This window comes from Winogradskyella sp. SM1960 (genome assembly GCF_020179375.1).
GTDB classification, from domain to species: domain Bacteria; phylum Bacteroidota; class Bacteroidia; order Flavobacteriales; family Flavobacteriaceae; genus Winogradskyella; species Winogradskyella marina.
This window is the reverse complement of the sequence record NZ_JAICBG010000001.1, coordinates 1-230686: the sequence shown is the minus strand read 5'-3', so window position 1 is coordinate 230686 and position 230686 is coordinate 1. Positions and strand designations below refer to the sequence as shown.

Below are 230686 nucleotides of genomic sequence, written 5' to 3'. Positions count from 1 at the left end.
AAAACATACCGTTGCCGTCTTAAGCTCGAAGGTGACTCGGACACTCTTCAGGTAAGAGGTTATTTAGCTTTTTTCTACAGAACTCAATATTGGAAGCGTGTTAAATAATGCTACATTTTATCGACGTCATATTGCCAATTCCGCTTCAAAAAGCGTTTACGTATCATATTACTGAAGCAGAATCTCAGTTCTTAAAACCAGGTATGCGAGTTGCTGTGCCTTTTGGAAAAAGTAAAATTTATACCGCTTTAGTTTACACCATTCATCAAAATCCACCAACGGCTTACGAACCAAAAACCATTCATCAAATCTTAGATGATGTGCCTGTAATAACTGAAATGCAGTTACAACATTGGAACTGGATTTCTAATTATTACATGTGTAGTTTAGGTGAAGTATTGCGTGCTGCCATGCCAAATGCTTTTTTGTTAGAAAGTGAAACGGTTATCTCTAAAAATGAAAAAGCAAATATTAAGGAATCTGAATTAAAAGATGACGAATATTTAATTTATGAAGCGTTACAACATCAGTCTTCATTAAAAATTAATGATGTTGTGTCCATCCTAGATAAAAAGCGTGTACTACCTATTATTAATAGCTTGGTAAAAAAGGGTGTTTTAAATTTACAGGAAGAACTTTACGAAAAATACACACCAAAATTAGTGCGGTATGTAAAACTTCATGATAACCACAAATCACAAGAGAAGCTTCAGGAGTTGTTAGAAGAATTAAGTCGTGCGCCAAAACAACGAGAAGTTGTTTTAACACTGTTCACCATGGAAGCTTCGATAAAGCAACCCATTAAAGTTTCAGATTTGTCTGAGCGTAGCGGTGCTTCAACAAGTATAATTAAAACGTTAATTGATAAGCAAATATTAGAAGAATATCATATTCAAGTCGATCGTGTACAGTTTGATGGAGAAGGTAATGCCGATGCCAAACGCTTAAGTGAAGCACAACAACAGGCTTATGATGACGTAGAGACCATTTTTAAAGAAAAATCTGTTGCATTATTACATGGTGTAACGTCTTCTGGTAAAACTGAAATATATGTTCAGCTTATTCAAAAACAATTAGAGCAAGAAAAACAAGTATTGTATTTGTTGCCAGAAATTGCATTAACGACACAGTTAGTTAATCGACTTCAAGATTATTTTGGTGAGAAAGTGGCTGTTTTTCATTCCAGATATTCAGGAAATGAAAGGGTAGAGGTTTGGCAAAACATGCTGACGAATTCCGAAAAGGCGCAAGTAGTTATTGGAGCGCGTTCGTCGTTACTGTTACCATTTACTAATTTAGGATTAATTATCGTTGATGAAGAGCATGAGTCATCTTATAAACAATTCGATCCTGCGCCACGTTACCATGCCAGAGATGCTGCCATTGTGTTGGCAAATTTATTTAAAGCAAAAACCCTTTTAGGGTCTGCGACACCAAGTTTAGAAAGTTACTTTAATGCGAGCCAAGGTAAATATGGTTTGGTAGAATTAAATACACGTTACAATAATGTGTTAATGCCAGACATTGAATTGGTAGATTTGGCAGATAAATACAAGCGCAAACGAATGAAAGGTCATTTTAGTGACCGACTTATTGAAGAAATGACCGAAACCTTAGAGGAAGGTTTCCAGATTATATTGTTTCAAAACAGAAGAGGATTTTCGCCGATAATAGAATGTACTACTTGCGGAACATCACCGCAATGTCCTAATTGCGATGTAAGCTTAACGTATCATCAATACAGAGATCAGTTGCGTTGTCATTATTGTGGTTATAATTCGGCAATGCTAAAGAGTTGTCAAGGTTGTGGAAATTCAACTTTAGACACCAAAGGATTCGGTACTGAGCAAATAGAAGCAGAGGTAAAAGTGTTATTTCCTGAAAAAAAAGTGGCACGTATGGATTTAGATACGACGCGAGGAAAATACGGTTTCGAGAAAATAATAAACAGCTTTGAACAGCGCGAAGTTGATATTTTGGTTGGTACACAAATGCTAACTAAAGGACTCGATTTTAGATATGTGAAGTTAGTTGGTATTATGAATGCAGATAATTTGCTCAACTTTCCAGATTTTAGAGCGCACGAACGTAGTTATCAATTAATGGCGCAGGTTTCTGGTAGGGCAGGACGAACAGATTTGCGAGGTAAAGTTTTAATTCAAACCTATAATCCGCATCATAATATTCTGCAGCAAGTTTCAACCAACTCTTATAAAGAAATGTTTGCAGAGCAAATGAACGAACGCTACAATTACAAGTATCCACCAATTTACAGAATAATAAAAATTACGTTTAAACATAAGGATTATAATCGTGTGAATATGGCAGCAGATTGGTATGCCAAATCTTTAAAACAATTATTTAAAGCTAATGTTTTGGGACCTGAGTTTCCACCGGTTTCAAGAATTCGAAATTTGTATCACAAAAACATATTGGTTAAAATTCCACCAAAACAGTCATTACTAAAAACTAAAGAAGCGATCCAGAAAATTGATAATAGTTTTAATGCTGTTAAAGACTTTAGACCAGTGAGAGTGGTAATTAATGTGGATAATTATTAATGAAACTTAGACTTATTAGGTTTTCAAAACATCCCTAAAGTTTAATTAATGGGACTTTATTTGTCAAGAATACTTAAATTTCTTAAATGTAATTTATTCTATTTCTAATTAATTTTCAATTTATATTAAAAAGTTAGTCAAATAGATTGTCCCCTTGAGGGGACTTTAGGAGTGTAAAAATCTAATAATTAGTTTTTTTAAACTAAAAAATCCTAAGCAAATTGCTCAGGATTCTTTATAATTTATAATGTAATGCTTTATATGTAAATGTAATGTTCTACATATTATTTAAAGCATCTACTAATTGGGTCTTTTTATTTCGACTCAATGGAATTTCGTAAGCACCAACTTCAACATTTTTACTGTTAAATCGGTCAATCTTATCGAGATTCACAATGTAGGATTTGTGAATTCTTAAAAACTTACCTTCGGGTAGCTCCTGTTCAAAAGCTTTCATAGTAGATAGTACTACCAAGCTGTTTTCTTCAGTTACTACTTTTACGTAATCGCCAAGTGCTTCAATCCATTTAATATCCTTAATATAAACTTTACGTTTTTTAAGGTTACTTTTTACAAAGATATGCTCACCATCAGTTTCGTTAAAGTCTAGTTTTAATTTGTGCTGCTCAATAGCTTTTTCTACAGCAGTATTAAAACGTTCTTTTGTGATTGGTTTCTGAAGGTAATCGGTGGCATCGTAATTAAATGCTTTAAAAGCATACTCGGTTTTACCGGTAACAAAAATAATTTGGGGTTTGTTGTTGAGCACATCTAGCAACTCAAAACCGTTTAATACAGGCATCTCTATATCTAAGAAGATAAGATCTACCTTATGGGTATTAAGACCGTTTTTTGTTTCTAACGCACTGCTATACTCTGCTATAAGGTTAAGTGAGGAATGATTCTCAATTAACTTTACTATAGAGAGACGCTGAATCGCAGAATCATCAACAACTACACAGTTTAAAGTCATAACATTATTAATTTTAGGTTAAGATATCGACAATAGTACGATAAATTCGGTTAAAAAACAAATAATACCGACAAACCGTAATAATTAACAGAATATTTTTGACTAAAATCTATTGAATTTTTACTTGTAAAACGTTGTTAGATATAGAAATTATATGTATTTTTGCACCCGTTTTAACAATAAACAAAATTAATTATTATGAATCATTATGAAACTGTTTTCATCTTAAATCCCGTTTTATCTGACGATCAGATAAAGGAGACAGTAAAGAAATATGAGGATTTCCTCGTTTCTAAAGGAGCTAAGATGGTATCAAAAGAAGATTGGGGACTAAAAAAATTAGCCTATCCAATCCAAAACAAAAAAAGTGGTTTTTACCATTTATTTGAGTACACTGTTGCTGGTGAAGTAATTGAACCTTTAGAGGTGGAATTTAGACGTGATGAGCGTTTTATGCGTTACTTAACTGTGAAATTAGACAAACACGCTATTTCATGGGCTGAGAGAAGAAGAGAAAAACTGAAAGTTAAAGCAAAAGCAAAAGCGTAATTATGTCATCTATAGAACAACAAGCAAAAGGAAAAAAAGACGGTGAAATTAGATATTTAACTCCATTAAATATCGAGACGTCTAAGACTAAAAAATATTGTCGTTTCAAAAAATCTGGAATCAAGTATGTAGATTATAAAGATGCAGACTGGTTATTAGGATTTGTAAACGAACAAGGTAAATTACTTCCAAGACGTTTAACAGGAACGTCTTTAAAGTATCAAAGAAAAGTATCTGTGGCCGTAAAAAGAGCTAGACATTTAGCGCTTATGCCATACGTTGCTGATTTATTAAAATAAAATATCATAACACAATGGAACTTATATTAAAACAAGACGTTGATAATTTAGGATTTAAAGACGATATTGTATCTGTTAAGAACGGTTATGGTAGAAACTTTTTAATTCCTCAAGGACAAGCTATAATGGCAACTTCTTCTGCTAAAAAAGTATTAGCAGAAACTTTAAAGCAAAGAGCTTACAAAGAGAAAACAATTATTGCTGATGCTGAAAAAACTGCTGAAGCTTTAAATGGTTTAGATATTAAAATTACAGCTAAAGCTGGAACTGGTGCTACTGCTGGAGATAAATTATTTGGTTCTATAACCACTATAGATTTAGCTGCTGCACTTAAAGACGCAGGTCACGATGTTGAAAAGAAATTTATTTCTATCAATGGTGGTAACATTAAGCGTTTAGGTCAGTACGAAGCTGCAATTAGATTGCACAGATCAGTAACTGTAGATTTAACTTTCGAAGTTATTGCTGACGCATAATCTTTTAATTACAACTTTAAAAAACCGTTTAGTTTACTAAGCGGTTTTTTTTATTTTTTTATCCAGACCTACTGTTATTTTAACCAAAATAGTCTCAATTATTGTTTTAAGATGAAACATTTTTTATACCTACTTACATTTTGTGCATTTATTTGTTGTAAAAATACACCGACAACCGATAACGTTTCCGAAGTACAGCCCTCTAAATTGGTTTCGCTTTTTAAAGCCTCTAATTCAGATTACCCAAATATAAGTGTACATCGTGGTGGAAAAGGATTAGTAAATTATCCTGAAAATAGTTTAGAAACCTTAAAATACGTTAACGATAGTATTGTTGCGGTTTATGAAATTGATGTCGCACAAACCAAAGATGGTCAATTAGTTTTGTTACACGATAATTCTATAGACAGAACAACTACAGGAAGTGGGAAAGTTAATGAGTTAACCTATAACGAATTGAAAAAGTTTAATTTAAAGGATGATTATGGCAATGTAACCACGTTTAAAATTCCATTATTTTCTGAAGTTTTAAACTGGAGCGTACAGAATAATGTTATCATAACCGTGGATATTAAAAAATCGGTAAGCCACGACGTTGTTATTGAAGCCATAAGGAAAGCAAAAGCTGAAGATGTTAGTGTCATCATCACCTATGATGTTAAAGAAGCTAAAACGGCATATCAACTAGCACCAGAATTATTAATATCTGTTCCTGCTAGAAATAATGATGAATTCGACCGTTTATTGGATGCAGGAATTCCAACAAAAAACATGTTAGCTTTTACAGGAACACGATTATCAGAAGCATCACTTTATAAAACATTGCACGATAATAACATTGTTTGCATGCTTGGCACATTGGGGAACTTAGATAAAAGCGCAGAAGCTAGAGGTGATGAATTATATGTTCAGTGGAAAGAAAATGGCGCAGACATTATAGCAACGGATAGACCTTTTGAAGCTTTTAAGGCTATAAATAATTAGAAAAATTGAAGTGTTTTTATCTGTCACATTGAGCGCAGTCGAAATGCTTTTGAAAAAGATTATAAATTAAATAGATTCCGCATCACGTTCGGAATGTCATTTAATGAGATACTGAAATAAATTCAGCATAAATGAAATACACAAGATTAACAAAAGAACAATTTGAAGAATTACACCAAGAATTCATCAACTTTTTAGCCACACAATCAATTACAGGTGATGAGTGGGAAGATATTAAAAAGAACAAACCAGAAGCTGCTGAACAGGAATTAGACGTGTTTAGTGATTTAGTTTGGTTTGGTGTTTTAAGTAAAGTAAAGTATCTAGAACATATTTCACCTCAGCAAATTCATCTTTTTGAATGCAATGAAAAAAGCATGCGTTTAATAGCGATAAAAATAGATGTACCAGAAGTCGATTTTACAACAAAAGAAGGCTTTGAATGGTTGAGAAATAACCTCTTATCTGATGCTATTGAGTTTTTTAACGCGAAAAAAGAGTATTCGGAAGATAAACATATGGATATATTCAAAATGATTCAGACTGGTGCGAATATTACCAAAGGTGAGTTGTTTAATTATTTTGCTGACTTGATTAAGGGGTGAAAAAGTGGGAAGAACGAAGTTAGAAGTTCAAGAGACTATTAACTTTTGGGTTTACTAATAGATTCTTCCGTCGCAGTAATGTTATTACTCATAACGCAAACTCTCAATAGGATCTAACTTAGCTGCTTTTGTTGCAGGATACAATCCGGAAACGACAGCCACAATAAACGCTATACTTGTAGCCCAAATCATTGCTACCCAAGGAGTAGAAAAGTCCAGTTCAAATCCATTGGCTACCGCTAAACCTATTAAAATTCCTAGGATAATTCCTAAAATGCCACCAAGTTGACCAATAATTATGGTTTCCATAAAAAACTGAAAGGCGATGGTTTTGCTTTTGGCACCAAGTGCTTTTCTAACCCCAATTTCTCTGGTGCGTTCGCTAACGGAAACCAACATAATATTCATTAAAGCAATAGTAGATCCAAAAATAGTGATGATACTAATAATCCAAGCAGCGACATAAAGCGCTGCTGTCTGTTGTGCTACCTGATTCAGTAAATCGTCACTACGCTCAATTCCAAAATCGTTCTTTTCAATAGGATTGAGACCTCTAATATTTCGAAACGTAAGAATCGCATCATCTTGAGCAGCTTCTAACATATCGCTCTTATCTACTTTTACACTTAAACTATAATTAATATTAGCGTTAGTAAATATAGATCGCGCTTTCTGAATGGGTAAAATCACCCTTAAATCTTGATTATTCCCAAACGTAGACCCTTTTTCTTTCAACACACCGATAACCTTAAACTTAGAGCCTCTAATGCTTATGGTTTTGCCAACAGGGTTTTCAACAGGAAATAAGGCCTTTTGCAAATCGCTACCAATAACACAAACCGTATTACTATTCTCAACATCAAACACATTTAAGGATCGTCCGAATTCAATTTCTAAACCTGAATTCTCAATAAAATATTCGTTGGCACCAAGTACAGCAACTTCCGGATCTGTTTTTTTGTTTTCATATTTTACTTCCGCAGTAGATGTCCCATAAAAAGAAACAGCCACTTTAGTAAACGGAAAATTATAGCTGTCTTCAAAATCCTTTACATCTCTATAATTAATAACAGGATTTATTTTCTGACGTTCTCTACTACTTTGGCGTTGCGCTGTAAATTCATAACGCTGAAAATTAAAGGTGTTAGATCCCATAGAAGAGAAATTGCTAGAAATTGTATTTTCTAATGCAGAAACACCACTCAATATGCCAACTAAAGCCATAATACCAATTGCAATTATTAAAACCGTTAGAATGGTTCGTAATAGTTGACTTCGTATAGAATCGAAAGCAATTCTGATATTCTCTTTAGCTAATGAAAACATAGATTTTATCTGCGTTAGTTGGGTTGTTTAATGTATATGACGACTTAAACAGCATAAAGTTACTATAAAATTGAATTATCTTAGTAAGACCTCTAAAAATTATAATATTTTTGTGATGCAATAGTAAGTGAAGTTGAGGTGTATCTGATATAAATAATGAGATTTCTCGGCTACGCTCGAAATGACAGAGCAAAAAAATAAAGTTTCATTTAAAGAGATTCCTACTTTCGTAGGAAATAATATGGCACAAAAACCAAGCATCCCAAAAGGTACAAGAGATTTTAACGCAACCGAAGTTGCAAAGCGTTCTTATATTATGGAAACGATAAAGGAACAGTTTCAAATTTTTGGATTTCAACCTATTGAAACACCAAGCTTTGAAAACTCAGATACTTTAATGGGAAAATATGGAGATGAAGGAGATCGCTTGATTTTTAAGATTTTGAATAGTGGAGAGTTTTTGAAGAAAATTTCAGATGATGATTATAATGCAAAATCTGAAAGTGTAATGACACCTAAAATCTCAGAAAAAGCACTTCGCTATGATCTCACAGTGCCTTTTGCGCGTTACGTGGTGCAACACCAAAATGATATTGAATTTCCGTTTAAACGTTATCAAATTCAACCTGTTTGGCGTGCAGACCGTCCGCAGAAAGGGCGTTTTAGAGAGTTTTTTCAATGTGATGCTGATGTCGTAGGTTCTAAATCCTTGTTTCAAGAAGTAGAATTCGTGCAATTGTATGATGCGGTGTTTTCAGCATTACAATTAGAAGGTGTTACCATTAAAATCAATAATCGTAAAATATTATCAGGTATTGCCGAAGTTATTGGAGCACAAGATAAGCTCATCGACTTTACTGTGGCCTTAGATAAGTTAGATAAAATAGGTGAGGAGAAGGTCAAAGAAGAAATGCGAGGTAAAGGCATTTCTGAAGATGGGATTTCTAAGCTTCAACCTTTATTTACTCTAAAAGGAGATTTCGGCAATCAAATAGAGAGTTTAAAATCTATTTTAAGTACATCAGAAATTGGATTAAAAGGTATTGAAGAACTCGAATTTATTAATACGGCTATTTCTAACTTAAAACTAAAAACCGCAACACTTCAATTAGATGTGACGTTAGCAAGAGGCTTAAATTATTATACAGGAGCCATTTTTGAAGTCTCTGCACCAGAAGGTGTAAAAATGGGTTCCATTGGCGGAGGAGGTCGTTACGATGATCTTACTGGAATTTTCGGACTTAAAGATATGAGTGGAGTTGGTATTAGTTTTGGTTTAGATCGCATCTATTTGGTGTTAGAGGAACTGGATTTGTTTCCATCAACCATAGCAGATTCTACTAAAGTACTCTTTATTAATTTTGGAGAGGAAGAAGCCCTATTTAGTTTAGGTGCTGTAACTAAATTAAGACGTGCCAATGTGAAGGCAGAGTTATTTCCAGATGCAGCTGTTTCAGGTAAGCAGATGAAAAAACAAATGAATTATGCGAACCGACGTCATATTCCGTTTGTTGTAATTATGGGTGAAGAAGAATTAAAGTCTGAAGTATTCACATTAAAAAATATGGCTTCAGGTGAACAGCAAAAGTTAGATTTTGATGCGCTTTTGGACGTTTTGAAGAATTAATTTATTGCAGTAATGAATTGCTAAGGAATTAAGTTATTTTGTTATTGATTAGTTAGGCTTTACGCAAAACATAAGAAAGTTAATATTTTAAAGATTATTTAATGTTTAAAAGTAATTTTATCATATCCTAAGTGCTACCAATAACTTTATCTCTTTATAACCGGTTTTCTTTTGTTTGAACCAATAAAGAAAGCCTCAGCTTTTACCAACTGAGACTTTCTAATCACTAACTAAAAACAATTAATCTAATCAACTAATATTTTTTTCGTTACCAGTAATTCTGTATCTGTTTGTAATTTAACAATATAGGTTCCGGTACTTAAATTCTTTATGTCGTATTCTGAATAATTTTGTTGTTCAATTGAACTAAACGTGGTTACAGATTGTCCTAACATGTTATACACATTCATTGCGTTTATTTTGATTTGGTGCGGATTGACAATCATAATTTTGTCGATGGTATTAGAATAGAGAACATCTATTGACTTTGCAGTTTGATCTTCTATACTTAAGTCTTCCTGTATACCGAATGTAATTGCAAAACGGTTGAGGTAGTCACCTTCAGTTAAGTAAACATCGTAATTGCCTGTTCTTAAGTTGTGATAAATGCCTAGTGCATTATCATGTAAATAGACATTCATGTCACTAGGAACATTCTCTAAAGCATCAATCATTATCGTATTTATACCATTAGTATTCGTTTTGATACCTATTGGATAACTAGACGATGTTTCAGCCTCATTACTAGCCTGAATTATATAGGCCTCATCATTAATAAGCCAGAACATATCATCTATTTGTTCCTCATTAATTTCGCCATCATAAGCCCAATCAATTCCGGTGGTAGTATGCTCGTCTATAGTTAATAGTAATTGACGACGAATAGTATTTACAGAATTAAAACCAATTCTGAATTTCATTCTTGTATCTTCAGTTTCGGTAGCAGTATTATTGTTGCTTGTTGTGTTATTCGCACTTCGCATAAAAACGGAAGGGTCTCCTTCTTTTTTAAACACGCGTTGACCGTTATTAAAATTAATGGTGCCTGCATTATGTCCATTAACAAAAAAGGCTTGACCAACAGGAATGTAACGTTTTGGTTTTTTTGTAGGCTCACCGTCTGTATCTAAACTTGTAAAATTATTGCCTTTATATGCAGCCGCTACAGCTCCAGAAAAATTGTAAGAGGCATAACCACCTTCATAATCTTGTGACGTATGAGAACCTCCTCCCCAATGATTCCAGAAATACAATGTTCCGCTAATTAATGGTGCTGTATTAGTGGCAACATCTGGACCATTATCTTTAATAAACTGTAAAGCATCTATTGCTGATGGATAAGGATTTCCAACTAAATAATCGCTATTGGCAAGTAATGGAAGGTTGATATCTCCATTATTAGGTTGACCAGAGAATACATAATTTTGAGGTGTTGACACAGAACCAGTTCCAGGGCCTTTCATCGTAAAACCTTCGCCAGGTAAAATAGTACCTGTTCGTCTAATATGTTGCCACGCAGCATAATTATTACTTGCTATGGTACTGTATTTCCAAATCCAATAATCTGCAATTTTAATAGGTTGGGTCGCAGCTCCATTATAACCGGAAGATGAAAAGTTTATCTCTGTTGGCTCATTAGGATTAGTGCCATCTTTTAGAACATCCATAATTCTAAAATTATTGGATTCTGAATTTATACGTTTTACAGGTGACGACCAGTAATTATACGTATAGGTATCTGCTGTTCCTTGTTGATCGCGTTCAATTTTTCCGTTAGAAATGACGTCTAAATCACTATCTAAGGTTTGAATCAATTGGGATTCTCCATCTAAATCTATTTTTCCAGTAAGACCTAAATAATGTGTTATGGTTAGGCCGTTTCCAGAATTGGATGTGGTTTCACCAGTAAGTTTTAACTCATTATCATCAACATATAAGCCAAGAATAGTTCTGTTGTTGTCTTTTTGTGCTGGTAGAAGCGAATTATCTAGGGTGACATTGTGCGCTGTTCTTACAATATTCCAATCTATAGTTTTATTCGAGTCTACAATAGATGTTGAACCGGGTATGTATTGTAAATTACCAAAAGACCATGTTGTATTATTATCCCAGTCACCATTTTGTTTTGATTTGTATGGTATTGGAGCTGTTTCTTCGTCGAGCGTAAGTATTTGTTTCAGAAGTCCATTATTATTCTTTCCAGAAGCATCAATGGTGCTTTTATAGGTGAAATTGGTCATCGGATAGTACGCTGCTAAATCTGACCAAGGTATTGTGTTAATTTCGTTTTTAGTCAGTGAAATCGGTAACTCTTTCCCGATTACTTGTCCTGAATCATTAGCAATTTCTTGATTCATTATAAAACGCAATTGGTCTTCGGTTAAGAAGGTGTTCCAAATACGAACTTCATCTATATGGCCTTTAAAATGTTGTACTGGTGTGTTTTTTCCTGCAGCTGCGATAAAAAATGATGCATCTGTGGCAATAGGAGCTGTAGCTTCGGAAGTATTATCTAAAACACCATCAATGTAAATTGATACGACAGAGCCGTTGTATGTAACAGCAATATGATGCCATTGATTCGCAGGAATACTAGTGTAGGAGGTGAGCGATTGACTGTTATCATTTTTCCAATTAATGTTAATAGTATTGGTATTTGTAAGCGTTAAGTCGTAACCTTTAGTAAATGCAATATCTCGTTTAGAAAGTATAGAAGCGTTATTTGAATTGTCTGCGTTGTGTTTTATCCAAGCAGAGATTGTAAAACCATCTGGATTTAAATCTAAAGTATTTTGCATATCAATATAACTGTTAGAACCGTTGAAATAAATAGAGCGTTCAGCAGTTATAACAGGCGAAAAAACAAATGTGATATAGATTGTATCTAAAACATTGAATTCTGTTTCTAAATTATTATCGTCGTTTAACCTTAGAGTTTTGAATTCGAGATTAGAATCGAAGTTGTCTGAATCAGATATAAGCATATAATAGTCACCATTAGTGGCGGTGTTATTAATGGCTTCTTGTGGGATTGAAAGCCGTAATGTTGGTGACTCTTCACTAAGCTGAACAAATTTCCAAATGCGTTGAAGAGCAGTATATGAAACAGGTGTTGTGATATCTGAATTAATGTCAGCACTTAAGTTAATCGTAACAGGTGACGCTATTGTATTTAACTGAGCACCGTTATTTCCCCATAATATGGAGGGTGTGTTTGTGGTGAAATTATTGTTGTCTGTAGTATCGTGATCTACTGAGCTTATGGTTAGAATATCGTTATGAGGTCTATATGCCATAGGACTGTTTGTATTAACGGGATGATACATACTTATATAGCCGTTATTACTTATAAAAGCGCTGTTATGGTTGTAATTGTCTAAAAGCGACCAATTTAATAGGCCACTTTTCGTAGCTTCTACAATATCTATCTGCTGCGCATAACTAGACGTAAGAACGATACATAAAAGATAAAAGACCAGCGTAATTTTTTTCATCAGATTTGGGGTTGAATGAAATAATTATGGCGCTAATATAGAATAAATTTTGAATAAACATCCATAAAGCGCAAAAAAATCGGATGAAATGCTATTTTTGTTAAAGTTGTCAGGTTTCTGATATTGTGATATATTATTGTTTTAATCTAAGAATAATTACAGAATTTTAGTTTTTTAGGATGTGAATATCTGAGGAATTTGTCTTGCCAATGGAGTTTGTTACCTATAACTTGTAAGTTGCGATATTCCAGTTGTCTTATGGATTTTTGTCATGAGCATAAAAATTAAAGTCGTAAAATGAAATTTTGATATATAAGTTTAAGCTCTAAATATTGGCTACCTTAATTTGAGGATAAATTTGGATAATATGTTTATACCAAGTGATTTCTTTATAACGAATGGATGTAATCTTGGAAACTTTACTGTAAAGTAAATTCGAATTAAATTGTGACAATACGTTATGTTATAAACAAAAAGTTAATTACAAATATACTTCTCAATCATATATTTTGTTATTGGTTTTAGGGTTTTACCTGTTTCAGGATGTAAACCTAATGTTGTAAAAAATTCTAAATTTTTATTCTCATTTTTTCCATACCATAATAATGCCTCGCCTTTGGGTGTAAAAAAGGTATAATCGCATGACGGTTTTACTTTAGTAAAGAATTTAATTCGTTCTTCTTTGTATATTTTCAATTGATTAAGGTTATATTTTTCAGTGTCAAAATCGACTTCAATATAATGATTGCCTTTCCACACCATCCATCTTTGCTTAGTTGCTGAGTGAAATATAAAGACTCCAATAATTACTATAAAAGTGACAAACAATGTAATCTTATGTTTTTCAAAGAATGTTAAAGAATGTATATCTGAACTGGGGGCTTCATAAGAATTGATTTTAATATAATTAGCGTAACTCGTAAACCCTAAGTAGTGACTTAAAGCCTCTGCGGCATGAGCTCTTAAGTAAATTTTATCTTCTGTATTATTAAGAATCTTATTGTAATTATCGCGTAAAACCCGTTCACCATAAGGTGTTTTACTGTCTTCAACTATAAAATCGGACAAATGTGTTGCTAAGTGAGTTAACTTTTCCGATCCAGTATCTTCTTTAGCTTTATTAAAAGCTTCTTTAAGTAATTTTCTATGCATAAGCCTGTATTATGTGGTATGTAAAGCTACTAAAATGACATGGAATTATTATGGAATTTCTTTTCCAGAACTTTTCCAATTTGTTTCCATCGATTAAAAATCAATCGTTATTAATTTGTTCTAGAATCAAGACCTTAAGGTGTCATATGACATAAAAGCATTGATTTTTATACTGAATGAATTGACGTAAATAGATTTTGCGTTAAAGGAAGGTTCAACCTTTTACGTCGCTTCTTCATACTTCCTTTTAAGAGGATATGTCCTCACATTTTTAGCAGTGTTGCCTTGCTCTAAAGTTTCTGAGAATATCTCGGACGGCCACACTATTGTTCAATTTTTAATCCAAGTAAAATGAAAAAAAAGTTTCTTTTAGTTATCACGTTTTTTACAGGTGTTGTATTTATATCATGTAATCCAGAAAGTATTGAAGAACCCGTAACACCAGTGGCGTGTTGTGGTGAAAGTGGAGAAATTCCTCCGCCACCGATTCCACCAACTGATACTGGAGGATAAGAATTAAAATCTTAGTATTTTAGAGGAATGAAATTAATATCTACTTCGTTCCTCTTTTTTTGGTTTTATATCGGCTTATTTCTATTGGTATCGCAAAAGAAGGCTTTTGGACAAACATATCATGATAGCATTTCGCATTATTCTAATTTAGTGTTACAACCACAGAATGCCGAAGACTTATTTAAAGCTGAGGACTTTTTTAAAATACATTATAAAAAGGCTGTAGCTACAGACAATACAAATGAAACTATTTATTATTTGTATTATTTGGCAAGTATCAAACTTAAGCAAGGTGCTTATGATAGCAGTGAAGACTCTGCTGTTAAAGGTCTTAAGATTATAGATGGTATAGAGCCTACTCCTTTTGTATTAGGCACACGGAAGAGTTTCTATAATTTATTGGGAATCCTTTATAATGAAGAGCGGAATAAAGAGAAAGCTCTTGAACTTTACAATGAGACCTTGAAAATGGCAAAAACCACTGCAGATAGTGCTATTGTTTATAATAACATCTCAATTGTACATAAAAACTATAAGGATACAATTAGTGCTAAAACGGAATTATTAAAAGCATTTCATTTAATACCACGAATAAAAGATACGCTGACCCATGCCATGATTTTGGATAATTTAGGAATACTTCTTAAAAATGATTCTACAGGGTTACCGCTGCTTAAGAAGTCCTTAGCGTTGAGGGAACTAAAGCAAGACAGTTCGAAACTATTTATTAGTCATGCTCATTTGGCAGAACATTTTAATAGTATAGGTGATACGTTGCAATCCAAACAGTATGCTTTAAAAGCATTAGATTTTGCTGAAAACTTAGGTTCTGCGTCTTATAAAAACCGAGCGCTTGGTTTACTCACAGCGATAAGTGATGATGATTATGCTCGGTCATTTAAACGCTTGAATGATAGTTTGCAAAAGGTAGAACAAGAGGCGACAAACAAATACGCGATGATTCGGTACGATGTGTCTAAAAAAGAAGCCGAATTACAAGATGCAAAGAAGCTAAAAGAGCGTATTGTCATTGTGTTTGTATTTATAGTTCTTGTGATTGTATTTATTCATATTTATCAGCGATTTAAACATAAAAAAGAAACCCTGTTAGAAGTTTATGAAACCGAACATCGCATTTCTACACGTATTCATGATGAGGTGGCGAATGATTTATTTCATGTGATGACCAAGTTAGAACATCAGGATCATATAGGTGAAGATTTAAAAACAGAACTACATTCGTTGTATCATAAAACAAGAGATATTTCAAAAGAGCACGATGTTATTAACAGTGATCGCCCATTTATTTTTAATGTAGAAGAATTGCTTGAAAGTTTTAATGATGCGAAAACCAACATCATTGTTAAAGGACTTTCTAATATGACTTGGGATAGTGTTTCAGAACTCAGAAAAACAACGCTATATAAGGTGTTGCAAGAATTGTTAATTAATATGCGAAAGCATAGCGAGGCGTCTATTGTTGTTATTGTATTTAATAAAACGCATAAAAAAATTCATGTAAGTTATAGTGATAATGGTATAGGAACTGTGTTAAAAAAGGGTTCTGGACTTCAGAATACGGAAAACCGTATTGAAGCTATTAATGGAACTATTACTTTTGAATCGGAACCAAACCAAGGGTTTAAATCTAAAATCACTGTTTAGTAATGTTTAAAAATGTATTAATTAATGACGACCATGATGCTATTCTCGCGAGTATTGCTACAGTACTAAAGGGGTTACATGTAGCGACTATAACGCCTTCTCAATATTGTGATGAAGCGTATTTGAAACTTAAAAAAGCAGATTTAGAAAATACTAATTTTGATTTGTTAATTACAGACTTGTCTTTTAAGAAAGATCATAGAACCACTCACTTAGAGACAGGCGAATCGCTTATAGCCATGATTAGAGCAGAGTTTCCTGATTTGCCGATTATCGTATATTCTATGAAAGATCAACTTCAGAAAATACGTAGTTTGGTTAAAACGCATAAGGTTAATGCCTACGTTTGTAAGGATCGTAACGGTTCTATGGAATTAGCAGATGCCATACAATCTGTTTCTAAAGGTTTAACTTATGTGTCTCCACAAGTCAAAAAAGCATTACAGCCAAAGTCTCAGTTAGAAATTGATGACTATGATGTTACCTTATTAAAAATGTTATCGCAAGGCCGTTCTCAAGATGAGATTAGTAGTAGCTTAAAGTCACAAGGTATTATGCCAAGTAGTTTGAGTACTATTGAAAAGCGATTAAATAAACTTCGAGTGCAGTTTAAGGCTAATAATGCTATTCATCTTGTGGCTATTTCTAAGGATTTAGGTTTGATTTAGAATTGCTTAAGACATAAAAAAAGCCAGTCTAAACTTAATTATAATATTGTAGGGGATACTATATATAGTGTGTCTGGTGATAAGAGGTGACTTTGATAAGGTTGCCTCTTTTTTGTTGAATTAGGGTTTAATTGCTTGCTTGTTGGCAGATAGGCTCTCCATTTGATATTATAGTACTGATTAATATAATAGGTTTCGACTGCGCTCAACCTGACATTACAGTGGTAATTATCAAGTTTCGACTGCTTGCCTATCAGTAGATAGGTGTTTAATTACAGGCTATAGTGCTGATTAGTTTTCTATTGTAGGTTCCAAATTAAGGGTAAAATATAATAGACAATGAAGGTAACTAGGACTATTGAAATGACATTCATCCAAATGCCTTTCTTTACCATATCCTCAATTTTTAAATAACCCGAACCGAAAACTACTGCATTAGGAGGTGTAGCCACAGGCATCATAAAAGCACAGGACGCAGCTAAGGTTGCACTCACCAATAAAATATACGGATGAATATTTAGTACGGCTGCTAAAGCGACTAATACTGGTAAAAGCATCGCTGTTGTGGCAGTATTGGATGTTATTTCGGTTAAGAAGTTAACTGCAGCTATCAGTACAAATAGCAATACAATAATGGATATTCCGATTAGGGATGTTAGCTGATTTCCTAGCCATGCTGCCAATCCGGTAGTTTCAAATCCGCTTGCTAATGCCATGCCTCCTCCAAACAATAATAGGATGCCCCAAGGTAATTTTACAGCATCGGACCAAGTTAATAGTGCTTGATTATTGTTGCGATTCGGAATTAAAAACAAAATTAATGATGCTATAATGGCAATTATAGTATCGTCTATGGCTGGTACCCATTTTGTTAGTACGAAGGATCGGCTAATCCATGCTATTGCTGCTATTAAAAATATGATTAAGACTGCTTTTTCTTCATAAGATATCTTCCCTAAAGCTTTGAGTTGATTATCGATTTCTTTGATGCCTCCAGGAAACTCTTTCTGTTCAAATTTAAAAGCAAAACGGGTGAGGTAAATCCAGCATATTACTAATAAAACAATACTAATAGGGAAACCAAACATAAACCATTGTGCGAATGTTATTTCGGTGTTATAGGTGCTTTCTACGACTCCAGCCAATATAAGGTTTGGTGGTGTGCCAATTAGGGTTGCAATTCCACCAATAGACGCACTGTAGGCAATAGCTAGCATTAAGGCCTTTCCGAATATTAAATTTTCGTTCTTTTTGGTGGCTGGATTATCTTGAAGTTGTAATACAATGGCGATTCCTACGGGTAAAATCATTACTGCGGTAGCGGTGTTTGAAATCCACATGGATAATAAGGCTGTCGCAACCATAAACCCTAAGATTATTCGGCTGACGTTGGTGCCAACCACCTTAATGATGTTAAGGGCAATCCGTTTGTGAAGGTTCCATTTTTCAATGGCAATGGCTAGTATAAAGCCACCGAGAAATAAGAAAATGTATTTATGACCGTAAGCTGCTGTTGTTTCGGCAATAGAGATGCCTCCAGATAGTGGAAATATAACAATCGGTAATAAGGCTGTCACAGGAATTGGTATGGCTTCGGTAATCCACCATACGGCAATCCATGCTGTTGAGGCTAATATAGCGTTTGCGGAGTCGTTTAGACCTTCAGGATGTACGTAAAGTTTAATTAGGATAAATAATAATGGTCCTAATACGATGCCGATTTTTTGTTTTGTTGATTTCATTGTAATCCGAAAGGGTATTGTTTGTCGTTACTTAAGGGTTCGGGCTTATGCTATTACAGAGATTCTTTACTTGTGATTTCTTTGTGGAAAGGTATTGTAAATATTTTTGTTTTTTGTTGAAGGTTCTGAAAAAAATGTAGTGGTCGTTTTTTGGTGAATTGGTTTTGTGTTGTTTTGGTTGTAGGAAAAAACTATAGCGAACACGCTTATGACACGGGGATGACACGGGGATGATATGGTTATGATATGGGGATGCTGTTGGTTTTTTTTTTTTTTTTTACGTTCATTTTAGTTCTTGTTGTTTCTATTTGTTTTTATTGGAAGTTGTGAATGCTGTCGCATTTGCCTTGATGTAAAACCCTTCGACTACGCTCAGGATAAATCAAGCAATCCCTATAGTTATCGGGACAAAACGAATTGTTATGAAGTTAGCTACAGACGTCTGTTTTTTTTATGTTCATTTTAGTTCCTGTCGTTTCTATTTGTTTTTTATAGGAAGTCATGAATGCTATCGCATTTGTCTTGACACAAAACCCTTCGTCTACGCTCAGGATAAACCAAGCCAAAAAGTCAAAACGATTTGTTAGGAAATTACTGCGTACCATTCGCTACTGCTTTAATATATAGAGTACTTTATTTTACTCTTATTTCCAATCCTAGATTTAGTAGGTTAAGTTTGATTATTGCTCATTATTTCTGAAAATCGTTGGTTCCGACGTTGTCGGAATGTGGGTGTTGCTTTTTTGTTGGCTTTTGGTTTCTGGGGGTGTATTCGTGTTTTCTCTTTGGTTGCTGTGGGAACGAAATGTTGAATTCTTGGGGTGTCCCCTTGAGGATTGCTGAGAAACAAAATGCATTTTGTTTTGAAAGTAGCGAGCGTAGCTCTTAGGGGTGTTTATTAATCAGTGAGTACTGTTGTATATAAAATTAACGTTCATTTTGTCTTGACACAAAACGAACCAAAAAGTCAAAACGATTTATAAGGAAATTACTGCGTACCATTCGCTACTGCATTGATGTTTTAAGTTCTTTATTTTACTCTTATTTCCAATCCTAGATTTGGTAATTTAATTTTATTTGTTGCTCATTATTTCTGAAAATCGTTGGTTCCGACATTGTCGGAATGTGGGTGTTGCTGTTTTGTGGGCTTTTGGTTTCTGGGGGGTTGTTCGTTTTTACCTAGTAGGTTGATGTGGATATGGGGTTTTCAATGGTAGGATTGTCCCCTAGAGGGGACCTTAGGGGGGGTAATTAATTTGTGAGTGTTGTTGCCTCGGCAAAAGCTCTGTTTACTGCAATATAAAAATTATCGTTCATTTTAGTTCCTGTCGTTTCTATTTGTTTTTATAGGAAGTCATGAATGCTGTCGCATTTGTCTTGATGCAAAACCCTTCGACTACGCTCAGGATAAATCAAGCAATCCCTATAGTTATCGGGACAAAACGAATTGTTAGGAAGTTACCTACAGACGTCTGTTTTTTTACGTTCATTTTGCCTTGATGCAAAACGAACCAAAAGATCAAAACGATTTATTAGGAAATTACTGCGTACCATTCGCTACTGCTTTAATATATAGAGTTCTTTATTTTATTATTATGTCCAATCCTAGATATAGTAGGTTAAGTTTGATTGTTGCTCATTATTTCTGAAAATCGTTGGTTCCGACGTTGTCGGAATGTGGGTGTTGCTTTTTTTTGGGCTTTTGGTTTCTGGGCGAGGTGTTTGTTTTTTCTATGTATTTGAAGTGAAAATTAAATGTTGAATAGTATGGATGTCCCCTTGAGGGGACTTTAGGGGTGTTTTAAGTTCTTTGTGATATGCTTATTTCTAATTCTAGATTTAGTGATTTACGTTTGTCTGTTGCTCATTGTTGCTTCCTTTTTGAGCTTTTGTTTTCTATTGGGTTGGTTTATTTAATTTTTATCTCGTATGGTTTATCTGTAAGGGGTTTTTGTTTTCTTTTTGTGAATTACGGCATTCCGTAAGGAATTGATTTTGAATGGATTTATGTTTGTCATTAAAACTAAAAGACATGAATAAACATTATTTACAATCACAAATCAAATCATCAGGAACTGCTTATTTATGTTGGTTCTTTTTAGGGTGTCATTATGCCTATTTAGGGAAATGGGGATTACAATTTCTGTACTGGTTCACATTGGGCGGAATTGGTATTTGGTGCTTTATAGATTTATTCCATATTCCAACTAAGATAAGTAATCATAATATGATCATTAGTAGTCAGATTTCTGAAATTGAAAAAAATGAAAAAGAAGAAATGCATGCTAATAATATGGCAATGATTAATGCTTCTAAAAATAGCTAAACACTTTTTTTTGTTTGAAAAAAATTATGAAAAGTAGATATATTTTAACTATTGACATTCTACATGTAGTGTTTGACTAAAAAAGGCAATTAGAGATAATTGTTTTTTTTATTTAGGTGTATTACGGTTTTCCGTAAGGATTTAATTATTAATGGATTTAAGTTTGAGCACCTAACTAATTGCTTATTACAAGCCTTATGAATAAATTATATATACTCATATTTTTAGTAGCCATTTTTTCTTGTGAACGACGTTCAACCGAAGATTCTAGTTCTGTAATTGATAAAAAAGAGAAGAATATCGTTTCTGAAGTTGATACTTTAAATGTTGTCCCAAAAACAAATGATAAAAAAAACTATATAGCTAAAGTGAAAATCTATTTAGAAAATACTTTAAGCATGTATGGCTATCTACCAGAAAAAAAGGTGTTAAATACAGATTTTAGAAATGCTGTAAATGAACTAATCATAAACTCTAAAACAAACTACAGCGAAGATAATACAGACCTTTTTCTTATAAATAACACATCAAACAGGTCAGTAAGTATTAAAGATAATTTAGATAACATTGACGAAGAGACTTTAGGGCGACTTTATAAAAAAGGAAGAGGAACTAGTGATTTTGATGAATTATTTAAAAAAATCTTACTTGATTGGAAGAAAGGTGAAATAATAGTGTTTATCGCAGATTTTATTTATTCACCTAAAAGTACAGATGTAGAGACAGGCTTAGATCAATTAAGAATGAATATAGCTAGCGCATTTCAAAATATACCTAGTTCTGAAGCTATAGCTACTAGTATCTTACATTTTGAAAGTACATTTAAGGGAACATATTATGACGTTGATAATACTGAGCGTGAGAGTATTAAAAAAAGACCCTATTATATTTTTATTATCGGGAATGAGGATAATGTAGGTAAATATACAAAGGAAGTTAGTCCCAAATTAAAAAGATATAATCTTAAAAATAATTATCAGATCATCCCTTCGGAAATACAAATTAGAGAGTTTTCAGCACTTCCTTTTACTTTAAATAAAGGACAGTTTGCTTTAAACTCATCAAAGGGCAAAACGGTAACGATAGAAAATGCGTTGAATCAAGGTTCAAGTGTTGAACTAGCTGTTTCTATTAATCTTGATGATATACCTATTTCTGAAGACTATTTAATTGATCTTGAAAATTACACATTAAATACTAACAAGGCTAAGATAGTAGATGTTGGAAAAATAGAAGATAATCAAATACGGTTAAAGGATGGTACTTTAAAAAATATCAATCCAGGTGATATGTCACGTACTGAAAATAGTACACACGTTTTGTTATTGTCTTTACCTAATACTTATAATGGAAATATTGAGATAACATTAGACAAAAATATTCCAAAATGGATAGATAATGTTTCTATTAAAGAAGGTGAAGATGATAGAGATGTTGAAACGAATGTATTAAAGCAATCTCAAACTTTTGGTTTTAAGCATATTGTAGAAGGGATAACTGAAGCTCAAAAAAAGTCAGGAAAAAGTAATCAATACTTTCAAATTACATTAAAAGTTAATCAAGAGAAAGCTAGTACTGGGTTAGGAACCATCGTTAGCTGGTTTATCTTTTTACTAATCTTGTTCATAATTGGAATGATAATATATAAAAATAAACAAAGAAAATAATGGGACAAAGTATAAAATTATTATATGATATTTTTAAAATAAATTCTGAACCATTTTATAAGGATTTATTGAGGTTAGACTTTGCTATTTGGGTGTTTACAATTACTGGAATTATGAGTCTATTGTTTGTGATTCTTTATTATTACGTGATTGATAGACCCAAAACAGCAAAATTGACTATATGGTCGTTGTTTTTATTGGTTGTTTCTATAGTAAGCGCAATTTCAGCTTATATGATAGCTAGTAATACTATTATTGATGATTATTTGTCAATTTCGTCACCAGTGCCAGAGTATTCACAAGATTTAATCTATTTCTCTTTAATAAACTTTTCATTTACTGCACTATTTTTCTTGATATGGTCGTCGCTTTTGAAATGGAAAAGTTCAAATTCATCTCATATCCCTTTTTAAAAATCTAATTATGTCTAAACTATATATTTTTGCAATTGGAGGTACTGGTTCACGAGTTCTAAAGTCTCTAACTTATTTACTAGCATCTGGAGTAAAATGTAACTCAGAAAAAATAATACCTATTATTATTGATCCTGATGCTGCTAATGGTGATGTGAGTCTTACTACAAATATCTTAAGGTCTTATCAGAAAATAAGAAAATCGCTGTCATTTGATAGTAATACTTCTAATCAATTTTTTAAAACAGAAATAGAATCGCAAACGCCTAATTTCAGAATTAAAATATTGAATTCTGATAAAAAATTTAAGGATTATATTGAATTAGCTTCCATGGATAGAACTAATCAAGCGATGACATCGATGCTCTTTAGTGGAAAAAACCTAGAAGCTACAATGGATGTCGGTTTTAAAGGAAATCCTAATATGGGAAGTGTTGTATTGAATCAATTTCAACATTCAGATGACTTTAAAACATTTGCCTCAAGTTTTTCGCAAAATGATCGAATATTTATTGTGTCTTCAATTTTTGGAGGAACTGGAGCTTCTGGCTTTCCACTTCTATTAAAAAACTTAAGAGAGGCTTCTTCAGAACTGGATAATCATCAATTGCTTAAAAACTCAAATATCGGTGCTATTTCCGTTTTGCCTTATTTTGGGGTAAGAAAAGATGAGAATAGTGAAATTGAAAAGTCTACATTTATTTCTAAGACCAAGGCGGCGTTACATTATTATGAACATGGTGTAAATAATGATGTCAATAGAATGTATTATATCGGCGATGATATTAATAGGGATTATGAAAATAATGAAGGTAGTACGTCTCAAAAAAATGATGCCCATTTTATTGAACTAGCTTCAGCAATGGCTATTCTGGATTTTGCAAATGAATCTGTGACAGATCAAAATGAAGTAAGAGAGTTTGGTATAAATAAAAACTCAAAGAATATTAGTTTTCCAGATTTAGACGGAAATACAAAAAATATATTATTTAAGCCTTTATCGCAGTACTACTTATTTAACTTGTATTTAGAGAATAAATTTTCTAAAACATTTGATCAAAGATTCTCAGCAGAATTAGGTTTGAATTCTAATTTTTTAAATACTGAGTTTTATCAAGAATTAAAACGATTTAATAAAGGTTTTTGGACTTGGTTGGTGCAAATGTCTTCAAATGAAAGAGGTTTTTCCCCTTTTACATTAGAGTTAACTAATAGTGAGATATTTAACGCTATTAATGGTATTCCCTTAAAGCGTTCTAATTGGAAAGGTGTAAAAAATTATGAGCGATTCATTGAGTTTTTAAATAAGTCTCTTAAATATGATGAAAGGGGAAAGACCATAGAGGATAGGTTTATAGATATTTTTTACAATACCACTAATTTGTTAATTCAAGAAAAATAGAAAGTTATGAGTGTTAAAGTATTTAGATTTCATGAAGGCGCAGATGTTTATGGATGGGATAATTCAACGCCTCTTAATGACAAAGCTATTGCTGCTATTAAGGACCCAAACGGTGAGCATGCTAGTAAAGAGATCACTTCAATTCCAAGTCCATTTGCTAGAATAGACTTAGTTAATACTGCCTTTAAAGAGGTTGTTAATAGAGATTTAGAGGGTGATACCATTTATCATAAAATGGTTTCAGATGCATTAGATATTGGTCAAATTTTATTTGATTTTGAAAAATATCAAGATAAAATAGAGATTATTAGCTGGGACCCAAAGCATGATTTGTCCAACTTGTTAGATTCTTCGCACGAAGGTCATAGAGCATTGGGTGAAAGTTTACGTCTTTATTTGAAGCAAGATAGTGCAGCTTATAATTTTGATAAGATGCATAAAATCTATTTACTGAATTATAAGCTAGGTCACAATCCATTAAACATTATCGGTGGCACCTCTCCAGTTTCGTTGTTTTTCACATCAGCAAATAAATTCCATCTTAAAGATTTCACATCAGCGCGTGACACATTTTTTGATGATGAGTATTGTTCACTGCACAAACGAGACGCTTCCTATATTGAATATCTTTTTTTATTAAGTAAAAGTATTCCCAATTTTACTGTAAATTTTAAAAACTTTAATGATTATCTACAAAAAATATTTCCTCTTCTGTCAGATGAGTTAAGAAGTAAAATTCTTGGTCAGAATATTGGAATGTATGATAAGTTACTTGATTTGAATATTGATGGGGGTGGTGAAATCGTTGAGGTTTTAAATGTAAACCTAAAAAGAAGTAAAGGTAATTTGAGAGAGATTTCTAAAAGTGATTTTATTCTTAATTCCCCTAAAAACATTGAGAAATCTAAACCTCTTCTAGTTCTTCCTAACGATACAATTCCAGAAGGATTTCGTTATGTTTCTGCTAACTGGGAAAGTTCAAATAAAGCCCCTAGTTATATTGAAGAACCTATACATGAAAGAAAACTGCCATTTGATGGGGCTAAATATCCATACTTAGTCGCTAGTGACTTCCTTGAACCAGTATTGATTAAAACACATTTGCCAATAGATAATTATTATTTTATAAATGGCCAAGAGAATAATGAACATGGTTTCTTAATTCCTTTAAAACCTTTGTTTTTCGAGTATTTTACATTAGACTTTTTAGATAGAATTATCAATGGAGAAAAGATGTTCGAAGTTGAGGTTTTGAGTAATAATCATGTCCGTGTTTACCTAAGACTACCTATTCAAAATAATAAGCAGATAACATTTAAGAGAACCTATTACAATCCTGTTTCACAAGCTCACAAACCAGATTTTAGTGAAGAATTAAATAAAGGGGCTATTGTAGAAAATAGAATAAACTTAGGTATTACACCTTTTTATAAGTTTGGTAACACGGTTGAGCCAGAATACAATGTTGCTTTTTATGATGCCGACTCATTACCAATATTTCAAGGAAATAAATACAGTATTGACTTTTACAAGTCTTACAATGAAAAGGTAACTTCTGTGCAAGAAACGCAAAGGCGTTTTAAAGATGAAGAAAATATAGACATGTTTGGTTTGGTTGTAAATAGTGATTTTGATTATTTACAAATTAAACATGATTTTGCTAATGGCATCTTAATTCCCAATTTCGAATCTAAAGTTACTGGTGGTTTAAATCAATTTACAGTTGCAATTGATTTTGGAACTACAAATACTCATGTTGAGTTCTCGAAAAATGATGGTATATCAGAATCGTTTGAATTGTTAAATACTGAAAGTAAACATATAGGTCACCTTATAAACGATAAAGAGTTTGATGAATCTTTTTTGAAGTTTTGTAAAGTGGATTTAATTCCAAATATTATAAAAAAAGATAGTGTATATGAGTTTCCTCAAAGAACAGTAATCGCTTATCATAAACTGGCAAATTTTACACAGCCAATGTTCTCAATGTCCAATATTGCAATTCCATTTCAATATGAAAAAAAATCTTTTGCTTTAAATACAGAAATTGAAACTAATTTAAAATGGAATAAAAACGCTAACAGTAGTCAGGTTATGCGTAGCTTTTTCGAGCAATTAATAAAATTGATTCGAAATAAAATTCTTTTGAATAATGGGGACTTAAAACAAACAAAAATTGTATGGTCTTATCCTGCTAGTATGATGGTTTATGAACTAAATGAATTAGAAAGTAAATGGAATGATATTATTTTAAGGTATTTAGGAAGTGAAGTTAGTATATCAAAGGTTTGTGAAAGTTTAACACCTTTCTATTATTACATTAATGAGAAAGGAAAAGCAGCTTTAGAAAAACCAATGGTCTCTATAGATATAGGAGGTGGAACTTCTGATATAGCTATATATGAAGGGGAGAAGCCAATACTGTTTAGCTCATATAAGTTTGCAGGTGATGCAATATTTGGAGATAATTATAAACGAAATATTAATATCAATGGTTTTGTAAAAAGGTTTAAAGTCAAATTATACGACGAATTGAAGAATAATAATTTAGCGGATTTAGGAACCGTTATGAACAATATTATATCTAAAAATAAGTCTAATGACGCTATCAACGTCCTTTTTAGTTTAGAAAATAATCCTATAATTAGAGAGAAAAAACTACCTATCAGTTTCTTAGAATCTTTAAAGGCAGATAAGGAGTTGAAAATTATTTTTTTACTATTCTATGTGGCCCATATTTATCATTTAGCCAATATTTTTAAATCTAGAAAACTAAAAACACCTGTGTCTATTTCTTTCTCAGGTACAGCTTCAAAATTATTAACAATTATTGATGCTTCTAAAACAAAAGATACTTTAAAGCGTATCGCTGAGTTTGTTTTCGTAGATATTTCTGATGCTTCTGAAAAGTTGTCAATAGAAATTTTGCTAGAAGATAACCCAAAAGAAATAGCAAGTAAAGGCGCAATTTATTTTAATAAAAATAATAATGTCAATATTAATGAAATTAAGGAAGTGTTGATTAATCATAACACTTTAATGAGTGAGTCTAAAAAATGGACTTATAAAGATATTCAATCATTAGAAAGTGATTCCGTAAAGGATTATGAGGATTTTCTTGAGTTATTTTTTCGCTTGAACGATAACATTTCATTTAAAGATTATTTTGGAATTGACAATAGCACATTAAAATTCACCAAACAATTTTTAGAAGATAAAAAGATAAATGCTATGAAAATGGGTATAAATAATAAGATTATCGAGTTAGAAAACCACGATGAAGAAGATATAGCAGAAACGCTTTTCTTTTATCCATTGGTTGGAAGTCTGGGTGAGCTAGCTTATAACTTAGTAACTAAAGATTAGTTATGAGAAATATAATTATTTTAATTTTTAGTTGCTTATTCTTAAGTTTTTTACACGGTCAAAGCAATCCGATTTCTGATGAAAAATGGTCTGCTATCGTAGATCATACAAATGCCAATGTAACTAAAAACTATATAGAATCAGTTTCTTTAACCAGAGAGGATAGTTCGTATTATTTAGAAAATTTGAAAGAACGACTTAATGAAAGTTCTTTTAATTCTCCTTTGCCTTTTGATTCTTTAGAGATTTATTTAAAACAAGAGTTTGAAAGGACTTTTGAAAAGGTTTCCTTCAAGATTAACGAGACCAAGACAAAAGAAAAAGATTTAGACACATTGTTTGTTGCTATTGGGACTATACTGAAAGATGTTAAAGAAGAACAATTAATTGATTCAGAGCCTTTATCTAAATTACGTACAGATATAGAAGGTTATATTAATCCAACGGTTGAAGAAAATGTTCAAAATATTTCAAATGTAATTGCTAAGAGCGAGGTTATTCCTAAGAGAGGTGAATCAATTTTTACTTTATCAAATGCAGCAATTGTTTTTCTGTTTGCTCTTTTAGTGTTTTTTATTGTTAGATCTATAAATAAGGGTAAAAAAATCAGGAAACTAGAAGCTTCAATAGAAGAAAAAAGAAACGAGATTAACAAAAAAAGCTTTAAGATTCCTGAACTTAATACTAAAATAGATAAATTACAAAAAAAAATTAAGGGATTGGAAAGTGATTTAAGTAAAGTTAAGTCTACTCCAAATCAAAATTTTAATTCTTCTTCTTCTTCTTCTTCTTCTTTTGAAAATAAAGCAGATAACACTAGGGTCTGGAACACAGTAGTTTCAGAACCAGTATTAACCAGTTTCTATGCTGGTAAGCCAAGTCCTAATAGGGTCTTTGTAAACACAACTAAAGAGATACTCGATCAAGAAACGGTTTTTAAATTTACTTATATAGATAGTACTAAAACTTCGGCAGAATTTGAAGTCATTTTAGTTAGTGATTTTATGATGCGACAAATCATAAACTCACCTGATGATTTCTTATATAGAGTATGTAACAATGCTAATAGCAACCAAGAATTTCAAAGAAATATTAAAACAGAACGCAAAGGATTAGCACGGCTGGTAAATGGTGAATGGGTGGTTAAAGAGACGGATAAAGCTTTAATACAATTTCAATAAATATAAATGATATGGGAGGTAAACATGATATTATAATAATGGTGATTGTTGGCATTATTATATGTTTTCAATTAATTCTTTTTTATAAAAACTTAAATAGAATACTAGCATATAAAAAAATTATTTCTAAAAATTCAAATATAAACTTGATAGAGTTATCAATTGATGAAGACCTAGCGTCTTCAATAGATGCCGATACTATTTTAAATAATAAGGATGATTTTGATTTAAACGTTACTAATAGTGAGTATAATTTAGATGAAAATTACGATAAGAACATTTATGATCAAGTAGATCAAATAGACCTAATTAATCAGTCTGATATTGAAGATATTTATGATGAGGATAATGGTGTTAATGATGAAGATGATGAATTGGTGTTATTTAATAAAGAAGATTTATGAGTAATAAAATAACAATTTCACTTATTGAAACTTCAGGTCATGTAAGTTCATCATTTAATAATATAATTAATGCTATAAATAGCTATCTTTTAAGAAATAAAGGCGCCATTAGTGACTTTAATTTAATTAAAGATATTGTAGATAGAAATATTGACAATGAAGAGAGTGCCATATCTAGTAATCTTCCAATTCCACTTTATTTGGGACTTTTTGGAACTATGTTAGGGATTATTATTGGATTAATTGCCATGCCTAGTTTAAGCAATTCTATTAGTGATTCAGCACAATTGATGAATGCGGATAATACTTTAAAAGGTGTTGATGCTTTGCTTATAGGTGTTAAAATAGCAATGATAGCTAGTGCTATAGGGTTACTGTTAACAACTATAAATTCACTTCTATTTTATAATATTAGGAAAAGTGCTGAAACTGATAAAAACAACTTCTTTACGTTCATACAAACACAATTACTACCTGTGCTATCAAAAAACACAGCTTCAAGTTTACAGACTTTACAAGCTAATTTGCTGAAGTTTAATGAAGGTTTTGCGATTAACATGGGGCATTTTGACGGAGTTATAAAAGAGGTCCGTAGCTCTTTTGAAAGTCAGCTTCAAGTGGTTGAGGAGTTAAAAAGAATTGATGTTGGTAATATGGCTAGATATAATATTAATGTAATGAAAGAAATTAATAGCTCATTTACTAAGTTAAAAGAATTATCGGAGTATTTAACCAATGTCAATGGACTTTTAAAAAACACTGAAAGATTAAATCATACGGTTTCTATTCAACTAGATAAAGTTGGTGATTTGGGAACTATAATAGATAATTTTGATGTAAACGCTAAAAATATTTCTGAAGGCTCAAAATATTTGCAAACTCATTTTTCTAGTTTTGAGCAAAGAGAACAAGCTATAAGTAATAAGATTGCAGACTTTGATTCCTCTACAGGCGATATGGTGGAAGAACTGAAAAAATCGTTTGAACAAAGAATGAAAAATTTTAATGAAAAGGATGTTGAAATTAACTCTGGATTTGAAAAGTTATTCAAAGACTTAAAGGAAATGACAATACAAGTTTTTGATGATGAAAGCCATAATATAGCAGCGATAAAGAAAGATGTTCTAAAAGTTAATGATAGTATAGGTCAAATAAGTAGTTTGCCAAATGAGGTAGGTGTATTGAAAGCTAGTATTAAAGACCATGATACAACAATCAACCAATTAATGGATAAAATTGCAGACAAGCCATTATATTTTAAAACACCTAAACTCTTGCTGTTTGCTCTAGTTTTTACATCAATTGTAATTATGGCAACTTGCGGCCTTTTTATATATAAATATATACTGTAGATGTCAAAAAAGGATAAAGGTGATTTTTTCTGGGTAAGTTACGCTGATTTAATGACAACATTATTTTTCGTTATGCTTGTTCTATTTGTCTTGACCGTTGTTTATTTAAAATTAGAACAGGAAAAAATAGTAACGACATTAGAAGACTTAAAAAAAATAGTTCAGCTTGATGAACAATTTAAGCCATTAGAAGAAGATGGAGATTTTATTTATTTAGAAGAATGTAAAAAGTTTGTCGCAAAAAACCTAAGAGGTATAGAGGTTTTTGATCCAGGAAAAGCCGAAGTATTGGATGAGCATAAGGAAGCCACGATAGCAATAGGAGAAAAAATAAAAGAGTTCTTAAATAGACTTCAAAATGATAATAAAGACTTTTCATACTTATTAGTTATTGAAGGGAATATGGCTAATACCTACGATAAAAGATACAGTAAAGATAATGCTGATGGTTATAAAAAATCATATGAAAGAGCTTTAGCAGTATATAATTTATGGCTATCAAATAATATAAGTTTCAGAAAAAGTAATGTTGAAGTTTTAATTTCTGGAAGTGGTTATAACGGTCTTTGTAGAGAAAATAAACTCAGCGGAGACTATAAAAGAACAGAGGATGTCGAGTCTTATAATAAACGATTTTCAATACAAATAATACCTAAAGTAACTAATAAAATATGATTCGAAATTGTTTTTTAATTATGCTAATCTGTTTGCTTTTTACTTGTAAACGAGCAACGTCTTCTTCTTCTTCTTCTTCTTCTTCTTCTGATAATAGTAGATATCCGGCACAATCATATCAGAGAAATGGTGGTGATAGCAAAAACACCGTCAAAATGGATAAGCAAGGAGGAGTTTTTTTTATTCCTATTGAAATAAATGATATTGCAATGAAAATTATTTTTGATACAGGTGCGAGTAGTGTTTCAATATCAGAAACAGAAGCTATTTTTCTGCTAAAACAAGGGAAGTTAACGGAAGAGGACTTCTTAGGGAAAGTTCAATTTCAAGATGCAACAGGGAACATATCAGAAGGCACGAGACTTAATTTAAAAAAAGTAAAAATTGGTATTAAAACCATATATAATATTGAAGCTTCGGTCGTTCATAATTTAGAAGCTCCATTATTGTTGGGGCAATCTGCTTTGTCAAAGTTTGGTAAATTGACTATCAACTATAATAAAAATGAAATCGTTTTTGATTAATGTTTTTATGATAAAATCCTACTTTTAATGATATATAATTTCATAATCAAGAGAATTTGTTTTTTTTGTCTGATATTTTTTATTGTATCCTGTATTCCTAGAAAAAGTAAGGGCGATTCAAGTATTACACCTAAGTCTGAGTATAACCCTGTTGTAGATAATTATGATTTTAACTTATCTGACAAGGCAAATGATATAGCAGATACTAATGCTACACTGAGTAGTGACACACTAAAACTCATCACCTGGAACATCCAAGATCTAGGACAAACCAAAGACGATACCGAAATTGCTTTTATGGTTAATATTCTAAAAGACTATGATATCGTGGCTATTCAAGAAGTTGTAGCTAAGCATCCGGCTGGTGCGCAGAAGGTTGCTCAAATTGCAGACGAGCTCAATAGAAAAGGTGCGAAGTGGGATTATAGAATAAGTGACCCAACAAATAGTCCTTCTGTGTATATGAGTGAGCGCTACGCCTTTCTTTGGAAAACGAGTAAAGTAGATTTAAAAGGCAGGGCCTTTTTAGATGATGAGATGGCCTCTCTCATGGCAAGAGAACCTTATATGGCACGTTTTAATCTTAAAGGTAGCGATACTACGTTCATGGTGGCTAATTTTCATTCCAGAAAGCACAATGATCAGCCAGAGCTTGAAATTCAATACTTTAAGGACTATCCAAAACGTTTTAATACGGACAAATTAATAATTGCTGGTGACTTTAACCTCAATGAAACTCATGAGGTTTGGGACGATCTTTATAACCAAGGTTTTACGTCGGCTGTGCGCAACCAACAAACAACTTTAAAGCGTAAATGTTATATGGGTAATTACCTTAGTCACGAAATAGATAATATTTATCACTCAAAAGAAATGACGTTTCAAAAGTCTGGGGTTGTTGATTTTGTAAAACGTTGTGAGAACCTAGACGTGGCGAGAATGATTTCTGACCATTTGCCAGTTTTTTTAGAATTTACAATTAAAGAGAATTGAACATTATGAAATTTATTATTAATATTTTTTTAAGCTTATTTTTTTGTTTTGGGATAGCTACTATAACATCTTTCAATGGAGTGGATTCTAATGTCTATATCTGTAGAGGTAAATACAGTAAGAAATACCATTATTCAAAATCCTGTCGAGGACTTTCTAATTGCAAAAGTTCTACAGACAAAGTCACATTGAGTGATGCTAAAAAAATAGGTAGAACGCTTTGTGGATGGGAAGATTGATTATTATTTAAATAAGTATATAGGCACTTTGAAATATTTCTTTTTATTAATGCCATCACCATTCCAATTTATATTTTATGAGATTGCAAGTAACCCTGAAAGAACAATATTTGAAAGCTAGGGTAGTAATTTGAATGGCAATATTCTAGTGCTTTATTTGAGTTTTTTATTAATGGGATAATAGTTTTTTGAATTCTTTTAAATCTATTTAGTAAAGTCAAAAAATGAAAATAAGCCATACAAAAAAATAGAAGATAAACTCCTTTAATCCTTTCTTTACTTATGAATGAAAACATTGTCGAAAGATTTACTTTTTTAATTGTAATTGGCATCTTATTATTCATTGCTTTGAAACTCAAGATTGTACAATACAATAAAAAGAGAAAGCAAAAAAAAAGGTTTGCTAGAGGGCTAATGTTAGAAAATAAAGCTCGTGGATTTCTGCAAGCCAAGGGATATAGGATAGTAGGAGAACAAGAAATATATTTTCATCGTTATAAGGTGAATGATCGAAAAGTTGAATCAAAAATAGTATTAGATTACATAGTAGAAAAGCGTGGAAAAAAGTATATAGTTGAAGTGAAATCAGGTAAATCGGCCATATCAGTTCAGAATAAGAATTCAAGACGTCAACTTTTGGAATATGATTTTGTTATAGAAAATGATGGTATATTTTTACTCGACATGGAAAACAGAACAATGAAACTTGTCAAATTTTATTCTAAAGGAGAACATCAACAATTCTATTTCTATAAATTCTTATTAGCTCTTGCTGCTATTGGTATTTTAATTCCATTTTGGAGCATCAAAATATTATTAATGATATGCATTGTTTTAATTTGGAGATATCCAGAAAAGGCAAAGTCAGTTGTGAATATGATTTCAATTTGATAAACAATACGCTTAGAAATCGAGGATCGCATTTCTAAAATGGCTATTAGCTAAAAGGTAATTAAGACTATTAAAATATTTAAAACCATGACTATTAAAATCCTAAAAATCACATTAGCATTATTACTTTTTCTCTGCCTATTAGAGATGCCCTACGGCTTCTATCAATTCGTTAGGTTTGTGGCATTAATTGGCTTCGGTGTTCTAGCTTTTAAGGTCAATGAAGTTGATAACAAACCAGAAGTGGTAATTTATGGAGCACTGGCTTTATTGTTTCAACCCTTTTTTAAAATTGCGCTAGGTAGAGACCTATGGAATATTGTTGATGTCGTTGTGGCTTTCGGGATGATTTTTAGCTTATTTAAAAAGAAATACAGAGATGCTTTGTAAAGTAAATATCATTCGTATTGTGAACAACTCTTTTTAATGACCAATTTTGGTACGGTAAATTATATTTTGAATTGTAAAAATTTAGCTGCAGCTAGATAAATTTCGGATCATTTACCTGTTTATTTAGAGTTGAATTTTGAAGATAATAATAGAAACTAACGATAAAAGACTTGTCATTTTAAAAAATAATAGTATCCAATGCGCCTCCTTAGAAACATATGCCTGCTTTTGCTACCCTATATCATAATGGTAGTAATAAATGAATCTTATCGCTCTTTAATAACCGAGAAGCCCTATAGTGCTTTTGGTTTTACGGCGATAAACTCAGATGCTCGGAGTCTTCATAAATGTAGTTGGATAGCACATAGCAATACGAGTTATTGTAAACAACATCACGTTAAGTTTTTAAAAGATTATTTCCATATTACAGATAAAATGTATTTTGGAGTTATTCAAGTCTTGCATTCCACTGGTAATTATGGAGCTGCTAACATTGTTTTTTTAGTCATACTTTTTCCACTTATCATGTGGTATGCACTCATTAAGATTATAGATTACACATTAGCAATTAGAAAATTAAAAAAATCAAAAAAATGAGTAATATTAATGCATTTCTAGATTGGCTTATTAGTGTAGGTGGTAATTTATATGTCTATTGTACTGATTTTACAATAAACCTAGCAAATCTCACAGGGACATCATATTACGAAGTTAATTTCTTTTTCTTTTGTGTTCTATTTCCATTTTTACTGGTGGTTTTGCCTTTAACAGCGATTGCTTTAAAATTTAGACTTCGTCAATTATCTAAGATTCATAAAAAGTAATTCGCTGCTAGAAAACATAGTGTTATTTGTTACAGTGTAATTCAATTAACCATTCATGAGTTTGGTTTTAAAATCGTTGTTAGTAATACTATTAAAACTAGCAATTATGGTTTTCCGTAACCAACTAATATCTAATTTATTTAGCTTTATATTTTTATGATAAAACGGAATAGTTTTATATCGAAAACACTAACATATTTAATTAAACACAAAACCTTTTTTTACCATGAAAAATGTAATCACATTTATAATATTATTGTTTACAACATTAACTGTGAGTTCTCAAATAGGAGTTTCTAAATCTGAGATAATTAAAAATAATCAAGACTACGTTATAGATGTTACTGAAGATGGAACTGAATATATAACCTATGTCGTAGAATTTGAAAATTATGATAGACGTGTAGCATGTTATTTAACAAATAAAGAAGTTGGTGAAGCGCAAATATGCTATCGAGTGGCATATATAGAGCCTAGTTCAGAAACCAATAATTGGGTGAGGTATTTTAATAATGAAAATTTTATAAAATTAGATGGCATGACTTGGAAAGATTACGAGCATTCAGTGCTATACGATATTGTAGTGAAAGATGGCAGTTGTTTGGTTATAAAAACCTTTGACGAAAAACGTTAACATTCAATATTAAAACTTATAACAAAATAATCAAAAATCATGGGACTACTAAACAAAATTCTAGGCAACGCTAGCTAAGCCTCTACCGAACAATTAACTACAAAATACGGACGCTTATTAACCAGCAATGAGCAAATAGAACTCGGTTTTAAACTCTTCAGAGATGTATTTATGTTTACTAATAAACGACTAATTTTAATCGATGTGCAAGGTATAACAGGAAGCAAAGTAGAGTATAAGTCTATGCCTTATAAAAGTATATCAAGATTCTCTTTAGAAACCTCAGGAACGTTTGATTTAGATGCCGAACTTAAAATCTGGATATCTAGTGAAAATCTACCATCCGTAAGTAAAAAATTTAATAAGAGTATAGATGTGTACGAAGTACAAAAGTATTTAGCCGAAAAAGTGATGTAGTGTTTTATTGTGTTAAATAGATTTTAAACTTACATTTAAAGCTCTAAAAAAAATACAACCAATTAATGGCCAAAAAAGCAACAACCAAAAAAACAAAATCCATAGAAGAAACCCTATGGGATTCTGCAAACAAATTAAGAGGAACCGTAGAATCCTCAGAATACAAACACGTTGTTCTAGGGCTAATATTCCTAAAATTCGCTAGCGATAAATTCCAGAAACGTCGTCAAGAACTCATAGACGATGGCAAAGAACGGTTTGTAGATATGGTAGAGTTCTATGCGCAAGACAACGTCTTCTATTTAACCGAAGAGTCGCGCTGGAGCTACATCATCGCCAACGCCAAACAAGACGATATTGCCTTAAAAATAGATACAGCTCTATATACTGTAGAAAAAAATAATCCATCGCTTAAAGGCGCCTTACCAGACAACTACTTTTCGCGTCTCAATATGGACGTGAGTAAACTAGCCGCTTTACTAGATACCATAAACAATATAGACACACTAAAAGACCAACAACAAGATATTGTTGGGCGTGTGTACGAGTATTTTTTAAGCAAGTTTGCCATTGCAGAAGGTAAGGGTAAAGGCGAATTCTACACACCAAAAAGTATTGTTAACCTTATTGCAGAACTTATAGAACCTTACAAAGGAAAGATTTACGATCCTGCTTGTGGTTCTGGAGGTATGTTTGTACAGTCTATGAAATTTATAGACAGCCACAACGGTAACAAAAAAGACGTCTCTATTTACGGACAAGAATACACGTCTACCACTTATAAACTAGCAAAAATGAACCTGGCCATACGTGGTATATCTGCCAATTTAGGCGATGTGCCAGCCGATACTTTTGCCAAAGACCAACACCCAGATTTAAAGGCAGATTACATAATGGCAAATCCACCTTTTAACCAAAAAGCGTGGCGAGCCAGTGACGAGTTACTAGACGATCCACGTTGGCGAGGTTACGAGGTACCACAAACAGGAAACGCCAATTATGGTTGGATTCTTAATATGGTCTCTAAACTCTCAGAAAACGGCGTAGCAGGTTTTATCTTAGCTAATGGAGCTTTATCTGGTGGCGGCACCGAATACGACATACGTAAAAAACTCATTGAAAATAAATTGGTGGAAGCTATTTTGGTATTACCTCAAAAGATGTTTTATACCACAGATATTTCTGTAACGCTTTGGATTTTAAATAACAATAAAAAGGAAAGAACAGTTACTATTAATGGCATTGAAAAGAATTATCGTGATCGCGAAGATGAAACGCTTTTTATTGATTTACGTAAAGTAGGAATCCCTTTTGAAAAGAAATATATTCAATTTTCTGGCGATGAAATAGATAAAATATCTTCAACTTATCACAATTGGCAACAAACTTCTTTTGAGGATAATTATGAAGACATTGGAGAGTTTTGTAAGTCTGCAACTATTGAAGACTTACGTAAAAAAGACTATTCTTTAGTACCAAGTAAATACATTGAATTCTTCAATAGAGATGAAAACATCAATTTTGATGAAAAGATGCAAAGCTTACAAACGGAATTTGCAGACTTGCTAAAAGAAGAAGCAAAATCTAAATCTGAATTATTAAACGTGTTTAAAAATTTAGGTTATGAGATTGAACTATAAGCCACTTGGTAATTACATAAAGCAAATTAAAAAGAAAAATACTGATGGTTCTGTTACTGTCTTAAAAGGCATTCGTATAAATAAAGAATTTATGGAATCTGTTGCTAATATTCAAGGTACAGATTTATCAAGATACAGAGTTGTAGAAAAATATCAATTTGCATACAATCCAATGCACGTTGGTCGTGATGAAATTTTACCAATAAGTTTATTGTTAGAGGATGAACCAATAATCGTTTCGCCAGCGTATGTGATTTTTGAAATTTTAGACCATAACGTTTTAAATCCAGAATATTTAATGATGTGGTGCAGACGTTCAGAATTCGACAGAAACGTTTGGTTTACTACAGATAGTAGTGTTCGAGGAGGTTTTAGTTGGGAATCTTTATGTGAATTAGAACTACCAATACCATCCATAGAAAAACAAAACGAAATAGTAGCAGAATACAACACCATAGTCAACCGTATAAAACTAAACGAAACCCTAAACCAAAAACTAGAAGACACCGCACAGGCCTTGTATAAACATTGGTTTGTGGATTTCAACTTTCCTATAGACCTCTGTCACCTCGAGCGCAGTCGAGAGGTCTCTTTAGAATCTCTCAATAACATTGATTACTCAAAATGCTACAAATCATCTGGTGGTGAAATGGTTTATAATGAAGAGTTGGATTTGGAGATTCCTATGGGTTGGGAGGTTAAACGATTAGATAACGTTTTAGAATTTAAAAACGGAAAGAAGAAACCAGGAGTTTCAGGGCAATATTCTGTTTATGGAGGTAATGGAATAATTGATTTTGTAAATAATTTTAATTCAGAATCAATAATTATTGTTGGTAGAGTTGGAGCCTATTGTGGTAGTCTTTTTTTGGAATATGATAAGTGTTGGGTAAGTGATAATGCTATAAGTGGGTATTCAATAAATGATGAATTAACCTACTGTTTATATTTATTACAAAATATAAATATTTCAGAAAGAAGAGAAGGAACAGGTCAACCTTTAATAACTCAGTCTTTATTAAATGAAATTCAATTTGTTTATCCAAGCAAAATAATACGTGAAGTGTTCAATTTTAAAGCTGAAATAATTCAAAAGAATATTAAAAATCAAGTATTAGAGATTGAAAAACTTAGAAATATAGAAAGTCTTTTGCTTTCCAAAATGTCAAAAGCAGACACTAAAACAGCAGTAGTTTAAAAAACAAAATAATAAATGGCCAATACATTACAACAAAAAACAATAAATACACTTTTAGGCGAAAACTTTTTTATTCCTTATTACCAAAGAGGGTACAGGTGGACAAACCTACAAGTAACCCAACTACTAGATGATATTTGGGAGTACGCAAAAGCCAACGAGAGTAATAGTAAAGAGACTGGTTATTTTTATTGCTTGCAACCTGTAGTGGTAAAACCTAAAGAATGGCAATCTAACGGAGCAACATATTCTGGATTTGAGCTTATAGATGGTCAGCAAAGGGTAACTACTATTTATATTATACTTAAGTATTTAATGCAAGAGTTTTTAAAGGTAGAATCTTTAAAAGAAGATTATTTAAAAGAACTTTTTACGCTAGAATACGAAACTAGAGAAGGTAGTCGTGATTTTTTAAACAATATAAAAGAAGACTTTAGTAACGTAGATTACTATTATATTTTTAATGCATACACAACTATAAAAGCTTGGTTTGAAAATGCTGAAAGAGCCATGAACCGTAGAGATAAAGATTTGTTTTTAAACACGCTTTTAGGCACAGAAAAAGATACAAGTTCTGTGCAAGTTATTTGGTATCAAGTAACACGAGAAGACCAAAAAGTTACAGATGATGAAAACAGCAAACAGCTATTTAATAGATTAAACCTTGGTAAAATACCATTAACAAATGCAGAGCTTATAAAAGCTTTGTTTTTAGCAAGCGATAAATTTGTAGAAGAAGGCACAGAAGAAGCTATTAAAAAGAAAATTATCATCTCGCAACTTTGGGATGTGATGGAGCAACAGCTCAACCACAAACCATTCTGGTCTTTTATAACCAACGAGCCAGCTGAAAATTACCAAACTAAAATTGAATTTTTGTTTGATATTATAGCAGGAAAAAACAAAACAGAAAAAGATTTTTATTTCACATTTCTTCATTTTTTAGCTTTGGCAGATGATGATACTAAAATGTGGATGGTTTGGCGAAAAATAGAACACTATTTTAATATCCTTTCAGAATGGTTTAAAAATAGAGATAAATACCATAAAATAGGCTATTTAATAAGTATTGGAAATGTTTCTGTAGTTAAGACTTTATTAGACGAAGCTATTGTAAAACCAAAAGATGAGTTTAATGATTATGTAAATTCTGAAATAAAGAAAAGTATCCATTTTGAAATTGAAAACTTAGATTATACAAAAGGTGTAGAGCTTCAAAACATAAACAAATTACTATTACTTTTTAATGTAGAAACCACACGTAATTTAGATAACGATATTGTGTTTTATCCATTTGAATTGCACAAAAAAGAAAATTGGAGTGTAGAGCATATTCAAGCGCAAAACTCAGAAGACTTTAATTCAAACAAAAAGAAACCTTGGTTAGAGTGGCTAGAACTGCATTTACCACATTTAGAAAATCTTCAGGTTCAAAATCCAAGTGACGTATTAGTTGCTACAATAGCCAAAGTAAAAAAAGTAACAGAAGAGACTATAACCTGGGAGAAATTTGAAGATCTCTTTGATGAGGTGTTATCGCATTTTGTTATAGACAGCGAAAAACAAACAAATACTACACATGCTATTGCAAATTTGGCACTTTTAACAGGCGAAGATAATTCGGCATTAAATAATGCAGTGTTTCAGGTAAAAAGAGAACGTATTATTAAACTAGATAAAGCTGGTAGTTATATTCCTATTTGTACCAAACGCTTGTTTTTAAGATATTACAATACCAATGGAACTGTAAATGACAATCAGTTTTGGACAGCATTAGATAGGCAAGAGTATTGTACAGAACTTTTATCTACATTAAAGCCTTATTTAAATACGGAGAATAAAACATTTTTAAAAAACTTAAAAAAGAATAACAATGATTAATAAGCCTACTAGTTTTTTTGAGTTGATAGATACTTCAAAAATTGTTATTCCTATTATACAAAGAGATTATGCGCAAGGTCGTACTAACCAAAAAGTCGTAAAAATTAGGTCTAAATTTTTAGATGCTTTATTTGTGGCGTTAGAGAATCCTGCCAAACCAATTGAACTTGATTTTATATATGGATATAATGTTAAAAATGAGAATGCAAATTCCTTTATTCCTTTAGATGGTCAACAACGTTTAACAACCTTATTTTTATTGCATTGGTATGCAGCTTTTAGAGAGAATAAACAAGATGAAGCAAAACAAGTATTAATAAACTTTACCTATGAGGTTAGACATAGCTCTAAAGTATTTTGCGAATCTTTAGTAAACTATACACCTCAGAGTAAAGAAGTAGATATTAAGAAACAAATTACTAATCAATCATGGTTTTTTACAGAGTGGCATAACGATCCAACAGTTGCATCAATGTTAGTTATGTTATCTGCTATACAAGAACGCTATGAAGCTTTAGGTGTAGATAATTTATGGGACATGTTAGTGAGTGATAATTCACCAATAAAATTCTATAATCTGCCCATGGAGAAATTAGGGTTGGCAGATAGTTTGTATATAAAAATGAATTCTAGAGGAAAACCTCTAACCGATTTTGAACATTTTAAATCGCAATTTTCTGGTTTAATTCCTGAGAAATATCAGCAAGAATTTAACGAGAAAATAGATAAAGAGTGGTCAGATTTATTTTGGAAAATATGTAAAAATGTAGATTCAAAACAGGATTTAGCGTTAAATATGGATAACGGCATTCTAAATTACATAGAGTTTGTTACCGATATTTTAATTGCTTTAGATGGCTTAGAAATAGAATCAAAAGAACTATTAAAAAAAGCAGAAATCGTTTATGGGGAAAGTAACGAAAGGTTAGCCTTTCTTTTTTCTTCTCTAGATAAGTTTACTCAAATACCAGACATTGATACTTATTTTGAAAGTCTATTTTATCTTGAGCCTTCAGATTTTGAACAATCTAAAGTAAGGTTGTTTTTTGGAAATCCTAATGTAAATTTATTAGAGAAATGTGTAACGTCATATACTAACACTTTCGTTTTTGGTGAACGTTTATTGCTCTTTGCTGTTTTAATACATCAATTAGAAAACACAGAAAAACTAAATGATAGATTACGAGTACTTCGTAACTTAATTGAAAATTCAGAGTATGAGATGCGTTCTGAATTTTATAAAGAGTTTTTAGAAAGCAGTAAAGCAATTATTGAAAGTGGAGTAATACCAGATAATTCGAAATTTAATGCAAAGCAACGCAAGGAAGAACCTAGTAAGGAATTATTTATTGAATCCAATCCAGAATTTAAAATATCTAAAAATCAATTAGAAGATCATAATTATCTACGTGGTAATTTGGCATTGTTTGATTTAGATGGCGCATTTGAGAAAAAGGCAATTACGTTTATAGAATTGTTTTCAAACGAGTTTGATTTATTAAGTTGTGCGTTAATGACATTTGGAGATTATGCTAAAAAGACGAAAGAATGGGTGTATTACTATGGAGCTAATAATGGAGATTGGATTAAAATATTTACCCCAAGTCGAAATATAGATTTTTCGGAAACAAAGCAATCGGTTAATCTACTTTTAGAATCTTATTTAATCGATAGAAGAGATTTAACAGAAATTATAAGTGAATATCTCGCCACTTTTGAAAATGACATTTCAATACCAAAAACTTTTGCATATTATTTTATAAAATACCCATCTTTTTTGTTTGAAGAATGGCAAGGTGGATATTATGTCTTTAGAAACAAACACCAAGAAAGCAAGTATGAGTTGTATAAGATGAATAAGCTTCAGTTTAATGGATTTCATTGGTCGCCTTTTTTGTTAGAAATTAAGAATACTGATAATAAGGTTACATTAGATGATGGTTACCTTTCACCATTAATTTTAAGTGTTTCTGGTGCTGAATTTAACTTTAACTGTGTGTCTAATGGATATTATATTGAAGTAAATAATGGTGAATATGCAGAATCGTTATATCAGAGAGTAAAAGAAAAATTTACCATTAATGAAGTTGGTATTCTAAAGATTAAACAAAATGAAGATGGAATTGATTTAGAAGATAGAGTAGTAAAAGGAATAGAAGTAATTAATTTTATTATAGATTCAGCTAAATAAATTTTAGATTTATACAATGAACAAATTCACAGAAGCACAACTAGAAAACGTTTTTATAGAGTTATTGGGTAATGAAGGGATTCCGCATGTACTCGGTAATACCCTAACAAGAAAACCCGAAGAGGTACTTATTAAAGCAGATATTAAAAGCTACCTGCAAAAGCAATATAAAAACGATAATATTACAGATGCCGAAATTAATTCGGTTATCCGTAAACTAGAAGTGTTTAGTGCTTCCGATTTGTACGAGTCTAACAAACAAATCATAAAATTGGTCTGTAATGGCTTTCAACTAGAGAGGGAAGATCGTTCTAAAAAAGACCTCTATATTCATCTTATAGATTATTCAGATACAGATACAGATAATAACACTTACAAAATAGTTAACCAACTAGAAATTTATGGGTACGAGAAACGTATTCCAGATGGTATATTATACATAAACGGTTTACCTTTAGTGGTTTTTGAATTTAAAACGGCTATACGTGAAAATACAACCATACACGATGCGTATGTACAATTAACCACGCGTTACAGACGCGATATTCCAGAACTATTTAAATACAATGCCTTTTGCATTATTAGTGATGGCGTAAACAGTAAAATGGGGTCGTTTTTTGCTAATTACGAATTTTATTATGCATGGCGAAAAGTCTTAGGATTAGATAAAGAGGTGGATGGGATTAATTCCATGTACACCATGATACAAGGTTTGTTTAATAAAAACAGACTGCGAGAGGTAATCCATAATTTTATTTACTTTCCAGATTCTAACAAACACGACTTGAAAATTGTGTGTCGCTATCCGCAATACTATGCCGCTACCAAGTTGTTAGAAAATATAAAACAACACCAAAAACCGGAAGGAGACGGTAAAGGGGGTACCTATTTTGGAGCAACAGGCTGTGGTAAAAGTTATACCATGTTGTTTTTGTCTCGTCTGTTAATGCGTAGTCCGCATTTTGCAAGTCCAACACTCATAATTATTACCGATCGTACTGATTTAGACGACCAATTATCCGCTCAGTTTACGAATGCAAAAGAATATATTGGTGATGATACGATTATAAGTGTAGAGAGTAGAAAGGAATTAAAAGCACATTTGAAAGGTAGAAAAAGTGGTGGAGTGTTTTTAACCACTATTCATAAGTTTACAGAAGATTTAGAAGTGCTCACAGATAGAACAAATGTTATTTGTATTTCGGATGAAGCACATCGTAGCCAAATAAATCTAGACCAAAAAGTTACTGTAACCGAAGATGGTGTTAAAAAGACTTATGGTTTTGCTAAGTACTTACATGATTCTTTGCCTAATGCTACTTATGTTGGTTTTACAGGTACACCTATAGATGCGACTTTAAATGTGTTTGGTGATATTATAGATTCCTACACCATGACAGAGTCGGAAAAAGATGAAATCACAGTGCGTATTGTCTATGAAGGCAGAGCAGCTAAAGTAGTTTTAGAGAATAAGAAGCTTTACGAAATTGAAGACTATTATAATCTATGTGCAGAAGAAGGGGCTAACGATTACCAAATAGAAGAAAGTAAAAAGGCTTCTGCTAATATGAATGCCATAATCGGAGATCCAGACCGATTAAAAGCTATTGCAGAAGATTTTGTAAAGCATTATGAAACTCGAATAGCAGAAGGAGCTACTTTAAAAGGAAAGGCTTTGTTTGTGTGTAGTTCTAGACCTATAGCATATCATTTTTATCAAGAAATTATTGCTTTAAGACCAGAATGGGCAGAAGTAAAAGCTTTTGAAAAAGGCTCTACGTTAACCGAAAAAGAGAAAAAGGACATTAAGCCTATGGAGCGCATTAAAATGATAATGACGGGTGGTAAAGACGACCCGGAACCTATGTACAATTTATTAGGAACAAAAGACGATAGAAAAGAGTTAGACCGACAATTTAAAAACGAAAAGTCTAACTTTAAAATTGCTATTGTTGTAGATATGTGGCTAACTGGTTTTGATGTGCCTTTTTTAGATACTATGTATATTGATAAACCCATTCAACAACATAATTTAATACAAACCATTTCTAGAGTCAACAGAAAGTATAAAACCAAGTCTAAAGGTTTAGTAGTCGATTATATAGGCTTTAAAAAACAAATGAACTTAGCTTTAAAAAAATACTCGGCATTAGATGGTCAGAATTTTGAAGATATACAAACCTCTATTGTAGTCGTGAAAGACCAATTAGATTTATTGGCTAAACTATTTCATAAGTTTGATGCATCAGATTATTTTTCAGGAAAAGGAGCAAAGCAATTAGACTGTTTAAATAAAGGCGCCGAATTTGTACAGCGCACAAAAAACATTGAAACACGGTTTATGAATATTGTTAAGCGCTTAAAAGCGGCTTATGATATTTGTTGTGGTACAGATGCCTTTTCGGAACTTCAAAAAGATTATATACATTTTTATTTAGCCATTCGTTCAATAGTTTTTAAACTTACCAAAGGCAATGCGCCAGATACGGCACAAATGAATGCTAGAGTTAGAGAGATGATAAAAGAGGCTTTACAAAGTGATGGTGTTGAAGAAATCTTTAAACTAGGAGAGGAGCAACAAAGTGAAATTGATATTTTTGATGATGCCTATTTGGCTAAAATTGAAAAAATAAAACTGCCAAATACTAAAATAAAACTATTACAACAGTTATTATTAAAAGCCATTGATGAGCTAAAAAAGACCAACAAAATACAAGGTATTGATTTTTCTAAGAAGTTTAAAGGTATTGTAGAAAGGTACAATGAACGTAGTGAGCAAGATATACTAGAAAGTCATGTTTTGGATGATTTTACCGATGAAATTATCGATTTATATCATGAGTTGAGACAAGAAAAAGACTCTTTTTCAGAATTAGGAATTGATTTTGAAGAAAAAGCATTTTACGACATCTTAAAAGCCATAGCCCATAAATATGATTTTGCATATCCAGAAGATAAGTTAATTCACTTATCCAAAGAGGTGAAAAAAGTAGTGGATGATAAAGCTAAATACACCGATTGGAATCAAAGAGATGATATTAAAGCAGAATTAAAAGTTGATCTCATTATTCTTTTAGCTGAGCATGGTTATCCACCAATTACAAAAGATGAGGTCTTTAAAGAAATTTTTGAACAGGCAGAGAATTTTAAAAAGCATACATAGCTCACTGTTTTGATGTTTGCTTTTTTTTGAATTTTCCTTTCTTGACGTTATATTTAAAATAAACTAATCAGACCATAAAAGGTCATAAATACCTCATAACTCTAAACCCAAACCCCATTTCCAAAGCCAATACAACCTAAGCCTAATCATTCTGGTTTACCCACAATTCGTAATGCTTAAATTGGTCTTCGCTTAGAATTTGTTTTAGAATGTTGGACTCTGCTTCGATACGTGTTGCCGTTGATAGTTTGTTATATGGCTCTTCTGTGTTGGCGTTGGACCATTCTGCTAGGGCCGTTTCGTATTGCTCTTGTTGCGCATCGCTCATTTGAAAACGCTCATACAAACTCATTTGGCGCTCTGGACTGTCTAGGTTCCAGTTTTCGTCAATACTATCTGTTTTCTTCTTGAAGGTATAGGTTTCGTTTTCAAAATTACCAGATGATTTATAATTTCGTGAATTGGTAAGTTCTTCATTCATTGGGTTTTTAGTGCCTGTAGTGCTTTCCTTTGGCGATTCATTTTTACAGGATACTAAAAGGATGACTAATAAAAGGCTATAGATTGTTTTCATAATTCATGATTTTTACTAAATATCGTTAGAAATTGTGATTTGGATTGATGCATATCCTGTAATTATTAGTGCATTAGCTTTTATTGAAAAGGGAACTTTGTTGTGTGGCATTTTTTTAACTTGATTGTTGTTGTTTTAAAATTAAGTCCGAGCATTAGAACTTAAAAGGTTGTTGAAATCTTCAGATTATATGACTTGGATTTTAACATCCGTTTTTGGTCTCTTTATAAGTGAAAATCACTTCAAAATTACTAAAGTCTCATCTGTGTGTTAACTATTTGTTAAGTTGTTGGTTTTTAGTTTGTTTTCTGTGTTTTGAAACATCTAAATTTCGGTTTGTTTCGTATCTTTATAAACAAAACATATTACTTGCTATGAAACCATTTAAAGCCTTAAGAGGACTACTACAGAATTTGACCTTTGGACGTCTAAAAAAGACCGAAAACGATGCTAACACAACATCGAAACATTTGATTTCTAAATCATTTTCAAAAGACGAGGATACGTTTATGTTTATCTAAGTCTTTGTTTTCTCTTTTTTTATTGCGCACGTGTCTTATGACGTGCTTTTATGTTTTGTAGCTGTTTTAAAAATATATAATCACTTTTTATATATAATACGCGATAGTCGTTAGTTTTGTACTGAACGGAACGTAAAATTATGCAGGTAGAAGATTTAGTTGGTCGCTATGATATCACAGGAAGCAACCAAGACGACACCACGATACCCTATAAGGGGACTTTAGAATTATCTTTAGATGGTTACCAAAGAATTCAGGCCAAATGGCTTATTAATACTTGTCAGGTACAACAGGGCACTGGCTTTTTTAAGGACAACATCTTAGTTATTAATTTTAATTATAAAGGAGATGATGCTGAGACTTATAAAGGTGTTGTGGTTTACAAATGTCTTACCAAGGATGTTTTAGATGGCTTTTGGTCCGAGAAGCATGGCAATCCGCTTTATCTTGGAGAGGAACGGTGTTATAGAGTTGGCACACAACGCAGTACTCTGTTGAACTAAGGAGTTTAATTGTGATCAATTTTGGGCATAATACGTTTGGTTGTAAATCCATGTAATACAATAGACAGTAATATAATGAAAGCAACGCTGGAAAAGATGTAATTAATGTCTTCGAAATTACCATGTTTTATGGCGTAGGTGAGGTAAAAGACGGAACCTATGCCACGTATTCCAAAAAAGGCAATGGCCCATTTCTTTTTAGTGTTTAATCCTGATTTATACAAACTGATATAGCCTAAAAGCGGTCTTGCAATCAGCACTAAAAACACACCGAACAGTAAGGTTGGAATGGTATTAAAGTCTAGGATACCACCTACTAGCGATCCACCGAAGAAAATCATCCAAAAGATAATGAGGAATTGTTCTACGTTGGTTATAAAATCTAAACTTGGGTCGCTATCCATAGTTTCGTTTTTAGTGTGTTGATGATAGTGTGCAAAGAGTCCGGCGAGAAACACACTTAAAAACCCATAGCCATCCAAGATTTCTGCTAACCCATAGGATATTAAGGTTAATGATAGGGCTACAAAGGCTTGTTGAATTTTTAGACGTTTGAATTGTGCTAGTTTCTTAGTGAAGAAACTGTAAGCAAATCCGACGACCACACCAACGATGACGCCAATGACGATTTTATAGCCAAGGTAATACCATAGCCATTCTTTCCATTCGGCAGCACCTAAAGAATCATTTTGAGACCATAAAATAGCTAAGAATACAAAGGGAAAGGCTAGACTATCGTTTAGTCCTGCTTCGGCCGTAAGGTTATACTGCACACCAACATTTTTAGAGCCCACTTTTTGTTTTTTATCGAGTTGAATGTCTGATGCCAGTGCTGGATCTGTGGGAGCTAATACGGCTGCGAGTAGTAAAGCGACAGGACCATCGAAATGGAGTAGGTAATAGGCGATTAGGAATACGATTAACATAAATAAAGGCATTGTAAACCCGATTAATCGCAATGGGTTTTTCCATTCGTTCCAGGAATAATTGAGGCCAATCTTTAAACCTGCGACCATTAAACTGATAATGACAACGAGTTCGGAAAACCGTAGGGTCATGTCAATATCCCAAACCGGATTTGGCCATGGTAAAGGGGTTTTTAGAAAATACATGAGCGCACCTATGAGCAATAAGGGAATGGTAAAGCTCATCCTAAACTTTTTTAAGACCATGGGAAGGAAACTCGCAATAAGTGAGGTGATTCCAATGATGAGCAATACGGAGTAATATGATTTCATAACTTATTGGGTATTCGTGGTGACTTCTGGTTGGTGTGGTGTTTTATATCGTTGGGTTTAAAATGTGACTATTTTTTTAATTCTGTTAATGCATTTCGGATTAATAGTGGCTTATTTGGATTTTGATGGTTGGAATGGCACGGCTAAAGCCTGTGTTAGGTTTATTGTCTTTGTTGAATATTGCGGCTAATATGTTTTTGAAGACCTTTCGACTGCCTGTCTTTTGGCAGACAGGCGCTCAAGGTGACAGCCGTTGATTTACTTTTTGTGCATCTTTGGAGGTGAGCTTTAGTGTAGAGAAAGTTTACAATGTTGGCGCATTGTTTTGTCCTTTTATATTTTTTAATATTTGGTGTTTTTTTGATTTACTTTCAGTGCATCTTCGCAGGTGAGCTGTACAATAGTAAAAGTTCACAATGCAAAAGCGTTGCTATGACCTTTTTTTATGCTTTTAATATTAGGTATTATATTGATTTACTTTCAGTGCATCTTCGCGGGTGAGCTGTATGATTGTAAAAGTCCACAATGCTATCGCATTGTTATGTCCTTTTATATTTTTTAATATTTGATGTTTTTTTGATTTACTTTCAGTGAATCTTCGCAGGTGAGCTGTACAATAGTAAAAGTCCACAACGCTAAGGCGTTGCTACGGCTTTAATTTCTTTTAATGTTTGATGTTTTTATGATTTACTTTCAGTGCATCTTCGCGGGTGAGCTGTACAATAGTAATAAGGCGTTGTTATGGCTTTTATTTCTTTTAATGTCTGATGCTTTTTTGATTTATTTTCAGTGAATCTTCGCAGGTGAGCTGTACAATAGCAAAAGTCCACAACGCTAAGGCGTTGCTACGGCCTTTTTTTTATGCTTTTACGCTTTGAAGCATGGCTTCAGCGTAACGCATAAAAAAAGTCCGGCACTATCGTGCTGGACTTTTACTGTTGTAGCGAGAACGAGATTTGAACTCGTGGCCTCCGGGTTATGAATCCGACGCTCTAACCAACTGAGCTACCTCGCCATAATTCGCAATTCATATTTAGTGTTTCAAAATACGTTATCTGGACATGCAGATAATTGCGGCTGCAAATATAAAAACAAATTCTAGGACAGCAAACAATAAAATCTAAAAAAAATAAATTTAGTTTAAAGTTTAAAACTCAACTATAATTGTATATATTGAGCACATAATACATTACACTATGGACGAAAAAGAAAAATATGAGATGGAGTTTGTGATTCAGGCATCACCATCGCTAATATATACCTATATATCAACACCTTCTGGCTTATCGGAATGGTTTGCAGATAACGTTAATTCTCGAGGGGAATTATTCACATTTATTTGGGATGGCTCAGAAGAACAGGCTAAATTATTAAGTAAAAAATCAGGCGAACGTATTAAGTTTCGTTGGTTAAGTGATGAAGAAGATGGTGCGTCGTGCTATTTTGAAATCCGAATTCAAGTCGATGAGATCACAAAAGACGTTTCTTTAATGATTACAGATTATGCTGAAGACGATGAAATCGATGAAGGCAAAATGCTTTGGGAAAATCAGATTTCTAGCTTGAAACAAGTTTTAGGCTCTAGATAAGCTCAACTCATTATTCTATTATATCTTTGTCTCGGTATCGTTTTAAAACGCTATCGAGATTTTTTTTATTCATTTCTAAGCTAACTTCAAGAATGAATAATTTAATCGATTACATTATAATTTTATAACGATGGTTCTTTTAAAGGGACTCTAGGATGTTTTTTATGGTAAATTTTAACGGTTCGATACAAACTGAATCAGATTCAAAACTGACAGTTAATAATAGAGGTTACAAATATGGTGATGCTCTTTTTGAAACTTTAAAGGTTGTTAATGGTAAGATCTTCTTTTGGGAGGATCATTATTTTAGGTTGATGTCTTCTATGCGCATTCTTAGAATGGATATTCCAATGAATTTTACCATGGAATTCTTAGAGGCAGAAATTTTAAAAACCTTAGAGGCGAATGATTTATTACATGCTTCCGCACGTGTGCGATTGAATGTCGATAGAGGAGAAGGAGGTAAGTATTTACCGTCTGACACCACAGATGTGCATTTTAATATTGCCGCAGAACCACATCACGAGCCGTTTTATAGTATTGCTGATAACGCAAATTACGTTGTAGATTTATATAAAGATTACTTTGTTGCACCAGGTTTATTGTCTGGGTTAAAGTCGAATAATAAAGCGATGCACGTTATTGGTAGTATTTATGCTAAAGACAATGACTTGGATAACTGTTTGATTTTAAATACCGATAAACAGGTTATAGAAGCTTTAAATGGTAATTTATTTTTAGTTAAAGACGGAAAAATTAAAACACCACCATTAGAAGAAGGTTGTCTAAAAGGGGTGATGCGAAAGCAACTGCTAGAGTTATTGGTAAAGGATGTTAATGTCATTGTTGAGGAAGCTTCTATTAGTCCGTTTGAACTTCAAAAAGCTGATGAGTTATTTATTACCAATGTGATTAAAGGTATTGTGCCGATTACAAAATATCGTAAAAAAACATATGGTAGTGCTTATGCTCAAAGTCTTGTTGGTAAGTTGAATGCGAAGTTGAGGTTATTGTAGGTTACTTATTGTTTTTAATATTATATGTTCATTTTTTCCTTGATGAAAAAACGAATCAAAAAAATCATGACTTAATAATCTTTTACTAAAAATTTCTTTTGCTGCGGCGCAAAAATAAAGTGCATTGGGGTTGTTGAATGCTATCGTGAACATTTAAGTTTTAGTAAATAATAAGCTATTTTGTTGACGACGATTTTTGCTTAACCCTTCGCTTTAATTCATTTTTTACGTAAAACCTTCTTAGGTCGTTTACCTAGTAATCATTTAGGGAGGTATACAGTTTTAAGAGGAATGATGAATGATTTCGGATTTGTGGGTATCTTTAAGGTGTAACAGGGTTATTTTCTAGACCTTAAAGTTGAAACATAAATGCTATGTTCATTTTTTCCTTGATGAAAAAACGAACCAAAAAAATCAAGACTTAATAATCTTTTATTAAAAATTTCTTTTGCTGCGGCGCAAAAATAAAGTGCATTGGCTGTGTTGAATGCTATGGTGAACATTTAAGTTTTTGTAATTAATAGGCTATTTTGTTGACGACGATTTTTGCTTAATCCTTCGCTTCAATTCATTTTTTACGTAAAACCTTCTTAGGTCGTTTACTTAGTAATCATTTAGGAACGTAGATAATTTTAAAAGGAATGATTAGTTATAGCTTGGGTTTTCAGGTGCATTAGACCAAATGCTATAATCGCCACCAAGTTCTAACATTTTTTCGCGCCAAAACGAGTTACACGGTTTAGAAATGATTTCTTTATTATAAATATTTTCAGAAACTAGCCAGGCATTAGACTCGAGTTCATTGTCTAATTGTTGTTCGTCCCAACCAGAATAGCCTAAAAAGAACCGAATATCGTCTGTAGAAATTTTGGCTTTATTAATTAAGTTGAGCACCACGTTAAAATCTCCGCCCCAAAAGATACCATTGGATATTTCGATGCTATTGGGGATAAGCTCTGGTGATTTATGAATAAAATAGAGGTTGTCTTGTTCTACAGGTCCACCGTTATAAACAGGGAATTCGGATTCGGTGCCTTCAATTAGATCTTTTAGATTATATTCTAAGGGCTTATTTAAAATAAAGCCAACCGAACCTAATGCGGTGTGATCTGCTAGTAGAATCACAGCACGATTAAATGAAATATCGCCGATAATGGATGGTTCGGCAATTAGTAAATTGCCTTTTTCGGGTTTGTTCATTCTGGTCTGTCTAAGTTTAATATGATTAAATCTATGTTTTTTTTGTTAAAAAAACAACTAATATCTATTTAAATGTGTGTTATTACATTCAAATAATCATAATTCAATTTAGTGTAACGCCTTAGAATTAAAGCAAAAAAAAACCTGCTCAGGGAGCAGGTTCTGTATTTTAAACAAAAAATGTTTTAGTTTACAGCGCTACTTAAGTCAGAACCTGCCTTAAATTTTACTACATTTTTAGCTTTGATTTTTATAGTTTTTCCAGTTTGTGGGTTTCTACCGTCTCTTGCAGCTCTTCTTGTTACTGACCAAGAACCAAAACCTACTAATGAAACTCTGTTACCTTTTTGTAAAGATCCTTCGATGTCTACTAATAATGAGTCTAATGCTTTTTTAGCAGCTGCCTTAGTAATTCCAGCATTCTCTGCCATTCCATTGATTAAATCTGTTTTGTTCATAAATATTAAATTTAAATTGTTAAAATATCGGTTCTAAATGTATTGTTCTTTAAAATCCGTACACAAAATTATTAGGAATATTAAGCTACACAAGTAATAGCAAGGGAAATACGGATTTTTGTTAATAACTTATGACATTTGTTAATAAAGACAATGCATTTCATCGGATTTTTTGTAAAACCACTGATAATAAGGGTTTAGAGCAGTTTTGAAGTGTCAGAAAAATTAAACCCATTTCGTAACGATTTGATGTCCATTTTTCGTTTTCCGGGTAATTGAATTTCTAAAATATTAATGTAACCTCCTTTACAGGCTACTTTTAACTCATCTTTAGTCGCAATAATACAGCCATTGTTATAATTGTGATTATCAACTTGTTTTTCTACTCCATATAATTTTACCGCTACGGGTTTATCTTCGTTATTGTCTAAATAACACCAAGCCGTTGGAAATGGGTTTAACCCCCTAATCTTATTATATATGGTATCTAAAGGTTGCGACCAATCTATTTTGCAGTTATCGCGATTAAGTTTATAGGCAGTTTTTAAATCGTCTGATTGCGGTTGTATTGTGGTTGTAACCGTGTCTGCTTCGATATGTTTTACGGTTTTTACAACTAATTCACTACCGATAGCCATTAACTCATCGTGTAATTCACCAACAGTTGTGGTTTCATTTATTTCGGTTGTTTCACTTTGAATAATGGCCCCTGTATCAATTTTTTCATCTATAAAAAAGGTAGTAACACCTGTTTTGGTTTCGCCATTAATAATAGCCCAATGAATTGGAGCCGCTCCTCTATATTGTGGTAATAGGGAGGCGTGAAGGTTAAACGTCCCATATTCTGGCATTTGCCAAACGACTTTAGGCAACATTCTAAACGCGACAATAATTTGTAGGTTAGCCTTTAGTTCCTTTAATTCTTCTAAAAATGGTTTTGCCTTTAGGTTGGTAGGTTGTAAAATAGTCAGTTGTTGCTCTACAGCGAATTTTTTTACAGCAGAGGCTCTTAATTTTTGTCCACGTCCGGCTGGTCGGTCTGGAGCAGTTATAACTCCAACAACATTATATTGGTTGTCTATAAGTGCTTTTAATGTGGCCACTGCAAAATCTGGCGTGCCCATAAACACGATGCGTAAATCACGTTTTTTTGTCATATCAGTACGTAAGTATTAGCTGATGTTAATTTTATTTTATTAAGTTCTATAAGTTCTGAAAGACTTTGTAAAAGTTGTTTTTCTGAACATTTAACACGTTGTAATAATTGGCGCGAAGATAAAGTTTCGGTTTCTAACTCGGCTATAATTTGAAGTCTAATCGTGTTAATTGACGTCTGACCTTTAGCTGTTGCGTTAGCGATACATACTGAACATTTACCACAAACCTTGGTGGTCTGTTCTCCAAAATAGCGCAGAAGTTGTTGACTTCTACACACCGAATCATTATTAATATACGATAATACAGATTCAATTTGCTGATGTTTTAGCATATGTTGTTGTTCAATCGTTTTTGCAATGGGATTAATAGTAACCGCATCTTCTCTTGGCTGTAAGAAGGTGATTTCAGAATCTGTATTTGCCATTTGTAAGCTTATGACTTCATCTTTCTCTAAACGTTGCAATTGTGCGATTACTTGTTTTTCGGGAAGCCTCACTTTATCAATGACCAAATTAAGGTTCACTTTAGTCTCGTAATCAAAAATACCTCCATAGGTTCTCAGCAATATTTTAACTAGAATATTTAAATCTAAATGCGTTTCTAAATATTGAAATAACACCGCATTTGTAGTGATAAACTGAATTTTGGTTCTAAAATTAAAATGCTGTGTTAATGTTATAATCGCATTGCGATCTAGCAGAACTAAGGCATTATAAGTAATACTGGCACTTAATTTATATTGGCTACAAAAGGATTTAAAATCGAATTGATGGACTGTATTTTCGCCTTCACCATACGAGATTTGAAAGTAGTTACACAATTTATTATACACCGTTTTTACGAAAGCTACCGATGGCAAGGTGCTTAAAAACTGATTGCGCAGGTGGTCTTCATCGATATGCTGTTTTAGAATAATTGCATACGCTGGTTCTCCATCTCGTCCTGCTCTTCCGGCTTCTTGGTAATAACTCTCTATACTTTCTGGTAAATTAAAATGAATAACGGTTTTGACGTTGGCTTTATCAATCCCCATTCCGAAAGCAGTGGTCGCCACCATAATTTGTTTTTGTCCATTGCTCCAGGCGTATAAACGATCTTGTTTCTCTTTGTTTGTAATACCTCCATGATAGAATGTAGAGGACAAGCCTTTGGCGGTTAAAAAGTTATCGATTTCAGTTGTAGCTCTACGGTTTCGGACGTATATAATAGAAGCACCAGGATATTTTTTTAACAGATGTTCTAATTGAAATAATTTATCGTCCGTATGAATTACGTTATAGGCAATATTTGGTCTTACAAAAGACGCCTTGTATATTTTTGGATTTATAAAATCGAGATTCTCTACAATATCATCCACCACATTATGCTTTGCGGTTGCTGTTAAAGCAATACAATTTACATGTGGATGCATTTGTCGTAATATTGAAATATTGTTGTATGCTGGTCTAAAATCGTTTCCCCATTGACTTATACAATGCGCTTCATCTACAGCAATTAAATTAACGCGCATTTGCTGTATGCGTTCTTGTACTAATGTTTGTTGTAAACGTTCTGGTGAGAGATAGAGAAACTTGTAATTGCCATAAATACAATTATCTAATTGCGTGTCTAAATCTTTGTAAGACATACCAGAAGTTAGCGCAATAGCCTTTATACCTTTAGCTTTTAAGGTATTTACTTGGTCTTTCATTAAGGCGATTAAAGGAGACACAACAATACAGATCCCTTCTTGAATTAGCGCTGGAATTTGAAAACAAACCGATTTGCCTCCTCCTGTTGGTAAGAGCGCAAAAGTGTCTTCACGGTTTAAAACCGACGTTATAATCTCTTCTTGAAGCGGTCTAAAGGAGGTGTGATTCCAATACCGTTCTAAAACTTCTATAGGATGCATGATGCCAATTTAACTATCTAAAATCGCTTTATTTTGTTTACTCACTTTTTTCAATTTATTAAAGGAATTCGTGATGTGCTACGCAATTCTTCTTTGCTTATAGATTAATGTAAAATAAAATCGTAACGACTGCTACGCTTTGATTTTAGCTCAAAACCCTTTAGTTAAGTTAATGCGTTTGTAAATCTTTGATGTCTATTTCATCTGAATTAAACAAAATTCAAATTAAAAATACGACATTACATAGTAAAACAAGCATTACTGCAAATTTAAGGACTCTAGGATAAATTCGATTCTAGTTTTTACACTTCCAAAAGGGACGTCAATTAATTGGTAACCAAAACGTTTATAGGAGTCTAGCAAATGTTTGTGGATTTCAATGGCTTCTTCAAAACTTTCGTAACGTTCGCTATCGCTTGTAAAGATGTCTTGCCAAGGTGCTAAAATAAAAATAGCGTCGTATTGATGGTCTTCACAGGCTTTAACAAAATGTTCAGGATAGTGGTCACCAATATAGTCCATATAGGCAATAACATCTGGTAAACCTCTATCTAGAAATACTACAGGTTCTAATTCTTTTGTAGCGTCTACAAATTGTTTTGTTCTACCTTCTAAAAGTTTTTCGCTGAACAATAAGGGTTCGGTTAAAAAAAGTTGTTCAATGCCATCTTCTCTGGCTTGTAAGGTGATTTGTCTAGAGATTTCATCATAACATAAAAAGTTATGTTTTTTTAAGGCGTTAATAATGGTGGTCTTTCCTGTACCTGGTCCACCTGCTATGACAATTTTTTTTGGATTCAAATTTTACTATTTATAGGGTAAAAATCGTGATTATTTATGAAATACAGAAACTGTATTGAAATAATGCTTTAATTTTTTAGATAGATTCTACTCGTTTTTGGAATCACGTATTAGAATTTTAAGCTAAATTTATGAGCCATCCACTTTAATTATATATCGTATAAAACGTATCTTTGCAGCTGAAAAACTTCAATATGGATAGTTCGAAAAAAACAGACGAATTTTACGAAAAATTAAAATCACAACTTTACGATACAGCCCTTTGGCCATCTGAGTATTTATACAAGTTTATTGTGCTTACCAAAGGCGATGGCATTAATCATATCGAAGCACTTTTTGATAATTTAGGAGCTGTGATTACCACAACAGAATCTAAGAACGGAAAATACACTAGCGTTTCTATAAATGTAAGAATGAAAAACCCAGAAGCGGTTATTGCCAAATATAAGGAAGTCGCCGAAAATGTTGAAGGTGTAATTTCCTTATAAAATTCCTTTTAAGCTTCGTATTTTTTTGTACTTTGCAACAAAACCTAGAGACTTCAGGTTTAAAACTATATACTACACACTTTACAATTTTGATTGACGATTTAGAATACAACACAGAGCGCGAGCATTTAATTATTCCAGAATATGGACGTCATCTGCAAAAGATGATTAATTACGCTAAGTCTCGCGAAACTAAAGAAGAACGTAATAAAATAGCTAAGGCCATTATTTCTGTAATGGGAAATCTACAACCACACTTACGAGATGTGCCAGATTTTCAACATAAGTTATGGGATCAATTGTTTATAATGGCGAATTTTGAAATCGATGTTGATGCACCTTATGGTGAACCATCGAAAGAAGAAATACAAGCAAAGCCAGAGCCTTTAAAATATCCTCAAAACCATCCTAAATATCGTTTTTATGGTAATAATATAAAGACCATGATAGATGTTGCCGTAGGTTGGGAAGACAGTGATTTAAAAGAAGCGCTGACCTTTACCATTGCTAACCACATGAAAAAGTGTTTCCTTAATTGGAATAAAGACACTGTTGAAGACGCTGTTATTTACGATCATTTATATGAGCTTTCTGGTGGAAAGATCAACTTAAAGGACAGTAATGAAGACCTTACGGATGCTTCGAGCTTAATGCGTACTAAATCTAAGTATGGTGGTAAAAACAATTCTAATAAAAAGGGGAACAACTCTAACAAGAAAAAATATTCTAACAACAGAAAACGTTACTAAAACGTATGAGTACATTTAAAATTGAAGGAGGTCACCAATTAAAAGGGAAAATCCAACCTCAAGGTGCAAAAAACGAAGCTTTACAAATCTTATGTGCGGTACTTTTAACTGCCGAAGAAATTAAAATAGATAACATTCCAGATATTATTGATGTTAATAAACTCATGGCTTTATTAAAAAAGTTGGGTGTTAAAATCAATAAACTCGATAAGGGATCTTATACGTTTAAAGCAGATGATCTTAATCTTAAGTACTTAGAATCTGCCGAATTTAAGGAAGATGGTAAGGGGTTACGCGGTTCTATTATGATTGTTGGACCATTGTTAGCACGTTTTGGAAAAGGGTATATCCCAAAACCAGGTGGTGATAAAATTGGTCGTCGTCGTTTAGATACACACTTTGAAGGTTTTATTAATCTTGGAGCCAAATTCCGTTATAATCGCGAAGAATTATTTTATGGTGTAGAAGCCGATAAATTACAAGGAACGTACATGCTTTTAGATGAAGCCTCTGTGACCGGAACCGCTAATATTGTAATGGCTGCTGTTTTAGCAGAAGGCACAACCACAATTTATAATGCTGCTTGCGAACCGTATTTACAACAACTTTGTAAAATGTTGAATCGTATGGGAGCAAAAATTTCTGGTGTTGGTTCTAACTTATTAACTATAGAAGGTGTTGCTGTTTTAGGAGGCACTGAGCATAGAATGTTACCAGATATGATTGAAATTGGTAGCTGGATTGGTTTGGCTGCCATGACAAAAAGTGAATTGACTATTACTAATGTAAGTTGGGACGATTTAGGTCAGATTCCTAATGTGTTTAGAAAAATAGGAATTACTGTAGAGCGCCGAGGTGATGATATTCATATTCCTGCACATACTGATGGTTACGAAGTGCAAAACTTTATTGATGGCTCTATTTTAACTATTTCTGATGCACCATGGCCAGGATTTACACCCGATTTATTAAGTATTATCTTAACGGTTTTAACGCAAGCCAGAGGAAGTGCAATTGTACACCAAAAAATGTTTGAAAGTCGTTTGTTCTTCGTTGATAAATTGATAGATATGGGAGCAAAGATTATCCTTTGTGATCCACATAGAGCAACGGTTATTGGTCACGATTACAAATCCACATTAAAAGCAACTACCATGACGTCGCCAGATATTAGAGCAGGTGTCTCTTTATTAATTGCAGCGTTATCTGCAAAAGGTACGTCAACCATTCATAATATTGAACAAATAGACAGAGGATACGAAAATATTGATGAGCGTTTAAGAGCTATTGGAGCTAAAATTGAACGTGTAGAAGGTAATTAAATAAGCTATTGTGATCGCTTTACTTTTAGTGTAAAGACTCAAAACGAAATAAAATAAAAAAGCTTCAAGTTTATTCTTGAAGCTTTTTTTATAACTATGTGATGACTTCATAAACACAGACTTCTTGGATTTTCTGACGGCCTTTATCTTTAAACGTACAATCGTAATCTAATTTAGCCGTAAAAAAGTTTCCAGCTACAAGAGGATTGCTATCACTGCTAGCGTGAATGTTCTCTACATTATCTAACCACTGTTTGTTTTTATTCCAAACATTTTGTTTTCCGGTTACCACTTCACCAGGACTGCCAGGCATTTCTCGGCTTATCACATGGTCTACATACAGCTCGTTAATGCCATCTAGGTTATTACCTTTTTTGCACATTTCTTTCCATTTTCTTGCAACTCCCCAAGTATTCATAATGTTTCGATTTAACGTTTGTGCTTTAACGTTAACAAAAAGGTTGTTGTCTTTTCTTAAAAACTTAGGGCTTACTTAATCCAATATAAAAAAAAGCTCTGACGACTAATCAGAGCTTTAAAATTGTTTGTTGAAATGGTTATTTCAGTTAAGACCTTAATAGTCTTATATATAGCAACGCTAAATTTTAAGATTTATTATAATTTGTTTCAATTATATTTTACATCGATTATCTTAATGCGGTTTTGTACGTTTCTAAACAGCGTTCTCTTGCCGCTTTATGATCTACCATTGGCTGTGGATAGGTGAGTTCTTGATACTCTGGAACCCATTGTTTAATATACGCGTGATTCTTGTCAAATTTTTGAATTTGCGTTGTAGGATTAAAAATTCTAAAATACGGAGCGGCATCTACACCGCAACCAGCAACCCATTGCCAATTACCAACATTACTAGCCATTTCATAATCGTGTAGTTTCTCAGCAAAATAAGCTTCTCCCCAACGCCAATCAATTAATAAATGTTTACATAAAAAACTGCCCACAAGCATACGAACTCTATTGTGCATAAAACCCGTTTGGTTCAATTGGCGCATGCCGGCATCAACTAATGGATAGCCTGTTTTACCTTCGCACCATGTTTTAAATTCATCTTCGTTATTGCGCCATTCAATTCTGTCGTATTTGGGTTTAAAGGCTTTGTCTACTGTATGTGGGAAATGCCAGAGGATTTGCATGAAAAATTCGCGCCAAATCAGTTCTTGCCAAAAGATTTCATTCTGTTCTGCAATCGCTTTTTTTACCATTTTACGAATGCTAACAGTACCAAAGCGTAGGTGAGGACCTAAATGGGATGTGGCATCTTTTGCTGGAAAATTCCGCGTTGCCTCATACTCTTGAATCAACGTAGGAGTGACTTCATAAGCTTTGATTTCTTGTTTTGATTTTTCAAAACCTATATCAGATAAACTTAGGTTAGGAAGCCTACTATGTTCTATGACATTATTTAAATATGAATTGGTATAGTAAATTTCTAAATTTGTGGACTGAAATTTTTCTTTCCAAGTCCGCATATAAGGGGTATAAACTAAATAGGGTTTGCCATCTTTTTTTACGACTTCACTTTTTTCAAATATAACTTGGTCTTTATAGGTGTGGAATGCAATGGAATTGGTTTCAAGTAATGATTGTATCTCCTGATCACGTTGTGTGGCATAAGGTTCATAGTCATGATTTGTATAGACTGTTTCAATCTCATAATCTTCCATTACTTGTTTAAAAATAGCTTCAGGTTTGCCGTGAAATATCGCAATGCTACTATTGTAATCATCTTGTAACGTTTGCCTCAAGGACTGTAAGGTTTGATGAATAAAGGTCACACGAGCATCGTCTTTTGGTAACTGTTCTAAAATTTCAGTATCAAATATAAACATTGGTAACACGGGATGTTTGTCCCTTAAGGCTTCATAAAAGCCAAGATTATCATCCAATCTTAAATCGCGTCGAAACCAGAAAATATTTACTTTTTTATTCATGTTTTATTATATGCTTTGAGCGCAGTAGGAGTGCTGTTGTTTAGTTATTCAGTTATTCAGTTATTCAGTTATTGAGATGTTCAGTTATTGTGTTATTGAGTTATTTAGTTATTGTGTTATTGAGTTATTTAGTTATTGAGTTATTTGGGATGTGTGCGTTTTGTCTAGCTAAGGTTTACACGTTAATATTTCCCATACAACTCTTCTAATTTTTGAGTTCTATAATTAAAAATTTCTTCCAATTTTGGCTTTACTACAATGGGATGAACGAGTTGTCCTAAAATTCCCATTGGTAGTTTATAATCTATGATGTCTTCCATTTCTACACCACCTTCAATCGCTTTGATAAAATGTTTATGATGCCAAAGTGCGTAAGGTCCAAAACGTTGTTCATCCACAAAATACTCATGGTCTTTTACATGGGTGATTTCGGTGACCCATTTGGTTTTAATGCCTAAAACAGGTGTTACGATATATTGAATAATCTGTCCAGGAAACATAGGTCTATCAGCTCCCGAAAGGATATTGAAACCCATATAATCTGGCGTAATCGTTTTTAAATTCGCAGGATTTAAGAGAAATTCCCATGCTTGATCTACTGAGATCGGTAAGTTTTGTTTTTTATGTAAGGTATATAGTTTCATAACAATTATAAATTGAGAAGTGTAGGCGTTAGATTAAAGAACATGGGTAAATAACGTGGTTGAATTATAATTGCGTTATACCTAAATTTCTAAAAACACAATAATTCAGATTATTGAGCGAGGTGGACACTAATTATTAAAAACAACATAGGCATTTAAGGACGTTGCGATACACAGCCAGATAATATAAGGCAACAATAAGTATTTTAATCGACTCAATTTATCGTCACCAAAAGTGATAAAGAAGTACAAAATCACTAAGGTGAGTAAAATGATATTAACAAAGCCTAATTGAGTTAGTTGTTGATTAAAGAACACATAATTCCAACTCATATTTAACAGAACCGCAAGCGTGTATACAAAAATCACAAATTTCGATTTCCTAATAGAAAACAAATAACTAAGATATATTGAAAAGCAAACCATAATCAGTGTCCAAGCTGCTCCAAAAACCCAACCTGGAGGTGTCCAAGGAGCTTTGTTTAGATTAGAATACCAATCTCCCGTAACAGCATCTCCCATAAACCAACTGCCTAGCGCGAGCGCACCAAAATTGATAATCAAAAATAAGATGAACAGATATGCCTTTTTCAATTTAGTTTTTTTTTAAGTTATCAATTTTGTCACTGATTAATTGGGCTTCAGCATATTTTTTGTCGCTTTCAGCTCTATTTGTGGTAGAAAGTTTATGCCAATCTGCCATTAGTTTTTCGTATTGGTTTTGCAGTTTTTCTACTTCTGATTTTTTCTTAAATAATCCAAACATCACACTCTAGTTTAAATACTTTAATAATCTTGAACTTTTAGGGCTTGTAATAGAATAATAGTAGTCGAGAAATTCTCCATGTTCATCAATTAAATACTTCTGAAAATTCCATTTCACCACTGAATTTTGTTTCCCATTTAAAGACTTTTTAGTTAACCAAGCATATAATGGATGTTGATTTTCTCCTTTAACATCAATTTTTTCAGTCATTAAAAAGGAAACTCCATAGTTCACTTCACAGAACTCTTTAATTTCTTTGGAATTACCTGGTTCTTGTTTTCCAAATTGGTTACATGGCACACCAATAATAACAAGTGAATCTTTATAGGTATCCTGTAATTTTTGTAAATCTCTATACTGCGGTGTAAATCCACATTTAGAAGCTACATTTACAAACAGTATTTTTTTACCTTTAAATTGATGTAAACTAATAGGTTCACCTTGAAGGCTTTTAATCTTTATATCGTACACGGATTGCGTAGCAGTTGCTATCATGATGTTTTTATATTAAGTATTTATATGGTATTTACAATTTGAAACTTACGATGCCACAGTCCATTTCAAATATTTGTCCTGACATAGAAGCCGCTTTTTCTGATAATAAAAAGCCTGCCATATCTGCAACTTCTTTGGGTTGAAGATATTTTTTTAAGGGATGACGTTCATTCATATTATCAATCATCCGTTCATTACGCAATAATTTTGAAGCCAACTCAGTATCTGTAACCGTAGGAGCAATAGCATTGATGCGTATGTTTGGTGCTAATTCTGCACCTAGAGATTTTGTTAAGCCTTCGATTGCCGATTTTGAAGCTGCTACACTAGCATGAAACGGCATTCCTAACTTTGCAGCAACCGTACTAAACAGTACAATTGATGGTTTGCTACCTTTTTTTAAAGCTGGTAAATACGTTTGTATGGCTTTAACAGCTCCAATAACATTAATGTCGAAATCATTTTTAAAATCATCAACACTAAGTCTTTGTATCGGTTTAAGATTAATACTTCCAGGGCAATACACTAACCCGTCGGCTGTATCTATGTCTGGTAATTCCTCCGTTAGAATATCACAATCGTAATGTTTTAAATTAGGATAGGACTCTTTTGGCGATGTACGACTGATATTTACAATTTCATCATAAGAAGAAAGCAAAGAAGCGGTAATTGCCTTACCAATACCTTTGCTTCCTCCAATAATAATTAACCTTTTCATCGCTACACTTAAGATGTTGCAGTTAATGGTCTACCTTTTAGGCGCTTTTCAATCTTTTGTTTAATAACCGTAAGACGCTTCATTATGTCCATTAACTTGCTGTCTTTTTCTTGCTTATATAGTTCGTTGACTTCTAAAATTAAATCTTTAGCCTCTCTTGCTGCTAAAATTCTGTCACTTGTTGTTTTAAATGAAAACTTTCTGTTTTCAAATTCTAAAGCTTTTTCGATTGTTGTTTCCATAGCTTAATTGTTTAAATAGTTTTGTAATTCTAAAATTTTTGAAGCGTTATTAAATTCGCCACCATAATATGTTGTTACTGTGGTGGATGTGTCATCTTGAACACCTCTAGAAGAGACACATAAGTGTTTGGCATCAATAATAACAGCAACATCTTCTGTTTCTAAAACCGTTTTAAGTTCATTTGCAATTTGATTTGTTAATCGCTCTTGAACCTGAGGGCGTTTAGCATAATATTGAACAATTCTATTTAGTTTAGAAAGTCCAATAACCTTTCCAGATGACTTGTACGCAATATGTGCTTTTCCTATAATAGGTACAAAATGATGCTCACAATTAGAGTAGAAGGTAATATTTTTTTCTACTAACATCTGATTATATTGATATTTATTTTCAAAAAGCGCCATTTTAGGCTTGTTTTTTGGGTCTAAACCAGAAAATATTTCTTCAATATACATTTTTGCAACGCGGTCTGGTGTGCCTTGAAGTGAATCATCGGTTAAATCTAAACCCATGACATCCATTATTTCTGAAAATAAAATAGATATGCGTTTTTTCTTTTCTTCGTTAGACATATCAAAAGCATTGGCTTTCATTGGTGTGTCTAAACTTGTAAATAAATGGTCGTCGCCTATAGCTTCATTTGTAAAACCATTAAGCTGTCCATTTGCTTTGGAAGTTGTTTCTGTACTCATCTGTTTTTTAAAATTTTAATCAAAGGTCAGATGGAATTCGTCAAGTTTACTTTACAATTGTTAATTGAACTTGACTCATTTCATAGAATCTTTTTAATGTGCTGTCTTTAAGTACTCCAAACTTAAATCAAAGCACGTGTTAACGTTTTGAAATAGAGTTATTTGATATTGTTCTTTGTCTCGAGCATTTAAATCTGCCTTTGTCAAACATTCTTTTTTTACTGTGTTTAGTAGCTCTTCCTTGTACTCGCGCTCTCCATAATCTGAAGCTACTTGGTTTTAATTCTCTTCGCATCAAATTAATAACCTCTTGTTCTTTCAACTTAAATTGAAATGTAATAGCATCAAAAGGTGTTCGGTCTTCCCATGCCATTTCAATAATTCTGTCAATGTCTTTTAGTTCTAAATTCATAGTCCGTTAGGCATTGCATGATGAAAATCGTACTTTACTTTTTCATCCATTAATTTGTCAAAAAACTTCTTATTTTCTTTAAAAGTTTTATTGGCTCTAAAGTGCACAAATTTTCCTTGTGCATGTATACTAGATCCATTGATTTTATATATAACAAGATGGTAATAAGGTATGATCCATGTAAAATTTTGTAATCCTTTATTAATTCTAATTAAAATACCTTTTGGTCTTAGTTCTATATTTCCATAATTAATATCAGACACCAAATTCATCATCGATTGCAGATTTGGACTTACCTCATCAATTATCATACGTTTAGAACCTACACCTTTCATTTTCAATTTTTGTACCAAACTAAACGGACTGCCAACTAAATCGGAAATGATTTGCTTGGAATCTGAATTGTGATGTGTGGTATTTAATATCATATAGTTTCAAATATATGTAATGTTTAACTAATTTGTCAAAAGGTTAAACAAAAATTAACAGATATTTATGACTATGAGGCTTAGTTATAATGATATAAAAATCAATCGTTTCTCAACATACGCTTTCTATCTTGTAAGGTATGTCGTTTTAAGATTCTATAACTTTCACTAATAACTTCTGCATCGTTTTTCATATTCCAAAGAATTTCACTGGCGCGCTTCCGGTTTTCCTTTATATCTACTATAGGCATTGGGTAATCTACACCAGGGCTAAACTTGTAAAAGGCTTGTTCCATTTCAGTCATTAAATAAGGTTCATGGATAAAAGGGGTGTCTAAGTGTGCTAATTCTGGAACCCATTTTTTTATAAATTCAGCATCAGGATCGTACTTTAAACCGTTGAGTGTGGGATTGTAAATTCTTAAATTATTAATACCTGTTTCTCCGGCTTGCATCTGTAATTGTGGAAAATGGATGCCTGGCTCGAAATCTAAAAATTGTTGCGATAAATGCGTGGTTGCAGACTGCCAAGGTTGCCATAGTATATGTGTAAAAAAAGATGCCAACATGGCACGCATTCTAAAATTTACGTAACCTGTTTCAATTAAACAGCGCATACTAGCATCTACTAACGGAAATCCGGTTTGGCCTTCTTTCCATGCTTTTTGATAACTATCGGATAGAGTTTTCTTTAATTTATGATAGCCTTTATTAACGCTTGCGTTTTCCATGGTGTGTTCCATTTCAAACTTTTGAATAAAATGCGCTTGCCATCGTAATCTTGAAATGAATGCACCAATATGACGTTTATCTTGAGCTGTGGATTTTAATCGTTTTGCTTTCTGGTATACTTGTCGAATAGATAAATTTCCCCAAGCGATATATGGCGAAATTCTGCTGCAACTTGTTCTTGAAGCTTCCGGTTTTGAAATATTAACCATGTAATCTTCATGTCTATTTTCAAAAAATGAATTGGCATATTTCCAACCCATGGTTGTTCCTCCTTTTTGAAACTTTGTAGCTTCTGGTGTTGTTAAATCTGTTATAGAAAGTATGGTTTCTAAGGTTTCAATTTCTAAATGATGTAATAATTGATTGTCGCTAGGTTGAAACACTTCCAAAGCATTATTCATGTAGGTTTCCCAATTTTCAAACCAATTGTCTCTATTAACCAAACCACGCTCAACACCATTATTTTTAGATTCTTCCCAGTTCATTAAATTGTTTCGACAATAACGTGTAAATTCTTTGTCTCTATTATAGGTGACTAGCAATCCGGTTTCAACGTGAGAAAAAACGGTATCAATTTTATAAAATTCTTGCAGTTGATTAAACGCACTTGTAATATCGCTCGTTACCGTTAATACTTTCGTGTGATGTGCAGCGAGATTTTCATTTAAATCTCTTAAAGATTCTTTAATAAAATTAAAATGGCGTTCGCTATAATGTGCATCTTTCAATAGCAAATGTTCAAAAACATATAAAATTAGAACACGTTTACCTGACCTTAAAGCATTCGATAGCGCTTCATTATCCTGAAGTCTCAAATCGCGCTTCAACCAAACGACATTAATGTGTTCTTTTGCTTTCATCTTAAAGTTGCTCTAAAAATTGTTCTGCATTGTTAAAATGGTTTTCTAAAGTCTCTTTCTTCATTCTATCTAAATTGCCTAATAACATGCCTAATCTTGGATTGCCAGCAAAGAAATCGCGATGCTTATCCATAAACGTCCAGAATAATCCATCCCAAGTGTCTTGCCAGTCGCCTTTCGAGTAGTTGCTCATTTTCATGATGTAGTTGCTGCTACTGATATATGGTTTTGTAGACATTAAACCACCATCTGCAAACAAACTCATGCCGTACACATTGGGAACCATAACCCAATCGTAGGCGTCTATAAATAGTTCCATAAACCATTGGTAAACGTCGTCGGGATGAAATTCGCAAAGCACCATAAAATTACCGAGTAGCATTAAGCGTTCAATATGATGTGCGTAGCCTGTTTTTAAAACTTTTTTAATAACATCATCAATGGGTTTAATGCCTGTGTTGCCATCATAGAACGAGGCTGGTATTTTCTTGTTGAAGTTCCAAAAGTTTTTTGTGCGTTCTTCAGTGCCTTTTACCTCATAAACACCTCTTATAAATTCGCGCCAACCTAATATTTGTCGTACAAAACCTTCTAGTGAATTTAACGGAACGTCATTAGATTTGGCGTAATCGATAGCCTTGTCTATAACGTCCATAGGATTAAGCAACCCAACATTGATAAGAGGCGAGAGGATGCTATGATTTAGAAAGTGCTCTTCCTTAACAATGGCATCTTCATAAGGTCCAAACTCATGAAAGCGTTGTTCAAAAAACTGATGTAGCCAATCTTCTGAAGCTTTAAAATCTATAGGATAAATAACAAAATCATTGAGTTCACCATAATGCTCGCTAAAATTAGCGTTGACATAAGCTTCAGCGTCCTTGTGATACTTTGTTTTATCTGGAAAATGAATCGATGGTGGTATTTTATCTTTTGGGTATTTCTTTCGGTTATCTGAATCATAGGTGAGTTTACCACCTTCTGGCTCACTATTAACCATTAAAATATCGCGGTCTTTACGTTGTTGTTTGTAAAAAGAGGTTTGAAAGAATTTCTTTTTAGTGGGTTTAAAGAATGAACTTAATTCGTCTTTAGTATTTATAAATAATGGATTTTCATACCATTCAATTTCTATAGCTTTTGAAGCCGAATTAATATGTTTCTGAAGCCAATTATCTGTTGGGTCCATAATATGAAGTTTTTCAACGCCATCTTCAATAAGCTTTGGTATGAGTTGTCTAATATCTGATTGTTTTGTGGTCGCTTCAATATAGTTTACGGTTTTACCTTGGGTTTCGAGATAATCCGCATAAGCCTTCATGGAAGCTCTGTGAAACGCAATTTTTTGTTTGTGGAATTTATACTGTTTAAAGAATAAGAATTCTTCAATTAAATAGATTTCAGCATCCACTTTAAGAATTGGTGCATCCTTAAATAATTGATGTGGGAATATGAGTATGGCTTCTTTCAATTTCGTACTATTTGCTTTAATATTATTTCTTTTACACCCCTAAAGTCCCCTCAAGAGGACATTTGTCCGAGCGTTTATTTAGAGGGTTGTCCCCGATTTTTTAGTCCTGCAAGGTCTTGAGTACCTTGTAGGTATTTATTGTAGGTCTAAAACCAGCTGCATCTCGATACTATTTTTCATTCTTCAAAATCACTCGATGTGACGTTTCGTTTTTAGAACAATGTTGGTTGCAACCAAAGACTTCTAAATTTTCTATGCGCGTCATAACGTTCAGCTTGCAATTCAACATTAAATTTTCTATCTCTTGGGTCGTTGCCAACACCTGCGACGTACATCCAATTACCATAGTTGCTGTGCACGTCATAATCAATGAGTAAAGACTCAAAATAAGCGGCACCAATGCGCCAATCTAATTCTAATGCTTTGGCAAAATAGGAGGCTACATTTTGCCGTCCTCTGTTACTCATCCAACCAGTTGCTTTGAGTTCAATCATATTAGCGTTCACAAATTCTGATGTGGTTTCGCCGTTAATCCATTTATCAATCTGAGTTTTGTTTGAAGACCAATCGTAATCCTTTTGAAGTATACCTTCTAGCTTGAAGATGTGGTTACCATGTTTTAAGGACACATATTTGAAATAATCGCGCCAAATGAGTTCAAAAATGAGCCAATAGGTCGATTGATTTTTGAAGTATTCTTTTTCAAAATTCTTCACTTGCCAATAAATTGTTCTAGCAGAGATGCAACCATTTGCTAGCCAAGGCGAAAACTTAGAACTGTAATCCACACCCACTAAACCATTTCTAGTTTTTTTATAAAATCCTAATTTTTTGGTGTTGTAGAAATAATCCTCGAGGCGTTTAATGGCTTCGGTTGCACCACCTTTAAATGGAAAAGCCGAATGTGGATTGGTTTCAAAATGGTCAAAACCTAAATCGTTAAGTGTTGGAATTTTAGTGTTGTTGGCAATACGATTACTTTCAGGATATGTTTTAGGTTGTAATTCTGGACGAATTTCAACGTGTTTTTCAAGTTGCTTTCTAAAGTTGGTAAAGACTTGTGGTGTTTGTTCAATTTTGAAAATGAGGTCTTCAGGATGGTATAATAACTGATTGTAAATGGCATGCCAGTTAATGGCAACTAATTTAGATTTAACGGCATTTTCTGTTTCTAATTCTTCTGAGGTCCATTCCTTTTGAAGAAATATTGAATTCACATTATAGGTTTTGCATAGCTCAGGAATTATAACTTCTGGATGTTGATGAAAAACGAATAAATCAATGTTTAATTTATTGAGTTGTAGTCTTAAATCTTCGATAGATTCAATTAAAAATTTTGCCCTAAATTTCTCTGTTTTTTTAAATCCGAATTTGTCAATTGCAAAGTGATAGGGATTAAAACAATACACAGCAATGAGTGGGTTTCCGTTTTTTTGAGCTTCACATAAAACAGCATTATCTATGGTTCTTAAATCGTTTTTAAACCATATTAAATTGCTATTATTTTTTGTTTTTTGCATTTGTTACTACAATAGTTTACGTGTTCCCAATCGCGTTCCCATTTTTTCCGCCATGTAAAAGGGCGTTGGCACACAGGACATAGTTTTGAAGGAAGATTTTCCTTTTTTACACCTCTCATTTTTTTACCAAAGCGTTAATCATACCATTAAAAACAAAAGCGTGAAACGGTAAAACGGCATACCAATACAAGCGTCCCCAAATACCTTTAGGTCTAAAAACTGCACGTTGGTGTAATTGGTCGTCTACAATTTTAAACTCTAACCACGCTTCGCCAGGCAAACGCATTTCTGCGAAAAGTAAGAGTCGTTTTTCTTCTTTACTAGCATATAAAACGCGCCAAAAATCTAGTGCGTCGCCAGCTTCTAAATAGGTGTCGCTTGTTCTTCCACGTCTTAAGCCAACACCACCAAAAAGTTTGTCCATATAACCTCTTAGTTTCCATAAACCGTTAAAACTGTACCAACCATTTCTACCACCAATTGCCCAAATTTTATTTAATGTAAATTCTTCGTCAGTCACTTTTCGTTGTTTTACATCTTTAAAACAGCCAAATTTTGGTAACTCAATATGCTTAGATAATTGGTCTTTAAATCGTCCGCTGCTCACGGCATCTTTCCAACTTGATATCACAGCATTTTGTTCAATTTTCTGAAAGGCTAAATCCACAGCAGTTTTGTAATCCATGGGTTCGATACCAATAATGGCGTTGATGTCACTTGGTTTTCCAATGACTTCAACTTTCATACTATCGACTAATGCCGCTGCTAATTTAAAGGACGTAGAGGTTACAAAATACAACCAATACGACGATAGTTTTGGTGTTAATACAGGTAACGTAACGATATAGCGTTTTAAATCTCTAACTTCAGCAAATTGAAGTAGCATTTGCTTATATGTCAGGACTTCTGGTCCAAAAATATCATATGCATTATTATAGAGTTCGGTTTTTCTTAATCCACCTGCTAAAAAGTTAAGCACATCACGAACGGCTAAGGGTTGCGTTTTAGTATTTAGCCATTTTGGTGTAATCATAAAAGGCAATTTCTCTACGATATCTCTTATAATTTCAAATGACGCACTTCCGCTACCAACTATGATGCCTGCTCTAAACGTTGTGAGTGCATAAGTTTCAGATTTTAAGGTGTTTTCTACCTGTAATCTCGATTTTAAATGCTTCGATAAAGAAGCATCATTAACAATGCCGCTTAAAAAAAGCACTTGTTTACAGTTTGTAGGTTCAACAAGTTTTTTGAAATTTTGAGCACATTGCTGTTCTAGGTCTTCAAAATCATCTGAACTAGTCGACATCGAATGAATTAAGTAATACGCAGCATCAATGTCTTTTGGAATTTCAGCATCTTCAGGTTTTAAGAAATCCACTTTTATAAAAGAACATAACGGATGGTCTTCAATTTCATCTGGAATTCTGTTTAAATCACGTACACAACATACAAGTTCATGCTTATCTTCAAGTAATTGAAGTGCTAGTCTTTTGGCAATATAGCCTGTTGTACCTGTGATGAGTATACGCATTAAAAATGGGTTTAGATAGATGGATTTATTTACAGGTTCTTGAAATTATTGATTTTAATATCCTGAGCTTTAAGGTCGAACATTAAATTGTATAATCCAAAGAAAGTTCTGTTGATATATATAAAATGTGTTGATCCTCTATTGCCATTCATATTTCTGAGTTCTGTACTTTTTGAATACCGTTGTCCCATTTCTGTAATTTGATTAAAAAATGTAGGATCTGAAAAATCAAAAGTTTCAGCGTGAAATGGTTGTGTAAATAAACTTAATAACTCATGAAACATGGCACTAAAGAAGGTTATCTCTTCTTCTGAATCATCTTGCCTTAAAATTTCGAGTTCATAAAGTTTTTCAGTAAAACGTTTAGGGTCGTTAATACATTCAGGATTTGCTAATTCAAAATAAGGGCTATAAAAATCTTCAGGAATAATTTTCATGCACCCAAAATCTAATGCAATTAAGTTAGCTTCTTCAGAAATTAAAAAATTTCCAGGGTGTGGATCGGCATGTACTTTTCTTAATTGGTGAATTTGGTACATGTAAAAATCCCATAAGGCTTGACCCAATTTATTAGATTTGTCTTGGTCTGTATTATGAACTACAAATTCTGAAAGGTGTTCACCCTCCATATAGTCCATAGTTATAATGCGTTCGGAAGAAAATTCCTCGTAATACTTGGGGAATTTTAAATTTGGAATATGGTGACACGCCTCAGCTATTTCTTTGCTTTGTGCAATCTCTAATATGTAGTTTGTTTCTTCTGTAAGTTTATTTTCAACCTCTTTAAAATATTTATCAGAGTCTTTTCCTTTAATGTTAAACATCTTTATAGCAATGGGTTTAACCAAAGCTAAATCTGAAGCGATACTTTCTGCAACTCCTGGATATTGGATTTTCACAGCAAGTTTTTTCCCATTCTTTTCCGCTATATGGACTTGGCCTATGCTAGCAGCGTTTACAGAAGTTGCATTAAAAGTATCGAATAAATCTTCGGGATGTTTTCCGAAATATTTTTTAAATGTTTTTATAACCAAAGGTGGTGATAATGGCGGTACCGAAAATTGTGATAAGGAAAATTTTTCAACATAAGCTTGTGGCAATATGCTTTTTTCCATGCTTAACATTTGCGCTACTTTTAACGCACTCCCTTTTAAGGTTTTTAAACTATCGTATATGTCTTCGGCATTATTTTGGTTGAGGCGTTCTTTGGCATCAGTTTTAGAATTAACCATTTTGTCGCCGTAATATTTTAAATAATTAACACCAACTTTTGCTCCGGTTGTCACTAATTTAGACGCTCTAGATATTTTAGTAATGGGAATACTGTCTATTGTTTTCATATCTGCTGAATTTATTTCAATATCTAATTAGTTCATGTTAATTTTCTCTTTGTATAAAAATTTACCAAAGTCGATGATGCTTTTTAAGGGAGTCGTATTGATGATGTCAAAACTAGCTTGTACGGATTTTTCAATAAATACATCTGTTTTTTCAAATGAGGTAGACGTATCATCTAACCAGAATTTCATTGTGACTAACAATTGTATCCAAGCAGATTCTTTGAGGGCTTTACTTTTTAGTTTTTCAAGCTTTTCTTGTTTTAGATCTATGGTTTGAATATTTAAATTCTCAATGTAGTGACTAAAACGTTGCTTTAAATGCGAAAGTGTTTTGAGGGATTTGAGTTTGTTTTTATCCCTACTTAATGCCTGAACCACATAACTTCTATTGGCTGTAAGTGTTTCAAAAAATGTGAAATAAAAACTTAGAAGTTTATGGCGCGCATCAAATGAATGATAGTCTTCGCTTTTCTCTAAAATAGCGAAAGTGTTATCAAAAAATATTTTAAATATAGATTGTTCTAAAGTCTCAAAAGAACTGAAGAACTCATAAAATTTTTGTTCCTCAAAATTATGGTCTTTAGCAAAAGCGTATATCGTTTTTGGTTTGTGGTTATGTGTAAGCACATAATCCATATAAAAAGATATTAGGTCTGATTCTTTTATGTTTTTCTTTTTTGCCATTGTAATTGTTTTACAATACAAAAATACATTATGTTTAACGATTTATTTATAAAGTTAAACAAAATTTAACATGAATTATGGAAAAACGGTTTTAGACCTAAGCGTTTTTAGGTAAATAATATTTTTTACGTAGCCAAAATGCAACCCGAACCAAAAGTATTAAAGCAGGTACTTCAACTAAAGGACCAACGACTCCAGCAAAGGCTTGACCAGAATTTAATCCGAAAACAGCAATAGCGACAGCAATGGCCAATTCAAAGTTATTACCAGCAGCTGTGAATGCGATTGCTGCGTTTTTATCATATGTGGCTCCCATAGCTTTACTGACAAAAAATCCAATAATAAACATTAAGGCAAAGTATATTAATAAGGGCACAGCGATGATTAACACATCCATTGGTATTTCTACAATTAACTCTCCTTTTAGTGAAAACATCACTACAATGGTGAATAATAGCGCAATTAAGGTCATAGGAGAGATGGTAGGAATAAATTTCTTAGTGTACCATGCTTCACCTTTTAGTTTCACTAATATTAAACGCGAAAGAATTCCGAGTAAAAACGGAATGCCTAAATATATGGCGACACTTTCTGCAATGGTAGCGATAGAAATATCTACGATGGCACCTTCAAAACCAAAATAGGGTGGAAGGACTGTAATAAATAGATAGGCGTAAAAACTGTAAGCAAACACTTGGAAAATACTATTTAAAGCCACTAAACCTGCTCCGTATTCGCTACTTCCTTCAGCTAAATCATTCCAAACTAAAACCATAGCAATACAACGTGCTAAGCCAATTAAGATTAGCCCAACCATATATTCAGGATAGTCTCTTAAAAATGTAATCGCTAAAAGAAACATTAAAACAGGACCAACAATCCAATTTAAAACTAATGAAATAGATAAGACTTTGACATCTTTAAACACTTTTGGTAATAGGGCGTAATTAACTTTGGCAAGCGGTGGATACATCATTAAAATTAGCCCAATAGCGATTGGAATATTAGTAGTTCCACTACTATACGATTCAATAAGTATAGGAAATGATGGTACATAAAATCCAATTCCTACACCTACAGCCATGGCTATAAAAATCCACAAAGTAAGGTAACTATCTAAAAAACTTAATTTTTTCTTGATTGCAGTCATGATAATTATTTTGTAATGTTAGAAAACACATATTTTAGTTCTGTAGCAATTTGAAGGCTACGTTCCTTATATTTTTCTAGTTGGTGAGGAGTGTTATCAAAGGCTTTTGGATCTTCATAAGTAATCGGAATTCGTTTTTCGGATCCACCAATAAAAGGACAACCTTGATCTGCACTAGAACAGGTCATAATCGCAGCAAATGCAGAAGTTGGATTAAATTGTGCATCAAATGTTTTTGAAAATCCAATGATAGGATGTGCGTTTTTTGAAAATTTAATACTGTAAACCGCATTGCTTCCGTTAGATAGCATTTCAATTTGAAACCCTGTATTTTCAAGTGTTTTTGCTGCAACAGAAAAAAGAGCTGTTGCTTCTGTTCCTCCGGAATAACAATACACATTTTTTATATCGAAATAGGTCGCCATTGTTTGCGCCCAAACTTGCGATAAGTGACTGCGACGCGAATTATGAGTACATATAAAGTTTAAATTAATAGTTTCATTTGTAGCTGCTTTTTGCTGTATAAAATCTATGAGTGGTTGTAAAACGGTTTTACGTTCTGCAGAAATAGAATCAATATTTAACTGCTCCACTTGGTTGTTAATTGGTTGGTATAACATGCGTTTTCTAAAGTTTTAATGGTTAGCAGCATCCAGAACCAGGAGCGCAAGAAGGAGCCGCTTCCTTTTGTATTTCGGACAATTTTACTTTTGATTTTTTTTCAGGAATTCCACATTTGTCCTTTGCCAAACAATCTGTTAATTTGGACGTCAATAAAAAATGTTCACCATCAAAATCTAAACCATATTTTCCGATAGTGTCTCCTTGGTATTCTACTTCAATTTCTAAATCTTCAATATGTAAGACTTTTTCAGAAAGCTCAATAATGCTTAATAGTTTTTCAGGATGTAATCTATGATCATAGTCGTCTGCCTCCCAAAGTTGAAAGTTGGCTACATTTTCTGTTCTAACTGTGCCACCACAATCGATGAAGTGTTTCGATATTTTACCGACTTCAGTCACATGAAAATGATTTGGTACTAAAGTGCCGTTTGGTAATTGAAACGCAATAGTGTCTAAGGTTTTTAATTTTGATTTAATTTCTGATAGTTTCATAAGTCTATTTTTTATAATGTTATTTAACAGCAATTGCTGTTGTCGTTTAAGTCTTGATTAAGAAAAATGGATAAGGTGGTTTTCATCTCCGTCCAATTGTCTTTGTCTATACAATAGCAAATACTCGTGCCTGTAATGTTTCCCTTAATAAGTCCAATGTTTTTTAATTCTTTTAAATGCTGAGAAATGGTAGGTTGCGCCAAACCGATTTCTTCAACTAAATCTCCACAGATACACGAATTAATTTTAAATAAATATTGTAGAATCGCTACTCTAGCTGGATGACCAAAGACCTTGGCTATGCTTGAAATTTGATTCTGCTCTGTTGTAAAAATTTCTGATTTAGTTAAACCCATAATCTCATGTATTATTATATTGCAATATTACGATGAAAGATTGAGGCCTCAAATAATTTGTTGAATTTTTTTTATGTTAATTCTTTCATCTAATTGATTTTAAGACTTTATTAACATATCTAGCTTTTGTTAAGTCGTAAATTTACATTTAATAATTAACCACATATAATACCATAAAAAATGAAGAAATTAGTACTTTTTACATTTGCCTTAACCTTAATGTTTTCGGTAAATGCACAGATTGAAACACCTGAGGCAAGTCCTGCTGCAAAAATTGAGCAAGTTGTAGGATTAACAGATGTGTCTATAGAATATTCTCGTCCAGCGATGCGCGGAAGAACAATTTTTGGAGACCTTGTACCTTATGATAAAGTTTGGAGAACCGGAGCCAATGCAAGAACTAAAATTACGTTTAGTAATGATGTTACTATTGATGGAAAAGATCTTAAAGCAGGTACGTATGCGATTTTTACTATTCCACAAGCGAAAACTTGGGATGTTGTGTTTTACACCGATTATAATGGAGGTGGAGCTCCTGCAGAATTAGATGAGTCTAAAGTTGCAGCGCGTGTTACCACGCCAGTTTATCCTATTGAAATGGATATTAAATCGTTTACCATTTCTATAGATGATATTACAAGCAGTTCTGCTGTTATAGGAATGATGTGGGAAAAAACGTATGTTGGAGTTGAGTTTAAAGTTCCAACTGATAAAGCGGTAACGACATCTATAGAAAACGTAATGGCTGGTCCTTCTTTTAATGATTATTATGCTGCTGCTACTTATTACCTGAGTGAAGATAAAGATATTAATCAGGCAAAAACTTGGATCGATAAAGCAATGTCAATGACAAAAGAGCCACGTTTTTGGCAGTTACGTCAACAATCTTTAATCTATGCGAAAGCAGGTGATAAAAAAGGTGCGATTGCACTTGCTAAGAAATCTTTGGCTGCAGCTAAAGAAGCAGGCAACGCGGATTATGTAAAAATGAATAATGATTCTCTAAAAGAATGGGGAGCAAAATAGTTCTTGCTAAAGTATAAATTCAAAAAGCGCAGCTAATTATTTAGTTGCGCTTTTTTTATTGGTATTGTAAGTCAATTTTACGTCGTATGCTATCTAAAGTCGCAATCAATTGTTTACTCTTTTTAAACGTCATGATATTACTTTCCGTTTTACCAGCTCTAAGTAATGCATTGAAATGTTCAATTTCGTAACTATAACCGATAGTTTTTGTATCAAACTCCTTTAAAACGGAATGGCCTTCAGAATCCGTTAGTGTTACAGATGAAGGCTCGTGAAAACGGCCGTTTATTTTAATCGTTCCTTCTTCACAATGAAAGATGGCTTGCGTATGTGTTTCTTCTAAAAAGGTGCTTTTTAAATTCGCAGTAGTATTTTTATAGTGAAACGTGATATTACATTCTGAGTCTGCACCAGTATCGAAAAATTTAGCACTAGCATTTATCGTTTCAGGTGCACCTAATGTTGAAAGTGCTGCGAATACAGGGTAAATTCCAATATCTAATAAGCTTCCTCCGCCAACAGACTTATCGAAAACTCGAGAAGTTTCATCATACGTTGGATGAAAACCAAAATCAGCTTCAAGTTTTATAATGTTTCCGAAATGTTTGTTTTTTATGAGGTCTAAAACATAGCGATAATGCGGAAGAAAAATAGTCCACATGGCTTCCATTAAAAGAGTTTCCTTTTGTTTTGACAGTTGAATCATATCTTCAACTTCATCAAGGTTCATAGCAAATGGTTTTTCACATAAAACGGCTTTGTTATGATTTAAACATAATGCTGTGTGTTCTTTATGAAAGCTATGAGGTGTTGCAATATAAATAGCATCAATGTTAGGGTCTAAGACTAAATCTTCATAATTTCCGTAAGCCATTGTAGCCTTAAAGTCTTGACCGAAAGTTTTGGCTTTTTCTAAATTTCGAGACGCAATACCATAGAGTTGGGCATTTGAAACTGCAGCTAAATCCGATGCAAATTTAGTAGCAATTTTACCAGCTCCTATTATTCCCCAATTAATCACTGTTGACTTCAATATGGTTGTTTTTGGGTGTAATGACATGTAATAGGTTAGCGATAGAAATCACAACGACGCAACCAAATAAATTGAGCCATAAATACGGCATCCAATCTAGCCACCAGCCAATGACAACGATAGCCTGTGTGATTAATGCTCCAAAAAACACAGCGTTTCCTTTTATATATTTAAAGAAGAAAGCCAATAAAAATATGCCTAAAACATTACCGTAGAAAATAGAACCTATGATATTAACCAATTGAATTAAATTTTCGGCAAGATCTGCAAAACAGGCAATAATGATAGCTACAATTCCCCAACCTAGTGTAAACCATTTAGTCATTTTAACCATGTGGACTTCACCTTTTTCTTCCTTTTGATTTCTTCCATATAAATCTATTACAGTTATAGTCGCTAGTGCATTAATTTCTGAAGCCGTGGAAGACATGGCGGCCGATAAAATAACAGCTAATAATAAACCAATAAGTCCGGTTGGAAGGTTGTTTAAAATAAACCTAATAAACATATAATCCCTGTCGTTGGTCTGTGTGTCTTTAGCTGCATCTAAATATAAGGATGTTAACTCAGCCGATTTTGAACGATAAGCTTCGCTTTCGGGATTAGATTTAAGGGCTTCAACTTCATTTTGAAGTGTATTATATGCCGTTGTATATTCAGGATCAACAGCTTTTTTAATTAAAAACTTCGATTCTTTACGGTACGTTTTTTCAATACTATCGAGTTGAAAAAGATCCTTTTTTAAACTATCATCTGTGCTTTTAGATAATGCTAAACTCACCTTTTGCTTTTTGGTAAATAATGCGGCTTGTTTATCTTGAAGTGTTCTATACTCATCACCATATTCTGAAGACAAAACCGTCTGTTCCGATTTGTCTATAAAGTTTAAAGGCGAAGGGTTAAACTGATAAAATACAAATACCATCACACCAACAAGCAGAATAAAGAATTGCATTGGCACTTTTAGCATACCATTAAACAATAAACCCATTTGCATTTCTTTCAAGGATTTACCAGAAAGATAACGTTGCACTTGGCTTTGGTCTGTGCCAAAATAAGAGAGCATTAAAAATGTTCCCCCTATTAAACCCGTCCAAACGGTATATCTATTTTCTAAATCGAAAGAAAAATCTAAAACTTGCATTTTTCCGGTAGCACCAGCAATATCAATGGCATCTACAAAAGAAACTTCATCAGGAATTAAATTAATAATGATAAATAGCGCCGCAATCATACCAGCAAATATGACGAACATTTGTTGCTTTTGGGTAACTGTTACGGCCTTTGTACCACCTGAAACCGTATAAATAATAACTAAAACACCAATAATAATGTTAAGAGTTACAATGTTCCATCCGAGAACAACTGAAAGAATAATGGCTGGTGCAAAAATGGTGATTCCTGCTGCTAAGCCACGTTGAATTAAAAAGAGAATGGCTGTTAAGCTTCGGGTTTTAAGGTCGAACCGATTTTCTAAAAACTCGTAAGCTGTGTAAACTTTAAGCCGATGATAAATAGGAATAAACACCAGGCAAATAATAATCATGGCAATTGGGAGTCCAAAATAAAACTGAACAAATCCCATACCATCAGCAAATGCCTGACCTGTTGTAGAAAGAAATGTAATTGCACTTGCTTGTGTTGCCATTACAGATAGACCGATGGTCCACCATTTAGACGTATTACCTCCTTTAATGTAGTCTTGTGCGTTTTTTCGGCCTCTGGTTTTCCAAGTTCCATAACCAACAATGGTGGCTAAGGTTACTATTAAAACAATCCAATCAATCCAATCTAAAGTCTGCTGCATTTTCTTTTTTTAGGCGAATGATTCTGTAATGAAATAGAACAAGACAATGTATAGTGCATTAGCTATTAGGACAGCTGTATACATTTTACTCCATTTTTGCTTCGGCTCTGGTTGATTTTCTTGGTTACTCATTAGCTGTTTGTTTAGTTAGTTGTTAGCTTCTTAGTTTTTTAGAGTGCTTTCTTTTTGTTTGCCAGCAGATAGTAGGTTTGCAAAAAGTCTAAACGCTCCAGGAACTCCTGCCGGAAATTCTCTAAAGAAACTGAGACCTGTGTAAATATAGTTTCCTTCACCATATTTTGCAACCAGAAGTGCACCTTCTTTAGAGTTTTCACCTTTGTCGTTAGCTGCAAGTAATGGGGTAAATTCTTTAGCCCATTGATTAGGAAAGTATAACCCACGTTCTTGTACCCAACCGTTAAAATCTTGAACTCCTATTTTATTAGGGAAATTTAAAATGGGATGGTTTGGCTCTAATATTCTTACAACCGCATTTTCGTCTGTAACACGATCTCTAGATAATTGTAAATCGTAAGGCGCTAAATTATCAACTTTAACACCTCTGCTTGTGTTGTATTGAATGATTAAGTTGCCACCTTCCTTTACATAGTCTAATAAAAACCGTTGTTTAAAAACAAGGTCATCAACAATATTGTAAGCTCTAATTCCTACAACGATGGCATCAAAATCATCAAGGTTTTCTGGCGAAATTTGTTCGGGTTTAATGATTGTGACATTATATCCAATTTGCCTTAAGCTTTCTGGAACCACATCTCCTGCACCTTCAATATAGCCAATGTTACTACCTTCTTTTTCTATGTTTAAACGTACTACTTTGCTTTCGCTAGGCATTAAAACGGTCTGAAATGGAATATGTGCATAATCGATTTCAATAATTTTGTCGGTATAAAATTCACCATCAATGTTTACCATTGGAGTTAATAGTCCTTCACTTTGGTGTTTTGGAGGAATAACTGTAAAAATGACATTTTGAATATCTCCTTTGCTAGCAATATCAATCTTTTGTTTTTGTGGAAAGACTTGCCAATCTTTAGGATAAGCCATTTGTACAAAGCCTTCTACATTATCCTTACCAGCTTTTACAGTGACTTCAATTTCTTTTTGATGGTCGTTTTCAAAAATATAAACCTCGTGACCTAGACTTGCTGAAACAATTGGTACAATTTCAAAAGGACGATATAATTCACCTTTATCTGGTTTAGAATAACGATAGATAACAGGCTTGGTGATTGTTAACGGAGTGCCATCAACTAATAAATTGAATGCAACAAAAACAGCTCTTGGTGTTTCTGGTAAGCCAATTAAACTTTGGTCTTTTACGTTGTACATGCCTAATGTACTCTTAGTATTTAGCCAATAAGGTGTGGTATAGTTGCTGTTATTTGGAATGGTAATACCTTCTTCAAAATTTAATTTTTGATTGGAGGATAAGGTCATGTTTTTGGCATTCCCGGATTCTAAGGTTGAAAGTTTGTAAGACACCAAGTCAATTGACACAGTACTTCTATTTAAAACTTCCATATTAAGCTTTACTTCCGAGTTGGGAGCTGCTGTTGGCGTATTTGCCGAAACTTCTAAATACAAACCAGTACAGGCTTCAATAATTGTTTTAAGCTCTTTAGTTTTAACGGTTTTCCAGTGTTTATCTTTTATGGATTGAAGTAATTTATACGCTTCTAAAAGTTCTGGTAAATGTGACGCTGGATTTTTAAAGTTAAAGTTGGTCTCAACGGAGTTTAAAATGGTTCCAATGGCTTCACCACCTTCAATTCTGTTCCAAGAGACGTCAATCCCTTCAAAAACATTGTTGCCTTCACTGATAGGTTCCCCTTTTAACAATTCAATATATTCTTGTTGCGTTCCACGTTGCGATAAACGACCAAAACCTTGACACAAATGTTGGCTACTGGCTAATGCCGCGACTTCGTTGTTAGACATGCCTTTAGAAGGGTAAAACACACCAACATCAAAATTGAGCATATTGCTTTTGTCTAGTTTATCAAATTTTTCTTGGCTTCCATAACGCCACCAAGAGGTGTTGTAAAATAAACGTTTTGGTTGCCAGGTTTCAGTCAATTCTAATTGTGATGCATATTTTGAAGCATCATTAGCAATATCAAAAGCTTCCATGCTTAACGTGGCAGAAGCTGTATGGTGACCATGTGTTTGACCAGCTCTTCTATGATCGAACCGATTGATAATCACATCGGGTTTAAATTTTCTTATGGCCCAAACGACGTCTGCAAGAACCTCGTCTTTATTCCAGATTTCTAAAGTTTCATCGGGATGTTTAGAGTAACCAAAATCATTCGCTCTTGAAAACATTTGTTCTCCACCATCTACACGTCTTGCAGCTAGTAACTCTTGAGTTCTTATAACACCTAAAAGTTCTCTGATTTCTGGACCAATTAAATTTTGACCTCCATCGCCTCGTGTTAAGGATAAATAAGCAGTACGCGCTTTAACTTCGTTAGACATATAAGAAATGAGACGCGTATTTTCGTCATCTGGATGCGCAGCGACATATAATACTGAACCTAAAACATTTAGTTTTTGAACGGCTTCGTAAATTTCTGATGCATTATAGGTTTTTGGTTGTTGTGCTTGAAGTGAAAATATAGTGCTGATAGCAAGCAGAAGACAGAGTCTAAGTTGGTGCATGAGGATTTCGGTTATTTGCTTTTCAAATATAGAAAAGTTTGAATCGTATAGCCTTTGTTTTTGATTTTTTTAACGTTGACTTTTGCTTTTCGTTTCGATATCGTCTTATATGTCTAATCGAATTTTGTTTTTAGAGTAAACTTGCTAAAATTGGCAATGTTCCAAAAAAGATAAGTCCGATTATTGAAGTCCAATATAGATAATTCTTTTTCTCTTTTTTTATGCTGCTAATAATGATAAAAATTAGACTCATGAAGAGTAAAACTGTTGCTAAAATCCCTAAATATAACAGGATTTGTCCTGTGTTGTTAAATTCGTTTAACAAGCTCGTATAGCTCACTGTTAAGTAAAATGAGATAACATTAATTATTAAAATCCAAATCATAAAATGGAAAGCCCATTTTTTAAAATTTATGGTATTCATTTTCAAGTTGTGTTAATTTTTTAGTTATTGTTGATGTAATGTTTTGCACTTGGTTGCTTTCAAAGTTACAACCACTTCTTACGTTTAAAATAATACAGTAATCCTAAAAACATTAGGAACATCACACCCAATAGCACAAAATAACCATAACGGTATTGTAGCTCTGGAATGTATTCAAAATTCATTCCGTAGAGACCTGCGAGAAAGGTTAATGGGATAAAAATGGTTGATATTATTGTGAGAACTTTCATGACCTCGTTCATACGATTACTAATGGTTGTCATGTACATGTCCATTAAACTCCAAATCATTTCTCGGTAAATATCTATGTTTTCAGACACCTGAATTAAGTGGTCGTAAATATCTCTATAATAATTGATTGTGCGCTGTAAGATTAGTGCGTGTTCTCCTTTTTCAACGCGGTTAATTATCTCACGAAGCGGGAAAATAGCACGTCGTACTTTTAAGATTTCGCGCTTTAGTTGTTGTACTTCAATACTTATATCTTCTTTTGCATTACCTTCAAATAAATCGGTTTCTAAATCTTCTATTTTATTACCTAAGGTTTCAATAATACTAAAGTAATTATCAACCACTGCATCTATTAAAGCATACAGTAAATAATCGGATTTTAAACCTCTAATTCTACCATTGCCATGTCGAAGACGTTCTCTTACATTGTCAAAAACATCACCTTCCGATTCTTGGAAGGACAAGACATAGTTTTTACCCAAAATAAAACTTACTTGTTCTATTACTATGTTTTCATTAGTATCATAGTATAGCATTTTAAGAACTACAAACAGGTAATCGTCATACTCATCAATTTTAGGACGTTGCGCTGTATTTACAATATCTTCTAAGACAAGCGGGTGTAAATCGTATTGTTTACCAATATTTTCAATTTCGGTAATAGCGTTGAGGCCATCGATATTAATCCACGTAACTGAATCGGTTTCTTTGTGAGCTTTAACATCTGCAATGTTGGTAAGCACATTCTCGGTTATAGTGTCTTTGGTATAATCGAAAGATTCTATTTTAAGTTGTTTCTCAGTTTTCTTTCCTGTGTACACCAGCGTACCAGGTGCTTTACCAATATGTTTTTTGTAATTATGAGTACGTGTCTTTACCTTCTTTTTCTTCATGCGTTATAAAATACTGCTGTCGTCTAATGCATCCTTTTGCAATAAAGTTACAGCTTTTTGAAGAATAAGATTGTTTGGGTAAGTGACTAAATCTCCACTATCTTCTCTTAAGTGGATTTGAAAAGCTCTAATATCTTCGATGATGGCTTCTACGGGATAATCTTTATCATGTATTCTTATTTTATCTCCAACTTTATATGGAAATGAAAAAAACATAATAACACCAGAAGTGATGTTGCTTAAAATTGACCAAATCGCAAACAATGCAACACCAATAACAGCAAATACAGACGAAAAAACAAGCGTTACATCTCGTGTTTGCGCACCAAGAATAAAGGCTTCAATTAAAATTGCGATGAGTACGAAAGTAACGGTTACATACCTGCCAATTAAGGCCGCTCGTGCTTCTGTAGTACCACTTTTTTTTCCTATTTTCTTTACTGTAATAACAATAATAGTCCTAAGGATAAACAGGACTATTAATAATATAAGTGTAGAAATTATCTGATCTTGATAATTGGATAATACGATGTTCATAGATGACTTACTTTACATCAAAGATAATTTAGATTTACAACTATTTAATGTAATTTTAAAGAATCTCTTAACTTTAAATCTGCGTTGCTTTTTTTGTTCCAATAGTCCGATTTTATGGATTTTAATATTGAAGCTTTAGAGGTTAAAGTTTCAGCATTTGTACCAACTCCGTTAACTATAGTTTCTTCCCAACCTAATATCTCGAAAGGAAAGTTAGGACTGAAATTTATTTTTAAAGTCCGATTTAAATCTTCATAATATAACGTATAGCTATCATTAGTTTTACTTGCTAGTGCGTTGTGAGCTTTTAATTTTTTATGATGAAGACGCGAAAACTCTAACGATGGTACAATATGTAATTCACCAACAGGAAGACTTTGAGGATCTATTCTCAATTTTGTCCACAGTTCATTTTCGGTCCACGTTTTTTCTACATTAAAAGTTTCGTCTGCTTCACCTTGAAAATAGGAATGTGAGCGTACTTCAAATTGATTACGGTTATTGACTTGTGTATAAACTTGGCCACACCATTCTTGTACTGAAGCTGTAATTTTTAGTGCATGTTGATTATTTGCCACAGGATAAAACGTGCTTTCCATTATAGAATACGGATAAATACCAGTATTGAAGTTTTTGGTAGTATTGAATTTTAAAATAGGAGTGTTAGTTTCATCATAGTTATTGGCTTTCACTTGTTCTTTTGGTAAAAAGTCTTCGGTAACAAATACCAAAACGGCTTGGCCTTCTCTAATTTCGCCATAACGTGCTTGTTCGAGCTTGTAAGACGTAATTTCTGCTTCACCATTATACCAATAGTTTTTAAAATCGTCAGATAGTTTTGTTTTAGGTTGTGGTTCTTCAGCCTTAGAGACTGTAGCGATGTCGTTTTCAGACGTCGTCGTTGTATTGTCTTTACAAGACGTGACGTATATAAATAGCGTAATTAGTATTAAAAGAGGTTTGGGTTTTATCATTCTTATCATAATTCATAGATGTTTTATAGACACTGTTACCTTAATAAATTTGGCACAAAATGTCTGATAATCAGTTTCTATAAAGATAAGATTCTAATTGCTGTCTGCAATGGTATTTAACGTTTTGTAAAGTAAATGCGTAGGTAAGCCAACAACGTTATTATACGAGCCTTCAATACTTGTAATGCCAATGGCTCCAATCCATTCTTGTATACCATATGCACCAGCTTTATCTAACGGTTTGTAGTGGTTGACGTAGTGATGAATTTCATCGTCTGTAAGGGGTTTAAACGTCACTTTGGTACTTGTGTTTACAATGAGCTGTTCTGTTTTTTGAGTGAAACAGATAGAGGTCACAACCTCATGTGTTTTATTGCTTAATGCTTTTATCATGTTAACAGCATCAGCTTCATCTTTTGGTTTTCCTATAGCTTTATCACCTAAGCAAACAATGGTATCACTGGTGATTAAAATGTCATTTTTTTGAAGGTTTTCTAAAAAAGGCTCAGCTTTCAATTTGGCTAAAAAATCTGTGATCTGTTCTCTTTTTAACTCATTTGGGTAAATTTCCTCAACTGGTTTTAATTGAATTTCGAAATCGAGTTGCAGTTCCTTTAAAAAAGCATGACGACGTGGTGATGCCGAAGCCAGAATAATATTAAAACCTTTGAGTTTGTCGTTTAGCATTTTAGTTAAGGATAATAAATTTGTAAAGTAATAAGGAAAGCATACCAGTAAGCATAACTAATTTTAGCACTGTGCTAATATGTTTGAATTGCGCTTTTTGATTCGCACTAAACAACTTTATACTCACATAAATTAATGGAGCAATAACAAGAATTAAAAAATAACCTACGACTACTTGTTGTTTAAACAAATAGGTAATAACATAATAAACGATTGAAAATATAGGAATTAATGAGAGTATAAACACAATTTTAGTAGTGCGTTCTCTTCCTAAAATGATAGGTAATGTTTGAATGCCTGCTTTATAATCTCCGTCAATATCTTCAATATCTTTAACTAGTTCTCTTATTAAATTAACCATAAACGCAAAAATGGCATAGTCTCTAATAATGTATAAAAAAGTGGTTTGAATGGCTTTGTTATTGTCTGTTATAACAGGAATTAATTCAATAATTCCAACTAATAAGATACTTAAGCATACCAAAATTGACACTACAATGTTACCAACAACGGCAATTTGTTTTAAGTATGACGCGTACATGTAGAGTAGTGCCGAAGTCATAAAAAAGATGGCGAAAAATTCAGGTTTACCAATACCATTAGATAAATAAAACCCTAAACCGACACCAATAATATTAAGCACAACAAATAAGTTCGTCGCCTTTTTTTCTGAAATGTGCTTATTTATAATTAATCGGTTAGGTTTGTTAATTTTATCGGCTTCAACATCATAAATATCGTTAATAATGTAACCACCAGCTGCGATACACACGGTCGCTAATACTAAAAGAAAAAAATTGAAGTGACTTAAGGTAATAAGTACTCCATGGCTTTCTTGAAATGGTAATAATAGTGCATACTTTATTAAGTATTGCATTAAGGCAATCATTAATAAATTCTTCCAACGAATTAAATTAAGAAACTGAATCATTTGAGGTTTAGTGAGATAATATTTTAGTAATTAAGTAATATGAAAACGCAGCGATTATAAAAAAGACAATGATACTGATAATTAGCGCTTTTTTAAAAATTTTGAGTTCTTGTTGTCTTATTTTGTTTTTAATGTGCTGCTTGTCTTCTTTGGATAAATCTTTATGCAAGAAATCCATTTTGTAGTGTAGATGTGCTTCAAGATCTAATTTTTCCTTGTATTTAGAAAAAGGCTTAGAAGATCTTTGGTTAAAAGTTGCTTGATTATTACCAAAACCTATATAACCAAATCCTGTACTATGTCTTCTTCCTTGCGACATGTGTGTTGTAGTTTACGTTGTATCTATTTAATCGTATTTAGCGTCAAAATTTCCATTCCATTTGTCTTGTACTTTCAGCACTTGCTCAATAACATCTCTTACGGCACCTTTTCCTCCGTTTTTATGAGACACATATTTTGAAATCGCTTTAATTTCTGGAACTGCATCTTGCGGACAACAAGGTAAACCCACTAATTTCATCACAGGAAAATCAGGAATATCATCTCCCATATACAATACTTGCGACTTTGAAATACTATGCTGATCCAAGTAACTGTTGAGTTGTTCAATTTTATTATGAGCTCCTAGGAAAATGTCTTTAATGCCTAATCCGGCTAAACGTTTACGAACGCCTTCATTAGATCCGCCAGAAATAATACAGAGGTTAAATCCAGCATCAATTGCTGTTTTTAGAGCAAAACCATCTTTGATATTCATGGTTCTTAGCATTTCGCCATCGGTTGTAACTGTAATTGTGCCATCGGTAAGGACACCATCAACATCAAAAATAAAGGTGTTGATGTTTGCTAAATATTCTTTGTAACTTTTATCGTCGCTCATAGTTATTTTTCGTTTTTATGGCGTTTTACTCTCGTCGATCTTACACCATGTGTCTTTTTTATAGACGTTGTAAGCATTTTATAAATGGCCTCGTGTTCTTCTTTTTCTATTAGTTTAAGTTGCCGTTTTATAGTTTTTTTATCATTCCGTTTCGCAGGACCTGTTTGGGCCATAAAAGGTGACATGTGTTGAATTTTTTTAGCTGTTTCTTCAATTAAAGGATGCAAAATTTCAAATTCTATATTCTTGGTTTCACAAATTTCATGACCGATTCTATATAATTGATTCGTGAAATTATTAACAAAAACAGCAGCTAAATGAAGTGTTTGACGCTGTTCTGTAGTGATTTTATGAGGTTTACATCCTACAGCTTTTGCTAAATCTTTTAAAAGTTGAAGGTTTTCTTTTTCGTACACTTCAATACAAATCGGAACTTCCGTAAAATTGATTTCAGCATCTTTAGAAAAGGTTTGCAGTGGGTAAAAAACGCCAATCTTGTTCTTTTTGTCTAAATCGTGCATGGCAACACTTCCTGACGTATGCACAACAAATCGATTTGTAAATGGTAAATCTGTGGAAAATGAAGCAATATGGTCATCGCTAATCGCCATAATGTAAATATCGGCTTCTTTTAATTCGGCTAACGAATCTGTTATGTCAACGTCGTTTGCATAAGATGAAATAGAAGCACGTGTACGATTATACCATTGTGTAATCGTAATGTTTTCAGAATTTGAAAAGGCTTTATATAAATGTGTGGCGACATTGCCAGCACCAAGTAATACAACTGATATCATGCTGTAAAAATACTAAGATTTCTTAGTTTAGAATCACAAGAATGCGATTAAAAGGATAACTTTGATTAATTCGATAAATACGTTTGTAGAAATGTTGATATTTCGGTGAAAGATCGCATACAAGTCAAATTGAAATTGTCCATTTATGAACACTATATCGTTTAATAATACGATAAATCAAAACTGTCTCGTTAGGTCCAACATATAGGTAGAATATTTAGGAGTAATTCCGAATGTCCCGTTAGGGACAACATATAGGTAGAAGAAATTTCATTAATCCAGCGTGCCTTTAGGTACGCGATATAATTTACAACCATGCCAAATACATACACACAAATCCATATTCAAACCGTTTTTGCAGTACAAAATAGGCAAAGTTTAATTAGAGGTCGTTGGAGAGCAGAATTATACAAATACATTACAGGAATAATTCAAAATAACAATCATAAGGTGTTGCAAATTAATGGCATGGCAGACCATATTCATATATTGTTTGGAATGCGACCAACGCAATCGTTATCAGAATTAATGAAACAGGTAAAACAGGATTCTTCGAAATGGATAAATAATAAAGGTTTAGTAAATGGTCGATTTTCTTGGCAATCTGGCTATGGCGCATTTTCATATTCAAAATCTGAAATTCCTGTAATAATTAATTATATAAAAAATCAAGAAGAACATCATAAACAGGTTGCATTTCAAGACGAGTATTTGAAATTGTTGCAGGATTTTGATGTGAAATATGATGAGCGTTATATTCTAAAACCTGTGTTGTAAAGTATAGATTAAAAAGATATATTGTACCTAAAGGCAAAATAGCCTAACTGTGATTTTTTTACCAATATGAAGTCCCTAACGGGACGAAAAAATAGAATTTTAAACATTAACCGAAAAGGGTCTTTTGTTTGACAACAAGCTAAATAGAAATAACAAGAATCAAAATTGTCCATTTATGGACAATATATGGATGACAAAACCCAATGAAAATAATATATAACACCATGAACAAATCAGACATAAAAACCAGAGAAGACATATTCTTATTAGTTTCAAAATTTTACGAAAAGGTAAGGAAAGACGAAAAATTAGGACCTTTTTTCAACGAAACCATAAAAGATTGGGAGCAACATTTAGAGCATTTAACTACCTTTTGGGAATCGAGTTTGTTTTTAAAAACCAAATATTATGGTAATCCTTTGGAAGCACATGTTAAAGTAGATGCGGCATGTAATCATAGTATTACGGAATTGCATTTTGGGATATGGTTAAACCTTTGGTTCGAAACTATAAACGAATTATTTGAAGGGGATTATGCCGAAAATGCTAAACGAAGAGCGCGTAAAATGGGCACGTTTATGTACATGAATATTTTTAAGGCTAGAAATAGCTAATGGTTAAGAACATAATTTAAATTTGCAGTTTTAACATCTAAATTTATATAGGCTATTCTTAGTGCTTTTAGATGGCTAACAGAACAAACCAGCAATATTAGAAATACAAAGACAGATAATGAAGCTTTTAAAGGAATTTAAGGAATTTGCAGTAAAGGGAAATATGATGGATATGGCTATTGGTATCATCATTGGTGCGGCCTTTAATAAAGTTATAGATGTTTTAGCCAAGCAAGTTATATTACCACCATTATCTTTATTGACAGATGGAGTTACGCTTAGTAAGAAAAAGTTGATCCTACGCGATGCTATTCTAGATGCTTCCGGTACTGTTACTACTAGTGAAGTTGCCATCGCTTACGGTGAATTATTCGAAGTACTTTTAGATTTTGTAATCATAGGATTTACGGTGTTTATCATTGTAAAATTTATGAATAGACTGCGAACAAAAGCCCAAGATTCTAAAGATAAAACGGTATCTACACCTAAAGATATACAGTTGCTTTCAGATTTAAAAGAATTAATGGAAGAGCAAAATAAAATGCTTAAATCTAATACAAAAATTTAGATGGATTTTGGTGCGTAATTTTAACATGTTTTAGTACCTATTCTGAAACTAGGAATAATTAAAAAACCATATCTTTGCACAGCTTAAAAAGCCAATAGCTATGCAAAAGAAAATCGCTAACTTCCTATTCTCTACAAAACTTACCGCATTCTTATTTATTGCCTTTGCCGTTGCCATGGCAGTAGGTACTATTTTAGATAGAAATATGGAAACCTCACCAACTCCATATACCAGAACCTTAATCTATAATGCCTGGTGGTTTGAAGCCATAATGGTGTTTTTTGTTATCAATTTTATTGGTAATATTTATAGATTCAGACTTTTTAGAAAGGAGAAATGGGCCACATTAATCTTACATTTGTCTTTTATTCTCATTCTTTTTGGAGCATTTATAACACGTTATGTTGGTTTTGAGGGAATGATGCCAATACGCGAAGGGGCAACTGAAAGCGAATTCTTTTCGCAAAAAACCTACATTGGCGGGCGTATCATTGGTAATTACACCGTTAATGGTCAGTTACAACAACGTAGAATTGAGGAAGAGGTCGATTTTTCACCTCGATTAGATAATGAATTCGAGAAAACGTTTGATTATGGTGACACTGAAGTTACAATTAAGCTCGAAGAATTTATAGAAGGAGCTGAAGAAGATGTTATTCCAAGCGATACAGGAAAGCGCTATTTAAAAGTTGTTGAAGCTGGAGAGAGTGGCCCACACAATCACTTTTTAGAAGATGGAAAAGTTGCCAATCTACACAATGTTTTAGTGTCTTTAAATAAGTATCAAGAAGGTGCTATCAATATTACCGAAACCGATGAAGGTTTGTTTATTCAATCTCCATACGAAGGAGATTATATGACTATGGCAACCCGTGCTACAGGTAAGTTGGTGAAAGATAGTTTACAACCCTTAATTTTAAGATCTAGGTATGTTATTGGTAATATGCAATTGGTTATGCCAAAACCTATTGTACAAGGTGATTTTGGAGTGGTAAAGAAATCAGAGTTGTTAAAGAATGATGCCGATGGCCTTATTTTAAGCGTCAGTGCAAATGGCGACACGCAAAAAGTTGGTATTATAGGTGGCCCAGGCAATTATACAGCCATGAAAGAATTCAAAGTTGGTGGTTTAGAAATAGCATTGCAATATGGGCCTAAAGTATTAAAACTACCTTTTGAAATTAAACTGAATGATTTTATTGCCGATAAATATCCAGGTACAGAAAATGCGTATTCTTCTTTTGAGAGTAAAATAACGGTTTTCGATAAAGAAGATGGAGATTTTGATTATCGTGTTTATATGAATCATGTGTTAGATCATAAAGGGTATCGATTCTTTCAGGCAAGTTTTCATCCCGATGAAAAAGGCACAGTATTGTCTGTAAACCATGATCTCTGGGGAACTTATATTACTTATGCAGGATATATATTATTGTATTTAGCAATGATGGCAATTCTATTTGTGAAGAATACACGTTTCGATGACATCCGAAAACGATTGTCTAAGTTAAAAGAGAAGAAAGCAAAAATGATGACTATGATTTTGCTACTCTTTAGTTTGTCAGGTTTTGCACAAGTACATTCAGACGATGATGGTCACAATCACCAACGAAAAACAGGAAAAGCACAAGTAGATTCAATTCTAAATGTTCATATTACACCTAAGGAGCACGCTGCTAAATTTTCAAAAATGGTGATTCAAGATTACAGTGGTCGTATGATGCCAATGCATACGTTTTCTTCTGAAATGCTACGTAAATTAAGTAAAAGTGATGTGTATGAAGACTTTAATGCCGATCAGGTATTTTTATCTATTCAAGAAAGTCCGATGCTTTGGTATAACGTGCCAATCATTTATTTAAAACCAAGGAAAGCAGATTCTATTCGAGATATCATAGGTATAGATTATGATGAGAAATATTCGCGACTTGTAGATTATTTCACACCTGAAGGGCGATATAAATTAGCCCCATATTTAGAAGAAGCCTATAAAACGCAAGTGCCTAATGGCTTTCAAAAAGAAGTAAAAGAAGCAGATTCTAGAGTCAACTTGTTGTATAATGCGATAGAAGGTCGATCGATTAAAATATTTCCTGTTCCCAACGATGAAAATAATAAATGGATTTCTTCAGTAGAGTTTAGAGAACAAGGCTATAGAGAAACAATTGAAGATACCCTTTACGGTAACTTTATTAATAATGGGTTTAGTGCGTATTTAGTGACATTAAACAACGCCAAACAAACAGGGAACTATACTAAAGCAGAAGAATTATTAAATGGTATTAAAAAAACACAAGAGCGTTTTGGAAGCGACGTCATGTTAACTGACGAAAAAATTAATGCCGAAATACTCTACAACGATTACGATATTTTTAAGCGTTTATACAGCTGGTACTTATATGCAGGTACAGTACTGTTTATATTTATTATCATACAGATTTTTAAATATAGAAGTACTTGGATTAAATACGCGATAAACATTTTGTTAGGTGTTTTAGCCTTATTATTTATACTACATACTTTAGGTTTAATCTGGAGATGGTATTTATCTGGTCATGCACCTTGGAGTGACGCTTATGAATCTATGATTTATGTTGCTTGGTCTACCATGTTATTTGGTTTTATTGTTGGTGTTACTAAAAACAAAGTGCAAACTAAAAAAGCTGCAGATTCTGTAAAAACAAAATCTTTAGCAGGTAGGTTTAGTACATCGAGCTTAACAGTGGCTGCAGGTGCGTTTGTAACATCTATGATTTTAATGATTGCACATTGGAACTGGATGGATCCTGCTATTGGTAATCTAGAACCTGTTTTACAAGGCTATTGGTTAATGATTCACGTATCGGTAATTGTTGCTAGTTACGGTCCATTTACTTTAGGTATGATCTTAGGAGTGGTTTCATTATTGCTAATGATTTTTACAAACAAGGAAAACAAAGAGCGCATGCTTGTTCACATTAAAGAGCTAACCATTATTAACGAAATGGCATTAACGGTTGGTTTAGTAATGCTTACCATAGGAAACTTCCTTGGTGGAATGTGGGCCAACGAAAGTTGGGGACGATATTGGGGTTGGGATCCAAAAGAAACGTGGGCACTTATTAGTATCATGATTTATGCTTTTGTAATTCACATGCGTTTGGTACCAGGTTTAAGAGGTCGTTGGATTTATAATCTAATGTCAATTATAGCCTTTGGAAGTATTTTGATGACGTATTTTGGGGTGAATTTCTATCTCGCAGGATTACACTCTTATGCTAGTGGTGATCAAATATTGAGTTTTCAGTTTATTGCAATAACCGTGGGTATCATTGCAGTATTAGGTGTTTTCTCTTATTTAAAGAATCGAAAATATTATAAAAAATAGAGGTAACACTCTGAAACATTTCGTTTAAAAACCTTTAAAAACTGGTTGATAGATTTGAATATTTATCAACCAGTTTTTGTTTATGGAGCTTGGTTTAATTGGGTACATTTTTATTAAATTTACGTTTTAAATTTATATCATGACTAAGAAAAAATTAGGCCTAAACACTATTTGCGCGCATATCGGAGAAGTAAAAGACGAACAATTTAAAGGTGCAGTATCACCAATGTTCTTAAGTTCGTCTTATGAGTTTTTAGATGTTGAAGTAAAGCGTTATCCACGATATTTTAACACACCAAATCAAGAATATTTAGCTAAGAAAGTGGCCGCACTAGAACATACAGAAGCCGCCTTAATTTTTGGTTCAGGAATGGCAGCTATTAGTACCATGTTTTTGGCGTTTTTAAAACAAGGTGATCATTTGGTGGTTCAGAATACGATATATGGAGGAACGGTAAACTTTATAAAAGAAGAATTTCCAAAATACGGTATAGAATACACCTTTACCAATGGGTATACGGTTGAAGATTTTGAAGCTGTAATTCAAGATAATACCAAGTTGATTCATATTGAAACCCCTTCAAATCCAAAATTAACAATTACAGATATAAAAGCAGTTGCCAAACTAGGTAAGTCTAAAGATATATTGACCTCTATAGATAATACCTTTGCATCCTCTGTTAACCAGAACCCGATAGATTTAGGAATCGATATGGTAATGCATTCTGCTACGAAGTATTTTGGTGGACATAGCGATATATGTGCAGGAGCTGTAGCAAGTTCAGAAGCACATATTGAACGTATTTGGAATGTAGGTAAAAATCTAGGTGGCAGTTTAAGTGATATGACGGTTTGGATGCTAGAACGCAGCATGAAAACTTTAGGTTTACGTGTAAAAGCTCAAACTAAAAATGCCATGAAACTTGCGAAATGGTTAGACAAGCATCCTAAGATTTCAAAAGTATATTATCCTGGATTAAAATCACATCCTGAACATAAATTAGCGAAATCTCAAATGAAAGGTTTTGGCGCTATGTTATCTTTTGAATTAACGGACGATTTAGACTCTGAACAGTTTCAGAAACAATTAAAATTAATTAAATCATCGATGAGTTTAGCAGGAGTAGAGAGTACGCTGTCCTCACCTCATTTAACATCACATTCTTTATTAACACAAGAAGAGCGTGATAAAATTGGTATAAGTGATCAAATGATTCGTTTTTCGGTAGGCATAGAAAATACCAAGGATTTAAAACGCGATATTGATCAAGCTATTGCTGCGCTGTAGATGTTTTAGGTTTTCTTGAGTCTGTTTTTATACTTAACCCAATTTGAATTCTGTTAAGGCTATTGTTTCGTATATGATGTTTTAAGTAATCAATATGTAGTTGGGTGTTTTTTAAGATGTGAACCCCAAATCCAACAAAAAATCGATTTTCATGAAATACCTGATCTTGAAAGTTGATAAACCCTTCATCTTTTAAGGCTAAATATACAGTCTTGTTAATAGGATATTGTAAACTCAATCTATAACGGAACCGATTTTGAAGTTCATTTCCAGCGGTCTTTTCTAAAAAGCGTTGTTCAAACCTAAATCGGTGCTGAATGTTTAAAGACTTAAAGTTGTGTTTTATGGCATACTGTTCTAAAATTCGATGCTCAATAGTATTGGGTACGTTGTCAATATCAAAAACACTATCAATGTCTAAATACGCATAAGCAACGGTAATTGTTTGATTTTTTTTAAAGTGATAGTTTCCATTTAAACTCGCAAAGGTTAAATTGTAATTAGATGTAGGTTTGTACAGTCTTAATTCAGCATAAGGAGTTAAACTAAATTGTTCTGTAAATCTATGATTTATGCCAAGTGTATACCAGGCTCCAAAGTAGTCTTCAGAATTTTTCTGCGCTAATAATACACTTTGAAAAAGCATAAAAATAAATACTGTGTATAGTACATTTTTCATAATAGAATGAATAAAACAAAAGAGCCTATTTCTAGGCTCTTTTTAGTCATGGAAACTATTAAATATGGTCGTTTAATTGATGGTGTTCATCAATTAACGGCCCACCTGCTATGATTTGTTGAGACGCTTCACTAGCAAATTTTTCAAAATTCAAATGGAAAGAGTGTGCTAGTTGAATTGACTTGCTTACATATTGTCCTTTATTTTCCCAAGTGTTCATTGGGTCTAAAATGTCATCAGGGACATTAGGACATGTTTTTGGCATAAATAATCCAAAAATTGGATGTTGCTCAAATTCTACATTATCTAATTTTCCTTCAAGAATAGCTGTAATCATAGCTCTTGTATATTTTAATTTTATACGAGAACCAACTCCGTAAGGTCCTGCGCTCCAGCCTGTGTTTATTAACCAAACGTTGACACCAGCATCTTGCATTTTTTTACTTAACATCTCAGCATATACTGTTGGGTGTAACGGCATAAATGGTTCGCCAAAACACGCAGAGAACGAAGGAACAGGTTCTGTAATTCCGGCTTCAGTACCTGCGACTTTAGCTGTATAACCAGAAATAAAGTGGTATGCAGCTTGTCCTGGTGTTAATTTAGACACAGGAGGTAATACACCAAATGCATCAGCAGTTAAGAAGAATATATTTGTTGGGTTACCTGCAAACGATGGTTTTTGAATATTATCAATATGATAAATAGGGTAACTTACACGCGTGTTTTGTGTAATACTACTATCCATATAATCAACTTCACCGTTGTCTTTAAAAACGACATTTTCTAAGATGGCACCAGGTTTAACAGCTCTAAAAATGTCTGGTTCTTTTTCTTCAGATAAGTCTATAACTTTTGCGTAGCAACCACCTTCAAAATTAAAGATATTGTTTTCTGAGGTCCAGCCATGTTCATCATCACCAATTAATTTACGATTAGGATCTGCGGATAAGGTTGTTTTTCCTGTCCCAGATAATCCGAAGAAAATAGCAGTATCACCATCTTCGCCAACATTAGCAGAACAGTGCATTGGTAACACATCTTTTTCAACAGGAAGAATAAAGTTTAGTGAAGAGAAAATCCCTTTTTTAATTTCACCTGTATAAGCAGAACCACCAACTAAAGCGATCTTCTTACTAAAGTTTAAGATAGAGAAGTTTCCTTGACGTAAACCAAAATCTTTTGGGTTTGGCGCTTCATAACCAGGAGCACATAGTACTAACCAGTCTTCTTCAAAATTTTCTAATTCAGATTCCTCTAATCTTAAAAACATATTATAAGTAAACATGTTAGACCAAGGATATTCTGTTACGGTTCTTACATTTGTTTTATATTCTGGGTCTGCACATACGTAAGCATCTCTAACATAGATTTCTTTTCCGCTTAGGTAATTAGTAATCTCAGATTGTAGTTTATCAAAATTATCTTGAGAAATTGCTTTGTTTGTTTTTCCCCACCAAACTTTATTTTCTGTGTATTCATCTTTAACGATAAATCTATCTTGAGGGGAACGCCCAGTAAATTTACCAGTATTTATAGCTAAAGTTCCGTTAGCTGTTTCTTTTCCCATACCTTTTTCAATCGTAATGGCTTGTAATTTTTCTGGTGAAAGATTCCAATGCGCATTGGTATCTTTTAATCCATACTTGTTGAGGTCTCTTGTTTTCATAGTTGTATTGTTTAATAGAGTTTCCATGATATAATTATTTTCGTTACACATTTGTTTTAAAAAGGCCAAATTATTGGGACAAGTATTAATGATGTTATTAAGAAGAGTAGAAGCAGTGGTGCGCCTACTTTTAAATAATCCATAAACTTATAATTACCAGCGGTCATTACCATTGCATTTGTAGTTGTACCTACTGGTGTTAAAAATGCGGTTGAAGCACTAATAGCCACAACAATCATAAATGGTGCAGCAGATATACTAAGTGTATTTGCAGCAATAATTACAATTGGTGCCATTAATACTGCGGTTGCTGAGTTATTAATCACCTGACTAAAAGTAGTTGTCAGTAAAAACACACCTCCTAGCAACACAACAGGGTGTAAGCTTCCTAAAGATGCAACTAAGCCATTGGCAATCCATGCTGCAGTTCCTGTTTTTTGTAACGCGACTCCCATTGGTATCATAGCTGCAATCATTATGACACTTATCCAACTGATTCCTTTATAGGCTTTTACCATAGGAACACAGCCTGTTATCATTATAATACCTGCAGAAAGTAAAGCTGCAACAGCGCCAGGTACAATTTTAAAAACCAACAAAACAATCATTAGTAATAGTGCTGCTAATGCGATATATGATTTGAATGTAAGGTTAGTCACTGTTTTCGCCATTCCTTCTGGGCTACCACAAATCACCAAATTTTCATATTGGGTTTTTAATTCTTCAATAGCACTCCATTGTCCTCTAATTAAAAACGCATCACCTGCTTTTACAGTAGTCTCTCGCTCTAGTATAGGTTTTCCGTTTCGTGAAGCAGCCATAAGTTGCACGTTATAACGTTCAAAGAAATGACCTGATTTTACATTTTTACCAATCAGTGCAGACTTTGGAGTTACTAAAACTTCAGACATACCAACCTCTTGGTTAATTAAGTTATGGCGCATTTCATCTTTAATAGAATTTAGAGGTAATAAACCTAATCTGAATCTAATCATTAAAGTGTTTATTGCTTCGGTATCTCCTTTAACAGTAATAATATCGTGGTATAAGAATTCTGTATCGTCTGTTGGCAGCTCTATAAAAGGCTCATTACCTTTTAAAATACTAGGATGTCTTCGCTTAATGCGTAGAATGGTTACGGCGTGATTTTTTTCAAAATTCCAGTCTCCTAATTTTGTGTTTAATAAAGGAGATACAGATCTAACTCTCAGTCTGTAATAGTCACCATCTACTTTGTAGGCTTCAATCCATTGGTGAAGTGTTGAGCTGATATCAACAGGTTTGTTATTGGTTTTATTATTCGGTAAAAGTCTGTAACCTATATATTTAAAATAGAGTAGTGTTAACAATAATAGCGGTAGACCTATTAATCCAAATTCGAAGAAAGAAAATCCTTCTAAACCACTTTCTAACATGGTGTTGTTTACAATAATATTTGGAGGTGTCCCCGTTAAGGTTAGTAAACCACCTGTATTAGAACCAAAAGCTACAGGCATCAATAACTTAGAGGGTAAAGTTCCAATGCTCCATGCTGAAGCTATTGTTACTGGCATTAATGTAGCTACAGTACCAGTATTGCTAACTACCCCAGAAAGTAAACCAGATCCAAAAGTGGTTATTAACAAGAGTTTTACTTTACTTTTACCTGCTAATTTTATGAATTTTTCACCAGCTAAAGCTGTCCACCCAGTTTGAGATAATCCTTCTCCGATAATAAATAAGGCAGCAATCATAATTACCGTTGGATTGCTAAATCCACTTAAGGTTTCTGTTAAGTCTAAAATTCCAAAAACAAACAAGCTTAACATGGAAATAAGTGCGATAATATCTGGTGTGAATTTTCCCCAAATGAATAAGGAAATAGTGATAATTAAAATGGCTAACATTAAGGTCATAAGGACATTATCTTTTAATAACAATGTAAAGGTAGAATCAATTACAGGCTTTATTTATGACGAAAGTCATACTTTGTAAGTATTGCTAATATTTCAATTTTGACTACTGATTTTTGAGAAAATTGATGTTTTTTTCAATCGAAACCGTTTGCGCATTAAAAAGAAACTGATTTTCTGTCTTCTTTTTAATATTTTTGATACTTAGAAAAAACAAAAGACGTATGAAATTAGACATATTAGCAATTGGTGCGCATCCTGATGATGTGGAATTGAGTTGTGGAGCAACCTTAGCAAAAGAAGTTTCTAAAGGGAAGAAAGTAGGAATTATAGATTTAACTAGGGGAGAATTAGGAACAAGAGGAACCGCAGACACACGTGATGAGGAGGCTTTTAATGCTGCTAAAATATTAGGTGTGCATTCTAGAATTAATATGCGATTTGCTGATGGCTTTTTTGTGAACGATAAAACACATCAACTTGATATTATAAAGATGATTCGTTATTACCAACCAGAAATAATCATTTGTAATGCTATTGATGATAGACATATTGATCACCCAAAAGGAAGTCAATTAGTAAGTGACGCTTGTTTTTTAAGTGGTTTAAAAAAGATTGAGACCTTTTATAGCGATGAAGAACAACCACAAGAACCTTGGAGGCCAAAAGTAGTTTATCACTATATTCAGTGGAAAGATATTCAGCCAGATGTTGTGGTTGACGTCACTGGTTTTATGGAAAAGAAGGTCGAATCTGTTTTAGCGTATAAAACACAGTTTTTTGATCCGAATAGTCAAGAGCCTGAAACTCCGATTTCTAGCAAGAATTTTACAGATAGTGTAGAATATAGAGCACGAAATTTAGGACGACTAATTGGAGTAGAACATGCTGAGGGTTATACAGTTGAGCGTTTTGTGGCTGTAGATTCATTATTTGATTTAAAATAAATACAAAAACTGTTTGCAAGAAATAACAAATAAATTATCTTTGCAATCCAATTTAAAATGGTGGTTGTAGCTCAGCTGGTTAGAGCGTCGGTTTGTGGTACCGAAAGTCGCCGGTTCGAACCCGGTCTTCCACCCAAAAGACAAAGCTTCTCTGAAAAGAGGAGCTTTTTTTGTATATGCTATTTTATAAGAAGAATTAGGGTGAGAAGTTTATGCTGAGCGCAGTCGAAGTGAACCCGGTCTTCCACCCAAAAGACAATGCTTCTCTGAAAAGGGGAACTTTTTTGTTTAAGCCCATAAAACTAAAAAAGGCCTTTCAAGTTAACGAAAGACCTTTTTTTTGATTTTAGAAATTTTTAATTATTCAGTAGCTTTATCTACAACAAGGCGTTGATCTCTGTTGGCAACCTCCCAAGCAGTGTAAAAAACGAGACGTGCTCTGTTTTCTAATAAGTCGTATTCAATTTTATCTGGTGTATCGGTAGGCTTGTGGTAATCGTCATGGGTACCATTAAAATAAAATATAACTGGAATATTATTTTTTGCAAAATTGTAATGATCCGATCTGTAATAAAAACGATTTGGATCATTATCTGCATTAAACTTATAATCTAACTCTATGTTTGTGTAATTTTTATTGGCTTCTTCAGAAATGTTATGCAAGTCGGTACTTAGTTTATCACTACCAATAAGATAGATATAATTTCTTGTTCCAATAGTACGTTCTGGGTCTACACGTCCAATCATATCAATATTTAAGTTGGCGACGGTATTTTCTAATGGAAAAATAGGATCATTATCAGTATAATGTCTAGATCCTAAAAGACCTTTTTCTTCTGCAGTAACGTGTAAAAATAAAATAGAACGCTTTGGGCCGTGACCAGCTTTTTCCGCCGCTTTAAATGCCTGAGCAATCTCTAATATTGCAACTGTACCAGAACCATCATCATCAGCTCCATTGTAAATTTCACCATTCTTTACACCTTCATGATCTAGATGTGCAGATAGTACTACAATTTCATCTGGTTTTTCAGAGCCTTTAATATAGGCTACAACATTTTCTGAAGTAATAGATTCAGATTTGTTTTCAATTTCTAAATTGATATTAGTTTCGATTTGTTTTGGTGTTGAATCTTCAGAAATAGAAGCGTGTAAGGCTTTACCTAAAGCTTCATTGATCATTAGCATTATTATTCCGTTGTCATTGCTTTTTAGTGATAAGCGACCTGCTGTTCCAGATGCAGCCTGACGTTGATAAAACGCCGAATATCTAGAAAATAAATTGTCATTCATAAATATGATGCCTTGTGCTCCATTAGCTACAGCAGCGTCTCTTTTACTAGATATTGATCGACGCCCATTAGTCCATTTTGTAGCTTCTGATGTCCCAGAAGTTATAAAATTACCATCGGTATCTTTAGGTTCGCCAGATTTTGCAAGTACAAATTTTCCAGTGACATCAATATTTTGATAATCTGAATAGTTCTCATCATCAATACCATAACCAACATAAACGATATGGTCTATTGATGTATTTACATTATTAGTCGCTGTTAAAACAATATGATCTTCAAAACTTTTAAATGATTTTCCGTTCACTGAAAATTTAGCCTCAGCAACCCTTTGTTTTTCTAAAGGAACTTCTTGAAAATAGTCGTCGCCACCTAATGGTGAAGGGATTTCCATATCAACATACTTTTGCTTCAAGTATTCTACGGCCATTTTTTGCCCTTTTTCCCCGGTATCTCTACCTTCAAATTCATCAGAAGCATACTTATATAGCATGGTTTTTAATTCTGCAGATGTAATTGTTGCTGCATATTCTGTTGGGTCAATGTTTTTAGGTTGGGGTATTTGTGATGTGTTTACACCGCTTTTTGAAGATGTGCCACAACCAGTTACTATTGCAAAAGCAACACCTAAGAGTAATAATTTTTTCATGTAAAGAAAGAAATTGGATAATTAAAGTGAATAGAAGGAGGACCTATTTTAAAACACACCTTCAAATATATTTAGCTCTAAATTTACGAAATTAGAATAGGCTATAAGCGAGGTCTAGTGTCTTTTAACAGATTTTAACATCAAAGAATTTCTTTCTTAAGTCGTGTTTCAGAGTTTGCCAGGTACCAAGCTGTTGCAAATATTAATTTGGTACGTTTTTTTAATAAGGGATAGTTAATTTTATCTTCAGTATCTGTTGGTTTTGTGTAGTCTTCGTGTTCACCATTAAAAAAGAAAATGACAGGAACACCTTTTAATGCAAAATTATAATGATCTGAGCGATAATAATAGCGATTCGGCTCTCTATCTTCATTATATTTATAATCGAGATTAAGATTTGTAAAGGTAGTATTGGCTTGTTCTGCAATGTAATAAAGTTCGGAACTCATTTTGTCTGAGCCAATAACATAGATATAATTTTCATTGTCTTTATGTCTGTCATCAACACGCCCAATCATATCTATATTTAGTGTTGCTACTGTGTTTTCCATTGGAAATATTGGGTTGTCCGTATAGTATCTAGAACCATATAAGCCGACTTCTTCAGCGGTAACATGTAAAAAGACTACGCTTCGTTTTGGACCATTACCAGCTTTAGTCGCTTGTATAAACGCTTCTGCTATTTCTAAAACAGCTGCAGTACCAGAGCCATTGTCGTCTGCTCCATTATAAATTTGACCATTTTTTACACCTTCGTGGTCTGAATGTGCCGTGATGTAAACATATTCATCTGGAAACTCAGAGCCTTCAATAAACGCTATAATATTTTGTGATTCATTGAGGTTATTGGGTAGATTCTCTTTAGGGACTACTTGGTAGTAATTTGCATGCGATTCTGGTGCACTTATGTTGTAGCTTTTATACTGTTCTCTTATATAATCACAAACTAAATTATGACCTTCTTCACCAGTCATTCTACCATTATATTTGTCTGAAGCGACTTCAACAATATGTGCTTTTAAATCTTCAGAATTAATGGTGTTTAAATACGTGTTGACAATAGTTTTATCCTTAAAAGCTATACTATTTTTAAGGTTGTTAATTTTCTCACTATGTCTTATTGTGGCACAAGATCCAACAAAAAGCAATACAGAAGCAAAAAATAATTTCATGTAACTAATTGATTTACGCAAAAATAAAACAAATAGAATTAAACTTTTCTTACAATCTGTTAGAATTTTTAAAAATTGTTGTCAATTTATAACTCTTCTGGCAGGTCTTGTGTATTTTCTTCTAATTGATCCACTTGTTCAATGGTTTCTTTTTCTATGGTTTTAAAAACACCTTTATATATCGTTAATCCTAAAGAAACGATAACTAATAGGAATATATACTGAATAGGTTTTATTTTGGCTTGTTCTTTTTTTGAAAGAATAACTAATGCCAAGCCGCTTATAAATGCTATGATTATAGGAATCAAGGCTAAATTTGACCTATGTGATGCTGATAAGCTAACGGCAACTATTGCTGCAATGAGTCCTAAGATTATAAGTGATTTTTTCATAGCTCTATTATTTTTTACAAATTTGATGATTTAATCAGAAAGTATTCGAATTACTTTAAAAATTTCAATAAAAGATTATCATCTATTGTGCCGAAAATACAATGCCTCAATAAAAAGTGGCAAATTATAGCTTGCAAATCAATGAATTAAAATATTTATAAAAAAAACTACTAAGAAATGTTTGTCTAGAACAAAAAGGGTTTTATATTTGCACCCGCTAAAGGAGAATTGGCAGAGTGGTCGAATGCGGCAGTCTTGAAAACTGTTGAGGGTCACACCTCCGGGGGTTCGAATCCCTCATTCTCCGCAAAAGCCTTGCAATTTTTTTGCAAGGCTTTTTTTATTGATTCTACTATCTTTGCTTAAACACAATTTTTGATCTTGATTCTTATTGAACGTGCCCAAGGCAATTTTACATAACAATCAGTTATATACCTTTAAAAATCTATTGGGTTTGTATCATATTTTTTTAATACTGAAAGTAGATCTACTAATGGAAGTTCAATAGAGTAGGTGCCTGTATATGATGGGCAGATTACACAATCATCAAAGTAAAATTCAACATAATTGTCGTTGAGTACAAAGTTGTTTTTACGCGCCATGAAATCATCTAGAGATATCTCCCAGCATTCATAGTATAGTTCACCTTTTCCTATTTGTTTATTTATGTTTTCGTTTAGAATTTCTACTAATTCTTCTTCTGAATCTTGATTGAAAAAGTTGTTATAGGTCATAAATACTCCGTTGAGTAAATCATAATTAAACCCATCAAAAGAATAACTTGGATGCATGGCTCCCGAATAAAAATTTTCTTTGTAAAATAGCACGCTTATGAGTTGATCATTAACATTATAAATCTTATAATCGATAAAACGCTCCTCTCTAAAGGTTTTTGCTTCAATACTATCGCACAATAATCGACTTGCTAGAATTTCTTGTTCAGTTTTTGTGATGTTAACATAGTAGTCGTTAATAAAATCGTTGAAGTTTTTGTTTGTTAAATTAAAAGACTCATTGAGCACTGGATATTTAAAGTTTATTGTATAATCTTCCTTTTCTACCAGATAATTTTTATCGATGATTAGTATTTCAAGTTCTTCACTTTCATCTTTCTTCTCAACTAGTTGTTTTTGTTTTAATTCAATTTTTAAGGATTTGTCTAATGGTTTGATATCCGCATCTTTGAATTGTATGGTGTCCTCAATAGTTGGTTGGGCATCATCAATCACCTCTGGATTAGTATAATTCTCATCACGTTGATCATTTTTGCAATTTGAAAATAATAGGATGAGGATTAGAATGTAAGAATATTTCATTTGATTAAATTTTTAAGTTTAATAGGTATACATGTTACAAGTCAATGTAACCACTTTAATAAAAACCTAAATTATAGTACTTCTAAATTAATTTAGATTGCTTATGAAATTATAAGTATGTTCAACTAAGTTATTTAAAATGAGCTTTGTGACCTATGATTTTAGTCAGTTTATATATACTATAAATCACTAGATTTTTTTTTCATTCGTCTATTATCTCTTATAGCCCAATAAATTCCCTTTATATCTGATGTCCATTTGTCATACATAAAAATGAGTGTAATTTCTTCGCATGTTTCTAATAAACCTATTACTATCATCATGTAAAATAGCACATCATTAGGAGAGAAAAATAAAGAGTATAATATAAAGATGCTTTGAATTATAGCAGAAAGCTTTGCCAAATACGTATGAAACGCGGTAGCTTTTCCATATTTAAAATAGGCAATCAGCATTTGAATTACATAAGGCACGAATGCTATACTTATTAAAACAATATTCGATTTAATAAATGCACTCTCAAAGCAATACAATCCTACTAAACCAATAATAAATGTCATTTGGTCGCCAAATGAGTCGAGTTGCGAGCCTCTAGGACTTGTAATTTTTAGTTTCCGTGCTAAATAACCGTCTATGGCATCTGTAGCATAACTGATTAGTAAGAACCATGTAAATACCAAACGTTGGTCAAACCAAATTAGGAATAATAAAAAAGGGGACGCCAAAATTCTATAAAACGAAAACCAATCTGCAATATTAAAATTTTTAAAAGTTAGCATCCTTATCTCTCTTTACGTAAAACTAATACAATGCCAAGGCTTATAAAATGAGAAATATCATTTTATAACGATGGTATGCAACTTTAATCTATTTTATAACGCAATAATCGTAAGGCATTTAAAACAACTACGATAGTAGAACCTTCATGAAAGGCCACTGCTATTCCAATATTTGTGAGCCCTAAAATGGTTACAGGCACTAAGACAATAACAACTCCTAGACTAATAAAAATGTTTTGTGTAATAATACGTTTAGATGCGCGGCTTAGTCCAATAACGAACGGTAAGTTTTCAATTTTATCAGACATCAGTGCAACGTCTGCGGTTTCAAGAGCAACATCGCTTCCGGCCGCTCCCATGGCAACACTTACCGTACTTAATGCCATGGCAGGTGCGTCATTAACTCCATCACCAACCATGGCTATTTTTTTATCTCTAATTATTAATTCTTTTATAGCTGCAACTTTATCTTCTGGTAGTAAATTCCCTTTAGCTTGAGTCAGCCCAATTTGTTTGGCAATAGCATCTCCTACATTTTGATGATCTCCAGTGAGCATTACCATGTGTTTTATGCCCATTTTAAGTAAACGCTTTAGTGTAGAAGCCGCTGTTTTTCGCGGTAGATCCATAACACTAATGACACCAACAATTTTGTCTTTTAAAGCAACTAACATTACGGTTTGACCATGGCTTAGAAGTTCCTGCATTTTAGAATTAATAGCAATATCGACTTTTATGCCTGAGTCTTCCATCAGTTTTACATTACCAATTAAGACAATTGTATTATTATAAGTTGCCTGAATTCCTTTACCTTGAATAGCATTAACATTGGATGCTGTATTCTGAGATTCTAAATGGTACTTTTGTTTTATATCATTCGAAATGGCTTTAGCAAGAGGATGATTGCTCAGACTTTCAACTTCTAAAACGAGTTGTGCTAATGGTTCGAAATCAAAACCGTTAAATGGAATTATATTGGTGAGTTTTGGTTTGCCTTCTGTTAATGTCCCTGTTTTATCGAAGGCTATGGTAGTGATTTCGCCCAAATCTTCTAAAGCTCGTCCTCCTTTAATAAGCACCCCTTTTTGAGCCGCTCTAGCAATGCCGCTCAATACAGCACTAGGTGTTGAAATAGCTAATGCGCACGGACTAGCAGCAACTAAAACGGTTATGGCTCTGTATAAGCTAGTATCAAAACTTTCATCAATAATTAGGAATGCAAAACACAATAAAACCACTAGAATTATAACTATTGGCACATACCATTTTTCAAATTTTTTAGTTAGTCGTTGCGTTGGTGATTTTTGAGTTTCTACCTCACTAACCATTTTAACTAAGCGTGAAACTGTAGAATCTTCACTGAGTTTTAGTACCAAAACATCAAGGCTACTATCTCCATTTATAGTACCTGCAAACACAATATGACTCTTGTCTATGTGTTTAAACTCTGGCAAATAATCCGTATTAGCTATACATGATTTATCAATTGGGATGCTTTCACCTGTAATTGGTGCTTGGTTAATGCTACTACTACCGCTTATAATCACACCATCTGCAGCAATCTTTGAGTTTGGCTTTACAACGATGATATCGTTTATTTTCAAGGATTCAATAAGTACCTCTTGTAATTTTCCATTGCGTTTAATGAGCGCTGTTTTTGGTGTCAGATTACCTAAAGCTTCAATTGATTTTTTAGCTTTATTTAAAGCGTAATGTTCTAAAGCATGACCTAAGCTAAAGAGAAACAGCAGTAGCGCACCTTCTGCCCAACTTCCGATGTAGGCAGCACCTACTGCAGCAGCAATCATTAAAAAATCAATATCAAATTCTCCATTAGGTAATTTTTTGGATGCTTCAATTGAAATAAAAAAGCCTCCAAAAAAATAAGATATTACATAACCCAATAGCGACCAGATAGATGATGCGTCGGTGAAATGTGCTGTTAAAAACCCTAACATTAGAAAAAGACCACAGAGCACAGCAAAATAGAGCTCTGTCTTTTTACCCAAAAAATTATAGTGTTGGTGAGTTTCTAGATGTTTTTGTTCCATTAACAAATATATGATTTGAATTCAAAATTAATAAACCTAAAATCAATTTTACCGCTAATAATCATGAAGTTATAATAAAAATCAGCGCTTTTATAAATTAAATAATTGCCTGTTAGATTAAAGTTTCATCTTAAAATGGTGGTGCTATTATGTCACATCTGCATCGCGCTTTATGTTTATATCAGGAATTTTAATTAATTCAATTGTGGTCGATGCTAAAACAATTTTTCCGTTTGTTTTTTCTATTTCTAAGCGGATTTTATCATTCAATATATGCTTTATAGATCTTCGTTTTTTAATATCTACAATATATCTCAAATTGAATTGAATCCAATTATCAGTTAATGATATGGCTAAAGTGGGATCTACTTGTGCATCTTCAATATAGAATTTGTTGACCACTTCATTCCATTGTGCTTTTGAGTTGGCCGTGTATTCAGATAGGGTTTCCGATGCTATTGAAATGATTATCGATTTTGCTAAATCAATATCCGAACCATAACGAATAGGTAAATTAAATTCGTCCCAAATAAATGGGAAATCTTGAGAGTAATTATAAATAGGGCCTTTAAAGACAAAGGCATTGCTCAGTTTTACAATACGTCCACTGTAATTATCACTACTTACCCATTGGCCAATTTCCATCATGGTGGTATAAATACTATCAACATCAATCACATCTCCTTTGATACCATTAATCTCAATACGATCTCCAGGTTTATATACTTTTACTAAAAAAATATAAATAGAACCCGCAATACTAAGAATCAGTTCTTGTAAGGTAAACGCTAGTCCTGCGGTAAATAAACCAATGATAATAGTGAAGTCTTTAATAGATCCCGAAAAATAGACTATGGCTAAAAAAACTAAAAGCACATAACCGACAATCTCTATGCCTTTTTGTGCTTTATACCGTATTACAGTATCTGATATTTTTCGTTTCAAATAGCGTCTTACCAACTGAATAGTAACCAAAACTATAACAAGTATGAATATAAATTTAAGACTACTAATGAGAAAAGGATTCGCATCAATCCATTCGTTTAATGCATTTATGTCTATCATTAAAATTGGTTTATAATTTGTATAAATCACTTCGTTTAAAACTATTGTTTAAGATGAGTTTTGGTATATTGCTTTAACATCTGCTTCAGTGTTTCTAGATAATCTTCCATAATACTTACGGTCATATCTGGATGCGATGATGAGGGAATCGTTATAGGACTCTCATCTAAGGTTTTGTATAATTCGGGATAATTGACTTCAATACTCGTCGTCAGTCTTATAATTTGATTTTCTATGGTTTGTAATGTTTTCATGATGTTAGCATTTTACGAATACAAACTAAAGGTAACTATAACACGAATGATATAACATGATAAATATCAGTACTTAAGGATGCGTTATGCTATTATTTTACCATCTTCCATTTGAATAATTCGATCGGTTTTATTCGCAAAATCTTCATCATGGGTCACTATGAGTAGTGACAAATCTTCTTCGTCGCTTAACTGTTTAAAAATATTAAATACATTTTCGGCATTATGGCTGTCCAAGTTTCCTGTAGGTTCATCGCCCATTATAATTGAGGGATTATTTATTAAAGCTCGTGCGATAGCAACACGTTGTTTTTCACCTCCCGAAACACGAGACGCTCGTTTTTTTGCCAAATGATCAATATTCAACATTTTTAATTTTTCCATGGCATCGTATTCAATTTCTTGAAGCGATTTTTCACCTAATTTTTTAGCGGGAAGCATCACGTTTTCTAAAATTGTAAATTCGGACAGTAAATAATGAAACTGAAATACAAAGCCAATGTGTTTATTTCGCATGTAAGACAAATGCTTATTGTCGCTTCCGGTTATAAGGTTGTTATCTAAATATAATTCGCCTTCGTAATCGGTATCCATAGTAGAAAGAATATAAAGTAATGTCGATTTTCCACAACCCGATTTCCCCATAATGGATGCAAATTCCCCTTTTTTAACCTTAAAGTTGATGTCTTTTAAAACATGAAACAATACTGGATTTTTAAAGTATTTATTGATGTGTTTTGCTTCTAGTACGGTGTTCATATCACAGGCCTCTTATAATGGTTACAGGATCGATTTTTTTAGCTTTTCTAGAAGGTAAATAACCTGCTAGAAAGGTTGAAAGCATAGCAAATAAAAACCCAATTATAAAGAATGATGGTTGGATATTTATAGGGTATGTTTCTACTGTTGGTATCGCTTCGGTTTCAAATGGAACTGTTGCAATTAAACTGGTTAATCCATATCCAATTAATAAGCCTAAAATACCACCAACAAAACCAATAATCATAGCTTGACTCATAAAAATAAGCTGCACATCTTTACCTGAAAAACCTATAGCTTTAAGGATAGCGATATCATTCATTTTCTCATAAATAAGCATGTTTAAAATATTATAAATACCAAAACCCGCAACAATTAAAAGTGTTATAGATACCGCATAGGTAATGAGATTTCTAATGTCGGTTCCGGTTTCAAATTGTGCATTTGCTGTTTTAATATCTACAGCTTTTAAATTGAATTGTTGCTGAATATTTTGAGCGAGAGGAAAGGCTTTTTCAATATCGTAAAGTTTAACGTTGATATCTGTGATGTAATTATTGGCTTCACCCAAAATACGCTGTACGGTTTTAATATTGCTAAAACTTTGAACGGCGTCTAAATCGGCAACACCACTCTGATAAAAACCAACAATTTTTAAAGGAAAAAGACCTCCATTAATCGGGCTGACTTGTATGCGATCGCCAACTTTTAAAGCCATTTTTTTTGCAATTCCAATACCTAAAAGAATACTATTATCCGTGTTTTGTAAAGCTTCCGCAGAACCTTCTACAATATAATCTCCTAAATTAAAAAGTTCAACTTCATTTAAGGGATTAATGCCTGTTAAATTACCTGCTAACTCTATAGATCCAGCCCTATAGAAAATTTGAGTTTTAACCTGCGGAAGCGCGCCTCTTACGTCCTTATTTTTTTCTAAAAATTTAATAATCGGTAAACCATTATGTATTTTTTTTTGACTTAACTTAGGTTTAATAGAATGTACGACTGTAAAACTTTCCTTTACATTATCATAAAATGAAATGGGTTGCTTTTCCGAAGGTTCTATTTCATTGTAAATATGGATGTGCGGTGTTTGGTTTAAAATTAAATCATCTAACATGGTATTTAAACCTGTCATAAAACACACCAAAGTTATATAAGAGCCAATACCAAAGGTTACACCAAGTGCAGCAATAGAGGTTTGCTTTATTTTAGTGAGTAAATGCGTTTTTGCAATACTTAATATAGTGCTCCAATTTACCATTAGTTTTGTTTGTAAACATAAGTATCTTTACTAATACCAGATAAAATTTCGATATAATCCATATTTTCTAAACCTGTTTCTATGGTTACAATACCGTCATCTGTTTTAACTTTGTTGCCCTCTATGATATAAGCTTTAGGTAGTGTTAACACCTTTTCTTTTTTAGCGATAATGATGTTAGCTTCACCCGAAAGTCCTGGATATAATACTTGTGGTTGTTCTATAAATTCAGCTTCGACTTTAAAGGTTTGGTTGCGTTCGTCTTTTTTAGGGTATATTTTCGAGATTTTTCCTTTAAAAATCAACTCGTCATAAGCATCTAAATTGAGGATTACCTCTTGGTTTAGTGAGATTTTAACAATATCAACTTCATCTACCAAAAGCTCTATTATAAATCGATGCGCACTGCCAATACTCGCTAGAGGTTCCATGGTGGTTACAATTTCACCAGGTTCTTTGTATAGTGCGTAAACTTTGCCATTAATCTTACTTTCTACAGTAAAATCTTTGTTCACAATTGATGAGGATTGGTAATTATTTTGAGCTTGTTTTAAGGCTGTATTTAGTTCGTTTTTTGTTCTGTTATATTTATTCTGTAATAGTTTTAATTGATTAGAAGCCAATTCATAGTTTAACTTTTTGGTATCGTATTGTACTTTAGATCCAATATGCTGATCCCATAAGTTTTTTTGTCTGTAATAATTTATAGAGTCATTTCTGAAGCTTAGTTTTGCTGCGGTAATCTCATCTTCTATACTACTTAAAATTGCAGCTTTACCAGTATAATTCTCTCTTGCCAAACTTAAGGCGAGTTTTGCATTTTCACTGTTAATTTTTGTTGTGCTATTGATAATTTGTAGTAGTTGTTCATTTTTTACAACCATGTCACCTTCCTCAACCAAGTTCGCATCTAATATGCCTGAAACAATAGCATAAACTTGATATAAACTATCAGGTTGAATAACTCCTGATGCATACACGGCTTCAGTTAAAGTACGTTCTTTTGGTAAAACTTTTTCGTTGTTATTACCACAAGATTGCACAATTAAAAAGAGAAATAGAACACTATAAAATTTCATTGTACATCAGTTTAAGTTTTTGAAAGCCTATTGGTTAGATTATATTACTTCTTTAACCTTTACTTTCTTCCTTTTTTAATTCCAAATCAAGTTTTGCAAGTAGAATTAATTCTGATTTATTTTGTCCAGAAAAACTTGTAGTTATAGCTGTTGCTGTTTTTAGAATTTTAGAATTAATGGTGTTATTAAACAGCGCGTAATGCGCTCTTTTAAAATTCACAAAACTTTGAAAACAAGCATCAGGTGTTTTTTGTTCACTTTGCTGAAGTTGCTTAAACATTTCTAAAATATATTCAGCATCCTTGTCTAATGAGATCCACTCTTTTGCTATTGTAGTTGTAAGCGCACTCAATTCTTCCTCTCTTATACGATTATCCGCTGCAGCAATCGCATAAAATAGATGACCAAGACTACGATAAAATTCTATATGGGTTTTTTGATTCAAAATGCATTATTATAATTACTAAAATTAATGTATTCTGTTGGTTTATTATATGATATAAATCAGTTGAGATAGACGCAATATTAAAGTTAACAATTCTAGTCTTTAGTTTAATTAAGAATAATTATCTTAGTCGCTTTCAAAAAACAACCAACCATGTTTGAGCAAGACCAAAACATTTTTAATGTTCTTTTAGATTCAATTTCCGAAGGAGTTGTAGTGGTTGACGAACAGCAAAATATTGTACAGGTAAATAAAGCAGGCGAAATTATGTTTGGTTATGATGAAGGTGAGCTTTCTAATGAAACCTTAAATATTTTAATTCCACAGAATTATCATGCAAAACATGGTGCACATTTTAAAGGCTTTGTAAAGGAAAATAAGCAACGAAGCATGGGACATGGTCGGGACATCTTTGGTGCAAAAAAAGATGGCAGCATTTTTCCTATTGAAGCGAGTTTAAACCCGTTTACCTTTCATGGTAAAAATTATATTATGGCATTAGTCATAGATATTACCGAACGGAAAAAATTAGAACAAGAAAAAAATCATTTAGCCAAAATATTTCTAGAATCACTTAATGAAATTTATGTGTTTGATGCAATCACTTTAAATTTTATTAATGTTAATGAAGGTGCTAAAAAAAATATAGGATATACTTTAGAGGAGTTAAAATCTATGACACCTTTAGATATAAAACCTAATTATAATGAAGAACAGTTTAGAAATGAAGTTGAAGTACTGAACAATGATTCAATTGAAAAAATTGAGTTTGAGGCTTTACACCAACGAAAATCTGGTAGTACTTACCCTGTTAGTGTCCATCTACAGCGCTCCAAATTAGGTGATAGAGCTGTTTATGTAGCTATTATTTTAGACATCACTGAACAAAAAAATTACACGGAACGATTAGAAAAAACAGTGGAGCTAAGAACGGAAGAATTAAAATCTGCATTAGCCGTAGAAAAAGAACTTAACGATTTAAAAACAAAATTTCTTTCTATGGTGTCTCACGAATTTAAAACACCTTTAAGCGGCATATTAACATCAACCATGTTGCTCAGTAAATATAAACGCACTGAACAGCAAGATAAACGTGAAAAACATATAGCTACCATTACAGATAAGGTCCAATACCTTAATGTGATTCTGAATGATTTTCTTTCTGTAGAAAAGCTCGATAAAGGAAAGGTTAATTATAAGTTTTCTACCTTTAAAATAAGTAAGGTGTTAAATGAAGTGATTTATAATGCCAATATGGTATTAAAGCGTGGCCAGCGTATTAACTACCCTGAAAATATTGATGATTTATCGTTATTTCAAGATGAAAAAATTTTAGAATTAGCCTTATCTAATTTAATATATAATGCTATTAAATATTCAAATGAAAATACGATAATAGATATTGAAATTTCACAAAATAAGGATACCACAATTTTCAAGGTTATTGACAATGGTATTGGTATTCCAAAGAAGGATCAAAAAAACATATTCCAACGTTATTTTAGAGCGGAAAATGCCCTTCTTATGCAAGGTACTGGTATTGGATTAAATATTGTTAAAGACCATTTAGAGAAATTAAATGGCAATATTGCATTTACAAGCACAGAGCAAAAAGGTTCAACATTTATTATTGAATTACCCAACAAAGCACAAGAATGAAAAAAGTACTATTAATAGAAGACGATACGGTATTAAGAGAAAACACAGCCGAATTATTGGAACTGTCCGATTACGAAGTCCTCACGGCTGAAAATGGAAAATTAGGGCTCGAAATGGCGAAAGCAAATCAGCCAGATATTATTGTTTGTGATATTATGATGCCTATTTTAGATGGTTATGGTGTTTTAGAAGGCTTGTCTAAAGATAGTAGTACAAAGTTTATCCCGTTTATTTTCTTATCTGCCAAAACTGAACGTCAAGATGTAAGAAGAGGTATGGATATGGGTGCTGATGATTATATTACAAAACCGTTTAGTGAAGAGGAAATTATTAATGCTATTGAAAGTAGAATTGCAAAAGTAGCTTTATTAAAGGAAGAGCAAGAGTCTCTTCAAACGACTACAACAACTAACGAAGATGAACTACGAACATTAAGCGACTTAAAGAATTTCTTTGATGATAATGGCAGCATTTCTAGTTATGAAAAAAATGATGTTATTTATAAGGAAGGACAAAACTCTAATTACATTTATTTAATACTAAAAGGGGTTGTAAAGTGTTATAAATTTGATGATAAAGGAAAAGAATTAACAACAGCTATACATACTGAAGATGATCTCTTTGGTTATACCTCTTTTACTCAAAATGTGCCTTATAGAGAAACTGCAATTGCCATGAAAGATGTTGAATTGGCAGGTGTATCTAAATCAGAATTAACCGCTATATTAGAGGAAAACCACAAAGTAACATTAGAGGTTATTCAGTTATTAACTGAAGATATAACTGGTGTTAAAGACCAATTACTGCAAATGGCTTACAGTTCTGTACAACGTAAAACAGCTGCTACAATTATTAGGTTTGCCGAAAAGTTAAACACGAAACCAAATGAATCTATTGTCATCTCTAGGAATGATTTGGCAAGTGTTGCAGGTATTGCAACAGAAACATTGATAAGAACCATGTCAGCGTTTAAGAAAGACGGTATCATAGAAATGCAAGGTAGAAATATTAAAATTTTAGACCTTCAAAAATTACATGATATAAATTAATATGTTTTTTATAAAAACAATCCTTTGGAACTTTTAGAATTTTAAGCAAAGCTTATCTACTAACCCATTCAATATGATTAATATCATAGTTTAATAATCCTCATCGATTTAGATTTGTATATCCTTAGAAATTTAAACGATGAACATTTTATTGCCAACAGATTTTTCTGACAACTCATGGAATGCCATTTCTTACGCTATTGATTTTTTTGATTCAGTAGTTTGTAATTTTTATCTGCTTCATGTCAGTAGAATGGATACTTTTATGGCTGGAGATAGTAGTTATTCACCAACAAAAGACCAAATAGAGGAGATATATATTAAACCCTCAAAGCTTAGATTAAAAGCCTTACTAAAAGAAATTAACGACAAACGTCAACCTAATACAAATCATAAATTTTACACACTTGCCGATTATGGATTTTTCTTAGAGTCTATTAGAACATGTGTTAAAAAGAAAAAGATAGACTTACTTGTCATGGGAACTAAAGGTGCGTCTGGTCTCAGAGAATATATTGTAGGAAGTAATACAGGTGATGTAATAACAAAAGTAAAATGTACCGCACTTGTAGTTCCAGAAGCTGCAAAATATTCTCCACTTAAAGAAATTGCTTTTCCAACAGACTTTAATCTCTCGTACGATCTCATGGCGCTTCAACCATTTATCAACATTTTAAAAATGGTAAAAGCGAGTTTACGTATTGTACATATTCATAAAAAAGATACAAAGTTAAATACAGAACAACTTCAAAATAAAGATGTCTTAAACGACTATTTTGATGAATTTGAACCGAGTTTTCATTGTTTAACCAATAGAAATGTAGAAGACGCTTTACAATGCTTTGTGGAGAGTAGAGCTATTAATATGATTGTTATGGTGGCTAAGAATCTTAATTATTTTCAAAGTATACTATTTCATTCTAATGTAGAAAAAATTACGTATCACACAGATATACCATTTTTGGTAATACATGAATAAAACACTTTAATTATGGACAGTTCAATATTTTTAACAAAGTTTTGGGGATGGTATCTTATCATTTTCTTCTTGATATTAAGCCTAAATCCTAAACGAATAAAGCAGGTATTTAATGACCTTAAAGATCAAAAATTTTTAATTATTTTTTCGTTTATAGCCATAATTGTTGGGCTATTAAATATACTGTTTCACAATATATGGGAGCCTAACCATAAACTCATAATTACGCTAATCGGTTGGTTTTCTTTGTTTTTTGGTTTAGCCTTATTTATGTTTCCAAAACCAACAGTGTATTGGTTAGAGATTATAAATATAAAAATGGTTCAGGTTATTTATACCTTATTATTTTTAATAGGTATTTTTCTACTAAATATCGCATATAATATTGTACCTGTTTAAGTTTTAAACAATTGAAACTCATAATTAATTTTTACTAAACCTGATATATATCATATTTTAAATGCAATAAAGCGGCTATCTTTATATCAGTTATTTTATTATTTGCTATTAATCCAACTAGACACCCAACTCATTTAAGTTGGGTGTCTTTTTGAGTTACGGATATACTTATCTGATATATATCATAGTTTTTTGTTTTACAACACCTTAACTTTAGTCATAAGTTATAAAAACAATCGTTATGCTATCTGTACTACTTCCTACTGATTTCTCCGAAAACTCTCGGAATGCTATAAATTATGCTCTTCAACTATTAAAAGATGAAGACTGTACGTTTTACGTATTTAATGCGTATACACCTGTAATTTACCATGTGGAATATGTTCTCGGTTATCCGGCTCAATTTGGACTGGGAGATGCGGTTAGAAAAACATCGCAAGACAATTTAGAAGCCATAGTTACTGCATTAAATGATGAACATAATAACCCTAAGCATAAATTTGAAACCTATGCAAGATTCGATACGTTAGTGTCTGGTATCAAAGAATTTGTTGAAGAATATAACATTGATTTTATAGTCATGGGAACTAAAGGTGCTACTGGAGCAAACGAAGTGCTTTTTGGCTCTAATACGGTTCATGTTTTTAAAGAAGTGAAATGTCCAATTCTAGCAGTGCCATCAAACTTTTCTTTTGAAGCACCACATGAGATTTTATTTCCAACTGATTTGGATGTTAACTATAACGATACAAACCTTAAAATTTTAAAAGATCTCGTCGCCGTAAATCATTCTAGACTAAATGCTTTACATGTATCCACTGGTTATGAATTGAATAAAAAGCAGGTCTCAAATAAGAAAACATTAGAGTTTATGTTTAAGGACTTTGCATTTTTATTTCATCAAGTTAGACATACGGAAATACCAAAAGCGATAAATGAATTTCAAATAAAGCAAAAAATTAACCTCTTAGTAATGGTAAACAATAAACATTCTTTCTTTGAGAATCTGTTTTTTAAAAATACAATTAATCAGATAGGCTTTAATTTAAATGTTCCTTTTTTAGTCATTCCCGCAGCGTTATAAATAGCAATAGATCTTTAATAATAAATATAAATCATCATGAGAAAACATATATTACTACCAACAGATTTTTCAGACAATGCATGGAGCGCAGCAGTTTATGCACTAAAATTATACGCAGATGTTGAGTGTACATTTTATTTTTTGCATGCGTGGTCTGTTTCAGTTAATGCCTCTAGAACATATATCACAACAACATATGTTGAGACTGTAAAAAATGACGCATTAAGACAATTATTTGAGTTGAAGGAAATGTCAGAGGCTGCTAACTCTAATGCGAATCATAGTTTTGAGGTTATCTTAAGCAAAGATTACTTACAAAGTGCTATAGACGTAGCTGTAGAAAAGCATAAGATAGACCTTGTTGTAATGGGAACAAAAGGAGCCTCAAAAACAAAAGAGTTTTTCTTCGGAAGTAATACTGTGAACACTTTAAAAACGAAATTGTGTCCAACCTTAGTCGTTCCGGATGAATTTAATTTTGTGGAACCAAAACAAATTGCATTCCCAACAGATTTTAATAGGTTTTATGGAGATGAATTAGAGCCATTAAAATACTTGTCAGGAATATATAACTCTAAAATTAGAATTCTTCATATCACTAAAAACAGCGATTTAACAAGTACACAAGAGTATAACTTATCTATGTTAAAAGTATATTTAGAAAACCATCCACACACATTCCATTGGATGCCAGATTACGCAAAGAAAACACGTGAAATAAACGATTTTATTGATGATCTTGATATCGATATCCTCACAATGATAAATTACAAACACAGTTTTATTGAAAATATTATGAACGAGCCTGTTGTACATAATATTGGATTCCAACCAAAAGTGCCATTCCTGGTAATTCCTTGTGTTGATTAATATGTCATTTAACCCTATTGATTATGATTGTTACTTATAAATTTCAAAATAATAAAGATTAGAATTAAGCTCATAAACGTATCGTATGCATATTGAGAACATAGATATTATTAAAAATTCTGGCGAAAAGGTAAAATTTTCGTTAGAAAAATTACGCAATTCTCTCAATAGAACAGGTGCAAACGATAAGGTAGTAAGTGATATTTTAGATAAAGTGATCGATGAGCTTTATCATGGTATTTCAACTAAAGAAATTTACAATAGGGCCTTTGCTTTACTTAAAAAATGTAAGCATCCATACGCTTCAAAGTATAAACTCAAAAAGGCTATTTATGAATTGGGACCAACGGGTTTTCCTTTTGAAGATTTTGTGAGTGCCCTTTTAAAATATTCAGGTTATAAAACTGAAGTAGGAACCTTATTAAATGGTAAATGTGTTACACATGAAATTGATGTTATTGCTGATAAAAACAATACGTCCACTATAATTGAGTGTAAATTTCATAGTGAACAAGGACTCAAATGCAATGTAAAAATTCCTTTATATATTAATTCGAGATATCAAGATATAAAAACCAATTGGAACAAAATTACCAAAAGTAAAAACAGACTCACTCCAGGTTGGGTAGTGACCAATACAAGATTCACCAAAGACGCGCTACAATATGGTAATTGCTGTGGTTTGTATTTATTAAGTTGGGATTATCCAACTAATGATGGTTTAAAAGATAGAATTGACCGATTAGGGTTATATCCCATAACCGCATCAACCTTGCTGAGTAAACGAGAAAAACAATTCCTTCTGAGTAGATCGGTGGTGTTGTGTAGAGATTTAATTGATGATAAATTTTACTTAGATCATCTTGGGGTTTCTGAGATAAGGAAAAAGAAAATTTTAAATGAAATTATCCAATTATGTGGCTAGTTAAATAAAGAATTATGGAAAAATTTGTAAAACTTAATTTTTTAGGTGCCGCAGGAGTTGTTACTGGATCTAAATTTTTAATTGAAACATCAGAAAAAAATATACTAGTGGATTGCGGTATGTTTCAAGGCCTAAAAGAATTGAGAGAACTTAATTGGGAGAATCTACCTATTGATGTGCCATCAATTGATGTGGTGTTGCTTACTCATGGGCATTTAGATCATGTTGGATATTTACCACGCTTAATAAAACAAGGATTTAAAGGTAAAATAAAAGGATCCGCACCTACACTGGCTATTGCCGAAATTATTCTAAAAGATAGTGGAAAAATTCATGAAGAAGAAACCGAAAAAGCGAACAAAGAAAAATATAGCAAGCACAATCCTGCTTTACCATTTTACACCATTAAGGACGCCGAAAACACCATAAAACAATTTGAAATAGCGCAGGTAGATAAATGGATACCATTATCAGAGCATATGTCATATCGATTTCAATATAACGGTCATATTATAGGATCAACATTTATAGAAATAGATATCAATGCTAAGCGTTATGTGTTTTCTGGAGATATAGGTAGGCGTAATGATTATTTACTCAAAGACCCAAAAAAACCAGAATGGGCAGATGTTTTATGTATTGAAAGTACCTACGGAAACAAATTACATCCCGAAGAAAATGTAGAAGATGTACTCATAGCTATCGTTCTAGAAACCTTACAAAAAAACGGAAATCTAATTATACCAAGTTTTGCGGTAGAACGTTTACAAACCTTGATGTTTCTGCTTTGGAAATTGTACAAGGAAAATAAAATTCCGAACATTCCAATTTTCGTAGACAGTCCCATGGGCAATAATGTCCTAGATGTTTTTAAACGTTTTCCCGAATGGCATAAACTCGCTAGGGAAGATTATAATGCCATGTGTAACCATGTAAATATTATTCGATCTTATAAAGAAACTTGGGAAACTATTGATGATAGAAGGTCTAAAATTATTATTGCAGGAAGTGGAATGGTTACAGGAGGAAGAGTACTCACCTATTTACAACAGCTGATAGATGAACCATCAACTACTGTGCTATTAGTAGGCTATCAGGCTGAAGGTACTCGAGGTAGGCAACTTTTAGAAGGAGCACATGAAATTCGTTTTTTTGGTAAATACTATCCTGTAAAAGCTACTATAAAAAGTATAGAGAGTTTATCTGCACATGGTGACCAACAAGATTTATTGGATTGGCTAAGCGATATTAAAAACGTACCCGAGCATGTCTATTTAATTCATGGAGAGTCAAGTGCGCTAGATGCATTCAGAGTAAAATTAAAAGATAAATACAATTGGAATGTGACGATTCCTAAATTAACAGATGTTGAAAAATTATGGATATAAAAAAGCGAAACATTTAATAGTTAAACAAAGGTATATTTTCAAATGTGTCTACAGGAGAACATGAAATTATAGCAAGAGATAAAAACGGTTGTGGAATCACCACGGAATCTATTTTTGTTATCGATTATCCATTGTATTTCACACCAAATGGTGATGGAAATAATGACACTTGGAACATTGAAGGTATTGGTAGTAATGGCATAATTTATATCTTCGATCGTTACGGAAAATTATTAAAGCAACTAAGTCCGGATGGAGAGGGCTGGAACGGTACAGTTAATGGTAAGGCTTTGCCAACAAGTGATTATTGGTTTACTGTAGAATATGACGAGCCGAGTAGTGGAGTTCGAAAAGAGTTTCAAGCAAATTTTACTTTGAAGCGATAATATTTTTAAAATAAAATAAGAGTTCAAAGCTGAATAACGTTTTATGTTATTCAGCTTTTTTTATTTTAGAATTTCGACGCGAAGTCAATTTATAGTTGAAAGGATATATTATGTATTTTTGACAAAAATTAAGAACAAATGTCCATTATAGAAAAGTTGCAATGGCGTTATGCGACCAAAAAATTTGATGCTACTAAAATACTATCTAAAGAAAAATTAGAGACTTTAAAGGAAGCGTTTAATTTAACCGCTTTGTCTTATGGTTTACAAACCTTAAAACTAGTTATTGTTGAAGATAAAATGGATCGAGAAAAATTGGTTGAAGTCGCTTATGGTCAACGTCAAGTTGTAGAGGCTTCCCATTTGTTGGTGTTATGTATTCAAAATGAGATTGATGATACGGATGTAAATACACATTTTGAAACAATTAAAGCGATAAGAAATACACCAGACGCAATTCTAGAGCCCTTTAAAGAACAAATGATATCTACGATTAACGATATGCAAAGTGATAAAAAAGTTGGTTGGGCAACCAGACAAGCTTATATCGCTTTGGGTAATTTAATGACCGTTTGTGCAGTAGAAGGTATCGATAGTTGTCCTATGGAAGGTTTTTTACCTGAAGCCTTAGATAAAAAATTAGATTTAGATAAGCATGGCTTAAGTTCTGTTTTGTTATTACCTGTTGGTTATAGAGCAGATGACGATATGTTTGCTGATTTTAAAAAAGTAAGACAACCTATTTCTAAAACTATTATCGAATTATAGCCGTTTTTAACACCTTGAAATAGGTAAAATGATATCTTTGTTTTTCGACTGAAAAAACATAATAAAACCAAAGTTCAATATGCCAGGATTCGAGTTATTTAGCGATTTAGAACGCAAAGAAGTTAATGATGTTTTAGACAACGGAGTATTAATGCGCTATGGTTTTGATGGCATGCGAAAAGGCCATTGGAAAGCTAAAGAGTTGGAAGCAGAATTGGCAACCACGTTTCAGACTAATCATGTTCAATTGGTTTCTAGCGGAACTGCTGCAGTATCTGTAGCCTTAGCATCGGCAGGAGTTGGTGCAGGAGATGAGGTTATTATGCCAACATTCACCTTTGTAGCGAGTTTTGAAGCTATTATGATGCTTGGAGCAATTCCCATTTTAGTAGATATTGATGATACACTTACGTTAGACCCAAAAGCAGTTGAAGCTGCTATTACACCGAAAACAAAAGCGGTAATGGTGGTTCAAATGTGTGGAAGTATGGGAGATATGGATGCTTTACAAAACATCTGTAATGCACATAATTTATTATTTATAGAAGATGCTTGTCAGGCTATAGGTGGCACATACAATGATAAACCTTTAGGAAGTATTGCAGATCTTGGTTGCTTTTCTTTCGATTTTGTAAAAACAATAACCTGTGGCGAAGGTGGAGCCGTAGTCACTAACAATAAAGACTATTATAGTAATGCCGATCATTATAGTGATCATGGTCACGATCATGTTGGTAATGATAGAGGTGCAGAAACCCATCCGTTTTTAGGCTATAATTTTAGAATTTCAGAATTGCATGCAGCTGTTGGTTTGGCACAAGTTAGACGTTTGCCAGAATTTATTGAAATTCAGAAAAAGAACTATACCATTTTAAGAAATGCATTGGCCAGAGTTCCTGGTGTAACCTTTAGAACTGTTCCTAAAGGAGGAGAAGAAAGTTATGCCTTTTTAAATTTCTTTTTGCCCGATTTAGAATCTGCACAAAAAGTGATTGAAGCTTTTAAAGTAAATGGAGTAGATGCGTGTTGGAATTATTACCAAAACAATTGGCACTACATTAAGGAATGGCATCATCTTAAAGATTTAAAATCATTAATGCCAATATCAAAAGAGGTCAAAGAAGGATTAGAATATCTTCAAACAAAAACCTTTGAACAAAGTGATAAGTATATTGCTCGTAATATTTCGTGTTTAATAAAGTTGTCTTGGACAGAGGATGAAGTCATAGCACGTGCAGATAAGATGGCAAGAATTATAAAAGAGACGATTTAAATTTTAAGGGCACTTCACTAGTTCTATTGTTGTGTGATAAATACAGACTTCGGTTTGATTTATCACCATTATATTTTCCATTTTTTTAACGAGAATAGCAGGATTATAAGGTATGTAACCTATTTTGTTACATATGTTGTAGTTGTAATCGGTTGATTTTCATAATATTGCGTAAGTTTATGAACTAACTTCTCATCAGTCTTATGAAATGTCTCAATTTTCTTTTTTCGTTAGTATTTAGCTTTTATTCGTTTGCACAAATTAAAGTGTCTGACTCATTACATATTACTACCCTTATAGAAGCTGCAGATAAAGAATCAGATACCATCCTACAACTCGAAAAGTTTGAAAAAATTCTAGCACTGTCTAAGGAGAATAAATTTAATTACGGGATTTTTCTGATACATTCAAAAATTGGAAATTGGAAAAAAAGGAAATACAATACAGATTCAACGATTTCTCAATATAAAAAAGGCATAAATGATTTAAGCACTTCAAGCATTTATAATTATTATTTACACGAATTAATTGGTTTAGAGTATACAAAGAGTGGTATATATGATTCTGCGTTGGTTTATTTTAACAAAAGCATAAATTTTAGTAATAGAATTGATTTAACAGGAAGAATTCACATGTCTATTGGAAATATGTGGTTACAGAAGTATGATTATAGTAATGCATTTAAAAGTTATACTACAGCAGATTCTATTTTTGAGAAATCTCCAAAATTTGTAATATCTAAAAAGAGAGCACAAGTTAATAACTACTTAGGTTTCTGTGTCCGTAAAACTCATGGTGATGAAACTGCTTTAGAGTATTTTAATACCGCTAAAACATTATATAAAGAACTAAATAATACATTTGGTGTTCAAGAAGTGAATATTGCTATTTCTCAAGTAGAAACAGCATTAGGCAATTATGATAATGCTTTAATACTACTAAACGAGTCAGTTGATTACCACCAGAAACATGCACCAGAAGTCAACTCCTATTCATATGGTGTTATTGTAAGAGGATTTTTGTTGGTTAAGATGAATAGAATTAAGGATGCAGAAAAAGACTATAAATTATATTATGATCTTGCAGTAAATTCTAAAAACAGATTCTACCAAATACGAGGACTAGTTTATCTTGGTGATTTTTATGTTAACATAAATCAATTTCAAAAAGCTATTGACTATTTTAAATCTGCGATAAAAGAGTGTAAGGCAATAAATGATTTTAGCAAAGAGCTTCAAATAACAGAGAAGTTAATTGAAGTTTATAGAAAAAATAACGATTTATCTTTGGCGTTGGAGGCTTACGATAATTATATCGATATTCAAAAAAAAGTTGATGAAAAGAGTATAAAAGAAAAAACATTTGAACTTGAAGCCAAATACCAAACCGAAAAAAAAGAGCAAGAAATAGCCTTATTAAAATCACAAAATGAAATTGTAGAACAACAGAAAAAAAATCAACAAAATGTAATGCTAGGTGGCATCGGTATAACTACAATTGCCGGATTGTTTATGTTTTTTCTCTATCGTAATCGTCAAAAAACAAACACAAAATTAAAAGAACTGGACGCACTCAAGTCCAACTTTTTTACCAATATTTCGCATGAGTTTCGTACACCATTGACATTGATTTCAAGTCCTATTGAGGATATGCTTTCGGACGAGACGATATCGGATAAAAAACGATATCAATTTACTGTTGCCAAACAAAATTCCGAACGGTTACTAGAACTGGTAAATCAGATATTAGATTTGTCTAAAATAGATGCAGGTCATTTAAAATTACATCTTCAAAAAGGCAATGTATTGCAGCTTATTTCTGCATTAAGTCATTCGTTTTCTTATTATGCAGAACAGAAAAATATCACCTATCAAATTGATGTTAGTCAAAATAAAGCAGCAGTTTGGTACGATAAAGACGTTGTAGAAAAGATAACTATTAACTTATTGTCTAATGCATTAAAATATACACCTCATAATGGTATGGTGTCGTGTAAAGCACATTTGGAAAATAAGAGATTATTCTTAACGGTGACAAACTCTGGAAAAGGCTTAACAGCCTATGAATTAAAAAATATCTTTGAACGTTTTTACCAAACTAACGAACAAAATCAAGGTTCCGGAATTGGTTTGTCGTTGGTTAAAGAATTAGTTGACTTACATAACGGAACTATTGAGGTGCACAGCGTGCCTAATAAAGAAACGTCATTTAGTCTTACGTTATCCATAGATAAAAACAGCTTTAAAAAAGTCACTATACTAGTGACATCTCATAATGAAATTGAGAATAGCATCCCGTCTTACGTTAGCGCTTCAATGGAAGACGATGACGAATTTCAAGATAGTGATTTGCCCATTTTATTGATTGTAGAAGACAACGACGATTTAAGAAATTTATTAAAGCAATTCTTTGAAAGTAATTACAATGTGCTTACAGCTTCTAATGGACGTATAGGTGTTGAGTTAGCTTTAGAACATATTCCAGATCTTGTGATTTCGGATATTATGATGCCCGAAAAAGATGGTATCACATTAACTGAAGATCTAAAAACAGATGAACGTTCGGCACATATTCCTATTATTTTACTCACAGCAAAGGCAGAGGTAGAAAGTCAGTTTAAAGGCATAGATACAGGTGCAGATGATTATATCACCAAACCATTTGATAAGAAGTTACTAGCCTTAAAGGTTGAAAAGCTAATCGAATCTAGACGACAACTCCAAGCACGTTACAGTCAGGAATTGGTATTGCTACCAAAAGATATTGCATTCACTAATTTAGATGAACAATTTCTTGAAAAAGTACAGTTAACTTTAAACAACAGTCTTGTTGATCCGTCTTTTAATGTTACAGAATTTTCAGAAGCTGTTGGTATGAGTCGTATGCAATTACATCGCAAAATAAAAGCTTTAACTGGTCTTTCGGCATCTGAATTTATTCGTTCGCAACGTCTAAAATTAGCTACGGAATTTTTAAAATCTTCTGATATTAATATGTCACAAGTTGGGTATTCTGTAGGTTTTAATGACCATTCATATTTCGCCAAATGTTTTAAAGAACTTTATGGTTGCAGCCCTACGGATTACGCAAATAAGCATTCTTAACCTACATATTCATAATATTGGCTTATCTTTAAATAGTCATTAGTTAATTGTATGAAAATAAGATACATAGTAGTTTTCTGTTTAATGCCCTTTTTTTGCTTTGGACAAAATCCAAAGCAAATAGATTCTTTAATATATCTTATAAAAAAATCTAAAGATTTAAGTGACGAAGGACAACATGATAGCTCATATTATTATGCAAAAATCAGCTATAATTTAGCAAAACGCCTTAAAGCAGATTCTTTACAAGTAGACATTGTTGGGATTTTGAGTACTTATGAACCCGACTTAGAAAAGGCCTTGTCATATATAGATGAGTCCGAACCACTCGCTATTAAGAATAAGCAATGGAAGGCTTTAGAATATATGTACCATAACAGAGGTGCATTGTATTATCACAGAACCAAAGATGAACGTGCATTAGTACATTTCTTAAAGTTAGATTCACTTTTAGAAGTCCGGCAAGATCATAAATTTTTAGCAGCAATGACTAAGGTTAGTATTATTAACGTGTTATATGATTCACGGACAGAAAATGATACTAGTTTTTTTCCTCAGATGAGTAAGAATATTACTGATGGACTTAATATTGTAAAGGATGGTTTAGCATTAAGCAAAGACAGTATTAATTTTTATAATGCGCATGCGCTCAATGTACCAGCCGCTATTCTATATGAAAAAAAGGCCTATATATATACACAAAGAAATCAACCTGAAAAAGCAATTGCCAATTACCAAATGGCATTAGAGAATACGATGTCTAATGATAACCATCTTAGAAAATCACTTATTTATAATGGGTTGGCGAACCTATATGATAGAGAAAACCAAAAGGATTCTGCATTACATTATTTTAAGAAAGAATTAATAGCTATTACTAAAACAACAGATACGTTAAGGCAAGCCATTTCTAATTATAAAGTTGCAGAATTTTATAATAATAATGGTGATCCAAAAACAGCATTACAGCACCTCAATACATCTCAAAAATTAATGGAGAACGCTTTCTTTGTGCGTGAAGATAATAAGTATGCAATTCAAGATATTTTAGCAAGTGTTTATTTTAATCTTGGAAATTTTGAAGAGGCGTTTAAGGCTTCAGAAAAAGCAAGGCAACATCTTACTATAATTCAAACGGAATTTAATAAGAAAAATGTATCTGAACTTGAAACGGCATACCAAACCAATAAAAAGGAACAAGAAATCAGTTTGCTAAAATCTGAAAACGAAATAATTGAACAACGCAGCAAGAATCAAAAAATTATATTGCTTAGCGTGGTTGGTATTACTACGATTGCCGGATTATTTTTATATCTACTTTATCGAAATCGAAAAAAAACCAACACCAAGTTGCGAGAGTTAGATGCGCTCAAAACTAATTTTTTTACGAATATTTCGCATGAGTTTCGTACACCATTAACACTAATAGCAAGTCCGATTGATGACACCTTGGCTGATGCTTCAATCTCAGACAAAAAGCGTCAACAATTTACAGTAGCTAAATAAAATTCTGAGCGCCTTTTAGAGCTTGTTAACCAATTATTAGATCTTTCTAAAATTGATGAAGGGCATTTAAAATTACAATTGCAACGCGGTAATGTGCTTCAATTTATTTCGGCTTTAAGTGAATCCTTTTCTTATGCTGCTAAACAAAAGAATATAATATATACAATTGCTATTGCACAAGCAGAAGATGCGGTTTGGTTTGATAAAGATGTCATTGAAAAAATAAGCATTAACTTATTGTCTAATGCTTTAAAATACACGCCGACTAATGGTACAATTGTGTGTGAAGCTTATATAGAAAATGAAGAATTATTTTTAAACGTTACAAACTCAGGTAGAGGGCTAACACCTTTTGAACGCAATAATATTTTTGAACGGTTTTACCAAACCAATGCACAAAATCAAGGTTCCGGAATCGGTTTAGCCTTGGTAAAGGAACTTGTTGCCTTGCACCATGGTAAAATTGAAGTTAAAAGTGAAGTAGATAAAGAAACGTCCTTTCAACTTTGTCTTTCTGTAGATAGAAACAGCTTTAAAAAGGATGTTATTACAGTAACGTCTAATACGAAGGTTGAAACAGAAGTACCAGTTTACCTCAACCCAACACTTGAAGATGAAGAAGTTATTGCGGATAGTGACTTACCAATCGTATTAATCGTTGAAGATAATGATGACTTAAGACAGTTATTGATTCAAATTTTTGAAGAGCACTATAATATTATTTCGGCTCCTAATGGGAAAATTGGAGTAGATTTGGCTTTAGAGCAGATTCCAGACCTTATTATTTCTGATGTTATGATGCCAAAAAAAGATGGCATTTCTCTAACAGAAGAATTGAAAAATGATGAACGAACGGCCCACATTCCTATTATATTACTCACAGCTAAAGCAGGAGTAGAAAGTAAATTTAAAGGTGTTGATAGCGGTGCGGATGATTATATTACCAAACCATTTAACAAAAAATTATTAGCCCTTAAGGTTGAAAAGCTAATTGCGTCTAGACGACAATTACAATTACGGTATAGCCAAGAATTGGTATTGCTACCCAAAGATTTATCAGTTACCAATTTAGACGAAAAATTCCTTAACAAAGTAGAGGTTGTTTTAGAACGAAACCTAATTGAACCGTCCTTTAATGTTACAGAATTTTCAGATGCCGTTGGGATGAGCCGTATGCAATTGCACAGAAAATTAAAAGCATTAACAGGTCTAACAGCATCCGAATTTATTCGTTCGCAACGTCTAAAACTGGCAGCCAATTTATTAAAAACGTCTGAGATTAATGTATCTCAAGTCGGCTATTCTGTAGGTTTTAATGACCATTCTTACTTTACAAAATGCTTTAAAGAAACCTATAACTGTACACCATCTGAGTTTGCAAAACAAAGTTGATTCAAACCTCACCGTAATCAATTTTAATTACAATGATTTTATTTCATAAAATTACAGTAGGCCTCTCCATGTTGTAGTCCTGGTTCTTTTCCAATAGCTATCGGGATAAAAGCGACTCGTTTTGAGCTTGTTTAAGTAAGTGATCTTCATTTGTTTATCAAACTAATCCTAAATAATTTCACTTTAAAACCTCTTGTAAGCCTTGATATTACTAGCGTGTTACAATAGTCATAACAATTGTTACATAAGTAATAACTGTCTCATGTTTTACATTTTACATTTACTACATACTTCTTCCTTACAGTAGTAAAATCGTTGCAATGGTTAAAAAAATAAACAGCATTAAAGGTGAAATAGATCAGTTTCCTGAGTGTCGTATTTATCTTAATGTCAATCATTTAAAAAAAGGCACCTATATTTTAAAAATAACGCATAAAAACAAAGTCATAAAAACAACCACTTTTAAAAAATAGTATTATGAAATTACAGATTCACAACTTCCAAAGAAAATATCTAAAAATGAGTAAGGTACTATTTGCAGTGCTTGCTATTTGTTTGATGTCAATTTCAAGTTATGCGCAAACTGGTTTTAATTATAAAGCACTAATAAAAGATACAAACGGGAACGTTTTAAGCAATCAAGAAATTGATATACGATTCACAGTTCAAACGCTCGAAGGACCTGTTTTTATTGCGTCCTATCAAGAACGTCATTCAACCACGACAGATAGTAATGGTATTGCAATTGTTACTATAGGAGAAGGTGAGATTATAACAGGAAGTTTTCCTAATAATTTTTGGCTTCCTAACATTACACTTAACACAGAAATAGATATAGAAAGAGATGGCACATTTGTAGATTTTGGTGAATCTAATTTCAAAAAAGTCCCAATGGCAATTCATGCTGATAATGTTTTTAGTGGTGATTATAACGATTTAACCAATCAACCAACAATAACCGTTCCTTCGGGTTTGGAAAAAATTTCAGAGAGCATAGACCCTGACACTAATCTCCCAATTTATGGCTGGCGATTAGCTGGTAGCAATCCCGATTATTATGCAAATATAGGAAGAAACGCTGTAGATTTAAGTTATAATAACTCAACCTTTGACGCAAGCTTGAATGGTGCCATGGGTGATAATTCCACAACAATAGGAGTTAAGACTAATGCCCAATCTTATGCAGAAACAGCAATAGGCAGCTATAACTTAACTCAAACACCAAATAGTACAAGTTCATGGGTTCAAACCGATAAGTTATTTTCGATTGGAAATGGCTTTAGAACTGGTAATATTATAAGTTATAGCGATGCTTTCCGTATTTTAAAAAATGGAACCATTACTGCTCCTTCATTTAGCATAACTCAAATAAATACTGCTGGAGATAAAGCATTAATCACTAAAGAATATGCTGATACTAATTATTTAAATATCAACGGACATGTTGATGGTCCTTTAACAATTCAAAACGCATCAGATGCTACGTCCACATGGCGACTTGAAACACGACCAAATGGAAGTTTATCCATGTATAGAAATGGTAGTTATCGTGGGTTTTTTAGTGAATCTACAGGTAATTATTCATCTATTTCTGATAGACGTACCAAAAAAGACATCACATCTTTAGAAAATGGTACCCTCAATAAAGTGATGCAACTTAATCCTGTGAGTTATGTAATGAAAGACCAAAAGGATACAAAACGTAACCTAGGTTTAATCTCCCAAGAAGTTCAAAAAATCTTTCCAAGTATTACCAATTATGTTGAAGAAGCAGACTTAATCACATTGTCTTATACGGAACTTATTCCTGTACTCATAAAAGCATTACAAGAGCAGCAAGGCATTATTGAAGGGCAAAACAATCTAATTGAAACAATAACAGCAGATAATTCATTGCTAAAAGAAAAAGATATTACCCAGGATAAATCTATAGAAGCTTTAGTAACACGCTTAAACCTTATAGAGTCAAAATCAAGTAATTAAAAAGACAAGAACATGAAAAAAAATATAATCACATTAGTCGTATCATTATTGATAACGGTTTCAACTTTTGCGCAACAAGGCATTAATTACAAAGCTCTTATTAAAGACGATCTTGGCAATGTGCTTGCTGAACAAGATGTAACATTACGGTTTACTATTTTCGAAAGTAATAACGATTATTACCAAGAAACTCATTCAACTACAACCGATGATAATGGTATTGTTATAATTAATATCGGCGAAGGAACTCCAACAGGTATTTTTTCTAATCTTCCTTGGCACTATATTAATTTTTCTTTAAGAGTTGAAATTGACATTACAGGAGGTACTTCGTTTGTAGACATGGGTTCAACGCCGTTTTTGTATGTGCCTTATGCTAAATATGCCGAGAGAGTGAACGTTAATAATATTCACATAGGAGTAAACGATTTAAATGATGGAAAATCAGATGGAAATGGTTATTCTATATTCCTTGGTCATGGTGCAGGAATTGATGATGATGGTGGTAATTTTAATACAAGTTTAGGGTACTTATCGCTGTATAGCAATACATCTGGTGTTGGTAATGTCGCTATTGGACCTAGCGCACTTCAATCTAATTTAATAGGAAATGGTAACATAGCTATTGGTCGCAGTGCAGGAATCTCTAATACAGGAAACGATAATGTGTTTATAGGTAATTCTGCAGGTACAAATCCTTCAAATGGTGATAATAAATTATATATAAATAATGGTCAATCAAGTAATCCACTTATTTATGGTGAATTTGATACCAATTTAATACGTATAAACGGCACTTTAGATGTTACTGAAGAAATGGATATAGGAGGACCATTAACAATAAAGCATATATCTGACGCTACATCATCATGGCGCCTTGAAACACGACCAAATGGAAGTTTATCCTTGTATAGAAATGGTAGTTATCGTGGGTTTTTTAGTGAATCTACAGGTAATTATTCTTCTATTTCAGATAGACGTACCAAAAAAGACATCACTGCTTTAGACAACGGCACACTCAACAAAGTGATGCAACTCAATCCTGTGAGTTACGTAATGAAAGACCAAAAGGATACAAAACGTAACCTAGGTTTAATCTCCCAAGAAGTACAAAAAATCTTTCCAAGTATCACAAATTATGTAGAAGAAGCAGACTTAATAACCTTGTCTTATACAGAGTTGATTCCCATATTAATAAAGGCGTTGCAAGAGCAACAAGGTATTATTGATGGACAGAACACACAAATAGAAACCTTGTCAGCCGACAATTCATCTTTAAAAACGACCCTTAACGACCTCATATTGCGTGTTGAAAAAATAGAAGCCAATAACCAATAAAATCAAAACCATGAAACTATACATAGTATTATTAGTACTCATTATCACGCTCACATCTTGCAAAGAAAGTAATGAAACCAATGCATTAGAACAAAGCGAAACAACCGAAACAGCAACTGCGGAAATTACAAATAAAGACACACGAGCCAAAAGTGAATCAATAAATAAAGGCACCTTTCTATGTAAAATCAATGGAAAAGATTGGGCTTACACCAAAGCTTCAGGTATTGTTAATACACATGCCAAAACAAAAAAACGTACGGCTATAATTACGTTTACCAAGAAGTTAGATAAAGGCTCAGAAAGTGTGCAACTTTTTTATGATGGAGATACCAAAGCATTAGAAAAAGTTACAGCAGATATTAAACAACCCAAAAAAGGAGGAGGTACAATGAGTGCTATGTACCAGCTGCTTCATGAAGGAGGTCAACGTTTATCAGAGAGTAAAATTTCAGGAACCATAGATTTGTCTCATGCTACAGCTGCATCTGGTACTGCTGAGGTTTCAAATATGAAAATTCGTTTTAAGGAAGGCAATTTAGAAGATGCGTCTATGGCAGTTATATCTTTTTCTCCCATACAATTTAGTGGAGTAGGCTACTCCGATCTCTCTAAAGTTTTTGGTTCTAATTAAATTATTAAAACATCATTACTATGAAAACCATACTCACACTTTTGTTTATTGCCTTTAGCTATTTAGGTTTTGCGCAACTAATAGATAATTTCGGTAAAATAATAACTCATGAAATTGCATTGGATAAACATGATGATGGTACTTATACAGGTGCGGTCGAATGGACAACTGGAGGCGCCGATTCCTTACAACGATTTGTGATTAATGACCTAAGTATTAAAGCTCCAGTTATGGTTAGGATAGTATCAAAAGCACCAAATCATAATATAGATCTTACATTTCACAAAAATAATTGGGATAGCGAAGAAGCTAAAATTTCTACCAACGGTAAGAAATTTGTGGATAAAGTATTTAGGACTAAAAATTTGTTGGGTCTTGGTGTAAGTTCAGAGGTTGCTGGCATTCCCTATTTAATAAGCGTTAGGGTTGGTTTGCAATTTCCATCTACCCAGTCTGTCATTCGTGTCACCGATGATAAGGAAGAATATGCCAAGCATCTACGTAGTCTTGGTATTCATGGTGACCCTTTTGGTGGCAATTCTTCTTCTAATACGTCACAAAGTACGGTGGAAACAACGGGAAGTTCCGATGGGAACAACACACTTTTGTACATTATTATTGGTCTCCTGTCAATAATAGTAATACTGTTTGGCATATTCCTTTTAAAGAAAAAGCCCGTAAAAAACACACTATTAATTTTGCTTTGTTTTGGTTTTTCACAATTGATGATGTCTCAAAGTCCAGTACCAATTAGTGTGCCTATGGCTGATCAACCTGACGTTTTTTTGGATTATGCCAATAACAACGTGGCCGATCAAGTACCTGTTTCTTATGATGATCCTGGTTTGATTCCAGCTATGGATAGAGACGCCTATGTGTCAAACGATGGAGGTGAAACTACCGCATTGATAAGATTAAGACCTAATCAAAGTTCAAACGAATTGTCTCCTGAAGCAGCAGCAGAGGTCAATAGACAAATGCAAGAGGCTACCGATGATTTTAATTGGGATTTTAGGGACAATATGCCCGGAGAGGAAACCGATGGAGATCAAAGAATACTCCCAGTTGACCGAACTGCCGAAGAACTCGAACAATTAAGAAGACAAGTACGAAGGCTCCAAGCAGCCGTTGAAAGATTGGAGGCAGAGAATGAAGATAATAATGACGACGAAACTGAAAGTAATCCAGGTAATGAAATTTTAATCTATTGTGAAGTACGAGAAGAATGCCTCGATTGCATGGATCAACATTTAGAAGATTTTACGACCCATTATGCCTATTATATTCATTTGCAACAATATTATTTTTTTAAATCAACTGTGTTAAGTGATTATATCACTTGGGGTAATAATATGTCTAGTTTGCCTGGAGGAGGAGGCATTGGATGGACGTCAATTTTATTGCACAAAGTAAGACCTGCCATGAATGAAATGAAGACAGCCTATGATACTAGATTTGATGATTATATAGTGTCAATGAAAGAGGACCTCAACAATATAAGAGATTGCGCATCTAGTAGGCAGCTTACTAGTTTAGGTACTTACGAAGCACAAGTAGGACAGACGATACAAGCGCTAAAAGCCGCAAGAATCTCAAAATAAACAAACGTTATGAAAAAAATAGTTCTTCTTTTAGCCATTGGTTTTATAATGTATTCCTGTGGTAATAGTCCAGATAAATCCAAAGATCTAAACAATCCTAGTGATTTGAACTCGGGTTTAAACTCAGCTATCAATCAAGAATCTGTACCCTCAATTAATGATGCCGATAACATTTCAAATAAAAAATCGAGCTCGGAGTTGAACGACCTTTTCAACATGGGAAAAAACATGGTAGAAGGTTCTACAAGCAATGGTGATGTGGATTTTCAATTGGATCCCGAAATGCTGATTGACATGTTGGTAGCAAACGGAGTGTCTCGTGAGTCTATGGAAAAACTCATCAACAATCCAGACAGTCTTAAAGTACTTGCACAACAAGCTATGAAGGAAAGGCTAGAAGCTCGTGATAACGAAGAACCTATTCTAAAACGAAAGCTAACAAAAGAACAATTAGCTTCAAAAAAGACACCAACAGGCGTGTCCTTAGAAGAAGCTATTTTGATAGTTCAAGCAGAATCTGGTCCTGAAGCAACCATGGCAAAATTAAAAACGATAGATTCTTTAGCAGGCACTAATATGATGTCTCAATTAGATCTTACAGAAGCCGGTTATGTGATGGGAGATGTGGAGCGGAAACATGAGGTAAAACCTAGTGATGAAGAAGAACAAAAAATGAAAGAACTTCAAGATAAATCACGCCAAATGCATAGTGAAAAAGAGTCTAGAGAATTACTCGCTGAGTTGGAAGCCACCGAACAGGCAATCGCTTCAGGAACATTAAAAGCCAGTCCAAAATACCAACGTGCCATTGCATACAGAAAAAAGACTGTTACTCATTTTCATAAAGATATTGTTCGTAAATCGGAAGCAGCGAAACGGAAATTTAAAGCGTTAAATCCAGATTTATTTTACGGAGATGACGTTGGCGTAAGCTATGTTGGTAATCTTAATAAAACAGTGTACTTGCCATTAGGACCATTGTCTTTTGCAGATGAGGTGGTACACGTTAATCACCCACAACTTTTAACACAAGAGGTCAATAATGTGCTTGGAGAACCCGATGTTATTGAATCTTTTGATGATGCTACTGGGATTTACAGCCTTGGACTTGGAGGTACATTGACCATTCGGTTTACAGATAATGCTTTGGTAGATGTTAATGGTCCGGATTTATACTTGTTCGAAATAGGGCAATTAGAACCTACAGAGCTCGAAATATCTAAAGACGGAAAATCTTGGATTAAAATAGGAAAGATAGATGGAGGAGTCGCTGAGGTAGATATTGCACCTTATGTAAAACCAAATGACCTCTTTTACTATGTACGCTTTAAAGATCTTAAAGAGAAAAGTGGCATTCCAGGTGCCGATGTCGATGCCATTGCCGCTATTGGTTCTGCCATGCGTTTAAATTTAGACAGCCAAGTATTATTCGATACAGGTAAAAGTGAATTAAAACCAGCAGGTATAAATGCCTTAAAAGAATTAGTAAATAGCATCACGATACTCAAAAAAGGAAAAGTCATCGTAGAAGGGCATACCGATGATGTGGGCAGTGATGCAACCAATAAAGCCTTGTCTTTAGCGCGTGCAAAAAGTGTATCTAAAGCCTTAAGACAATTAATACCGAGCACAGAGTTTAAATGGCAAGAAAAAGGCTATGGAGAATCAAAACCGATAGTAGAAAATGATTCCGATGAAAATAGAAGTAAAAATAGGCGTGTAGAAATATTGGTGGTGCCTAATTAATCAATGTATGATCAAAACGTTATGAATACAAAAAAATTAATATGGAGTTTGGCAGCAGTATTTATGTTTCACGCCATGTATAGTCAAAAGTTAAAACAAGATGAGATCGTAAAGCTAAATGATCTTTTAAATACAACAGTTGCTTCTGATCTTAGAGTAGAATTAAAAGGTGATAAGGCTATTTGTAGCATAGAACAATTGAGCAAAACGCTAGACATAAGAGATAGCGCTCACATAGCGGAAGATAGTCTATCAAAAGCTGCTAAGACAAAATTATACCAAGGTCGTTATGTAGGTCCTGTATTTTGGAAGTACAATTTTCAAACCGCTACAAGCTCCGAGGTGGTATTTAAACCCAACAAATATCAAAAACTGTTCTGTACTATTCATTTTAATGATCAAGACACTATTGTTATAAGAAGTGGACTAAATACTTACACAAGTTATCATAGTTTATCAGATTCTGCGTCGCATATAGTGAATTGGACAGGTGACAAATATATAAGCCTTTTGCTGACCCCAAAAAAGGTGGATAATAAAATTGAATTCGAGTTAAACGGTATTACCATAAGTGGAAAGTTTGAAAGAAGTGATAAAAAAGAACTCGCTAAAAATTATACAAAATCATTAAGAACCATTTTTAAGAGGGAATTTAAAACCCTATTTGAATCCGAGGAAATGAGTCAACTGGTATCACAAAAAGTAAAGCTTTAATAAATGAGCAATACATAAAACAATAGCTATTAATTAAATAAAATATTATGAAAACAAGATTCACACTCATACTTGCGGTACTTATTTCAACGATAAGTTTTGCACAACAAGGCATTAATTATAAAGCTCTTATAAAAGAGGAAAATGGTAATGTTCGTTCTAATGAAGTGGTGACTATCCGATTTACCATATTAGATGCACTTTCTGATGGAAATATTGAATATCAAGGAACGCATTACAATGTCATGACTGATGCAAATGGTATTGCCATAGTCACTATTGGTGAAGGCTTCCAATCTTTAAGTTATAGTTTCTTTAGTGAGTTAGATTGGGGATCAAATATGTATTACTTGAGAGTAGAAATAGGTAATGCCAGTGGTCTTGATTATGTAGATATGGGAACCACGCAATTCAAAACGGTGCCATATGCTATAAGCGCAGCTAATGTATCTGGTCTTGTGGCTATTGATGAAGGTAATGGAACAGGTTGGAGGTTGAAAGGTGTTGACCCATCAAATTATGATGATATCGGACATAATGCCGTAGACCTTAGTGAGAGTAGTTCTTCAGCAGGCATCAATGGAGCATCAGGATTAAATGCTTTTGCGGTGGGTAAAAATGCAAGGGCTTCAGGGGATCATTCCATTGCCATTGGAAATGGTACAAAAGCGGAAGGTGAGGGTTCTATAGCAATGGGAATCAATAATACAGTTGAGCCCAATGCATTATTTACCATAGGAAAAGGTCCAGTTAATACATCCTCTGGAAATGCCATGGTAATTTATAAGAATGGTAAATCTACATTCTATGAAGATATGACAGTAAATCGGTGGTTAACTGTTAAAGATCTTTTGATTGCAGAAGATGGTATGGTTTTAACAGGTGAGATAAACAGAGGCGGCACAGACGATATGATACCTGTAGCGTATGGGAGTGTATCTAGTACAGGAGCTATTTACGCTTCAGGTGGGTCTTTTGAAGTAACCAAAAATGCAGCACACACGTATACCATTACTGTTGCTGATCCCAATACCAATGTAGATTTAGCATTGAGCCATTCTAATAGTGCTACTACTGTATCAACTATTTCTGGTCAATTTAGAACATCCAGTATTTCACATTCCAACGGAAGTGTTCGCGTACATATCTTCGATTCTAGCTTCGGACAAGTTGCTAACTCGTTTCAGTTCGTCATTTATAAACAATAGTCAAAAAAGCTAAAACTTTAATTCGTTTAGTAATACATAAAATAATAGTTATTAATTAAAATAGAAAGTTATGAAAACAAGATTCACACTCGTACTTGCCGTTCTAATTTCAGCGATAAGTTTTGCCCAACAAGGGGTTAATTATAAAGCACTTATTAAGGATGGTTTAGGCAACTTAATTGTTGACCAAAACATTGACATAAGGTTTACAATTTTGCAAGGAGAAATAGATGCTTACCAAGAAACGCATAGTGCTTTAACTGATGCTAATGGAATAGCAATTGTAAACATTGGAGAAGGGACAGTAGTTTCAGGAGTATTTTCAGCATTGGCTTGGGGAAATGGTATATTCTCACTTAAGACTGAAATAGATATAGAACAAGATGGAAGCTATATAGATATGGGAACTACACCTTTTCAATCTGTACCTTATGCTAAACGTGCTAAAATCGCAGAAAATGTTTTTAGTGGTAATTATACCGATTTATCCAATCAGCCACGCATTGGGTTAGAGCGAATCACAAGCAGTAATAATTCGGGATGGCAATTAGTGGGTGAGAGTTCAACAAAAGGTGAGATTGGTACAAATGCTCTAGATTTAAGTATTTCTGGATCTCCTGGGTCTTCCAATAACGGTGCCATTGGATCGAGATCAGTAGCTATGGGATTTAGTACAAAAGCTTTAGGTTTATATAGCAGTGCTATGGGTAATAATACAATTGCTTTAGGAATGTTTTCTACTGTAATAGGTAAATATAATGTTGGTGAAGGTGGTACAAATTCTTATAATCCACCCATAAGCCCATTGTTTGAAATAGGAAATGGAACAGCAGATGATAACCGAAGTAATGCCTTAACAGTTTATGGTAATGGAAATGCAAAATTTGATGGTAAAATACAACACACAAGTACAGGAAACGCCAACTTAATACCAATGGCTTATGGTATTGTAGAATCTACAGGGAATATTTTATCTGGTACTGGAAATTTTACAGCGTTTCTTAGTGGGAATGTTTTTGTTATAGATGTAAATGGTACAGAATCATTAAGCTATACGAATACCGTATGTTTAATTACTCCAATTTCTACATCACCTAGAACTTCTAGTACAGTTATTAGTGACGGCAATGGAGATAATGATGCCGATCTTAATGTACGCATCTTTAATTCAAGTGGTACACAAGTGACAACTACATTTCAATTTGTTATTTACAAATTATAGTACACAATACTAATAAAATTTAACCATGATAAAAAAAATCACTCTCATCGCGATCGTCCTATTGGTAGCCTGTAAATCAGAAACCAATAAGAACACAACAAGTACAAGCGAAGCCATTGAAGTAGCACAGAAAAAAGAAATTGAACCATACAATACTTCGAGTGCAGACTACAGCAGTTTATTTAATAACTATACCTGCGATGTTACTGTTGCAGAACTCGCCAAAGTGCTACAAATACCAGACTCTGATATTAGCGCACAAACAAGCAAGTCGCCAAACGAATGTCTTTTTAAAATTAAAGGCTTTGGGGAAGGTCACGATAATACAGGGACAACCTTGCGCTTAATGTCAGTTCCTAGCAGCAAAGGGCAGAGTAAAAAGGAAATCGCAAACCTTTTAAAAGACAAAGCAGAGTTGCCAAGCGGCATACTTATGGGTAGGGATATCGTATTAGCAGATGCTGGTGATTGCTATATCGCATCTCAGCCAAGGAGAGGCACAGTACGCATATTAAATGAAAACTATGATAGCTTCATTGTTATGACTTATCAAACGAAAGCTTCTGTTCAAGGTAGAACTGAGGAACAGCACGATGAACTCAAAATAATGTCAAATGATTTAGCTAATTATTTGGTAACAACACATAAAAAATGATGACAATTACCTACATCTGTTCAGCAGTTGCTTTCTTGATTCTGTTAAACTTAGTGCTATTAAAACTGAGTTGTAATAAGACCAAATAACCAGTTATAGTAAGTAATGTTACATACGTTACAGCATTTGTTACTATAGTTATAACCTTCAAAGGAGGTCCTTTATAATTTTGTAATTAATAATAAAAGATTTTTTAAACACATCATACAAAACATTAAATATATAATTATGAAAACAATGATCACAATGTTCAGTATAGCTTTAAGCATAGCTGTACAAGCACAATCTATAGAAAAATTCAGCATCGATTCTGGTGGTGCATCAGTAACCGCAGGAGGTATTCAAATGCTCTATACCATTGGTGAAGTCAATGTACAAGAATTAAGTACTGGAGGTATTTCGGTTTCTGAAGGCTTTATAAATCCAATGAGCTTAATGATAAAGTTAGACCCCAAAATATTTTTAGAAGGACCTTATAATGCTGGACAAATGAATGATGTTTTGCGGAGTACCGATAATATCCCAACATCAAGTCCTTATGTAGATAACGCTACATGTAATGCCACGGTTTTTGATACCACAGGTGCTAATGCCATAATCGATTGGGTATGGATTGAACTGCGCGATAGTAATGATGGTATAACCGTATTAGCAGAAACCTCGGCACTATTACAAGCCGATGGTGATGTGGTAGCTACTGATGGCACTTCGGTAATAAATATCAATGTGTCACCAGGAAATTATTATGTAATGGTTAGTCATCGTAATCATTTAGGGGTATTAACTGCTAATCCTATCAATCTATCAGGAAGTGCAACAGTGTTAGATCTTACTACTAATAGTCTATTAGTAACAGGTGGTGCTAATGGTATAGCCAATATGGACGACGGTAATTATGCCCTTTTTGCTGGTGATTTTGATGGAAATGGACAAATACAGAACAGTGATGCTGTTGGGGCATTACCATTTATTGGGCTATCTGGATATTTAAATGCAGATATAGATATGAACAGTCAGGGACAGAATACTGATATTCTCAACACACTTAATCCTAACATCGGTAGAGGTGAACAATATTCCAGCCGACAACTTTTTGCAAAACGTAAAACAACCACTGAAAATGATAATTAATAATAACCTTAAATCAATAGAAATTATGAAAAACAATTACAGAAAAATTTTAACGACCATCTACTTTGCATTTATAGCTAGTATTGGAATGTATGCGCAAACTATTCAAGTATCATTTGAAAATGCTCAAAACACTAACGATGGTGTAGATGATTTTTATGAAGTCGATGTTATGATACAGACGCACGATGGTATGCCAGATTTTAAAATGGGTGCAGCACAATTCTATATTAACTATAATACAGATGCATTTGGAGTAAATATTTACGATGGTAATGATCAAGAAAATGATGGTGTAGAAATTACGTTTCCAAACGACGGAGATGGGCCATTAGAGGATTATATAGTAGGGCAGGGTATAGATGCACTTCCTGCTTTGAAAATCTATGGAACACTTCAATTAAATAATAATACGGATTTCAGACTGTCGTATTCAAATCAACAATCCTATTCATCGGGTACTTTTACTGAAAATAATATAACATCAACACCAAAAAAACTAGTTCATATCAAAATGAAATATTTAGATGTAACTCAAGATCCTATGGTTGTTTTTGAAGACAATGAAGCGATAGTTGATATGGCAAGAGATCAGTTCTTTACAGCTTGTGGCCCTACAGATGACCCTTTTGCTTTAGCAAATTGTGCAGCAAATCCAGGTTCTCAAATAATTGATGCTGTATTTGTAAGTGAAGGTGCCACGTTATCTTTAGATGAAATTGTAAGGTCAGAAGACGTAACAATTTATCCAAACCCTACCTCTAAATATATAAATATCCGTACAACTTTAAATGTACAAAACATTGAGATCTATGATATTTTAGGAAAATTGGTTTTGGCAGAAGGTGATTCAAACCATATAAATGTAGAGCAGTTTCAGTCTGGTATTTATTTGTTGAAAATTTATACTGATAAAGGGAAAGCGACAAAAAAGATAGTTATTAAATAGTAAAAAAAAACTTATCAATCGTTATAAAATGAGAACTTCGATTTATAATATATCTTGGTTCTCATTTTATTTAATGCCAATGATTTTGAATTGTATATCTTTCTTAAGATGATTTAATTTTTCTAATAAAAAGCGTCTTTAATACGCTACATATTCAACAATCTCCAAACCATAACCAATCATCCCAACACGTTTGGTTTGGAGACTGTTAGATATGAGTTTTAGTTTGCTGATTTTTAAATCGTGAAGAATTTGAGCACCAATACCAAAATCTTTGGAATCCATTCCTAAGCTAGGCGCTTTTATTAATTTACCATCAACTTGATTTTCTTTCAATATTGAAAGTCGTGTTAAAAGGTTAATAGATTCTGGTTGTTGATTGATAAAAATAATAGCCCCTTTTTCTTCGCTATTAATAACCTTAAACATATCGTCTAATTTCTTATCGGCATTATTTGTTAAGGCGCCTAAAATATCACTATTGACTAAGGTGTTATTAACTCGTGTACAAACAGGCTCGTCAGATCTCCATGACCCTTTAGTCAATGCAATATGAACTTGATCATTAGTAGTTTGCTGGTATGCTCTAAGCCTAAATTTACCAAAACGTGTTTCAATATTAAAATCTTCCTTTTTGTCAATTAAAGAATCGTGCTCCATTCGGTAAGCCACTAAATCTTCAATAGATACAATTTTTAAGTCAAACTTTTTAGCCACTTTTAATAATTGCGGTAAGCGTGCCATGGTACCATCTTCATTCATGATTTCTACAATCACTCCAGCAGGTTCAAAACCAGCTAGGCGTGCAAAATCTATGGCAGCTTCTGTGTGGCCAGTACGTCTTAACACACCACCTTCTTTAGCAACTAATGGAAAAATATGACCAGGTCGTCCTAATTCAAAAGGCTTTGTATCCTTATCAACTAAAGCTTTTACGGTCTTTGCTCTGTCGCTAGCAGAAATTCCGGTACTAACACCATTGCCTCTTAAATCTACTGAAATCGTAAAGGCGGTTTCCATAGGATCCGTATTATTACGCACCATCATATTAAGGTCTAGGTCTTCACAACGATGTTCTGTAAGTGGAGCACAAATCAGACCTCGTCCATGGGTGGCCATAAAGTTGATCATTTCTGGTGTTACCTTTTCGGCAGCAGCTAAAAAATCACCTTCATTCTCACGGTTTTCATCATCGACAACAATTATAACTTTTCCTTGTTTAATGTCTTCAATGGCTTCTTCAATAGTATTTAGACTCGTTTCTATGTTCATTGCTTTAGTAGTAATCATGACTCGGTTTTTAGACCATGTAAAGATACATTTTATTTTATGTTCTGAAGGCAGCTTAAGTAGAAGTCTTGAGAAATTTTACTTCTTACAATAACGTATTTTAATGGATAAATAGGCAGTGTTAAAGCTAGTAAAAGTGGATTGATACGTTTACGCTCTTGATTGATAGTTTTATAGAATTTTGAATACACAAAAGCGTTAACAATCACATAGATGACAAAAAACACAAAAGCAATGATGCTCAACGTTAAAGAAGATTCAGCTAATTCTGGAAGTTTATTGTTGTTAAATACAAAATGCAATACTAATAATACAGCACCCACACAATAACTAACTAAACTGGTTTTAGAATAATCTTTGTAATCTTTGAGTAAAACTCGCGCTTTAATTTGTGAATCTGGTATTTCTAATCCTTCAGATTTTAAAGATTCGAGTGATACTTTACGGTCTAACAAATTATGAAGCGCAATCTCTTTCGGTTTTTTATCGAGATCGAAGTCATCTTGTTTTTTTATGATCCCAACCAATTCTTCAATTGTGTTTTTTGAATAGAAATTATAAACTTTAGTATCACTTTCCGAAAGTTGAAATTTTTGTTTTGAGTTGAATAACCGCTTTAGTGGTACTACTATACTATCAAACTGAAAAACGCCTTTATCATTTGTCGCTCGTGTGGTAAGATAAATACTTAATGGAAACATAACGGCTGTAGAAAACCATGTACCAATAATTGGACTAAAACTTCCGTTTTCTGCGCTGTTTTTAGCGAAAATTCCAAAAAAATGATAGGTTAAGAATAGTAATATTGCAATAACCATTGGCAAACCAAGTCCACCTTTACGTATTAAAGCTCCAAGTGGTGCACCTACAAAAAACAGAATAACACATGCGAAAGCTAAAACAAATTTATCTTGCAACGCAATAATGTGCTTGTTTAAATGAGTTTGTTTTATTTCTAAGTTCTTTTTGTTAGAGTCTAAAATTTGCCTTGTACTATTAGACGAGTTCTTAGCCAAATTAAGAATTTGTATTTTTTGAGCTGTATTATAAAAACTCAAAATATCTTTAGTTATTAAAGTAGAATCTTTTAGAATGTTTTTTCTAGTCTTAGCAGTATCAATATTAATGTTTAGTGATGCATAGGTACTTCGGTTGTATAATGTGGTTGCTAAGGCTTTATAATCGTTTTGTTGATTTTGTTCTAAAGTATCAATGTATTTATTTAACTGACTAACATTTAACATGTTATACCTGTCTGATTGACTTTTTTCATCTAAGTCTTCATCATTAAGTATTTCTAAATCTACATTTGTAATGTAGGTATCAAAATAGCTTCGAACATGTGGTTTATTTTGGTTCTTTTGTATGTTCTTACTAATAATCTCTTCGTAATAATTTCCATCTGTCAATTCGAGTTGAAGGATATTAGAATCAGGACTACTTTTTAATTCCCCTTTTTTAGAAACGATGACTTTGAAATTACCTCTTCTGGTAGAACTTTTTTCGTGAATAACAACGTTTTCAAGAAACTGATCACGATCACCAGACTTCTTTTCAACTTTTATATTAATGTTTCCTATTTCATTAAACTGACCTTCAGCAATAGCCAAAGCGGGTTTCATTTTGGCGATATTACGTCTTAGGTTAAAAAAATTATATTCTCCCCAAGGAATAACATTATTGGCAAAAAAGAAACAACCAATACCAAGCGCAACGATAAATACACTTAAACTTCGCATAGCACGTTGCAATGAAATACCTGTAGATTTCATGGCTGCAAATTCATAATTTTCGGCAAAGTTGCCAAAAACCATAATGGAAGATAATAACACAGTTAGCGGCACAACCAAAGGAATCAGCTTTGGCATGTAGTACATAATAAACTTTGCAGTTACAGTTATGTCCAAATCTTTACCTGCAAGTTCGGCAATATACAGCCAAACCCCTTGTAAAATAAAGATGAACATGAATATAATAAAAACGCTAAAAAACGTTTTTAAAAAGGTAATAAGTATGTACCTATCTAGTATTTTCACACAGTTAAAATTTAGCCTTATACCTATTAAAATATAGATTTTTAAGCGATATTACCTATTTAAAATGGATTAATCAATTTTATTGATAAAGTAATCGCTGTATTTACTTTTGTCAAATGTAAATAAGGTTTTTGATATAGGTTGGTCGGTTTTAAAAGAATTAACAGTTAAAATGGTTTTTGTTCCGTTTTTACCAACTTCTATTAAATTGTAAATGTGTTTTGTAGTCGCATCAATGCCTAATAACACATGCTTTATTTCAGAATTAGTGTCAATTGGACTCAACTTTACATACTGTATTTTTCTTCCTTTTACTGTTTGAGTGATATCCATTTTATAGGTATAGCCATCTTCATAAAACGATAACATTTCACTAGGTGTAATTGTGCTTTCATCCTCTGTATTATCTGAAGATATTGTAACTTCTTCATCTTCTGGACTTATGGTATATAGGGTTTTACCATCGAAAATTCGTGTTATACCTAAGATGTTAAGTTTATATTTTTCATCTTCTATAACAACGTCTCCTCGCGTTTCTTGTTTAATATTTTCGCTAATATTATTGAGTTCATATTTAAAATCTAAACTAATATTGTTATAGTTTTTAATTTTTGTGCTCACTTCATTTAGTAATGTTTCGGCTTGTGTGTCATTTTGAGCAAAAGCGTTAAAACCTATAGCGAAACATGCGATAATAATTAAATTTTTCATTCGTTTGTATTTCTTTTTTTTATAAAATGATATTTTTATTAAGCTAAAATGTAATTTTTATGGTTGTTCATTTTCTAACAACTGATCTAAAGACACTAAATCTGGAACTAAAACTTGGCGCGCTTTGCTACCTTCAAAATTGCCGACAATTCCGGCAGCTTCGAGTTGGTCAATGATTCTACCAGCTCTGTTGTAACCTAATTTTAATTTTCGCTGTAATAAAGAAGCCGATCCTTGCTGCGATGTTACAATAAGTTCTGCTGCTTCTCTAAATAGTTTATCTCTATCCGATATGTCAACATCAAGATTTGTGCCACCTTCTTCACCAACGTACTCTGGAAGTAAATGCGCATCTGGATAAGCTTTCTGTGAGCCTATAAATTCAGTTATTTTTTCGACTTCTGGTGTGTCTACAAAGGCACATTGAATTCTTATAAGGTCGTTACCTTGAGTGTATAGCATATCTCCACGACCAATTAATTGATCTGCACCAGCACCATCTAAAATGGTACGCGAATCTATTTTACTAGTAACTCTAAACGCAATACGTGCTGGGAAATTGGCTTTAATAATACCTGTTATAACGTTAACTGAAGGTCGTTGCGTCGCTATTATTAAATGAATACCAATGGCACGTGCTAGCTGTGCTAATCTGGCAATTGGTGTTTCTACTTCTTTACCAGCCGTCATAATTAAATCTGCAAACTCATCGACCACTAAAACAATGTATGGTAAATAAGCGTGGCCTTCATTAGGATTTAATTTCCGTTTTTTAAACTTATCGTTGTATTCTGCAATATTTCTACAGTAGGCGTTTTTAAGCATTTCGTAACGGTTATCCATTTCAATACAAAGTGAATTCAATGTATTAATAACCTTTGTGTTATCTGTGATTATGGCATCTTCACTATCTGGTAATTTTGCTAAATAATGACGTTCAATTTTGTTGAAAAGTGTGAGTTCTACCTTTTTAGGATCGACAAGTACAAATTTTACTTCAGCTGGATGCTTCTTATATAATAATGAAGTTAAGACCGCATTTAAACCTACAGATTTACCTTGTCCTGTTGCACCAGCCATTAGTAAATGTGGCATTTTAGCTAAATCGACAACAAAAGTTTCGTTACTAATGGTTTTACCAAATGCAATTGGTAAGTGCATTTCTGATTTCTGAAATTTTTGTGACGCAATAACTGAACGCATAGAAACTATAGTAGAGTTTTTGTTTGGTACCTCAATACCAATGGTCCCTTTTCCAGGAATTGGTGCTATAATTCTAATACCTAATGCGGCAAGTGATAAAGCAATATCGTCTTCTAAGTTTTTAATTTTTGAAATTCGAATACCTGCATCTGGAACAATTTCATATAAGGTAACTGTTGGTCCAATGGTTGCTTTAATACTCGCAATACCTATTTTATAGTTCTTTAGTGTTTCAACAATTCTATTTTTATTCTCTTCAAGTTCTTCTTGATCTATAGAAATACCTTCGTTGTCATACTTCTTTAATAGATCTAAAGTTGGAAATTGGTATTTCCCTAATTCGAGCGTTGGATCAAACTGTCCAAAATCTTCAACTAATTTATCAGCTAAATTATCGGATTCTGATTTTTCTTCCTCAACAGTTTCTACTTTCATTTCTAATTCCTGATCGTCAATAGTCTCTTCCTTTGGCTTTTCAGAAACTTCCATGGTGAGCTCTTCTGGTTCAGATTCTGTTTTAGGTTTAGGATTAGAATGGTTACTAATGGTTGGTTTAGAGTCTTCTACCGGAATTTCTATAGTAGATTTTATAGCTTCGGCTTCTTCGGTTAAACTATTGTCAAAAGCGACAGTGGGTTGTGTTGAATCGTCTTCGGATTTTAAATCTTCTTTTATAGAACGCTTAGCACGTTTAAAACTATTGACAAGCGTTTCGCCTGTAACTTTAAACCTGATGGCTAAATAGGTGATAAGTCCAAATACTAAAAGAAGAATTGTACCTGCTTTGCCTATGTAATCTTGAAAAAATTGATTCATTTCAAAACCAATTGTGCCGCCTAAAACGTCGTATTTATGAGTAAAAAAACCAAACAGAATGGACAACCATACCACAATAAGTGTTCCCCAAATCCAGTGTTTTCTTAGCTTAGCTTTGTTTAAGTTTAAAGTGACATAAACACCTGAAAGAAATAATAAACCAGCAAATATAAACGATGGTAAACCAAAGCCTTTAGTTATAAAAAATTCGCTCACCCAAGCACCAAGCTGACTCGCCCAATTTTTGTATTCATTAGATCGTTCTGGGAAATTATGAAGCACACTTTGGTCTTCTCTTCCTGTAAACACAAAAGAGAGGAATGAGATAAAAAGTAGAACTCCTAAAATAATAAGGAAACTACCAAAAATCAGTTTTTGCTGACTCGATAACTTAAACGAACGCTTTTTTCGAACTGTCTTAGCCTTCGGTTTTGTTTTCGCGGTTGTTTTCTTTTTTGTTGTTTTTTTTGCCATTTTATGCCGAATTTATTTCGGTAGCTAGTTCCGTTTATTTTGGACGTCTATTTATTTAATTGTATTTTTTTACTTGTTATGAAAAACCACTTTTTAAGATTGTAACGTGTTCTAATGTTTTTATAATTGGTGTAAAAACCAACATTATTAACGCTTAAAATTAGCCATTCTTAAATAGCATTTTCTTTTTCACTGCTAAAATACAAATATGAAACGTTTATCGTATTGATTTTGGTATGTAAACACAATATTCTTTAAGGTCAATCGCTAACAGGAAAATGCTAAAATTTTAAGCCATTGTTAGTTGAATTGAAAAGGTGTGTTTTTCATTAGGTGAATTTTGGAATATATATTACACAAGCAATAGCAACAGCTGCAATAGATGCAATAAAAACAGCACCAGCAGCGACATCTTTAATTGTTCCGATTTTTTCATGAAAGTCTGGGTGTATAAAGTCAGCTAAAGCTTCAACAGACGTGTTCATGCCTTCTAAACTTAGGACTAAACCAATCATAGCAATTTGTGCTATCCATTCGGTTTTAGAAATATCAAAATAGAAGCCAGCACCTATTACAACAAGTGCAATACATAATTGCGTCTTAATACTGGCTTCTGTTTTAATAAGAATAAGCATGCCTTTAAAAGCATAACCTACACTTTTTATCCTATTAATTATAAAAGGTTTCTTTTCTGACATGTAGAATTTATGCTAAACTTGCTAAAGCACTTTCGTAATTTGGTTCGTCTTTAATTTCAGAAACTTGTTCGGTATGTAAAATAGTGCCATCTGTATCAATAACAACAATACATCGCGATAGTAAGGTCTCTAAAGGTCCTGTTTTAAAGGTTAATCCGTAATCTTTTCCGAATTCACCAGTTTTGTAGTCCGATAAATTTTCGACATTATTAAGGCCTTCGGCACCACAAAAACGCTTTAGTGCAAATGGTAAATCTTTAGAAATACATAACACTTTTGTATTGTCTAAGCTACTAGCTTTTTCGTTAAATGTTCTAACAGACGTTGCACAAGTACCTGTGTCAATACTCGGGAAAATATTCAGCACTAATCGACTTCCAGAATAATCTGTGATAGACTTTGCCGATAAATCGGTTGCTGTTAGATTAAAATTTGGTGCTTTACTACCAACAGATGGTAATTTTCCTGTAGTTTCAATTGGATTTCCTCCTAATGTTATATTTGCCATGATTTATTTTTTTTAGTGTGTTAAAAATACCAACTTTTATACTTACTTCTCCTAAATAAAGCCTAAATATTTAAAATAGTTATAAGTGTTTTCTAGGTATATAAAAGCCCTTAACCTGTTGTAGTTTAAGGGCTTTTTTTAAATAAGATTTAAAGGTTATCTCAATTCTGCGCCAAGCCTATTTTCAAAATTAGCTTGAAGCTTAGACATAATTTTATCAATTTGCTTATCGTTAAGCGTTTTGTTTTCATCTTGAAATATAAAACTTACCGCATAACTCTTTTTACCATCTGGTAAATTTTTGCCTTCATAAACATCAAATAAATTCACGTTTTTAAGCAGTTTTTTTTCGGTTTGTTTTGCGATGGTATCAATATCTTCAAAAGTAACTTTGTTATCTAACAACAATGCAAAATCACGACGAATTGATGGGTATTTAGAAATAGTGCTAAACCTAATGGTATTGTGTTTAGCCATATCTAAAACATTGTCCCAATTAAAATCTGCGAATAAGACATTTTGCGAAATTCCAAAGTGTTTTAATATCGGTTTTTTAACCAAACCGAAGTCCACCATTTTTTTCTTTCCAACAGAAAAGCTCATGCCTTCGCTATAAATATCAGACGAAATAGGTGCTGATTTTAAACGTGTTAAACCTAAGCGTTGCAGTAAAACTTCAATAGTTCCTTTTAGGTAAAAGAAATCACTTGGGGCTGCTGCAGAGTTCCAACGTTCTTCTGTTTTATTTCCTGTTACAAAAAGCGATAGGTGCTTGTATTCTTCACGATTATCGGAATATTGATGATATGTTTTACCGAATTCAAATAATTTTAAATCGTTGCGTTTTCTGTTAATATTATGGGCAACAGCTTCTAATCCAGAAAATAATAACGACTGTCTCATTACTTCTAAATCGTTACTCAGTGGATTTAGCATTTTTACATTATGATCTGCGTTTAAATCTTCACTTAACTCCACATACTTTGGTGTTGTTAATGAATTAGACATAATTTCGAAAAAGCCTTGCGAAGCGAGTTGGTTTCCAATAATATTCTGAAGTTTATAATCCTCAAAACGTGTTGAATTTGAAATAGAAGCATTCAATTTCGTTGTCGTTGCTATATTGTTGTAGCCATAAACTCTAAGGATTTCTTCGATAATATCGGCTTCACGCTGTACATCATTTCGGTATGCAGGAACGGTTAATCCTAATCCGGTTTCGGTAACATTTTTAACTTTGATGTCTAAAGAGGTTAAAATACTCTTTATGGTTTCTTCAGGAATAGTCTCACCAATTAATTTTCTAGCATTGTCAAAACTCAACCGTACTTCAAAATCATTTATTTTCTTCGGATAAGTATCAACGATATCACTTGTAATTTCACCACCAGCAATTTCTAGAATTAATAATGCTGCACGTTTTAGTGCATACTCTGTAAGATTAGGATCAATACCACGTTCAAACCTAAATGACGAATCGGTGTTTAAACCATGTCGTTTTGCCGTTTTACGAACACTCACTGGGTTAAAATAAGCACTTTCTAAGAAAATACGCGATGTGTTTTCCGTAACACCAGAATCTAAACCACCAAAAACACCTGCAATACACATCGGTTTTTTGGCATTGCAAATCATTAAATCATCTTCGTGCAATTCGCGTTCAACACCATCTAAAGTGGTGAATTTTGTTCCAGCGTTGCAGGTTTTAACTTCAATTTTATTTCCTGAAATACGATCGCCATCAAAAGCATGTAAAGGTTGTCCTAATTCGTGCAACACGTAATTAGTAATATCTACAATATTATTAATAGGAGATAAGCCAATAGATTTTAAGCGATTTTGTAACCAGGCAGGAGACGCTTCAACTTTTATATCAGAAATTGTGACACCACAATAACGCGGTGCTTTATCGTAATCTTGTACATCAACATCTACTTTGTACGCGCGAGCATCTACATGATAGGAACTAACGGAAGGTGTAATAAGTTCTAAGGAAATTTCCTTTTGTAACAATCCCGCTTTTAAATCGCGTGCTACACCATAATGGCTCATAGCATCGGCTCGGTTTGGTGTTAGCCCTATTTCAAAAACCTCGTCGTTTTCAACTTTAAAAAGATCAGCGGCAAGTGTACCAACTTTTAGATCGTCATCTAAAACCATAATGCCATCATGAGATTCGCCAAGACCTAATTCGTCTTCGGCACAAATCATTCCATGACTTTCTTCGCCTCTAATCTTCCCTTTTTTAATGGTCCAAGCTTCACCTTCAGCAGTGTATAATGTGGTTCCAATTGTGGCAACTGGTACTTTTTGACCGGCTGCAACATTTGGTGCACCACAAACAATTTGTAAAGGAGCATCAGCACCAATATTTACTGTTGTTACTTTTAAACGGTCTGCATTACTGTGTTGTTCACAGGTTAAAACTTCGCCAACAACGATGCCTTTTAATCCGCCTTTTACAGACTCGTAAGCCTCAATGCCTTCTATTTCTAAACCTAAGTCAGTTAATAATTCGCCTGTTTTTTCAGCGTCCCAATCGGTTTTTATAAACTGCTTAAGCCAGTTGTATGATATCTTCATGTGTCAATTTAATCGAGGTGCAAAGATAGTAATTCCCATTAGCGAATGAAATATCCAAGTTTAATTTTTTAACCTAAATATTAAGGGCTTCAGATACGCCTTCTAACCCCTAAATGGCAACAGTTGTTTTGCGGATGAAACATCAAATTGCTTTTTTATGTAAGGTAATTGTTGTTATTTCGAACTTTATTCAAAAAATATATTTATGATACGGATTTTAATAGGTTGCTTTATGGCTTTAGTAGTATGCTCTTGTAACGAGGACATAAAACAGCAAAACTTAAAAGTTGGAACATATCGCGCCATATTGAAAGCTGAGGATAATCAGGAAATACCTTTTGTGTTTGAGGTGAAATCACCAACAGAATTGCATATAATTAATGCTGAAGAAGTCATTAAAGTAGATGAAGTTGATTATAGAAATGATTCTATTTTTATTAAAGCTCCGGTGTTTGAAGGCTTTTTAGCAGCAACTTTTGAAGGCGATAATTTAAAAGGGAGTTACATAAAGGAGAGTTTAGATAGAGTAGTGCCATTTTCGGCAGAGTATAACAAAAAGAATCGGTTTGAAGTAACATCGGAAGCCAAAGAAAATGTTGCAGGAATTTGGGAAACCGTTTTTAATCACAATGATGCTGATGACCAATACATTGCCAAAGGAGTTTTTAAACAAGAAGGCAGTAAAGTTACTGGCACCTTTAGAACTACAACTGGCGACTACCGCTATCTTGAAGGTGTTATGGATGGTGATCAAATGAAGCTTTCTACCTTTGATGGTGCACATGCGTTTTTGTTTACAGCGAAAGTGTCGGACTCGACCATGGAAGGTACATTCTACTCCGGAAACCATTGGAAAGCCCCTTTTGTAGCTAAACGTAACGCATCTTATGAATTACCAAGTACAGATGAACTTACCTTTTTAAAAGAAGGTTACGATAGTTTAGAATTTTCATTTCCCGATGAAAATGGAACAATAATCTCATTGAGCGACGATCGCTTTAAAAACAAAGTTGTCATTGTACAAATTATGGGTACGTGGTGTCCAAACTGTTTAGATGAAAGCATCTATTTTAATGAATTCTATGAGGCTAATAAGGATAAAGACTTTGAAATTGTTGCCTTAGCTTTTGAGTATGCTAAAACAGAAGAAAAAGCCTTTAATAGTATATCTCGATTGCGAGAAAAATTAAACATTAGTTATCCAATTCTTTTAGCGCAATACGGAACGTCTGATAAAGAAAAGGCGCAAGAAAAGTTACCGATGCTAAATCATGTGTTGTCTTATCCGACCTCAATTTTTATTGATAAATCTGGTAAGGTTCAAAAAATACATACTGGTTTTAATGGTCCTGCAACAGGTGAAAAATACGAAGCGTTTAAAGCGGATTTTGAACGTTTTGTTGGTGGATTGTTGAGTGAGTAATGTATTAATAACCAATGCTGAGTATGTCTATAAACGTTGATGTATATGGTTTGTGGCATGTTTTAAGAACTAAGTTAGCCAATATAAACAGCGTAAAAAATCCAAAAGAGTTTTTATAATTAAACTTCAATCAAGCTATACGTTAGATATGGTGATGTGAAAAGTTTTTTGATTCTTGCGACAATACTATTTTATTAGCGCATTTTAATTATTTCTCTTAAAATTTTTTTAGTCTTACCTAAAATATTAGTTTTGTGAAACTAAATATGGCGTAACTATGAATTTTGTTATCGAGTTATTAGAAGAAAACAAAAAATATTTGGAAAGAAATGTTATCAAAAAAAATCTTATGCAGGTTAATATGCAAAAAGCAACAAGAGATTTGAAAAAGGTAAGTGAATTAAAAAAGGCTATTAAAATTTTAAAAATAAAAAACAGAAAACAATGAAGATCACACAAACATTACCAGAGTTACCTTACGATAAAAGCGCACTAAATCCATTAATCACAGAAGAGACATTTGATTACCATTATGGAAAGCACCATGCTGCATACGTAAATAATCTTTCTGGACTTGTAAAAGACACTGAATTAGTTGATTTAAGTGTTGAGGAGATCATCCAAAAAGGCTATGCTGAAAACAATGCGGCTTTATTTAATAACGCTGCACAGCACTGGAATCATTCTTTTTTCTGGCATTGTCTGTCTCCAAACGGCGGAAAGGCTCCTGAAGGAAAAATAGGCGAATTAATAGTTCGAGATTTTGGTGATTTTGAGCAATTTAAAGAACAATTTTCGACGACAGCAACAAAGTTGTTTGGTGCGGGTTGGGCTTGGTTGGCTCAAGATGAAAAAGGTAAACTTGAAATCATTCCAATGAAAGATGCTCATACACCATTAACAGAGCATAAAAAACCGATTCTCACATTAGATGTTTGGGAGCATGCTTATTATATAGATTATAGAAATGCAAGACCGAAATTTGTAGAAAGTTTTTGGGAAATAGTAAACTGGGATTTTGCAAACAAAAATTTAAAAATATAATGAGTGATACGTGTATTAATCATATAGAAAAACATTGGCAAGCTTTAACAGGTTCTAGTAATGAACTGTTTAATAAAGGAAATTTAAAAAAAGCTTTATTAGGGTATAAGGATGCTATGTATAGGGCAGAAGTATTGAATAACAATATTGAAGATTGTATCCGTTTAAAAATTCCATTTGTACAAGTGTATATAATTTCTTGTAATAATTTAGCGAATACTTATGAAGACCTTGGTAAAAAAGAAGAAGCAGAAAACCTACTTAAAAGAGTGGTATATTATCTTTTACATTTAGCCGATAATAAAGCGCTAAATATAGATGAAATACAGTCAGAACTCAAACGAGCTACGTTAGCATATGTTCACTTTTCGGAAAAAAATAATTTAGAAAAAAGTAAGCAAGAAAAACTATTTACCGTATTAAAAGAACAACTGTTACAGGATAATTTAATATAAATACAATAAAATGAAGTGTTGTTCATTTGTTAATCCATTTTCTATAAAATTTAGCTTGTCATTTTTTACCACGATGAGTATCTGAAAATAGGCGATTTCAAAACAGTAAATTCTGGATTAAACACAATGTTTGACACAATCTAAAACCTTGAAGCTACTACTGTTTTGCCTATTTTTAGTGTACATTGTTGTAAGTCGTATTGTTTTTGTTCACTTACTTAATTTTAAAATCCTAAACGCTCCTTGAATGACCAAAAGAAAAACGATGGTACCAATAATTAAATCGGGTTTATTTGAACTCAAATAGTTTACTAAAATTCCCGCGATGATGACTCCCAAATTGATAATCACATCATTCGAAGTAAAAATCATACTCGCTTTCATATGAGCCTCTTCTTTACTTTTTGACTTTTGCAAAATATAAAGACAAATGCCGTTTGCGATAAGTGCTAAAATTGAAACAATTATCATTGTCGAAAAATCAGGAAGTTTCTCGTCTCCGAAAAACCGTCTTAAAACTTCTACAAATCCAATAATAGCAAGTGTGATTTGGAAATAGCCTGCAAGTTTAGCGATCCGTTTTTTCTTAATCACAGTTCCTCCAACGGCTAACAAACTAATTCCGTAAACGAAACTGTCAGCAAGCATATCCAAACTATCGGCAACAAGTCCCATGGATTTTGAGATAATTCCTGTGGTCATTTCGACAACGAAAAACACAAAATTGATTGCAAGTACAGACCAAAGTAGTTTTTTTTGGTTTGCGTTTTCTTTAAATTCTGTTTGGTCGGTTTGTTCGGTCGAGATTTTCTTTCCGCCTAAATTCAGTTCGATAATTGACTTTTCGATTTTATCTATTTCTCCGCTGTGAAAAACAGTCAATTTTCGGTTTGGAATATCAAAGTCTAAATTCGCAATACTTGAAATTCCGTCCAATTTCATTCGGATTAGATTTTCCTCAGATGGACAGTCCATTTTGGTAATTTCAAATAGCGTTTTATTCATTTGGTTTCTGGGTTTTCGTATTGCCTACTATGGATTTGTGTTTGATTAGTTACGTGTTTTAAGCATTGAAGTTAGCAAATAAATCACAGATAGAAAGTCCGTGAGGACTTTCGTAAGTAGGCTATAACTAGCAATGAATTATACACGGTGTTACCTGCTGGCTTTATTCTTAAAATATTTTTTTCAGTCTGTTCCAAAAGCTTTGTTTATCTGACATAAATTGACTTTTCGGTGTTGTTTTTTCGATATTCACTTTCAATTCTCCGCTTGCATTATGTAATTCTATTAGTCTATCAATTTCACTTAATATCATTTCATTTAGATTATTCCATTCATTTAGTGGTTTTGTATCATTTTCTTTACAACGATAGACTTTTTTATTATTTCTATTTATGTACAAATGTGAACCATTTCCCCAATCATATCCACCAATGAAAAAATGTTCAGGTTTTGCGTTTTTAGGTCTTTCATAAAGATTAGTTGTCAAAATCGAGAATGGTAATCGATTTTCGATTTCCTTTGTTCTGTTATATGATGTTCTTAATCCATCAAGACAAAATGTTGTATTGAAAATATGCAGTCCATTTGAAAACTGCAGAAATTTTTTATAGTCTGCTGGTATTTCAGTTTCTAATTCTTGTTCAAGCCTATCAATTTCCTTTGTATTTAGTCCTTTGTATATTGAATGTAAATAAGCTAAAGGTGCAATGTGAGGTGCTTTTCCTATTAATTCAGTTCCATTAGATTGTTTTTCAACACCTAGTTTTTCATATTTGGATAATCTATTTCTAATTTCTTTTCCTATGTTCATCGGTTTGTTCAGCTTGCAGGTAACGTGTTTTATCATTAAAAAAAGTTCTCTTATCAGTTAAAAGAAAGAGATAAGAGAACTTTTATATGTTTTTAAATGTTAACGCTTATTCCTCTGGCACAGGAAATCCGCGATCTTTCATTAAGGCTTCAATTTTAGCATCACGACCTCTAAATTTTCTATACGCTTCTGCTGGTTCCATAGCATTACGTGGTGCAAATAGATATTTTACTAATTTATCAGCGACGTCTTTATCGTAAAAACCACCTTCAGCTTCTTTAAATGCTTCAGAAGCATCACTTGTTAGTACATCTGCCCACATATAACCGTAGTAAGCCGTGGCATAACCTTCGCCAGAAAACACATGTCCAAAATGTGGTGTTCTATGACGCATTGGTAATTCTTTTGGCATGCCTAATTCGTCTAAAGTCTCACGTTCAAATTTATCTATGTCAATATCGGTTGGATCTGCTAAGTGTAATTTCATGTCTATTAAAGCAGAGGCTAAATATTCTGTGGTACCAAAACCTTGGTTAAAGGTTGATGCGTTCTTAATTTTTTCAACCAAGCTTGCAGGAATAGGTTCGCCTGTTTTGTAATGCACTAAAAATTGGTTAATGACTTTATCTGTAGATAACCAACGCTCCAATAATTGCGATTGGAATTCTGTATAATCTCTAACACCTCCATTTAAGGTTGGGTATTTTACATCTGCAGAAAAGAAGTGAAGCGCATGGCCAAACTCATGAAAAAACGTGGTGGCATCGTCCCAAGACACTAAAACCGCTTCGCCTGGAGCTGGCTTTACAAAGTTAGAATTGTTAGAGGCTAATACGTTTTTCTCTCCTTCAAAAGAATCAGAGCTTCTATAAGTTGTTGCCCAAGCACCAGAACGTTTACCTTCGCGTGCAAAAGGATCTAAGTACCATAAGCCAATATGTTTGCCAGAATCTTTATCGGTAACCTCCCAAACTTTAACATCTTCGTGAAAGACTGGTACTGAACCTTCTTCAACTGGTGTAAATTTATAATTAAACAATTCGCCAGCCGTAAAGAACATAGCGTCTGTTAACTTATCGAGTTGTAAATATTGTTTCACTTCTTCGCTGTCTAAGTCGTATTTCTTTTTACGTACTTTTTCTGCGTAGTATCTGTAATCCCATGGTTCTATGGTGATATTATCGCCAAGTTCATCAGCAACCATTTGCATATCTGCGACTTCCTCTTTAACTCTTGCGGTTGCTGCAGGCCAAACAGCCAGCATTAAATCCATGGCGTTTTCTGGCGTTTTTGCCATTCGATCTTGTAATCTCCATTCGGCATAGTTATCATAACCCATTAAGCCAACACGTTCTTTACGTAGTTTTAAAATTTCGGCTATGATTTTGTTGTTGTCAAACTCGTCTCCATTATCTCCTCTAGAGTAGTAATTTTCCCATACTTGCTTGCGTAATTCGCGTTCAGTAGAATAGGTGAGGAAAGGATCCATTGAGGAACGTGTGTTAGTAATGGCATATTTTCCGTCTTCTCCTTTGTCCGTAGCTATTTTTGCTGCCGATTTTATAAATCCATCAGACAGTCCACCAAGTTGATTTTCGGTTAGATAGGTAATATAATTTTCTTCATCGTGTAATACATTATTAGAAAAATCGGTATAAAGCGATGATAATTCTTTGTTGATTTCCGCATAGCGTTTTTTCTTTTCGGCATTGAGGTTGGCGCCATTCATTTCAAACTGTTTGTAGGTTAAATCGACGACGCGCTGTGCTTGTGGCTCTAAAGGTGACTCTTGAGAGGCTTCATAAACGGTTTTTATACGTTGGAATAGTTTTTCGTTCTGAGAAATTTGTGATCTAAAATCGGAAAGTTTTGGTGCTAATTCTGTTTGAATAGCTCTAAATTCTGGTGAAGACATATTACTTCCCATAATCCCATAATAAGTAAATACACGACTTAGTTCTTTACCTGCGCTTTCCATAGCAACTATTGTGTTTTCAAAAGTAGCAGGTGCTGTATTGTTGGCGATGGTTTCAATTTCGGCTAGATTAAGCTTCATGGCTTCTTCTACTGCGGGTTTTATGGCTTCTACAGACATTTTATCGAAAGCAGGAACTCCTTCGTAAGGTCCTGTCCACTCTTGGATTAATACATTATCGCTCATGGTTGATTCTGTGGTTTTGTTGGTGTCGTCTTTGCAGCTAGAGAAAAGTACAACGCTACAAATTAATGTGGCTTTAAGGGTTTTAGAAATCATGTATGATAGTTTTTAGTGTTAGAAATTTGATAGGAATTTTAAAAGCCTACAAGATACTGAAAATAGGAATGAAGTGTATGAAATATTCTATAATTCTTGAAGGTTATTATTGATAGTTGTTGCACAGAGATTCACGTAGTTTTCGCGGAGAGGCACAGAGAAAAAGAACATAAAAGTTTAAAATATAGTTGTGATAACCTTAGATTAAATTCACTTTGTCGCTATACTAAATCGCTTTGCGAACCTCAGTGTGTCTCAGCGCATATCAGTGTAATAACATCAAAACCTAATCGATAATCTCAACCTTTTTAATATACACATTACTTAAAGGCCAATCTCCTTCATCTGTTTCTACAGCATTAATTTTATCTACTACGTCCATACCAGAAATAACTTCACCAAAAACCGTGTAATCTCCGTCTAAATAGTGAGCTCCTCCTTCGCGCTGAATTATAAAAAACTGATATGGTGACGCCAATTTATAGGCGTTTTCAATTTCGCTACTAGGCATAGAAACCGCTCCGCGTTTGTGTGTGTAGCCTTGTTTTGTATCTGGTGGTAAAAGGTAACGTCCTATTTTTCGTCTTTTCTTGTAGAGGTTTAGTCCGTCACCACTGCCACCTTGTATCACGAAATTTTCAACTACTCTGTAAAATTGGGTGTTATCAAAATAATTGCGTTTTGTGAGGTAAACAAAATTGGCTCTGTGGAATTTGGTTTTATCATATAAGGAGATGTCTATAATTCCGAAATCGGTTGTAATTCTAACTTTATTTTCTGGGTTTTCTTTTTCAAACTCTAAAAAGAATTCCATGGCATTAGCGTCAGTAAGTTCTGGGTATTCTGGCTCTGCTTTCTTTTTTGGTTTAACTTTTGTTTCTGTGATAACGGAATCTTTTACAACCGTTGTATCTGTTTTTTTTGAAGTTTGTTTATCTTCACAACTCAGAAGGAATAAACCAATTCCGAAAGCCATCGGAAACATTAATAGAAATCTCATAAATGCTATTTAATACGTTTTTAGAATCTGTAGTAAAAATAAAAAATCTAGAGCTTTCTGGCGAAGACTCGCATGCAAAAATGTCTCCACCTTACCGTGTAGATTTGGCAGAAAAAATGAAAAAAAAGTCTGCAACAGCAAGAAAAGCGGGGGTTATGGCTTTGTTTTACCCTAAAACTAATGACAAAACTTACTTGGTTCTTATTCTGCGAAAAACCTATAAAGGAGTACATTCTGCACAGGTTGGTTTTCCAGGTGGTAAATATGAAGACGAAGATGGTAATGATCTAATGGTAACTGCAATACGAGAAACAGAAGAAGAAATAGGTGTTGCTAGACAACATTTTGATGTTTTAAAAGGTGTATCTCCTATTTATATACCACCAAGTAATTTTATAGTGCATCCTTATATTGGTATTTCAAAAGAATATTTAATTTTTACCAAACAAGACGAAGAGGTTGAAGCTATAATAGAAGTTAGTCTTACCGATTTTTTAAGTGAAAGTAGTACTTTAACCACAAGAGTACCAACTTCTTTTGGAGTTGAAGTGGATGTGCCAGCATTTAAATTTAATGGTCATATTGTTTGGGGAGCAACAGCAATGATGCTTGGAGAAATAAAAGACTTGTTAAAACAGGTTTTATAAGTTAACTTAATGGTTACATTTGTAATCGACAAAATTTTGAAAATTTACTATGGGATTATTTAAAAGAAATCCTTTTGGACATATACTTTGGGTGAAGAAATGGCTAATACGACTTCTAGGTGTTTTTACGCACAGACGTTTTAGAGGTTTTAATGATTTGCAAATTGAAGGTTCTGATATTATAAAGAACTTGCCAGATACTAATGTGTTGTTTATTTCTAACCATCAGACGTATTTTGCGGATGTTATTGCCATGTTTCATGTGTTTAATGCGAGTTTAAGCGGACGATTAGATAGTATTAAAAATGTTGGTTACCTATGGAATCCAAAATTGAATATGTATTACGTTGCTGCAAAGGAAACCATGAAATCTGGTTTACTTCCAAAAATATTTGCCTATACGGGCTCAATTAGTATAGAACGTACATGGAGGTCTAAAGGAAAAGACGTGAATAGGCAAGTAAAGATGAGCGATATTACTATGATAAAAACCGCGCTAAATGATGGTTGGGTAGTAACATTTCCGCAAGGTACAACCACTCCTTTTAAACCGATTAGAAAAGGAACAGCCCATATTATTAAAACCTATAAACCTATTGTAGTACCAATTGTTATTGATGGTTTTAGACGCTCATTTGATAAAAAAGGACTTCGTATTAAAAAGAAAAATATATTTCAAACTTTTGAAATAAAAGAACCTTTAGATATTGATTACGACAATGAGTCTATTGCAGAAATTGTTGAAAAAATTGAATATGCTATTGAGCAACATCCTTCATTTTTAAAGGTAATTCCACAAGAAGAACTAGAAGAAAAGGAACGCTTAAATAAAGAATTGCGAGATATGTAATTTAGTTTACAGTCTCAATCTTTGATATATAAATATAGTTTATTGCTATTGTGTTTATCTAACGCCTTGTAAATTATATTTCTAGCTTCTTTAGTTCGTTGTAGTTTTTGTTTAAACGTTTTAATAGTATACCATAAAGTAACTTGTAAAACAACCAAATTACAGTTATAAAAACACCTGTTAACAGAATAACAAAACCACACAAAAAGAACATTTGTTTAGCGTTAAAAGCTTCAACTTGATCATGAAACACTATGTTTTGATTAAATTCAAAATACAGTGATAATGGAACTGAAATAAAGATCATAATTAAATTATAGAGGACATAGTATTTAATTACTTTGCGTGTATTTATAATGCTCTCCATTAATTTTTTGGCATTGTCTGTTGAGGAAATTGATTTGTGAGATTTAAACAATAGATACACAAATACAAAGACTATGACAAAGCTAAGTATAGACAACCCTAAAAATAGTGGGTTTTCATAACTTCGATTCATTCGGTCCGTAAAACTTGAAGACATAAAATATGGTAGAATACTGATAAGTATCCAAAACCCTAGTTCTGCCAAACTAATATAAAATAACGTCTTTACAATTGATGACGATTTTTTATGCAACATTGGATTTAGATCTGAATTTGAATAATTTTTATATTCCGTCTTATCTTTTTTCCAGTCTTTTTTTAATAATTCTAATTCATCCATATGCTTACGGATTTAATATTGTTCTTAATTTCTTTTTAACGCGATTCATTTTCACTCGTGCATTTACCTCCGTTATACCTAATGTCGCGCTTATTTCTCTATAGTCTTTGTCTTCTAAATACAGGAAAACAAGGGCTTTTTCAATGTCATTTAATTGGTGTACTGCTTGGTATAATAGTTTTAATTGTTCCTCCTCAGTATCGTCATATTCCTCTGCTTTAATTTTAAACTGAACCGTATCAAATGCTTGAGTGTTTATGCGTCTTTTCGATTTTCTGTATAACGTTATTGCAGTGTTCAATCCAACCCTATACATCCAAGTGCTAAATTTAGCATCACCTCTAAATTTTGGATAAGCTCTCCATAATTGTATCGTGATTTCTTGAAACAGGTCGTTATGCGCATCGGCATTGTTAGTGTACAAACGGCACACCTTATGTACAATGTTTTGATGTTTTTGCAACTGTTCTACAAAACTATGTTCAAGTTCTTTGTTCAATTGATTTAATTGGTTAGTTAACTAATTAGTAGTAGGAAATTGACTTTTGTTACAAATTTATTTAACTATTATTTTAAAATGTAACTTTCGTCTTCCGAATTTGTATTTTTGCAACTGAAATTTCAATTATTATTTGATGAATATTCCTCAGTCTAACCTACCAAGAGTCGTTATTATAGGAGGCGGTTTTGCAGGTGTGAATTTAGTAAAATCCTTAGCGAATAAAAATGTTCAAGTTGTTTTAATAGACAAACGGAATTACCATACGTTTCAACCGTTGTTATATCAAGTGTCTAGTGCTGGTTTAGAGCCAGACTCCATTGCTTATCCGTTAAGAAAGATAATAAAAAAGCATAAAACTACTTTTTTTCGCTTTGCTGAAGTTGAACAAATTCTGCCAGAAAGCAATGAAATAATTACTTCTATTGGTAATTTAACTTTTGATTATCTCGTTATCGCAACAGGTACTAAAACCAATTATTTTGGCAATGAGGCGATACAGACTAATAGTATGCCAATGAAAACGGTGCCTCAGGCACTTAATATCCGAAGTCTTATTTTACAGAATTTTGAAAAAGCAGCCATCGCAGATTCTAGTGAGGAGCGAGAAGCGTTACTAAACTTTGTTATTGTTGGTGCAGGTCCAACAGGAGTAGAGCTTGCTGGTGCCATTGCAGAACTTAAAAATAATATTTTACCAAGAGATTATAATGACTTAAACCCTGAAGATATGCACATTCATTTATTAGAAGGTGCAGATCGTGTTCTGCCACCAATGAGTGAATTTGCTTCAAAAAAAGCAACTCAGTTTTTAGGTAGATTAGGAGTGAAAACACATTGCAACACCTTTGTAAAACATTATGATGGTACAACGGTGACAACAAATTCAGAATTAAAACTAGAATCTGAAACCTTAATTTGGGCTGCAGGAGTAACAGGAGCACCAATACAAGGATTAAAAGCGGAAGCATTAATAGAACGAGCAAATCGTTATAATGTAAATCAATATAATCAAATTGAAAATTACCCTAATATTTTTGCAGTTGGTGATGTTGCATTAATGGTTACTGAAGCGTATCCAAAAGGGCATCCTCAAGTGGCGCAGCCAGCTATACAACAAGGCCATTTACTAGGGAAAAATATAATGAAAATTATAGAAAATAAACCGTTGAAACCGTTTATATATAAAGATAAAGGCTCTATGGCAACTATAGGTAGGAATAAAGCTGTTGTAGATTTAAAACATTACAAATTTGGTGGCTTCTTTGCTTGGTTTATTTGGATGTTTGTACACCTTATGTCTTTAGTTGGTTTTAGAAATCGTGTGATCGTACTCTTTAATTGGACATACAATTACATCAATTTTGATAAAGCAGCACGACTTATCATTAGACCGTTTAAAAAGTAAGATTTAATCAGCTTTTAACTTCAAAATTCCCATTACAATTAAATATTGCGCTAAAGCATAAGTCACCATTATGCTAATATTAGAATAGGCTAGTGGTTCGTAAAATTTATTAAGTGCCAAAATACTATCTGAAATTAGAAAAAATAAGGCACCTAAAAATACAAGACCGTAACTAAGTATGTTCACCCTGTCTTTTCTTAAATAGGCTGCAACTGCCATGCTTAAAATCACCAGCATATATAAAATCACTGGCACTAACATAGCTCCTAAATTTCCATTTAAAAAATAGAATAAACTCGCAGCATATATAAGTAGTAATATAATAAATCCAAAAGGTGATTTTTGTTTGTTTCTGTGTTTTAAAAATACAGCAACATAAAAAATGTGAGCGGTTAAAAAAGCGACTAATCCCAACGTAAAAAAGTGTGGTGAGTGGTTTACAAACATTAATAATATATCGCCCAATACCGAAAAAAATAAAGCCAAAAGTGTTGTGTTTTTAATGGCTTTAGGAAGCGATTTAGAGGTTTTTGCAAACAAATAAATAAGACTGATGACTATGGCTGGTTTAGCGATATAATGCAAAGTGTTAAGCGAGGCTATATGTCCTGTTATAAGTTCAAAAAGTACAATGGTTAAGAAGAAAATACTGAATTGTTTTTCGGTAGTAGATAACATTTTTAGTCCGTTTTTATTAAGAAGCCTGTTGCTTTGAGTCAAATATATTCAATTCGTCATACAAATAATACAGTTCGGTAAAATAGAATTTTTGCAGACTTAAAAATCCTTCAAATTTGTGTCATCAACAAAAAACGAACTTTTAATTGCCAATCAAATTATGACACCAGAAAGCCACAAACACAGAACCCACTATAGAACTATGTTGCGTAGACAACGCATCACAATCATTATTCTATTTTTTACATCACTAGTTGTTGCACAAACTACCATTTCAGGTGTAGTTACCGATCAAAAAAACAAACCGATAATTGGAGCTAATATTTATTTAGAAGGGACTTATGATGGTGATACTTCAGACGATAAGGGGAAGTTTTCATTTTCAACAGATGAAACAGGTGTACAAACCTTAATTATTTCATTTTTATCTTTTGAAACTAAAACAATTACTGAAGCCGTTTCAAAACTAAATAATCTTCAAATTAAATTACGAGAAGATGTAGAGTCTTTAGATGCTGTTGTTATTAGTGCAGGTAGTTTTGAAGCTCGTGATAACTCTAAAGTTTCCGTTTTAAAACCCTTAGATGTCGTTACTACTGCAAGTGCTTTGGGTGATTATGTAGGTGCGCTACAAACCTTACCAGGAACGTCTAATGTTTCAGAAGATGGTCGTTTGTTTGTTAGAGGAGGTAATGCCGAAGAAACACAGGTTTTTATAGATGGTATTCGTGTTTTTACACCGTACACACCTACAACCAATAATATGCCTACTCGTGGTCGTTATTCACCATTTTTATTTGACGGTATTACCTTTTCTACAGGTGGTTATTCTTCAGAATATGGTCAAGCCCTGTCTAGTGTGTTACTATTAAATACTATAGACGAGCCAGACCAAGAAAAAACAGATATTGGTATTATGAGTCTTGGAGCTAGTTTGGGAAATACTCAAAAATGGGAAAAGTCGTCTTTGAGTTTTAACGTTAGTTATATTAATATGGCACCTTATTTAGCTGTTTTTAAAGATAGAAATGAGTGGAAAACACCTGTTTCTGCAGCACAAGGCGAAACCGTTTTTAGGCAAAAACTAAACAATGGTAGGTTGAAATTTTATGCTGCTTTTGATACTTCAAGTTTTGAAGTTAATCAAGACGATATAAACAATACGGATGGAATAGATTTTAAATTGAATAACAATAACTTCTATCTCAATACATCTTATAAAGGTGTTTTAGGTGATAGTTGGGCTATCAACTCTGGTGTGAGTTATACGTATGCGAAGAATACAATTGGGATTGAAGCAAGTGATATAAAGGATACAGATAACTCAGTACATTTAAAGTTGAAATTAAAAAAGCGTTTCAGCAGTCGTTTTAAGTTAAGTTTTGGTGCAGAACAGTTTGTCACTGATTTTAATGAGAATTATAAAGAGAATTCAATTGATGAAACCTATGGTTTTGATAATAATATTACTGCCGGATTTGTTGAAGCAGATGTTATTTTCTCAAAAGATTTGGCATTAAAGCTTGGTGTAAGAGCGGATTATAGCTCTATTTTTAAATCCACTGATGTAGCTCCGAGAGCAGCATTGGCTTATAAAAGCTCTAAAAACGGACAATTTTCTTTGGCATATGGTAACTTTTATCAAAATCCAAATAGTAGTATTTTAAAGTTTGAATCCGATTTAAAATCACAAAAGACAGCACATTATATTTTAAACTATCAATATGTAAATGATGGAAAAATATTTAGAGCCGAAGCCTACCGAAAAGATTACGATAACTTAATTAAGTTTGATACTGCTTTTGAAGGATTTGATAGTAATTTTAATGCTTCTGGTGATGGCTATGCACAAGGTCTCGATTTCTTTTGGAGAGATAACACAAGCATTAAAAATATTGATTATTGGTTGAGCTACTCGTATTTAGATACGCAACGCGATTACAGAAATTATACCACTTCTGCACAGCCCAATTATGCCACCAAACATAATTTATCTATTGTTGGTAAGTATTGGATAGACCAATGGAAAAGCCAAGTTGGAATGTCGTATGGGTTTTCTTCAGGGCGTCCTTATACCAATCCAAATACGAATAAGTTTTTAAGTGAGCGCACAAAAGCTTTTAATAGTTTAAGTGTGAATTGGGCTTATTTACTTAGTCCACAAAAAATATTGTACTTCTCAGTAAATAATGTATTAGGATTAAAAAATATTAATGGCTACCAATACGCAGACACTCCAGATTATAGCGGTCAGTTTAACAGAAGATCTTTAACACCAGCATCAGACCAATTCTTTTTTGTAGGGTTCTTTTGGACCATTAGCGAAGATGGTACAGATAATCAGTTAGATAACTTATAAATTTTAAAGTGCTGAGTCTGAGTTAAACATGATATAAGTCATAATTTTTTAGTGTATTCATTCTTAAATTTATACTATAAAATTAAACGTCATGGAACTCAAAAAAAACCCAAGAGCCAATGTAGGTCGAAACAGTAGTTTATTTTTTGCTGTTGGCTTAAACGTAATGTTACTCCTAACGTATTTAGGATTAGAACATAAGACTTACGAGAAAGAAGCCGTTAAAATTGATTTGTTAATGCTAGAGGATCAAATTGATGAAGATATTCCGATAACTGTTATTGATGTGTTACCACCTCCACCACCTCCCCAACAACAAGTGGTTACTGAAGTTATTACCATAGTTGAAGATGTTGAAGAAATTGAAGAAACGGTCATACAAAGTACAGAAATAGGACAAGATGATACTATTGATGAGCGTGAAGTTGGTATAGAAGAAGTCGAGGTTATAGAAGTCGAAGAAGATGTTGAAGTGCCTTTTGCCGTGATTGAGAAAGTACCGCGTTTTCCAGGTTGTACAGGGAATAATGCAGAGTTAAAAGCGTGTTTTGAGCGTAAAATTCAAGAGCATTTGCAGAAAAATTTTAGATATCCTGCAGCTGCCGCAGAACTTGATATATCAGGTAAGGTGTATGTGTTCTTTTTAATTGATAAAACAGGAACGGTAACTAATGTAAAAAGTAGAGGACCTGCTCAAATTTTAGAAGCAGAAGCAGAGCGAATTATTAATTTGTTACCTAAAATGGAACCTGGAAGACAACGAGATATGAATGTAGGTGTTCCGTATAGTATACCTATTAACTTTAGATTAGAACGAAATTAGTTTTTGTGATCGTAAAACCTAATGGTGTTAAGTTTTAAATTGATTGAAATGCCATTGTAAGACGTATTGAAAGCATTATTTAAAATGTACTTCTATTCGGCTTGCAATGGTATTTTTTTATTCTTCAAAGTTATTCATATGGGTTTGTCATTTCGTACCAATAACACGAATCGCCTTCATGTTCAAAAGTACCTGTAGCTTGCATACCAATTTTAGAAAGAATAGTGTTAGAGGCGATATGGTTAATATGTGCAGCTGCACCAATTTCTTTTAGTTTTAAATCTTTGAAGCCGTAATTTAAAGATGCCAATGCAGCTTCAGTGGCAAAACCCTTACCCCAAAACTGTTCTTTTAGTCTGTAGCCTAAGTCAAAATAGTTAAAGTCTTTTCTCAAGTTATCTTCATATTTAAGACCAGCCCAACCTATGAATTTAGTCGAGCTTTTTTCTGTCAGAGCTAAACGACCAATGCCATTAGTTTTATACTGTTTTAAAATACTGGCAACCATTGCTTCCGACGCTTCAATAGATTGCACAGGTTTGTTTCCAAGATATTTGTGAACATTTGGGTTGGAATCTAATTCAAAGAAATCTTGAATATCCTCTTCTGTGACTGGTCTTAAGATAAGTCGTTCGGTTTCTATGTTTTTGAATAGCATATTGTAATTTAAGGAGTTCGATGTAAAAAATTAAACAAAATATAGGATAAGTTTATTCAAGTAAATTTAAGTCACTATCTTTTATTTTTCTAAATTTAGAATTAAAATAATTATTTTTAAAGGCCAGTTACAAAAATCAAATTATGAATCAAATTATAACATTCGGTGAAGTTTTAATGCGTTTATCACCAAGAGGAAACAAAAAATTTATGCAATCTAATATTGTTGAATTTTATTTTGGTGGTACGGAATTAAATGTGGCCATTTCATTAGCTAATTTTGGAGGTAATGTAAAACATATCAGTTTAGTTTCGGATGATTTTATAGGTGATACTGCAGTATCTTATGTAAGAAAGTTTGGTATTAGTACATCGTCTTTTGTGCGTTCCAAACGGCCATTGGGTGTTTACTTTTTAGAGGTTGGAGCAGTAATGAGACCGAGCCAAATATCTTATAATAGATCGCATTCATCATTTTCTGAGGTTTTACCAGCTATGGTAGATTGGGAAAAAGCATTGAAAAAGGGGAATTGGATGCACTGGACAGGTATTACACCAGCATTAACACAGGGAGCTTACGACACTTTAAAAGAAGGTTTAGTTTTAGCCAAAGAAAAAGGATTAACTGTTTCTGCAGATCCTACGTATCGTAGCGGATTGTGGAAATATGGTAAAGACCCCAAAGAAACCTTAATAGATTTATTACACTATTCTAATATTTTTATTGGTGGAATTAATGAGATTAATGAAGTGCTCGGAACTGATTATAGTTATTCTAACGACGATTTTATAACAGCGAGTAAACAGTTAATGGAAACATTTCCATCTATTGTAAAGGTGTTTGATAAAATAAGAACAGCTTTAAATGCGAATTCACACAAAATTAGAGCTAGAATGTGGACTGGGACTGAATTTAGGGAAACCGACGATTTAAATATTACTCATATTGTAGACAGAATAGGAACAGGTGATGCTTTTGCAGCAGGCTTAATTCATGGTCTACAGCATTACGATGACTATAGAGCAATGTTATTCGCTTGTGCAGCTTGTGCTTTAAAACACACGTATGAAGGTGATGTCAACTACAGTAATGTCGACGATGTTGTTAAGATTATTGAGGGTAATATTTCTGGGCGATTTGTAAGGTAATGAAGTGTTTTTAGTTGCCGTTAGAATTGTATAATGCTTGTATTAGGAACTGTATTATCCTCATTTAGATACGTTCGGTTGTTTAAAATTTCTTCTTAATAGTAATATGGTTTTCAATTTGCGCTAACATAACTATCAAACAAGTTAATGAATTTATGGTGTTTGCTTTAAGTTTGTCGAGAACTTAAAAAGCAAGCAAATGTCTTTACTATCTATAATTCTATCTATTCTATTGCCACCATTAGCAGTGTTTTTAAAACACGGTTTAGGGTCCGAATTTTTAATTAGCCTTTTACTGACGCTTGTTGGTTGGTTGCCTGGAGTGATTTATGCATTTTATGTAAATAGTAAATAAAAACAATACACACCATGGAAAATATATTAGTTGCTGGTGCTTCTGGTACCACAGGAAAACAAGTTGTTAAGCTTCTAAAATCTACGCAATACTTTAATCCAGTTGCTATGGTTAGAAAAGAAGAACAACAAAAACAATTCAAGAAAGAAGGTGTAGAAACCGTCCTTGCAGACTTAACAGAAGATCTAACACATACTGTAAAGGGTATTGATAAGGTTATTTTTGCAGCTGGTTCTGGAGGTAAGAATGTTGTTGAAGTTGACCAAGAAGGCGCAAAACGCTTAATAGCTGTGGCTAAAATGGCAAATGTAAACCGTTTTGTGCTCCTTAGTTCAATGGGAGCGGATAAGCCAGAAGAATCAGATGTGTTAAAAGACTACTTGCGAGCAAAACAAAACGCAGATGAACACCTTAAACAGAGTGGATTAAAGTATGTTATTGTAAGACCAGGAGCTTTAAATAACAAGGAGGCTAAAGGCACTATTGAATTAAAAGAAAAATTAAATAAGCGAGGAGAAATTAGTAGAGCAGATGTAGCTCAAACGCTTGTAAAAGCACTAAATGATGATGCTCCGTATAATTCTACTTTCGAAATTTTAGAAGGTGATACAATTATCAGTGAAGCTCTAAATGAATTGAAAAATTAGAAAAAGAAAATTACCCGTTGGATAATTGATTAGTAGCGCGAAAAGAGATACTTTATTACAAAGTGTCTCTTTTTATTTTTAGATAATCTAAGTTATAACTTAAGAGAGCTTAACTTATATAATTCCAAATATTACGATACTTACTCATTTGTCTATAGGTATGAAGAATTACTTTATGATCAGGCGAAATCAAGCTAGGATCTAGTTTAAGAATGTTTTTAGCGTAATAACGCGATTGTTCTAAGATGTCTTTATCTTTTACGATGTCTGCAATTCTCAGGTTTAAAACTCCACTTTGTTGCGTTCCCATAATGTCGCCTGGACCTCTTAGTTTTAAATCGACTTCAGCAATTTCAAAGCCATCACTACTTCTAACCATGGTTTCTAATCTGGTTTTACTGTCTTGGCTTAGTTTGTGGCTGGTCATTAAAATACAATAACTCTGTTCAGCACCACGACCAACGCGTCCACGCAATTGGTGTAATTGCGATAAGCCAAAGCGTTCTGCACTTTCAATAATCATCACAGAAGCATTCGGTACATTAACTCCAACTTCAATAACAGTTGTTGCAACCATAATTTGAGTTTCACCTTTTACAAAACGCTCCATTTCGTAATCTTTATCTGCAGGTTTCATTTTACCATGCACAATTGAGATGTGATAATTTGGCATTGGGAATTCTCTTGAGACACTTTCATAACCATCCATTAAATCTTTATAATCCATTTTTTCGCTTTCTTGAATTAATGGATACACAATATAAATTTGTCGACCTAAAGCGATTTCATCTTTCATAAATTTGAAAACTTTCAGTCTGTTACTGTCATATCTATGAACTGTTTTTATGGGTTTTCTTCCGGCTGGTAATTCGTCAATTACAGAAATATCTAAGTCGCCATAAACCGACATTGCTAAGGTTCTTGGAATAGGAGTTGCTGTCATCACTAAAACATTAGGAGGTAGCTCATTTTTGTGCCATAATTTACTTCTTTGTTTTACGCCAAAACGGTGTTGCTCATCTACAATTGCGAGGCCTAAATTTTTGAATTTCACCTTATCCTCAAGAAGTGCATGTGTACCAATTAAGATTTGTAAATTACCATTTTCGAGATTTTGATGAATTATTTTTCTGTCTGAAGTTTTAGTTGAGCCAGTTAATAGTGATATACTGATTCCTAATGGCTTGCATAGCTCTTGTAATCCTTGGTAATGCTGTACTGACAAAATAGCAGTTGGCGCCATTAAACAACATTGAAAACCATTGTCAAGTCCCATGAGCATTGACATAAACGCAACTATGGTCTTGCCAGAGCCCACATCTCCTTGCAAAAGGCGATTCATCTGCGCATTACTACCTAAATCATTTCTAATTTCTTTTAAAACACGCTTCTGTGCATTGGTTAATTCAAAAGGTAAATGATCTTTGTAAAAGGTGTTAAAGTAGTCTCCGACTTTATCAAAAGTAAAGCCTTTTATTTTCGATTTATGAATAAGATTTTTAATGATTAATTGAAGCTGAATGTAAAATAATTCTTCAAATTTTAATCGAAATTGAGCTCTTGCGAGAAGCTCTGGAGTCTTCGGAAAATGAATATTAAAAAGCGCGTCAGATTTTGAAATTAATTTTAAATCCGTCATTATAGAAGCTGGTAATGTTTCAACAAACCTCCCTTTAGTTTCTAAAAACAATTGTTGCATAATATTAGTAACAACCTTGTTTGTGATTCCCTTATTTGATAATTTTTCGGTAGAAGGATAAATAGCTTGCATTGCAGATCGCAAATTGCGTTCGTGTTCAGATTGCAACTCAATTTCGGGATGTGGCATGCTGAATTTTCCAGCAAACCAATTGGTTTTTCCAAAAATCACATAAGTTTTACCGGTTTTTAGACTTTCACGTATCCACTTCTGACCTCTAAACCAAACGAGTTCCATCATTCCGGTGTCATCTCTAAAATCAGCAACCAATCGCTTGCCTCTTTTTTGAGCAACTTCCCTAAATCCTGTGATTTTTCCAATAATTTGAACTTCGGCGTTGTTGCGTTGTAGTTCATTAATTTTGTAGTACCTAGTGCGATCTATATACCGATTTGGAAATAAATTTATAAGGTCTTGATATGTCTGAATACCCAACTCTGAGCGCAATAAATCTGCTCGGTTTGGACCAACACCTTTTAGATAATCTATGGGAGTTTGTAAATTGACACTCATAGTTGCGAATTTACCAAATTCCTACGAATGCAGGAATCTCTTTTTACTGTCATTCTGAACAAAGTGTAGAATCTCAATAAATAAATCTTGGTGTTGTCATTACAACGAATAGAGTAATCTATTTTTTGTCACTTCGAATGTTTTATGAGGGACGAGCAAATTGTATCGAGAAGTTATTGGTTCTCGAAACAAAATTTGAAAAAACAAATTTCACGCGAACTGACGAAAGAAAAGTTGTATTTTAGTCTCATTCTTGCTCAAATCTTATTTATGAAGAATTTTTTTGTTGCCTTTTGTATTTTTTTTACGAGCTTATTTTTTGCTCAGCAAACGGATGATGTCGATTTTTTAAGTGCTACTGCTAATATTGAATTTGAGGCAGACTCAACACGTGTATTTGGTAATGTTAATTATCGATTTAAAATGTTAAAAGATGCTGACTCAGTTAGTCTTGATGCGATTAATATGAAATTCGATAGAGTTGCTTTGGATGGTTCGTCTTTTGAAAACTATGAGAACAATCAAAAAAGAATAATTTTTAGGAATACGTTTAAAAAAGATGTCATTTATAATATTTCTTTTGATTACGATGCAAAACCTAAAAAAGCGATGTATTTCATGAAACGTGATAATGATAACCAAATCTGGACTCAAGGTCAAGGGAAATACACGAGTAACTGGCTACCAAGTATTGATGATGTTAATGATAAAATTGAATTCGATTTGTCATTAACGTATCCTAATAACTATGAGGCTTTAGCTAACGGTAAATTAATAGAAAAACAAATTGGAGATTCATTAACAACTTGGCGATACGACATGCAAAAACCAATGTCAAGTTACCTAGTCGCAGCAGTCATAGGCAAATACAACAAAAAAACAGAAACGTCAAAAAGCGGTATTCCTTTAGAATATTACTATTATCCAGAAGATTCCCTAAAAGTTGAACCAACATACCGTTATACAAAACAAATGTTCGATTTTTTAGAGGAAGAAATTGGCTTTGCGTATCCTTGGCAAAACTATAAACAGGTGCCTGTTCACGATTTTTTATATGCAGGAATGGAAAACACAAGCCTTACTATTTTTTCGGATGCCTTTGTGGTGGATAGTATTGGTTTTAATGATAAAAATTACGTCAATGTTAACGCACACGAATTGGCGCATCAGTGGTTTGGTGATTTGGTTACTGCGACATCTAGTGAGCACCATTGGCTGCAAGAAGGTTTTGCAACCTATTATGCGCTTTTGGCAGAACGCGATGTTTTTGGTGATAATTATTTTTATTACAAACTTTTAGAATCCGTAATTGCGTTAAGTCAACAAGATCTTTCCGGAAATGGAACCTCACTTTTAGATCCAAAATCGAGTAGTTTAACCTTTTATCAACGAGGAGCATGGGTTTTACACGTATTAAGATATAAGGTTGGTGATGCTATTTTTAAAAAAGCAGTTAAAAATTATTTAGAAAAACATCAATTTACTAATGTTGAAACGTCCGATTTTATTGCTGAAGTTGAAAAATTATATGGACAATCCTTATCTCGTTTTGTGAATTATTGGATTAAAAATAAAGCCTTTCCTTACGATGAAGCCTATACAATTCTAAAACGTCAATCTACTTTTATCAATGAGTATGCAATGGTAGATTGTGAAGCCAAATCATCAAAGTGCGAAGAATACCTTAAATATTATGTCTCAGATGAAGCAAAAGTGAAGGTTGTTTCGCAAATGCCATCATTGGTAACATCAGATGTATTTAAAAACAGTTTAAAGGTGAGGCAAGCCATTTCAGAACATGTCACTAAAATTCCGGAAGCACTGAAAGAAGACTATGAATCTTTATTAGATGATAAGTCTTATGTTACCATAGAAAACGCCTTATATAATCTTTGGGTTAATTTTCCTTTAGAACGTTCTAAGTATCTTTCAAAAACAAGAAAAGTAATAGGCTTTAAGGATAAGAATGTGCGTATGTTGTGGATTGTTTTAAATTTAAATACACCGTATTACGACGCAGATAATAAGCAGGAATTGTTTAATGAGTTAGTCGGTTATACAGATGAAACGTATAATGCAGATGTAAGAATTAAGGCTTTTAATTATTTAGATTTAATCAAATCTTGTAATGACATCTGTCAATCTAATTTAGAAAAAGCAAAATCACATCACAACTGGAGATTGGTTAAATTCGCTAAAGAGCAATCCGAAAACCTTGAAAATAAAGTCGATTAATGAGAGCGTTAGTAATATCTGGAGGTGGGAGTAAAGGTGCATTTGCAGGTGGCGTTGCGCAATATCTTATTGAAAATAAAAAACATAAATACGATTTGTTTATTGGAACTTCAACAGGAAGCCTTTTAGTATCTCATTTAGGTCTAAACAAAGTCGAAAAAATAAAACAAGTCTATACCAGTGTAAATAACGGTGACATTTTTGATAATTGTCCTTTTATTATTAGAAAGAAAAAAGGTGTAGAAACTATAGCGATTAATCATTTTGCGGTACTTCTAAATTTATTGAAAGGCCACAAGACTTTTGGGTCGAGTCTCAATTTGAAAAAGCTCATTAAAAGAACGCTAACAAAAGACGAGTTTTTGATACTTAAAGAAAGTGCTACTGATATAGTGGTTACGGTTTCAAACTTATCGCTCAATCAGGTGGAGTATAAGTCTATTAATGATTTTGATTACGATGAATTTTGCGATTGGATTTGGATGTCGTGCAATTACACACCATTTATGTCTTTAGTAAAGAAAAATGGTTGTGAATATGCAGATGGCGGACTTGGTGTAATGGTGCCAATTGAAGAGGCTATAAAACGCGGAGCAACCACAGTTGATGCCATTATTTTGCAAACAGAAGTCACGCAATTAAATAGAATGCCATCAACCAATGCGTTTTCATTATTAACTAACATGTTTGCGTTTATGCTAGATAGAATAGAAAGTCAAAATATTAAAATAGGTAAGTTTGTGGCTTCAAATCAAAATGCTATCATTAATTTTTATTATACTCCAACGGTTTTAACGACCAATTCACTTGTTTTCGATAAAGATAAAATGACGAGATGGTGGCAAAGTGGATTTAATTATGCGTCTTTTAAAGATGAAGAAGTGAGTCCAATAGAAACAGAATAAATCAATACTAAATTTAAAATTAAATGCGAGCATTAGTAATATCTGGTGGTGGAAGCAAAGGAGCTTTTGCTGGTGGTGTAGCACAATACCTAATAGAACGCGAAAAACATAATTACGATTTGTTTTTAGGAACCTCTACAGGAAGTTTATTAGTCCCACATTTAGCTGTTAACGAAATTGGAAAACTCTACGATATCTTTACCAACGTACAGCAGCAAGATATTTTTAGTATAAGCCCGTTTGTTCAGCACAAAAAAGGAGACAGAGAGTACGTATCTATTGATTTTGTTAATTCGCTATGGCAGTTTATTAGGCGTAAACGTACATTTGGAGAAAGCAAAGCACTTAGAAAAAACATAAGAAAAAATGTTACTTATGAAGAATATCAGCGCATTAGAAAAGAAAAACACGATGTTGTTGTAACAGTTTCTAACTTGTCTATGAATCGTGTTGAATATAAATCGATACAAGAGTGTTCTTATGAAGAGTTTTGTAATTGGATTTGGATTTCGTGCAACTATATTCCATTTATGTCGCTGGTAAAAGTGGATGGTTATGAATATGCTGATGGTGGTTTAGGATCTGTAATTCCAATTAGAGAAGCCATTCAACGTGGTGCCACAGAAGTAGATGCTATTGTTTTAGAAGCTGAAACTTTAGGAAAGCAAAAAGTATTGGGTAAAAATCCCTTTTCACTAATGATTAGTTTGTTTGGGCACTTATTAGATCAGGTGGAGCGAAATGATATTCTTATCGGAAAATTAGCAGCGCGAAATAAAAACGTAAAACTAAATTTATACTACACACCAACAAGTTTAACCGAAAACTCACTGATTTTTAGTAAACGATTAATGGAAAAGTGGTGGAATGAAGGCTACGAATATGCGGAGCGACGACATGAGAAAGGAAACAAGCGTTAAGTGGCATTTATTTAATTTTGATTGTTGTTTGATTAAAATTATAAAAGTACTTTAGTCAAAACTTAATGGGTTTTTACTTGTTTTTTACCACAGTACTTTGTTGTGCAACGTTGTTTTTTTCAAATTGATATTTTTTATCATTTATGCAATTGTTTTAAATAGCGTTGTTCTTTAATAGTGCTTTTAACAATAATAGCAATAACAACAATAAGAGAAATAACCCCTGAAATTAGAATGTAAGTGTAAAACCCTTTTGAAAAGTAATCCTTAAAGTAAGGTAGTAGCAAATAAAATCCAAATATATAAACTGCAATGCAGATTGGTGTAATAACAAAGTTTATCATTTGTCGAGCTTTATAATACTTTTTCAGATAGGCAAAGTAAGATTTTTGAGCCATCGAGATGAGTTGTTTTTCTTTGCGATATAACGAATAGAACTCCAAGATAATTCGCAATGTAAGACTAGAAATCATTAGAATTAAACCTAAATTAAAGGTGTTCCATTGATTGAATGCATAATAAAATGCATAGATTATCAATATAATCACTGTCAAGGACATAACGGTGATACTGATATATTGACTGTTACGTTGCTTCTTTGCTTTTATGATTATATCTTTGGGATTAAAGTTTGATATTTCATTAGCTTGATTATCCCATAATTTATTTAAGTTATCATTTTCCATTTGTGATACATTTTAAAAGTGATTTTCGAATACGACTCAATCGTGTTCTTAAAGTTCCGTGTGCTAAACCAACGGTGTCTGCAATAGTAGCTTGTGGTATGTTTTCTAGTTCTAATAATATCAATGCTTTATTTTGCTCGTTTAGTTGGTCTATACAGTGATACATTTTTTTGATATTACCTTCATTATTGTCAATGTTATCATCATAGTTACTATTTGACAATAAGTCTTCATTAATAGTGATGCTTTTTCTTGGTTTACGTAAATCCCCTAAACAAACATTTACTGCAATTCTATAAATCCAAGTGTCTATAGACGACTTTTCTTTAAATGAGTTTCTATGCTTCCAAACCTTTATAAAAGTCTCCTGAAGCCATTCTTTTGCAAGCTCATTATTTCCTGATGCATACCCTAAACATAATCTGTGAATTTTAGAAGCGTGTAAATTATAGATGTTAGTAAATTCTTGTTCTGAAATCATTATTTAGATGATAATATCGTTTGCACTTGTTTCATAAACCATTCGGGTTTGTCAAGCATTATAAAATGAGCACTATCTTCCGCTATAATAAAATTGTAATCTTTTAAATTTGCATACTGATTTTTATAAGTTTGCTTAACCATTTCCTCACCGTATGGTTGTGATGCTGCAATTATAGTAACTGGAATCGAAATGTTTTTTAAATTTTCTCTAAGGTCTAATTTAAGGTAATCTGTATATCCATAAACATATGTTTTTCGGTCAGATTCTAGTATCCAGTTCTTAATTTTTTCTTGAGCTGATTCTTTAAGGCTCATACCTTTTGACATTGTTGTGGCAGTTTGCTCAAAGGTTACATCATCCATTGCTAGTTGTTGATTGTTATATGCACTTTCATAAGCCAAATTTTCAGGGTTGAAATCAGGAATCATTAATGCGCCTGAAGCAGGAAGCGCATCAATTAATATGATTTTAGAAAGTTTTAAGTCGTTTTGTGAAGCAAGCCAAGTGGCAATGGTACCGCCCAAACTGTGTCCAATTATGGTAGTATTTTGCAAGTCGTTTTTTAAGATATAGTTTTTTAGAGACTCGTTAACTTTAGGTAACCAAGGGAATTCTATGGGTTCTTTTCCTCCAAAACCAGCTAAAGTTACTATATGACATTCGTAATTTTTTTCAAGTTTCTTTACTAGTGGATTCCAAATGTTTCCAGGAACTGTAAACCCTGGAATTAATATGATAGGTTTACCTTTTCCTGTAACTTCTACACTGATAGGCTGACTTTCATTTTTTGCATAAATAGATAAAGAAAATACAAATGAGACGAATAATAAAATAAGATTTTTCATTGTTTTTAAGTTTTGATTTCCCTTTAGATGCGGAAATCAAAAAATGTTACATCTTATTTTAAAAGTGGTATAAAATAAGGTCAATTTATTCTTTGATAATGGTTGGTCAAAATGTTGCACAACGGTTTTGTGAATGTTTAGTTGCGTGGTTCGGTAGCTAATTTAGCAAACTTTCACGAACCAAAGGAAATTCCGCAGGAATTTTCGCAAGTAAGCTCAAAAAGGCAATTAATTATACACGGTGTTGTGCCCAGTTATTTTAAACGATAGATTGTTTTATTTTTTTCTCCTATTTTTTCAAATAAATTCAATTCTGCTCCTTTCTTTAAATCTCTACTTGCAGTTGCTGAAGAAATATCTTTAAAAATATCCATATAATCTTTTCTTGTAAATTCAGTTTTATTTAATGAAACATAGTATTCTAATCTATCTTTTTCATTTAACGTTCTATTATTAAAATCTAATAGTTGACTTATTGAAATGTCAATAACGTTTAGCATATATTCAATAAACTTAGTTGATTTTCCAGATTTATCACTTTCAGCCAAAGCTTTGTAATATTTTTCTTGGTCATTACTGATTAAAGTTTCAAAAGGTAAAAACTCAAATATTGGATATTTTTCCATTAAAATTAAAGTTTGCCATAATCTTCCCATTCTGCCATTTCCATCCAAGAATGGATGTGTAAATTCCATTTCGTAATGGAAAACACAACTTTTAATTAATTCAATTTCATCAGACTTTTCCAAATATTCAAAAAGGTCTTTCATTAAGTATGGTACATTTCCAAATTGTGGTGCTAAATGCTCAACTTTAGAGCCTTTTACAATTCCGACACTTTGAGTCCTATATTTTCCAGAATTTTCAATTAAACCTTCCATTAGGTTTTGATGTGCTTCTAAAAAGGATTTTTCATTAGAAGGATTGAAATTTTCTAAATTTTCATAGGTTTTGATTGCATTTAGAACTTCAAGAACATCTTTTTTAGGACCAATAACTCTTTTGTTTTCAAGAAGTGCTGTTATTTGTTCTTCTGTAAGTGTGTTTCCTTCTATTTTTAATGAAGAATGAATAGTTTTAATTCTATTCTGTTTTCTCAATTTAGGTGAAGGTTTGTTTAATAAATTAGCATTTACTTCTCCTATTTTCTCTGAAATAGAAGTTATTAATTTTAAAATAGAAGATGTTATTTCGTAAGGTGGTTTCATTTGTGATACTATCATTTGATACTATCAAAGGTACAATCATTTAATCTGAATTATGTTATGAAACGTGATTTTTTAATTGGGCACAACTAGTTATATCACAATTTATAGTACTCGTATCCCGTAAATAAATCAGGTTATTATAAGTATGTGATTGTTGTTAAACTGTAAAGATAGGTTTTTATAACAAACACCATATGACGTGAGTTGAATTAATAAATACAATCAATTAGCAAGCTTTTGTTACAGCCCAGACGTATGAATTACATAAACCAAACAAAATGATTTACTTTTGTGTTTCAATCTATAATTTACCAATTTGGAGACATACGATTATATCATATTAGGTGCAGGAGCTTCAGGATTGTTGCTGGCATACCGAATGTCTAAAGATGCATTCTTTGATGATAAATCGATTTTAATTATAGACCAAACAAAAAACAAAGGCAACGATAGAACATGGTGTTATTGGGAAAATGGAGCAGGAGAATGGGATCACCTTGTAAGTAAAACATGGAATCATATTTACTTTGGAAGTGATGCCTTTTCTAAAACCCTTCCAATAGCTCCGTTTCAATACAAAATGCTGAGAAGCGAAGTCTTTTACAAGGCACTTTGGGAGCAAATAAACACCAAAGCTAATTTTACCTTTATAGAAACCGTTGTTGAACGTTGTACAGCGTCAACATCTGGTGTAGATGTTGTTTCAAAAACGGATAGCTATTTTGGGTTTAAAGTTTTTAATAGTTTACCAAATCCGGAAGTGTACAAATCACAACAGAAATATCCTTTAATTCATCAGCACTTTGTAGGTTGGTTTGTAAAAACAAACGTTGATTCGTTTGATGATACTAAGGCAACCTTTATGGATTTTACTGTGCCACAGAACGGAAATACACGCTTTATGTATGTGTTGCCAATAGATAAAAAAACGGCCTTATTTGAGTACACATTGTTTTCTAAAGAATTATTAGAATATTCTGATTATGAGGATGCTATTAAGAGCTACTTGAAGACAAAAAATGTATCTGATTACGACATTGTAGAAAAGGAAAAAGGCAATATTCCCATGACATCTTTTAAGTTTAGCGCCTTAAACTCTAAACACATTCTAAATATAGGTACTGCAGGTGGTTGGACAAAAGCAAGTACAGGTTACACCTTTTATAACACCTCAAAGAAAACAAAAGAGGTTATTGCATTTTTAAAGACGGATAACGACTTGTCGAAATTTCAAAAGCGGACAAAATATAATTTTTATGATGTAATATTTTTAGATGTATTAGCAAATCATAATGCCGAAGGAGCAGCACTTTTTTCGTCTATGTTCAAAAAGGCAAATATTAAAACTATTTTTAAATTTTTAGACGAAGAGTCTACGTGGTTAGAGGATTTAAAAATCATTTTATCAGTGCCACCAAAACGATTTATTCAGGCATTTTTTAAACGGTTGTTTTAATAGTATTAGGTCGAGAGCTATACTTTCAACTTAACAACTTAACAACTTAACAACTTAACAACTTAACAACTTAACAACTTAACAACTTAAGAATAAACCTGCCCTCTATGAGGTTTTAAAGCATCTCTAATAGGTTTCATTTCAGATTCATCTACAACTAAATACGCCAAACTATGCATGTCGCTTATGGTTTCGACACCTGTAATAGAAATGTCTAACGCATTAATTTCAATATATTCCTTTAAATGGATGAGATGATGTTCTGCTGTTTTTTGTCCTGCTGGACCTCTAAAATCCCAAATTAATTTTAACTTACGCATGCTTTAAATCCTCTTGTTTCTGTATAATATTTCGTTGGTGTACTCGGTAAATTACCTAATTGAAGTGCCTTGTTCAACAAAATTTTTAAAATTACTCATATAGGTTGCCGTTTGCTTTTTAAATACACTTGGCATTAAAAACAACATTAAGCTCATCTTTAAACTCGTTGGCTGACATTTTGTTTTAGAAATCCATTGGGTTGCGTTGTTCTCTATAACTTTAAAATAGTTTTCTTGAATATTACGCACACCATTTGTAGTATAGGTAACGTGTAATTCATTAGGGAATTCTTGCTTTGTTACGGTTTCAATGATTTCCATTTTACGATTTCCAAAACTAAAAGTTAATTTCATTTTAGCACCAAGTTCAGTTGGAGTTCCAGAAATGTGTTCAGTACTCACCAAGCCTTCTTGCCAATGTTTTAAATTGCCAATAGAACTATATTTTTTAATAACCTCAGATATAGATTTCTTAATTAATATTTCAGTGGTGTACTCCATGCAGTTTTGTAATTTTGATAAAAATATAAAAAGGCAAGTCAGAAGTTCAATCTAATCGATGTTAGGCTTTTTTAATTGTTAAAATCATCGTAAAATACATTAACATCTTATTGTGGTGTGATTTTTACGACGTATCTAGCAGTAATTATTAAAATAATGCTATTTAATCCTATTGCTAAATACGCTATTTATATTACTTTTGCTGAGTTTTAAAAGCATGTTTCTTATATCAATACAAATCAAGGTTAAATTATGAAACTTAATATTAAATGTCTGTTTTTGGTGTTTTTTGCACTAAATTTTTCTTTTTCTCAAGATAATGATGATGCTGTTCTTCTAGAGGTAGATGGAGAGCCTATTATGGCTTCAGAATTCTTAAGAGTCTACAACAAAAATTTAGATTTAGTTCAAGATGAAAGTCAAAAGGATATTGATGGCTATTTAAAACTATTTACAGAATATCAACTTAAACTAAAAGAAGCGAAACGTTTAAAGTTAGACGAAGATCAAAACTACCAACGCGAATTTACGCGCTATAAAAAACAGTTAATTAGCAACTATATCTCAGAGAATAAAGTTACTGATGCTTTGGTGACTGAAGCTTATGAGCGTTCTAATTTAGATATTAATGCATCACATGTTTTAGTGCGTTTAGATCCTTCAGTCAAAGATACTTTAGCGACGTATAATAAAGTTTTAGAACTTAGAAATCGTGTAATAGAAGAAGGGTTTGATAAGGTAAAAGCAGAAATGCATAACGGAGAAACTATCTTTCTTGAAGATTTAGGGTATTTCTCAGCTTTTAAAATGGTTTACGATTTTGAATCTGCAGCCTATAATACTAAAGCTGGTGAGATTTCAATGCCGTTTAGAACGCGTTTTGGTTACCATGTGGTTAAAGTAAATGAAAGAAGACCATCTAGAGGTACAGTAACCGTTGCACACATTATGGTGAATCTAAATCCGAAAGATTCATTAGCTAATCCTGAAGCTAGAATTAACGATATCTATAAGAAACTGAATCAAGGAGAAAGTTTCGATGCTTTAGCCAAACAGTTTTCAGAGGATAAAAGTTCTGCAAGAGAGGGTGGGAAAATGGCACCTTTTAAAAGTGGCCAGTTAAGTTCTTTGGAATTTGAAGATGTTGCTTTTAATTTAAAAGAAAATGGAGATATAAGTAAACCGTTTAAGTCTGCTTATGGTTGGCATATTGTAAAACGACTTAACCATAAACCAATTGAGCCCTTAGAAAATGTAAAGAATGCTTTAGAGACAAAAGTAAAAAGAGATTCTAGGTCGCAATTAATTCAAGAAGCGTTAATCAATAAGCTTAAAGATAAGTATGATATTGCATATAATGCTGAAGCTAAGACTTATTTTGAAGCTTTACTTTCTAAAGAGTTTTATAATAGAACATGGAGTTTACCTGAAGATTTTAAGGCAACTGACATAGTGTTTTCTATAAATAAAACCAATTTTACGTTTGAAGATTTCGGAAAACATTTAATCACAGCACAACGTATTTATTCAGGAAGAACCACAGATTTTGCTACTATTATAGACAAAGAATATGATAGCTTCTTTGAAAAATCAATCTTACAATACAGAGAAGATAATTTAGAAGTAGAAAACGTAGAATATGCTAATATTTTAAAAGAATATAAAGATGGTTTATTGCTGTTTGATCTCATGGAAAAAGAGGTTTGGAACAAGGCGTCTAAAGACTCTGTTGGTATTGAAACGTATTACAATAACAACAAATCTAATTACCAATGGTCAGATAGAGTTGAAGTAATAATGGCATCTTCTGCAGATAAGTCTCAAGCAAAGAAAATTCTTAAGTTAATGAAAAAGGGAGAATCTGAAGCGGCTATTAAAGATGAATTAAATACTAACGACAAGCAAAACGTTATCTTTACAAATGGTACTTTCGCTACAGATACCCCTATTTTACCTTCAGATTTTAAAGCTAAAAAAGGTGTTTCTGGTATTTATAAGCATAACGAATCTTTTCACGTTATTAATGTGATTGAGGTTTTACCAGCTGGACAAAAAACTTTAGAAGAAGCTAAAGGTAATGTTATTAATGATTATCAAGCTGAAATTGAATCTAACTGGATTAAGGATTTAAACAATCGTTTTAAAATAGAGGTAAATCAAGAAACGCTTAAAACTATTAAAACTAAAATCGGAAACTAATTCACCTAATTTTTGAAACACTTCTTTTACATATTTAGTATTTGTTTACTTTTTGCGAGTTGCGATTTTTTAAAAAAACCAGACACTCAAGATGCAGTAGCTAGAGTTAATGAAAGTTTTCTTTATAAGGAAGATATAAAAGATGTAGTTCCAGAAGGTACACCTAAAGAAGATAGTACGTTAATGGTTAACGCCTATATTGATCGTTGGGCAAGTCGCTTACTTTTAATGGATGGCGCTATGTTAAACCTGCCTGAAGAGAAGCAAGCTGAATTTTCTAAATTAGTAGAGCAATATAAAAACGACCTGTATACAAAAGCGTACTTAGAAGGCTTGGTTAAAAAGAATATAGATTCTGTAGTGCCACGCGAAACAGCAGAATTGTTCTACGAAAATAATAAAGAGTCTTTTAAATTGAATGATGATTTAATTCAGTTTAGATATATCAGTTTACCATTAAATCCGGTAAATTTAGATACTATTAAAACACGGTTTCAACGCTTCCAACCTAAAGATAAATCATATCTAGATTCTATATCTGTTCAATTTAGGTCGTATTCTTTAAACGATTCACTTTGGTTAAAAGTAAGTCGTGTAGCTGAAAAAATTCCGATTATTAATAATACCAATAAAAATGAACTGTTAAAAAAATCTAATTTTTTACAGCTCAAAGATTCATTAAACCTATATTTGATGTTGGTAAACGACGTACGACTTCAAAACGACTATGCGCCTTTGGATTATGTAAACTCGTCAATCACAAAAATTGTTATAAACAAGAGAAAATTAGAGCTCATTAAGCAACTCGAAAATGATATTACAAACGATGCTATCAAACAAAATAAATTCCAAACTTTTAATTAAAGCAACGCTTTTAGTTGGCTTTATATCTTTTACCTTTAGTAATGCTAATGCGCAAGAGATCATACAAGACGATGTACCACAAGTTGAAACAACAAAAGATACAATCGTAAAGAAAACAAGAATCAAAGCAGATGGTGTTGCCGCAGTGGTAGGTGACTATATTATTCTAGAATCTGATTTAGATAGAGAAATTGCACAACTTGAAGCACAAGGAGCAGACTTAAAAGGCTTTTCGAGATGTGAGCTTTTTGGGAGTTTGTTAGAGAGCAAGTTATATGCGCATCAAGCCATTCAAGATAGTGTTCTTGTTAACGAATTATATATTAAGTCGCGAACAGAACAGCAAATACAAGGTATTTTGGCACAGACCAAAGGCGATATGCAAGGTTTGTTAGATTTCTACAAAAAAGATTCTGAGCAAGCTTTACGTGAAGAGATGGATGAGATTAATAAAAATCAATATCTCGCACAAGAAATGCAAAACAAAGTAACTGGTGATATTGAAGTGACGCCAGAAGAGGTTCGTACGTTTTTTAACGATATTCCAGAAGATGAACGTCCTATATTTGGAACAGAACTTAAGTTGGCTCAAATTGTAATTATTCCTGAAGTTACGGAAGAATCTAAGCAAGCCGTTATTGATAAGTTAAAAGGATTCAAAACAGATATTGAAGAGAATGGCTCTAGTTTTACAACCAAAGTATTGTTTTATACTGAAGATTCTGCGTCTAAATCTACTGGAGGAAAATATACCTTAAATAGAAATCAGCCTAGAATGGTAAAAGAGTTTAGAGATGTGGCGTTCTCAATGCAAGAAGGTGAAATTTCAGAACCATTTGAAACTGACTTTGGTTATCATATCATTCTATTAGAAAAAATTAGAGGTCAAGAATATGATGTTAGACACATTTTAATTCGTCCGGAACTAACACAAGAAGCAATTAAAAAAGCTAAAGATCAAATTGATGAAGTTAGAGCTAAAATTGTAGATGGTTCTATAACTTTTGCAGAAGCGGCAAGAGAGTTTAGTGATGAAGAGGAAACAAAATATGAAGGAGGTCAAATGACCAACCCAACAACACAAGATTTTAATTTTGAATTAACGAGAATGGAGCCAGAATTATATGCACAGATTCAAAACTTAAAAGATGGTGAAATCAGTGAGGTTTTACAAGATGAAGATCGAGTGAATAGAATAAAATTTAAGATTTTAACTGTTACCGATCGTATAGATGATCACAAAGCAGATTTCGCTCAAGATTATTTAAAAATTAAAGAATTAGCCTTGCAAGATAAGCAAGTAGATGCTGTTGCTAAATGGCAAAAAAAGACCATTGAAGAAACTTACATTAAGATTAACGGTGAGTATAGAGACTGTGATTTTCAAGGGAATTGGTTAAAAAAATAATATAATATGTCTGATGTTGCAATAATTGAAAATTTTGTAAAAAAATATACTGCATTAAAGGAAGAAGTTGCTAAAGTTATCATTGGTCAAGATGAAGTTGTAAATCAAATATTAATTTCTATTTTTTCTGGTGGTCATTCCCTGTTAATAGGAGTTCCTGGTTTAGCAAAAACCTTAATGGTAAATACTATAGCACAAGCATTAGGTTTAAACTTTAAACGTATTCAGTTTACTCCAGATTTAATGCCAAGTGATATTTTAGGTAGTGAAATCTTAGATGAAAACAGACAGTTTAAATTTTTAAAAGGACCAATTTTTGCTAATATTATTTTAGCAGATGAGATTAACAGAACACCTCCAAAAACCCAAGCAGCTTTACTAGAAGCTATGCAAGAACGTGCGGTTACAGTGGCAGGACATCAGTATAAGTTAAACTTACCTTACTTTGTATTGGCAACTCAAAACCCAATAGAGCAAGAAGGAACTTATCCTTTACCAGAAGCACAATTAGACCGTTTTATGTTTGCTATTAATTTAGAATATCCTTCGTTCCAAGAAGAGGTAGATGTTGTAAAATCTACGACAACAGATGTTCATAAGACAGTAAATTCATTATTTACAGCGCAAGAAATTATCGATTTTCAAAATGTCATTCGTCGTATTCCTGTAGCAGATAATGTTATAGAATATGCGGTTTCTTTAGTGGCTAAAACAAGACCAAATGCAAGTTCTGCTGCAGATATAGTAAAAGAGTTTGTAGATTGGGGAGCAGGTCCTAGAGCGTCTCAAAATTTAATTTTAGCAGCTAAAACACATGCGGCTACAACCGGTAAATTTTCTCCAGATATTGAAAATGTTCAAGCTGTCGCCACCGGAATTCTAAGACACAGAATTATTAAAAACTACAAAGCCGAAGCCGAAGGCGTTACAGACGAAAAGATTATTCAAAGTTTATTCTAAGCACTCGTTTTCAATTTTATCATAGCGTTAAGCCTTCAAATGATACTTTGAGGTGATTTTATGCATAAAAAAGTCGAGATCTAAGAGTTCTTTCTTATCGAAAAATACCTGCAAAAGTACAATCATATAAAAATTTTATATCACTATCCTAAAATAGTATGATAATAATGTTTTAGGCTATTGTATTTATAAATCTTTATATTAATTTGCATGACTTTTAAATTTATAAATAAGACTGTATTTTTTACATCACTAAGATTAAAAAATAGTAACTAAAGATTTCTTACATGAGTATTTATCAAAATTACCTAAAGCAGATTGAAGAACGCAAAGATCAAGGACTTCATCCGCAGCCAATAGATGGTGCTGAATTATTAAGTAAAATCATTGATCAAATTAAAGATGTAGATAATGAGTATAGGGAGGATTCTCTTAACTTTTTTATTTATAATGTGTTACCAGGTACAACGAGTGCTGCAGGTGTAAAGGCTAAATTTTTAAAAGAAATTATTTTAGGCGAATCAATCGTTGAAGAAATAACTCCAGCATTTGCTCTAGAACAATTATCTCATATGAAAGGTGGACCTTCAGTTGAAGTCTTATTAGATTTAGCTTTAGGTGAAGACGTTGCTATAGCAGAAGAAGCTGCTAAGGTCCTAAAGACTCAGGTGTTTTTATATGAGGCAGATACAGACCGCTTAGAAGACGCTTTTAAATTGGGTAGTAAAATTGCTAAAGATATTATAGAGAGCTATGCAAAAGCAGAATTCTTTACTAAGTTACCAGAAATTGACGAAGAGATTAAGGTCGTAACATACATCGCAGGTGTAGGTGATATTTCTACCGATTTATTATCTCCTGGTGGTGATGCGCATTCAAGATCAGATCGTGAGTTACATGGGCAATGTATGTTTGAGCATAATAAAGAGATGCAAAATGAATTATTAGCATTAAAAGAAGCACATCCAGATAAACGTGTGATGCTAATTGCAGAAAAAGGAACCATGGGAGTGGGGTCTTCAAGAATGTCAGGTGTAAACAATGTGGCCTTATGGACAGGTATTTCATCTAGCCCATACGTACCATTTATAAACATTGCGCCTGTAATTGCTGGTACCAATGGTATTGCTCCAATTTTCTTAACAACAGTTGGTGTTACAGGCGGTATTGGATTAGACCTTAAAAATTGGGTGCAGCAAAAGGATGAGAATGGTAATACTATTGTTGATGAAGATGGAGAGCCAATTTTAAAAGAAGTCTATTCAGTTGCTACAGGAACTGTATTAACTATAAATACAAAAGAGAAAAAATTATACAACGGAGATCAAGAGCTTAAAGATGTTTCTGCTGCATTTACACCGCAGAAAATGGAGTTTATGAAAGCTGGTGGATCTTACGCCGTTGTCTTCGGTAAAAAATTACAAACATTTGCTTGTAACGTTTTAGGTATTGATATTCCTCAAGTATATGCACCTTCTAAAGAAGTGACTATTGAAGGACAAGGCTTAACAGCAGTAGAAAAAATATTCAATAAAAATGCAGTAGGTACTTCAGGTGCTACATTACATGCAGGTTCTTATGTTCGTGCAGAAGTAAATATTGTAGGGTCTCAAGATACTACTGGTTTAATGACATCTCAAGAATTAGAGATGATGGCTGCAACGGTAATCTCTCCTATTGTAGATGGCGCATACCAATCGGGTTGTCATACAGCGTCAGTTTGGGATGATAAGTCTAAAGCCAACATTCCAAGGTTAATGAGCTTTATGAACGATTTTGGTTTAATTACTGGTCGTGATCCAAAAGGGAAATATTTTCCAATGACAGATGTTATTCATAAAGTACTTAATGATATTACTGTTGGTGATTGGGACATTATTATTGGTGGAGATTCTCATACACGTATGTCTAAAGGAGTGGCGTTTGGTGCCGATTCTGGTACTGTAGCACTAGCTTTAGCGACAGGTGAGGCTTCCATGCCTATTCCAGAATCTGTAAAAGTAACCTTTAAAGGTCAAATGAAATCTTATATGGATTTCCGTGATGTGGTACATGCCACACAACAACAAATGTTGAAGCAATTTGGAGGGGAAAATGTATTCCAAGGTCGTGTGATTGAGGTTCATATCGGAACACTAACTTCAGATGAAGCTTTCACATTTACAGATTGGACAGCTGAAATGAAAGCTAAGGCTTCTATCTGTATTTCTGAAGATGAAACATTAATCGAATCTTTAGAGATTGCTAAAGGTCGTATCCAAATCATGATTGCTAAAGGTATGGATAACGAGAAGCAAGTTCTTAAAGGTCTTGTTGAAAAAGCAGAAACTAGAATTACAGAGCTTAAAACTGGTATTAAACCATCTTTAAGACCAGATGCTAATGCAAAATATCATGCAGAAGTTATTATTAATTTAGATGAAATAGCTGAACCAATGATAGCAGATCCAGATGTGAATAACGAAGATGTTTCTAAGCGTTACACGCATGATAATATTAGACCATTATCATACTACGGTGGAACTAAAAAAGTTGATTTAGGATTTGTAGGCTCTTGTATGGTACATAAAGGCGATATGAAAATATTAGCTCAAATGTTAAAGAACATTGAAGCTCAACAAGGTAAAGTTGAATTTAAAGCACCTTTAGTTGTTGCACCTCCTACATATAATATTGTAGATGAGTTAAAGGCAGAAGGAGATTGGGAAGTATTACAAAAATACTCAGGCTTTGAGTTTGATGATAATGCACCAAAAGGATTAGCACGTACTAAGTACGAAAACATGTTATACCTAGAGCGTCCAGGTTGTAATTTATGTATGGGTAACCAAGAAAAAGCAGAACCAGGAGATACGGTTATGGCAACATCTACACGTTTATTCCAAGGACGTGTTGTAAAAGATGATGGAGAGAAAAAAGGAGAGTCTTTATTATCATCTACACCAGTGGTAGTTTTATCTACAATATTAGGTAGAACACCTACTTTAGCTGAATATGAAGCTGCTGTTGATGGTATTGTTTTAACGAAGTTTAAGCCTTCTACGAAACAATTAGTGAGATAATTAATATTTTATACTATAAGTTAAAGCCTGAATTTTAGATTCAGGCTTTTTGTTTTTTAATACGTTTTATTTCCACAAAACCTTGTTTCCAATTTAGAATAATTATATATAGAAAATTCCTATTCCACTATCGCTATTATATGTATCGAACGCTTTTAAAGTACTATTGCATTTTGTATATTAGTAGAATTAAAATTTAAAAAAAAGACTATGGCATTTGATATTGATATGATTAAAGAGGTTTATGCTAACATGACTGAGCGCGTTGATGCAGCTAAAGCAATTGTTGGTAAGCCATTGACACTTTCAGAAAAAATACTTTACTCACATTTGTGGGATGGAAAACCTAATAAAGCGTTTACCAGAGGAAAGGATTATGTAGACTTTGCTCCAGACCGTGTAGCTTGTCAAGATGCAACTGCGCAAATGGCGTTATTACAGTTTATGCAAGCAGGAAAACCTAAAGTGGCTGTACCAACTACAGTTCATTGTGATCACTTAATTCAAGCTAAAGATGGTGCTGATACAGATTTAAAGCACGCAAACCAAACGAGTAGTGAGGTATTTAACTTTTTAGAATCGGTATCTAATAAATATGGTATTGGATTCTGGAAACCAGGTGCTGGTATTATTCATCAAGTGGTATTAGAAAATTATGCATTTCCTGGTGGAATGATGATTGGTACAGATTCACATACTGTAAATGCAGGTGGATTAGGAATGGTTGCTATTGGAGTTGGTGGTGCTGATGCTGTTGATGTCATGGCAGGAATGGCTTGGGAGCTTAAATTCCCTAAGTTGATTGGTGTGAAGTTAACCGGAAAACTTTCAGGTTGGACAGCGCCAAAAGATGTTATTTTAAAAGTCGCTGAAATTCTAACTGTAAAAGGTGGAACAGGTGCGATTGTAGAATATTTTGGTCCTGGTGCAACATCAATGTCTTGTACAGGTAAAGGAACTATTTGTAACATGGGAGCTGAAATAGGAGCGACGACGTCTACATTTGGTTACGATGATTCTATGGAACGTTATTTACGTGCTACCGAAAGAGCAGATGTTGCAGATGCAGCAAATGCTATTAGACCATACTTAACAGCAGATGACGAAGTATACGCTAATCCAGAACAGTATTTCGATCAGGTTATAGAAATTAATTTATCTGAATTAGGACCATTATTAAATGGACCTTTTACACCAGACTTATCTACTGAAGTAGGTAGTGATATGACTAAAAAAGCTACTGAAAATGAATGGCCATTACAAGTAGAATGGGGACTTATTGGTTCGTGTACTAATTCATCTTACGAAGATTTATCGAGAGCATCATCTATTGCACAACAAGCTTTAGATAAAGGCTTAAAAATGAAATCTGAATTAGGAATTAATCCTGGTTCTGAGCAAGTGAGATTTACAGCAGATCGTGATGGGATTCTTGGCATATTTAAAGAATTAGATGCTAAAATATTTACAAACGCTTGTGGTCCTTGTATCGGACAATGGGCAAGATATAATGACCCTAAAAATGCACCTAAAAATAGTATAGTACACTCTTTTAATAGAAACTTTGCTAAGCGTGCTGATGGGAATCCAAATACACATGCATTTGTTGCTTCACCAGAATTGACAGCAGCAATAGCTATTTCTGGACGTTTAGACTTTAACCCATTAACAGATAAACTTATCAATGAAAATGGTGAAGAAGTGATGTTCGAAGAACCAACAGGATGGGAATTACCACCAAAAGGTTTTGAAGTTAAAGAGAATGGTTATTTAGCACCTGTTGCCGATGGAAGTGGATTAGAAGTAACTGTAGATCCTAATTCTGAAAGATTAGAGCTACTAACTCCTTTTGAGCCTATCGGAAATGAAATTAAAGGGGCTAAGTTATTAATTAAAGCCTTTGGCAAATGTACAACCGATCATATTTCAATGGCTGGTCCATGGTTACGATTTAGAGGTCATTTAGATAATATTTCTAACAACTGTTTAATTGGAGCTGTTAATGCGTTCGGTAAGAAAACCAACTTTGTTAAAAACCAATTAACAGATGAGTTTGGTGGAGTACCAGATACAGCAAGAGCTTATAAAGCGGCTGGAGTTTGGTCAGTTGTTGTTGGTGATCATAACTATGGAGAAGGTTCTTCAAGAGAGCATGCAGCTATGGAACCAAGACATTTAGGTGTAGCAGCTGTTATCGTAAAATCATTTGCGCGTATTCATGAAACCAACCTTAAAAAACAAGGTATGTTAGGTTTAACTTTTGATAATGAAGCAGATTACGATTTAATTCAAGAAGATGATACATTTAACTTTACGGACTTAAATGAGTTTGCACCAGACAAACAATTGCATCTTGAAATTGTGCACTCAGATGGATCTAAAGATGTTATTGCATTAAATCATACCTATAATGAAGCACAAATTAAATGGTATAATGAAGGTTCTGCTTTAAACTTAATTAAGAAGCAAAACGCTTAATAAAGCGACCGCAATATTTTATAGACTCCCAGTTATTTTAACTGGGAGTTTTTTGTATCTTATTTTGAAAGGAATGTATTATATAGCGACCATTATTAAAATGGAATTTCAGTATGAAACAGAAAAGATGGACTAAGAGTAATATTATATTTGTAGCTGTTATACTGCTTTTTATAATTCCGCAAACACGTTCGTTTTTTCAAGTTTGGGTTCATAAAGGCATGAGCTACTTTAATCAATCTTCAATAATCGATAAAGAAGAACGTAAGTCGGTAAGTTATTCTAACTGGAAACTAATTTCTGATTCGCAATTAGATTTAGATTTTAAGGATACAAAAGGTAAAGTGGTATTTATAAACTTTTGGGCGACTTGGTGCCCTCCATGTATTGCAGAAATGCCTAGTATTCAAGATGTATATAACGACTATAATGACAAGGTTGTATTTCTTTTTGTAACTACTGATGATTTTGATAAGGTAGAAAAATTCAAAACTAAAAATGGATTCAATTTTGAAGTTTACAGCCCATTGAGTGCTCCTCCTTTAGAATTATCTGTACATTCAATTCCTAGAACTTTTATAATTAATAAGAGCGGTGAGATTGTAGTAGATGAGTCTGGAGCTGTAGATTGGAATAGTAAAAAAGTAAGGAGTCAGCTCGACGAATTGCTTTCAGAACAACCTATTTAAAATACTTAAAAGGAACTATAAGCATTCCAAAATTCTCTCCTTTGTGTTTTCCTAAATGCTTATGATGAATCTTGTGCGCACGTCTTAAACCTCTCGCATATTTATTATCAACGTTTCTAAATAGTTTAAAACGTTGATGAATAAAAATATCATGAACGATAAAATAAGCCATACCATAAACTAGTATGCCTAGTCCAATTGGCAAGGTGTACCAAATAGCTTCATAACTCCAGAGATAGAAACATAGGATGCTTACAATGGCATAAAAGACAAAAAAGGCATCATTTCTTTCAAACCAACTATCGTGATCCTTTTGATGATGGTCTTTATGTAGGTTCCATAAAAATCCATGCATTATGTATTTATGCGTAAACCACGCATTAAACTCCATAATAAAGAAGGTGCCTAAAAAAATTAATATCCAAAAAACGGTTTGCATTATAGAGGCTTTAAAAGGTTACAGTAAATTTAATTGATATTTAACGTAACTGCGTGTTAATAATTCTATTTTTCTATAATTAGGAACCCTAATTCTTGTCGATTTTATTTGTAAAGCTGGTGTCTTTTTAAGTTTTTCTAAAAGTTTACTATAATATCGATATGCCATAAATACACCAAACTTAGCTTCTAATGGCAATCGTTTAATGCCTTCTAAGCCTTTTTCAAAATCTTCTTCAATTTCAGTAATAATGGCCTTTTTTGAAGCTTCATCAAGCTTATTTAAATCAGTGTTTGGAAAATAAGTTCTACTTAAGTCTTCAAAATCTTCTTTTAGGTCTCGTAAAAAGTTCACTTTCTGAAACGCAGATCCCAAACTCATCGCTGAGTCTTTTAATGCGTCAAATTTAGCATTGTCTCCTTTTACAAAAACTTTTAAGCACATTAAGCCAACAACATCTGCTGAGCCATAAATATAGGTTTTGTATTCAGCGTCAGTTAAATAATCTTTTTTGTGAAGATCTAAACGCATGCTGTCCATAAACGAATTGACCAAATGTTTATCAATACCATATTTATGATAGGTTTCTTGAAAAGAATTTAGAATAGGGTTAAGGCTAATTTTATGTTCTAATGCTGCTTCAAGATCACTCTCAAACATATTAAAGAGTTTTTCTTTATCATAATCATGAAATGAATCTACAATTTCATCAGCAAATCTAACAAAACCATAAATATTGTATATGTCTTGCCTAATACTAAGGGAAAGCATTTTAGTCGCCATTGAGAATGAGGTACTGTAAGCTTGTGTGACAGCCTTACTACAAGTATGGGAAACATGGTCAAAAATTAATTTCATAAGTGTAATTTTTTAGTTGTTAAACTTCATTGTTTTGAATCAGTTGAGCAACTAGCTTTCCTGAAATCAAAGCAGGTGGAACTCCTGGTCCAGGCACAGTAAGTTGCCCTGTGAAATAGAGTCCATCTACTTTTTTACTTTTTAATTTTGGCCTTAAAAATGCAGTTTGCATTAAGGTGTTTGCCATACCGTAGGCGTTCCCCTTATAAGAATTGTAATCGTTAATAAAATCAGTAACACAATACGATTCTTTAAATAGGATGTGGTTTTTAACGTCCTGTTCTGTTCGTTTTTCAAAACGACTCATAATAAGGTCGAAATATTGCTGACGTAGCTCTGGTGTGTCTTCTAGTCCTGGAGCAATTGGAATTAGGAAAAATCCGGTTTCACAATGTTCAGGTGCCATGCTTTCATCTGTTACAGAAGGAAAGTTAGCATAAAATAATGGATTTTTAGGCCATTTAGGATCATCATAAATTTCTTCAGCATGATTTTCAAAATCGGTATCAAAGAACAGATTGTGATGTTCTATGTTTTTCAATTTTTGATTAAAACCAACATAAAAGAGAAGAGATGAAGGGGCAAATGTTCTGCTTTCCCAGTAAGATTCACTGTACTGCCTGTAATTTTTGTCTAAGAGCGTTTCAGAATGATGATAATCGGCACCACTAAGAATGACATCAGAACTAATAACTTGTCCATTAACTGTTAGGCTTTTCGCTTTCTTATTCTCGACACTAATTTTTTCGACATTACTGTTGGTGTGAATTGTGACACCTAAGCTTTCAGCCAAACGCTTCATGGCTTTAACTATTTCGTACATGCCACCTTTAGGGTGCCAAGTTCCTAAACCAAAATCGGCAAAGTTCATAAAACTATAAAACGATGGTGTTTGATTGGGTTTAGCGCCTAAGAACAAAACAGGAAATTCTAATGTTGAAATTAGTTTAGGATTCTTAAACTTCTTACGAACTTCAGAACTAATCGTTTTATAAAACTGGTCTAACCGAGTAATGGTGTCTTTGGTTACCAATTCAAAAGGGGAAAGACCAGGTTTTAAAACAATTTTATTTATAGCGATATTGTAATTGTCTTGAGCTGTGGCTATAAATTGTTGAAGTGGTTTTGAGCTGCCCTTCTCAATTCGTTCAAATTCCATACAAATTTGATCCATATGATCTCCAACAGTAATAATATCATCTGCAAAGAAAATTTTATAGGCAGGACTCAATTTGTCTAATTCATAATAGTCATTAACTGTCTTTCCGAAGTCTTTAAAGAATTTTTCAAAAATATCTGGCATCCAATACCAACTTGGACCAATATCAAAGGTAAAACCATCTTTTTTAAGTTGTCGTGCTCTGCCACCAACTGTACTGTTTTTTTCAAACATAGACACCTTGTAACCGGCTTTGGCTAAATAGCAGGCTGCTGATAAAGCTGAAAATCCTGAACCTATTATGGATACTGTTTTAGTCATTAATTTTCTAAAGTGTTGGTAAAACTTTTAATAGAGTTAAATGCTTTTACTTGTTTAGGTAATTTGTCTTTATCAATATAACTGAGCATACTTCCCAATACCCAAAACTCTGTGTCTAGTGACGTTAATATAAGATCAGAAAATTTCTGAAAATAATCAGATAGATTTTCTTTTTCTGGTTTTATCGTAAAATAAGAAATAAATACAATATTGTTGTAATAATTTTTAAGATCAAGTAAACTCTCAATAGGAATACTTTGACCTAAATAAATGGATCGAAAACCATGTCTAATTACTTCATGATTAATATATGTTAAACCAATGTCGTGTATTTCGTTATCTGGTAAATACAATACAAAGGTTTTGTCTGAATTATAGTTTTGATTTTCTTGTAGCTTTTCTGTGTTAATTAGAATTTTCTGACGAATAAGTTGTGAAATAAAATGCTCGTGAGCAGGAGTTATAGTGTCGGTTTGCCATAACAATCCAATTTCAGTTAAAAGCGGGATAAAAATGTTGTAAAAAATCTCTTCAAACGTCTTTTCAGAAAGTAGCGATTTATAAGTTTTGTAAAATAAACTTTGATCAAAATTTAGCATAGACAATTTAAATGCATTTATAGCATGGTTGTCTGTGTTGCTTTCTGCCGCAATTTCTTTTACTAATGCTGGAATTTTATCAGACGCAATGGTAGCAATCTTTGAAATTTTATAACCGTTATTATTTAGGTAACTTACGTTAAGTAACTTCTGAAAACTGGCCAAGTCATAATATCTAATATTAGTTTCAGTACGTTTAGGTTCGAGAAGATTGTAGCGCTTTTCCCATATTCTTATAGTGTGGGCTTTTATACCTGTGAGGTTTTCTAGATCCTTAATACTAAATCTATCTTTAATGTTGTTCATTGTTTTTTACAAAAGTTTAAACAAAAATAAGATTTATATTAATACCAAGATAGGAATTAACGAAAATTATGAAAAAAAAAGAATAAAGGGGAGAAAGGAAATAATGCGTGCAGGTGATTTATTTAGGATATGAAGCGTAAGTTTTTAGGTAATTGTGCGCACGAGAAGACTCGAACTTCCACGGACTAATGTCCACCAACCCCTCAAGCTGGCGCGTCTACCAATTCCGCCACGTGCGCATAATAATGAAGTAAAGATAAAAAAAAAGTTAAGCTTTACGCTTAACTTTTTTTGTGACCAGTCTGGGGCTCGAACCCAGGACCCTCTCCTTAAAAGGGAGATGCTCTGCCAACTGAGCTAACTGGTCAAAATGTTTTCTCTTTAACGAGGGTGCAAATATATAATGTTTAATCAATAAAACAACACTTTTTTTATATTTTTTTTTGTTTTTTTGTAGTCTAATTAGCTATCAGTTTAATAATCAATTTATAAGCGTTATGATTATAATTTTAATAGGATATATGGGATCGGGAAAATCAACTTTAGGTAAGGAATTAGCTACAAGATTGAATTCTAGTTTTTTAGATTTAGACGATTATATCTCAGAAAAGGAAAGTGCCTCAATACCAGAGCTTTTTAAAACTAAAGGTGAAATCTATTTTCGAAAAAAAGAAACGGAGTATCTCAATGAGCTTCTAAACACCTCAGAAGATCTAGTGCTTGCATTAGGTGGAGGAACTCCTTGTTTTGGAAATAACATGGACTTATTAACGGGAAACACCAATTTGATTTCGTTTTACTTAAAGCTATCAATTCCGCTTTTAGTCAAACGTTTATTTAAAGAAAGAGAAAATAGACCGTTAATCAGTCATATAAGTACTGAGGCTGAATTGTTAGAATTTATAGGAAAACACTTGTTTGAGCGCATTCCGTATTATAGTAAATCTCAGTTTACGCTAAACACCGATAATAAAACACAGCAAGAAATTTTAGAAGACCTTGTGGCGCACTTAATCTAAATAGGCCTCGTAAGGTTGTTTAGATAAGTTAACATGGACATGCTCAAATAAAGAAGTTGAAAGCGAAATACCTTTAAAATCCGCTTTTACTGGATACTTCTTATGGTTGCGATTTACTAAAACTGCTGTTTTAAACTGAGTTAAGGGAACATCTAAAAAATGCTTTATGCCATATATTAAGGTGCTGCCAGAGTTTAACACATCATCAATAAGCACTAATGACTTATTACTATAATCGTCTTTAGAAATAGACGTTTTTATTGGTGTCGTTGGTTCTACCTTATTGATGGTAACCTTGCATAATGTAGAATTAATAGTAGATATTTTATCTAAATGCGATTTTATTTTCTTGGCAAGCAAATAACCGTTGCTCTCAATCCCAGCAATTATAAGCTCTGTTTCATTAACATTGCTTTCGTAAATTTGATACGCTATGCGCTTTATTTTGTGCTCAATTTCTTTATGACTTAAAATCGTATTTTTCGTTAGTGCCATAGGTTGTTATTACAAAATTAGGAATTATTATAAACGACAGTTTGTAGCTTAATCTTTAAAAATGACTACAATCAAAGTATGTCAAATACCCATTATGGGTTTTCAAAGATAAAAAACAGTTCATTACCTTGTCTTTCTTTTATGGAATTAATTGATGGTTCTAATACTTTAATGCTGAATATTTGTTTAAAAAGGGATTGATATTCAGAAATACTTCCACCAAAAGGTGGTCCATCTTCTGTAAGCTCCATTTGAAATAATAAACCAATGAGCTTACCGTTGGGTTTTAAAAGTTGATGCATTTGCTGTGCATATTTTAATCTTAAGCTTGGGTGGAGTGCACAAAAAAATGTTTGTTCTATAATGAGGTCAAAGCTATCGCTCAACTCAAAAAAGTCTAAATTCAACAGTTGGTTCTGAGGAAACTCTGGTACGCGATGTTTAAAATTATTTAAGGGATGTGCAGCAATATCTAATACATAGACATTCTTAAAACCCTTATGCCATAAATATTCGGCTTCATAACTATTGCCAGCTCCTGGAATCAAAATTTTAATGGATTTATCTTCAAGTTGATCAATATACGTTTTTAGTGGAGTAGAAACGTAGCCAATATTCCAACCGGTTTTATGAGCATCGTAACGCTCTTCCCAGTATGTCTTGTTCATTTGATTCATAATCTGAACTAGTTGTTTTAAATTAAAACATTGCTTCTGTCACAATGCAATTTTACGTTTAAACTCACTCTTCTTCATTATCATAAAAGTCATCAATATCACGTCTGTCTTTTTTTGTAGGACGTCCTGTACCTTTCTTTCTATAATAATCTTTGCTGTACTTTAAGAGTTCTTTGGCTTCAAATGCCGACTTTGGTGTTGTGTCTACACGGTATATATCAACCAGTTTTGCACCAACGCGATTTGGAGGTAAATCATTAACCGTAAGCTGATAGATAATTTGGTCTTTTCTAAGTTCAATCTTATCAGTAGGAAATACTTCTCGCGATGGTTTTACCGCAGCTCCATTAACTTTAACTTGTCCTTTTTTACAAGCTTTTGTCGCAATACTTCTTGTTTTGTAATAGCGTACACACCATAAATATTTATCAATTCGCATATCTTTTTTACTAAAAACTACGTTAATGTTGTAGTGCAAAAATATTATATTATTGTATCTTGCGCCTTAAAAATAAGCAATAATGAACTTCGTTTTAAGCTGTAGTAGCTTAAAACGGGTAATATAAGTTTCTATGAAAATTAAAATTTTAAAATCTAGTCTTTTACTCATGCTTTTATTTATCGTTGTGGTCTCATGTAACAATGATGACGATGGTGATACAGTTACTTTTGTTGAAGAAGATAGAACAGAGCAACAAGCTAAAGATAAAGACTCTTTAGTCGCGTATTTAACATCACATTATTATAATTCTGGTTTTTTTGAAACGGGGTCTAATTTTAAATACACTGATATTGTAATCACCCCTTTAGAAGAAGGTGAAGAGGTGCCAGAAAACCATACTTTGTTGATGTCTGCTGTTGAAGAGCGTACCACAACTCATCTTGGTGCTAGTTATGAATATTATATATTAAATCTATTTGAAGGGGAAGGTGATTCTCCAAATTTTACAGACTTAATTCTTGTAAGGTATAGCGGAAGCTCAGTAAATGATGCTTTAGATGGTAATTATGAGGTTTTTGATTCAACTGTTACACCTGTTGGTATTCCACTTCAAGCAGACGGCACAAACAATGCCGCTTTTGTTAGGGCTTGGCCGCTTGTGTTTCCTGAATTTAAAGCAGCAATGTTTGATGGTATTGATGAGAATGGTAATTTAAATTTTACCAATCCTGGTTTAGGGGTGATGTTTATACCTTCTGGTTTGGCGTATTTTTCGGGTGTTGCAACAGGTTCATCTTATGATAATATTATGTTTAAGTTTGAATTGTTACAAGTTCAAGTAGAGGATCATGATAATGACGGTATACCTTCTTATATTGAAGATCGCAATAGTGACTTATATGTAATTGACGATGACACAGACGATGATGGGAGTCCAGATTTTATAGACATCGACGATGATGGAGATCTTGTTTTAACGATTGATGAATTAATTCCTACAACATATACCGTAGATACCAATCTAGGTGAAGAAGAGCCAGTGCTTGCTGCTAACGAGTTTGAAAGAAGTCGAACTGAAATCGATGGTATAATTACTATTAAAACAGTAACTATAGCAGACTCAAATAATGATGGAACACCAGATTATTTAGATCCAAATATCTCCATTAATTATAATGAGATTTAGTAATTAACTTCATTAAGTTTTTAAAATAAGAAAGCCGCTCAAAATAATTGAGCGGCTTTTTTTTTTTTTTTATTACTAACTTTTTTAGTATTAAAGCGCTAAAGATAAGCTTAATATTAATTGGTCTGGTCTTGTATCAACTCTACTAACAACTCCAGATCCTAAATTGTTATCAATAAAAGTCGCTTCGTTTTCAGTAAAACCTCTTTCATATCTTAAGTCTATACCAATATTATTAAAGCTAAGTCCGATTCCAAAATTTAATCCAACTGAGAAATCTTCTTCAACATTATCAATGTCTATACCTTCAAACTCTGTATCTAAAATATATTGTAATGAAGGGCCAGCAAATACACTTACTGGTCCTAATACTTTTACACCTACTAATATAGGAGCATCTATTTTCTGAACAGAAAACTCATCACTACTATACTCACTTCGTGTTGCCGTATAAACGAGTTCTGGTTTTAAGTAAAACTTGTTACCTATTTTTCCAAAAAGCCCAATATGGTATCCAATATTGCGATCAGGACTTTCAGCATTAGCACCAATGGATTCAAAATAGTCTCCGTTGGCACTATAGTTTAGTCCTCCTTTAATTCCAAAAGAATTTCCGTTTTGAGCTGTCATTGTAAATCCAACAAAAGCAAAAATCACAGTTGCAATAACTGTTTTCTTTAAATTTTTCATAATGTTCGTTTTTTATAAGATTAGGTTCTTATTTCCAAAAACGATGCCAAATCAAAATTATTTTCTTTTCAGAACTTTTTTAACAGCATTTTGGATCGCATCACTATTTAAACCATACTTGTCCATAAGCTGTGCTGGTGTACCCGATTCTCCAAAAGTATCGTTTGTTGCAACAAATTCTTGAGGTGTAGGTTTGTGCTGTGCTAAAACTCTAGCAACACTTTCACCAAGACCACCAAGGTGGTTATGTTCTTCAGCAGTAACGATACAACCTGTTTTAGAAACGGAATCTATAATAGCTTTGTCATCTAAAGGTTTAATGGTGTGTATGTTGATCACTTCAGCAGAAATACCAGCTTCATGTAATGCTTTTGAGGCTTCTAAAGCTTCCCAAACTAAATGACCTGTAGCAACAATAGTTACATCTGTACCTTCAGTTAATTGAATGGCTTTACCAATCTCAAATTTCTGATCAGCAGGAGTGAAAATAGGGACAGAAGGGCGACCAAATCTTAAATAAACAGGGCCATCATAATCTGCAATAGCTATCGTAGCCGCTTTTGTCTGGTTATAATCACACGGATTAATAACGACCATTCCTGGTAACATTTTCATTAATCCAATATCCTCTAAAATTTGATGCGTTGCACCATCTTCACCTAAGGTTAATCCAGCGTGAGAAGCACAAATTTTTACATTCTTACCAGAGTAAGCTATGGATTGACGAATTTGATCGTAAACACGACCCGTTGAGAAGTTTGCAAACGTACCCGTAAAAGGAATTTTGCCACCAATGGTTAAACCTGCAGCAATTCCCATCATGTTAGCTTCTGCAATTCCTATTTGATAAAAACGTTCTGGGTTTTCATCAATAAATTCATTCATCTTTAGCGACCCAATAAGATCAGCACAAAGTGCAACAACATTAGGGTTTGTTCTTCCAAGTTCTGCTAAACCGGCTCCAAAACCACTTCTTGTATCTTTTTTTTCTGTGTATGTATATGTTTTCATTCTGTTATTTTGAAACTGTGATTAATAGTAATTGTTTTTGTCTTTTGTTCTATGTTGTTGGCTTCAATTAGTTTTCTTCCTTTAAGTGTGATGTCTAAAATAAGTCCGTTAGGAAAATTCATTTCATCCATTACTAAGCCATTTTGAGTTGCGAAAATTAACTCAAGAAATTTTCTAAATAATTGGTTGTTGTCAACCTCTAGTGTTTTGTCAAATGCTATTGATATTTTTTGAGATTCACCTTCATTGCTAGGGTAAATATCATAAATCTCAGCTTCTTTTCCAGCGACGAGTATAGTGTCATTGGTATTTTCAGTAATAAAGTCAAATTCTTTATTTTCTCCATTTTCTGAATCAGGAAAGAAACTTGATAATAACATATTCATGTATAACTCATTTCCTTCGGAATTAAAGAATAGCATAATTGAATTGCTTTCTGTATCTAAAATAATAGATAATTCTGAATTCTCTAACAAGCTGTCTTTTCCAAGAAACATTGATGCTGCTAAATTTTTAGCTAAATACTTGCTATCTGTCCACAGATATGTTCCGCTTTTGTCTAAGCCAACTTTTACAGTGTCAATTCTCGACTGTTTATTATTGGTAACAAGGTAGTCTACAGCGTAATCTAGTGTAATCGTTTTTTCTTGAGAGAAGCCAATAGATATAAATAGTAATAGGATTATTACGACTATTTTTTTCATATTAATAATCTCCTAAAGTTTCAACATTTTGTTCCAAACCAATAGCCAATTGCTCATCATTTGGCGCTTTACCATGCCATGCGTGTGTGTGCATCATAAAATCAACGCCATTACCCATTACTGTATGTAAAAGAACACAAACAGGTTTTCCTTTTCCTGTTAAGGATTTAGCTTCTTTCATACCTTTAAGTACAGCCTCGATATCATTACCTTTTTCAATATCTAAAACAGTCCAACCAAAGGCTTCAAATTTTGCTCTAAGGCTTCCCATTGGTAAAACATCGTCTGTAGAACCATCAATTTGTTGTTGGTTTAAATCAATTGTAGAAATAAGATTATCTACTTTTTTAGCAGAAGCATACATAATGGCTTCCCAATTTTGACCTTCTTGTAATTCACCATCACCATGAAGACTGTAAACGAGGTGATCATCGTTATTTAGTTTTTTGGCTTGCGCCGCACCTAGAGCAACTGACATTCCTTGACCTAATGAACCAGAAGCAATTCTAATGCCTGGTAAGCCTTCGTGTGTAGTTGGGTGACCTTGTAAACGCGAGTTGATTAGTCTAAACGTGTTTAGTTCTTCAACAGGAAAATAGCCCGATCTCGCCAATACACTATAATATACAGGTGAAATATGTCCGTTTGAAAGAAAGAATAAGTCTTCACCTATCCCATCCATATCAAAACCTTCATTTCGTTCCATGATTTCTTTGTAAATTGATACAAAAAATTCGGCACAACCTAATGAACCTCCTGGGTGACCAGAGTTTACTTTGTGTACCATTCGTAAAATATCTCTACGAACTTGAGTTGTTAAATCTTCTAATTCTTTAATGTTTGGCATGTTATGTTGCTTAAGTTTTATGCTACAAAAGTAACTTTTTACTAAGTGTTTTCAAAAGTAGAAATGAGGCACTTATTAACGAATTGCATGATTTGCTAACAATATGATGAAAATTCCAAATGTCAATGCACAACTATTTTTTAAATCTAATTTAAGAAGGAATGTAATAGAGTTATTTATATTTGCCGTCAGACTTAAAATATTACATGAAATTTACTAGAGTAGCAAACGATAAAGAAACCAAAGCAAGAGCAGGAACAATTACTACAGATCATGGGACTATAGAAACTCCTATTTTTATGCCAGTTGGCACTGTGGCTTCTGTTAAAGGTGTGCATCAACGCGAATTAAAAAATGATATTAATCCTGATATTATTCTTGGAAATACCTATCACCTTTATTTAAGACCTCAAACTCCAATTTTAGAACAAGCTGGAGGGTTACATAAATTCATGAATTGGGACCGTAATATTTTAACCGATTCTGGTGGTTACCAAGTGTACTCTATGTCTTCTAATAGAAAGATAAAAGAAGAAGGTGTAAAGTTTAAATCACATATTGATGGGAGTTACCACGTATTTACACCAGAAAACGTAATGGAAGTACAACGTAGCATAGGTGCAGATATTATTATGGCTTTTGATGAGTGTACGCCTTATCCGTGCGATTATAACTATGCAAAACGTTCTATGCACATGACGCATCGTTGGTTAGAACGTTGTTTAACACATTTAAAAAAGACCCCTTTTAAATACGACTATGAACAAACCTTTTTTCCAATTGTTCAAGGTAGTACATATACCGATTTACGAAAGCAGTCAGCAGAATATATTGCTAATGCTGGAGCAGAAGGAAATGCAATTGGTGGACTTTCCGTAGGTGAACCTGCAGAGGAAATGTATGCCATGACAGATGTGGTTTGTGATATTTTACCAGAAGATAAGCCACGATATTTAATGGGAGTTGGAACTCCAATCAATATATTAGAAAATATAGCGTTAGGTGTAGATATGTTTGATTGTGTGATGCCAACACGAAATGCCAGAAACGGAATGTTGTTTACAGCTCACGGTTCAATTAATATTAAAAACTTAAAATGGGCTAATGATTTTTCACCAATAGATGAGATGGGAATTACATTCGTAGATACCGAATATAGTAAAGCATACTTAAGGCATCTATTTACAGTAAATGAATTGTTAGGCAAGCAAATTGCAACCATTCATAATTTAGGATTTTATCTCTGGTTAACTAGAGAAGCTAGAAAACATATTATTGCAGGTGATTTTAGAGCATGGAAAGAAAAAATGGTGAAGCAAATGGATAACCGTTTGTAGAACTAGAACTAGAACTAGAACTAGAATATTGAGAATTGTCCCCTTGAGGGGACTTTAGAAGTGTTTTTTATGACATCATTAATTTAATTAGTCAAAACAACTTCGATACAAATAACTAAACAACAAACAACACAAAATTGAAAATACTAGATTGGTATATATTAAAACGGTATTTGTTTACATTTCTCATAATGTTATTGCTGTTTGTTCCTATTGGAATAATAGTAGATTTAGCAGAGAAGGTTGGTAAGATGTTAGAAAACGATGTGCCGTTTGGTGAGGTCGCCTATTATTATTTAGATTTTACAGTTTATTTTGCGAACCTTCTATTTCCTTTATTTTTATTTCTATCGGTTATATGGTTCACATCTAAACTTGCTAATAACACAGAGATCGTTGCTTTTTTAAGTTCTGGAGTTTCGTTTTCAAGGTTTTTAAGACCTTATTTAATTGGTGCTTCTATTATTGCAGGAATTGCTTTGTTTTTAGGGATGTATTTAGCTCCAATTGCAAGTCAAGGTTTCAATGAGTTTAAGTATAAGTATTTAAGAAAGAATAGGAAAATACAGCAAACAAAGGATGTTTACCAACAAATTAATGATAATGATTATGTCTATGTAAATAATTTTATTCCTAAAACTGAAACAGGTTTAAAATTCACTTTCGAACATTTTGAAGGTAACGAAATGAAGTATAAAATCTTCGCAGACAGAATTAATTATGTTGAAAAGGACAGTGCTTATAAACTTATAACGTACGTTAAACGTTCATTTAATAATGGAGTTGAAACAGTGGAGGAAGAGAGTCAAAAGCTCATGCAATTTCCATTTGAACTCGAAGACTTAACACCTGTTCAATATGCTGCAGAAACTAAGTCTTACGGTGAATTACTCAAATTTATTGCTGCCGAAAAACGACGAGGTTCTCCTAATATTGGTCGATACGAAGTGGTAAAATTAAAAAAATGGAGCTTACCTGTATCCATATTTATCCTTACAATTATAGCTGTTGCAGTATCTTCTGTAAAACGACGTGGTGGCATGGGAGCAAACCTTGCGGTAGGTATCGCAATTGCCATGATATATGTTTTCTTTGATAAGGTGTTTGGCGTCATGGCAGAACAGTCTAATTTTCCAGCTGTGGTAGCAGTATGGTTTCCTAATGTATTATTTGGTATTTTAGCAATATATCTACTACAAAATGCCAAACGCTAAACTAAAGCATTATTTACACTTACATTTTCTTGTTATCATTGCTGGGTTTACGGCAATTCTAGGAGAACTCATTACTATTGGAGCATTAGAATTGGTCTGGTATAGAATGGCAATGGCGGGAATTTTAATGTTCATCTACATTAAAGTTATAAGACTAAATATTAAAGTATCTAAAAAAGCACTTTTACAGTTTTTTGTTGCTGGTATTATCATTGCTTTACATTGGATTACCTTTTTTGAAGCCATCAACCAAGCTAATGTTTCTATAACCTTGGCTATGTTTTCTTCGGGTGCTTTTTTTGCATCCTTAATAGAACCTGTTTTTTTTAAACGTCGCATTTTAGGCTATGAGATTATTTTTGGAATCATCGTAATCCTTGGAGTGTTTCTAATTACGAGTAGCGAAATGGGTTACATTAATGGCATTGTTTTAGGATTACTATCGGCATTACTATCAACATTATTTGCTGTAATTAATGGTCTTTTTATAGAGAAGCACAATGCTACTGTAATTTCGTTTTATGAGTTTATCAGTGGTGTGTTTTTTATAACTGTGTTTATTTTATTAACGGGTAAATCCTTTAATGCAGAGTTCTTTATGTTATCTAATTCCGACTGGGTGTATCTATTTATTTTAGCTTCAGTTTGTACAGCATACGCCTTTATTGGTTCTGTAGATATAATGCGTTACATCAGTCCATTTACAGTTATTTTAAGTTATAATCTAGAACCGATTTATGGGATAGTAATCGCTATTTTGCTTTTTCCCGATACAGAAAAGATGTCACCACAATTTTATTTAGGTGCTATCCTTATTATGGTTACGGTTGTGTTTGATGCCATTTTTAAAAATTATAAGCGACGACGAATTAAATCCAATAGTATTACCAATTAAACTTGTATAGTTTCTGTAATAAATTCTATTTTTGTAAATTGAAATGGTGAACTTATATTTTTATTTATTTCTTGTAATATAGAAATAAGAATACGTAGGTTTGTACCCTAACTATACTAACTAAACAAAAACTAACTTCAAATTGTATGGAATATTTAGAGTTTGAATTACCGATAAAAGAATTAGAAGAACAGCTCGATAAATGTCAGATTATAGGCAAAGAAAGTGACGTAGATGTTTCTGAAACCTGTAAGCAAATAGAGAAAAAACTTGCAGAAACTAAAAAAGACATTTACAAAAATCTTACAGCATGGCAACGTGTTCAGTTATCACGTCATCCTAATAGACCTTATACTTTAGACCATATTAAAGCACTTTGTGGTGATACATTTTTAGAATTACACGGTGACAGAAATGTAAAAGACGACAAGGCCATGATCGGTGGTTTGGGTAAAATTGGAGATCAATCGTATATGTTTATTGGTCAACAAAAAGGGTTTAATACAAAAACAAGACAGTATCGTAATTTCGGAATGTCTAATCCAGAAGGCTATCGTAAAGCATTACGACTTATGAAGTCTGCTGAGAAATTTGGAATTCCTGTTGTGACATTAATCGATACTCCAGGTGCTTATCCTGGTTTAGAAGCAGAAGAGCGTGGGCAAGGTGAAGCAATTGCTAGGAATATTTTAGAAATGGCACGTCTTAAAGTACCTATCATTACAGTAATTATTGGTGAAGGTGCATCAGGAGGTGCATTAGGTATTGGAGTAGGTGATCGCGTAATGATGTTAGAGAATACTTGGTATTCTGTAATTTCACCAGAATCGTGTTCTTCTATATTATGGAGAAGTTGGGAATATAAAGAACAAGCTGCTGAATCATTAAAACTTACAGCTAAAGATATGAAACGTATGAAGCTTGTAGATTCTATTATTAAAGAACCACTTGGTGGAGCGCATACCAATAGAGATAAAACATTTTCAGCGGTAAAAAACGCTATTATTAAATCTTATGAAGAGCTTAAAAACTTATCACCAGAAGATTTAGTGAATCAACGTATGGAAAAATACGATACGATGGGAGTCTATAAAGACTAAATCCAATGAACATAGGCAACTAAAAAAACTGAAGTTTTAGCTTCGGTTTTTTTTGGCGCTATTAACAATAAATCCAAGTTATTAACAGTTAGATTGTTGATGACATGTTGAAATCGTAAAGCGATCAATTTCATTTTCTCAACACTATTTAACTACTTTTGTTACTTATGAAACAACCAAACCCAGTACAAGGCTACAAAGTTGATAAGGGCACTATCATTAACCTAGAAAAAGGTAAAATACCACCTCAAGCAATTGATTTAGAAGAGGTTGTGATAGGTGCAATGATGATTGATAAAAAGGGTGTAGACGAAGTAATTGATATTTTAAGTCCAGATTCTTTCTACAAAGAAGCACACAAACATATCTTCGAAGCCATTTTTAAACTCTTCGAAAATAGTGAGCCAATTGACTTATTAACCGTTTCTAGTCAATTAAAGAAAGATGAAAAATTAGAATTAATTGGAGGTGATTTCTACCTCATTTCTTTAACGCAACGCGTATCGTCTTCGGCACATATTGAATTTCATGCTAGGATTATCCTTCAAAAATATATTCAAAGAAGTTTAATTAAGATTTCGAACGAAATAATTGAGGAAGCATACGACGAAACTAAAGATGTTTTTGATTTATTAGATAATGCGGAAGCAAGATTATACGAAGTCACTCAAGGTAACGTAAAGAAATCTACTGAATCTGCTCAAAGTTTAGTAATACAGGCGAAAAAGAAAATTGAGGAAATGTCTAATAAAGAAGGTATGAGTGGTGTACCTTCAGGTTTTGATAAACTCGATAAATTAACTTCAGGATGGCAACCAAGTGATTTAATCATTGTTGCAGCACGTCCTGGTATGGGTAAAACGGCATTAACGTTAACCATGGCAAGAAACATTGCTGTAAGTAGTAATATACCTGTAGCTTTCTTCTCTTTAGAGATGTCTTCTGTACAGTTAATAACCCGTTTAATTTCGAGTGAAACCGGACTATCTTCAGAAAAGTTAAGAACAGGTAAATTAGAGAAACACGAGTGGGAACAGCTAAACGTTAAAGTAAAAACCTTAGAACAATCTCCTTTATTTATAGATGATACTCCGTCGCTTTCTATTTTCGATTTACGAGCAAAAGCACGTCGTTTGGCATCTCAATACGGAATTAAGATGATTATGATTGACTACTTGCAATTAATGACTGCAGGTGGAAGTCAAAAAGGTGGAAATCGTGAACAAGAAATTTCCATGATTTCTCGTAACCTAAAAGCCTTGGCAAAAGAATTGAGTGTTCCTGTAATCGCCTTATCTCAATTATCGCGTGCAGTTGAAACGCGTGGTGGAAGTAAACGACCATTATTATCCGATTTACGTGAATCTGGTGCCATTGAGCAAGATGCGGATATTGTTTCGTTTATCTATAGACCTGAATATTATAAGATTGACGAATGGGATGATGAAGAACGTTCGCCAACCGAAGGACAAGGTGAATTTATTGTTGCAAAACACAGAAATGGTGGTTTAGAAAACATTCGATTGAAGTTTATTGGTCATTTGGGTAAGTTTGATAATTTAGATGATTTTGATACTCCTTTTGGTGGTGAATTTCATTCAAAAATGAACGATGCAGCCAGCGACAATACGTTTACTCCAGATAAATTCCCTTCAGCTTCAGACGCCTTTGGCGGTCCTGAAGATGACGGTGTACCATTTTAACAGCATTTTAAGCTAATGAAAAGTGTATTTTGATGTATCTTTGACCGCTTAGTTAAAAAGAAATTTGCCGAATGTTAGAACAAAGACGTACAACAAATGTGTTGTTGCTAATTATAGCAGTCCCTTTAGTATTCTATTTACTAAAGATATTGTCCTTTATATTTATTCCATTGATTTTTTCAATGTTTATTGCGTTGTTGTTTTTACCATTGATGCGATGGTTAGGTCGTAGAAATGTACCAAAGATAATAAGCATAATTATTGTTTTACTTCTGGTAACCTTAGGGCTTAAATTAGGTATTGAACTCATACAACTTTCGAGTAAACAAATTTTAGCAAACAATACTGAATTCTTAGCTAAAGCTGAATTAAAAACAGCGGACTTAAAAATCTACTTATTAGATAATTTTGGTATTGAGATAGAACAAGAGCATGGGGTTTTAGGCCAGTTTTTTCAGAAGGAAAATTTAGGATCAACACTTGGATTTTTAAACTCTTTCTTAACCGGTTTATTAATGACTGTTTTCTTTGTTGTTCTGTGGTTGGCAGAATCTATAAATGTTCATAAGTTATTGAATAATACGCTTTTAAAACAAAAACACACATCTATTAAAACCTTTATGAAGATCGAAAAAGATCTTATAAAATTCATAAAAGTGAAGGTCTTAGTTAGTGCTTTAACTGGTATATTTACAGGATTAATGTGCGTGTTTTTTGATGTGAGTTTCCCTATATTCTGGGGACTATTTGCCTTTACTATTAATTTTGTTCAAATGGTAGGCTCTTTTATTTCAGTAATTTTCTTATCTATTTTTGCTTTTGTAGAGCTCGATCCTACAAGTACTTTGTTCTTCTTTATTCTATCAATTTCTTTAGTACAAGTGACGTTTGGTGCAGTATTAGAACCTATTTTTATGGGAAAATCATTTTCTATAAACGTCATTGCGGTTTTAGTAATGCTAATGTTTTGGGGTTTTCTCTGGGGAATTCCTGGTTTAGTAATGGCTATTCCGATAACTGTATTTGTTAAAATTATTTTAGAACAGTTTGAAGGTACCAAAGTCATAGCTAGCTTACTTTCGGGAAGTGAATCTACTTTAAAGTAGTCGTATTACATATTCAAACAAGGTCTTAAAAGAATGATAAATCAATTCATTAAAGACTAAAAATTGGTTATATTTCGTTCTAAATCTATGAACTTGAAGAAAATTGCCATCATTTTATTTCTAATTGTATGTAGCTCCAATGCTTATGCGTCTTATATTCTTATTCCAATGGACGCAGAAACGCAGAGCAACCATTTAAAAGCCTACGGTATAACCTATTGGACTTTAGATCGCGAGCTAAAAGTAAAGTGGCTACTTAATTATAGAGGTGGTTCGTTTTTATTACCTGATGCCGAAATTATTCAACGCGAATGCCAAATTAGAGGCGTCTCTTTTGAAGTGATTTCTGATGCTAAAGCGGCTCAGATTTTAGAAGATATTGCGAGTCCTGCTGTAAATCAAGAAGCGGTTGTATTAGAAAAAGCACCAAAAATAGCTGTTTATACTCCAACAGGACTAAAACCTTGGGACGATGCTGTAACTATGGTATTGACCTATGCTGAAATTCCATATGAAACCATTTATGATGAGGAGGTTTTAAAAGATGAATTACTACTCTACGACTGGTTACACTTGCACCATGAAGATTTTACAGGTCAATATGGTAAATTCTATAGAGCTTATAGATCCGCAGCTTGGTATATTGAAGATAAAAAAGAAGCAGAAGAATTAGCTGGAACCTTAGGATACGATAAGGTATCTGATGCTAAACTAGCTGTAGCGCTTAAAATTAGAGATTATGTTGTTGGTGGCGGATTTATGTTTGCTATGTGTTCAGCGACCGATAGTTTTGATATTGCGCTTTCGGCTGAAGGAGTAGATATATGTGAGCCAATGTTTGATGGTGATGGAAGTGATCCAGGATATCAGAATAAAATTGATTTTTCTAAAACCTTCGCTTTTAAAGATTATATACTAGAACGTAGTCCTAATGTTTACGAGTTTTCTTCAATAGATATGACTCAAAAAAGACAGATAAATAAAACTGTAGATTATTTTTCTTTAATGGAATATTCTGCAAAATGGGATCCTATTCCAACGATGCTAACACAAAATCATACGGCTTTAGTAAAAGGGTTTATGGGCCAAACGACGTCGTTTACTAGAGATCAAATTAAATCTAATGTATTGGTAATGGGAGAAAACCGAACCAATGGTGAAGCTAAATACATTCACGGTATTAAAGGTAAAGGCTTTTTTACCTTTTATGGAGGTCACGATCCAGAAGATTATACGCATAGAGTAGGCGACCCAAAAACCGAATTAGATTTACATCCTACCTCACCTGGTTATCGTTTAATTTTAAACAATGTATTGTTTCCAGCTGCGAAAAAGAAGAAGCAGAAGACTTAATATGAAACACATATTTATAGCGCTATTCTTAACAAGCTTTCAACTGTTATTTGCTCAAGATGACACAATTTTAAACCATGGCCAGAATTTAATTTATGAAAATAAATTAGATAAAGCATTGTCTTATTATACAGAACACCTAAAAGAACATACCACTAAAGAAGATGAAATACATTTTCTTTTAGGTCTGGCAGATATCTATAAACTTAAGTTAGATTATGATACGGCCAATACCTATTACATTCAGGCATTTGAAGCGATTAATTTAACTAATAATAAGCAACTAAAGTTTTTGTACCATGTGAAAATGGCAGAATTTTATCGCAAAAGAATCTTGTTTACTGATGCAGTAAAACATTTAGATATTGCGACATCAATATTAAAACACCATAAAATAGAAGATCGTTACTTAGCAAAATATTATGGTAGAAAAGCGGCATTGTTTACCGAGTATTTTTTTATACCGGACTCTACACTATTGTACGCTAAAAAAGGACTTCAACTTTCAAAAAAAATAAACGATAAGGATGGCATATTTTATTCTTCGCTTGAAATATCTGGAGTTTATGAAAATAAAAAGGATTATAAGAAAACCATAGACTATCTCGAAGACCTAATATCCTTTGCCGAAAAAAACAATTTAATTCAGAATAAAGTAGATGCGTATATTAATTATACTAGAGTTTTAATAAAAGATAAACAGTATAATAAAGCCTTAGAAGAGTGTTTAAAAGCTTTGAGTTTTGCCAAAGAGAATGAATTGTTTTATGGAGAAATTCTTTTTGTTGATAATATTAGGAATATCTATGAAAAATTAGGTAATACGACAAAAGCCTATGAATATTTAGAGCTCAGATTAGATCTTACAGATGCATATTATAAAATAGAACACAGTAAATTTCTTTTTGAACTTGAAGAGAAATATAAATTGACAGAAAAAGAAAACCAAATAAAGATTAGTAATCTAGAAATTGAAAACCAAAATAAGGCGTTAGCATCCAATAAAGCAAAATTAATTATAAGCATTGGATTACTTTTAGCGGCAATAGGTTTATCACTTTTAATTGCCTATTTCTTAAAAAAGGAGAAAAAAAGTAATAAGGAACTGCATAGCTTATCTCAAGAAAATGAGTTTTTATTAAGTGAAGCCAACCATCGTATCAACAATAATTTACAATTGGTAGTTATTCTTATTTCAGACCAATTGAAAAAATCAAAAAATCAAGAGAACTTTCAGCTCAAAAATATTTTGACGAAAGTAGAGGCCATTTCAACATTACATCAACACCTCTACAAAAACAACGACAAGAAGAAAATTGATATACAGAATTATCTCCATGATGTCATGGCTTCTTTTTTTGAAGTCTTTAAGGATAATAACATAAAAACAAATATAAATATCCAGTCTGTAGAAATTTCCACAGATTATGCCATGTACTATGGATTGCTGCTTACAGAATTATTTATAAATTCAATAAAACACGCCTTTTCTCCACAAGATAACAAAACCATAATTTTTGAATTAACCAAACAGACGAGCACCTTGTATTTTCAGTATTCAGATAATGGAACAGCAGCTAATAATATGAGCATAAAACCTAAACTCATAGATAAACTCGCTAGACAAATAAAAGTAGATTATTCAATTCAAAGCAGTAATGGTTTTAAATTTTCATTTTCACAACAGATAGCCTAATGACCAAAGAGCAACTTACAAAAATCCTTATTGTAGAAGACGAAATTATAATAGCAGATTATATCTCTGAATTATTGAAAGAAGAACATTTTAACAATGTGAAAATAGCAAATGATGCACAGACAGCTCGAGGTTTGATGACATCCTTTTTACCAGATATTATTTTAATGGACATAAACCTCAATGGTAAAAATACAGGAATAGAACTATCGGAAGCTAAAAACGAAAATGCTACAGTCATTTTTATAACGGGTCAACAAGATTTTGCTTTAATGAGTCAAGCGATAAGAACAAAACCAAATGGGTATTTAACCAAACCTATTAAGAAAGTAGAGGTTATAGCAGCAATTAGTTTGGTAGCTCAAAAGCGGGAAACCCAAACGTTACAGATTAAAGATGGTTATGATATCGTTAATTTAGAGTATAACTCTATCAATTATATTGAAGCTGATGGCAACTATGTAAATATCTACACCACATCTAAAAAATATACGGTTAGGCAATCCTTGAATACAATTGTAGAACAGTTGCCAACCGATATTTTTGTGCAAACGCATCGTTCCTATTTGGTCAACAGAACAAAAATTCAACGACTTACGGCATCATCTGTTTTCGTAAATAACATAGAAATCTCGTTATCCAGAACATTCGCTAAACGGTTAAAATAACCTCTGAAATACAAAATAATGCGTTTCAACCCTTGTTTTGTGCATTTCATAGATAAATAATTAGATTTGGACTACAATTATTCCTAACTAAATCTATGATTATGAAACAAAAATTACTTTTATTATTTGCTATAGTGTTTGCAACTTCAATTTCCGCTCAAACATTTTCTGTAGACGGAGTAAATTATTATGTTATTTCCTCGACTACCAATACTGTTGGTGTAACGTCGTCTTCAAGTTATGTAGGTGAGCTAGTTGTGCCTTCAATGGTTCAAAACGCTGGTGCTACTTACACTGTAGTTTCAATTTTAGATGCTGCGTTTCAGGGTAGTACAACGTTAACTTCAATTACAATTCCTAATACAGTGACTGAAATAAGAAATAACGCATTTCAGTTTTGTTCAAATTTAACATCCGTAGATCTGGGGAATTCAATTACAAGTATCGGACAGCTTTCCTTTAATGCGTGTTTTAGTCTAACTACTGTGGTTATTCCTAGTTCGGTAACAAATATTGGTAATAATGCATTTGAATTTTGTACTGATTTAACTTCGGTTACAGTCGAGTGGGCAACACCATTACCTATTACTAGCAATGTTTTTTTTGGTGTCAATACGGAAACGGCAACTTTGTATGTTCCTATTGGAACAGAAGGACTTTATCAGGCAGCAGAAGGATGGCAAGACTTTGGGGCAGTTCTTCCTCCACCACCTGCAACTCATCTCAATTTTGATGGTGCTAATGATTATATTGAAATACCAAATGAGTCTAATTTCGATTTTACAAATCAAATGACCGTAGAGCTTTGGATGAATTCAAGTGTAATGCCTCAGCAATGGGATGCTCTCGTGGTAAAAGGAGATGATAGTTGGAGGTTACATTTAAATGAATCAGGAACAGTAAACTTTACCGCTAGTGGTGTTGTCCCTACACAAGAAATTAATTCAACGACTAGTATTACGGATGGGAATTGGCATCATATAGCCGCTACTTTAGGAGGTGACTCTATTAAGATTTATGTAGATGGTGTATTGGAAACTCAAGCTTCTGCTTCTGGGATTATTAATAATAATATTCACACAGTATTAATTGGAAACAATCCCATATATTCTGGTCGTCATTATACAGGTCATATGGATGATATCCGAATTTGGAATGTTACAAGATCAGCAGAACAAATAAATGGTTCAAAAAACTGTGAACTACAAGGTACAGAAACAGGCTTAGTAGCCTATTATAAATTCAATCAAGGTTTTGACGGAAATGATAATACAACGATTACAACTTTAACTGACGCTACGGCAAATGCAAACGATGGCACATTTACTAATTTTGCTTTAACCGGTACTACAGGAAACTTTTTAGCAGGTTCGCCTGTAACTACTGGTTCTATTATTCCAAGTGTACCTGAGGTAACTACACCAGTAAATTACGGCGAAGGCGATACCGCAACAGCTTTAGTAGCAACAGCTGGGACTAACGGAACAGGTTTATTATGGTACAATACAGAAACAGGTGGAACTGCAAGTACAGAAGCACCAACTCCAGATACATCAGAAGCTGGCTCAACCTCTTATTGGATAGCAAGTACAAATGAAAACGGGTGTGAAAGTGAACGTGTAGAAATTGTGGTTACTGTATATGGTCCTGGTCCTGCAACCCATCTTAATTTTGATGGAGTAGATGATTATGTTTCGCTAACAAATACATATACCTCGCTAACCGATTTTACAATCGAGGCTTGGATCAAAACTGATAAAGACGGCATAATTATATTAAGTAATTCTGGTTATGATTCTAGTTTATTAGCAGTAAGTAATGGAAAGTTAACATATACAACTGGCAGACATGGTTATGGTGGGTTTAATCTTATATCTAATCAAAATGTTGATGATAATAATTGGCATCATGTAGCATTAACTACAAGCTCAATAAGTACAAATGGTGAAGCTAGCTTATATATTGATGGTGCTTTAGATGCTTCTGGAACATTTGGTATCTATACTGTACCAATGGGGTCTTTAACTATTGGAAGTCCTAGTACGTCACATTTTAGTGGTTCTATAGATGAATTACGTATTTGGGATGTCGTTAGAACAGCTACAGAAATTGATAATACTAAAAGTAGTGAAGTTCAATGTACGGAAGCCGGATTAGTTGCATCTTATCAATTCAATAAAGGTATGCATGCAGGTGAAAACATTGGTATAAACACCTTAACTGATGTATCAGGAAATGGTAATAATGGAACGTTGAATAATTTTGCTTTAACAGGATCGACTTCAAACTGGTTAGCTGGTTCACCAATAACTACATTATTAACTCCACCAGATGCTGATTCTCTTGTAGAATATGTGCAATATGATACAGCAACAGCACTAACAGCAACAGTAGGTACTAACGGATCAGGTTTATTATGGTACACAACAGAAACTGGTGGAACAGGAGAAGTTGAGGCACCAACACCAGATACATCAGAAGCTGGCTCAACCTCATATTGGGTATCTAGTATAAACGACAATGGTTGCGAAAGTGAGCGTGTAGAAATTGTAGTTACTGTTGAAGGAGTATTAAGTATAGCAGATAATGATCAGATGCAAAGCATCAAAGTGTTTCCAAACCCAACAAATGGTAACGTTGCTATTGTAATACCAAATGCGCAAGAATCAAAAGTGACCGTTTACGATATAAATGGTAGATTACTTATAAATAAGGTAAGCACGGACGCAAATTTTTCCATAGATTTAAATCAGTACCAATCAGGTGTGTATATCTTAAGAATAAATATCAACCAAAATGAAACTATAAAGCAGATCATAAAAATTTAATTAAAGTAATTTTAATCAATCGGCGATAACCTTTTAGGATATCGCCGTTTTTTTTTTTTTTGGCTAAGGTGATCATCTTATCCTTATTTATATAAAAATCGAGTATTTTATATAATAGTCGGTCATTCACATACATAACAACGCATTTCACACCATACTATTGGTATGTTGTAGATATAGATTTAATTTTGATAGCCAATGATTATAGCATATCCAAGACTATAAATACTACATTGTTATTTATGGTTTTAGCAAAAGAGTATAAGTCAATTAAAAATTTTAGTTTTCATTATGGCTTGTATCTTTTGAAAGTATTACGAGGTTTGGGAAAATTTCGGCAAGGGTGATTAAGAAGTAGGGTTTTTAATCAACTAAGTTAAAGGTCGCAGTAATGCGACCTTTTTTTATGAATACACTAGAGTTTTCCCGTTATAATTCTTATTTTTAATGAAAAGACAATAGTTATGCTATCAAAAGAAACCGTACTCAATAAAATCCAAATTTTAATTACCAATCATTTTAGTACACCCGAAAAAGCTTTTGAGTTTTTTGATAAAGATGGTAATGGGAAATTATCAAAGTCAGAAATTAAAGATCTACTTCATGAGGCCGAAATAAGTGGTTTTATTCGAGGGTTGGTAAGTACAAAACTTATTGAAGGTTATGATAAAGATGGCGATAAACGTATTAGTTGGGAAGAGTTTAAGCTTGCATTTGATGAAATTTCAACAGATTAAAAACTTTAGAAAATCAATTTCTACATGCAATTTTTTCAAAACGAAATTAAACTTCAGCCCTTTTCAAGAGGCTTTCATTTAATTACATCTGAAGTCTTAAATGCAATCCCTGAAATTAGCCAGATTAAAATCGGTCAATTACAAGTATTTATTAAACACACTTCCGCAAGTTTAACCATCAATGAAAACGCAGATCCAACAGTACGATTAGATTTTGAAAGCCATATTAATAACATGGTACCAGAAAATCAGCCCTATTATAAACATACCTTTGAAGGTGCTGATGATATGCCAGCACATATAAAAGCATCTTTAATGGGGTCGTCTATTCAAATTCCTATTTCAAATGGGAAACTAAATCTTGGTATTTGGCAAGGGATTTACCTTTGCGAACATCGAAATAGAGCAGGTGGAAGACATTTAGTGCTTACTGCTTTCGGCAATTAATTGTTCTAAAACCAATTCTACACCATTGTTATCGTTGGAGTCAATTTCAAAATTAGCAACGGCTTTTACATCAGGATGTGCATTGGCCATAGCATAACTATATTCAGCACATTTCAGCATTTCTAAATCGTTATTAAAATCACCAAACACCATAGTTTCAGATGGTTTTACACCGAGTTCTTTTTGCAAAAATGTAAGCGCATTACCTTTATTAGTAATGGCTTCTGAAATATCAACCCAATGATTTCCTGAAACCACAACATTGAGTTCGGGTTTTAAATGTTTTACATGTGGAAATATGTGTGCTTCAGAATTTGTCTGGTGGTATAAAGCTATTTTAATAATGTCATCTGTAATCTCTTCAAGATTATCAACAATGGTATATGCTGAATAATACTCAGAAAAGGTCTTCACCAATTCTTCTGATGCTCTATAAATATAGGCTTTGTGTTTTGTGCAAAAAATAGGGTAGGTGTTATCAATTTTTGTAACTAAGGCATATAGCTCTTTTACACGATTTGGATTAAGCACATTAGAAAGAAGTGTTTGTTCATTTTTAATTACTAAACCACCATTTTCTGCAACGATTATAATGTCGCTTTCAATAGTTTGAAGTTTTTTTACAATACTGTAATAAGGTCGGCCACTAGCCGCTACAAATTGAATATCTTGTTTCTTAAGATGTTTAAATAGATCAAAGAATTTAGTACTCACTTCGTGATTAGAATTGAGTAGAGTGCCATCCATATCTGTGACGACCATTTTAATGTCTTTCATAAATTGTATGTGTAGGTTGTATTCAAATGAGGTGAACTTTAAAGCCGATGCCATACCAATAGGTTTCGGAAACATCGGCTATTTTGTTTTAATGCGAACCAACATGACAGCCACAAGCTTCTCGTGTAAAACTCTGTGATGCTTCATGCCAAGGAAATGCTTGGTTATATTTATTATTTTCCCAATAGAATTCAGTACGCTCTTTGGGGTGATTACCTATTTCATTCATGGTTGCTGTATCGTATAATCGACCATTAATCATGGTGTAAATGATACTTTCAGAATTTCTAATATTTTCTAGAGGATTTTTATCCATAACAATTAAATCGGCTAGCTTTCCTTTTTTAAGAGAACCAATGTCGTTACCAGCACCTATATAATTAGCTCCATTTATTGTGGCAGCTTTTAGAGCTTCATGGTTCGTCATTCCTCCCTGTTGAAGTGACCATAATTCCCAATGTGCTCCAAGGCCTTGTAATTGGCCGTGCGCACCAAGATTAACTTTTACACCAGCATCGCTAAGGGCTTTTGTTGTTTTTGAAACTAGAATATGTCCGTTTTCATATTCCTCATCAGGAACCATCATGCGATGTCTAGAACGTGAATCAACAATGCCTCGTGGTGTGTATTTAAGAAGCTTTTCGTTTTCCCAAACATTGGTTTTTTGATACCAATAGAATTCGCTATTCATTCCGCCATAATTTACAATAAGTGTTGGCGTATAACCTACGTTACTGTTACTCCAAAGTTCTATAACATCTTTATAAACTGGTGCGACAGGAATATTATGCTCAACACCTGTATGGCCATCCATAACCATGGTAATATTGTGGTAGAATGTAGAACCTCCTTCAGGAACAACAAAAATACCTTCTTCGCGCGCAGCTTGTAATACTTGTTGACGTTGGTCGCGTCTTGGTTGGTTATAACTCTTTACTGATAACGCTCCAAATGCTTTTGTTCTCCTAATCGATGAACGCGCATCTTCAAGATTGTTTATGACGGCTTTAAAATCTCCTTCAGCTCCATATAGAATAAAACCGGTAGAGTAGAGGCGAGGTCCAACTAATTCACCTGCTTTTTGTAATTCGGAAAGTGCAAAAACGGTTTCAGAATGTGCAGAAGGATCATGAGAAGTCGTTACTCCAAAGGCTAAATTGGCATAAAACTGCCAGTGTTTTTGTGTGGTTAATCCGTATCTAAAACCACCAATATGGGCATGAGCATCTACCATTCCTGGCATAATTGTTTTTCCTGTAACATCATAAACTTTTGCATCGGAAGGTATGGTAACATCTGATGTTTGTCCAATGGCTTCAATTCTATTGTTTTCAATAATAATCGTTCCATTTTCAATAACATCATCGCCTTCCATAGTGATAAGTCGTGCTCCTTTTAAGGCAATTTTACCTGAAGGTTTATCCGTTTTGGCTTCAAGATTTATCTGAATTCCTTTTTCTACTAATTCAGCATCTTCGGTCGCTTCAACTGAATAATACTGGTTACCTAAAGTCCAATGCAAGGTTTTGCTGTCTTGAGACCAATGAAGATTGATTCCGGCATCTTTAGACAACTGAGTTACTGGAACAAATTTACTTTTATCCGTAAAATCTAAAGTTTTTCCCGCTTTAGGCATTGGTGCCAAATACACCTTATGTAAATGCACAAATGCTATCCATTTGCTATCAGGACTTGGAACTAAAATATTGCCGTGTTTAGATTTTACAAGGGTACGTTCATCAAAACCATTGAGGTCTACACTTTTTAATGTTTTAGTTAAGGATCCGAAAAACTGTCCACCATTTTGATACACAATTCGGGTATCATCCGCATTGAATCTAGGAAAATCACCTTCTTTTATAATAAATTTTGTGTTGCTACCATCACTGTTCATAGTATATAAACCAGGCTTCTTTGTAAAGGTTCTTCCTTGGTCGTTATTTCCACTTTCCTTTCGATAGACAATGTGTTTACCATTGTGAGAATAGGATGGATTGCGATAGATGCCTTTTTCTGAAGTTAATTTTGTCCCAATCCCTCCATTTGCTGAAACTGAAAAAATGGCTCCAAGTTCTTCATCATTCCAAGTTACATAAGTAATTGTATTTCCATCTGGCGAAAATGTAGGTTCAAACTCAAAATCAGTTCCAGAAGTTAAGCGCTTCGCTTTTCCATTAGGTAGTTCTTGTTTGTACAAATATCCAAGCGCATTAAAAACAATAAATTTCCCATCAGGCGAGGTTGTTGCATGTCGAATTACTTTCGCATCAAAAGTGTCTGGTGCAACAGGAGTATCAAATTCAACGGCTTTTGCAATTTTAATGGTAGCCTTAGCCTCAAATGGAATATCTGAAACTTGAAGCGAATTGATATTAATCTTATTAATTTTTCCGCCAGACCATATAATGATATCCTCATTATTAGGCATCCAATTGAAGTTGGTGTACACACCAAAAATAGCCCAAGCTTCTTGTTGGTCTTTATTGAGTTGGTCATAGATTGGCCATTCTTCACCTGTTTCTAAATCGTGAATAAACAAAACCGTTTTGGTACGAACGCGTTTTACAAAGGCGAGCTTTTTTCCATCTCTAGATACCTGAGGACGTGCTGCACCACCTGGACCACCAGTAATTCTAATGGTTTTACCAGTTTCCATATCATAACGATTGATCACATAGATTTGACTGTTAGGATCTTTATTATATTGAAATGCTCCGCCAGGATACACATCTTCACTATAATATAAATATTTTCCGTCTGGCGATAGTGTTGGCTCGTTTACATCTTGTTGGTCATTTTTCTTTTTAGTGAGTTGAACACCACTACCACCTGTTTTATGATAAAGCCATAATTCGCCAGCACCTAAAGAGCGACCAGATGTAAAATGCTTTCTGGCAATAATATAGTTGCTGTCTGGAGTCCAAATAGCATTGTTTAATAATCTAAAACTTTCTTTAGTGACTTGTTTGGCGTTGGAACCATCACTATCCATAATCCATATATTGTCACCACCTCCGGCGTCACTCGTAAACGAGATATGTTTTCCATCAGGACTAAAACGCGGTTGAATTTCAAAAGGAAGTCCTTCTCTTAAAAGTTTGGCTTTACCACCATCACTGTCTATTTTGTAGATGTCGCCTAAAAGGTCAAAAACGATGTGTTTCCCATCTGGACTCACATCTAAATTCATCCATGTTCCTTCTTCAGTCGACAATTTTAAATCCTTGAAATCCCAATCACCTTCAGGTTGTGATACATCCCATGTTTTGGCTTTGTCTTTATCTTGGCTAAAAGCATTGAAAGTAACAAGGAGAATGAGGGTTGTGATGAGTTGTATAAGTTTCATGTGATAGGTTTTTATAAAACGGTAAGTTAAAAAGAAAAAACGGTAATTCGTATACATATGAATGTTTGAAATCCGTTAATGTTTCATCTTAAAGCATAAAAAAACCGATTCAAATGAATGAATCGGTTTTTTATAAGCGAAATGTTGTTATTAATTTGGCTAAAAGCCTACTTTACTTTGTTTACTATAGCTTCAAAAGCTTCTGGGTGATTCATCGCTAAATCGGCAAGTACCTTACGGTTCAAGTCAATATTATTTGATTTTAATCCTCCCATAAATTTTGAATAGCTCATTCCATGCTGTCTTGCACCTGCGTTAATACGCATAATCCATAACGAACGGAATGTTCTCTTTTTTACTCTACGGTCTCTGTACGAGTATTGCATCGCTTTGTCAACCGCATTTTTTGCTACTGTCCAAACGTTTTTACGTCTTCCGAAGTAACCTTTTGCTTGCTTAAGAACCTTTTTTCTACGGGCTCTCTTCGCTACTGAATTTACTGATCTTGGCATTTCTTTTAATTGTTTTTTGTAGTAGGCGGTCAATAATTGACACTTGCTAAATTCTTTTGCCTAACTCCAGGGTTTGTAATTTATTTTAACCGATTAAAACCGTATTACTTTAAACGTAACATTGTTTTAATATTGTCCTCATCTGCTTTATGTACTAAAGCATCATGAGTCAATTTTAGCTTACGCTTTTTAGATTTTTTTGTCAATATATGACTCTTAAAAGCATGCTTTCTTTTAATCTTACCAGTGCCAGTTAGTTTGAAACGTTTCTTAGCACTCGATTTTGTTTTCATTTTAGGCATTTTGTCCTCTTTTTAATTTACGCTTCGCTTATTATCGTTTTGCTGAAATATCAGCATTTTAGTATTTTGTCTCTCAACAACTTATTGGGTGGTTGAGTGTAGTCGAAACTACTTTTTCTTAGGTGCAATGAACATAATCATTCGCTTTCCTTCGAGCTTAGGCATTTGTTCTACCTTTCCGTATTCTTCAAGATCCTGGGCTAATCTTAATAATAAAATTTGACCTTGTTCTTTAAAAACAATGGATCGTCCTTTAAAGAAAACGAAAGCTTTCAACTTTGCTCCGTCTTTTAAGAATTTTTCAGCGTGTTTCTTTTTAAATTCATAATCATGATCATCTGTTTGTGGACCAAATCGAATTTCTTTAACAACTACCTTAGTAGCTTTAGACTTTAACGCTTTTTCTCTTTTCTTCTGCTCGTAAAGGAATTTTTTATAATCCATAACTTTACAAACAGGAGGCTTCGCATTTGGCGATATCTCTACAAGATCTAAACCTTGTTCATCGGCTATGGACAATGCCTTTTTGATAGGATAAATCCCTATTTCAACATTATCTCCGACTAATCTTATTTCTTCAGATCTGATTTTAGAATTTATACGGTGTTTATCTTCTTGAGATACACGTCTTGTATAATTCTTTCTGTTTCTACGTATTGCTATGGCTTCTGTATTTTAAAATTAAACTTATTATTTAAAAGTTTTTAAACTTTTACTAACTCTATCTTTTACTATTTTTTTGAAGTCTTCTACATTAATTGTGCCAAGGTCTTCTCCACCATGTTGGCGCACAGTTATTGTATTATCCTTCTCTTCTTGCTCACCGACAATAATCATATACGGAAACTTTTGCATTTCAGCTTCGCGAATTTTCTTACCTACAGTTTCATTTCTATTGTCTGTGAGGGCGCGAATTTCGTCATTTTCTAGCGAAATTAAAACTTTTTCGGCGTATTTTTCATATTTCTCACTAATAGAAAGTATAATTACCTGCTCTGGCATGAGCCATAATGGAAAGTTTCCACCTGTATGCTCTAATAAAATCGCTATAAAACGTTCCATACTTCCAAACGGTGCACGGTGTATCATAACAGGTCTATGCATCTCGTTATCACTACCTTTATAGGATAATTCAAAACGTTCAGGTAAATTATAATCTACCTGAATGGTTCCTAATTGCCATTGTCTACCAAGGGCATCCTTCACCATAAAGTCAAGTTTTGGACCATAAAAAGCAGCTTCGCCTGTTTCTACAACATAATTTAAGTCTTTATCCTTTGCTGCATTTAATATGGCTTGCTCTGCTTTTTCCCAGTTTTCATCACTTCCTATATACTTTTCTGGATTTTCAGGGTCTCTTAATGAGACTTGAGCCGTGAAGTTCTCAAAACCTAATGAACCAAAAACATATAACACTAAATCGATAACGTCTTTAAATTCCTTATCTAATTGATCGGGAGTACAGAAAATATGCGCATCATCTTGTGTAAATCCTCTAACACGTGTTAAACCATGTAATTCGCCACTTTGTTCGTATCTATATACAGTTCCAAATTCAGCATAACGCTTTGGAAGTTCTTTATAAGAAAATGGTTTTGTATTATAAATTTCGCAGTGATGCGGGCAATTCATTGGTTTTAATAAAAACTCTTCTCCTTCAGAAGGTGTAGAGATAGGTTGAAAACTATCTGCACCATATTTAGCATAATGACCAGAAGTTTCATAAAGTTCTTTTTGCCCAATATGTGGTGTTACTACCATTTCGTAACCTGCTTTCTTTTGAGCAGCTTTCAAAAAGTTCTCTAAGCGTTCTCTTAAAGCAGCTCCTTTAGGTAACCAAAGCGGTAAACCCTGTCCAACTTTTTTAGAAAATGTAAAAAGCTCTAATTCTTTACCTAACTTTCTATGATCTCTTTTTTTAGCTTCTTCTAATAAATGAAGGTATTCCGTTAGTTCTTTTTGCTTAGGGAACGAAATACCATAAACTCTAGTCAATTGCTTATTGTTTTCATCACCTTTATAATAAGCACCAGCGACACTTAAAATTTTAACGGCTTTTATAATCCCTGTATTCGGAATATGACCACCACGACAAAGATCTGTGAACGTAGCATGGTCACAGAAACTAATTGTGCCGTCTTCAAGGTTATCTATTAAATCAACTTTGTATTCGTTTTTACCTTTATAATAAGAAAGCGCTTCAGTTTTGGAAACATCACGCATTTTAAAATCGTGCTTACCTCTGGCGATTTCTATCATTTTAGTTTCAATAGACTTAAAATCCTTTTCAGAAATAGTGCCTTCTTCGCCTAAATCAACATCGTAATAAAAACCATTATCTACTGCTGGACCAACCCAAAGCTTTACTCCAGGGTACAATTCTTCTAAAGCTTGAGCTAAAACGTGCGCAGAAGAATGCCAAAAGGCTTTTTTTCCTTCATCGTCTTTAAATGTATATAAAGTAAGACTACCATCTGTGGTTATTGGAGTGGTGGTTTCAATAACTGTATCATTGAATTTTGCTGAAATAACATTACGTGCAAAACCTGCACTAATGTCTAAAGCCACTTCATAAGGTGTTACATCTTTTTCGAAAGATCTAACAGAACCATCTGGCAGAGTAATTTGTATCATTATATATAGTATAAATTTTAGCCTACAAAGATATATCTATATAAGGAATAGTCAAAGTGAAGTTTCTATAAATATATAAGTATTAATTATGGCGTTTTGTTTTCCTTAAAGAAGTAAAACAAACGGGCTATACACTATATCTTTTTGTAACATGTATTTGTTCCTATTATATTAGTATGGCAATTGTCGTTATATCTAATAAAGGAAGCTTTTTTTACGAATACAAAAAGGATGCCGTTTCTATCCCTAACGCGACCATGAGAATGTCTATATGGTATTAAAATGGTTACCGAAGTACATTGAAACGAAAAAACAATAAAAAAAAGTAATTTCTAAATTCTTGAAAATATAGCTGTTATAAGTTTTTTTAAAAATAAATTAAAATAAATCAACTAAAGAGTTGGTGGGAACGAAAAAGGGTTTTATATTTGCACCCGCTTAGCGAAACAATGTTAAGCAAAAGTAAAGAAATAAGTTCATTAACATATTGAATTGACAGCGTAAAAATCAACTGGAAACGGTTGGTT

The 230686-nt window shown here is 33.1% G+C and carries 210 protein-coding genes, 5 tRNA genes and 1 pseudogene (1 of these 216 cut by a window edge); 112 read left to right on the top strand and 104 right to left on the bottom strand.

Features of this window, described 5'->3' with window-relative positions; all coding sequences use genetic code 11:
- On the top strand, positions 1-108 hold the final stretch of the coding sequence (locus K1X16_RS01075) for a DUF2147 domain-containing protein (RefSeq protein WP_195870565.1). It extends 318 nt beyond the left edge of the window; only the last 108 of its 426 coding nucleotides appear in the window; its start codon lies off the left edge, out of view; its stop codon occupies positions 106-108.
- Complete coding sequence (gene priA, locus K1X16_RS01070) at positions 108-2561, top strand: primosomal protein N' (protein ID WP_225034717.1); 2454 nt, start codon at positions 108-110, stop codon at positions 2559-2561. Before K1X16_RS01075 ends, priA begins: the two co-directional genes overlap by 1 nt.
- Before the next feature lie 277 nt (positions 2562-2838).
- Here priA and K1X16_RS01065 read toward each other — a convergent pair whose 3' ends face one another.
- Positions 2839-3534, bottom strand: a complete 696-nt coding sequence (locus tag K1X16_RS01065; protein WP_008271090.1) for a LytR/AlgR family response regulator transcription factor — start codon at positions 3532-3534, stop codon at positions 2839-2841.
- Between the two features lie 198 nt (positions 3535-3732).
- Between K1X16_RS01065 and rpsF the strand changes: the two genes are divergently transcribed.
- The 5 genes from rpsF to K1X16_RS01040 all read left to right on the top strand — a co-directional run bounded on the left by rpsF (position 3733) and on the right by K1X16_RS01040 (position 6447).
- A complete protein-coding gene (gene rpsF / locus K1X16_RS01060) occupies positions 3733-4083 on the top strand; it encodes a 30S ribosomal protein S6 (RefSeq protein WP_195870563.1) in 351 nt (116 codons plus the stop codon).
- Positions 4083-4382, top strand: coding sequence for a 30S ribosomal protein S18 (rpsR, locus tag K1X16_RS01055; protein ID WP_172837628.1), 300 nt, complete (start codon positions 4083-4085; stop codon positions 4380-4382). Before rpsF ends, rpsR begins: the two co-directional genes overlap by 1 nt.
- A gap of 14 nt (positions 4383-4396) precedes the next feature.
- Positions 4397-4858, top strand: a complete 462-nt coding sequence (rplI, locus tag K1X16_RS01050; protein WP_195870562.1) for a 50S ribosomal protein L9 — start codon at positions 4397-4399, stop codon at positions 4856-4858.
- Positions 4859-4969: 111 nt separating this feature from the next.
- Positions 4970-5842 (top strand): glycerophosphodiester phosphodiesterase family protein, encoded by an 873-nt coding sequence (locus tag K1X16_RS01045; protein WP_225034716.1) that lies wholly within the window; start codon positions 4970-4972, stop codon positions 5840-5842.
- Between the two features lie 131 nt (positions 5843-5973).
- The gene (locus tag K1X16_RS01040; RefSeq protein ID WP_195870560.1) at positions 5974-6447 is read left to right on the top strand and encodes a DUF6495 family protein; all 474 of its coding nucleotides are present in this window, start codon (positions 5974-5976) and stop codon (positions 6445-6447) included.
- 84 nt (positions 6448-6531) lie between these two features.
- On the opposite strand, the gene K1X16_RS01035 is transcribed toward K1X16_RS01040, so the two are convergent.
- Positions 6532-7773 (bottom strand): ABC transporter permease, encoded by a 1242-nt coding sequence (locus K1X16_RS01035; RefSeq protein ID WP_225034715.1) that lies wholly within the window; start codon positions 7771-7773, stop codon positions 6532-6534.
- Between the two features lie 241 nt (positions 7774-8014).
- On the opposite strand from K1X16_RS01035, the gene hisS reads away from it, so the two are divergent.
- Positions 8015-9400: a histidine--tRNA ligase gene (gene hisS / locus K1X16_RS01030; RefSeq protein WP_225035412.1), complete on the top strand. Its 1386-nt coding sequence runs from the start codon at positions 8015-8017 to the stop codon at positions 9398-9400.
- 245 nt (positions 9401-9645) lie between these two features.
- Here the strand turns inward: hisS and K1X16_RS01025 are convergent, their stop codons facing one another.
- Together K1X16_RS01025 and K1X16_RS01020 are read right to left on the bottom strand one after the other, a co-directional pair.
- Positions 9646-12894 (bottom strand): LamG-like jellyroll fold domain-containing protein, encoded by a 3249-nt coding sequence (locus K1X16_RS01025; protein WP_225034714.1) that lies wholly within the window; start codon positions 12892-12894, stop codon positions 9646-9648.
- A 477-nt stretch (positions 12895-13371) separates the two neighbouring features.
- A complete protein-coding gene (locus tag K1X16_RS01020; protein WP_225034713.1) occupies positions 13372-14046 on the bottom strand; it encodes a hypothetical protein in 675 nt (224 codons plus the stop codon).
- A 351-nt stretch (positions 14047-14397) separates the two neighbouring features.
- Here K1X16_RS01020 and K1X16_RS01015 point away from each other — a divergent pair, with 351 nt between their 5' ends.
- Genes K1X16_RS01015 through K1X16_RS01005 form a run of 3 tightly spaced genes read left to right on the top strand, consistent with a single transcriptional unit; the run spans position 14398 to position 16892 of the window.
- On the top strand, positions 14398-14559 hold the full coding sequence (locus tag K1X16_RS01015; RefSeq protein WP_225034712.1) for a hypothetical protein: 162 nt from the start codon (positions 14398-14400) through the stop codon (positions 14557-14559).
- 27 nt (positions 14560-14586) lie between these two features.
- Complete coding sequence (locus K1X16_RS01010) at positions 14587-16224, top strand: hypothetical protein (RefSeq protein WP_225034711.1); 1638 nt, start codon at positions 14587-14589, stop codon at positions 16222-16224.
- A 2-nt stretch (positions 16225-16226) separates the two neighbouring features.
- Positions 16227-16892, top strand: coding sequence for a response regulator (locus tag K1X16_RS01005; protein WP_225034710.1), 666 nt, complete (start codon positions 16227-16229; stop codon positions 16890-16892).
- A gap of 299 nt (positions 16893-17191) precedes the next feature.
- On the opposite strand, the gene K1X16_RS01000 is transcribed toward K1X16_RS01005, so the two are convergent.
- Positions 17192-18634 carry an SLC13 family permease gene (locus K1X16_RS01000; RefSeq protein WP_195870555.1) on the bottom strand — a complete coding sequence of 481 codons (1443 nt, stop codon included), beginning with the start codon at positions 18632-18634 and terminating at the stop codon, positions 17192-17194.
- Positions 18635-20666: 2032 nt separating this feature from the next.
- Here K1X16_RS01000 and K1X16_RS00995 point away from each other — a divergent pair.
- The 22 genes and pseudogenes from K1X16_RS00995 (at position 20667) to K1X16_RS00890 (ending at position 46405) form a co-directional block, all read left to right on the top strand.
- The gene (locus K1X16_RS00995; RefSeq protein ID WP_225034709.1) at positions 20667-20960 is read left to right on the top strand and encodes a TM2 domain-containing protein; all 294 of its coding nucleotides are present in this window, start codon (positions 20667-20669) and stop codon (positions 20958-20960) included.
- 197 nt (positions 20961-21157) lie between these two features.
- On the top strand, positions 21158-22627 hold the full coding sequence (locus K1X16_RS00990; protein WP_225034708.1) for a hypothetical protein: 1470 nt from the start codon (positions 21158-21160) through the stop codon (positions 22625-22627).
- Entirely contained in the window at positions 22627-23040 is a 414-nt protein-coding gene (locus tag K1X16_RS00985) for a hypothetical protein (protein ID WP_225034707.1), read from the top strand. The genes K1X16_RS00990 and K1X16_RS00985 overlap by 1 nt, the downstream gene beginning before the upstream one ends.
- 10 nt (positions 23041-23050) lie before the next feature.
- Entirely contained in the window at positions 23051-24442 is a 1392-nt protein-coding gene (locus K1X16_RS00980) for a hypothetical protein (RefSeq protein WP_225034706.1), read from the top strand.
- A 6-nt stretch (positions 24443-24448) separates the two neighbouring features.
- The gene (locus K1X16_RS00975) at positions 24449-27808 is read left to right on the top strand and encodes a hypothetical protein (protein WP_225034705.1); all 3360 of its coding nucleotides are present in this window, start codon (positions 24449-24451) and stop codon (positions 27806-27808) included.
- A 2-nt stretch (positions 27809-27810) separates the two neighbouring features.
- Positions 27811-28989 (top strand): hypothetical protein, encoded by a 1179-nt coding sequence (locus K1X16_RS00970; RefSeq protein ID WP_225034704.1) that lies wholly within the window; start codon positions 27811-27813, stop codon positions 28987-28989.
- A gap of 146 nt (positions 28990-29135) precedes the next feature.
- On the top strand, positions 29136-29393 hold the full coding sequence (locus K1X16_RS00965) for a hypothetical protein (RefSeq protein WP_225034703.1): 258 nt from the start codon (positions 29136-29138) through the stop codon (positions 29391-29393).
- On the top strand, positions 29390-30745 hold the full coding sequence (locus K1X16_RS00960; protein ID WP_225034702.1) for a MotA/TolQ/ExbB proton channel family protein: 1356 nt from the start codon (positions 29390-29392) through the stop codon (positions 30743-30745). The genes K1X16_RS00965 and K1X16_RS00960 overlap by 4 nt, the downstream gene beginning before the upstream one ends.
- Positions 30746-31420, top strand: a complete 675-nt coding sequence (locus tag K1X16_RS00955; protein WP_225034701.1) for a flagellar motor protein MotB — start codon at positions 30746-30748, stop codon at positions 31418-31420.
- A complete protein-coding gene (locus K1X16_RS00950; protein ID WP_225034700.1) occupies positions 31417-31944 on the top strand; it encodes a TIGR02281 family clan AA aspartic protease in 528 nt (175 codons plus the stop codon). Before K1X16_RS00955 ends, K1X16_RS00950 begins: the two co-directional genes overlap by 4 nt.
- Positions 31945-31971: 27 nt before the next feature.
- Positions 31972-32937, top strand: a complete 966-nt coding sequence (locus K1X16_RS00945) for an endonuclease/exonuclease/phosphatase family protein (protein ID WP_225034699.1) — start codon at positions 31972-31974, stop codon at positions 32935-32937.
- Positions 32938-33458: 521 nt separating this feature from the next.
- Entirely contained in the window at positions 33459-34067 is a 609-nt protein-coding gene (locus tag K1X16_RS00940; protein WP_225034698.1) for a hypothetical protein, read from the top strand.
- Positions 34068-34154: 87 nt separating this feature from the next.
- Positions 34155-34457 (top strand): DUF6804 family protein, encoded by a 303-nt coding sequence (locus tag K1X16_RS00935; protein ID WP_225034697.1) that lies wholly within the window; start codon positions 34155-34157, stop codon positions 34455-34457.
- A gap of 246 nt (positions 34458-34703) precedes the next feature.
- Positions 34704-35054, top strand: a complete 351-nt coding sequence (locus tag K1X16_RS00930; protein ID WP_225034696.1) for a hypothetical protein — start codon at positions 34704-34706, stop codon at positions 35052-35054.
- Complete coding sequence (locus tag K1X16_RS00925; RefSeq protein ID WP_225034695.1) at positions 35051-35281, top strand: hypothetical protein; 231 nt, start codon at positions 35051-35053, stop codon at positions 35279-35281. Before K1X16_RS00930 ends, K1X16_RS00925 begins: the two co-directional genes overlap by 4 nt.
- A 226-nt stretch (positions 35282-35507) precedes the next feature.
- The gene (locus tag K1X16_RS00920; RefSeq protein WP_225034694.1) at positions 35508-35915 is read left to right on the top strand and encodes a hypothetical protein; all 408 of its coding nucleotides are present in this window, start codon (positions 35508-35510) and stop codon (positions 35913-35915) included.
- 39 nt (positions 35916-35954) lie between these two features.
- Positions 35955-36332, top strand: a pseudogene (locus tag K1X16_RS00915) (PH domain-containing protein).
- Positions 36333-36397: 65 nt separating this feature from the next.
- Positions 36398-37972: a type I restriction-modification system subunit M gene (locus tag K1X16_RS00910; protein WP_225034693.1), complete on the top strand. Its 1575-nt coding sequence runs from the start codon at positions 36398-36400 to the stop codon at positions 37970-37972.
- Complete coding sequence (locus K1X16_RS00905) at positions 37956-39170, top strand: restriction endonuclease subunit S (RefSeq protein WP_225034692.1); 1215 nt, start codon at positions 37956-37958, stop codon at positions 39168-39170. The genes K1X16_RS00910 and K1X16_RS00905 overlap by 17 nt, the downstream gene beginning before the upstream one ends.
- 15 nt (positions 39171-39185) lie before the next feature.
- Positions 39186-41051 (top strand): DUF262 domain-containing protein, encoded by a 1866-nt coding sequence (locus K1X16_RS00900; protein WP_225034691.1) that lies wholly within the window; start codon positions 39186-39188, stop codon positions 41049-41051.
- Entirely contained in the window at positions 41044-43242 is a 2199-nt protein-coding gene (locus K1X16_RS00895) for a DUF262 domain-containing protein (RefSeq protein WP_225034690.1), read from the top strand. The genes K1X16_RS00900 and K1X16_RS00895 overlap by 8 nt, the downstream gene beginning before the upstream one ends.
- Before the next feature lie 16 nt (positions 43243-43258).
- A complete protein-coding gene (locus K1X16_RS00890) occupies positions 43259-46405 on the top strand; it encodes a type I restriction endonuclease subunit R (RefSeq protein ID WP_225034689.1) in 3147 nt (1048 codons plus the stop codon).
- A 142-nt stretch (positions 46406-46547) separates the two neighbouring features.
- Here K1X16_RS00890 and K1X16_RS00885 read toward each other — a convergent pair whose 3' ends face one another.
- Positions 46548-46979 carry a hypothetical protein gene (locus K1X16_RS00885; RefSeq protein WP_225034688.1) on the bottom strand — a complete coding sequence of 144 codons (432 nt, stop codon included), beginning with the start codon at positions 46977-46979 and terminating at the stop codon, positions 46548-46550.
- Between the two features lie 374 nt (positions 46980-47353).
- Here K1X16_RS00885 and K1X16_RS00880 point away from each other — a divergent pair, with 374 nt between their 5' ends.
- Positions 47354-47500 (top strand): hypothetical protein, encoded by a 147-nt coding sequence (locus K1X16_RS00880; RefSeq protein WP_195870537.1) that lies wholly within the window; start codon positions 47354-47356, stop codon positions 47498-47500.
- A gap of 140 nt (positions 47501-47640) precedes the next feature.
- Positions 47641-48003, top strand: a complete 363-nt coding sequence (locus K1X16_RS00875; RefSeq protein WP_225034687.1) for a hypothetical protein — start codon at positions 47641-47643, stop codon at positions 48001-48003.
- 5 nt (positions 48004-48008) lie between these two features.
- Here K1X16_RS00875 and K1X16_RS00870 read toward each other — a convergent pair whose 3' ends face one another.
- Complete coding sequence (locus K1X16_RS00870) at positions 48009-49241, bottom strand: cation:proton antiporter (RefSeq protein WP_225034686.1); 1233 nt, start codon at positions 49239-49241, stop codon at positions 48009-48011.
- Between the two features lie 941 nt (positions 49242-50182).
- Positions 50183-50256 (bottom strand) — tRNA-Met (locus K1X16_RS00865).
- 181 nt (positions 50257-50437) lie between these two features.
- Here K1X16_RS00865 and K1X16_RS00860 point away from each other — a divergent pair.
- The gene (locus K1X16_RS00860; protein ID WP_195872804.1) at positions 50438-50830 is read left to right on the top strand and encodes an START-like domain-containing protein; all 393 of its coding nucleotides are present in this window, start codon (positions 50438-50440) and stop codon (positions 50828-50830) included.
- A gap of 164 nt (positions 50831-50994) precedes the next feature.
- Complete coding sequence (locus tag K1X16_RS00855; RefSeq protein WP_225034685.1) at positions 50995-51846, top strand: aminotransferase class IV; 852 nt, start codon at positions 50995-50997, stop codon at positions 51844-51846.
- Between the two features lie 645 nt (positions 51847-52491).
- Here the strand turns inward: K1X16_RS00855 and K1X16_RS00850 are convergent.
- The 5 genes from K1X16_RS00850 to K1X16_RS00830 form a co-directional block, all read right to left on the bottom strand.
- Positions 52492-53046, bottom strand: a complete 555-nt coding sequence (locus K1X16_RS00850) for a YqgE/AlgH family protein (protein ID WP_195872802.1) — start codon at positions 53044-53046, stop codon at positions 52492-52494.
- 185 nt (positions 53047-53231) lie between these two features.
- Positions 53232-53504, bottom strand: coding sequence for an HU family DNA-binding protein (locus tag K1X16_RS00845; RefSeq protein ID WP_195872801.1), 273 nt, complete (start codon positions 53502-53504; stop codon positions 53232-53234).
- A 197-nt stretch (positions 53505-53701) separates the two neighbouring features.
- On the bottom strand, positions 53702-54661 hold the full coding sequence (gene fmt / locus K1X16_RS00840; RefSeq protein ID WP_225034684.1) for a methionyl-tRNA formyltransferase: 960 nt from the start codon (positions 54659-54661) through the stop codon (positions 53702-53704).
- On the bottom strand, positions 54658-56553 hold the full coding sequence (locus tag K1X16_RS00835) for an ATP-dependent DNA helicase RecQ (protein ID WP_225034683.1): 1896 nt from the start codon (positions 56551-56553) through the stop codon (positions 54658-54660). Before K1X16_RS00835 ends, fmt begins: the two co-directional genes overlap by 4 nt.
- 258 nt (positions 56554-56811) lie before the next feature.
- Entirely contained in the window at positions 56812-57354 is a 543-nt protein-coding gene (locus K1X16_RS00830) for an AAA family ATPase (RefSeq protein ID WP_195872798.1), read from the bottom strand.
- A gap of 194 nt (positions 57355-57548) precedes the next feature.
- On the opposite strand from K1X16_RS00830, the gene K1X16_RS00825 reads away from it, so the two are divergent.
- The 3 genes from K1X16_RS00825 (at position 57549) to murA (ending at position 59913) form a co-directional block, all read left to right on the top strand.
- Positions 57549-57842, top strand: a complete 294-nt coding sequence (locus K1X16_RS00825; RefSeq protein WP_225034682.1) for a DUF493 family protein — start codon at positions 57549-57551, stop codon at positions 57840-57842.
- Positions 57843-57931: 89 nt separating this feature from the next.
- The gene (locus K1X16_RS00820) at positions 57932-58591 is read left to right on the top strand and encodes a DUF4290 domain-containing protein (protein ID WP_195872805.1); all 660 of its coding nucleotides are present in this window, start codon (positions 57932-57934) and stop codon (positions 58589-58591) included.
- A 5-nt stretch (positions 58592-58596) separates the two neighbouring features.
- Positions 58597-59913 carry a UDP-N-acetylglucosamine 1-carboxyvinyltransferase gene (gene murA, locus K1X16_RS00815; RefSeq protein ID WP_225034681.1) on the top strand — a complete coding sequence of 439 codons (1317 nt, stop codon included), beginning with the start codon at positions 58597-58599 and terminating at the stop codon, positions 59911-59913.
- Positions 59914-60007: 94 nt separating this feature from the next.
- Here the strand turns inward: murA and K1X16_RS00810 are convergent, their stop codons facing one another.
- The 22 genes from K1X16_RS00810 to K1X16_RS00705 all read right to left on the bottom strand — a co-directional run bounded on the left by K1X16_RS00810 (position 60008) and on the right by K1X16_RS00705 (position 77026).
- Entirely contained in the window at positions 60008-60331 is a 324-nt protein-coding gene (locus K1X16_RS00810) for a SnoaL-like domain-containing protein (protein ID WP_225034680.1), read from the bottom strand.
- 229 nt (positions 60332-60560) lie between these two features.
- The gene (locus tag K1X16_RS00805) at positions 60561-61865 is read right to left on the bottom strand and encodes a cryptochrome/photolyase family protein (RefSeq protein ID WP_225034679.1); all 1305 of its coding nucleotides are present in this window, start codon (positions 61863-61865) and stop codon (positions 60561-60563) included.
- 182 nt (positions 61866-62047) lie between these two features.
- Positions 62048-62509, bottom strand: a complete 462-nt coding sequence (locus K1X16_RS00800) for an SRPBCC family protein (protein ID WP_225034678.1) — start codon at positions 62507-62509, stop codon at positions 62048-62050.
- 129 nt (positions 62510-62638) lie between these two features.
- Positions 62639-63103, bottom strand: coding sequence for a TspO/MBR family protein (locus tag K1X16_RS00795; protein WP_225034677.1), 465 nt, complete (start codon positions 63101-63103; stop codon positions 62639-62641).
- Between the two features lies 1 nt (position 63104).
- The gene (locus K1X16_RS00790) at positions 63105-63275 is read right to left on the bottom strand and encodes a Lacal_2735 family protein (protein WP_195872792.1); all 171 of its coding nucleotides are present in this window, start codon (positions 63273-63275) and stop codon (positions 63105-63107) included.
- A gap of 6 nt (positions 63276-63281) precedes the next feature.
- On the bottom strand, positions 63282-63770 hold the full coding sequence (locus tag K1X16_RS00785; RefSeq protein WP_225034676.1) for a glutathione peroxidase: 489 nt from the start codon (positions 63768-63770) through the stop codon (positions 63282-63284).
- 31 nt (positions 63771-63801) lie between these two features.
- Complete coding sequence (locus tag K1X16_RS00780; RefSeq protein ID WP_225034675.1) at positions 63802-64488, bottom strand: SDR family NAD(P)-dependent oxidoreductase; 687 nt, start codon at positions 64486-64488, stop codon at positions 63802-63804.
- Positions 64489-64496: 8 nt separating this feature from the next.
- Positions 64497-64730, bottom strand: a complete 234-nt coding sequence (locus tag K1X16_RS00775) for a hypothetical protein (RefSeq protein WP_195872789.1) — start codon at positions 64728-64730, stop codon at positions 64497-64499.
- 3 nt (positions 64731-64733) lie between these two features.
- Positions 64734-65423, bottom strand: coding sequence for a GTP cyclohydrolase I FolE (gene folE / locus K1X16_RS00770; protein ID WP_225034674.1), 690 nt, complete (start codon positions 65421-65423; stop codon positions 64734-64736).
- A gap of 139 nt (positions 65424-65562) precedes the next feature.
- The gene (locus tag K1X16_RS00765) at positions 65563-65835 is read right to left on the bottom strand and encodes a TIGR03643 family protein (protein ID WP_195872787.1); all 273 of its coding nucleotides are present in this window, start codon (positions 65833-65835) and stop codon (positions 65563-65565) included.
- Positions 65832-66263: a hypothetical protein gene (locus K1X16_RS00760; protein ID WP_225034673.1), complete on the bottom strand. Its 432-nt coding sequence runs from the start codon at positions 66261-66263 to the stop codon at positions 65832-65834. The genes K1X16_RS00765 and K1X16_RS00760 overlap by 4 nt, the downstream gene beginning before the upstream one ends.
- A 101-nt stretch (positions 66264-66364) precedes the next feature.
- A complete protein-coding gene (locus K1X16_RS00755) occupies positions 66365-67855 on the bottom strand; it encodes a cryptochrome/deoxyribodipyrimidine photo-lyase family protein (protein WP_225034672.1) in 1491 nt (496 codons plus the stop codon).
- A 1-nt stretch (position 67856) separates the two neighbouring features.
- Entirely contained in the window at positions 67857-69326 is a 1470-nt protein-coding gene (locus K1X16_RS00750; RefSeq protein WP_225034671.1) for a cryptochrome/photolyase family protein, read from the bottom strand.
- A gap of 212 nt (positions 69327-69538) precedes the next feature.
- The gene (locus tag K1X16_RS00745) at positions 69539-70846 is read right to left on the bottom strand and encodes a DASH family cryptochrome (RefSeq protein WP_225034670.1); all 1308 of its coding nucleotides are present in this window, start codon (positions 70844-70846) and stop codon (positions 69539-69541) included.
- A complete protein-coding gene (locus tag K1X16_RS00740; RefSeq protein WP_225034669.1) occupies positions 70816-70965 on the bottom strand; it encodes a DUF2256 domain-containing protein in 150 nt (49 codons plus the stop codon). The genes K1X16_RS00745 and K1X16_RS00740 overlap by 31 nt, the downstream gene beginning before the upstream one ends.
- Positions 70962-72380: an SDR family oxidoreductase gene (locus tag K1X16_RS00735; RefSeq protein WP_225034668.1), complete on the bottom strand. Its 1419-nt coding sequence runs from the start codon at positions 72378-72380 to the stop codon at positions 70962-70964. The genes K1X16_RS00740 and K1X16_RS00735 overlap by 4 nt, the downstream gene beginning before the upstream one ends.
- A gap of 29 nt (positions 72381-72409) precedes the next feature.
- The gene (locus tag K1X16_RS00730) at positions 72410-73720 is read right to left on the bottom strand and encodes an ABC1 kinase family protein (RefSeq protein WP_225034667.1); all 1311 of its coding nucleotides are present in this window, start codon (positions 73718-73720) and stop codon (positions 72410-72412) included.
- 27 nt (positions 73721-73747) lie between these two features.
- A complete protein-coding gene (locus tag K1X16_RS00725; RefSeq protein ID WP_225034666.1) occupies positions 73748-74404 on the bottom strand; it encodes a TetR family transcriptional regulator C-terminal domain-containing protein in 657 nt (218 codons plus the stop codon).
- A 97-nt stretch (positions 74405-74501) separates the two neighbouring features.
- A complete protein-coding gene (gene arsB / locus K1X16_RS00720; RefSeq protein ID WP_225034665.1) occupies positions 74502-75554 on the bottom strand; it encodes an ACR3 family arsenite efflux transporter in 1053 nt (350 codons plus the stop codon).
- A 5-nt stretch (positions 75555-75559) separates the two neighbouring features.
- Positions 75560-76174 carry a low molecular weight phosphatase family protein gene (locus K1X16_RS00715; RefSeq protein WP_225034664.1) on the bottom strand — a complete coding sequence of 205 codons (615 nt, stop codon included), beginning with the start codon at positions 76172-76174 and terminating at the stop codon, positions 75560-75562.
- A 22-nt stretch (positions 76175-76196) separates the two neighbouring features.
- Positions 76197-76670: a DUF6428 family protein gene (locus tag K1X16_RS00710; protein ID WP_195872178.1), complete on the bottom strand. Its 474-nt coding sequence runs from the start codon at positions 76668-76670 to the stop codon at positions 76197-76199.
- A gap of 23 nt (positions 76671-76693) precedes the next feature.
- Positions 76694-77026, bottom strand: coding sequence for an ArsR/SmtB family transcription factor (locus K1X16_RS00705; protein ID WP_195872177.1), 333 nt, complete (start codon positions 77024-77026; stop codon positions 76694-76696).
- 180 nt (positions 77027-77206) lie between these two features.
- Here K1X16_RS00705 and K1X16_RS00700 point away from each other — a divergent pair, with 180 nt between their 5' ends.
- Positions 77207-78052: a DUF2911 domain-containing protein gene (locus K1X16_RS00700; protein WP_225034663.1), complete on the top strand. Its 846-nt coding sequence runs from the start codon at positions 77207-77209 to the stop codon at positions 78050-78052.
- Positions 78053-78107: 55 nt separating this feature from the next.
- Here K1X16_RS00700 and K1X16_RS00695 read toward each other — a convergent pair whose 3' ends face one another.
- The 13 genes from K1X16_RS00695 to K1X16_RS00640 form a co-directional block, all read right to left on the bottom strand.
- Complete coding sequence (locus K1X16_RS00695) at positions 78108-79112, bottom strand: Gfo/Idh/MocA family protein (protein WP_225034662.1); 1005 nt, start codon at positions 79110-79112, stop codon at positions 78108-78110.
- On the bottom strand, positions 79066-80892 hold the full coding sequence (locus tag K1X16_RS00690; RefSeq protein WP_225034661.1) for a sodium:solute symporter: 1827 nt from the start codon (positions 80890-80892) through the stop codon (positions 79066-79068). Before K1X16_RS00690 ends, K1X16_RS00695 begins: the two co-directional genes overlap by 47 nt.
- 9 nt (positions 80893-80901) lie before the next feature.
- A complete protein-coding gene (locus K1X16_RS17965; RefSeq protein ID WP_262897313.1) occupies positions 80902-81024 on the bottom strand; it encodes a hypothetical protein in 123 nt (40 codons plus the stop codon).
- Between the two features lie 30 nt (positions 81025-81054).
- Positions 81055-83574 carry a PIG-L family deacetylase gene (locus tag K1X16_RS00685; RefSeq protein ID WP_225034660.1) on the bottom strand — a complete coding sequence of 840 codons (2520 nt, stop codon included), beginning with the start codon at positions 83572-83574 and terminating at the stop codon, positions 81055-81057.
- A gap of 130 nt (positions 83575-83704) precedes the next feature.
- A complete protein-coding gene (locus K1X16_RS00680; RefSeq protein ID WP_225034659.1) occupies positions 83705-83998 on the bottom strand; it encodes a hypothetical protein in 294 nt (97 codons plus the stop codon).
- A gap of 65 nt (positions 83999-84063) precedes the next feature.
- Positions 84064-85143: a magnesium/cobalt transporter CorA gene (gene corA, locus K1X16_RS00675; RefSeq protein ID WP_225034658.1), complete on the bottom strand. Its 1080-nt coding sequence runs from the start codon at positions 85141-85143 to the stop codon at positions 84064-84066.
- A 3-nt stretch (positions 85144-85146) separates the two neighbouring features.
- Positions 85147-85680 (bottom strand): mechanosensitive ion channel domain-containing protein, encoded by a 534-nt coding sequence (locus tag K1X16_RS00670; RefSeq protein WP_195872171.1) that lies wholly within the window; start codon positions 85678-85680, stop codon positions 85147-85149.
- A 44-nt stretch (positions 85681-85724) separates the two neighbouring features.
- Positions 85725-86663 (bottom strand): septum formation inhibitor Maf, encoded by a 939-nt coding sequence (locus K1X16_RS00665; RefSeq protein WP_225034657.1) that lies wholly within the window; start codon positions 86661-86663, stop codon positions 85725-85727.
- A gap of 84 nt (positions 86664-86747) precedes the next feature.
- Positions 86748-87341, bottom strand: coding sequence for a Maf-like protein (locus tag K1X16_RS00660; RefSeq protein WP_225034656.1), 594 nt, complete (start codon positions 87339-87341; stop codon positions 86748-86750).
- A gap of 1 nt (position 87342) precedes the next feature.
- On the bottom strand, positions 87343-88272 hold the full coding sequence (locus K1X16_RS00655) for a geranylgeranylglycerol-phosphate geranylgeranyltransferase (protein ID WP_195872168.1): 930 nt from the start codon (positions 88270-88272) through the stop codon (positions 87343-87345).
- Positions 88273-88279: 7 nt separating this feature from the next.
- Positions 88280-88591, bottom strand: coding sequence for a hypothetical protein (locus K1X16_RS00650; RefSeq protein WP_195872167.1), 312 nt, complete (start codon positions 88589-88591; stop codon positions 88280-88282).
- A 27-nt stretch (positions 88592-88618) separates the two neighbouring features.
- Positions 88619-89152, bottom strand: a complete 534-nt coding sequence (locus tag K1X16_RS00645; protein ID WP_195872166.1) for a KdsC family phosphatase — start codon at positions 89150-89152, stop codon at positions 88619-88621.
- Positions 89153-89154: 2 nt separating this feature from the next.
- Positions 89155-89949 (bottom strand): Rossmann-like and DUF2520 domain-containing protein, encoded by a 795-nt coding sequence (locus K1X16_RS00640; RefSeq protein WP_225034655.1) that lies wholly within the window; start codon positions 89947-89949, stop codon positions 89155-89157.
- Positions 89950-90264: 315 nt separating this feature from the next.
- On the opposite strand from K1X16_RS00640, the gene tnpA reads away from it, so the two are divergent.
- The 5 genes from tnpA (at position 90265) to K1X16_RS00615 (ending at position 96563) form a co-directional block, all read left to right on the top strand.
- Positions 90265-90726 (top strand): IS200/IS605 family transposase, encoded by a 462-nt coding sequence (gene tnpA / locus K1X16_RS00635; RefSeq protein WP_225034654.1) that lies wholly within the window; start codon positions 90265-90267, stop codon positions 90724-90726.
- Between the two features lie 224 nt (positions 90727-90950).
- Positions 90951-91340, top strand: a complete 390-nt coding sequence (locus K1X16_RS00630; RefSeq protein ID WP_195872188.1) for a group III truncated hemoglobin — start codon at positions 90951-90953, stop codon at positions 91338-91340.
- A gap of 118 nt (positions 91341-91458) precedes the next feature.
- The gene (gene mscL, locus K1X16_RS00625) at positions 91459-91908 is read left to right on the top strand and encodes a large conductance mechanosensitive channel protein MscL (protein WP_225034653.1); all 450 of its coding nucleotides are present in this window, start codon (positions 91459-91461) and stop codon (positions 91906-91908) included.
- Positions 91909-92008: 100 nt separating this feature from the next.
- Positions 92009-95275 (top strand): cytochrome c biogenesis protein CcsA, encoded by a 3267-nt coding sequence (gene ccsA, locus K1X16_RS00620; RefSeq protein ID WP_195872162.1) that lies wholly within the window; start codon positions 92009-92011, stop codon positions 95273-95275.
- 139 nt (positions 95276-95414) lie between these two features.
- Positions 95415-96563, top strand: a complete 1149-nt coding sequence (locus tag K1X16_RS00615; protein ID WP_225034652.1) for a trans-sulfuration enzyme family protein — start codon at positions 95415-95417, stop codon at positions 96561-96563.
- On the opposite strand, the gene K1X16_RS00610 is transcribed toward K1X16_RS00615, so the two are convergent.
- Genes K1X16_RS00610 through K1X16_RS00600 form a run of 3 tightly spaced genes read right to left on the bottom strand, consistent with a single transcriptional unit; the run spans position 96547 to position 100806 of the window.
- Positions 96547-97242: a DUF2490 domain-containing protein gene (locus tag K1X16_RS00610; RefSeq protein ID WP_225034651.1), complete on the bottom strand. Its 696-nt coding sequence runs from the start codon at positions 97240-97242 to the stop codon at positions 96547-96549. The genes K1X16_RS00615 and K1X16_RS00610 overlap by 17 nt on opposite strands.
- A 58-nt stretch (positions 97243-97300) precedes the next feature.
- A complete protein-coding gene (gene pckA / locus K1X16_RS00605) occupies positions 97301-98911 on the bottom strand; it encodes a phosphoenolpyruvate carboxykinase (ATP) (RefSeq protein ID WP_225034650.1) in 1611 nt (536 codons plus the stop codon).
- Positions 98912-98967: 56 nt separating this feature from the next.
- The gene (locus K1X16_RS00600) at positions 98968-100806 is read right to left on the bottom strand and encodes an SLC13 family permease (RefSeq protein ID WP_195872158.1); all 1839 of its coding nucleotides are present in this window, start codon (positions 100804-100806) and stop codon (positions 98968-98970) included.
- 221 nt (positions 100807-101027) lie between these two features.
- On the opposite strand from K1X16_RS00600, the gene bshB1 reads away from it, so the two are divergent.
- Positions 101028-101750: a bacillithiol biosynthesis deacetylase BshB1 gene (bshB1, locus tag K1X16_RS00595; protein WP_195872157.1), complete on the top strand. Its 723-nt coding sequence runs from the start codon at positions 101028-101030 to the stop codon at positions 101748-101750.
- Positions 101751-101809: 59 nt separating this feature from the next.
- Positions 101810-101885: transfer RNA gene (locus K1X16_RS00590), tRNA-His, on the top strand.
- A gap of 225 nt (positions 101886-102110) precedes the next feature.
- On the opposite strand, the gene K1X16_RS00585 is transcribed toward K1X16_RS00590, so the two are convergent.
- The 3 genes from K1X16_RS00585 to K1X16_RS00575 all read right to left on the bottom strand — a co-directional run bounded on the left by K1X16_RS00585 (position 102111) and on the right by K1X16_RS00575 (position 105255).
- Positions 102111-103691: a M28 family metallopeptidase gene (locus tag K1X16_RS00585; RefSeq protein ID WP_225034649.1), complete on the bottom strand. Its 1581-nt coding sequence runs from the start codon at positions 103689-103691 to the stop codon at positions 102111-102113.
- A 140-nt stretch (positions 103692-103831) separates the two neighbouring features.
- A complete protein-coding gene (locus K1X16_RS00580) occupies positions 103832-104863 on the bottom strand; it encodes a M28 family metallopeptidase (RefSeq protein WP_195872155.1) in 1032 nt (343 codons plus the stop codon).
- 86 nt (positions 104864-104949) lie between these two features.
- A complete protein-coding gene (locus K1X16_RS00575; RefSeq protein ID WP_225034648.1) occupies positions 104950-105255 on the bottom strand; it encodes a hypothetical protein in 306 nt (101 codons plus the stop codon).
- A 222-nt stretch (positions 105256-105477) separates the two neighbouring features.
- On the opposite strand from K1X16_RS00575, the gene K1X16_RS00570 reads away from it, so the two are divergent.
- A tRNA-Ser gene (locus K1X16_RS00570) sits at positions 105478-105562 on the top strand.
- 130 nt (positions 105563-105692) lie between these two features.
- On the opposite strand, the gene K1X16_RS00565 is transcribed toward K1X16_RS00570, so the two are convergent.
- From K1X16_RS00565 to K1X16_RS00525, 9 genes are all read right to left on the bottom strand, one after another.
- Complete coding sequence (locus tag K1X16_RS00565; protein ID WP_225034647.1) at positions 105693-106571, bottom strand: RsiV family protein; 879 nt, start codon at positions 106569-106571, stop codon at positions 105693-105695.
- A 179-nt stretch (positions 106572-106750) separates the two neighbouring features.
- Positions 106751-107350 (bottom strand): CDP-alcohol phosphatidyltransferase family protein, encoded by a 600-nt coding sequence (locus tag K1X16_RS00560; RefSeq protein ID WP_225034646.1) that lies wholly within the window; start codon positions 107348-107350, stop codon positions 106751-106753.
- Between the two features lie 83 nt (positions 107351-107433).
- A complete protein-coding gene (locus tag K1X16_RS00555; protein WP_225034645.1) occupies positions 107434-109401 on the bottom strand; it encodes a heavy metal translocating P-type ATPase in 1968 nt (655 codons plus the stop codon).
- Positions 109402-109548: 147 nt separating this feature from the next.
- Positions 109549-110466 carry a mechanosensitive ion channel family protein gene (locus K1X16_RS00550; RefSeq protein ID WP_225034644.1) on the bottom strand — a complete coding sequence of 306 codons (918 nt, stop codon included), beginning with the start codon at positions 110464-110466 and terminating at the stop codon, positions 109549-109551.
- A gap of 41 nt (positions 110467-110507) precedes the next feature.
- A complete protein-coding gene (locus tag K1X16_RS00545) occupies positions 110508-110720 on the bottom strand; it encodes a hypothetical protein (RefSeq protein ID WP_225034643.1) in 213 nt (70 codons plus the stop codon).
- A gap of 84 nt (positions 110721-110804) precedes the next feature.
- Positions 110805-111479, bottom strand: a complete 675-nt coding sequence (locus K1X16_RS00540) for an ABC transporter ATP-binding protein (RefSeq protein ID WP_225034642.1) — start codon at positions 111477-111479, stop codon at positions 110805-110807.
- 1 nt (position 111480) lies between these two features.
- Positions 111481-112743 (bottom strand): ABC transporter permease, encoded by a 1263-nt coding sequence (locus K1X16_RS00535; RefSeq protein ID WP_225034641.1) that lies wholly within the window; start codon positions 112741-112743, stop codon positions 111481-111483.
- The gene (locus tag K1X16_RS00530; RefSeq protein WP_225034640.1) at positions 112743-113822 is read right to left on the bottom strand and encodes an efflux RND transporter periplasmic adaptor subunit; all 1080 of its coding nucleotides are present in this window, start codon (positions 113820-113822) and stop codon (positions 112743-112745) included. Before K1X16_RS00530 ends, K1X16_RS00535 begins: the two co-directional genes overlap by 1 nt.
- A 52-nt stretch (positions 113823-113874) precedes the next feature.
- Positions 113875-114267 (bottom strand): hypothetical protein, encoded by a 393-nt coding sequence (locus K1X16_RS00525; RefSeq protein WP_225034639.1) that lies wholly within the window; start codon positions 114265-114267, stop codon positions 113875-113877.
- Positions 114268-114420: 153 nt separating this feature from the next.
- Between K1X16_RS00525 and K1X16_RS00520 the strand changes: the two genes are divergently transcribed.
- The 26 genes from K1X16_RS00520 (at position 114421) to K1X16_RS00395 (ending at position 144230) form a co-directional block, all read left to right on the top strand.
- Positions 114421-115926: a PAS domain-containing sensor histidine kinase gene (locus K1X16_RS00520; protein WP_195872144.1), complete on the top strand. Its 1506-nt coding sequence runs from the start codon at positions 114421-114423 to the stop codon at positions 115924-115926.
- Positions 115923-116975 carry a response regulator gene (locus K1X16_RS00515; RefSeq protein ID WP_225034638.1) on the top strand — a complete coding sequence of 351 codons (1053 nt, stop codon included), beginning with the start codon at positions 115923-115925 and terminating at the stop codon, positions 116973-116975. The genes K1X16_RS00520 and K1X16_RS00515 overlap by 4 nt, the downstream gene beginning before the upstream one ends.
- A 139-nt stretch (positions 116976-117114) precedes the next feature.
- Positions 117115-117954: a universal stress protein gene (locus K1X16_RS00510; protein WP_225034637.1), complete on the top strand. Its 840-nt coding sequence runs from the start codon at positions 117115-117117 to the stop codon at positions 117952-117954.
- A 12-nt stretch (positions 117955-117966) separates the two neighbouring features.
- Positions 117967-118353: a hypothetical protein gene (locus tag K1X16_RS00505; RefSeq protein ID WP_225034636.1), complete on the top strand. Its 387-nt coding sequence runs from the start codon at positions 117967-117969 to the stop codon at positions 118351-118353.
- 241 nt (positions 118354-118594) lie between these two features.
- A complete protein-coding gene (locus K1X16_RS00500) occupies positions 118595-119437 on the top strand; it encodes a universal stress protein (RefSeq protein ID WP_225034635.1) in 843 nt (280 codons plus the stop codon).
- A gap of 36 nt (positions 119438-119473) precedes the next feature.
- Positions 119474-120307: a universal stress protein gene (locus tag K1X16_RS00495; RefSeq protein ID WP_195872139.1), complete on the top strand. Its 834-nt coding sequence runs from the start codon at positions 119474-119476 to the stop codon at positions 120305-120307.
- An 85-nt stretch (positions 120308-120392) separates the two neighbouring features.
- On the top strand, positions 120393-121232 hold the full coding sequence (locus K1X16_RS00490; protein ID WP_225034634.1) for an ATP cone domain-containing protein: 840 nt from the start codon (positions 120393-120395) through the stop codon (positions 121230-121232).
- Between the two features lie 14 nt (positions 121233-121246).
- Positions 121247-122620 carry an MBL fold metallo-hydrolase RNA specificity domain-containing protein gene (locus K1X16_RS00485; protein WP_225034633.1) on the top strand — a complete coding sequence of 458 codons (1374 nt, stop codon included), beginning with the start codon at positions 121247-121249 and terminating at the stop codon, positions 122618-122620.
- Positions 122621-122664: 44 nt separating this feature from the next.
- Positions 122665-123006, top strand: a complete 342-nt coding sequence (locus K1X16_RS00480) for a T9SS type B sorting domain-containing protein (protein WP_225034632.1) — start codon at positions 122665-122667, stop codon at positions 123004-123006.
- A 138-nt stretch (positions 123007-123144) separates the two neighbouring features.
- A complete protein-coding gene (locus tag K1X16_RS00475) occupies positions 123145-123774 on the top strand; it encodes an NAD(P)H-dependent oxidoreductase (protein WP_225034631.1) in 630 nt (209 codons plus the stop codon).
- Between the two features lie 79 nt (positions 123775-123853).
- Positions 123854-125047, top strand: coding sequence for a DegT/DnrJ/EryC1/StrS family aminotransferase (locus tag K1X16_RS00470; protein WP_225034630.1), 1194 nt, complete (start codon positions 123854-123856; stop codon positions 125045-125047).
- Positions 125048-125313: 266 nt separating this feature from the next.
- Positions 125314-128151, top strand: coding sequence for a response regulator (locus tag K1X16_RS18035; protein ID WP_225034629.1), 2838 nt, complete (start codon positions 125314-125316; stop codon positions 128149-128151).
- A 51-nt stretch (positions 128152-128202) separates the two neighbouring features.
- On the top strand, positions 128203-129657 hold the full coding sequence (locus K1X16_RS00460) for a tetratricopeptide repeat protein (RefSeq protein ID WP_225034628.1): 1455 nt from the start codon (positions 128203-128205) through the stop codon (positions 129655-129657).
- A 78-nt stretch (positions 129658-129735) separates the two neighbouring features.
- Positions 129736-131049 carry a response regulator gene (locus K1X16_RS00455; protein ID WP_225034627.1) on the top strand — a complete coding sequence of 438 codons (1314 nt, stop codon included), beginning with the start codon at positions 129736-129738 and terminating at the stop codon, positions 131047-131049.
- A 320-nt stretch (positions 131050-131369) separates the two neighbouring features.
- Positions 131370-131522 carry a hypothetical protein gene (locus K1X16_RS00450; RefSeq protein ID WP_195872132.1) on the top strand — a complete coding sequence of 51 codons (153 nt, stop codon included), beginning with the start codon at positions 131370-131372 and terminating at the stop codon, positions 131520-131522.
- A 46-nt stretch (positions 131523-131568) separates the two neighbouring features.
- Positions 131569-133032: a tail fiber domain-containing protein gene (locus K1X16_RS00445; protein WP_225034626.1), complete on the top strand. Its 1464-nt coding sequence runs from the start codon at positions 131569-131571 to the stop codon at positions 133030-133032.
- 12 nt (positions 133033-133044) lie between these two features.
- Complete coding sequence (locus K1X16_RS00440; RefSeq protein WP_225034625.1) at positions 133045-134370, top strand: tail fiber domain-containing protein; 1326 nt, start codon at positions 133045-133047, stop codon at positions 134368-134370.
- Positions 134371-134380: 10 nt separating this feature from the next.
- Positions 134381-135004, top strand: coding sequence for a hypothetical protein (locus tag K1X16_RS00435; protein WP_225034624.1), 624 nt, complete (start codon positions 134381-134383; stop codon positions 135002-135004).
- Between the two features lie 20 nt (positions 135005-135024).
- Positions 135025-136605: a CDK5RAP3 family protein gene (locus K1X16_RS00430; RefSeq protein WP_225034623.1), complete on the top strand. Its 1581-nt coding sequence runs from the start codon at positions 135025-135027 to the stop codon at positions 136603-136605.
- Between the two features lie 9 nt (positions 136606-136614).
- Positions 136615-138351 (top strand): OmpA family protein, encoded by a 1737-nt coding sequence (locus K1X16_RS00425; RefSeq protein WP_225034622.1) that lies wholly within the window; start codon positions 136615-136617, stop codon positions 138349-138351.
- 21 nt (positions 138352-138372) lie between these two features.
- Positions 138373-139065: a hypothetical protein gene (locus tag K1X16_RS00420; RefSeq protein WP_225034621.1), complete on the top strand. Its 693-nt coding sequence runs from the start codon at positions 138373-138375 to the stop codon at positions 139063-139065.
- A gap of 47 nt (positions 139066-139112) precedes the next feature.
- Entirely contained in the window at positions 139113-140273 is a 1161-nt protein-coding gene (locus tag K1X16_RS00415; RefSeq protein ID WP_225034620.1) for a hypothetical protein, read from the top strand.
- Between the two features lie 70 nt (positions 140274-140343).
- The gene (locus K1X16_RS00410) at positions 140344-141495 is read left to right on the top strand and encodes a hypothetical protein (RefSeq protein WP_225034619.1); all 1152 of its coding nucleotides are present in this window, start codon (positions 140344-140346) and stop codon (positions 141493-141495) included.
- Positions 141496-141520: 25 nt separating this feature from the next.
- Positions 141521-142150 carry a hypothetical protein gene (locus tag K1X16_RS00405; RefSeq protein WP_225034618.1) on the top strand — a complete coding sequence of 210 codons (630 nt, stop codon included), beginning with the start codon at positions 141521-141523 and terminating at the stop codon, positions 142148-142150.
- A 228-nt stretch (positions 142151-142378) separates the two neighbouring features.
- Positions 142379-143281, top strand: coding sequence for a hemagglutinin protein (locus K1X16_RS00400; protein WP_225034617.1), 903 nt, complete (start codon positions 142379-142381; stop codon positions 143279-143281).
- A 25-nt stretch (positions 143282-143306) separates the two neighbouring features.
- Entirely contained in the window at positions 143307-144230 is a 924-nt protein-coding gene (locus tag K1X16_RS00395; RefSeq protein WP_195872121.1) for a T9SS type A sorting domain-containing protein, read from the top strand.
- Between the two features lie 138 nt (positions 144231-144368).
- Here the strand turns inward: K1X16_RS00395 and ribB are convergent, their stop codons facing one another.
- The 7 genes from ribB to pheT form a co-directional block, all read right to left on the bottom strand.
- Positions 144369-145520: a 3,4-dihydroxy-2-butanone-4-phosphate synthase gene (gene ribB, locus K1X16_RS00390; RefSeq protein WP_225034616.1), complete on the bottom strand. Its 1152-nt coding sequence runs from the start codon at positions 145518-145520 to the stop codon at positions 144369-144371.
- 32 nt (positions 145521-145552) lie between these two features.
- Entirely contained in the window at positions 145553-147556 is a 2004-nt protein-coding gene (locus tag K1X16_RS18030) for an LptF/LptG family permease (protein WP_225034615.1), read from the bottom strand.
- A gap of 69 nt (positions 147557-147625) precedes the next feature.
- The gene (locus tag K1X16_RS00380) at positions 147626-148267 is read right to left on the bottom strand and encodes a LolA family protein (protein WP_195872118.1); all 642 of its coding nucleotides are present in this window, start codon (positions 148265-148267) and stop codon (positions 147626-147628) included.
- Positions 148268-148324: 57 nt separating this feature from the next.
- A complete protein-coding gene (locus K1X16_RS00375) occupies positions 148325-150760 on the bottom strand; it encodes an FtsK/SpoIIIE family DNA translocase (RefSeq protein ID WP_225034614.1) in 2436 nt (811 codons plus the stop codon).
- A gap of 329 nt (positions 150761-151089) precedes the next feature.
- Positions 151090-151458: a diacylglycerol kinase gene (locus K1X16_RS00370; RefSeq protein ID WP_195872116.1), complete on the bottom strand. Its 369-nt coding sequence runs from the start codon at positions 151456-151458 to the stop codon at positions 151090-151092.
- A 7-nt stretch (positions 151459-151465) separates the two neighbouring features.
- On the bottom strand, positions 151466-151966 hold the full coding sequence (tpx, locus tag K1X16_RS00365; protein ID WP_195872115.1) for a thiol peroxidase: 501 nt from the start codon (positions 151964-151966) through the stop codon (positions 151466-151468).
- Between the two features lie 156 nt (positions 151967-152122).
- Positions 152123-154549, bottom strand: a complete 2427-nt coding sequence (gene pheT, locus K1X16_RS00360) for a phenylalanine--tRNA ligase subunit beta (protein ID WP_195872114.1) — start codon at positions 154547-154549, stop codon at positions 152123-152125.
- A gap of 205 nt (positions 154550-154754) precedes the next feature.
- On the opposite strand from pheT, the gene K1X16_RS00355 reads away from it, so the two are divergent.
- From K1X16_RS00355 to K1X16_RS00340, 4 genes are all read left to right on the top strand, one after another.
- The gene (locus K1X16_RS00355) at positions 154755-155972 is read left to right on the top strand and encodes a peroxiredoxin family protein (protein WP_225034613.1); all 1218 of its coding nucleotides are present in this window, start codon (positions 154755-154757) and stop codon (positions 155970-155972) included.
- A gap of 277 nt (positions 155973-156249) precedes the next feature.
- Entirely contained in the window at positions 156250-156420 is a 171-nt protein-coding gene (locus tag K1X16_RS00350; RefSeq protein WP_225034612.1) for a hypothetical protein, read from the top strand.
- Entirely contained in the window at positions 156417-157016 is a 600-nt protein-coding gene (locus K1X16_RS00345; protein ID WP_262902540.1) for a superoxide dismutase, read from the top strand. The genes K1X16_RS00350 and K1X16_RS00345 overlap by 4 nt, the downstream gene beginning before the upstream one ends.
- The gene (locus tag K1X16_RS00340) at positions 157016-157471 is read left to right on the top strand and encodes a tetratricopeptide repeat protein (RefSeq protein WP_195872111.1); all 456 of its coding nucleotides are present in this window, start codon (positions 157016-157018) and stop codon (positions 157469-157471) included. Before K1X16_RS00345 ends, K1X16_RS00340 begins: the two co-directional genes overlap by 1 nt.
- A gap of 210 nt (positions 157472-157681) precedes the next feature.
- Here the strand turns inward: K1X16_RS00340 and K1X16_RS00335 are convergent, their stop codons facing one another.
- The 4 genes from K1X16_RS00335 to K1X16_RS00320 all read right to left on the bottom strand — a co-directional run bounded on the left by K1X16_RS00335 (position 157682) and on the right by K1X16_RS00320 (position 162541).
- Positions 157682-158476 carry a cation transporter gene (locus K1X16_RS00335; protein ID WP_225034611.1) on the bottom strand — a complete coding sequence of 265 codons (795 nt, stop codon included), beginning with the start codon at positions 158474-158476 and terminating at the stop codon, positions 157682-157684.
- Positions 158477-158645: 169 nt separating this feature from the next.
- Positions 158646-159287: an SMI1/KNR4 family protein gene (locus K1X16_RS00330; RefSeq protein ID WP_225034610.1), complete on the bottom strand. Its 642-nt coding sequence runs from the start codon at positions 159285-159287 to the stop codon at positions 158646-158648.
- 106 nt (positions 159288-159393) lie between these two features.
- The gene (locus K1X16_RS00325; RefSeq protein ID WP_225034609.1) at positions 159394-161541 is read right to left on the bottom strand and encodes a M3 family metallopeptidase; all 2148 of its coding nucleotides are present in this window, start codon (positions 161539-161541) and stop codon (positions 159394-159396) included.
- A gap of 286 nt (positions 161542-161827) precedes the next feature.
- Positions 161828-162541 carry a peptidylprolyl isomerase gene (locus tag K1X16_RS00320; protein WP_225034608.1) on the bottom strand — a complete coding sequence of 238 codons (714 nt, stop codon included), beginning with the start codon at positions 162539-162541 and terminating at the stop codon, positions 161828-161830.
- 2 nt (positions 162542-162543) lie between these two features.
- On the opposite strand from K1X16_RS00320, the gene K1X16_RS00315 reads away from it, so the two are divergent.
- Together K1X16_RS00315 and K1X16_RS00310 are read left to right on the top strand one after the other, a co-directional pair.
- On the top strand, positions 162544-163188 hold the full coding sequence (locus tag K1X16_RS00315; protein ID WP_225034607.1) for an NUDIX hydrolase: 645 nt from the start codon (positions 162544-162546) through the stop codon (positions 163186-163188).
- A 49-nt stretch (positions 163189-163237) separates the two neighbouring features.
- Entirely contained in the window at positions 163238-164038 is an 801-nt protein-coding gene (locus tag K1X16_RS00310; RefSeq protein WP_195872104.1) for a lysophospholipid acyltransferase family protein, read from the top strand.
- 73 nt (positions 164039-164111) lie between these two features.
- Here K1X16_RS00310 and K1X16_RS00305 read toward each other — a convergent pair whose 3' ends face one another.
- Both K1X16_RS00305 and K1X16_RS00300 read right to left on the bottom strand, forming a co-directional pair.
- Positions 164112-164744 (bottom strand): hypothetical protein, encoded by a 633-nt coding sequence (locus tag K1X16_RS00305; RefSeq protein WP_195872103.1) that lies wholly within the window; start codon positions 164742-164744, stop codon positions 164112-164114.
- A gap of 4 nt (positions 164745-164748) precedes the next feature.
- Positions 164749-165243, bottom strand: a complete 495-nt coding sequence (locus K1X16_RS00300; protein ID WP_225034606.1) for an RNA polymerase sigma factor — start codon at positions 165241-165243, stop codon at positions 164749-164751.
- Positions 165244-165379: 136 nt separating this feature from the next.
- Between K1X16_RS00300 and K1X16_RS00295 the strand changes: the two genes are divergently transcribed.
- Positions 165380-166651, top strand: coding sequence for an NAD(P)/FAD-dependent oxidoreductase (locus tag K1X16_RS00295; RefSeq protein ID WP_225034605.1), 1272 nt, complete (start codon positions 165380-165382; stop codon positions 166649-166651).
- Positions 166652-166654: 3 nt separating this feature from the next.
- Here K1X16_RS00295 and K1X16_RS00290 read toward each other — a convergent pair whose 3' ends face one another.
- A complete protein-coding gene (locus tag K1X16_RS00290) occupies positions 166655-167329 on the bottom strand; it encodes a lysoplasmalogenase (RefSeq protein ID WP_225034604.1) in 675 nt (224 codons plus the stop codon).
- A gap of 202 nt (positions 167330-167531) precedes the next feature.
- On the opposite strand from K1X16_RS00290, the gene K1X16_RS00285 reads away from it, so the two are divergent.
- Both K1X16_RS00285 and K1X16_RS00280 read left to right on the top strand, forming a co-directional pair.
- A complete protein-coding gene (locus tag K1X16_RS00285) occupies positions 167532-169688 on the top strand; it encodes a TonB-dependent receptor (RefSeq protein WP_225035410.1) in 2157 nt (718 codons plus the stop codon).
- Positions 169689-169779: 91 nt separating this feature from the next.
- Positions 169780-170511: an energy transducer TonB gene (locus K1X16_RS00280; RefSeq protein ID WP_225034603.1), complete on the top strand. Its 732-nt coding sequence runs from the start codon at positions 169780-169782 to the stop codon at positions 170509-170511.
- A gap of 130 nt (positions 170512-170641) precedes the next feature.
- On the opposite strand, the gene K1X16_RS00275 is transcribed toward K1X16_RS00280, so the two are convergent.
- The gene (locus K1X16_RS00275; RefSeq protein WP_225034602.1) at positions 170642-171169 is read right to left on the bottom strand and encodes a GNAT family N-acetyltransferase; all 528 of its coding nucleotides are present in this window, start codon (positions 171167-171169) and stop codon (positions 170642-170644) included.
- Positions 171170-171312: 143 nt separating this feature from the next.
- On the opposite strand from K1X16_RS00275, the gene K1X16_RS00270 reads away from it, so the two are divergent.
- The 3 genes from K1X16_RS00270 to K1X16_RS00260 all read left to right on the top strand — a co-directional run bounded on the left by K1X16_RS00270 (position 171313) and on the right by K1X16_RS00260 (position 173319).
- Positions 171313-172317, top strand: coding sequence for a sugar kinase (locus tag K1X16_RS00270; protein WP_195872097.1), 1005 nt, complete (start codon positions 171313-171315; stop codon positions 172315-172317).
- A gap of 199 nt (positions 172318-172516) precedes the next feature.
- Positions 172517-172672: a YqaE/Pmp3 family membrane protein gene (locus K1X16_RS00265; RefSeq protein WP_195872096.1), complete on the top strand. Its 156-nt coding sequence runs from the start codon at positions 172517-172519 to the stop codon at positions 172670-172672.
- A 14-nt stretch (positions 172673-172686) separates the two neighbouring features.
- Positions 172687-173319 (top strand): SDR family oxidoreductase, encoded by a 633-nt coding sequence (locus K1X16_RS00260; RefSeq protein ID WP_225034601.1) that lies wholly within the window; start codon positions 172687-172689, stop codon positions 173317-173319.
- Positions 173320-173428: 109 nt separating this feature from the next.
- Here K1X16_RS00260 and recG read toward each other — a convergent pair whose 3' ends face one another.
- Positions 173429-175531, bottom strand: coding sequence for an ATP-dependent DNA helicase RecG (gene recG / locus K1X16_RS00255; RefSeq protein WP_195872094.1), 2103 nt, complete (start codon positions 175529-175531; stop codon positions 173429-173431).
- Between the two features lie 270 nt (positions 175532-175801).
- On the opposite strand from recG, the gene K1X16_RS00250 reads away from it, so the two are divergent.
- The 3 genes from K1X16_RS00250 to K1X16_RS00240 are packed head-to-tail and all read left to right on the top strand — an operon-like array spanning position 175802 to position 179591.
- On the top strand, positions 175802-177766 hold the full coding sequence (locus K1X16_RS00250; protein ID WP_225034600.1) for a M1 family metallopeptidase: 1965 nt from the start codon (positions 175802-175804) through the stop codon (positions 177764-177766).
- A complete protein-coding gene (locus tag K1X16_RS00245) occupies positions 177766-178671 on the top strand; it encodes a patatin family protein (protein WP_225034599.1) in 906 nt (301 codons plus the stop codon). The genes K1X16_RS00250 and K1X16_RS00245 overlap by 1 nt, the downstream gene beginning before the upstream one ends.
- Before the next feature lie 23 nt (positions 178672-178694).
- A complete protein-coding gene (locus tag K1X16_RS00240) occupies positions 178695-179591 on the top strand; it encodes a patatin family protein (RefSeq protein WP_195872091.1) in 897 nt (298 codons plus the stop codon).
- A gap of 137 nt (positions 179592-179728) precedes the next feature.
- Here K1X16_RS00240 and K1X16_RS00235 read toward each other — a convergent pair whose 3' ends face one another.
- The 4 genes from K1X16_RS00235 to K1X16_RS00220 all read right to left on the bottom strand — a co-directional run bounded on the left by K1X16_RS00235 (position 179729) and on the right by K1X16_RS00220 (position 182814).
- Complete coding sequence (locus K1X16_RS00235) at positions 179729-180277, bottom strand: hypothetical protein (protein ID WP_225034598.1); 549 nt, start codon at positions 180275-180277, stop codon at positions 179729-179731.
- Positions 180267-180758, bottom strand: coding sequence for an RNA polymerase sigma factor (locus K1X16_RS00230; RefSeq protein WP_225034597.1), 492 nt, complete (start codon positions 180756-180758; stop codon positions 180267-180269). Before K1X16_RS00230 ends, K1X16_RS00235 begins: the two co-directional genes overlap by 11 nt.
- Positions 180758-181606, bottom strand: coding sequence for an alpha/beta fold hydrolase (locus K1X16_RS00225; protein WP_225034596.1), 849 nt, complete (start codon positions 181604-181606; stop codon positions 180758-180760). The genes K1X16_RS00230 and K1X16_RS00225 overlap by 1 nt, the downstream gene beginning before the upstream one ends.
- A gap of 254 nt (positions 181607-181860) precedes the next feature.
- Positions 181861-182814: a Fic family protein gene (locus K1X16_RS00220; RefSeq protein ID WP_225034595.1), complete on the bottom strand. Its 954-nt coding sequence runs from the start codon at positions 182812-182814 to the stop codon at positions 181861-181863.
- 316 nt (positions 182815-183130) lie between these two features.
- Here K1X16_RS00220 and K1X16_RS00215 point away from each other — a divergent pair, with 316 nt between their 5' ends.
- Complete coding sequence (locus K1X16_RS00215; RefSeq protein WP_225034594.1) at positions 183131-184270, top strand: lycopene cyclase family protein; 1140 nt, start codon at positions 183131-183133, stop codon at positions 184268-184270.
- A gap of 86 nt (positions 184271-184356) precedes the next feature.
- Here K1X16_RS00215 and K1X16_RS00210 read toward each other — a convergent pair whose 3' ends face one another.
- Both K1X16_RS00210 and K1X16_RS00205 read right to left on the bottom strand, forming a co-directional pair.
- Positions 184357-184590, bottom strand: coding sequence for a hypothetical protein (locus tag K1X16_RS00210; protein WP_195872587.1), 234 nt, complete (start codon positions 184588-184590; stop codon positions 184357-184359).
- A gap of 51 nt (positions 184591-184641) precedes the next feature.
- Positions 184642-185091 (bottom strand): SRPBCC family protein, encoded by a 450-nt coding sequence (locus K1X16_RS00205; protein WP_195872586.1) that lies wholly within the window; start codon positions 185089-185091, stop codon positions 184642-184644.
- A gap of 252 nt (positions 185092-185343) precedes the next feature.
- On the opposite strand from K1X16_RS00205, the gene K1X16_RS00200 reads away from it, so the two are divergent.
- The 7 genes from K1X16_RS00200 (at position 185344) to K1X16_RS00170 (ending at position 196751) form a co-directional block, all read left to right on the top strand.
- On the top strand, positions 185344-187290 hold the full coding sequence (locus K1X16_RS00200; protein WP_225034593.1) for a peptidylprolyl isomerase: 1947 nt from the start codon (positions 185344-185346) through the stop codon (positions 187288-187290).
- A 12-nt stretch (positions 187291-187302) separates the two neighbouring features.
- On the top strand, positions 187303-188154 hold the full coding sequence (locus K1X16_RS00195; protein ID WP_225034592.1) for a peptidyl-prolyl cis-trans isomerase: 852 nt from the start codon (positions 187303-187305) through the stop codon (positions 188152-188154).
- Positions 188117-189562 (top strand): peptidylprolyl isomerase, encoded by a 1446-nt coding sequence (locus tag K1X16_RS00190; RefSeq protein WP_225034591.1) that lies wholly within the window; start codon positions 188117-188119, stop codon positions 189560-189562. Before K1X16_RS00195 ends, K1X16_RS00190 begins: the two co-directional genes overlap by 38 nt.
- A 6-nt stretch (positions 189563-189568) precedes the next feature.
- The gene (locus K1X16_RS00185) at positions 189569-190522 is read left to right on the top strand and encodes an AAA family ATPase (RefSeq protein WP_195872583.1); all 954 of its coding nucleotides are present in this window, start codon (positions 189569-189571) and stop codon (positions 190520-190522) included.
- A 287-nt stretch (positions 190523-190809) separates the two neighbouring features.
- A complete protein-coding gene (locus K1X16_RS00180; protein WP_225034590.1) occupies positions 190810-193584 on the top strand; it encodes a bifunctional aconitate hydratase 2/2-methylisocitrate dehydratase in 2775 nt (924 codons plus the stop codon).
- 210 nt (positions 193585-193794) lie between these two features.
- Complete coding sequence (locus K1X16_RS00175) at positions 193795-196062, top strand: aconitate hydratase (RefSeq protein WP_195872581.1); 2268 nt, start codon at positions 193795-193797, stop codon at positions 196060-196062.
- Between the two features lie 113 nt (positions 196063-196175).
- Positions 196176-196751 carry a TlpA family protein disulfide reductase gene (locus K1X16_RS00170; protein WP_225034589.1) on the top strand — a complete coding sequence of 192 codons (576 nt, stop codon included), beginning with the start codon at positions 196176-196178 and terminating at the stop codon, positions 196749-196751.
- Here the strand turns inward: K1X16_RS00170 and K1X16_RS00165 are convergent.
- The 6 genes from K1X16_RS00165 to K1X16_RS00140 all read right to left on the bottom strand — a co-directional run bounded on the left by K1X16_RS00165 (position 196744) and on the right by K1X16_RS00140 (position 200800).
- Entirely contained in the window at positions 196744-197190 is a 447-nt protein-coding gene (locus K1X16_RS00165) for a sterol desaturase family protein (RefSeq protein ID WP_195872579.1), read from the bottom strand. The genes K1X16_RS00170 and K1X16_RS00165 overlap by 8 nt on opposite strands.
- A gap of 18 nt (positions 197191-197208) precedes the next feature.
- Positions 197209-198048, bottom strand: a complete 840-nt coding sequence (locus tag K1X16_RS00160; protein ID WP_225034588.1) for a phytoene/squalene synthase family protein — start codon at positions 198046-198048, stop codon at positions 197209-197211.
- A gap of 19 nt (positions 198049-198067) precedes the next feature.
- Positions 198068-199528 (bottom strand): phytoene desaturase family protein, encoded by a 1461-nt coding sequence (locus tag K1X16_RS00155; RefSeq protein ID WP_225034587.1) that lies wholly within the window; start codon positions 199526-199528, stop codon positions 198068-198070.
- Positions 199528-200433, bottom strand: a complete 906-nt coding sequence (locus K1X16_RS00150; RefSeq protein ID WP_225034586.1) for a MerR family transcriptional regulator — start codon at positions 200431-200433, stop codon at positions 199528-199530. Before K1X16_RS00150 ends, K1X16_RS00155 begins: the two co-directional genes overlap by 1 nt.
- Before the next feature lie 155 nt (positions 200434-200588).
- Positions 200589-200672, bottom strand: a tRNA-Leu gene (locus tag K1X16_RS00145).
- A gap of 55 nt (positions 200673-200727) precedes the next feature.
- Positions 200728-200800 (bottom strand) — tRNA-Lys (locus K1X16_RS00140).
- Between the two features lie 130 nt (positions 200801-200930).
- Between K1X16_RS00140 and K1X16_RS00135 the strand changes: the two genes are divergently transcribed.
- Entirely contained in the window at positions 200931-201452 is a 522-nt protein-coding gene (locus K1X16_RS00135) for a shikimate kinase (protein ID WP_195872559.1), read from the top strand.
- Here K1X16_RS00135 and K1X16_RS00130 read toward each other — a convergent pair.
- The 3 genes from K1X16_RS00130 to K1X16_RS00120 form a co-directional block, all read right to left on the bottom strand.
- Positions 201444-201947, bottom strand: coding sequence for a phosphoribosyltransferase family protein (locus tag K1X16_RS00130; RefSeq protein WP_195872558.1), 504 nt, complete (start codon positions 201945-201947; stop codon positions 201444-201446). The genes K1X16_RS00135 and K1X16_RS00130 overlap by 9 nt on opposite strands.
- Before the next feature lie 92 nt (positions 201948-202039).
- Complete coding sequence (locus tag K1X16_RS00125; RefSeq protein ID WP_394370121.1) at positions 202040-202615, bottom strand: methyltransferase domain-containing protein; 576 nt, start codon at positions 202613-202615, stop codon at positions 202040-202042.
- Between the two features lie 73 nt (positions 202616-202688).
- The gene (locus K1X16_RS00120) at positions 202689-203063 is read right to left on the bottom strand and encodes an RNA-binding S4 domain-containing protein (RefSeq protein ID WP_195872556.1); all 375 of its coding nucleotides are present in this window, start codon (positions 203061-203063) and stop codon (positions 202689-202691) included.
- Between the two features lie 133 nt (positions 203064-203196).
- Here K1X16_RS00120 and K1X16_RS00115 point away from each other — a divergent pair, with 133 nt between their 5' ends.
- Complete coding sequence (locus tag K1X16_RS00115; RefSeq protein WP_225034585.1) at positions 203197-204252, top strand: FKBP-type peptidyl-prolyl cis-trans isomerase; 1056 nt, start codon at positions 203197-203199, stop codon at positions 204250-204252.
- A gap of 90 nt (positions 204253-204342) precedes the next feature.
- Here K1X16_RS00115 and K1X16_RS00110 read toward each other — a convergent pair whose 3' ends face one another.
- Genes K1X16_RS00110 through K1X16_RS00095 form a run of 4 tightly spaced genes read right to left on the bottom strand, consistent with a single transcriptional unit; the run spans position 204343 to position 207504 of the window.
- Entirely contained in the window at positions 204343-204942 is a 600-nt protein-coding gene (locus tag K1X16_RS00110; RefSeq protein WP_225034584.1) for an outer membrane beta-barrel protein, read from the bottom strand.
- A gap of 57 nt (positions 204943-204999) precedes the next feature.
- Complete coding sequence (locus K1X16_RS00105; RefSeq protein WP_225034583.1) at positions 205000-205953, bottom strand: transketolase family protein; 954 nt, start codon at positions 205951-205953, stop codon at positions 205000-205002.
- A complete protein-coding gene (locus tag K1X16_RS00100; protein ID WP_195872552.1) occupies positions 205950-206657 on the bottom strand; it encodes a hypothetical protein in 708 nt (235 codons plus the stop codon). Before K1X16_RS00100 ends, K1X16_RS00105 begins: the two co-directional genes overlap by 4 nt.
- A 1-nt stretch (position 206658) precedes the next feature.
- A complete protein-coding gene (locus K1X16_RS00095) occupies positions 206659-207504 on the bottom strand; it encodes a transketolase (RefSeq protein ID WP_225034582.1) in 846 nt (281 codons plus the stop codon).
- A gap of 206 nt (positions 207505-207710) precedes the next feature.
- Here K1X16_RS00095 and tgt point away from each other — a divergent pair, with 206 nt between their 5' ends.
- The 12 genes from tgt to K1X16_RS00035 all read left to right on the top strand — a co-directional run bounded on the left by tgt (position 207711) and on the right by K1X16_RS00035 (position 222588).
- Positions 207711-208841, top strand: coding sequence for a tRNA guanosine(34) transglycosylase Tgt (gene tgt, locus K1X16_RS00090; RefSeq protein WP_195872550.1), 1131 nt, complete (start codon positions 207711-207713; stop codon positions 208839-208841).
- A 137-nt stretch (positions 208842-208978) separates the two neighbouring features.
- Entirely contained in the window at positions 208979-210055 is a 1077-nt protein-coding gene (locus K1X16_RS00085; RefSeq protein ID WP_225034581.1) for an LptF/LptG family permease, read from the top strand.
- Positions 210042-210950 carry a DMT family transporter gene (locus tag K1X16_RS00080; protein ID WP_195872548.1) on the top strand — a complete coding sequence of 303 codons (909 nt, stop codon included), beginning with the start codon at positions 210042-210044 and terminating at the stop codon, positions 210948-210950. Before K1X16_RS00085 ends, K1X16_RS00080 begins: the two co-directional genes overlap by 14 nt.
- A gap of 146 nt (positions 210951-211096) precedes the next feature.
- Positions 211097-212050, top strand: a complete 954-nt coding sequence (locus tag K1X16_RS00075; RefSeq protein ID WP_195872547.1) for an acetyl-CoA carboxylase carboxyltransferase subunit alpha — start codon at positions 211097-211099, stop codon at positions 212048-212050.
- A 167-nt stretch (positions 212051-212217) separates the two neighbouring features.
- Positions 212218-213753 (top strand): replicative DNA helicase, encoded by a 1536-nt coding sequence (dnaB, locus tag K1X16_RS00070; protein ID WP_195872546.1) that lies wholly within the window; start codon positions 212218-212220, stop codon positions 213751-213753.
- A gap of 71 nt (positions 213754-213824) precedes the next feature.
- Positions 213825-214859, top strand: coding sequence for an AI-2E family transporter (locus K1X16_RS00065; protein WP_195872545.1), 1035 nt, complete (start codon positions 213825-213827; stop codon positions 214857-214859).
- A gap of 87 nt (positions 214860-214946) precedes the next feature.
- A complete protein-coding gene (locus K1X16_RS00060) occupies positions 214947-216212 on the top strand; it encodes an asparagine synthetase B (protein WP_410529957.1) in 1266 nt (421 codons plus the stop codon).
- A gap of 1 nt (position 216213) precedes the next feature.
- Positions 216214-217908, top strand: a complete 1695-nt coding sequence (locus K1X16_RS00055) for a sensor histidine kinase (protein WP_225034580.1) — start codon at positions 216214-216216, stop codon at positions 217906-217908.
- A complete protein-coding gene (locus tag K1X16_RS00050) occupies positions 217908-218576 on the top strand; it encodes a LytR/AlgR family response regulator transcription factor (protein WP_225034579.1) in 669 nt (222 codons plus the stop codon). The genes K1X16_RS00055 and K1X16_RS00050 overlap by 1 nt, the downstream gene beginning before the upstream one ends.
- Positions 218577-218677: 101 nt before the next feature.
- Positions 218678-221404 carry a LamG-like jellyroll fold domain-containing protein gene (locus K1X16_RS00045; protein ID WP_225034578.1) on the top strand — a complete coding sequence of 909 codons (2727 nt, stop codon included), beginning with the start codon at positions 218678-218680 and terminating at the stop codon, positions 221402-221404.
- 464 nt (positions 221405-221868) lie between these two features.
- Entirely contained in the window at positions 221869-222141 is a 273-nt protein-coding gene (locus K1X16_RS00040; protein WP_195872541.1) for an EF-hand domain-containing protein, read from the top strand.
- Positions 222142-222165: 24 nt separating this feature from the next.
- On the top strand, positions 222166-222588 hold the full coding sequence (locus tag K1X16_RS00035) for a secondary thiamine-phosphate synthase enzyme YjbQ (protein WP_225034577.1): 423 nt from the start codon (positions 222166-222168) through the stop codon (positions 222586-222588).
- Here the strand turns inward: K1X16_RS00035 and K1X16_RS00030 are convergent.
- From K1X16_RS00030 to thrS, 6 genes are all read right to left on the bottom strand, one after another.
- Positions 222562-223440, bottom strand: coding sequence for an HAD family hydrolase (locus tag K1X16_RS00030; RefSeq protein ID WP_225034576.1), 879 nt, complete (start codon positions 223438-223440; stop codon positions 222562-222564). The genes K1X16_RS00035 and K1X16_RS00030 overlap by 27 nt on opposite strands.
- Positions 223441-223453: 13 nt before the next feature.
- Entirely contained in the window at positions 223454-226711 is a 3258-nt protein-coding gene (locus K1X16_RS00025; RefSeq protein ID WP_225034575.1) for an amidohydrolase family protein, read from the bottom strand.
- Between the two features lie 167 nt (positions 226712-226878).
- Positions 226879-227223, bottom strand: a complete 345-nt coding sequence (gene rplT, locus K1X16_RS00020) for a 50S ribosomal protein L20 (protein WP_195872537.1) — start codon at positions 227221-227223, stop codon at positions 226879-226881.
- A 104-nt stretch (positions 227224-227327) separates the two neighbouring features.
- A complete protein-coding gene (rpmI, locus tag K1X16_RS00015) occupies positions 227328-227525 on the bottom strand; it encodes a 50S ribosomal protein L35 (protein ID WP_040279932.1) in 198 nt (65 codons plus the stop codon).
- A gap of 108 nt (positions 227526-227633) precedes the next feature.
- Positions 227634-228182, bottom strand: coding sequence for a translation initiation factor IF-3 (gene infC, locus K1X16_RS00010; protein ID WP_195872590.1), 549 nt, complete (start codon positions 228180-228182; stop codon positions 227634-227636).
- A gap of 33 nt (positions 228183-228215) precedes the next feature.
- The gene (thrS, locus tag K1X16_RS00005) at positions 228216-230159 is read right to left on the bottom strand and encodes a threonine--tRNA ligase (RefSeq protein WP_195872536.1); all 1944 of its coding nucleotides are present in this window, start codon (positions 230157-230159) and stop codon (positions 228216-228218) included.
- Positions 230160-230686 lie beyond the last annotated feature (527 nt).

Coding starts and splice junctions, on each gene's coding strand:
- priA (WP_225034717.1), top strand. CDS start 108: ATGCTACATTTTATCGACGTCATATTGCCAATTCCGCTTCAAAAAGCG.
- K1X16_RS01065 (WP_008271090.1), bottom strand. CDS start 3,534: ATGACTTTAAACTGTGTAGTTGTTGATGATTCTGCGATTCAGCGTCTC.
- rpsF (WP_195870563.1), top strand. CDS start 3,733: ATGAATCATTATGAAACTGTTTTCATCTTAAATCCCGTTTTATCTGAC.
- rplI (WP_195870562.1), top strand. CDS start 4,397: ATGGAACTTATATTAAAACAAGACGTTGATAATTTAGGATTTAAAGAC.
- K1X16_RS01045 (WP_225034716.1), top strand. CDS start 4,970: ATGAAACATTTTTTATACCTACTTACATTTTGTGCATTTATTTGTTGT.
- K1X16_RS01040 (WP_195870560.1), top strand. CDS start 5,974: ATGAAATACACAAGATTAACAAAAGAACAATTTGAAGAATTACACCAA.
- K1X16_RS01035 (WP_225034715.1), bottom strand. CDS start 7,773: ATGTTTTCATTAGCTAAAGAGAATATCAGAATTGCTTTCGATTCTATA.
- hisS (WP_225035412.1), top strand. CDS start 8,015: ATGGCACAAAAACCAAGCATCCCAAAAGGTACAAGAGATTTTAACGCA.
- K1X16_RS01025 (WP_225034714.1), bottom strand. CDS start 12,894: ATGAAAAAAATTACGCTGGTCTTTTATCTTTTATGTATCGTTCTTACG.
- K1X16_RS01020 (WP_225034713.1), bottom strand. CDS start 14,046: ATGCATAGAAAATTACTTAAAGAAGCTTTTAATAAAGCTAAAGAAGAT.
- K1X16_RS01015 (WP_225034712.1), top strand. CDS start 14,398: ATGAAAAAAAAGTTTCTTTTAGTTATCACGTTTTTTACAGGTGTTGTA.
- K1X16_RS01010 (WP_225034711.1), top strand. CDS start 14,587: ATGAAATTAATATCTACTTCGTTCCTCTTTTTTTGGTTTTATATCGGC.
- K1X16_RS01005 (WP_225034710.1), top strand. CDS start 16,227: ATGTTTAAAAATGTATTAATTAATGACGACCATGATGCTATTCTCGCG.
- K1X16_RS01000 (WP_195870555.1), bottom strand. CDS start 18,634: ATGAAATCAACAAAACAAAAAATCGGCATCGTATTAGGACCATTATTA.
- K1X16_RS00995 (WP_225034709.1), top strand. CDS start 20,667: ATGAATAAACATTATTTACAATCACAAATCAAATCATCAGGAACTGCT.
- K1X16_RS00990 (WP_225034708.1), top strand. CDS start 21,158: ATGAATAAATTATATATACTCATATTTTTAGTAGCCATTTTTTCTTGT.
- K1X16_RS00985 (WP_225034707.1), top strand. CDS start 22,627: ATGGGACAAAGTATAAAATTATTATATGATATTTTTAAAATAAATTCT.
- K1X16_RS00980 (WP_225034706.1), top strand. CDS start 23,051: ATGTCTAAACTATATATTTTTGCAATTGGAGGTACTGGTTCACGAGTT.
- K1X16_RS00975 (WP_225034705.1), top strand. CDS start 24,449: ATGAGTGTTAAAGTATTTAGATTTCATGAAGGCGCAGATGTTTATGGA.
- K1X16_RS00970 (WP_225034704.1), top strand. CDS start 27,811: ATGAGAAATATAATTATTTTAATTTTTAGTTGCTTATTCTTAAGTTTT.
- K1X16_RS00960 (WP_225034702.1), top strand. CDS start 29,390: ATGAGTAATAAAATAACAATTTCACTTATTGAAACTTCAGGTCATGTA.
- K1X16_RS00955 (WP_225034701.1), top strand. CDS start 30,746: ATGTCAAAAAAGGATAAAGGTGATTTTTTCTGGGTAAGTTACGCTGAT.
- K1X16_RS00950 (WP_225034700.1), top strand. CDS start 31,417: ATGATTCGAAATTGTTTTTTAATTATGCTAATCTGTTTGCTTTTTACT.
- K1X16_RS00945 (WP_225034699.1), top strand. CDS start 31,972: ATGATATATAATTTCATAATCAAGAGAATTTGTTTTTTTTGTCTGATA.
- K1X16_RS00940 (WP_225034698.1), top strand. CDS start 33,459: ATGAATGAAAACATTGTCGAAAGATTTACTTTTTTAATTGTAATTGGC.
- K1X16_RS00935 (WP_225034697.1), top strand. CDS start 34,155: ATGACTATTAAAATCCTAAAAATCACATTAGCATTATTACTTTTTCTC.
- K1X16_RS00930 (WP_225034696.1), top strand. CDS start 34,704: ATGGTAGTAATAAATGAATCTTATCGCTCTTTAATAACCGAGAAGCCC.
- K1X16_RS00925 (WP_225034695.1), top strand. CDS start 35,051: ATGAGTAATATTAATGCATTTCTAGATTGGCTTATTAGTGTAGGTGGT.
- K1X16_RS00920 (WP_225034694.1), top strand. CDS start 35,508: ATGAAAAATGTAATCACATTTATAATATTATTGTTTACAACATTAACT.
- K1X16_RS00910 (WP_225034693.1), top strand. CDS start 36,398: ATGGCCAAAAAAGCAACAACCAAAAAAACAAAATCCATAGAAGAAACC.
- K1X16_RS00905 (WP_225034692.1), top strand. CDS start 37,956: ATGAGATTGAACTATAAGCCACTTGGTAATTACATAAAGCAAATTAAA.
- K1X16_RS00900 (WP_225034691.1), top strand. CDS start 39,186: ATGGCCAATACATTACAACAAAAAACAATAAATACACTTTTAGGCGAA.
- K1X16_RS00895 (WP_225034690.1), top strand. CDS start 41,044: ATGATTAATAAGCCTACTAGTTTTTTTGAGTTGATAGATACTTCAAAA.
- K1X16_RS00890 (WP_225034689.1), top strand. CDS start 43,259: ATGAACAAATTCACAGAAGCACAACTAGAAAACGTTTTTATAGAGTTA.
- K1X16_RS00885 (WP_225034688.1), bottom strand. CDS start 46,979: ATGAAAACAATCTATAGCCTTTTATTAGTCATCCTTTTAGTATCCTGT.
- K1X16_RS00880 (WP_195870537.1), top strand. CDS start 47,354: ATGAAACCATTTAAAGCCTTAAGAGGACTACTACAGAATTTGACCTTT.
- K1X16_RS00875 (WP_225034687.1), top strand. CDS start 47,641: ATGCAGGTAGAAGATTTAGTTGGTCGCTATGATATCACAGGAAGCAAC.
- K1X16_RS00870 (WP_225034686.1), bottom strand. CDS start 49,241: ATGAAATCATATTACTCCGTATTGCTCATCATTGGAATCACCTCACTT.
- K1X16_RS00860 (WP_195872804.1), top strand. CDS start 50,438: ATGGACGAAAAAGAAAAATATGAGATGGAGTTTGTGATTCAGGCATCA.
- K1X16_RS00855 (WP_225034685.1), top strand. CDS start 50,995: ATGGTAAATTTTAACGGTTCGATACAAACTGAATCAGATTCAAAACTG.
- K1X16_RS00850 (WP_195872802.1), bottom strand. CDS start 53,046: ATGAACAAACCCGAAAAAGGCAATTTACTAATTGCCGAACCATCCATT.
- K1X16_RS00845 (WP_195872801.1), bottom strand. CDS start 53,504: ATGAACAAAACAGATTTAATCAATGGAATGGCAGAGAATGCTGGAATT.
- fmt (WP_225034684.1), bottom strand. CDS start 54,661: ATGACAAAAAAACGTGATTTACGCATCGTGTTTATGGGCACGCCAGAT.
- K1X16_RS00835 (WP_225034683.1), bottom strand. CDS start 56,553: ATGCATCCTATAGAAGTTTTAGAACGGTATTGGAATCACACCTCCTTT.
- K1X16_RS00825 (WP_225034682.1), top strand. CDS start 57,549: ATGGATAGTTCGAAAAAAACAGACGAATTTTACGAAAAATTAAAATCA.
- murA (WP_225034681.1), top strand. CDS start 58,597: ATGAGTACATTTAAAATTGAAGGAGGTCACCAATTAAAAGGGAAAATC.
- K1X16_RS00810 (WP_225034680.1), bottom strand. CDS start 60,331: ATGAATACTTGGGGAGTTGCAAGAAAATGGAAAGAAATGTGCAAAAAA.
- K1X16_RS00805 (WP_225034679.1), bottom strand. CDS start 61,865: ATGAATAAAAAAGTAAATATTTTCTGGTTTCGACGCGATTTAAGATTG.
- K1X16_RS00800 (WP_225034678.1), bottom strand. CDS start 62,509: ATGAAACTATATACCTTACATAAAAAACAAAACTTACCGATCTCAGTA.
- K1X16_RS00790 (WP_195872792.1), bottom strand. CDS start 63,275: ATGTTTGGATTATTTAAGAAAAAATCAGAAGTAGAAAAACTGCAAAAC.
- K1X16_RS00785 (WP_225034676.1), bottom strand. CDS start 63,770: ATGATAGCAACTGCTACGCAATCCGTGTACGATATAAAGATTAAAAGC.
- K1X16_RS00780 (WP_225034675.1), bottom strand. CDS start 64,488: ATGAAAAGGTTAATTATTATTGGAGGAAGCAAAGGTATTGGTAAGGCA.
- K1X16_RS00775 (WP_195872789.1), bottom strand. CDS start 64,730: ATGGAAACAACAATCGAAAAAGCTTTAGAATTTGAAAACAGAAAGTTT.
- folE (WP_225034674.1), bottom strand. CDS start 65,423: ATGAGTACAGAAACAACTTCCAAAGCAAATGGACAGCTTAATGGTTTT.
- K1X16_RS00765 (WP_195872787.1), bottom strand. CDS start 65,835: ATGAATTTAGAACTAAAAGACATTGACAGAATTATTGAAATGGCATGG.
- K1X16_RS00760 (WP_225034673.1), bottom strand. CDS start 66,263: ATGATATTAAATACCACACATCACAATTCAGATTCCAAGCAAATCATT.
- K1X16_RS00755 (WP_225034672.1), bottom strand. CDS start 67,855: ATGAAAGCAAAAGAACACATTAATGTCGTTTGGTTGAAGCGCGATTTG.
- K1X16_RS00745 (WP_225034670.1), bottom strand. CDS start 70,846: ATGCAAAAAACAAAAAATAATAGCAATTTAATATGGTTTAAAAACGAT.
- K1X16_RS00740 (WP_225034669.1), bottom strand. CDS start 70,965: ATGAGAGGTGTAAAAAAGGAAAATCTTCCTTCAAAACTATGTCCTGTG.
- K1X16_RS00735 (WP_225034668.1), bottom strand. CDS start 72,380: ATGCGTATACTCATCACAGGTACAACAGGCTATATTGCCAAAAGACTA.
- K1X16_RS00730 (WP_225034667.1), bottom strand. CDS start 73,720: ATGAAAACAATAGACAGTATTCCCATTACTAAAATATCTAGAGCGTCT.
- K1X16_RS00725 (WP_225034666.1), bottom strand. CDS start 74,404: ATGGCAAAAAAGAAAAACATAAAAGAATCAGACCTAATATCTTTTTAT.
- arsB (WP_225034665.1), bottom strand. CDS start 75,554: ATGACTGCAATCAAGAAAAAATTAAGTTTTTTAGATAGTTACCTTACT.
- K1X16_RS00715 (WP_225034664.1), bottom strand. CDS start 76,174: ATGTTATACCAACCAATTAACAACCAAGTGGAGCAGTTAAATATTGAT.
- K1X16_RS00710 (WP_195872178.1), bottom strand. CDS start 76,670: ATGAAACTATCAGAAATTAAATCAAAATTAAAAACCTTAGACACTATT.
- K1X16_RS00705 (WP_195872177.1), bottom strand. CDS start 77,026: ATGGGTTTAACTAAATCAGAAATTTTTACAACAGAGCAGAATCAAATT.
- K1X16_RS00700 (WP_225034663.1), top strand. CDS start 77,207: ATGAAGAAATTAGTACTTTTTACATTTGCCTTAACCTTAATGTTTTCG.
- K1X16_RS00695 (WP_225034662.1), bottom strand. CDS start 79,112: ATGTCATTACACCCAAAAACAACCATATTGAAGTCAACAGTGATTAAT.
- K1X16_RS00690 (WP_225034661.1), bottom strand. CDS start 80,892: ATGCAGCAGACTTTAGATTGGATTGATTGGATTGTTTTAATAGTAACC.
- K1X16_RS17965 (WP_262897313.1), bottom strand. CDS start 81,024: ATGAGTAACCAAGAAAATCAACCAGAGCCGAAGCAAAAATGGAGTAAA.
- K1X16_RS00685 (WP_225034660.1), bottom strand. CDS start 83,574: ATGCACCAACTTAGACTCTGTCTTCTGCTTGCTATCAGCACTATATTT.
- K1X16_RS00680 (WP_225034659.1), bottom strand. CDS start 83,998: ATGAATACCATAAATTTTAAAAAATGGGCTTTCCATTTTATGATTTGG.
- corA (WP_225034658.1), bottom strand. CDS start 85,143: ATGAAGAAAAAGAAGGTAAAGACACGTACTCATAATTACAAAAAACAT.
- K1X16_RS00670 (WP_195872171.1), bottom strand. CDS start 85,680: ATGAACATCGTATTATCCAATTATCAAGATCAGATAATTTCTACACTT.
- K1X16_RS00665 (WP_225034657.1), bottom strand. CDS start 86,663: ATGATAAGAATGATAAAACCCAAACCTCTTTTAATACTAATTACGCTA.
- K1X16_RS00660 (WP_225034656.1), bottom strand. CDS start 87,341: ATGCTAAACGACAAACTCAAAGGTTTTAATATTATTCTGGCTTCGGCA.
- K1X16_RS00655 (WP_195872168.1), bottom strand. CDS start 88,272: ATGATTCAGTTTCTTAATTTAATTCGTTGGAAGAATTTATTAATGATT.
- K1X16_RS00650 (WP_195872167.1), bottom strand. CDS start 88,591: ATGTCGCAAGGAAGAAGACATAGTACAGGATTTGGTTATATAGGTTTT.
- K1X16_RS00645 (WP_195872166.1), bottom strand. CDS start 89,152: ATGAGCGACGATAAAAGTTACAAAGAATATTTAGCAAACATCAACACC.
- K1X16_RS00640 (WP_225034655.1), bottom strand. CDS start 89,949: ATGATATCAGTTGTATTACTTGGTGCTGGCAATGTCGCCACACATTTA.
- tnpA (WP_225034654.1), top strand. CDS start 90,265: ATGCCAAATACATACACACAAATCCATATTCAAACCGTTTTTGCAGTA.
- K1X16_RS00630 (WP_195872188.1), top strand. CDS start 90,951: ATGAACAAATCAGACATAAAAACCAGAGAAGACATATTCTTATTAGTT.
- mscL (WP_225034653.1), top strand. CDS start 91,459: ATGAAGCTTTTAAAGGAATTTAAGGAATTTGCAGTAAAGGGAAATATG.
- ccsA (WP_195872162.1), top strand. CDS start 92,009: ATGCAAAAGAAAATCGCTAACTTCCTATTCTCTACAAAACTTACCGCA.
- K1X16_RS00615 (WP_225034652.1), top strand. CDS start 95,415: ATGACTAAGAAAAAATTAGGCCTAAACACTATTTGCGCGCATATCGGA.
- K1X16_RS00610 (WP_225034651.1), bottom strand. CDS start 97,242: ATGAAAAATGTACTATACACAGTATTTATTTTTATGCTTTTTCAAAGT.
- pckA (WP_225034650.1), bottom strand. CDS start 98,911: ATGAAAACAAGAGACCTCAACAAGTATGGATTAAAAGATACCAATGCG.
- K1X16_RS00600 (WP_195872158.1), bottom strand. CDS start 100,806: ATGACCTTAATGTTAGCCATTTTAATTATCACTATTTCCTTATTCATT.
- bshB1 (WP_195872157.1), top strand. CDS start 101,028: ATGAAATTAGACATATTAGCAATTGGTGCGCATCCTGATGATGTGGAA.
- K1X16_RS00585 (WP_225034649.1), bottom strand. CDS start 103,691: ATGAAAAAATTATTACTCTTAGGTGTTGCTTTTGCAATAGTAACTGGT.
- K1X16_RS00580 (WP_195872155.1), bottom strand. CDS start 104,863: ATGAAATTATTTTTTGCTTCTGTATTGCTTTTTGTTGGATCTTGTGCC.
- K1X16_RS00575 (WP_225034648.1), bottom strand. CDS start 105,255: ATGAAAAAATCACTTATAATCTTAGGACTCATTGCAGCAATAGTTGCC.
- K1X16_RS00565 (WP_225034647.1), bottom strand. CDS start 106,571: ATGAAATATTCTTACATTCTAATCCTCATCCTATTATTTTCAAATTGC.
- K1X16_RS00560 (WP_225034646.1), bottom strand. CDS start 107,350: ATGCTAACTTTTAAAAATTTTAATATTGCAGATTGGTTTTCGTTTTAT.
- K1X16_RS00555 (WP_225034645.1), bottom strand. CDS start 109,401: ATGGAACAAAAACATCTAGAAACTCACCAACACTATAATTTTTTGGGT.
- K1X16_RS00550 (WP_225034644.1), bottom strand. CDS start 110,466: ATGATAGACATAAATGCATTAAACGAATGGATTGATGCGAATCCTTTT.
- K1X16_RS00545 (WP_225034643.1), bottom strand. CDS start 110,720: ATGAAAACATTACAAACCATAGAAAATCAAATTATAAGACTGACGACG.
- K1X16_RS00540 (WP_225034642.1), bottom strand. CDS start 111,479: ATGAACACCGTACTAGAAGCAAAACACATCAATAAATACTTTAAAAAT.
- K1X16_RS00535 (WP_225034641.1), bottom strand. CDS start 112,743: ATGGTAAATTGGAGCACTATATTAAGTATTGCAAAAACGCATTTACTC.
- K1X16_RS00530 (WP_225034640.1), bottom strand. CDS start 113,822: ATGAAATTTTATAGTGTTCTATTTCTCTTTTTAATTGTGCAATCTTGT.
- K1X16_RS00520 (WP_195872144.1), top strand. CDS start 114,421: ATGTTTGAGCAAGACCAAAACATTTTTAATGTTCTTTTAGATTCAATT.
- K1X16_RS00515 (WP_225034638.1), top strand. CDS start 115,923: ATGAAAAAAGTACTATTAATAGAAGACGATACGGTATTAAGAGAAAAC.
- K1X16_RS00510 (WP_225034637.1), top strand. CDS start 117,115: ATGAACATTTTATTGCCAACAGATTTTTCTGACAACTCATGGAATGCC.
- K1X16_RS00505 (WP_225034636.1), top strand. CDS start 117,967: ATGGACAGTTCAATATTTTTAACAAAGTTTTGGGGATGGTATCTTATC.
- K1X16_RS00500 (WP_225034635.1), top strand. CDS start 118,595: ATGCTATCTGTACTACTTCCTACTGATTTCTCCGAAAACTCTCGGAAT.
- K1X16_RS00495 (WP_195872139.1), top strand. CDS start 119,474: ATGAGAAAACATATATTACTACCAACAGATTTTTCAGACAATGCATGG.
- K1X16_RS00490 (WP_225034634.1), top strand. CDS start 120,393: ATGCATATTGAGAACATAGATATTATTAAAAATTCTGGCGAAAAGGTA.
- K1X16_RS00485 (WP_225034633.1), top strand. CDS start 121,247: ATGGAAAAATTTGTAAAACTTAATTTTTTAGGTGCCGCAGGAGTTGTT.
- K1X16_RS00475 (WP_225034631.1), top strand. CDS start 123,145: ATGTCCATTATAGAAAAGTTGCAATGGCGTTATGCGACCAAAAAATTT.
- K1X16_RS00470 (WP_225034630.1), top strand. CDS start 123,854: ATGCCAGGATTCGAGTTATTTAGCGATTTAGAACGCAAAGAAGTTAAT.
- K1X16_RS00460 (WP_225034628.1), top strand. CDS start 128,203: ATGAAAATAAGATACATAGTAGTTTTCTGTTTAATGCCCTTTTTTTGC.
- K1X16_RS00450 (WP_195872132.1), top strand. CDS start 131,370: ATGGTTAAAAAAATAAACAGCATTAAAGGTGAAATAGATCAGTTTCCT.
- K1X16_RS00445 (WP_225034626.1), top strand. CDS start 131,569: ATGAGTAAGGTACTATTTGCAGTGCTTGCTATTTGTTTGATGTCAATT.
- K1X16_RS00440 (WP_225034625.1), top strand. CDS start 133,045: ATGAAAAAAAATATAATCACATTAGTCGTATCATTATTGATAACGGTT.
- K1X16_RS00435 (WP_225034624.1), top strand. CDS start 134,381: ATGAAACTATACATAGTATTATTAGTACTCATTATCACGCTCACATCT.
- K1X16_RS00430 (WP_225034623.1), top strand. CDS start 135,025: ATGAAAACCATACTCACACTTTTGTTTATTGCCTTTAGCTATTTAGGT.
- K1X16_RS00425 (WP_225034622.1), top strand. CDS start 136,615: ATGAAAAAAATAGTTCTTCTTTTAGCCATTGGTTTTATAATGTATTCC.
- K1X16_RS00420 (WP_225034621.1), top strand. CDS start 138,373: ATGAATACAAAAAAATTAATATGGAGTTTGGCAGCAGTATTTATGTTT.
- K1X16_RS00415 (WP_225034620.1), top strand. CDS start 139,113: ATGAAAACAAGATTCACACTCATACTTGCGGTACTTATTTCAACGATA.
- K1X16_RS00410 (WP_225034619.1), top strand. CDS start 140,344: ATGAAAACAAGATTCACACTCGTACTTGCCGTTCTAATTTCAGCGATA.
- K1X16_RS00405 (WP_225034618.1), top strand. CDS start 141,521: ATGATAAAAAAAATCACTCTCATCGCGATCGTCCTATTGGTAGCCTGT.
- K1X16_RS00400 (WP_225034617.1), top strand. CDS start 142,379: ATGAAAACAATGATCACAATGTTCAGTATAGCTTTAAGCATAGCTGTA.
- K1X16_RS00395 (WP_195872121.1), top strand. CDS start 143,307: ATGAAAAACAATTACAGAAAAATTTTAACGACCATCTACTTTGCATTT.
- ribB (WP_225034616.1), bottom strand. CDS start 145,520: ATGATTACTACTAAAGCAATGAACATAGAAACGAGTCTAAATACTATT.
- K1X16_RS00380 (WP_195872118.1), bottom strand. CDS start 148,267: ATGAAAAATTTAATTATTATCGCATGTTTCGCTATAGGTTTTAACGCT.
- K1X16_RS00375 (WP_225034614.1), bottom strand. CDS start 150,760: ATGGCAAAAAAAACAACAAAAAAGAAAACAACCGCGAAAACAAAACCG.
- K1X16_RS00370 (WP_195872116.1), bottom strand. CDS start 151,458: ATGTCAGAAAAGAAACCTTTTATAATTAATAGGATAAAAAGTGTAGGT.
- tpx (WP_195872115.1), bottom strand. CDS start 151,966: ATGGCAAATATAACATTAGGAGGAAATCCAATTGAAACTACAGGAAAA.
- pheT (WP_195872114.1), bottom strand. CDS start 154,549: ATGAAGATATCATACAACTGGCTTAAGCAGTTTATAAAAACCGATTGG.
- K1X16_RS00355 (WP_225034613.1), top strand. CDS start 154,755: ATGATACGGATTTTAATAGGTTGCTTTATGGCTTTAGTAGTATGCTCT.
- K1X16_RS00350 (WP_225034612.1), top strand. CDS start 156,250: ATGAATTTTGTTATCGAGTTATTAGAAGAAAACAAAAAATATTTGGAA.
- K1X16_RS00345 (WP_262902540.1), top strand. CDS start 156,417: ATGAAGATCACACAAACATTACCAGAGTTACCTTACGATAAAAGCGCA.
- K1X16_RS00340 (WP_195872111.1), top strand. CDS start 157,016: ATGAGTGATACGTGTATTAATCATATAGAAAAACATTGGCAAGCTTTA.
- K1X16_RS00335 (WP_225034611.1), bottom strand. CDS start 158,476: ATGAATAAAACGCTATTTGAAATTACCAAAATGGACTGTCCATCTGAG.
- K1X16_RS00330 (WP_225034610.1), bottom strand. CDS start 159,287: ATGAACATAGGAAAAGAAATTAGAAATAGATTATCCAAATATGAAAAA.
- K1X16_RS00325 (WP_225034609.1), bottom strand. CDS start 161,541: ATGATTTCTAAAACCCTTAAAGCCACATTAATTTGTAGCGTTGTACTT.
- K1X16_RS00320 (WP_225034608.1), bottom strand. CDS start 162,541: ATGAGATTTCTATTAATGTTTCCGATGGCTTTCGGAATTGGTTTATTC.
- K1X16_RS00315 (WP_225034607.1), top strand. CDS start 162,544: ATGCTATTTAATACGTTTTTAGAATCTGTAGTAAAAATAAAAAATCTA.
- K1X16_RS00310 (WP_195872104.1), top strand. CDS start 163,238: ATGGGATTATTTAAAAGAAATCCTTTTGGACATATACTTTGGGTGAAG.
- K1X16_RS00305 (WP_195872103.1), bottom strand. CDS start 164,744: ATGGATGAATTAGAATTATTAAAAAAAGACTGGAAAAAAGATAAGACG.
- K1X16_RS00295 (WP_225034605.1), top strand. CDS start 165,380: ATGAATATTCCTCAGTCTAACCTACCAAGAGTCGTTATTATAGGAGGC.
- K1X16_RS00290 (WP_225034604.1), bottom strand. CDS start 167,329: ATGTTATCTACTACCGAAAAACAATTCAGTATTTTCTTCTTAACCATT.
- K1X16_RS00285 (WP_225035410.1), top strand. CDS start 167,532: ATGTTGCGTAGACAACGCATCACAATCATTATTCTATTTTTTACATCA.
- K1X16_RS00280 (WP_225034603.1), top strand. CDS start 169,780: ATGGAACTCAAAAAAAACCCAAGAGCCAATGTAGGTCGAAACAGTAGT.
- K1X16_RS00275 (WP_225034602.1), bottom strand. CDS start 171,169: ATGCTATTCAAAAACATAGAAACCGAACGACTTATCTTAAGACCAGTC.
- K1X16_RS00270 (WP_195872097.1), top strand. CDS start 171,313: ATGAATCAAATTATAACATTCGGTGAAGTTTTAATGCGTTTATCACCA.
- K1X16_RS00265 (WP_195872096.1), top strand. CDS start 172,517: ATGTCTTTACTATCTATAATTCTATCTATTCTATTGCCACCATTAGCA.
- K1X16_RS00260 (WP_225034601.1), top strand. CDS start 172,687: ATGGAAAATATATTAGTTGCTGGTGCTTCTGGTACCACAGGAAAACAA.
- recG (WP_195872094.1), bottom strand. CDS start 175,531: ATGAGTGTCAATTTACAAACTCCCATAGATTATCTAAAAGGTGTTGGT.
- K1X16_RS00250 (WP_225034600.1), top strand. CDS start 175,802: ATGAAGAATTTTTTTGTTGCCTTTTGTATTTTTTTTACGAGCTTATTT.
- K1X16_RS00245 (WP_225034599.1), top strand. CDS start 177,766: ATGAGAGCGTTAGTAATATCTGGAGGTGGGAGTAAAGGTGCATTTGCA.
- K1X16_RS00240 (WP_195872091.1), top strand. CDS start 178,695: ATGCGAGCATTAGTAATATCTGGTGGTGGAAGCAAAGGAGCTTTTGCT.
- K1X16_RS00235 (WP_225034598.1), bottom strand. CDS start 180,277: ATGGAAAATGATAACTTAAATAAATTATGGGATAATCAAGCTAATGAA.
- K1X16_RS00230 (WP_225034597.1), bottom strand. CDS start 180,758: ATGATTTCAGAACAAGAATTTACTAACATCTATAATTTACACGCTTCT.
- K1X16_RS00225 (WP_225034596.1), bottom strand. CDS start 181,606: ATGAAAAATCTTATTTTATTATTCGTCTCATTTGTATTTTCTTTATCT.
- K1X16_RS00220 (WP_225034595.1), bottom strand. CDS start 182,814: ATGAAACCACCTTACGAAATAACATCTTCTATTTTAAAATTAATAACT.
- K1X16_RS00210 (WP_195872587.1), bottom strand. CDS start 184,590: ATGCGTAAGTTAAAATTAATTTGGGATTTTAGAGGTCCAGCAGGACAA.
- K1X16_RS00205 (WP_195872586.1), bottom strand. CDS start 185,091: ATGGAGTACACCACTGAAATATTAATTAAGAAATCTATATCTGAGGTT.
- K1X16_RS00200 (WP_225034593.1), top strand. CDS start 185,344: ATGAAACTTAATATTAAATGTCTGTTTTTGGTGTTTTTTGCACTAAAT.
- K1X16_RS00190 (WP_225034591.1), top strand. CDS start 188,117: ATGCTATCAAACAAAATAAATTCCAAACTTTTAATTAAAGCAACGCTT.
- K1X16_RS00185 (WP_195872583.1), top strand. CDS start 189,569: ATGTCTGATGTTGCAATAATTGAAAATTTTGTAAAAAAATATACTGCA.
- K1X16_RS00180 (WP_225034590.1), top strand. CDS start 190,810: ATGAGTATTTATCAAAATTACCTAAAGCAGATTGAAGAACGCAAAGAT.
- K1X16_RS00175 (WP_195872581.1), top strand. CDS start 193,795: ATGGCATTTGATATTGATATGATTAAAGAGGTTTATGCTAACATGACT.
- K1X16_RS00170 (WP_225034589.1), top strand. CDS start 196,176: ATGAAACAGAAAAGATGGACTAAGAGTAATATTATATTTGTAGCTGTT.
- K1X16_RS00165 (WP_195872579.1), bottom strand. CDS start 197,190: ATGCAAACCGTTTTTTGGATATTAATTTTTTTAGGCACCTTCTTTATT.
- K1X16_RS00160 (WP_225034588.1), bottom strand. CDS start 198,048: ATGAAATTAATTTTTGACCATGTTTCCCATACTTGTAGTAAGGCTGTC.
- K1X16_RS00155 (WP_225034587.1), bottom strand. CDS start 199,528: ATGACTAAAACAGTATCCATAATAGGTTCAGGATTTTCAGCTTTATCA.
- K1X16_RS00150 (WP_225034586.1), bottom strand. CDS start 200,433: ATGAACAACATTAAAGATAGATTTAGTATTAAGGATCTAGAAAACCTC.
- K1X16_RS00135 (WP_195872559.1), top strand. CDS start 200,931: ATGATTATAATTTTAATAGGATATATGGGATCGGGAAAATCAACTTTA.
- K1X16_RS00130 (WP_195872558.1), bottom strand. CDS start 201,947: ATGGCACTAACGAAAAATACGATTTTAAGTCATAAAGAAATTGAGCAC.
- K1X16_RS00125 (WP_394370121.1), bottom strand. CDS start 202,615: ATGAACAAGACATACTGGGAAGAGCGTTACGATGCTCATAAAACCGGT.
- K1X16_RS00120 (WP_195872556.1), bottom strand. CDS start 203,063: ATGCGAATTGATAAATATTTATGGTGTGTACGCTATTACAAAACAAGA.
- K1X16_RS00115 (WP_225034585.1), top strand. CDS start 203,197: ATGAAAATTAAAATTTTAAAATCTAGTCTTTTACTCATGCTTTTATTT.
- K1X16_RS00110 (WP_225034584.1), bottom strand. CDS start 204,942: ATGAAAAATTTAAAGAAAACAGTTATTGCAACTGTGATTTTTGCTTTT.
- K1X16_RS00105 (WP_225034583.1), bottom strand. CDS start 205,953: ATGAAAACATATACATACACAGAAAAAAAAGATACAAGAAGTGGTTTT.
- K1X16_RS00100 (WP_195872552.1), bottom strand. CDS start 206,657: ATGAAAAAAATAGTCGTAATAATCCTATTACTATTTATATCTATTGGC.
- K1X16_RS00095 (WP_225034582.1), bottom strand. CDS start 207,504: ATGCCAAACATTAAAGAATTAGAAGATTTAACAACTCAAGTTCGTAGA.
- tgt (WP_195872550.1), top strand. CDS start 207,711: ATGAAATTTACTAGAGTAGCAAACGATAAAGAAACCAAAGCAAGAGCA.
- K1X16_RS00080 (WP_195872548.1), top strand. CDS start 210,042: ATGCCAAACGCTAAACTAAAGCATTATTTACACTTACATTTTCTTGTT.
- K1X16_RS00075 (WP_195872547.1), top strand. CDS start 211,097: ATGGAATATTTAGAGTTTGAATTACCGATAAAAGAATTAGAAGAACAG.
- dnaB (WP_195872546.1), top strand. CDS start 212,218: ATGAAACAACCAAACCCAGTACAAGGCTACAAAGTTGATAAGGGCACT.
- K1X16_RS00065 (WP_195872545.1), top strand. CDS start 213,825: ATGTTAGAACAAAGACGTACAACAAATGTGTTGTTGCTAATTATAGCA.
- K1X16_RS00060 (WP_410529957.1), top strand. CDS start 214,947: ATGAACTTGAAGAAAATTGCCATCATTTTATTTCTAATTGTATGTAGC.
- K1X16_RS00055 (WP_225034580.1), top strand. CDS start 216,214: ATGAAACACATATTTATAGCGCTATTCTTAACAAGCTTTCAACTGTTA.
- K1X16_RS00050 (WP_225034579.1), top strand. CDS start 217,908: ATGACCAAAGAGCAACTTACAAAAATCCTTATTGTAGAAGACGAAATT.
- K1X16_RS00045 (WP_225034578.1), top strand. CDS start 218,678: ATGAAACAAAAATTACTTTTATTATTTGCTATAGTGTTTGCAACTTCA.
- K1X16_RS00040 (WP_195872541.1), top strand. CDS start 221,869: ATGCTATCAAAAGAAACCGTACTCAATAAAATCCAAATTTTAATTACC.
- K1X16_RS00035 (WP_225034577.1), top strand. CDS start 222,166: ATGCAATTTTTTCAAAACGAAATTAAACTTCAGCCCTTTTCAAGAGGC.
- K1X16_RS00030 (WP_225034576.1), bottom strand. CDS start 223,440: ATGTTTCCGAAACCTATTGGTATGGCATCGGCTTTAAAGTTCACCTCA.
- K1X16_RS00025 (WP_225034575.1), bottom strand. CDS start 226,711: ATGAAACTTATACAACTCATCACAACCCTCATTCTCCTTGTTACTTTC.
- rplT (WP_195872537.1), bottom strand. CDS start 227,223: ATGCCAAGATCAGTAAATTCAGTAGCGAAGAGAGCCCGTAGAAAAAAG.
- rpmI (WP_040279932.1), bottom strand. CDS start 227,525: ATGCCTAAAATGAAAACAAAATCGAGTGCTAAGAAACGTTTCAAACTA.
- thrS (WP_195872536.1), bottom strand. CDS start 230,159: ATGATACAAATTACTCTGCCAGATGGTTCTGTTAGATCTTTCGAAAAA.